Origin of the sequence: Pseudomonas sp. B6(2017) (assembly GCF_002112765.1) — a bacterium.
Classification (GTDB): Bacteria; Pseudomonadota; Gammaproteobacteria; order Pseudomonadales; family Pseudomonadaceae; genus Aquipseudomonas; species Aquipseudomonas piscis.
In genome coordinates, this window is record NZ_NEIQ01000011.1 from 1 (window position 1) to 225762 (window position 225762).

At 63.8% G+C, this 225762-nt stretch carries 209 protein-coding genes and 4 pseudogenes (1 of these 213 only partly in view); 98 read left to right on the forward strand and 115 right to left on the reverse strand.

All coding sequences use genetic code 11. The features are described from left to right. Positions 1-87 precede the first annotated feature (87 nt). Positions 88-1515 carry a transglycosylase SLT domain-containing protein gene (locus CAG11_RS19240; protein ID WP_085597464.1) on the reverse strand — a complete coding sequence of 476 codons (1428 nt, stop codon included), beginning with the start codon at positions 1513-1515 and terminating at the stop codon, positions 88-90. A 98-nt stretch (positions 1516-1613) separates the two neighbouring features. Beyond that, complete coding sequence (gloB, locus tag CAG11_RS19245; RefSeq protein ID WP_053131383.1) at positions 1614-2381, reverse strand: hydroxyacylglutathione hydrolase; 768 nt, start codon at positions 2379-2381, stop codon at positions 1614-1616. A gap of 65 nt (positions 2382-2446) precedes the next feature. Here gloB and CAG11_RS19250 point away from each other — a divergent pair, with 65 nt between their 5' ends. The 5 genes from CAG11_RS19250 (at position 2447) to CAG11_RS19270 (ending at position 7645) form a co-directional block, all read left to right on the forward strand. Beyond that, a complete protein-coding gene (locus CAG11_RS19250) occupies positions 2447-3205 on the forward strand; it encodes a class I SAM-dependent methyltransferase (protein WP_085597465.1) in 759 nt (252 codons plus the stop codon). 105 nt (positions 3206-3310) lie between these two features. Continuing rightward, the gene (gene rnhA, locus CAG11_RS19255) at positions 3311-3760 is read left to right on the forward strand and encodes a ribonuclease HI (RefSeq protein ID WP_085597466.1); all 450 of its coding nucleotides are present in this window, start codon (positions 3311-3313) and stop codon (positions 3758-3760) included. Positions 3761-3883: 123 nt separating this feature from the next. Then, positions 3884-4630 carry a DNA polymerase III subunit epsilon gene (gene dnaQ / locus CAG11_RS19260; protein ID WP_085597467.1) on the forward strand — a complete coding sequence of 249 codons (747 nt, stop codon included), beginning with the start codon at positions 3884-3886 and terminating at the stop codon, positions 4628-4630. 172 nt (positions 4631-4802) lie between these two features. Continuing rightward, complete coding sequence (locus tag CAG11_RS19265; protein ID WP_085597468.1) at positions 4803-7058, forward strand: arginine/lysine/ornithine decarboxylase; 2256 nt, start codon at positions 4803-4805, stop codon at positions 7056-7058. 14 nt (positions 7059-7072) lie between these two features. Then, positions 7073-7645 carry a GNAT family N-acetyltransferase gene (locus CAG11_RS19270; protein ID WP_085597469.1) on the forward strand — a complete coding sequence of 191 codons (573 nt, stop codon included), beginning with the start codon at positions 7073-7075 and terminating at the stop codon, positions 7643-7645. Here CAG11_RS19270 and CAG11_RS19275 read toward each other — a convergent pair. Both CAG11_RS19275 and CAG11_RS19280 read right to left on the reverse strand, forming a co-directional pair. Next, positions 7642-8535 (reverse strand): LysR family transcriptional regulator, encoded by an 894-nt coding sequence (locus tag CAG11_RS19275; protein WP_085597470.1) that lies wholly within the window; start codon positions 8533-8535, stop codon positions 7642-7644. The genes CAG11_RS19270 and CAG11_RS19275 overlap by 4 nt on opposite strands. A 132-nt stretch (positions 8536-8667) precedes the next feature. Continuing rightward, positions 8668-8904 (reverse strand): hypothetical protein, encoded by a 237-nt coding sequence (locus CAG11_RS19280; protein WP_085597471.1) that lies wholly within the window; start codon positions 8902-8904, stop codon positions 8668-8670. Between the two features lie 177 nt (positions 8905-9081). On the opposite strand from CAG11_RS19280, the gene CAG11_RS19285 reads away from it, so the two are divergent. Next, positions 9082-9639, forward strand: a complete 558-nt coding sequence (locus tag CAG11_RS19285; protein WP_053130426.1) for an NADPH-dependent FMN reductase — start codon at positions 9082-9084, stop codon at positions 9637-9639. A 103-nt stretch (positions 9640-9742) separates the two neighbouring features. After that, entirely contained in the window at positions 9743-11026 is a 1284-nt protein-coding gene (locus CAG11_RS19290) for an arsenic transporter (RefSeq protein ID WP_085597472.1), read from the forward strand. A gap of 6 nt (positions 11027-11032) precedes the next feature. On the opposite strand, the gene CAG11_RS19295 is transcribed toward CAG11_RS19290, so the two are convergent. Further along, positions 11033-11989 carry a DUF1853 family protein gene (locus CAG11_RS19295; RefSeq protein ID WP_085597473.1) on the reverse strand — a complete coding sequence of 319 codons (957 nt, stop codon included), beginning with the start codon at positions 11987-11989 and terminating at the stop codon, positions 11033-11035. Between the two features lie 147 nt (positions 11990-12136). Here CAG11_RS19295 and CAG11_RS19300 point away from each other — a divergent pair, with 147 nt between their 5' ends. The 12 genes from CAG11_RS19300 to CAG11_RS34115 all read left to right on the forward strand — a co-directional run bounded on the left by CAG11_RS19300 (position 12137) and on the right by CAG11_RS34115 (position 24985). After that, positions 12137-13027 carry an NAD(+) kinase gene (locus CAG11_RS19300; RefSeq protein ID WP_085597474.1) on the forward strand — a complete coding sequence of 297 codons (891 nt, stop codon included), beginning with the start codon at positions 12137-12139 and terminating at the stop codon, positions 13025-13027. Then, on the forward strand, positions 13024-13998 hold the full coding sequence (locus CAG11_RS19305; protein ID WP_177409137.1) for a metallophosphoesterase: 975 nt from the start codon (positions 13024-13026) through the stop codon (positions 13996-13998). The genes CAG11_RS19300 and CAG11_RS19305 overlap by 4 nt, the downstream gene beginning before the upstream one ends. Next, a complete protein-coding gene (locus CAG11_RS19310) occupies positions 13995-14864 on the forward strand; it encodes a rhomboid family intramembrane serine protease (RefSeq protein WP_085597476.1) in 870 nt (289 codons plus the stop codon). The genes CAG11_RS19305 and CAG11_RS19310 overlap by 4 nt, the downstream gene beginning before the upstream one ends. A 15-nt stretch (positions 14865-14879) precedes the next feature. After that, on the forward strand, positions 14880-15140 hold the full coding sequence (locus CAG11_RS19315; RefSeq protein ID WP_085597477.1) for a YeaC family protein: 261 nt from the start codon (positions 14880-14882) through the stop codon (positions 15138-15140). Continuing rightward, positions 15137-15967 carry a DUF2797 domain-containing protein gene (locus tag CAG11_RS19320; RefSeq protein ID WP_085597478.1) on the forward strand — a complete coding sequence of 277 codons (831 nt, stop codon included), beginning with the start codon at positions 15137-15139 and terminating at the stop codon, positions 15965-15967. Before CAG11_RS19315 ends, CAG11_RS19320 begins: the two co-directional genes overlap by 4 nt. Before the next feature lie 12 nt (positions 15968-15979). Further along, on the forward strand, positions 15980-18637 hold the full coding sequence (gene pepN / locus CAG11_RS19325; protein WP_085597479.1) for an aminopeptidase N: 2658 nt from the start codon (positions 15980-15982) through the stop codon (positions 18635-18637). A gap of 640 nt (positions 18638-19277) precedes the next feature. Then, complete coding sequence (locus CAG11_RS19330) at positions 19278-20333, forward strand: YCF48-related protein (RefSeq protein WP_085065952.1); 1056 nt, start codon at positions 19278-19280, stop codon at positions 20331-20333. A gap of 32 nt (positions 20334-20365) precedes the next feature. After that, positions 20366-22741, forward strand: coding sequence for an RND family transporter (locus tag CAG11_RS19335; RefSeq protein ID WP_022639024.1), 2376 nt, complete (start codon positions 20366-20368; stop codon positions 22739-22741). Positions 22742-22888: 147 nt separating this feature from the next. After that, positions 22889-23182, forward strand: coding sequence for a DUF5629 family protein (locus tag CAG11_RS19340; protein WP_022639023.1), 294 nt, complete (start codon positions 22889-22891; stop codon positions 23180-23182). After that, positions 23169-24344, forward strand: a complete 1176-nt coding sequence (locus CAG11_RS19345) for a lactonase family protein (RefSeq protein WP_085597480.1) — start codon at positions 23169-23171, stop codon at positions 24342-24344. The genes CAG11_RS19340 and CAG11_RS19345 overlap by 14 nt, the downstream gene beginning before the upstream one ends. Positions 24345-24498: 154 nt before the next feature. Next, positions 24499-24678, forward strand: a complete 180-nt coding sequence (locus tag CAG11_RS19350) for a hypothetical protein (RefSeq protein ID WP_022639021.1) — start codon at positions 24499-24501, stop codon at positions 24676-24678. A 181-nt stretch (positions 24679-24859) separates the two neighbouring features. Beyond that, positions 24860-24985: a hypothetical protein gene (locus CAG11_RS34115; RefSeq protein ID WP_256578576.1), complete on the forward strand. Its 126-nt coding sequence runs from the start codon at positions 24860-24862 to the stop codon at positions 24983-24985. A 126-nt stretch (positions 24986-25111) separates the two neighbouring features. On the opposite strand, the gene CAG11_RS19355 is transcribed toward CAG11_RS34115, so the two are convergent. After that, a complete protein-coding gene (locus CAG11_RS19355) occupies positions 25112-25801 on the reverse strand; it encodes an aspartate/glutamate racemase family protein (RefSeq protein WP_085597481.1) in 690 nt (229 codons plus the stop codon). Positions 25802-25877: 76 nt separating this feature from the next. Here CAG11_RS19355 and CAG11_RS19360 point away from each other — a divergent pair, with 76 nt between their 5' ends. Continuing rightward, entirely contained in the window at positions 25878-26651 is a 774-nt protein-coding gene (locus CAG11_RS19360; protein ID WP_085597482.1) for a helix-turn-helix domain-containing protein, read from the forward strand. Positions 26652-26654: 3 nt separating this feature from the next. On the opposite strand, the gene CAG11_RS19365 is transcribed toward CAG11_RS19360, so the two are convergent. Both CAG11_RS19365 and ccoN read right to left on the reverse strand, forming a co-directional pair. After that, positions 26655-26873 (reverse strand): CcoQ/FixQ family Cbb3-type cytochrome c oxidase assembly chaperone, encoded by a 219-nt coding sequence (locus CAG11_RS19365; protein WP_085597483.1) that lies wholly within the window; start codon positions 26871-26873, stop codon positions 26655-26657. A 57-nt stretch (positions 26874-26930) separates the two neighbouring features. Then, positions 26931-28358, reverse strand: a complete 1428-nt coding sequence (ccoN, locus tag CAG11_RS19370) for a cytochrome-c oxidase, cbb3-type subunit I (RefSeq protein WP_053130401.1) — start codon at positions 28356-28358, stop codon at positions 26931-26933. 419 nt (positions 28359-28777) lie between these two features. On the opposite strand from ccoN, the gene CAG11_RS19380 reads away from it, so the two are divergent. From CAG11_RS19380 to CAG11_RS19390, 3 genes are all read left to right on the forward strand, one after another. After that, complete coding sequence (locus CAG11_RS19380) at positions 28778-30451, forward strand: nitrite/sulfite reductase (RefSeq protein WP_085597484.1); 1674 nt, start codon at positions 28778-28780, stop codon at positions 30449-30451. Continuing rightward, on the forward strand, positions 30448-30942 hold the full coding sequence (locus tag CAG11_RS19385; RefSeq protein ID WP_022639017.1) for a DUF934 domain-containing protein: 495 nt from the start codon (positions 30448-30450) through the stop codon (positions 30940-30942). The genes CAG11_RS19380 and CAG11_RS19385 overlap by 4 nt, the downstream gene beginning before the upstream one ends. Before the next feature lie 118 nt (positions 30943-31060). After that, on the forward strand, positions 31061-31732 hold the full coding sequence (locus tag CAG11_RS19390; protein WP_085597485.1) for a DUF3313 domain-containing protein: 672 nt from the start codon (positions 31061-31063) through the stop codon (positions 31730-31732). Between the two features lie 38 nt (positions 31733-31770). On the opposite strand, the gene CAG11_RS19395 is transcribed toward CAG11_RS19390, so the two are convergent. Then, positions 31771-32745, reverse strand: coding sequence for a DUF3829 domain-containing protein (locus CAG11_RS19395; protein ID WP_085597486.1), 975 nt, complete (start codon positions 32743-32745; stop codon positions 31771-31773). Continuing rightward, on the reverse strand, positions 32742-34379 hold the full coding sequence (locus CAG11_RS19400; protein WP_085597487.1) for a molecular chaperone DnaJ: 1638 nt from the start codon (positions 34377-34379) through the stop codon (positions 32742-32744). Before CAG11_RS19400 ends, CAG11_RS19395 begins: the two co-directional genes overlap by 4 nt. A 508-nt stretch (positions 34380-34887) precedes the next feature. On the opposite strand from CAG11_RS19400, the gene tpx reads away from it, so the two are divergent. The 7 genes from tpx to CAG11_RS19435 all read left to right on the forward strand — a co-directional run bounded on the left by tpx (position 34888) and on the right by CAG11_RS19435 (position 48072). After that, positions 34888-35388 (forward strand): thiol peroxidase, encoded by a 501-nt coding sequence (gene tpx / locus CAG11_RS19405; RefSeq protein WP_085597488.1) that lies wholly within the window; start codon positions 34888-34890, stop codon positions 35386-35388. Positions 35389-35565: 177 nt separating this feature from the next. Beyond that, a complete protein-coding gene (locus CAG11_RS19410) occupies positions 35566-36894 on the forward strand; it encodes an MdtA/MuxA family multidrug efflux RND transporter periplasmic adaptor subunit (protein ID WP_085597489.1) in 1329 nt (442 codons plus the stop codon). Continuing rightward, on the forward strand, positions 36891-39983 hold the full coding sequence (locus CAG11_RS19415; RefSeq protein ID WP_085597490.1) for an MdtB/MuxB family multidrug efflux RND transporter permease subunit: 3093 nt from the start codon (positions 36891-36893) through the stop codon (positions 39981-39983). Before CAG11_RS19410 ends, CAG11_RS19415 begins: the two co-directional genes overlap by 4 nt. 118 nt (positions 39984-40101) lie before the next feature. Continuing rightward, positions 40102-43209, forward strand: a complete 3108-nt coding sequence (locus tag CAG11_RS19420) for an efflux RND transporter permease subunit (RefSeq protein ID WP_085597491.1) — start codon at positions 40102-40104, stop codon at positions 43207-43209. After that, positions 43206-44699: an efflux transporter outer membrane subunit gene (locus CAG11_RS19425; protein ID WP_085597492.1), complete on the forward strand. Its 1494-nt coding sequence runs from the start codon at positions 43206-43208 to the stop codon at positions 44697-44699. Before CAG11_RS19420 ends, CAG11_RS19425 begins: the two co-directional genes overlap by 4 nt. A 313-nt stretch (positions 44700-45012) precedes the next feature. Further along, positions 45013-47100, forward strand: a complete 2088-nt coding sequence (locus CAG11_RS19430; RefSeq protein ID WP_085597493.1) for a bifunctional diguanylate cyclase/phosphodiesterase — start codon at positions 45013-45015, stop codon at positions 47098-47100. A gap of 225 nt (positions 47101-47325) precedes the next feature. Continuing rightward, complete coding sequence (locus CAG11_RS19435; protein ID WP_085597494.1) at positions 47326-48072, forward strand: SDR family oxidoreductase; 747 nt, start codon at positions 47326-47328, stop codon at positions 48070-48072. A gap of 70 nt (positions 48073-48142) precedes the next feature. Here the strand turns inward: CAG11_RS19435 and CAG11_RS19440 are convergent, their stop codons facing one another. From CAG11_RS19440 to CAG11_RS19465, 6 genes are all read right to left on the reverse strand, one after another. Beyond that, complete coding sequence (locus CAG11_RS19440) at positions 48143-48706, reverse strand: hypothetical protein (protein WP_085597495.1); 564 nt, start codon at positions 48704-48706, stop codon at positions 48143-48145. Positions 48707-48749: 43 nt separating this feature from the next. Further along, positions 48750-49547, reverse strand: coding sequence for a PoNe immunity protein domain-containing protein (locus tag CAG11_RS19445; RefSeq protein WP_085597496.1), 798 nt, complete (start codon positions 49545-49547; stop codon positions 48750-48752). A gap of 15 nt (positions 49548-49562) precedes the next feature. Further along, positions 49563-50603, reverse strand: a complete 1041-nt coding sequence (locus CAG11_RS19450) for a hypothetical protein (RefSeq protein WP_085597497.1) — start codon at positions 50601-50603, stop codon at positions 49563-49565. A 226-nt stretch (positions 50604-50829) separates the two neighbouring features. Further along, positions 50830-52239, reverse strand: a complete 1410-nt coding sequence (gene mapR, locus CAG11_RS19455) for a GntR family transcriptional regulator MpaR (RefSeq protein WP_053130369.1) — start codon at positions 52237-52239, stop codon at positions 50830-50832. Positions 52240-52390: 151 nt separating this feature from the next. Then, a complete protein-coding gene (ccoG, locus tag CAG11_RS19460) occupies positions 52391-53806 on the reverse strand; it encodes a cytochrome c oxidase accessory protein CcoG (protein WP_085597498.1) in 1416 nt (471 codons plus the stop codon). 207 nt (positions 53807-54013) lie between these two features. Beyond that, entirely contained in the window at positions 54014-54247 is a 234-nt protein-coding gene (locus CAG11_RS19465; protein ID WP_085597499.1) for a DUF3203 family protein, read from the reverse strand. Positions 54248-54427: 180 nt separating this feature from the next. On the opposite strand from CAG11_RS19465, the gene CAG11_RS19470 reads away from it, so the two are divergent. Next, complete coding sequence (locus CAG11_RS19470) at positions 54428-54922, forward strand: MgtC/SapB family protein (RefSeq protein ID WP_022639000.1); 495 nt, start codon at positions 54428-54430, stop codon at positions 54920-54922. 11 nt (positions 54923-54933) lie between these two features. On the opposite strand, the gene CAG11_RS19475 is transcribed toward CAG11_RS19470, so the two are convergent. Further along, the gene (locus CAG11_RS19475) at positions 54934-55134 is read right to left on the reverse strand and encodes a hypothetical protein (RefSeq protein ID WP_085597500.1); all 201 of its coding nucleotides are present in this window, start codon (positions 55132-55134) and stop codon (positions 54934-54936) included. A 211-nt stretch (positions 55135-55345) separates the two neighbouring features. Here CAG11_RS19475 and CAG11_RS19480 point away from each other — a divergent pair, with 211 nt between their 5' ends. The 3 genes from CAG11_RS19480 (at position 55346) to glgB (ending at position 62989) form a co-directional block, all read left to right on the forward strand. Next, complete coding sequence (locus tag CAG11_RS19480) at positions 55346-57340, forward strand: alpha-1,4-glucan--maltose-1-phosphate maltosyltransferase (protein WP_085597501.1); 1995 nt, start codon at positions 55346-55348, stop codon at positions 57338-57340. 76 nt (positions 57341-57416) lie between these two features. Next, positions 57417-60761, forward strand: coding sequence for a maltose alpha-D-glucosyltransferase (gene treS / locus CAG11_RS19485; RefSeq protein ID WP_085597502.1), 3345 nt, complete (start codon positions 57417-57419; stop codon positions 60759-60761). Continuing rightward, a complete protein-coding gene (gene glgB / locus CAG11_RS19490) occupies positions 60758-62989 on the forward strand; it encodes a 1,4-alpha-glucan branching protein GlgB (RefSeq protein ID WP_085597503.1) in 2232 nt (743 codons plus the stop codon). The genes treS and glgB overlap by 4 nt, the downstream gene beginning before the upstream one ends. 60 nt (positions 62990-63049) lie before the next feature. On the opposite strand, the gene CAG11_RS19495 is transcribed toward glgB, so the two are convergent. The 15 genes from CAG11_RS19495 to CAG11_RS19565 all read right to left on the reverse strand — a co-directional run bounded on the left by CAG11_RS19495 (position 63050) and on the right by CAG11_RS19565 (position 83575). Next, on the reverse strand, positions 63050-63739 hold the full coding sequence (locus CAG11_RS19495) for an alpha/beta hydrolase (RefSeq protein WP_085597504.1): 690 nt from the start codon (positions 63737-63739) through the stop codon (positions 63050-63052). 101 nt (positions 63740-63840) lie between these two features. Continuing rightward, positions 63841-64647, reverse strand: coding sequence for an endonuclease/exonuclease/phosphatase family protein (locus CAG11_RS19500; RefSeq protein ID WP_085597505.1), 807 nt, complete (start codon positions 64645-64647; stop codon positions 63841-63843). Positions 64648-64731: 84 nt separating this feature from the next. Further along, positions 64732-65490 carry a PIG-L deacetylase family protein gene (locus tag CAG11_RS19505; RefSeq protein WP_085597506.1) on the reverse strand — a complete coding sequence of 253 codons (759 nt, stop codon included), beginning with the start codon at positions 65488-65490 and terminating at the stop codon, positions 64732-64734. A gap of 344 nt (positions 65491-65834) precedes the next feature. Further along, positions 65835-68000 (reverse strand): glycogen debranching protein GlgX, encoded by a 2166-nt coding sequence (gene glgX, locus CAG11_RS19510; protein ID WP_085597507.1) that lies wholly within the window; start codon positions 67998-68000, stop codon positions 65835-65837. A gap of 101 nt (positions 68001-68101) precedes the next feature. Further along, positions 68102-68398 (reverse strand): DUF2934 domain-containing protein, encoded by a 297-nt coding sequence (locus tag CAG11_RS19515; RefSeq protein WP_085597508.1) that lies wholly within the window; start codon positions 68396-68398, stop codon positions 68102-68104. Positions 68399-68419: 21 nt separating this feature from the next. Further along, a complete protein-coding gene (locus CAG11_RS19520) occupies positions 68420-71194 on the reverse strand; it encodes a malto-oligosyltrehalose synthase (protein WP_085597509.1) in 2775 nt (924 codons plus the stop codon). Beyond that, entirely contained in the window at positions 71191-73272 is a 2082-nt protein-coding gene (malQ, locus tag CAG11_RS19525; RefSeq protein WP_085597510.1) for a 4-alpha-glucanotransferase, read from the reverse strand. The genes CAG11_RS19520 and malQ overlap by 4 nt, the downstream gene beginning before the upstream one ends. Continuing rightward, entirely contained in the window at positions 73272-75056 is a 1785-nt protein-coding gene (treZ, locus tag CAG11_RS19530; RefSeq protein ID WP_085597511.1) for a malto-oligosyltrehalose trehalohydrolase, read from the reverse strand. The genes malQ and treZ overlap by 1 nt, the downstream gene beginning before the upstream one ends. 14 nt (positions 75057-75070) lie before the next feature. Further along, positions 75071-76636, reverse strand: coding sequence for a glycogen synthase GlgA (gene glgA, locus CAG11_RS19535; RefSeq protein WP_085597512.1), 1566 nt, complete (start codon positions 76634-76636; stop codon positions 75071-75073). A 567-nt stretch (positions 76637-77203) separates the two neighbouring features. After that, a complete protein-coding gene (locus CAG11_RS19540; protein ID WP_085597513.1) occupies positions 77204-77638 on the reverse strand; it encodes a YqaA family protein in 435 nt (144 codons plus the stop codon). Continuing rightward, entirely contained in the window at positions 77635-78084 is a 450-nt protein-coding gene (locus CAG11_RS19545) for a DUF411 domain-containing protein (RefSeq protein ID WP_085597514.1), read from the reverse strand. Before CAG11_RS19545 ends, CAG11_RS19540 begins: the two co-directional genes overlap by 4 nt. A gap of 131 nt (positions 78085-78215) precedes the next feature. Continuing rightward, on the reverse strand, positions 78216-79115 hold the full coding sequence (locus CAG11_RS19550; RefSeq protein ID WP_085597515.1) for a copper resistance protein B: 900 nt from the start codon (positions 79113-79115) through the stop codon (positions 78216-78218). After that, positions 79112-80893: a copper resistance system multicopper oxidase gene (locus tag CAG11_RS19555; protein ID WP_085597516.1), complete on the reverse strand. Its 1782-nt coding sequence runs from the start codon at positions 80891-80893 to the stop codon at positions 79112-79114. The genes CAG11_RS19550 and CAG11_RS19555 overlap by 4 nt, the downstream gene beginning before the upstream one ends. Positions 80894-81047: 154 nt before the next feature. Further along, on the reverse strand, positions 81048-81503 hold the full coding sequence (locus CAG11_RS19560) for an SRPBCC family protein (protein ID WP_085597517.1): 456 nt from the start codon (positions 81501-81503) through the stop codon (positions 81048-81050). 77 nt (positions 81504-81580) lie between these two features. Further along, on the reverse strand, positions 81581-83575 hold the full coding sequence (locus CAG11_RS19565; protein WP_085597518.1) for a methyl-accepting chemotaxis protein: 1995 nt from the start codon (positions 83573-83575) through the stop codon (positions 81581-81583). A 441-nt stretch (positions 83576-84016) separates the two neighbouring features. Here CAG11_RS19565 and CAG11_RS19570 point away from each other — a divergent pair, with 441 nt between their 5' ends. Next, complete coding sequence (locus CAG11_RS19570) at positions 84017-84547, forward strand: hypothetical protein (protein ID WP_022644273.1); 531 nt, start codon at positions 84017-84019, stop codon at positions 84545-84547. Between the two features lie 54 nt (positions 84548-84601). On the opposite strand, the gene CAG11_RS19575 is transcribed toward CAG11_RS19570, so the two are convergent. Continuing rightward, entirely contained in the window at positions 84602-85597 is a 996-nt protein-coding gene (locus CAG11_RS19575; RefSeq protein WP_085597519.1) for an aldo/keto reductase, read from the reverse strand. 118 nt (positions 85598-85715) lie between these two features. Here CAG11_RS19575 and CAG11_RS19580 point away from each other — a divergent pair, with 118 nt between their 5' ends. Beyond that, on the forward strand, positions 85716-86681 hold the full coding sequence (locus CAG11_RS19580) for a LysR family transcriptional regulator (protein WP_085597520.1): 966 nt from the start codon (positions 85716-85718) through the stop codon (positions 86679-86681). 55 nt (positions 86682-86736) lie between these two features. Here the strand turns inward: CAG11_RS19580 and CAG11_RS34120 are convergent, their stop codons facing one another. Next, a complete protein-coding gene (locus CAG11_RS34120) occupies positions 86737-86868 on the reverse strand; it encodes a hypothetical protein (RefSeq protein WP_022644277.1) in 132 nt (43 codons plus the stop codon). A 171-nt stretch (positions 86869-87039) separates the two neighbouring features. Here CAG11_RS34120 and CAG11_RS19585 point away from each other — a divergent pair, with 171 nt between their 5' ends. Further along, positions 87040-87228 (forward strand): hypothetical protein, encoded by a 189-nt coding sequence (locus CAG11_RS19585; protein ID WP_022644278.1) that lies wholly within the window; start codon positions 87040-87042, stop codon positions 87226-87228. A 14-nt stretch (positions 87229-87242) separates the two neighbouring features. Here the strand turns inward: CAG11_RS19585 and CAG11_RS19590 are convergent, their stop codons facing one another. Continuing rightward, positions 87243-87623, reverse strand: a complete 381-nt coding sequence (locus CAG11_RS19590; protein ID WP_085597521.1) for a fe2+ zn2+ uptake regulation protein — start codon at positions 87621-87623, stop codon at positions 87243-87245. A gap of 300 nt (positions 87624-87923) precedes the next feature. Here CAG11_RS19590 and CAG11_RS19595 point away from each other — a divergent pair, with 300 nt between their 5' ends. After that, positions 87924-90260 carry an acylase gene (locus CAG11_RS19595; RefSeq protein WP_085597522.1) on the forward strand — a complete coding sequence of 779 codons (2337 nt, stop codon included), beginning with the start codon at positions 87924-87926 and terminating at the stop codon, positions 90258-90260. A 49-nt stretch (positions 90261-90309) separates the two neighbouring features. On the opposite strand, the gene CAG11_RS19600 is transcribed toward CAG11_RS19595, so the two are convergent. After that, positions 90310-91311 (reverse strand): FecR family protein, encoded by a 1002-nt coding sequence (locus tag CAG11_RS19600; RefSeq protein WP_085597523.1) that lies wholly within the window; start codon positions 91309-91311, stop codon positions 90310-90312. A 151-nt stretch (positions 91312-91462) separates the two neighbouring features. On the opposite strand from CAG11_RS19600, the gene CAG11_RS19605 reads away from it, so the two are divergent. Next, complete coding sequence (locus CAG11_RS19605) at positions 91463-91732, forward strand: PepSY domain-containing protein (RefSeq protein ID WP_022644282.1); 270 nt, start codon at positions 91463-91465, stop codon at positions 91730-91732. A gap of 300 nt (positions 91733-92032) precedes the next feature. After that, positions 92033-93073, forward strand: a complete 1041-nt coding sequence (locus CAG11_RS19610; protein ID WP_085597524.1) for an Ldh family oxidoreductase — start codon at positions 92033-92035, stop codon at positions 93071-93073. 54 nt (positions 93074-93127) lie between these two features. Here the strand turns inward: CAG11_RS19610 and CAG11_RS19615 are convergent, their stop codons facing one another. Beyond that, positions 93128-93448, reverse strand: coding sequence for a YqjD family protein (locus CAG11_RS19615; RefSeq protein WP_022644284.1), 321 nt, complete (start codon positions 93446-93448; stop codon positions 93128-93130). Between the two features lie 240 nt (positions 93449-93688). Here CAG11_RS19615 and CAG11_RS19620 point away from each other — a divergent pair, with 240 nt between their 5' ends. Next, complete coding sequence (locus CAG11_RS19620) at positions 93689-93943, forward strand: hypothetical protein (protein WP_022644285.1); 255 nt, start codon at positions 93689-93691, stop codon at positions 93941-93943. On the opposite strand, the gene CAG11_RS19625 is transcribed toward CAG11_RS19620, so the two are convergent. After that, positions 93915-94850, reverse strand: coding sequence for a LysR family transcriptional regulator (locus CAG11_RS19625; RefSeq protein WP_085597525.1), 936 nt, complete (start codon positions 94848-94850; stop codon positions 93915-93917). The genes CAG11_RS19620 and CAG11_RS19625 overlap by 29 nt on opposite strands. A gap of 84 nt (positions 94851-94934) precedes the next feature. On the opposite strand from CAG11_RS19625, the gene CAG11_RS19630 reads away from it, so the two are divergent. After that, a complete protein-coding gene (locus CAG11_RS19630) occupies positions 94935-95855 on the forward strand; it encodes a carbon-nitrogen hydrolase family protein (protein WP_085597526.1) in 921 nt (306 codons plus the stop codon). On the opposite strand, the gene CAG11_RS19635 is transcribed toward CAG11_RS19630, so the two are convergent. Both CAG11_RS19635 and CAG11_RS19640 read right to left on the reverse strand, forming a co-directional pair. Beyond that, positions 95848-96414, reverse strand: a complete 567-nt coding sequence (locus tag CAG11_RS19635; protein ID WP_085597527.1) for a GNAT family N-acetyltransferase — start codon at positions 96412-96414, stop codon at positions 95848-95850. The genes CAG11_RS19630 and CAG11_RS19635 overlap by 8 nt on opposite strands. After that, positions 96411-97325, reverse strand: coding sequence for a LysR family transcriptional regulator (locus CAG11_RS19640; RefSeq protein ID WP_085597528.1), 915 nt, complete (start codon positions 97323-97325; stop codon positions 96411-96413). The genes CAG11_RS19635 and CAG11_RS19640 overlap by 4 nt, the downstream gene beginning before the upstream one ends. A 123-nt stretch (positions 97326-97448) precedes the next feature. Here CAG11_RS19640 and CAG11_RS19645 point away from each other — a divergent pair, with 123 nt between their 5' ends. Beyond that, positions 97449-98999, forward strand: coding sequence for an MFS transporter (locus tag CAG11_RS19645; RefSeq protein WP_085597664.1), 1551 nt, complete (start codon positions 97449-97451; stop codon positions 98997-98999). On the opposite strand, the gene CAG11_RS19650 is transcribed toward CAG11_RS19645, so the two are convergent. After that, entirely contained in the window at positions 98975-100228 is a 1254-nt protein-coding gene (locus CAG11_RS19650) for a ferric reductase-like transmembrane domain-containing protein (RefSeq protein WP_085597529.1), read from the reverse strand. The genes CAG11_RS19645 and CAG11_RS19650 overlap by 25 nt on opposite strands. Positions 100229-100561: 333 nt before the next feature. On the opposite strand from CAG11_RS19650, the gene glsB reads away from it, so the two are divergent. Further along, positions 100562-101470 carry a glutaminase B gene (gene glsB / locus CAG11_RS19655; RefSeq protein ID WP_085597530.1) on the forward strand — a complete coding sequence of 303 codons (909 nt, stop codon included), beginning with the start codon at positions 100562-100564 and terminating at the stop codon, positions 101468-101470. Positions 101471-101476: 6 nt separating this feature from the next. Here the strand turns inward: glsB and CAG11_RS19660 are convergent, their stop codons facing one another. Both CAG11_RS19660 and CAG11_RS19665 read right to left on the reverse strand, forming a co-directional pair. Beyond that, a complete protein-coding gene (locus CAG11_RS19660) occupies positions 101477-101941 on the reverse strand; it encodes an LEA type 2 family protein (RefSeq protein ID WP_085597531.1) in 465 nt (154 codons plus the stop codon). A gap of 138 nt (positions 101942-102079) precedes the next feature. Further along, a complete protein-coding gene (locus CAG11_RS19665; RefSeq protein ID WP_085597532.1) occupies positions 102080-103519 on the reverse strand; it encodes a nucleobase:cation symporter-2 family protein in 1440 nt (479 codons plus the stop codon). Positions 103520-103777: 258 nt separating this feature from the next. Here CAG11_RS19665 and CAG11_RS19670 point away from each other — a divergent pair. From CAG11_RS19670 to chrA, 8 genes and pseudogenes are all read left to right on the forward strand, one after another. Continuing rightward, positions 103778-104282 (forward strand): annotated as a pseudogene (locus tag CAG11_RS19670) (RNA polymerase sigma factor); the annotation flags it as partial. Then, a complete protein-coding gene (locus tag CAG11_RS19675; RefSeq protein ID WP_085597534.1) occupies positions 104283-105242 on the forward strand; it encodes a FecR family protein in 960 nt (319 codons plus the stop codon). 118 nt (positions 105243-105360) lie between these two features. After that, the gene (locus CAG11_RS19680) at positions 105361-107802 is read left to right on the forward strand and encodes a TonB-dependent receptor (RefSeq protein WP_022644298.1); all 2442 of its coding nucleotides are present in this window, start codon (positions 105361-105363) and stop codon (positions 107800-107802) included. A 248-nt stretch (positions 107803-108050) separates the two neighbouring features. Then, entirely contained in the window at positions 108051-108767 is a 717-nt protein-coding gene (locus tag CAG11_RS19685) for a YafY family protein (RefSeq protein ID WP_031321659.1), read from the forward strand. 52 nt (positions 108768-108819) lie between these two features. Further along, positions 108820-109179, forward strand: coding sequence for a ketosteroid isomerase (locus CAG11_RS19690; protein ID WP_085597535.1), 360 nt, complete (start codon positions 108820-108822; stop codon positions 109177-109179). 95 nt (positions 109180-109274) lie between these two features. Continuing rightward, the gene (gene zapE / locus CAG11_RS19695; protein WP_085597536.1) at positions 109275-110393 is read left to right on the forward strand and encodes a cell division protein ZapE; all 1119 of its coding nucleotides are present in this window, start codon (positions 109275-109277) and stop codon (positions 110391-110393) included. A 156-nt stretch (positions 110394-110549) separates the two neighbouring features. Beyond that, a complete protein-coding gene (locus tag CAG11_RS19700; RefSeq protein WP_085597665.1) occupies positions 110550-111041 on the forward strand; it encodes a GNAT family N-acetyltransferase in 492 nt (163 codons plus the stop codon). After that, the gene (chrA, locus tag CAG11_RS19705) at positions 111041-112231 is read left to right on the forward strand and encodes a chromate efflux transporter (RefSeq protein ID WP_085597537.1); all 1191 of its coding nucleotides are present in this window, start codon (positions 111041-111043) and stop codon (positions 112229-112231) included. The genes CAG11_RS19700 and chrA overlap by 1 nt, the downstream gene beginning before the upstream one ends. Positions 112232-112234: 3 nt before the next feature. On the opposite strand, the gene CAG11_RS19710 is transcribed toward chrA, so the two are convergent. The 5 genes from CAG11_RS19710 to CAG11_RS19730 form a co-directional block, all read right to left on the reverse strand. Continuing rightward, a complete protein-coding gene (locus CAG11_RS19710; protein ID WP_085597538.1) occupies positions 112235-113659 on the reverse strand; it encodes a heavy metal sensor histidine kinase in 1425 nt (474 codons plus the stop codon). Next, positions 113656-114330, reverse strand: coding sequence for a heavy metal response regulator transcription factor (locus CAG11_RS19715; protein ID WP_085597539.1), 675 nt, complete (start codon positions 114328-114330; stop codon positions 113656-113658). Before CAG11_RS19715 ends, CAG11_RS19710 begins: the two co-directional genes overlap by 4 nt. Positions 114331-114755: 425 nt before the next feature. Then, entirely contained in the window at positions 114756-114995 is a 240-nt protein-coding gene (locus CAG11_RS19720) for a hypothetical protein (RefSeq protein ID WP_085597540.1), read from the reverse strand. 246 nt (positions 114996-115241) lie between these two features. Next, entirely contained in the window at positions 115242-116984 is a 1743-nt protein-coding gene (locus tag CAG11_RS19725; RefSeq protein WP_085597541.1) for a phosphoethanolamine transferase CptA, read from the reverse strand. 238 nt (positions 116985-117222) lie between these two features. After that, positions 117223-117405 carry a DUF6026 family protein gene (locus tag CAG11_RS19730; protein ID WP_085597542.1) on the reverse strand — a complete coding sequence of 61 codons (183 nt, stop codon included), beginning with the start codon at positions 117403-117405 and terminating at the stop codon, positions 117223-117225. A gap of 463 nt (positions 117406-117868) precedes the next feature. Here CAG11_RS19730 and gnd point away from each other — a divergent pair, with 463 nt between their 5' ends. The 3 genes from gnd to CAG11_RS19745 are packed head-to-tail and all read left to right on the forward strand — an operon-like array spanning position 117869 to position 121178. Continuing rightward, positions 117869-118849, forward strand: a complete 981-nt coding sequence (gene gnd / locus CAG11_RS19735; RefSeq protein ID WP_085597543.1) for a phosphogluconate dehydrogenase (NAD(+)-dependent, decarboxylating) — start codon at positions 117869-117871, stop codon at positions 118847-118849. Next, positions 118846-120360, forward strand: coding sequence for a glucose-6-phosphate dehydrogenase (zwf, locus tag CAG11_RS19740; RefSeq protein WP_085597544.1), 1515 nt, complete (start codon positions 118846-118848; stop codon positions 120358-120360). The genes gnd and zwf overlap by 4 nt, the downstream gene beginning before the upstream one ends. Then, the gene (locus CAG11_RS19745; RefSeq protein WP_085597545.1) at positions 120357-121178 is read left to right on the forward strand and encodes a Cof-type HAD-IIB family hydrolase; all 822 of its coding nucleotides are present in this window, start codon (positions 120357-120359) and stop codon (positions 121176-121178) included. The genes zwf and CAG11_RS19745 overlap by 4 nt, the downstream gene beginning before the upstream one ends. Before the next feature lie 39 nt (positions 121179-121217). Here the strand turns inward: CAG11_RS19745 and nhaB are convergent, their stop codons facing one another. Next, on the reverse strand, positions 121218-122720 hold the full coding sequence (gene nhaB / locus CAG11_RS19750) for a sodium/proton antiporter NhaB (RefSeq protein WP_085597546.1): 1503 nt from the start codon (positions 122718-122720) through the stop codon (positions 121218-121220). A 324-nt stretch (positions 122721-123044) separates the two neighbouring features. On the opposite strand from nhaB, the gene CAG11_RS19755 reads away from it, so the two are divergent. Together CAG11_RS19755 and CAG11_RS19760 are read left to right on the forward strand one after the other, a co-directional pair. Further along, a complete protein-coding gene (locus CAG11_RS19755; protein WP_085597547.1) occupies positions 123045-124055 on the forward strand; it encodes an adenylate cyclase in 1011 nt (336 codons plus the stop codon). Between the two features lie 308 nt (positions 124056-124363). Beyond that, positions 124364-126511: a phosphocholine-specific phospholipase C gene (locus CAG11_RS19760; protein ID WP_085597548.1), complete on the forward strand. Its 2148-nt coding sequence runs from the start codon at positions 124364-124366 to the stop codon at positions 126509-126511. Positions 126512-126717: 206 nt separating this feature from the next. Here CAG11_RS19760 and CAG11_RS19765 read toward each other — a convergent pair whose 3' ends face one another. Continuing rightward, positions 126718-126984, reverse strand: a complete 267-nt coding sequence (locus tag CAG11_RS19765) for a hypothetical protein (protein WP_022638890.1) — start codon at positions 126982-126984, stop codon at positions 126718-126720. A 354-nt stretch (positions 126985-127338) separates the two neighbouring features. Between CAG11_RS19765 and CAG11_RS19770 the strand changes: the two genes are divergently transcribed. Then, positions 127339-128664 (forward strand): sigma-54 dependent transcriptional regulator, encoded by a 1326-nt coding sequence (locus CAG11_RS19770; protein WP_085597549.1) that lies wholly within the window; start codon positions 127339-127341, stop codon positions 128662-128664. A 64-nt stretch (positions 128665-128728) separates the two neighbouring features. Here the strand turns inward: CAG11_RS19770 and CAG11_RS19775 are convergent, their stop codons facing one another. The 9 genes from CAG11_RS19775 to CAG11_RS19815 all read right to left on the reverse strand — a co-directional run bounded on the left by CAG11_RS19775 (position 128729) and on the right by CAG11_RS19815 (position 136806). Continuing rightward, complete coding sequence (locus CAG11_RS19775) at positions 128729-130024, reverse strand: hypothetical protein (RefSeq protein WP_085597550.1); 1296 nt, start codon at positions 130022-130024, stop codon at positions 128729-128731. Between the two features lie 47 nt (positions 130025-130071). After that, positions 130072-130812: a hypothetical protein gene (locus tag CAG11_RS19780; RefSeq protein WP_085597666.1), complete on the reverse strand. Its 741-nt coding sequence runs from the start codon at positions 130810-130812 to the stop codon at positions 130072-130074. Between the two features lie 45 nt (positions 130813-130857). Then, positions 130858-131538 carry a C39 family peptidase gene (locus CAG11_RS19785; protein ID WP_031319909.1) on the reverse strand — a complete coding sequence of 227 codons (681 nt, stop codon included), beginning with the start codon at positions 131536-131538 and terminating at the stop codon, positions 130858-130860. Between the two features lie 63 nt (positions 131539-131601). Continuing rightward, positions 131602-132570 (reverse strand): heme utilization protein, encoded by a 969-nt coding sequence (locus CAG11_RS19790; RefSeq protein ID WP_085597551.1) that lies wholly within the window; start codon positions 132568-132570, stop codon positions 131602-131604. Positions 132571-132633: 63 nt separating this feature from the next. After that, positions 132634-133212: an adhesin gene (locus CAG11_RS19795; RefSeq protein ID WP_085597552.1), complete on the reverse strand. Its 579-nt coding sequence runs from the start codon at positions 133210-133212 to the stop codon at positions 132634-132636. Between the two features lies 1 nt (position 133213). Then, a complete protein-coding gene (locus CAG11_RS19800; RefSeq protein ID WP_022638883.1) occupies positions 133214-133657 on the reverse strand; it encodes a hypothetical protein in 444 nt (147 codons plus the stop codon). 311 nt (positions 133658-133968) lie between these two features. Further along, a complete protein-coding gene (locus CAG11_RS19805; RefSeq protein WP_085597553.1) occupies positions 133969-134493 on the reverse strand; it encodes an AAA family ATPase in 525 nt (174 codons plus the stop codon). Then, on the reverse strand, positions 134490-135053 hold the full coding sequence (gene pnuC / locus CAG11_RS19810; protein ID WP_085597554.1) for a nicotinamide riboside transporter PnuC: 564 nt from the start codon (positions 135051-135053) through the stop codon (positions 134490-134492). The genes CAG11_RS19805 and pnuC overlap by 4 nt, the downstream gene beginning before the upstream one ends. A gap of 118 nt (positions 135054-135171) precedes the next feature. After that, the gene (locus tag CAG11_RS19815; RefSeq protein ID WP_085597667.1) at positions 135172-136806 is read right to left on the reverse strand and encodes a methyl-accepting chemotaxis protein; all 1635 of its coding nucleotides are present in this window, start codon (positions 136804-136806) and stop codon (positions 135172-135174) included. Between the two features lie 284 nt (positions 136807-137090). On the opposite strand from CAG11_RS19815, the gene CAG11_RS19820 reads away from it, so the two are divergent. Next, positions 137091-137921, forward strand: coding sequence for an undecaprenyl-diphosphate phosphatase (locus tag CAG11_RS19820; protein WP_085597555.1), 831 nt, complete (start codon positions 137091-137093; stop codon positions 137919-137921). Next, positions 137918-138340: a DUF1294 domain-containing protein gene (locus CAG11_RS19825; RefSeq protein ID WP_085597556.1), complete on the forward strand. Its 423-nt coding sequence runs from the start codon at positions 137918-137920 to the stop codon at positions 138338-138340. Before CAG11_RS19820 ends, CAG11_RS19825 begins: the two co-directional genes overlap by 4 nt. Here CAG11_RS19825 and CAG11_RS19830 read toward each other — a convergent pair. Next, a complete protein-coding gene (locus tag CAG11_RS19830; protein WP_085597557.1) occupies positions 138337-138681 on the reverse strand; it encodes an MmcQ/YjbR family DNA-binding protein in 345 nt (114 codons plus the stop codon). The genes CAG11_RS19825 and CAG11_RS19830 overlap by 4 nt on opposite strands. A gap of 14 nt (positions 138682-138695) precedes the next feature. Continuing rightward, a complete protein-coding gene (locus CAG11_RS19835; RefSeq protein WP_085597558.1) occupies positions 138696-139604 on the reverse strand; it encodes a LysR substrate-binding domain-containing protein in 909 nt (302 codons plus the stop codon). A 129-nt stretch (positions 139605-139733) separates the two neighbouring features. Between CAG11_RS19835 and CAG11_RS19840 the strand changes: the two genes are divergently transcribed. Continuing rightward, positions 139734-140345, forward strand: a complete 612-nt coding sequence (locus tag CAG11_RS19840) for an FMN-dependent NADH-azoreductase (RefSeq protein WP_085597559.1) — start codon at positions 139734-139736, stop codon at positions 140343-140345. A gap of 254 nt (positions 140346-140599) precedes the next feature. Continuing rightward, positions 140600-141631, forward strand: coding sequence for a dienelactone hydrolase (locus CAG11_RS19845; RefSeq protein ID WP_085597560.1), 1032 nt, complete (start codon positions 140600-140602; stop codon positions 141629-141631). Position 141632: 1 nt separating this feature from the next. Here CAG11_RS19845 and CAG11_RS19850 read toward each other — a convergent pair whose 3' ends face one another. Both CAG11_RS19850 and CAG11_RS19855 read right to left on the reverse strand, forming a co-directional pair. Next, positions 141633-142820: an MFS transporter gene (locus CAG11_RS19850; RefSeq protein WP_053130245.1), complete on the reverse strand. Its 1188-nt coding sequence runs from the start codon at positions 142818-142820 to the stop codon at positions 141633-141635. 177 nt (positions 142821-142997) lie between these two features. Continuing rightward, on the reverse strand, positions 142998-144584 hold the full coding sequence (locus CAG11_RS19855; protein WP_053130242.1) for an ABC-F family ATPase: 1587 nt from the start codon (positions 144582-144584) through the stop codon (positions 142998-143000). A gap of 771 nt (positions 144585-145355) precedes the next feature. Here CAG11_RS19855 and CAG11_RS33640 point away from each other — a divergent pair. Further along, entirely contained in the window at positions 145356-145496 is a 141-nt protein-coding gene (locus CAG11_RS33640) for a hypothetical protein (protein WP_157064358.1), read from the forward strand. Between the two features lie 205 nt (positions 145497-145701). Here CAG11_RS33640 and CAG11_RS33645 read toward each other — a convergent pair whose 3' ends face one another. Continuing rightward, a complete protein-coding gene (locus CAG11_RS33645; protein WP_158091433.1) occupies positions 145702-145845 on the reverse strand; it encodes a hypothetical protein in 144 nt (47 codons plus the stop codon). 579 nt (positions 145846-146424) lie between these two features. Between CAG11_RS33645 and CAG11_RS19870 the strand changes: the two genes are divergently transcribed. The 5 genes from CAG11_RS19870 to CAG11_RS19890 all read left to right on the forward strand — a co-directional run bounded on the left by CAG11_RS19870 (position 146425) and on the right by CAG11_RS19890 (position 149490). Then, positions 146425-146988 (forward strand): hypothetical protein, encoded by a 564-nt coding sequence (locus tag CAG11_RS19870; RefSeq protein WP_085597562.1) that lies wholly within the window; start codon positions 146425-146427, stop codon positions 146986-146988. Beyond that, positions 146985-147374 carry a hypothetical protein gene (locus CAG11_RS19875; RefSeq protein WP_085597563.1) on the forward strand — a complete coding sequence of 130 codons (390 nt, stop codon included), beginning with the start codon at positions 146985-146987 and terminating at the stop codon, positions 147372-147374. Before CAG11_RS19870 ends, CAG11_RS19875 begins: the two co-directional genes overlap by 4 nt. A gap of 278 nt (positions 147375-147652) precedes the next feature. Beyond that, entirely contained in the window at positions 147653-148102 is a 450-nt protein-coding gene (locus tag CAG11_RS19880; RefSeq protein ID WP_085597564.1) for a hypothetical protein, read from the forward strand. Between the two features lie 407 nt (positions 148103-148509). After that, positions 148510-149073, forward strand: coding sequence for a hypothetical protein (locus tag CAG11_RS19885; RefSeq protein ID WP_085597565.1), 564 nt, complete (start codon positions 148510-148512; stop codon positions 149071-149073). A 24-nt stretch (positions 149074-149097) separates the two neighbouring features. Next, positions 149098-149490, forward strand: a complete 393-nt coding sequence (locus tag CAG11_RS19890) for a hypothetical protein (RefSeq protein WP_085597566.1) — start codon at positions 149098-149100, stop codon at positions 149488-149490. Between the two features lie 139 nt (positions 149491-149629). Here CAG11_RS19890 and CAG11_RS19895 read toward each other — a convergent pair whose 3' ends face one another. Beyond that, the gene (locus CAG11_RS19895; protein WP_371857898.1) at positions 149630-149947 is read right to left on the reverse strand and encodes a DUF2388 domain-containing protein; all 318 of its coding nucleotides are present in this window, start codon (positions 149945-149947) and stop codon (positions 149630-149632) included. Between the two features lie 261 nt (positions 149948-150208). Between CAG11_RS19895 and CAG11_RS33265 the strand changes: the two genes are divergently transcribed. Together CAG11_RS33265 and CAG11_RS19900 are read left to right on the forward strand one after the other, a co-directional pair. Beyond that, positions 150209-150556 (forward strand): hypothetical protein, encoded by a 348-nt coding sequence (locus CAG11_RS33265; protein ID WP_143494650.1) that lies wholly within the window; start codon positions 150209-150211, stop codon positions 150554-150556. 60 nt (positions 150557-150616) lie between these two features. Further along, positions 150617-151138, forward strand: a complete 522-nt coding sequence (locus CAG11_RS19900; RefSeq protein ID WP_022638879.1) for a DapH/DapD/GlmU-related protein — start codon at positions 150617-150619, stop codon at positions 151136-151138. 87 nt (positions 151139-151225) lie between these two features. Here the strand turns inward: CAG11_RS19900 and CAG11_RS19905 are convergent, their stop codons facing one another. Together CAG11_RS19905 and CAG11_RS19910 are read right to left on the reverse strand one after the other, a co-directional pair. Beyond that, entirely contained in the window at positions 151226-151858 is a 633-nt protein-coding gene (locus CAG11_RS19905; protein ID WP_085597568.1) for a polysaccharide lyase family 7 protein, read from the reverse strand. A gap of 378 nt (positions 151859-152236) precedes the next feature. Beyond that, positions 152237-152965, reverse strand: coding sequence for a helix-turn-helix transcriptional regulator (locus CAG11_RS19910; RefSeq protein WP_085597569.1), 729 nt, complete (start codon positions 152963-152965; stop codon positions 152237-152239). Between the two features lie 194 nt (positions 152966-153159). Between CAG11_RS19910 and CAG11_RS19915 the strand changes: the two genes are divergently transcribed. Next, the gene (locus CAG11_RS19915; RefSeq protein ID WP_085597570.1) at positions 153160-153684 is read left to right on the forward strand and encodes a GNAT family N-acetyltransferase; all 525 of its coding nucleotides are present in this window, start codon (positions 153160-153162) and stop codon (positions 153682-153684) included. Positions 153685-153772: 88 nt separating this feature from the next. On the opposite strand, the gene CAG11_RS19920 is transcribed toward CAG11_RS19915, so the two are convergent. Next, positions 153773-154084, reverse strand: a complete 312-nt coding sequence (locus tag CAG11_RS19920) for a hypothetical protein (RefSeq protein WP_085597571.1) — start codon at positions 154082-154084, stop codon at positions 153773-153775. A 167-nt stretch (positions 154085-154251) separates the two neighbouring features. Here CAG11_RS19920 and CAG11_RS19925 point away from each other — a divergent pair, with 167 nt between their 5' ends. Next, the gene (locus CAG11_RS19925; RefSeq protein WP_085597572.1) at positions 154252-154875 is read left to right on the forward strand and encodes a hypothetical protein; all 624 of its coding nucleotides are present in this window, start codon (positions 154252-154254) and stop codon (positions 154873-154875) included. A gap of 24 nt (positions 154876-154899) precedes the next feature. Here CAG11_RS19925 and CAG11_RS19930 read toward each other — a convergent pair whose 3' ends face one another. Next, entirely contained in the window at positions 154900-155466 is a 567-nt protein-coding gene (locus CAG11_RS19930) for a GNAT family N-acetyltransferase (protein WP_085597573.1), read from the reverse strand. 136 nt (positions 155467-155602) lie between these two features. On the opposite strand from CAG11_RS19930, the gene CAG11_RS19935 reads away from it, so the two are divergent. Both CAG11_RS19935 and CAG11_RS19940 read left to right on the forward strand, forming a co-directional pair. Next, a complete protein-coding gene (locus CAG11_RS19935) occupies positions 155603-156421 on the forward strand; it encodes a helix-turn-helix domain-containing protein (RefSeq protein WP_103325316.1) in 819 nt (272 codons plus the stop codon). 158 nt (positions 156422-156579) lie between these two features. Beyond that, a complete protein-coding gene (locus CAG11_RS19940) occupies positions 156580-156870 on the forward strand; it encodes a hypothetical protein (RefSeq protein WP_143494652.1) in 291 nt (96 codons plus the stop codon). Between the two features lie 251 nt (positions 156871-157121). Here the strand turns inward: CAG11_RS19940 and CAG11_RS19945 are convergent, their stop codons facing one another. Continuing rightward, positions 157122-157910, reverse strand: a complete 789-nt coding sequence (locus CAG11_RS19945) for a helix-turn-helix domain-containing protein (RefSeq protein WP_085597576.1) — start codon at positions 157908-157910, stop codon at positions 157122-157124. Between the two features lie 96 nt (positions 157911-158006). Between CAG11_RS19945 and CAG11_RS19950 the strand changes: the two genes are divergently transcribed. Next, complete coding sequence (locus CAG11_RS19950; protein ID WP_158091434.1) at positions 158007-159194, forward strand: MFS transporter; 1188 nt, start codon at positions 158007-158009, stop codon at positions 159192-159194. On the opposite strand, the gene CAG11_RS19955 is transcribed toward CAG11_RS19950, so the two are convergent. Beyond that, on the reverse strand, positions 159185-159925 hold the full coding sequence (locus tag CAG11_RS19955) for an alpha/beta fold hydrolase (RefSeq protein ID WP_085597578.1): 741 nt from the start codon (positions 159923-159925) through the stop codon (positions 159185-159187). The two genes, CAG11_RS19950 and CAG11_RS19955, sit on opposite strands and share 10 nt — an antisense overlap. A 361-nt stretch (positions 159926-160286) precedes the next feature. Between CAG11_RS19955 and lpxO the strand changes: the two genes are divergently transcribed. The 3 genes from lpxO to CAG11_RS19970 all read left to right on the forward strand — a co-directional run bounded on the left by lpxO (position 160287) and on the right by CAG11_RS19970 (position 162975). Next, positions 160287-161186: a lipid A hydroxylase LpxO gene (gene lpxO / locus CAG11_RS19960; protein WP_031319899.1), complete on the forward strand. Its 900-nt coding sequence runs from the start codon at positions 160287-160289 to the stop codon at positions 161184-161186. 194 nt (positions 161187-161380) lie between these two features. After that, complete coding sequence (locus CAG11_RS19965) at positions 161381-161746, forward strand: hypothetical protein (protein ID WP_085597579.1); 366 nt, start codon at positions 161381-161383, stop codon at positions 161744-161746. Positions 161747-161823: 77 nt separating this feature from the next. Further along, the gene (locus CAG11_RS19970) at positions 161824-162975 is read left to right on the forward strand and encodes a PQQ-dependent sugar dehydrogenase (RefSeq protein ID WP_085597580.1); all 1152 of its coding nucleotides are present in this window, start codon (positions 161824-161826) and stop codon (positions 162973-162975) included. 3 nt (positions 162976-162978) lie between these two features. Here CAG11_RS19970 and rimI read toward each other — a convergent pair whose 3' ends face one another. Beyond that, positions 162979-164091 (reverse strand): ribosomal protein S18-alanine N-acetyltransferase, encoded by a 1113-nt coding sequence (rimI, locus tag CAG11_RS19975; protein WP_085597581.1) that lies wholly within the window; start codon positions 164089-164091, stop codon positions 162979-162981. Positions 164092-164185: 94 nt separating this feature from the next. Here rimI and CAG11_RS19980 point away from each other — a divergent pair, with 94 nt between their 5' ends. Both CAG11_RS19980 and CAG11_RS19985 read left to right on the forward strand, forming a co-directional pair. Continuing rightward, positions 164186-165772: a RimK family protein gene (locus tag CAG11_RS19980; RefSeq protein ID WP_053130202.1), complete on the forward strand. Its 1587-nt coding sequence runs from the start codon at positions 164186-164188 to the stop codon at positions 165770-165772. 7 nt (positions 165773-165779) lie between these two features. Further along, positions 165780-166721, forward strand: a complete 942-nt coding sequence (locus tag CAG11_RS19985; RefSeq protein ID WP_085597582.1) for a magnesium transporter CorA family protein — start codon at positions 165780-165782, stop codon at positions 166719-166721. Positions 166722-166724: 3 nt separating this feature from the next. On the opposite strand, the gene map is transcribed toward CAG11_RS19985, so the two are convergent. Further along, positions 166725-167489, reverse strand: coding sequence for a type I methionyl aminopeptidase (map, locus tag CAG11_RS19990; RefSeq protein ID WP_085597583.1), 765 nt, complete (start codon positions 167487-167489; stop codon positions 166725-166727). After that, the gene (locus CAG11_RS19995) at positions 167486-167686 is read right to left on the reverse strand and encodes a ParD-like family protein (RefSeq protein ID WP_085597584.1); all 201 of its coding nucleotides are present in this window, start codon (positions 167684-167686) and stop codon (positions 167486-167488) included. The genes map and CAG11_RS19995 overlap by 4 nt, the downstream gene beginning before the upstream one ends. A gap of 274 nt (positions 167687-167960) precedes the next feature. On the opposite strand from CAG11_RS19995, the pseudogene ilvA reads away from it, so the two are divergent. After that, positions 167961-168983 (forward strand): annotated as a pseudogene (gene ilvA, locus CAG11_RS20000) (threonine ammonia-lyase, biosynthetic); the annotation flags it as partial. A 33-nt stretch (positions 168984-169016) separates the two neighbouring features. Here ilvA and CAG11_RS20005 read toward each other — a convergent pair. Further along, positions 169017-169322 (reverse strand): NIPSNAP family protein, encoded by a 306-nt coding sequence (locus CAG11_RS20005; RefSeq protein WP_085597586.1) that lies wholly within the window; start codon positions 169320-169322, stop codon positions 169017-169019. A 223-nt stretch (positions 169323-169545) separates the two neighbouring features. Between CAG11_RS20005 and CAG11_RS20010 the strand changes: the two genes are divergently transcribed. Then, the gene (locus tag CAG11_RS20010) at positions 169546-169812 is read left to right on the forward strand and encodes a DUF1652 domain-containing protein (protein ID WP_085597587.1); all 267 of its coding nucleotides are present in this window, start codon (positions 169546-169548) and stop codon (positions 169810-169812) included. A 30-nt stretch (positions 169813-169842) separates the two neighbouring features. On the opposite strand, the gene CAG11_RS20015 is transcribed toward CAG11_RS20010, so the two are convergent. The 18 genes from CAG11_RS20015 to CAG11_RS33270 form a co-directional block, all read right to left on the reverse strand. Beyond that, positions 169843-170217: a hypothetical protein gene (locus CAG11_RS20015; RefSeq protein ID WP_085597588.1), complete on the reverse strand. Its 375-nt coding sequence runs from the start codon at positions 170215-170217 to the stop codon at positions 169843-169845. Positions 170218-170311: 94 nt separating this feature from the next. Next, complete coding sequence (locus CAG11_RS20020) at positions 170312-171085, reverse strand: carbohydrate deacetylase (RefSeq protein WP_085597589.1); 774 nt, start codon at positions 171083-171085, stop codon at positions 170312-170314. Further along, a complete protein-coding gene (locus tag CAG11_RS20025; RefSeq protein WP_085597590.1) occupies positions 171082-172209 on the reverse strand; it encodes a GNAT family N-acetyltransferase in 1128 nt (375 codons plus the stop codon). The genes CAG11_RS20020 and CAG11_RS20025 overlap by 4 nt, the downstream gene beginning before the upstream one ends. Next, the gene (locus CAG11_RS20030) at positions 172206-172907 is read right to left on the reverse strand and encodes a GNAT family N-acetyltransferase (RefSeq protein ID WP_085597591.1); all 702 of its coding nucleotides are present in this window, start codon (positions 172905-172907) and stop codon (positions 172206-172208) included. Before CAG11_RS20030 ends, CAG11_RS20025 begins: the two co-directional genes overlap by 4 nt. Continuing rightward, a complete protein-coding gene (locus CAG11_RS20035) occupies positions 172904-174829 on the reverse strand; it encodes a hypothetical protein (RefSeq protein ID WP_085597592.1) in 1926 nt (641 codons plus the stop codon). The genes CAG11_RS20030 and CAG11_RS20035 overlap by 4 nt, the downstream gene beginning before the upstream one ends. Beyond that, positions 174829-176136 (reverse strand): lipopolysaccharide biosynthesis protein, encoded by a 1308-nt coding sequence (locus CAG11_RS20040; RefSeq protein ID WP_085597593.1) that lies wholly within the window; start codon positions 176134-176136, stop codon positions 174829-174831. Before CAG11_RS20040 ends, CAG11_RS20035 begins: the two co-directional genes overlap by 1 nt. Beyond that, on the reverse strand, positions 176133-177131 hold the full coding sequence (locus tag CAG11_RS20045; protein WP_085597594.1) for a polysaccharide deacetylase family protein: 999 nt from the start codon (positions 177129-177131) through the stop codon (positions 176133-176135). Before CAG11_RS20045 ends, CAG11_RS20040 begins: the two co-directional genes overlap by 4 nt. A gap of 1 nt (position 177132) precedes the next feature. Further along, a complete protein-coding gene (locus CAG11_RS20050) occupies positions 177133-178269 on the reverse strand; it encodes a glycosyltransferase family 2 protein (protein WP_085597595.1) in 1137 nt (378 codons plus the stop codon). Continuing rightward, the gene (locus tag CAG11_RS20055; RefSeq protein ID WP_085597596.1) at positions 178262-179227 is read right to left on the reverse strand and encodes a glycosyltransferase family 2 protein; all 966 of its coding nucleotides are present in this window, start codon (positions 179225-179227) and stop codon (positions 178262-178264) included. Before CAG11_RS20055 ends, CAG11_RS20050 begins: the two co-directional genes overlap by 8 nt. 107 nt (positions 179228-179334) lie before the next feature. Further along, complete coding sequence (locus CAG11_RS20060; protein WP_085597597.1) at positions 179335-180684, reverse strand: O-antigen ligase; 1350 nt, start codon at positions 180682-180684, stop codon at positions 179335-179337. Further along, a complete protein-coding gene (locus CAG11_RS20065; protein ID WP_177409140.1) occupies positions 180681-181781 on the reverse strand; it encodes a glycosyltransferase family 4 protein in 1101 nt (366 codons plus the stop codon). The genes CAG11_RS20060 and CAG11_RS20065 overlap by 4 nt, the downstream gene beginning before the upstream one ends. Positions 181782-181792: 11 nt before the next feature. Then, entirely contained in the window at positions 181793-183385 is a 1593-nt protein-coding gene (locus tag CAG11_RS20070) for a lipopolysaccharide biosynthesis protein (protein WP_085597598.1), read from the reverse strand. Between the two features lie 10 nt (positions 183386-183395). After that, positions 183396-184415, reverse strand: a complete 1020-nt coding sequence (locus tag CAG11_RS20075; RefSeq protein WP_022644538.1) for a polysaccharide biosynthesis/export family protein — start codon at positions 184413-184415, stop codon at positions 183396-183398. 22 nt (positions 184416-184437) lie between these two features. Further along, positions 184438-185082 carry a CpsD/CapB family tyrosine-protein kinase gene (locus tag CAG11_RS20080; RefSeq protein WP_085597599.1) on the reverse strand — a complete coding sequence of 215 codons (645 nt, stop codon included), beginning with the start codon at positions 185080-185082 and terminating at the stop codon, positions 184438-184440. Between the two features lies 1 nt (position 185083). Continuing rightward, entirely contained in the window at positions 185084-185830 is a 747-nt protein-coding gene (locus CAG11_RS20085) for a sugar transferase (protein WP_085597669.1), read from the reverse strand. A gap of 55 nt (positions 185831-185885) precedes the next feature. Further along, positions 185886-186902 carry an NAD-dependent epimerase gene (locus tag CAG11_RS20090; protein WP_085597600.1) on the reverse strand — a complete coding sequence of 339 codons (1017 nt, stop codon included), beginning with the start codon at positions 186900-186902 and terminating at the stop codon, positions 185886-185888. Next, entirely contained in the window at positions 186899-188251 is a 1353-nt protein-coding gene (locus CAG11_RS20095; protein ID WP_031321722.1) for a UDP-glucose/GDP-mannose dehydrogenase family protein, read from the reverse strand. Before CAG11_RS20095 ends, CAG11_RS20090 begins: the two co-directional genes overlap by 4 nt. A gap of 192 nt (positions 188252-188443) precedes the next feature. Continuing rightward, complete coding sequence (locus CAG11_RS33270; RefSeq protein WP_143494654.1) at positions 188444-188806, reverse strand: hypothetical protein; 363 nt, start codon at positions 188804-188806, stop codon at positions 188444-188446. A 99-nt stretch (positions 188807-188905) separates the two neighbouring features. On the opposite strand from CAG11_RS33270, the gene CAG11_RS20100 reads away from it, so the two are divergent. After that, the gene (locus CAG11_RS20100) at positions 188906-190207 is read left to right on the forward strand and encodes an OprD family porin (RefSeq protein WP_085597601.1); all 1302 of its coding nucleotides are present in this window, start codon (positions 188906-188908) and stop codon (positions 190205-190207) included. Between the two features lie 152 nt (positions 190208-190359). On the opposite strand, the gene CAG11_RS20105 is transcribed toward CAG11_RS20100, so the two are convergent. Then, positions 190360-191298, reverse strand: a complete 939-nt coding sequence (locus CAG11_RS20105) for a carbohydrate kinase (RefSeq protein ID WP_085597602.1) — start codon at positions 191296-191298, stop codon at positions 190360-190362. 249 nt (positions 191299-191547) lie between these two features. On the opposite strand from CAG11_RS20105, the gene CAG11_RS20110 reads away from it, so the two are divergent. From CAG11_RS20110 to CAG11_RS20135, 6 genes are all read left to right on the forward strand, one after another. Further along, complete coding sequence (locus CAG11_RS20110; RefSeq protein WP_085597603.1) at positions 191548-192561, forward strand: AraC family transcriptional regulator; 1014 nt, start codon at positions 191548-191550, stop codon at positions 192559-192561. Positions 192562-192709: 148 nt separating this feature from the next. After that, complete coding sequence (locus CAG11_RS20115; RefSeq protein WP_085597604.1) at positions 192710-194374, forward strand: AMP-binding protein; 1665 nt, start codon at positions 192710-192712, stop codon at positions 194372-194374. Between the two features lie 14 nt (positions 194375-194388). Then, positions 194389-195150, forward strand: a complete 762-nt coding sequence (locus CAG11_RS20120) for an SDR family NAD(P)-dependent oxidoreductase (protein ID WP_053130164.1) — start codon at positions 194389-194391, stop codon at positions 195148-195150. A gap of 12 nt (positions 195151-195162) precedes the next feature. Next, positions 195163-196353 (forward strand): acetyl-CoA C-acyltransferase, encoded by a 1191-nt coding sequence (locus tag CAG11_RS20125; protein ID WP_022644529.1) that lies wholly within the window; start codon positions 195163-195165, stop codon positions 196351-196353. A gap of 12 nt (positions 196354-196365) precedes the next feature. Further along, positions 196366-197493: an acyl-CoA dehydrogenase gene (locus tag CAG11_RS20130; RefSeq protein WP_085597605.1), complete on the forward strand. Its 1128-nt coding sequence runs from the start codon at positions 196366-196368 to the stop codon at positions 197491-197493. 20 nt (positions 197494-197513) lie between these two features. Continuing rightward, entirely contained in the window at positions 197514-198287 is a 774-nt protein-coding gene (locus CAG11_RS20135) for an enoyl-CoA hydratase (protein WP_085597606.1), read from the forward strand. 138 nt (positions 198288-198425) lie between these two features. Here the strand turns inward: CAG11_RS20135 and CAG11_RS20140 are convergent, their stop codons facing one another. Further along, positions 198426-199577 carry an acyl-CoA dehydrogenase family protein gene (locus tag CAG11_RS20140; protein ID WP_022644526.1) on the reverse strand — a complete coding sequence of 384 codons (1152 nt, stop codon included), beginning with the start codon at positions 199575-199577 and terminating at the stop codon, positions 198426-198428. 4 nt (positions 199578-199581) lie between these two features. Then, on the reverse strand, positions 199582-200688 hold the full coding sequence (locus tag CAG11_RS20145) for an enoyl-CoA hydratase/isomerase family protein (RefSeq protein ID WP_085597607.1): 1107 nt from the start codon (positions 200686-200688) through the stop codon (positions 199582-199584). 341 nt (positions 200689-201029) lie between these two features. On the opposite strand from CAG11_RS20145, the pseudogene CAG11_RS20150 reads away from it, so the two are divergent. Next, positions 201030-201267: pseudogene (locus CAG11_RS20150) on the forward strand (arginine N-succinyltransferase); the annotation flags it as partial. Positions 201268-201272: 5 nt separating this feature from the next. Here CAG11_RS20150 and CAG11_RS33275 read toward each other — a convergent pair. The 3 genes and pseudogenes from CAG11_RS33275 to CAG11_RS34545 all read right to left on the reverse strand — a co-directional run. Further along, positions 201273-201500, reverse strand: a complete 228-nt coding sequence (locus CAG11_RS33275) for a hypothetical protein (protein WP_143494656.1) — start codon at positions 201498-201500, stop codon at positions 201273-201275. A gap of 94 nt (positions 201501-201594) precedes the next feature. Next, positions 201595-201822, reverse strand: a complete 228-nt coding sequence (locus tag CAG11_RS20155; RefSeq protein WP_085597608.1) for a glycosyltransferase — start codon at positions 201820-201822, stop codon at positions 201595-201597. Continuing rightward, positions 201809-202021 (reverse strand): annotated as a pseudogene (locus CAG11_RS34545) (hypothetical protein); the annotation flags it as partial. The pseudogene CAG11_RS34545 and the gene CAG11_RS20155, both read right to left, overlap by 14 nt. Positions 202022-202147: 126 nt before the next feature. On the opposite strand from CAG11_RS34545, the gene CAG11_RS20160 reads away from it, so the two are divergent. Beyond that, positions 202148-203011 (forward strand): LysR family transcriptional regulator, encoded by an 864-nt coding sequence (locus tag CAG11_RS20160; protein ID WP_053130147.1) that lies wholly within the window; start codon positions 202148-202150, stop codon positions 203009-203011. 36 nt (positions 203012-203047) lie between these two features. Here the strand turns inward: CAG11_RS20160 and CAG11_RS20165 are convergent, their stop codons facing one another. Then, a complete protein-coding gene (locus tag CAG11_RS20165; protein ID WP_085597609.1) occupies positions 203048-203764 on the reverse strand; it encodes an HPP family protein in 717 nt (238 codons plus the stop codon). A gap of 53 nt (positions 203765-203817) precedes the next feature. After that, positions 203818-204051, reverse strand: a complete 234-nt coding sequence (locus CAG11_RS33285) for a hypothetical protein (protein ID WP_143494660.1) — start codon at positions 204049-204051, stop codon at positions 203818-203820. 401 nt (positions 204052-204452) lie between these two features. Here CAG11_RS33285 and CAG11_RS20170 point away from each other — a divergent pair, with 401 nt between their 5' ends. The 3 genes from CAG11_RS20170 to CAG11_RS20180 are packed head-to-tail and all read left to right on the forward strand — an operon-like array spanning position 204453 to position 207855. Next, the gene (locus tag CAG11_RS20170; RefSeq protein WP_085597610.1) at positions 204453-205244 is read left to right on the forward strand and encodes a hypothetical protein; all 792 of its coding nucleotides are present in this window, start codon (positions 204453-204455) and stop codon (positions 205242-205244) included. Next, positions 205244-206656, forward strand: a complete 1413-nt coding sequence (locus CAG11_RS20175; protein WP_085597611.1) for a saccharopine dehydrogenase C-terminal domain-containing protein — start codon at positions 205244-205246, stop codon at positions 206654-206656. Before CAG11_RS20170 ends, CAG11_RS20175 begins: the two co-directional genes overlap by 1 nt. 17 nt (positions 206657-206673) lie before the next feature. After that, a complete protein-coding gene (locus CAG11_RS20180; protein ID WP_053130135.1) occupies positions 206674-207855 on the forward strand; it encodes an MFS transporter in 1182 nt (393 codons plus the stop codon). Positions 207856-207885: 30 nt separating this feature from the next. Here the strand turns inward: CAG11_RS20180 and CAG11_RS20185 are convergent, their stop codons facing one another. From CAG11_RS20185 to CAG11_RS20235, 11 genes are all read right to left on the reverse strand, one after another. Further along, positions 207886-208401 carry a GNAT family N-acetyltransferase gene (locus CAG11_RS20185; RefSeq protein ID WP_085597612.1) on the reverse strand — a complete coding sequence of 172 codons (516 nt, stop codon included), beginning with the start codon at positions 208399-208401 and terminating at the stop codon, positions 207886-207888. Positions 208402-208443: 42 nt separating this feature from the next. Then, a complete protein-coding gene (locus CAG11_RS20190) occupies positions 208444-210072 on the reverse strand; it encodes a glycosyltransferase family 39 protein (RefSeq protein WP_085597613.1) in 1629 nt (542 codons plus the stop codon). Beyond that, entirely contained in the window at positions 210073-211437 is a 1365-nt protein-coding gene (locus CAG11_RS20195; RefSeq protein WP_085597614.1) for a UDP-glucose/GDP-mannose dehydrogenase family protein, read from the reverse strand. Then, positions 211434-211847: a 4-amino-4-deoxy-L-arabinose-phosphoundecaprenol flippase subunit ArnF gene (gene arnF, locus CAG11_RS20200; protein WP_085597615.1), complete on the reverse strand. Its 414-nt coding sequence runs from the start codon at positions 211845-211847 to the stop codon at positions 211434-211436. The genes CAG11_RS20195 and arnF overlap by 4 nt, the downstream gene beginning before the upstream one ends. Beyond that, positions 211844-212188 carry a 4-amino-4-deoxy-L-arabinose-phosphoundecaprenol flippase subunit ArnE gene (arnE, locus tag CAG11_RS20205; protein WP_085597616.1) on the reverse strand — a complete coding sequence of 115 codons (345 nt, stop codon included), beginning with the start codon at positions 212186-212188 and terminating at the stop codon, positions 211844-211846. Before arnE ends, arnF begins: the two co-directional genes overlap by 4 nt. Beyond that, positions 212185-213834: a lipid IV(A) 4-amino-4-deoxy-L-arabinosyltransferase gene (arnT, locus tag CAG11_RS20210; RefSeq protein ID WP_085597617.1), complete on the reverse strand. Its 1650-nt coding sequence runs from the start codon at positions 213832-213834 to the stop codon at positions 212185-212187. The genes arnE and arnT overlap by 4 nt, the downstream gene beginning before the upstream one ends. Beyond that, positions 213831-214715, reverse strand: a complete 885-nt coding sequence (gene arnD / locus CAG11_RS20215) for a 4-deoxy-4-formamido-L-arabinose-phosphoundecaprenol deformylase (protein ID WP_085597618.1) — start codon at positions 214713-214715, stop codon at positions 213831-213833. Before arnD ends, arnT begins: the two co-directional genes overlap by 4 nt. Next, positions 214715-216721 carry a bifunctional UDP-4-amino-4-deoxy-L-arabinose formyltransferase/UDP-glucuronic acid oxidase ArnA gene (gene arnA, locus CAG11_RS20220; RefSeq protein ID WP_085597619.1) on the reverse strand — a complete coding sequence of 669 codons (2007 nt, stop codon included), beginning with the start codon at positions 216719-216721 and terminating at the stop codon, positions 214715-214717. The genes arnD and arnA overlap by 1 nt, the downstream gene beginning before the upstream one ends. Beyond that, positions 216718-217737, reverse strand: coding sequence for an undecaprenyl-phosphate 4-deoxy-4-formamido-L-arabinose transferase (arnC, locus tag CAG11_RS20225; RefSeq protein ID WP_085597620.1), 1020 nt, complete (start codon positions 217735-217737; stop codon positions 216718-216720). The genes arnA and arnC overlap by 4 nt, the downstream gene beginning before the upstream one ends. Positions 217738-217742: 5 nt before the next feature. Continuing rightward, the gene (gene arnB / locus CAG11_RS20230; RefSeq protein WP_085597621.1) at positions 217743-218882 is read right to left on the reverse strand and encodes a UDP-4-amino-4-deoxy-L-arabinose aminotransferase; all 1140 of its coding nucleotides are present in this window, start codon (positions 218880-218882) and stop codon (positions 217743-217745) included. 494 nt (positions 218883-219376) lie between these two features. Beyond that, a complete protein-coding gene (locus tag CAG11_RS20235) occupies positions 219377-219589 on the reverse strand; it encodes a DUF4880 domain-containing protein (RefSeq protein WP_085597622.1) in 213 nt (70 codons plus the stop codon). 348 nt (positions 219590-219937) lie between these two features. Here CAG11_RS20235 and CAG11_RS20240 point away from each other — a divergent pair, with 348 nt between their 5' ends. Both CAG11_RS20240 and CAG11_RS20245 read left to right on the forward strand, forming a co-directional pair. Next, positions 219938-220393, forward strand: a complete 456-nt coding sequence (locus CAG11_RS20240) for a glucosaminidase domain-containing protein (RefSeq protein WP_085597623.1) — start codon at positions 219938-219940, stop codon at positions 220391-220393. Beyond that, positions 220387-220857, forward strand: coding sequence for a hypothetical protein (locus CAG11_RS20245; RefSeq protein WP_085597624.1), 471 nt, complete (start codon positions 220387-220389; stop codon positions 220855-220857). Before CAG11_RS20240 ends, CAG11_RS20245 begins: the two co-directional genes overlap by 7 nt. A gap of 66 nt (positions 220858-220923) precedes the next feature. Here CAG11_RS20245 and CAG11_RS20250 read toward each other — a convergent pair whose 3' ends face one another. Together CAG11_RS20250 and CAG11_RS20255 are read right to left on the reverse strand one after the other, a co-directional pair. Continuing rightward, positions 220924-222369 (reverse strand): carboxylesterase, encoded by a 1446-nt coding sequence (locus tag CAG11_RS20250; protein ID WP_085597625.1) that lies wholly within the window; start codon positions 222367-222369, stop codon positions 220924-220926. Further along, the gene (locus tag CAG11_RS20255) at positions 222366-223028 is read right to left on the reverse strand and encodes a metalloregulator ArsR/SmtB family transcription factor (RefSeq protein ID WP_103325282.1); all 663 of its coding nucleotides are present in this window, start codon (positions 223026-223028) and stop codon (positions 222366-222368) included. Before CAG11_RS20255 ends, CAG11_RS20250 begins: the two co-directional genes overlap by 4 nt. Before the next feature lie 226 nt (positions 223029-223254). On the opposite strand from CAG11_RS20255, the gene CAG11_RS20260 reads away from it, so the two are divergent. Beyond that, positions 223255-224664 carry an MFS transporter gene (locus CAG11_RS20260; RefSeq protein ID WP_085597626.1) on the forward strand — a complete coding sequence of 470 codons (1410 nt, stop codon included), beginning with the start codon at positions 223255-223257 and terminating at the stop codon, positions 224662-224664. A gap of 78 nt (positions 224665-224742) precedes the next feature. After that, positions 224743-225363: a trans-aconitate 2-methyltransferase gene (locus tag CAG11_RS20265; RefSeq protein ID WP_085597627.1), complete on the forward strand. Its 621-nt coding sequence runs from the start codon at positions 224743-224745 to the stop codon at positions 225361-225363. A 3-nt stretch (positions 225364-225366) separates the two neighbouring features. Here CAG11_RS20265 and CAG11_RS20270 read toward each other — a convergent pair whose 3' ends face one another. Then, positions 225367-225762, reverse strand: the 3' end of a protein-coding gene (locus CAG11_RS20270; RefSeq protein WP_143494662.1) for a hypothetical protein. Its footprint extends 594 nt past the window's final position; only the last 396 of its 990 coding nucleotides appear in the window; the start codon falls outside the window, past its right edge; it ends in the stop codon at positions 225367-225369.

Consider the following 225762-nt stretch of genomic DNA (forward strand, 5'->3'; position numbering starts at 1 on the left):
GGGCGGGGCGGGTCGGTATTGCCGGATGCCCCGGGAAGCTCAGGCGCAGGGCTTGCCGGTGTTGACACCGGCAGGCCTCGTCGGCACTCAGTGCGGCAGGTAGACGGTGAGCGTCTGGCCCGGCTTGAGGGCCTGGCCGGCCCGTGGATTCCAGCGCTTGAGGTGCTGCATCTCGACGTTGAAACGCTTGGCCACCATGTACAGCGAATCGCCTTGCTTGACCTTGTACTGGGTCGACTTGCGTTTCTGGGTAGCGGCCACGGTGGTCTTCTTGCCGACGGCCTGGCGCGCGTCCTGCAGGACCAGGGTCTGGCCGACCTTGAGGTTCTTGCCGCTGAGCTTGTTCCAGCGCTGCAGGTCCTGGACCCCGATCTTGTTGGCCTTGGCGATCAGCGCCAGGTTGTCGCCGCGCTTGACCTTGTAGACCCGCTTGCGCAGCGAGTCGCGGCCTTCGTCGCTGGCGAACGCAGCCTTGAGCGAGCGCTTGCTGATCAGTTCCTCAGGTTTCATGGTCGACAGGCTGGTGGTCAGCAACTGCGCCTTGGAGGTGGGTACCAGCAAGTGCTGCGGACCGTCGATGGTGGTGCGCTGCTTGAACGCCGGGTTGAGCTGGAACAGCTCGTCCTCGTCGATGTTGGCCACCGCCGCGACCTTGGACAGGTCCATGCGCTGGTTGATCTCCACCACCTGGAAGTAGGGTTCGTTGGCGATGGGGTTGAGGTTGATGCCGTAGGCCTCGGGGGCCAGCACCACCTGGGACAGGGCCAGCAGCTTGGGCACGTAGGCCTGGGTTTCCGATGGCAGCGGCAGGTTCCAGTAGTCGGTGGGCAGGCCGAGCTTCTCGTTGCGCTCGATGGCCCGGCTGACGGTGCCTTCGCCGGCGTTGTAGGCCGCCAGGGCCAGCAGCCAGTCGCCGTTGAACATGTCATGCAGGCGGGTCAGGTAGTCCATGGCCGCGGTGGTCGAGGCGGTGATGTCGCGGCGGCCATCGTAGAAACGGGTCTGGCGCAGGTTGAAGGAGCGACCGGTGGCCGGGACGAATTGCCACAGGCCCACGGCATCGGCCCGGGAATAGGCCAGCGGGTTGTAGGCGCTTTCGATCACTGGCAGCAGGGCCAGCTCCAGCGGCATGTTGCGCTCTTCAAGACGCTCGACGATGTAGTGGATATAAAGGCTGCCGCGCTCGCTGGCGTTCTGCAGGAAGGACGGATTGCTGGCGAACCACAGGCGCTGTTGCTCGATGCGCGGGTTGACGCCCAGGTTCTCTTGCAACTGGAAGCCCTGGCGCATGCGTTCCCAGACGTCCTGGGGGACTTGCGGGCTGGGCTGGGTGCCCAGCCAGATGGGTTTCTGCTTGATGCGGGCGTTGAGATTCGGAGTGTGTGTGGCTTCAGTCTGCGGGACGTGACCGGTGCTTTGGCAGCCCGCAAGAGTCGCTGACACAGCTACCGCGATGGCCTGGGCCAAGCGCGTCAATGCGTCTGAACTGATGGCGTAACGAATAAATGACGACATTGGCTGGAAGTTAGTTCCGGGCAAAAATGTCGGGCGATTCTAGAAAGCACCCGAAGAGCGGTCAACCATTCAGAATTTCTATGCCAATGCCGGGGTTCTTAGAATTTATCTTTCCAGGCCCGCAAAGCCGCAAAAACCGCACTCTGCGACGGGGTATCCCGGCCGTTCCGTTCGTCCGCTTTTTGTTTAACGGATGTTTCACCGGTACGCAGGAAAGGGTTGGTCGACTTCTCCAGGGCCAGGGTCGATGGCAGGGTCATGAGGCCTTGCTCGCGCTGGCGCGCGACTTTTTCCAGGCGCTGGGCGATCTCTGGGTTGGTCGGCTCCACGGCCTGGGCGAAGCGCAGGTTGCCCAAGGTGTATTCGTGGGTGCAGTAGACCAGGGTGTCGTCCGGCAGCGCCGCGAGGCGGCCCAGGGACTGGTGCATCTGTTCGGCGGTGCCCTCGAACAGGCGACCGCAACCGGCGGCGAACAGCGTGTCGCCACAGAACAGCAGGCCCCGGTGGTAGTAGGCGATATGCCCCAGGGTATGGCCGGGTACCGCCAGGACCAGGAAGTCCCAGCCGAGGATGTTGAGCTGGTCTTCATCGTCCAGGGCCACGTCGCGGGCGGGGATCTTCTCCCGGGCCGGGCCGTAGACCGTGGCGCCGCTATGCTGTTTCAAGCGCTCGACGCCGCCGACGTGGTCGTGGTGGTGGTGGGTCACCAGGATGTCGCTCAGGCGCCAGTCCGGGTGTTGTTCCAGCCAGGCCAGTACCGGTGCCGCATCCCCCGGGTCGACGACGGCGCAGCGTTGGCTGCGATGATCTTGTAACAACCAGATGTAGTTGTCGGTGAAGGCGGGCAGGGCACTGATCTGTATCATCTTCGGATTCGCCAAGGGGAAAACAATGGCGCATCTTAGAACTTCCTGGCGTGTTGGAGAATGCAATGACCGATAAAGCCTTCGCTCAGGCAGATCCCGACTGGCTGGCCCTGATCAGCACGGCCCGGGACTGGCTGTCCGGGCCGCTGGGGCAATTGCTGCTGGATGAAGAGCGGCGCATGCTCGAAGAAGAACTGGGGCGCTTCTTCGGCGGTTACCTGGTGCACTACGGCCCTTCGGCGCAGACCCCGCCGGCGGCGCCCCAGGTCCAGCGCAACGTTCGCCTGGGAGCGCCGTTGCCGGGGGTGGAGATCGTCTGCGAGGAGCAGGCCTGGCCCCTGAGCGAACATGCTGCCGATGTAGTGGTGCTGCAGCATGGCCTGGATTTTTCGCTGTCGCCCCATGGCCTGCTGCGCGAGGCGGCCAGCAGCGTGCGTCCGGGTGGCCACCTGCTGATCGTCGGGATCAATCCCTGGAGTACCTGGGGCCTGCGCCGGGCGTTCGCCCACGACGGCTTGCGCCAGGCCCGTTGCATCGCGCCCTCGCGCGTCGGCGACTGGCTCAACCTGCTGGGCTTCGCGCTGGAGAAACGGCGCTTCGGGTGCTATCGTCCGCCGCTTGCTTCGCAGGCATGGCAGGCGCGGCTGGCCGGTTGGGAGCGCCGGGCCGGCAAATGGCAGCTATCGGGTGGTGGTTTCTACCTGCTGGTGGCGCGCAAGATCGCCGTGGGCCTGCGCCCGGTACGCCAGGTCCGGCGCGAGCCGGTGGGCAAGCTGGTGCCACTGCCCATGGCCAAGGTCAACCGGCGCAATAGCGAGCCCTGAACAACTGCTGCAATTCTCTCTTTATATAGATCGGCCGGGCCTGCCCGGTCTTGGCCCTGTCGGCCGTGGCTGGCGGGGCAATGGCAATTTTGATGGAAGGCGTGGATGAGCGATAGCGTAGAAATCTTTACCGACGGTGCCTGCAAGGGCAATCCCGGCCCGGGTGGCTGGGGCGCGCTGCTGGTGTGCAAGGGCGTCGAGAAGGAGCTCTGGGGTGGCGAGGCCAATACCACCAACAACCGCATGGAGCTGCTGGCAGCGATTCGCGGCCTGCAGGAACTCAAGCGCCAGTGCGACGTACAGCTGATCACCGACTCGCAGTACGTGATGAAGGGCATCACCGAGTGGATGGTCAACTGGAAGAAGCGGGGCTGGAAGACCGCTGCCAAGGAGCCGGTGAAGAACGCCGACCTGTGGCAACAGCTGGACGAGCAGGTCAACCGGCATCAGGTCACCTGGCAATGGGTACGCGGCCATACCGGGCACCATGGCAACGAGCGTGCCGACCAACTGGCCAACCGCGGCGTGGACGAGGTCCGTGGCAACAAGGCCTGATGGCTGTCGTCCTGCCGTTCGCTGCACTCATGTGCGCTGGGCCGGCCTTGCCGCGCCTGTGCGCCGTCCCCGGGCGGGGCGTGCTAAAATCCCGCCCTTTGCCAGATTGAGAACTGACCACTGATGGCCAACAGATCTATTGTCCTCGATACCGAAACCACCGGTATGCCGGTGACCGACGGCCACCGGATCATTGAAATCGGTGGCGTCGAGTTGATTGGCCGACGCCTGACCGGGCGTCACTTCCACGTCTACCTGCAACCTGATCGCGAGAGCGACGAGGGCGCCATCGGCGTCCACGGCATCACCAACGAATTCCTGGTGGGCAAGCCGCGTTTCGCCGAAGTGGCCGATGAGTTCTTCGAATTCATCAAGGGCGCGCAGCTGATCATCCACAACGCGGCGTTCGACGTTGGCTTCATCAACAACGAATTCGCCTTGCTGGGCCAGCATGAGCGGGCCGACATCACCCAACATTGCAGCATCCTCGATACCTTGCTGATGGCCCGCGAGCGGCACCCGGGCCAGCGCAACAGCCTCGACGCCTTGTGCAAGCGCTATGGCGTCGACAACTCCGGCCGTGAGCTGCACGGCGCCTTGCTCGACTCGGAGATCCTCGCCGACGTCTACCTGACCATGACCGGCGGCCAGACCAGCTTGTCCCTGGCCGGCAATGGCGCCGATGGTGGTACGGGCGAGGGCGGCGCCCGGGCTTCGGCGATCCGCCGCCTGGCAGCCGACCGTCCGCGTGGACGGATCATCATGGCCAGTGAGGCCGAGCTGGCCGAGCACCAGGCCCGCCTGGAAGCCATCGCCAAATCCGCTGGCGGCCCGGCGCTCTGGACCCAACTGCTCGAAACCCAGCATTGAGCCTGTAGCCGCTGTCGCAGCCTCTTGGGCGCGGCAGCGGCTCCAGCCGGTTGTTGTTCCAGTGCGACGTTTTGTTACAAGGTGTCCCCACCCGGGGTGACACGCCAGCCGTGCAGCTTCTACCCTGAGTCCATTGGCGGGGCCAACCCGTCGCATCAGGACTTCCCGCCCCATGTATAAAGACCTGCAGTTTCCGATCCTGATCGTGCACCGTGATATCAAGGCCGATACGGTCGCGGGGGATCGGGTGCGGGGCATCGCCCGGGAGCTGGAAAAGGATGGCTTCAGCATCTTTTCCGCGGTGGACTATGCCGAGGGCCGGTTGGTGGCCTCCACCCATCACGGCCTGGCCTGCATGTTGATCGCCGCCGAGGGGGCGGGGGAGAACACTCACCTGCTGCAGAACATGGTGGAGTTGATTCGCCTGGCCCGGGTCCGGGCGCCGCTGCTGCCGATCTTCGCCCTGGGCGAGCAGGTGACCCTGGAAAACGCTCCCGCCGATGCCATGAGCGAACTCAACCAGCTGCGCGGCATCCTCTACCTGTTCGAGGACACCGTGCCGTTCCTGGCCCGGCAAGTGGCCCGTGCTGCACGGGGTTACCTGGATGGCCTGTTGCCGCCCTTCTTCAAGGCCCTGGTGCAACACACCGCCGACTCCAACTATTCCTGGCACACCCCGGGCCACGGTGGTGGCGTGGCCTATCGCAAGAGTGCGGTGGGGCAGGCGTTCCACCAGTTCTTCGGTGAGAACACCCTGCGTTCGGACCTCTCGGTATCGGTGCCGGAGCTGGGCTCGCTGCTCGACCATACCGGGCCCCTGGCGGAAGCCGAGGCCCGTGCGGCGCGCAATTTCGGCGCCGACCACACCTTCTTCGTGATCAATGGCACCTCCACGGCCAACAAGATCGTCTGGCATTCCATGGTCGGTCGCGATGACCTGGTGCTGGTGGACCGCAACTGCCACAAGTCGGTGCTGCACTCGATCATCATGACCGGGGCGATCCCGCTGTACCTGTGCCCGGAACGCAACGAACTGGGGATCATCGGCCCGATCCCGCTGAGCGAGTTCAGCGTCGAGTCGATCCGGGCCAAGATCGACGCCAGTGCGCTGACCCGCGGCCGGGCACCCAAGGTCAAGCTGGCGGTGATCACCAACTCGACCTACGACGGCCTGTGCTACAACGCCGAGTTGATCAAGCAGAGCCTGGGCAACAGCGTCGAGGTGCTGCACTTCGACGAGGCCTGGTACGCCTATGCGGCGTTCCACGAATTTTTCGCCGGTCGCTACGGCATGGGCACCTCGCGTTCGGCCGACAGCCCGCTGGTGTTCACCACCCACTCGACCCACAAGCTGCTGGCCGCCTTCAGCCAGGCGTCGATGATCCATGTGCAGGACGGCGGGGCCCGGCAACTGGATCGTGATCGTTTCAACGAAGCCTTCATGATGCACATCTCCACGTCGCCGCAGTACAGCATCATGGCTTCGCTGGACGTGGCCTCGGCGATGATGGAGGGGCCGGCCGGCCGCTCGTTGCTGCAAGAAATGTTCGACGAGGCCCTGAGCTTCCGCCGCGCCCTGGCCAACCTGCGGCAGAACATCGCCGCCGATGACTGGTGGTTCTCGGTCTGGCAACCGGAGCGGGTCGAGGGCATCGACCAGGTACGCACCGTCGACTGGCTGTTGGAGCCCGAGGGCGAGTGGCACGGCTTTGCCGGTGTCACCGACGACTACGTGCTGCTCGACCCGATCAAGGTGACCCTGGTCATGCCCGGCCTGACCGCGGGTGGCGCCTTGAGCGAGCGCGGGATTCCGGCGGCGGTGGTCAGCAAGTTCCTCTGGGAGCGTGGGCTGGTGGTGGAGAAGACCGGCCTGTATTCGTTCCTGGTGCTGTTCTCCATGGGCATCACCAAGGGCAAGTGGAGCACCTTGCTCACCGAGTTGCTGGAGTTCAAGCGCAGCTACGACGCCAATGCCAGTCTGGCCGGCTGCCTGCCCAGCGTCGCCAGCCAGGACCCGCAGCGCTACCAGGGCATGGGCCTGCAAGACTTGTGCGACCAGTTGCATGCCTGCTATCGCAGCAACGCCACCGCCAAGCATTTGCGGCGCATGTACACGGTGCTGCCGGAGGTGGCGATGAAACCCGCCGATGCCTATGACCACCTGGTGCGCGGCGATGTCGAGGCGGTGTCCATCGATCAGTTGCAGGACCGCATCGCCGCAGTGATGTTGGTGCCTTATCCGCCGGGCATCCCATTGATCATGCCCGGCGAACGTTTTACCGAGTCCACCCGTTCGATCATCGACTACCTGGCGTTCGCCCGGGATTTCGACAGTCGCTTCCCCGGGTTCGTCGCCGATGTGCACGGCCTGCAACATGAGGACCTGGGCAATGGCCGGCAGTACACCGTCGATTGCGTCCGGGAGTGAGGAGAGCAGTACCCATGCAGCCAGCATTCTGCCCGCATCCGGGGCTCGCGGTCCGTGTCGCCGATGCCGGGTTCGCGGCCTATGTCAACGACAGCGATTTCAGTTTCCAGGTCGAGGCCTACGCCGAGGCCGAACGCGACGTGGCAGTGGCCAGTTGGCCATTGCGCCAGGTGGTGCCTTATCGCAAGTGCTACGGCATCGACCCGGAGGAGTTCAGCAGCTACCGCGATGCTCCGGGCAGCGAGGTGTTCATGGCTTACCTGGATGGGCATCCGGTGGGGCATGTGGTGGTCAGCACCAACTGGAACGGTTATGGCCATATCGATGAACTGGCGGTGCATGCCCCGGCGCGGCGCCATGGGGTGGCCAGGGCCCTGCTGGAGGTGGCGCAGTTCTGGAGCCGCAAGAAGGGCCTGCCGGGGGTAATGCTGGAAACCCAGAACAACAACCTTGGCGCCTGCCGGTTGTACGAGCGTTGCGGCTACGTGGTGGGCGGCGTGGATCATTTGCGTTATCGCGGCATCGATCCGCAGACCGCTGAAACGGCGATCTTCTGGTACCTGCTGTTCGCCGAAGAGCCAGCCTAGCCTGCCAGCAACGCCGTGGCTTGTTCGGCCAGCAATTCCAGCAGGGCATTGAGCAGGGGCGAGCTGTCGCTGCCCTGGCGGCGCAAGGCGTAGAGGGTGACGCCCACGGGTGGCGACAAGGGGCTGATGTCGAGTCCCGAGCCCCGGGCCCCGGCGGCGGTGAACGGGTCGACGATGGCCAGGCCTTCGCCGGCTTCCACCAGGCTGCGCATCATCTGGTAGGTCTGGACCCGGGTCTGGATCACCGGGCTGGGCCGCAGGTTCTGCAACTTGCCGGCCAGGACCGCGCTCAGCGGGTCGTGTCCTTCCAGGCCAACCATGGCCTGGCCGGCCAGGTCCTGCAGGGATACGTATTTCTGCTTGGCCTGCAACCAGCCATGGGGCGCCAGCAGGAACAGCTTGCCCTGGGCCAGGGCCTGGCTGTGGATGTCCGGATGTTCGGGGTCATGCAGGCTCAGGCCCAGGTCGCAATCGCGCAACAGCAGGCTGTCGATGATCTCGCGGGTGCTCTGGCACAGGAGTCTGCATGGCGTATCCGCGAAGCGCCGGCGCAGGGCGGCGATGCATTGGGGCAACAGCTGCTGGACCAAGGGGGCGGTGCCGACGATGCGCAAAGGCGGCGCCTGGTGGAACCTCAGGCTGTCGGCCAGGCGTTGCACGGGTTCGAAGGCGTCATAGACCCGGGTGATTGCGCCCTGCAGCTCCCGCGCTTCGCGGGTGGCCTGCAGGCGTCCGCGTACACTGGCGAACAACATGAAGCCCAGCTGGCTTTCCGCATCGCGCAGCAGGGCCTCGACTTCGGCCACCGATAATTCCAGCAATTGGGCGGCACTGCCCAGGTGGGCGGTTTGCAGGAGCGCCTGAATCACTTCGATATGACGTAAACGCATGCTTGAAATCCATATCCAGCCGGTTAGGGACGCAAGCGTCGAATCCTACTCCAAGTCCGCGCCCGGAATCTGTAGCGGTTGTCGCAGTGGCAGGCGGGGGCGAACGCCCGGCGCGGGAGGAGGGGGCGCAGGTCAGGAAGTCACGGGAGAGTCGGGTTCGCGTACCAGGGTCACGTCCAGTTGCACCAGCAGGAAGTTGTTGTCGTCGAGCTTGCGCACCCGATCGCCGATGGCCAGGCGGTAGGTGGTCACGGGTTCCGCGCTGGCCTCGCCATCTTGTGCTGGCATGGATTCCTGGAATTCATGGACGGAATACACCCGCCCCTCGGCATCTCTTGCATGGAATTGTCCGACAAGTACTTCTGCCATCTTTTTAGAGCCTCTGGAGATAGAACACGCAAATTTCGGTGCTGTAGACCCGGGGGACCGGGCGGAAGTTTTACCCAGGGGAAAAAATATTAAAGAGCGCCTGGCGTCGGGGTAGCAGAGTACGCCTTGGCTCATCTATAACTAGCACTTCCCCCAAGCCAACGGTTGGAAACTCCAATGAGCAATGTCTACAAGGTTGCAGTACTGGTCGGCAGTTTGAGAAAGCAGTCCCTGAACCGCAAGGTTGCCTTGACCCTGGCTGAGCTGGCCCCGGCCAATCTCCAGCTGAACATTGTCGAGATCGGCGACTTGCCGTTCTACAACGAGGATATCGAGGCGACTCCCCCGGCCAGCTACGTTGCGTTTCGCCAACGGATCGTCGAGGCCGATGCGGTGCTGTTCGTGACTCCCGAGTACAACCGTTCAGTGCCGGCGGTGCTGAAGAATGCCATCGACGTCGGCTCGCGCCCCTATGGCAAGAACAACTGGAGCGGCAAGCCGGGGGCGGTGATCAGTGTGTCCCCGGGGGCCATTGGCGGTTTTGGCGCCAACCATCATTTACGCCAGTCCCTGGTCTTCTTGAATGTGCCGTGCATGCAGCAGCCCGAGGCCTACATGGGCGGCGCCGGTTCCGCATTCGATGAGTCCGGCAAGCTGGCGGAGGCCACCCGGCCATTCCTCCAGGGTTTCATCAACGCCTTCGGCCAGTGGGTCGAGCAACAGAAGCGCACCTGAGTTCCCTCCAGTGCGGCGGTCCCGGCTTTGGAAAAGGCCGGGACGTCCCCCCTCAAGTCCTGCCCCTGGGGCTTGCCCGCGAGCCACGGATGCCTGCCAAGACATGCTGATTGCCGTAGCGATCTTCCTGCTGACCATCATCCTGGTGATCTGGCAGCCCCGAGGGCTGGGCGTGGGCTGGAGTGCAATGGGCGGCGCGCTGCTGGCGTTGCTCTGCGGGACGGTGCAGCTCGCCGATATCCCGGTGGTATGGCAGATCATCTGGAATGCCACCGGCACTTTCGTCGCCTTGATCATCATCAGCCTGTTGCTGGACGAGGCTGGTTTCTTCGCCTGGGCCGCGTTGCACGTGGCGCGGTGGGGGCAGGGCAAGGGCCGCCGGCTGTTCGCCTGGATGGTGCTGCTCGGGGCGCTGGTCTCGGCGCTGTTCGCCAACGATGGCGCGGCGCTGATCCTGACGCCCATCGTCATCTCCATGCTCCTGGCCTTGCACTTTTCCAGGGCGGCCACCCTGGCCTTCGTCATGGGGGCCGGGTTCATCGCCGATACCGCGAGCCTGCCGCTGGTGATGTCGAACCTGGTGAACATCGTTTCTGCCGACTTCTTCGGTATCGGTTTCAACCGCTACGCCGCAGTGATGCTGCCGGTGAACCTGGTAAGCGTCGTCGCCACCCTGGCGGTGTTGCTGAGGTTCTTTGGCCGGGACATTCCCCAGGCCTATGACCCACGGCAACTGGCCGACCCGGCGAGCGCCATTCACGATCGCGGCACCTTTTTCGCCGGCTGGTGGGTGCTGTTGATCCTGCTGCTGGGCTGCTTCGCCCTGGAACCCCTGGGCATTCCCATCAGCGCCATTTCGGCGGGCTGCGCTTGCCTGTTGTTGATGGTGGCTGCCCGGGGCCAGAGGATTTCCACGCGCAAGGTACTCAAGGAGGCCCCGTGGCAGATCGTGCTGTTCTCCCTGGGCATGTACCTGGTGGTGTACGGCTTGCGTAACGCCGGGCTCACCACGCACCTGGCCGGCTGGCTGGACGCTTTCGCCGCCGGCGGGGTCTGGGGCGCGGCGCTGGGCACCGGGCTGCTGGCGGCGGGCTTGTCGTCGGTGATGAACAATCTGCCGGCAGTGCTGGTCGGCGCCTTGTCCATCGATGCCAGCCAGGCCACGGGCGTGGTCAGGGAGGCGATGATCTACGCCAACGTGATCGGCAGCGACCTGGGGCCCAAGATCACTCCCATAGGTAGCCTGGCGACCTTGCTCTGGCTGCATGTGCTGGACCGCAAGGGCATTCATGTCAGCTGGGGTTACTACCTGCGGGTCGGGATAGTGCTGACCCTGCCGGTGCTGCTGGTGACCCTGGCGGCGCTGGCCCTGCGCCTGTTGCTCTGAGTCCGGCTAGGGCTGGGATGCCGCGGGCAGGTCGGGCCACGGGTCGGCCACCAGGAACAGGCGCTCGGCCTCGACCCAGTCGCCTTCGGCGCTCTCTTGCAGGCGCACCAGCAGTTGCGCCGGGGCCATGGGGTCGAGCTCGGCCAACCATTGCTGCAACTGGGCGGCGCTCCAGGTGTGTTCGCCGGGGTAGCGCGCCGGAGCCAGCCAGGCATGCCGGGGCAGGGGCTGCCAGCGCCCCGGCGGGCTGCTGTCGATGAACGCCGGCCAGTCGCGCTGATGCAGCCAGCGCCCGCGCAGGTGCTGCGGATGGGCGCCCAGGGGCGGGTCGGCATGGCCCGGCCAGGAATACAGCAGGTAGCCGCCGAGCCACAGGTGGGCGCTGGGTTGGCCGACCTTCAGCGCCGCCAGGGTGGCGTGGCTTTCTTCCCGGGCCGAAAGCGGCAGCTGGTGCGCGGCCAGGTGGGCCAGCTTGCGGTCCAGGCGGTCGTGGCAGCCCGGGCCCAGCCATTGCGCGCTATCGCCGCCGGGCCCTTGCTGTGGACCGAGGTAGAGCTTGATCGCCAACTCCAGGTGGTGCACCCCGTCGCGGTCGCGCAGGAGCATGTCCAGCTCGCCCAGGGTATGGCCGTCGCGACGGATCGGCAGGTTGGCCGCCAATAGCTCCACTCCCGGGGCGTGCTGCACGGCGAACTGCCAGAGCCGCTCGTAGTACAGGCCCAGGCGCCGGGTCGGGCTGCGGCTGAGCCACTGGCGCAGTGCGCTGCTGTCCTGGTCCTGCACTTGCAGCCAGTGGGCCAGCCGTTGCGGCTCCAGGGTCCAGTCGCTGCCGGCCAGGGGGTGGCGTTGGGGCCAGGGTGTGGCGCTGAGCATTGGCGGGGCGAGGATCACCCAGGCGAGATCGCGCACTTCGGGCTGGCGTAGCTGGCGGGGGAGGTTGAGCAAATCGGCGAACGGGAGCATGTTGCGAGCATAGACGCAAACCGCGGCGGCTCGCGATAAATACCTGCCGCCCGGGCGCCGGGCGAGCCTGTATGGCTGAAAGGATTTTGTCTGGCGCCGGGTTTCGCCCATAATCCTCCGTTTCGCCCGAACCCCCGCAGGAGCCCCATGGAGCAATTTCGCAATATCGGCATTATCGGTCGCCTGGGCAGCTCCCAGGTGCTGGACACAGTGCGCCGACTGAAAAAGTTTCTGCTCGAACGCCACCTGCACGTGATCCTCGAGGACACCATCGCTGAAGTGCTGCCAGGCCACGGCCTGCAGACCTCTTCGCGCAAGCTGCTGGGCGAGGTCTGCGACATGGTCATCGTGGTCGGTGGCGACGGCAGCCTGCTGGGCGCCGCCCGGGCCCTGGCGCGGCACAATATCCCGGTGCTGGGGATCAACCGCGGCAGCCTGGGCTTTCTCACCGATATCCGTCCCGACGAGCTGGAGATCAAGGTCGCCGAGGTGCTGGATGGCCACTACCTGGTGGAGAACCGTTTCCTGCTGCAGGCCGAGGTGCGCCGGCATGCCGAGGCCATTGGCCAGGGCGATGCCTTGAACGACGTGGTGCTGCACCCGGGCAAGTCGACCCGGATGATCGAGTTCGAGATCTACATCGACGGCCAGTTCGTCTGCAGCCAGAAGGCCGACGGCCTGATCGTCGCCACTCCCACCGGCTCCACGGCCTACGCACTGTCTGCCGGCGGCCCGATCATGCATCCCAAGCTCGATGCCATTGTGATCGTGCCGATGTACCCCCATACCTTGTCCGGACGGCCGATCGTGGTCGATGGCAACAGTGAGCTGAAAATCGTCGTGTCCAAAGATATGCAGATCTATCCGCAGGTTTCCTGCGACGGGCAGAACCACTTCACCTGTGCTCCGGGCGACACCATCACGGTGAGCAAGAAGGCCCAGAAGCTGCGCCTGATCCATCCGCTGGACCACAACTACTACGAGGTCTGCCGGACCAAGCTCGGCTGGGGCAGCCGCCTGGGTGGTGGAGGCGACTGATGCTCGATCCCGCGCGTAGCTACGACCTGGTCGGTGACGTGCACGGTTGTGCCCTGACCCTCGAACACCTGCTGGACCGGCTCGGTTACCACAAGCAGGGCGGCGTCTGGCGGCACCCGTCACGCATGGCCGTGTTCCTTGGCGACATTATCGATCGCGGCCCGCGGATTCGCGAGGCCTTGCACATCGTCCACGACATGGTCGAGGCCGGCCAGGCGCTGTGCATCATGGGCAACCACGAGTTCAATGCCTTGGGCTGGAGCACCCCGGCGGCCGAGGGCAGCGGCAAGCAGTTCGTGCGTGAGCACACCCCGCGCCATGCCCGGCTGATCCACGAGACCCTGGCCCAGTTCGAACAGCACCCCGGCGACTGGCACGATTTCCTTGAGTGGTTCTACCGGATGCCGTTGTTCGTCGACGCCGGACGCTTCCGGGTGGTACACGCCTGCTGGGATTCGCCGCTGATCGCCCAGCTACGCCAGCGCTACCCGGACGGCTGCATCGATCGCGACTTCCTGCAGGCCTCGGCGCTGCCTGACAGCTTCGCCAGCAATGCCTTCGACCGCCTGTTGCGGGGCACCGACATGCGCCTGCCCCATGGCTTGACCATGACCAGCGGCGACGGCCTGACCCGTTCGTTCTTCCGTACCAAGTTCTGGGAGGACGATCCGCAGACCTATGGCGATATCGTCTTCCAGCCCGATGCTTTGCCCGAGCCGGTGGCTCGCACGCCGTTGTCCCGGGACGAGAAGAACAGCCTGCTGCGCTACGGGGTCGAGGAGCCGCTGCTGTTCGTCGGCCACTACTGGCGCAGCGGTACGCCGGCGCCGATCCGGCCCAACCTGGCTTGCCTGGACTACAGCGCGGTGCTCTACGGCAAGCTCGCCGCCTACCGCCTGGACCAGGAAACGCGCCTGGATCCGAACAAGTTCGTCTGGGTCGACGTCGAGCGGCCGGAGGTGTCGCGATGAGCGCGGTAGCTATCTTGCGCCTGCCCCTGACCACCGACCTCAGCGGTTTCGTCAAGCTCTTGCAACGCATGCAGGTACCTCATCGGGTCAGCGAGGAAGCCGGGGAACAGGTGCTGTGGGTGCCCGAGTCCATCAGCCAGGATGTGCTGGGCCTGTACCAGCGCTTCCCAAAGGGCGATCCCGAGCAACAGTTGGACATTCCCCAGGCCACTGCCCCCGAGGGACCTGGGCTGGCCCAGCAGCTGCGGCGCAGCCCGGTGACGGCCCTGGTGCTGGTCCTGAGCCTGGTGGTCTGCGGCATCACGTTGCTGGGGGACAACCTGCAAGTGCTGAGCTGGTTCACCTTCCTCGATTTTCGCGTAGCCGGCGACTACCTGCAGTTCCGCCCCCTGGCCGACGGCCTGGCGGCAGGGCAGTGGTGGCGCCTGGTGACGCCGATGCTGATCCACTTCGGCATCCTGCATATCGCCATGAACGGCATGTGGTACTGGGAGCTGGGGCGGCGCATCGAGTTGCGCCAGGGCAGCATCAACCTGCTGGGCCTGACCCTGTTGTTCAGTCTGGTTTCCAATTACGCGCAATATCATTTCAGCGGCCCCAGCCTGTTCGGTGGCTTGTCCGGGGTGCTGTACGGTCTGCTGGGGCATTGCTGGATCTATCAATGGCTGTCGCCCAACCCCATTTATCGCCTGCCCCGTGGTGTGCTGGTGATGATGCTTGTGTGGTTGCTGCTGTGCCTGTCCGGGCTGGTCTCGATGATCGGCTTCGGTGAAATCGCCAACGCCGCCCATGTCGGCGGGTTGCTCGTCGGTTGCCTCACCGGTTTGTTGGGCGGCTTGTACAGCCGCCGTAAACTGGCCCTCTAATTCCTGGAGTCTTGTATGTCGTCCTTTGTCGAAATGATCGAAAACATCACCCCCGATATCTATCGCAGCCTGAAGCTGGCGGTGGAGATCGGCAAATGGTCCGATGGCCGCAAGCTCACCCCCGAGCAGCGCGAGCTGTCGCTGCAGGCCATGATCGCCTGGGAAATGCACAACCTGCCCGAGGAAGAACGTACCGGCTACATGGGCCCGCAGGAGTGCTCGTCCAAGGCCGAGGCCGTGCCGAACATCCTGTTCAAGTCGGATGCCATCCATTGATCGAGATCGGCCGCGGCTCCATCAGTAAAATGTCGACCCGCCTGGACGGGCCGAACGTGCAATACGCCTTCCGCCTGGGCGACAGCGAAGTGCCGGTCAATCCCTTGATCGGCAGCAAGCTGCGCCTGGAATACCTGGGGGCGATCCACTGCACCCATTGCGGGCGCAAGACCAAGACCAGCTTCAGCCAGGGCTACTGCTATCCGTGCATGACCAAGCTGGCCCAGTGCGATGTCTGCATCATGAGCCCGGAGCGTTGCCACTACGACGCCGGCACTTGCCGCGAGCCGTCCTGGGGCGAGCAGTTCTGCATGACCGACCACGTGGTCTACCTGGCCAACTCCTCGGGGATCAAGGTCGGTATCACCCGGGCCACCCAGTTGCCCACCCGCTGGCTCGACCAGGGCGCCAGCCAGGCGCTGCCGATCATGCGCGTGGCGACCCGCCAGCAGTCCGGTTTCGTCGAGGATCTGTTCCGCACCCAGGTGGCCGACAAGACCAACTGGCGGGCCTTGCTCAAGGGTGACGCCCAGGTCGTGGACCTGGTCCAGGTGCGCGAGCAACTGTTCGCATCCTGCGCCGAGGGTTTGCTGGCCTTGCAGGAGCGTTTCGGTTTGCAGGCGATCCAGCCGGTGCGTGACATCGAGCCCCTGGAAATCCGCTATCCGGTCGAGCAGTACCCGGCCAAGATCGTCAGCTTCAACCTGGACAAGAATCCGATCGCCGAAGGCACCCTGCTGGGGATCAAGGGCCAGTACCTGATCTTCGACACCGGCGTGATCAACATTCGCAAATACACGGCCTACCAGCTGGCCGTGCATCAGTAGAAGGAATTCGCCATGCGCACCGAACAGCCGAAGATGATCTACCTGAAGGACTATCAGGCCCCCGAGTACCTGATCGACGAGACCCACCTGACCTTCGAGTTGTTCGAGGATCACAGCCTGGTCCACGCGCAACTGGTGATGCGCCGCAACCCGGCCCGTGGCGCCGGGCTGCCGCCGCTGGTGCTCGATGGCCAGCAACTGGAGCTGTTGTCGGTGAGCCTGGCCGACCAGCCCCTGGGCGCGGGCGACTATCAACTGGACGACAACCACCTGACCCTGCACCCGGCCAGTGCCAGCTTCACCGTGGACACCAGCGTCAGGATCAACCCGCAAACCAATACCGCCCTGGAAGGCCTGTACAAGTCCAGCGGCATGTTCTGCACCCAGTGCGAAGCCGAGGGCTTTCGCAAGATCACCTATTACCTGGACCGCCCGGATGTGATGAGCAAGTTCACCACCACCGTGGTGGCCGAGCAGCACCGCTATCCGGTGCTGCTGTCCAACGGCAACCCGATCGCCAGCGGCCCGGGCGAAGATGGCCGGCACTGGGCGACCTGGGAAGACCCGTTCATGAAGCCGGCCTACCTGTTCGCCCTGGTGGCGGGGGACCTGTGGTGCGTCGAGGACAGCTTCTGCACCATGAGCGGTCGCGACGTAGCGCTGCGCATCTACGTCGAGCCTGAGAACATCGACAAATGCCAGCACGCCATGAACAGCCTGAAGAAGTCCATGCGCTGGGACGAGCAGACCTATGGCCGGGAATATGACCTGGACATCTTCATGATCGTCGCAGTCAACGACTTCAACATGGGCGCCATGGAAAACAAGGGCCTGAATATCTTCAACTCCAGCGCCGTGCTGGCCCGCGCCGAGACCGCCACCGACGCCGCTCACCAGCGGGTCGAGGCCATCGTTGCCCACGAGTACTTCCACAACTGGTCGGGCAACCGGGTGACCTGTCGCGACTGGTTCCAGCTGTCGCTCAAGGAAGGTTTCACGGTGTTCCGCGATGCCGGGTTCTCCTCGGACATGAACTCGCGCACGGTCAAGCGCATCCAGGACGTGGCCTACCTGCGCACCCACCAGTTCGCCGAAGACGCCGGGCCCATGGCCCACGCCGTGCGCCCGGAGAGCTTCATCGAGATCTCCAACTTCTACACCCTGACCGTGTACGAGAAGGGCTCGGAAGTAGTGGGCATGATCCACACGCTGCTGGGCGCCGAGGGCTTTCGCAAGGGCAGCGACCTGTACTTCGAACGCCATGATGGCCAGGCCGTGACCTGCGACGACTTCGTCAAGGCCATGGAAGATGCCAATGGCGTCGACCTGACCCAGTTCAAGCGCTGGTACAGCCAGGCCGGCACTCCGCGCCTCGCGGTCAGCGAGGCCTACGACGCCGCAGCCAAGACCTACAGCCTGACCTTCCGCCAGAGCTGCCCGCAAACGCCGGACAAGGTGGAAAAATTGCCGTTCGTGATCCCGGTGGAACTGGGCCTGCTGGACAGCCAGGGCGCCGCCATCGCCCTGCGCCTGGCCGGTGAGGCCAGCGCCCAGGGCAACTCCCGGGTGATCTCGGTGACCGAGGCCGAGCAGACCTTCACGTTCGTCGACGTCGCCGAGCGTCCCTTGCCGTCGTTGCTGCGCGGTTTCTCGGCGCCGGTCAAGCTGAGCTTCCCCTACGATCGTGACCAGCTGATGTTCCTCATGCAGCATGACAGCGATGGTTTCAACCGTTGGGAGGCCGGCCAGCAACTGGCGGTGCAGGTACTGCAGGAGCTGATCGGCCAGCACCAACAGGGCCAGGCCCTGGTGATGGACCAACGCCTGGTGACGGCCCTGGGCAGCGTGCTGGCCGACGAAAGCCTGGACCCGGCCATGGTCGCCGAGATGCTGTCGTTGCCGGGCGAGGCCTACCTCACCGAAATCAGCGAAGTAGCGGACGTCGAGGCCATCCATGGGGCCCGCGAATTCGCCCGCAAGCAGTTGGCCGAGCAGCTGTTCGCTGCCTTGCTCAAGCGCTACCAGGCCAATCGCGAGCTGTCCCGCGCCACCGCCTATGTGGCCGAGTCCGAGCACTTCGCCCGCCGCGCGCTGCAGAACATCGCCTTGTCCTACCTGATGCTGGTCGGCAAGCCTGAGGTCCTGGCGGCCGCCATCGAGCAACTCGACAGCGCCGACAACATGACCGAGCGCCTGACCGCCCTGGCGGTGCTGGTCAATTCGCCGTTCGAGGCCGAGAAGGCCCAGGCCCTGGCGGTGTTCGCCGAAAACTTCAAGGACAATGCGCTGGTCATGGACCAGTGGTTCAGCGTCCAGGCGGCCAGCCCGTTGCCTGGCGGCCTGGAGCGGGTCAAGGCGTTGATGCAACACCCGGCGTTCAACATCAAGAACCCGAACAAGGTGCGGGCGCTAATCGGGGCCTTTGCCGGCCAGAACCTGATCAACTTCCACGCCGCCGACGGTTCGGGCTACCGCTTCCTGGCGGACCTGGTGATCCAGCTCAACGGTTTCAACCCGCAGATCGCTTCCCGCCAGCTGGCGCCTCTGACTCGCTGGCGCAAGTACGACAGCGCCCGGCAGGCGTTGATGAAGGTCGAGCTGGAGCGCATCCGCGCCTCGGGCGAGCTGTCCAGCGATGTGTTCGAGGTGGTCAGCAAGAGCCTGGCCTGATCTGCCCCTAGGGTCTGTTGCCATTTCGCCGCGACCGCGCCGGAGCCGGTTTTAGCGCGGAGCTAGGCACGAGACGCGAAGTTTGGCATTCCAAATGAGCGGTCGAGTAACGACGCGCCGCGCTAAAACCGGCCCGTCCCTTCGGGTTGCGCGGCAAATGGTGCCATGCGTCGTTGCGGGACTTGGCAAGGGAACGACCATTGCCTGCGTCCCACGCCTAGCCTGGCGCCATTTTTCGCGGCAACGCGGTTTGCGCCGAAACGGCAACAGACCCTAGGCACGGCGACCCTGCCGTGCCTTCGCTCCCCGGTGCTGCCCAGGCAGCGCCGGGCTTTTTGTTTGCGCACTCCCTCTCTTCGGTCCCGGCAGGCTGCGCTGAGCGCTGCCTGGGTATGGCCTGGGTATCGATCACTTCGACGAATGCCCGAATATTCAGGCCTGGCCCGAGGGGCTGCGATTAACAAAAGATAACGTGGCGTCGATTGTCAGACGTTTCCAAAGCCCGATAGGATAGCCCGCAGCCAAAGGGGCTCTAGATTGCAGGTTTCAGGACGATCGAGCGGATCGGACGAACACCCGCGAGACCCTGCAGGCGCCCTGAAAGGTTGAACGACCTGACAATAATAATGGGGAGAGGTCTATGAGTGAGCCTGTCATGGGTGTGGTTGCTGGCCGCCCGCCGGCGTTGCGTAGGGTCGCATCGTTGGCTGCAGCGCTCTCGCTGTTGAGTGTCGCGACACTGGCGCTGCCTGTCCGGGCTGCCGCCGATACGGCGGACGCCGCTGTCTATTCCATCGAATCGCCCAAGGCGGCGAAGAACCTGATGCTCGATGTGGTCCACGCTGGCAAGCGCCTGGTGGCGGTGGGCGATCGCGGGCATATCCTCTATTCCGACGACCAGGGCGCGACCTGGAACCAGGCCAAGGTGCCGAGCCGGCAGTTGCTGACCGCGGTGTATTTCGTCGACGAGCAACATGGCTGGGCCGTGGGCCATGATGCGCAGATCCTCGCCAGCCAGGATGGCGGTGCCACCTGGACCCGGCAATTCCAGGACCTCAAGCGCGAAGCGCCGCTGCTGGACGTATGGTTCAAGGACGCCCAGACCGGTTATGCGGTGGGTGCCTATGGCGCCTTCCTGGAAACCACCGATGGCGGCCAGCACTGGGAAGACGCCAGCGAGCGCCTGGACAACGAAGACCAGTACCACCTCAACGCCATTGCCCAGGTCAAGGGCTCGGGGCTGTTCATCGTCGGTGAGCAGGGCAGCATGTTCCGCTCCGCCGATGACGGACAGACCTGGGAACGCCTCGAGGGGCCTTACGAGGGCTCGCTGTTCGGTGTGATCGGCACCGGCCAGCCGGCGACCCTGCTGGTCTACGGCCTGCGCGGCAACCTCTATCGCTCCACGGATTTCGGTGGCACCTGGGAGCAGGTGCGGCTCGAAGCCACGCGCGGCGCCCTGGAGTTCGGCTTGTCTGGCGCCACGCTGCTCGACGACGGCTCGCTGGTGATAGTCGGCCATGGCGGCAGCGTGATCCGCAGTACCGACCAGGGCCAGAGCTTCAGCGTATTCAACCGTCCGGATCGCATTTCCCTGTCATCGGTGAGTGCGGCCGGCAACGGCAACCTGGTCCTGGCCGGGCAGGGCGGCGTTCGCGTCGCGGCGGCAACGGGCGCTGAACTCGGCAATAAATAGGCCGGGCACATAATAAGAAGGTGGGGAATTCCATGAGCAGTCATCACCAGGACAAGGCGAACTTTCTCGAACGCCTGATTTTCAACAACCGCCCGGCAGTGATCTTCATCTGCTTGCTGGTCAGCGTCTTCCTGTTCTGGCAGGCGACCCTGATCCGACCCTCCACCAGCTTCGAAAAGATGATCCCGCTCAAGCACCCGTTCATCGAGCGGATGATGGAGCACCGCAATGACCTGGCCAACCTGGGCAACACCGTGCGCATCTCGGTGGAGGCCAGGGACGGCGATATCTTCACCCAGGAATACATGGAGACCCTCAGGCAGATCAACGACGAGGTGTTCTACATCCCGGGCGTCGACCGCTCCGGGCTCAAGTCCCTGTGGAGTCCCAGCGTGCGCTGGACCGAGGTCACCGAGGAAGGTTTTGCCGGCGGCGAGGTGATCCCCCAGAGCTACAACGGCTCCGCTGCAAGCCTCGACAAGCTGCGCAACAACGTGCTCAAGTCCGGCCAGGTGGGGCGCCTGGTAGCCAACGATTTCAAGTCCAGCATCGTCGATATCCCACTGCTGGAGTCCTATCCGGACCCGCAGGACCAGGGCAAGCTGCTGGCCCTGGACTACCAGAAGTTCTCCCACCAGCTGGAAGAGAAGATCCGCGACAAGTTCGAGGCGCAGAACCCCAATGTGAAGATCCACATCGTCGGTTTCGCCAAGAAGGTCGGCGACCTGATCGACGGCCTGATCATGGTGGTGCTGTTCTTCGGCGTGGCCTTCGTCATCACCCTGGTGCTGTTGTACTGGTTCACCTGGTGCATCCGCAGCACCATCGCGGTGCTGATCACTACCCTGGTGGCGGTGGTTTGGCAGTTGGGGCTGATGCATGCCATCGGTTTCGGCCTGGATCCGTACTCGATGCTGGTGCCGTTCCTGATCTTCGCCATCGGCATTTCCCATGGGGTGCAGAAGATCAACGGCATCGCCTTGCAATCCAGTGATGCCGACAACGCCCTGACCGCAGCGCGGCGCACCTTCCGCCAGCTGTTCCTGCCGGGAATGATCGCGATCCTGGCCGATGCCGTGGGTTTCATCACGCTGCTGATCATCGATATCGGGGTGATCCGCGAACTGGCCATCGGCGCTTCCATCGGCGTGGCGGTGATCGTGTTCACCAACCTGATCCTGCTGCCGGTGGCGATTTCCTATGTCGGCATCAGCCAGCGCGCCGTGGAGCGTAGCAAGAAGGATGCTTCTCGCGAGCATCCGTTCTGGCGCCTGCTGTCCAATTTCGCCAGCCCCAAGGTCGCTCCCGTGTCCATTGCCCTGGCCCTGGTGGCCTTCGGTGGCGGTCTCTGGTACAGCCAGAACCTGAAGATCGGCGACCTCGACCAGGGCGCACCGGAGCTGCGTCCGGATTCGCGCTACAACAAGGACAACAACTTCATCATCAGCAACTATTCCACCAGCTCCGACGTGCTGGTGGTGATGGTCAAGACCGCCGCCGAGGGCTGCTCGCGCTACGAAGCCATGGCGCCGATCGACGAGCTGATGTGGAAGATGCAGAACACCGAGGGCGTGCAGTCGGCGATCTCCCTGGTGACCGTGTCCAAGCAGATGATCAAGGGCATGAACGAGGGCAACCTGAAATGGGAAACCCTGTCGCGCAACCCCGATGTGCTGAACAACTCCATCGCCCGCGCCGACGGCCTGTACAACAACAACTGCTCCCTGGCCCCGGTGCTGGTGTTCCTCAACGACCACAAGGCCGAGACCCTCAATCGCGCTGTGCATGCGGTACAGGAGTTCGCCAAGGAAAACAACAAGGATGGCCTGGAGTTCATCCTGGCCGCGGGTAACGCGGGGATCGAGGCGGCCACCAACGAGGTGATCAAGACCTCGGAGCTGACCATCCTGATCCTGGTGTACATCTGCGTGGCGGCCATGTGCATGATCACCTTCCGTTCCTGGGCGGCGACCCTGTGCATCGTCCTGCCGCTGGTGTTGACCTCGGTACTGGGGAACGCGCTGATGGCCTTCATGGGCATCGGGGTCAAGGTGGCGACCCTGCCGGTGGTGGCGTTGGGCGTGGGCATCGGTGTCGACTACGGCATCTACATCTACAGCCGCCTGGAAAGCTTCCTGCGCGCCGGGTTGTCGTTGCAGGAGGCCTACTACCAGACCCTGCGGTCCACCGGCAAGGCGGTGTTGTTCACCGGCCTGTGCCTGGCCATCGGCGTGTGCACCTGGATCTTCTCGGCCATCAAGTTCCAGGCCGACATGGGCCTGATGCTGACCTTCATGCTGCTGTGGAACATGTTCGGCGCGTTGTGGCTGCTGCCGGCCCTGGCCCGCTTCCTGATCCGCCCCGAGAAGCTGGCGGGGCAGAAGGGCAACTCGCTGTTCGCCCACTGATCGGCAGATGTCTCCCCAAGCCGCAACCCCACGAGGTTGCGGCTTTTTCATGGGCGCATGATCGGGCTTCGAGGAGGCGCAATACTGGCCCGACCGCCCCGCGCCAATCGGCTATCATTGCGCCTTTCCAACTGATGATTGATCGCTATGACCGCTGCTACCGACACCTTGCTCAACGCTCTCCAGGCCTGCGACATGCTGGAGATCGATGGCCTGCACGCCTTCGACTTCTCCCTCGACGACCAGCAATTGCTGATCGAATGCATGGATGGCCGCGCCGCCAAGCGCTGGAGCTTCACCCTGGCTCAGGTGCAGGCCGCGAACTTCGACCAGGCCTTGCAGAGCTGGGTCGTGGAGGGTGATAGCGGCGAGCACCGCCTGGTGTGCATGAGCGCGTTCAGTGCCCGTGACGAAGAGGAAGACGACCATGAAGATGCGTAATTTCTGGCCGCTGCTGATCGCTGGCAGTGTCGGTGCCATGGCGGTGCAGGCCGCGCCGGTGGAGACCCAGGAACTGCTGGTGGGCTCCTACACCCAGGGCCAGAGCCAGGGGCTGTACCGCCTGCGCTTCAACGAGCGTACCGGGCAGATCGATTCCAAGCCGCTGCAGGTGGTCAAGAGCTCCAACCCGTCCTGGCTGACCCTGTCCAAGGACCTGAAGTTCGTCTTCGCGGTGAACGAGAACAGTCCGGGCCAGGCCGACCCCATCGGCCGGGTCAGCAGCTACAGCCTGGCTCCCAAGACCCATCAGCTGAGCCTGATCAACCAGGTGCAGAGCCAGGGCAACGAGCCGACCCATTCCAGCTTGAGCGCCGACGGCAGCTACCTGTTCGTCAGCAACTATTCGGTGGACGTGGACCCGGGCGGCAGCCTGGCAGTGGTTCCGGTCAGCGCCGATGGCCATCTGTCGCCGGTGGTGCAGCTGAGCAGCCACCCGGCCAGCCGGGTCGACCCCGAGCGCCAGCAGTCGGCCCATGTGCATTCGTCGGTATCGTCGCCGGATGGCAAGTTCCTGTTCGCCAACGACCTGGGGGCGGACAAGATCTTCGTCTACCGCTATGACCCCAAGGCCAATCCGGAGCACCCGCTGAGCGCCGCCGATCCGGCCTTCGTCCAATTGCCGCCGGGTAGTGGCCCGCGCCATTTGCTGTTCAGTGCCGATGGCAAGCATGCCTACCTGACCATGGAGATGAGCGCCCAGGTGGCGGTGTTCGACTACCAGGACGGCAAGCTGACCCAGCGCCAGATCCTTGACCTGGCGGCCAACGCCGGCAAGGAGAAGAAGGCCGCCGGAGCCCTGCATGCCTCCAAGGACGGCCAGTACCTGTACGTGAGCAACCGTGGCACCGCCAACCAGCTGCTGGTGTTCGCCATCGACCCGGCCAACGGCCAGCTCAAGGAGATCCAGCGCCGCTCGGTGGAGGGCGATCACCCACGGGAGTTCAGCCTCGATCCGAGCAACCGCTATGTGCTGATCGGCAACCAGAAGAGCAACCAGATCGTGGTGATCGAGCGTGACGCCAAGACCGGTTTCCTGGGCAAGACCGTGCAAAAACTGCCGTTCGATGCCCCTAGCGATATCAAGTTCCTGGTGCGTCAATAAGCCGCAGGCCCCGGCATCCGGGGCCTGAGCGCTTCTATTAATGACGCTGATATCGGCTACTGGTGCAAAGAATTTTTTCCCGCCAACCCTCGATAGTAAGTTTGCTCCACGGCCCACACGGGCAAGCCAGCCAACCGAATACGAGGGTTACCCCATGAATTTCAATCTCTTCTCCGTGATCGCCGCCTCGGCCATTTCCGCCAGCGTGGTCCTGCCTGCCGGCGCCAACGTGGAAATCAGCCAGAAGAAATCCGCCACCAACACCTACACCCAGAAGTACCTGCAACAAAGCGCCAACTTCTATGCCGCGCTGGATCACAAGTCCCATAGCTGAGCCCGACTCGTCCATGCCCAGGTATGCAGGAGCGACATCACTGGTGCAGTGCTGTCGCTCCTGCATGACCTGTTTGCGACCAGGCGCACAGGACGGCGAATTTTGCTTGGTAGTGTCACATCGCCATGTGTTTAAATTTGGCGCTGAATTATTGACTCTTTCCCGAGCAAGGATCGATAGCATGGTGATGCGTCTGACTGTGGTTCTGCTGTTGCTCTATTCCAGCCCCATCCTGTCTTCCGCGCAGCCGGTGGAAGGCGAACCCGAAACCTCCCGCGAACGCCTGACCAACCTGTTGCAAGACTGAGACGGGCGGGGCTCATCAATGGCCTGGCGCTGGTTCCTGCTGGGTAGCCGGCTTTGCGCGGTGGGGTTGCGAGCGCTTGCCCGGCAACCGTAGATCCACGATCCGCCTGCCGCGCCATGCTCCCGGTCAAGCCAGGGCGAATGCCACCGCCGCCTGGGCGTGCAGCTCAGTGGTATCCAGCAGCGGCAGGGGGCTGTGCTCCGGCTTGAGCAGCAGGCCGATTTCGGTGCAGCCGAGAATCACCGCCTGGGCCCCGCGGGCCTGCAGCGACTGGATGACCTGCTGATACTGCCTGCGCGATTGTTCGCGGATCACACCCACGCACAACTCTTCATAGATGATCCGATGCACGACCTGGCGCTGCTCGGCGTCCGGCACCAGCACTTGCAGGCCCTGGTCGGCCAGGCGCTGCTTGAGGAAGTCCTGCTCCATGGTGAAGGCCGTGCCCAGCAGGCCCACCTTCAGGGTGCCGGCGGCCAGCGCCGCCTGGGCGGTGGGGTCGGCAATGTGCAGGAAAGGCAGGTTCGTCGCCGCCTGGATCGGTGCGGCCACCTTGTGCATGGTGTTGGTGCACAGCACCAGGCAGTCGGCGCCGCCGGCCTCCAGGCGCCGGGCGGCGTCCACCAGGATCGCCGCTGCCGCGTCCCAGTCTCCGGCGTGCTGGGCCCGTTCGACAGGTCCGAAGTCGACGCTGTACATTAGCAGCCGCGCTGAACGCAGGGCGCCCAGGCGGTCGCGGACCTGCTGGTTGATCAGGCGATAGTATTCGGCGCTGGACTCCCAGCTCATGCCGCCGATCAGGCCGATGGTGTGCATCTGTTACTCCTTGGGTCGTGTTGGATGCGGCTCAGTCTGGCTTGCTCAAGGCCAGCGATCTATCAGGAAATTTCACATGCCCCAGGTGCTTGAACATCGCTTGCTGGACGGCCAGCTGGTCCTGCAACTGCTGCCGGCTGCGGCCTACAGCGCCCGTGACCCGGTGCAATGGCAGACCCTGGGCGTGGCCCTGGAGCGCCAGCGCGGAGTGCATGCGATCGGCTCCGACCGGCGTGAGGATTTCGACACCTGGCCCGGAACCCTGGCCCTGACGCCCAAGGGTATCGAAGTGTTTTCCGAATCCGCCGAAGGTGGTGAGTACCTGCTGGCCCGTTGGCAGGGGCCGCTTTGGCCGGACGCCGTCGAGCGGCGCCTGCAGAGCCCCGGACATGCCCGTGCCTTGGCCTTGGGGCGCGAGGCCCGACGGTCGTTGTTAATGCCGCAGCCCGACGAACTGGCCCTGGAGCAGTGCGCCCTGGCCTTTGTCGGCTTGCCCTGGCAGCCCACCACCAAGCCACCGGTGGCCGATCTGCGCCGGGTACTGCAGCGAATGGCCGATGAGTACGCCCAGCCCTTGTCCCTGGCGCAACTGGCCGTCACCTATGGGCATAACGAGTTGCGCCTGCTGCGGGACTTCAGTCGTGGGGTGGGCATGACGCCCCATGCCTGGCTCACCGAGATCCGCCTGCAAGCGGCCCGGCGCTTGCTGGAACACAGCGACCTGCCGTTGGCAGCCATTGCCCAGGACTGCGGTTTTGCCCATCAATCGCACCTGGGCAGTGCCTTGCGCAAGGGCCTTGGGTTGACGCCACGCCAGTACCGTTTGCGGTTCCAGCAGCGCGAGCCGTGACGGCTACATCTGCAGGTTGATCCAGCCCGGCTTGGCTTCCTCCGGAGCCACGGCGTCGATCTTCTTGCCGGTGGCGGCCTCCACCCGGCGCGCCACTTCCGGATCGTCGGCGAAAGGAATCAGGCTAGCCTCGTCCAGGCTCTTGGCGCTCTGGTGGCGCAGGCAGTACTCGATGCAGAGGTAGAGAAACACCACCCCCAGCAGGTTGAACAGAATGTCCATGACGGTCTTGCTCCCTGGAATGAAAACGCCGGCCCGGGGCCGGCGTCTGGAGGTGGATCAGGCGATCCGGGCGTCGCTCAACGCCAGCCGGGAATCGGCCACGCGCACGGTGCGCCAGGTGTTGTAGGCCATCAGCAGCATGCCGCTGAGGAAGAACACGCCACCGGCGAAGCGCACCACGAAGCCCGGATGGCTGGCCACCAGGCCCTCGACGAAGGAATAGGTGAGGGTGCCGTCTTCGTTGACCGCGCGCCACATCAGGCCCTGGGTGATGCCGTTGACCCACATCGAGGCGATGTAGAGCACGGTGCCGATGGTGGCCAGCCAGAAGTGCAGGTTGATCAGCGGCACGCTGTGCATCTGCTCGCGGCCGAACACCTTGGGCACCATGTGGTAGATGGCGCCGAAGGTGATCATGGCTACCCAGCCCAGGGCGCCGGCGTGTACGTGGCCGATTGTCCAGTCGGTGTAGTGGGAGAGGGCGTTGACGGTCTTGATCGCCATCATCGGGCCTTCGAAGGTCGACATGCCGTAGAACGCCAGCGACAGCACCAGGAAGCGCAGGATCGGGTCGGTGCGCAGCTTATGCCAGGCGCCCGAGAGGGTCATCATGCCGTTGATCATGCCGCCCCAGCTCGGAGCCAGGAGGATCAGCGACATGGCCATGCCCAGCGATTGCGCCCAGTCCGGCAGCGCGGTGTAGTGCAGGTGGTGCGGGCCGGCCCAGATATACAGGGTGATCAGCGCCCAGAAGTGCACGATCGACAGGCGATAGGAATAGACCGGGCGGCCCACTTGCTTGGGTACGAAGTAATACATCATCCCCAGGAAGCCGGTGGTCAGGAAGAAGCCCACGGCGTTGTGGCCGTACCACCACTGGACCATGGCATCGGTGGCCCCGGAATACACCGGGTAGGATTTGAACCAGTCCACCGGGATCGACAGGTGGTTGACCACGTGGAGCATGGCGATCACCAGGATGAAGGCGCCGAAGAACCAGTTGCCGACATAGATGTGCTGGCTCTTGCGCTGGACCACGGTGGTGAAGAACACGATGCCGTAGACCACCCAGACCACCGCCATCCACACCGCGCCGGCGAATTCGATCTCGGCGTATTCCTTGGTGGTGGTGTAGCCCAGGGGCAGGGTGACCAGCATGATCACGATCACCGATTGCCAGCCCCAGAAGGTGAAGGCTGCCAGCGTGTCGGAGTACAGCCGTACCTGGCAGGTACGCTGCACCGCATAGTAGCTGGCGGCGAACTGCGCGCTGCCGGCGAAGCCGAAGATCACCAGGCTGGTGTGCAGCGGCCGCAGGCGCCCGAAGGTGGTCCACGGCAGGTCGAGGTTCATGTCCGGCCACACCAGCTGCGAGGCAATCCATACCCCCATGGCCATGCCGATCACACCCCATACCACTGTTGCGACGACGAATTGGCGAACCACCTTGTAGTTGTAGGCCTGTTCGAGTGTTGCTGAGTTCATGGTCAATGCTTCCACGGTTGCAGAGTCTTGCCAGGCCACCCGGTCTGGCACGGGGTGCACTGTAGGAACCATGGACAAAACAAAACAGGCTCAGAAAAACAGCAATAATACGGATCAGATTTTCCTCAAGGCAGGCTGGATATCACGGCTACTGATATGGTTTTTTAGTTTTTACCTGGATCTGTAACGATCTGCGCCGCAAGCGCATAGTCGCCGCCTCACCCCAACGCGCCGTTGGGTCCTGTAGCGCAAGCTCGTCGAGCGAACACCAGGCAAGGCCATGACCGGCACGGCCCGAGCGGGCTGCCTGCGATGCCGGAGTGCCTCGCCATGCCACGGCTGTTCCGCGGTCCGGATGTCGCCGGTTTTGGGTACAGGGCCCGCAGCACGACCAGTACCGATGAGGACGAGGTAGGCACATGTATCAGTACGACGACTATGACCGGGCCCTGGTCTTTGAGCGGGTGGCGCAGTTTCGCGACCAGGTGGAGCGCTTCATGGAGGGCCAGCTGAGCGAGGAGGAGTTCCTGCCCCTGCGCCTGCAGAACGGCCTGTACCTGCAACGGCACGCCTACATGCTGCGGGTGGCGATCCCCTACGGCACCCTCAGCGCGCGGCAGATGCGCACCCTGGCCGGCATCGCCAGGGACTACGACCGCGGCTACGGGCACTTCACCACCCGCCAGAACCTGCAGTTCAACTGGATCGAGCTGACCCAGGTGCCGGACATTCTCGAGCGCCTGGCCGCGGTGGAAATGCACGCCATCCAGACTTCGGGCAACTGCGTGCGCAACATCACCACCGAGGCCTTCGCCGGGGTCGCCGCCGACGAGTTGCTGGACCCGCGGCCGCTGGCGGAAATCCTCCGCCAATGGTCGACCATCAACCCGGAGTTCCTGTTCCTGCCGCGCAAGTTCAAGATCGCCATCTGTTCGGCGGAGCAGGATCGCGCGGCGATCATGATGCATGACATCGGCCTGTACCTGTATCGCGCCGCCGACGACCAGATGCTGTTGCGGGTAATGGTCGGCGGCGGCCTGGGCCGCACTCCGATCCTCAGCCAGCAGATCCGCGAGGGCTTGCCCTGGCAGCACCTGTTGTCCTACGTCGAGGCGATCCTGCGGGTCTACAACCGCCATGGCCGGCGTGACAACAAGTACAAGGCGCGGATCAAGATCCTGGTCAAGGCCCTGGGCATCGAGGCGTTCGCCCGTGAAGTGGAGGAGGAGTGGCAGCACCTCAAGGAGGGGCCGGCGCAGCTTACCGAGGACGAATACCAGCGGGTTGCCAGCGCTTTCGTGCCGCCGATCTACGAACACCTGGGGGGCACCGACCTGGAATACGGCAGTCGCCTGGCGGAGGACGCGGGTTTCGCCCGCTGGGTGGCCCACAACGTGCAGCCGCACAAGGTCCCGGGCTACGCCAGCGTGGTGCTGTCGACCAAGCCGGGGTTGGCCGCGCCACCGGGGGATGTCACCGGATTGCAGATGGAGGCGGTGGCCGAGTGGTCGGAGCGTTTCGGCTTCGGCGAGATCCGCATCGCCCATGAGCAGAACATCGTCCTTCCGGATATACCCAAGTCGCAGCTGTACGAGCTCTGGCAACTGGCCTGCGACAAGGGCCTGGGTACCCCCAACGCCGGCCTGCTGACCGACATCATCGCCTGTCCGGGCGGCGACTTCTGTGCCCTGGCCAACGCTCGCTCGATTCCCATCACCCAGGCCATCCAGCAGCGTTTCGATGACCTGGACTATGTGCATGACCTGGGGGACATCAGCCTGAACATCTCCGGCTGCATGAATGCCTGCGGTCATCACCACATCGGCAATATCGGCATCCTTGGGGTCGACAAGAACGGCCAGGAGTGGTTCCAGATCACCCTCGGCGGCGCCCAGGGCAAGGACAGCGCCCTGGACAAGGTGATCGGCCCGTCGTTCAGCGCTGGGGAAATCCCCCTGGTGATCGAGCGCATCATCGGCACCTTCGTGCGCTATCGCGAGAGCGACGAGCCGTTCCTCGATACCTTGCAGCGCATCGGCCTGGAGCCGTTCAAGGAAAGGGTCTATTCCAAGGCGCAGGAGCTCTCGGCATGAACAACCTGTTGAGCTTGCAGGATGGCGAGGCGCGCCTGGTGGAGGACGATCCCTGGAGCCTGGTACGCGGTGTCGACGATCCCTTGCCCGAAGGGCCGCTGATCCTGCCGCTGGCTCGTTGGCTGATGCGCCGCATCGAGCATCATCCGGCCCGGGACGGTGTCTGGCTCGGCCCGGACGACGAGGTGGAAAGCCTCAAGCCCTGGCTCAAGTTGATCCCTGTGGTGGCGGTGGACTTTCCCAGCTTTCGCGATGGCCGGGGCTACAGCCAGGCCTACCTGCTGCGTACCCGCCTGGGCTGGATGGGCGAGCTGCGGGCCGTGGGCGATGTGCTGCGCGACCAGTTGAGCCACATGCGCCAATGCGGTTTCGACAGCTTCGCCGTGCGCGAGGACAAATGCGCCCTGGATGCGCTCAAGGGCCTGGCGGGCATGAGCGTGCTCTACGGGCGTTCGGTGATCGAGCCACGCCCGCTGTTTCGCCGGCGCTAGGAGGTGTTCGTGGCGTCGTCGGCCGGCGGTTCGAGGGTGGCGGCGCAAGTCCAGGCTTTTGGCTATACCTGTAGTTCCCCTAGCCAGTCCATGGCTGCTTCACCTACAGGAGTTATCCATGAAGCTTGCACTGACCCTCAGCACGCTGTGCCTCGCCACTCTCGCCATGGCGGGGTGTTCCAGCAACGAGACCCGGCCCGAGGACTATTCCGGGTTCCTCAGTGACTACAGCCTGCTCAAGGAGGCCAAGTCGCCGTCCGGGGTGCAGGTCATGCGCTGGATCGACCCCAAGCTCAAGCTGGATCAGTATCGCAGTGTGTACATCGAGCCCACCCAGTTCCATCCGCAGCCACAGCCGACGGTGAAGATTCCCCAATCCACCCTGACCGGCATCACCCGCTACTACGATGAAGCGCTCAAGCGCGAGCTGGGCAAATCCATGCCGCTGGCAACCGGTCCCGGGCCGGGCGTGGTGGTGGTACGGGCGGCGATCACTGCGGTGAGCAGCAAGACCGAAGGGCTCAAGCCCTATGAAATCATCCCGGTGGCCCTGGTGGCGGCTGCGGTGAGCACCGCCAGTGGTATCCGCGACCAGGAGACCACCCTGGGCACCGAGGCAGCCTTCCTCGACGGTGGTGATGGCCGAGTGATCGCCGAAGTGGTGCGCAAGGGCACTGGCAAGCCGTTGGCGAACGATACCCAGGTGATGCAGGCCAGCGATGTGCAGAGCGTTATCGATAGCTGGGCTTCGGACCTGCACCAGTCCTATGTGCAATTGAAGAACAAATGAGCCGCGCGGCGCTGCCCGGCCTGGCCGGGGCAGCGCTTTCAATAACGGCTACGCGCCAGCTGGTTGTAGTGATAGAGCATCTGGTCGTAGCCCTGGGTCACGGCGTGGAAGTCCTCGCCCAGGCGTTGCGGCTCGGCATGCTGCAGCCAGTCCCGATGCAGGGTGTCCAGGGCCTGCAGGTAATGCTGGCTGGGGGCGGCGATCAGTTGCCAGAGGTACAGGGCTTCGCGGGTTTCCTGGTCCTGGATGCTGCCGATGAACTGTTGCCGGGCCTCCCAGGCCTGGCGCAGTTCCTGGGTGGCCTGGGTCAGTTGCGCCGGGGTCAGGGTGCGCTGGCGGATACCGTCGTCGAGCAAGTCCATGGTGCTTCTGGCCTGGATCATGTAGTTGAGCAAAGCCCAGTGGACGTTACGGCCCAGGCGCTGCTCCAGGCGTTGCAACTGCTGGGGGCGATGCTCGACATCCTGCGGCAGTAGCAGCTGGCGGACAGCATTCGAGGCTTGCAGATAGTCCGGGGCCTGGATCTCCAATTGCCGTACCAGTTCATCGAGCTGTGCCTCATCCAGCGTTCGACCAAGCCCCAGGCGGTGCATGTGTGCATCCTTGGTCAAGGCGACGAAGCGCGCGAGCACTTGCTGGTAGCGTTCGGTGGCGGCCAGCAGGGGGTTGCCGGGGTCGAGGCGGCGCAGTTTGGCGCCAATGTCGCCACTGCAGGAGCTGCGATAGGCCAGATCGATGTCCGGGCCGCCCTGGCTGCTCAGGTCATAGGCTCCAGGGGCTGTCGAGCGTGGCTTGCCCTCGGCCAGGTAGGCCTGGTGCACCATGCGCCAGGGCACATCCACCTGGTTCATGCAGTCGATGATCGGATTCAGGGCATTGGCCTGGGCGGTGTAGGGGCTGTCCCGGTTATCGAGCCAGAGGCCGATTTGTCCCAGCTGCGTGCCGGAGCCGGCCAGCCCGAACAGGGTCAATCCCAGGCCCAGGCTGATCGCAAACAACCAATTGGGGTTCATGGCGTGCCCTCCCGGCCGTACCACTGGGCGCTGGTGGCCGGCGCGGCGCAGCCCGGGGCATTGGCCGGCATCCGTGCGCACAGGCGTTCGCTCCATTGTTGCAGGCCCTGGTTGGCGGTGACCGTGCCGTAGTCGCCCACCAGCTTGATCGCCACCAGGGCGATGGCCAGCAGCACACAGCCCAGCCCGCCCAGCAGGCGTCGTTGCCAGGGCGCGAGCTGGCGCCAGGAAATACCGTGCTTGACCTCGATATTGCGCGCCAGGGCGACGCTCGGCAGCACTGCCAGGTAAACCATCGCGCTGATCGGGCCGCAGATGTAACCCAGGGCCGGGCCGAGCACGGCCACCGGCAGCAGGTCACGCAGGGGCAGCAAGCGTTGGCCGGGATTCAGCCAGCCTGGCAGGCGGCTGCCAAGACGATGGTCGTGGGCCCACAGGCAATGGGCCAGGGGTTGCCAGAGCCAATGCAGGAGCGCCGCGGAGCCAGCGAAACAGGCGCTCCAGAACAGCGTGACCCCGATGATCTCTCCCAGGCTGTTGCCTTGTGGGGCGTAGCGGGCCACGGCTCCTGCCAGGCAGGCGCTGAACAGCGCCAGGTACATCGGCCAGGAGTCGAACGCGAATTCCCAGTCACGCCAGAAGAATGGGGTGCCACCCGGCATCTCGGCCGCCACCTGCGGGTAATAGGCGTGCAGGTGCGAGCTGAGCTTGCGGCATGCGGCCCAGTCCTCTTCGGCGAGGCGTCGGGCGAAGGCTCGGCGGCGCTGCAGGCTGATGGGTGCCAACAGCAGGTAGGCCGCTCGTTGCTCCGGCGAGGCCGGTGGTTGGCTGGCTAGAGCTCGCTGGTTGGCGATGAACGCCAGGCCTTCCTCACGCACCAGCAGGCGGTTCCATTCGTGTTCGGGGCAAAGGTTGTCTTTTCCGCGCTTCCAGCCTTGGCCGAGGCACAGGGCCTGGAACAGCGTGCTGGACCAATAGGGGTTGTCCGCGAGCATTTGCGCCAGGCACTGATTGAACCAGTGGCGCTGGTCCAGCTCATCCAGCCAGCCGTGGGTGGCGCGGTTGGCATAGCTGTGGAGGAAGGCTTCGTCGTCCTGTCGGTCCAGGGCGCTGCGCAGGGATTGTTCCAGGGCCTGGCGGCATTGGCGCAGCAGGGCGTCGGTGAGGTACTCCGGCAGGTCCAGGTGTTGCCAGGCGCTCAGCCAGTGGAAGGTTTCGAAGCCCCAGGCCAGTAACTGCCCGGACTGTTCCGGGCGCTCCACGCAATGGCGCAGCAGGCCCAGTTCGAACTCCAGTGCGCAACCGCTGGCGATCGCTTGCTCATGGCGTTGATCCAGTTGCTCGATACGAATCCCTTCCAGCAGCGGGGCGACCCGCTGCGCCGGAGTCAGTTGCACGGTGGGTTTTACTGTCGCCAGGTTATCGGACGGCTCATCGGCCGCGCCGGTATCGGGCTCTGGTTCTTCGTCCAGCCACTGCGCCTGCTCCATGGCTTGCTCATAGGCATCGCGCAGGCGCTGGAAAGCCTCCGGGTCTTCGTCCGGGCGGGTCTGTTTCAGCAGCTTGGCGTAATGGCGCTTGATCGTGCGGGTGTCAGGGGTGGCCGGCAGGCCGAGCAGGGTCCAGCAACTCATTGGGCGGTACGACTCCGTGAAAACCGCGGCGGGGCTCGTTAGTGGCGCGATGATACTACGGTCTACAACCGATCCACGAGAAAAAACCAAGGGGTGGATGCGGCGAGAAGTGCGGGATGCCGAAGCTGCTACTTAATGTGCTTTGTATTCATGACCATTCATTTTGAGTGGTTTATTTAAAGTGATTTCTAGAATAGAAAAAATATATATAAAACATATAGATATGATTGTTATGTGATCTTGTTTGTACGTTTTTCTCGACTCTGGATGAGGTTTTTTCGGGAGCGTCCGTTTCCAGCTCCTGCTGTTGCGGGTAGCGGCGATGCCGTCATGGCTTGTCCATGGAGCTGCGAAGTCCCTGGATAGAGTGAGAACCGTGCGTTGGCCGCCGCTAACGGCCGCGGGGCTTGTTGGACAATTTATCCAGCGGGCATAGGTGCTTGCGCCGTTTCATGCTTAACTTCGGCCTCTCGACGATTTTCCATCACTCCCGCAAAGGACTCCGCTCATGGCTCAAGTCACCCTCAAAGGCAATCCGGTCCAGGTCAACGGCCAACTGCCGCAAGTCGGCTCCAAGGCGCCTGCATTCTCCCTGGTGGGCGCCGGCCTCGCCGATGTCTCCCTGGCCAGCCTTGCCGGCAAGCGCAAGGTGCTGAACATCTTCCCAAGCGTCGACACTCCGACCTGCGCGACCTCGGTGCGCAAGTTCAATGCCCAGGCCAATGACCTGGTCAACACCGTGGTGCTGTGCATCTCCGCCGACCTGCCGTTCGCCCAGGCGCGCTTCTGCGGCGCCGAAGGCCTGGAAAACGTACAGAACCTGTCGACCCTGCGTGGCCGCGAATTCATCGAGAACTACGGCGTGGCCATCGCCGACGGCCCGCTGGCCGGCCTGACCGCCCGTGCCGTGGTGGTACTGGATGAAAACGACCAGGTACTGCACAGCGAGCTGGTCAAGGAGATCGCCGAGGAGCCGAACTACGACGCTGCCCTGGCCGTGCTCAAGTAAGGGCTTTTACAATTATTCACGGCCTGGCTTGCCCAGGCCGTTTTTATTTGTGCTTCAGTAAGTTAGCGACACACTTTGAAAACGTCAGGCAAAGGTAAATTGCCGGTAAAGGCCCTTTGCTAAAACCGCTCTAGTGCTTATCTTTCAGCCTTCTCAAAAGACTCTCCCACGCGCCCAATGGTTGATCACTCCATGCAATCCTCTGCTACCCGCAACTCCCGCCGCTGGCTGTTCGGCCTGTTTGTCCTGCTGCTGGTCGCTGGCCTGTGCTGGAAATTCTGGCCAGCCAGCAGCACCCACAAGGATGCGGCGCAGCAGAAGGCCGCCAGCGGGCATACCGGCCGCAGCGGTAGCATGCGTCCCGGCTTCGGTGGCGCCAGTGGGCCGATTCCGGTGCGGGTGCTGCCGGTGACCCGGGGGGATTTCCCGCTGTACTACAAGGCCCTGGGTACGGTGACCGCGCTGAACACCATCAACGTGCGCAGCCGGGTGGCGGGAGAGCTGGTCAAGGTCAACTTCGAGGAAGGGCAGATGGTCAAGGCTGGCGACCTGTTGGCGCAGATCGATCCGCGGCCCTACCAGAACGCCTTGCTCCAGGCCGAGGGCACCCTGTTGCAGAATCAGGCGCAGTTGAAGAACGCCCAGATCGACCTCGAGCGCTATCGCGGGCTGTATGCCCAGGACAGCGTCGCCAAGCAGACCCTGGACAACGCCGTGGCGCTGGTGGGCCAGTACCAGGGCACGGTCAAGACCAACCAGGCGGCGGTCAACGATGCCCGGCTCAACCTCGAGTTCACCAATATCCGCGCGCCCATCGCCGGGCGCCTGGGCCTGCGCCAGCTGGACGTGGGCAACCTGGTGGCGGCCAATGACACCACGGCGCTGGTGATCATCACCCAGACCCAGCCCATCAGCGTGGCCTTCACCCTGCCGGAAAACAGCCTGGAAACCGTACTCGCCCGTTATCACGGCGGCGCTCGGCTGCCGGTGGAGGCCTGGGACCGTGGCGACCTCAAGTTGCAGGCCAGCGGCGTGCTGCAGAGCCTGGACAACCAGATCGACACTACGACCGGCACCCTGAAGTTCAAGGCGCGCTTCGATAACCGCGACCAGGGCCTGTTCCCCAACCAGTTCGTCAACGTGCGCCTGCTGGCCGACACCCAGAAGAACGTGGTGCTGGCCCCTTCGGCGGCGATCCAGTTCGGTACCAACGGCACTTTCGTCTATGCCATGGATGGGGACCACAAGGTCAAGATCCAGCAACTCAAGGTCGGCGCCAGCAACGGCGACTCGACGGTGATCACCGAGGGTCTCAAGGCGGGCGATCGGGTGGTGATGGAAGGGACCGATCGCCTGAAGGATGGCAGCGAGGTGGAAGTGGTCAATGACGCCATCGATGTGCCGACCACTCCGACCGAACACCTGCAAGGCCAGCCTGCGGGCCCGGCCAGTGCCCCGGCCAATGCCAAGCCGGTCGATGGCAAGGCACAAAAGGCCGGCGCATGAATTTCTCGCGGCTGTTCATCCTCCGTCCGGTAGCCACCACCCTGAGCATGCTGGCCATTGTCCTGGCCGGCCTGATCGCCTATCGCCTGCTGCCGGTCTCGGCCTTGCCACAGGTGGACTACCCGACCATCCGGGTCATGACCCTGTACCCCGGAGCCAGCCCGGATGTGATGACCAGCGCGGTCACCGCGCCCCTGGAACGCCAGTTCGGGCAGATGCCGGGCCTGACCCAGATGGCCTCCACCAGCTCCGGTGGCGCTTCGGTACTGACCCTGCGCTTCAGCCTCGATATCAATATGGATGTGGCCGAACAGCAGGTGCAGGCCGCGATCAACGCCGCCACCAACCTGCTGCCCAAGGACCTGCCGGCACCGCCGGTGTACAACAAGGTCAACCCGGCGGACACCCCGGTGCTGACCCTGGCCATCACTTCCAAGACCATGCTGCTGCCCAAGCTCAATGACCTGGTGGACACCCGCATGGCGCAGAAGATCGCCCAGATCAGCGGCGTGGGCATGGTCAGCATCGCCGGCGGCCAGCGCCAGGCCGTGCGGATCAAGGTCAATCCCGAGGCCCTGGCGGCCAACGGCCTGAACCTTTCGGACGTGCGTACGCTGATCGCCGCGTCCAACGTCAACCAGCCCAAGGGCAACTTCGACGGCCCGACCCGGGTGTCGATGCTCGACGCCAACGACCAGCTGACCTCGCCCAAGGACTATGCCGAGCTGATCCTGGCCTACAAGAACGGCGCGCCCTTACGCCTCAAGGATGTGGCCGAGATCGTCGATGGCGCCGAGAACGAGCGCCTGGCCGCCTGGGCCAACGAGAACCAGGCGGTGCTGCTGAACATCCAGCGCCAGCCCGGGGCCAACGTCATCGAGGTGGTGGACCGGATCAAGGCCATGCTGCCGAGCATCACCGACAACCTGCCGGCGGGCCTGGATGTCACCGTGCTGACCGATCGCACCCAGACCATCCGCGCCTCGGTCACCGATGTGCAGCACGAACTGTTCATCGCCATCGCCCTGGTGGTGATGGTGACCTTCCTGTTCCTGCGTCGGGCCAGCGCCACCGTGATCCCGTCGATCGCCGTGCCGTTGTCGCTGATCGGCACCTTCGGCGTGATGTACCTGGCCGGGTTCTCGGTGAACAACCTGACCCTGATGGCGTTGACGATTGCCACCGGCTTCGTGGTGGATGACGCCATCGTCATGCTGGAGAACATCTCGCGCTTCATCGAGGAGGGCGACAGCCCGTTGCAGGCGGCGCTCAAGGGGGCCAAGCAGATCGGCTTCACCCTGATCTCCCTGACCCTGTCCCTGATCGCGGTGCTGATCCCGCTGCTGTTCATGGCCGATGTGGTCGGGCGGTTGTTCCGTGAGTTCGCCATCACCCTGGCGGTGGCGATCCTGATTTCCCTGGTGGTGTCCCTGACCCTGACCCCGATGATGTGCGCGCGGTTGCTCAAGCCCGAGCCCAAGGAGCACGAGCAGGGGCGGTTCTATCGCGCCAGCGGCGCCTGGATCGACTGGCTGATCGCAGGCTACGGGCGCCAGCTGCAATGGGTGCTCAAGCACCAGTTCCTGACCTTGCTGGTGGCCATCGGCACCCTGGCGTTGACGGTATTTCTCTACCTGATAGTGCCCAAGGGTTTCTTCCCGGTGCAGGACACCGGGGTCATCCAGGGGATTTCCGAGGCGCCGCAATCGGTGTCCTTCGCCGCCATGAGCCAACGCCAGCAGGACTTGGCCAAGGTCATCCTGCAAGATCCGGCGGTACAGAGCCTGTCATCCTACATCGGGGTCGACGGCGACAACGCCACCCTCAACAGCGGCCGCCTGCTGATCAACCTCAAGCCCCACAGCCAGCGCGACCTCAGCGCCGCCCAGGTGATCGCGCGGTTGCAGCCGCAAGTGGACAAGCTGCTGGGCATCCGCCTGTTCATGCAGCCGGTACAAGACCTGACCATCGAAGACCGGGTCAGCCGTACCCAGTACCAGTTCAGCCTGTCGTCGCCCGATGCCGACCTGCTGAGCCTGTGGAGCGATCGCCTGGTGGAGGCCCTGGCCCAGCGTCCGGAGCTCACCGATGTGGCCAGCGACCTGCAGGACAAGGGCTTGCAGGTGTACCTGGTGATCGACCGTGACGCCGCCTCCCGGCTGGGAGTCTCGGTGTCGAACATCACCGATGCCCTGTACGACGCCTTCGGCCAGCGACAGATTTCCACCATCTATACCCAGGCCAGCCAGTACCGGGTGGTGCTCCAGGCCCAGGCCGGGGAGCGCATCGGGCCCCAGGCCCTGGACCAGATCCACGTCAAGACCACCGATGGCGGGCAGGTGCGCCTGTCCAGCCTGGCCCATGTCGAGGAGCGCCAGGCTCAACTGGCGATCGCCCATATCGGCCAGTTCCCGGCGGTGATGATGTCCTTCAACCTGGCGCCCGGGGTGGCGCTGGGCGAGGCGGTCAAGGTCATCGAGCAGGTACAGCAGGAGATAGGCATGCCGGTGGGGGTGCAGACCCGCTTCCAGGGCGCGGCGCAGGCCTTCCAGGCTTCGCTGTCCAGTACCTTGCTGCTGATCCTGGCGGCGGTGGTGACCATGTACATCGTGCTCGGCGTGCTCTACGAGAGCTACATCCACCCGGTCACCATCCTTTCCACCTTGCCCTCGGCAGCGGTGGGGGCCTTGCTGGCGCTGATCCTCAGCGGCAACGACCTGGGCATGATCGCGATCATCGGCATCATCTTGCTGATCGGTATCGTCAAGAAGAACGCGATCATGATGATCGACTTCGCCCTCGATGCCGAACGGCACCAGGGCATGGATCCGCAGCAGGCCATCTACCAGGCGGCATTGCTGCGTTTCCGGCCGATCCTCATGACCACCCTGGCGGCACTGTTCGGCGCCGTGCCACTGATGCTGGCCACCGGTTCCGGCGCCGAGCTGCGCCAGCCCCTGGGCCTGGTGATGGTGGGTGGCCTGCTGGTGAGCCAGGTCCTGACCCTCTTCACGACGCCCGTTATCTACCTGTACTTCGACCGCTTGGGCCGCCGGTTTGCCAAGCCCGCCGTAGGAGAAGTGGTGTGAGGGGCGTGAGCGGCAAGTTGCAAGCTGCAAGCGGCAAGCCGGAGCAAAAGCCAGAGCCGCTGCTGGGCGTCCTGCTTTGCTCTTGTAGCTTGCAGCTTGAAGCTTGGAGCTGCCGCCCATGAACCTCTCCGGACCGTTCATCAAGCGCCCGGTGGCGACCATGCTGCTGTCACTGGCGATCATGCTGCTGGGTGGCGTCAGCTTCGGCCTGTTGCCGGTTGCGCCGTTGCCGCAGATGGATTTCCCGGTGATCGTGGTCCAGGCCAGCCTGCCCGGGGCCAGCCCCGAGGTCATGGCCTCCACCGTGGCCACGCCCCTGGAGCGTTCCTTCGGCGCCATCGCCGGGATCGACACCATGAGCAGCCGATCCAGCCAGGGTTCGACCCGGGTGATCCTGCAATTCGACCTGGGTCGCGACATCGATGGCGCGGCGCGGGAAGTGCAGGCGGCGATCAACGCCTCGCGCAACCTGTTGCCCAGCAGCATGCGCAGCATGCCCACCTACAAGAAGGTCAACCCGTCCCAGGCGCCGATCATGGTGCTGTCCTTGACCTCCGACGTGCTGGAGAAGGGCCAGCTCTACGACCTGGCCTCGACGATCCTGTCCCAGAGCCTGTCCCAGGTTCAGGGGGTGGGCGAGGTACAGGTCGGTGGCAGCTCGCTGCCGGCGGTGCGCATCGAACTGGAGCCGCAACTGCTCAACCAGTACGGGGTGGCCCTGGACGACGTACGCAACGCCATCGCCAATGCCAACCAGCGCCGGCCCAAGGGCTCGGTGGAGGATGACCAGCGGCTGTGGCAGATCCAGGCCAACGACCAGCTGGAGAAGGCCCGTGATTACGAACCGCTGATCATCCACTACAACAACGGCGCGGCCCTGCGCCTGAAGGACGTGGCCAAGGTCAGCGATGGCGTCGAGGATCGCTACAACAGCGGCTTCTTCAACGACGACGCCGCCGTGCTGCTGGTGATCAACCGGCAGGCCGGGGCCAACATCATCGAGACGGTGAACGAGATCAAGGCCCAGTTGCCGGCGTTGCAGGCGGTGCTGCCGGCCAGCGTCAAGCTCAACCTGGCCATGGATCGCTCCCCGGTGATCAAGGCCACCCTGCATGAGGCGGAGATGACCCTGCTGATCGCCGTGGTCCTGGTGATCCTGGTGGTATTCCTGTTCCTGGGCAACTTGCGCGCCTCGGTGATCCCGACCCTGGCAGTACCGGTATCGCTGGTGGGCACCTTCGCCGTCATGTACCTGTACGGCTTTTCCCTGAACAACCTGTCGCTGATGGCGCTGATCCTGGCCACGGGATTGGTGGTGGACGATGCCATCGTGGTCCTGGAGAACATCTCCCGGCATATCGACGAGGGCGTGAAGCCGCTGAAGGCTGCCTACATGGGGGCCAAGGAGGTGGGCTTCACCCTGTTGTCGATGAACGTCTCGCTGGTGGCGGTGTTCCTGTCGATCCTGTTCATGGGCGGGATCATCGAGAGCCTGTTTCGCGAGTTCTCCATCACCCTGGCGGCGGCCATCGTGGTCTCGCTGGTGGTGTCCCTGACCCTGACGCCCATGCTCTGCGCCCGCTGGCTCAAGCCCCACCTGCCGGGACAGGAGAATGCCCTGCAGCGCTGGAGCCGGCGCAGCAACGACTGGATGGTCGGCAAGTACGCCAGCAGCCTGGACTGGGTGCTACGGCATCGACGCCTGACCCTGCTCAGCCTGCTGCTGACCATTGGCGTCAACGTCGCCTTGTATGTAGTGGTGCCCAAGACCTTCATGCCCCAGCAGGACACTGGCCAGTTGATCGGTTTCGTCCGTGGCGACGACGGCCTGTCTTTCAGCGTGATGCAGCCGAAGATGGAGATCTTCCGCCGCGCCGTGCTCAAGGATGAGGCGGTGGAGAGCGTGGCCGGCTTCATCGGTGGCTCCAACGGCACCAACAACGCCTTCATGCTGGTGCGCCTGAAACCCATCAAGGAGCGCAGTATCTCGGCGCAGAAGGTCATCGAGCGCCTGCGCAAGGAGATGCCCAAGGTGCCCGGGGCCCAGCTGATGCTGATGGCCGACCAGGACCTGCAGTTCGGTGGTGGCCGCGAACAGACCACCTCGCAGTATTCCTACATCCTGCAGAGCGGCGACCTGGGCGAACTGCGCGAGTGGTACCCGAAGGTGGTCGCGGCGTTGCGGGCCTTGCCCGAGCTGACCGCCATCGATGCCCGGGACGGCCACGGTGCGCAACAGGTGACCCTGGTGGTGGACCGTGACCAGGCCAAGCGCCTGGGGGTGGACATGGACATGGTCACCGCGGTGCTCAACAACGCCTACAGCCAGCGGCAGATCTCCACCATCTACGACAGCCTCAACCAGTACCAGGTGGTGATGGAGGTCAATCCCAAGTACGCCCAGGACCCGATCACCCTGAACCAGGTGCAGGTGATCACCGCCGACGGGGCTCGGATCCCGTTGTCGACCATCGCCCATTACGAGAGCAGCCTGGAAGACGATCGGGTCAGCCACGAGGGCCAGTTCGCCTCGGAGAGCATTTCCTTCGACATGGCTGAAGGCATCACCGTGGAGCAGGGCACTGCCGCCATCGAACGGGCGATCGCCAAGCTGGGCATGCCCGAGGACGTGATCATCAAGATGGCCGGCACCGCCGACGCCTTCGCCGCCACCCAGAAAAGCCAGCCGTTCATGATCCTCGGTGCGCTGCTGGCGGTGTACCTGGTGCTCGGGGTGCTCTACGAGAGCTACATCCACCCGCTGACCATCCTTTCTACCTTGCCCTCGGCCGGCGTCGGCGCCTTGCTCTCGATCTACGTGCTGGGCAGCGAGTTCAGCCTGATTTCGCTGCTGGGGCTGTTCCTGCTGATCGGCGTGGTGAAGAAGAACGCGATCCTGATGATCGACCTGGCGCTGCAACTGGAACGGCATGAGAAGCTCGATCCGCTGCAGTCGATCCGCAGTGCCTGCCTGCAGCGCCTGCGGCCGATCCTGATGACCACCCTGGCGGCGATCCTCGGCGCCTTGCCGCTGCTGCTGGGCACCGCCGAGGGCTCGGAGATGCGCCAGCCCCTGGGCCTGACCATCATCGGCGGCCTGGTCTTCAGCCAGATCCTGACCCTCTACACCACCCCGGTGGTCTACCTCTATCTCGACCGCCTGCGCCACAAGTTCAACCACTGGCGTGGGGTCCGTACCGATGCCGCTCTGGAAACGCCGCTATGACCGAACACTCGTCCCGTCCCGTTTCGCTGTTGTCCGCCCAGCGCCTGGCCATGGCCCGGGGCTCACGGGCCCTGAGCCTGGGCCTGTGCGTGCTGTTGCTCAGCGCCTGCGCCATCGGTCCCGACTACCAGCGACCCGAAGTGGCCGAGCCTGCGCAATACAAGGCCGCCGAGGGCTGGCGCCAGGCCAGTCCCAGCGATGCCCTGGCCCGTGGCGCCTGGTGGGAGCTGTATGGCGATACCCAGCTCAATGGCCTGGTGGCCCAGCTCAATAGCGCCAACCAGAGCGTGGCCCAGGCCGAAGCCCAGTACCGCCAGGCCCAGGCCCTGGTGCGTAGTTCCCGCGGGGCGTTCTTTCCCAGTGTCGACCTGAGTGCCGGCAAGACCCGCGCCAGCCAGGGCACCGGCAGCAGCAGCTCGGCCCTGAGCAGTTCCAGCAGCGGTATCCGCGACACCTATAACACCCAGCTGGGGGTGAGTTGGGAGGCCGATATCTGGGGCAAGCTGCGCCGTGGCCTGGAGGCCAACGAGGGCAGTGCCGAGGCGAGCTTCGCCGACCTGGCGGCCATGCGCCTGAGCCAGCAGTCCGAACTGGTGCAGAACTACCTGCAACTGCGGGTGATCGATGAGCAGAAGCGCCTGCTGCAAGATACGGTGGTGGCCTATCAGCGGTCCCTGACCATGACGCAGAACCAGTACCAGGCCGGAGTCGCCGGCAAGGACGCGGTGGCCCAGGCCCAGACCCAGCTCAAGAGCACCCAGGCCGACCTGATCGACCTGATCTGGCAGCGCGCTCAGTTCGAGAACGCCATTGCGGTGCTGATCGGCGTGCCGCCGGCCGAGTTCAAGCTGGCCGAGGTGCAGAACGTCCCGCTACTGCCCCAGGTCCCCCTGGGCGTGCCTTCGCAATTGCTGGAGCGGCGCCCCGACATCGCCTCGGCCGAGCGGGCGATGATGGCGGCCAACGCCAATATCGGCGTGGCCAAGGCCGCCTATTATCCGGACCTGACCCTGAGCATGGCCGGCGGCTATAGCAGCAGCACCTACTCCAACTGGATCACGTTGCCGAACCGTTTCTGGTCGGTGGGGCCGAAACTGGCGATGACCCTGTTCGATGGCGGCCAGCGCTCGGCGGAGGTGGACCGCACGGTCGCGGTATACGACCAGACCGTGGCCAAGTACCGGCAGACCGTGCTCGACGGCTTTCGCGAGGTCGAGAACTACATGACCCAGCTCAAGGTCCTGGAGGACGAGGCGGGCGTGCGCCAGCAGGCCCTGGACTCGGCCCGCGATGCCCTGCGCCTGACCGAGAACCAGTACAAGGCTGGGCTCATCGGCTATCTGGATGTGGTCACCAGCCAGACCACCGCGCTGAGCAATGAGCGCAGTGTCCTGAGCCTGTTGCAGAGTCGCCTGATCGCCAGCGTGCAACTGATCGCGGCCCTGGGCGGCGGCTGGGATGGCCAGTTGCAGGTCAGCGAGCAGAAGTAGCCGGGAGCGGGGCAGCCATGGAGTCCCGCCACGACCGCGCGATACACAGCCTTCGCGATCGTCGTCAGCAGCTACAGTATTTGCTGTCGACGCCGATAAAGCAGGAAGCAACCGAGATTGTCCGGCGCCGGTCGAAAGACGCTCCTGTGAATGTGCCAAGGCCATGTCCATGAGCTTTGTAGGGGCTTGTGGACCCTCTGTCAGACTGATGGCCTTTTGCTAACTTTATGGATGCGTTATTTCCTGCAATCAGTACAATCTGCGGTTTTGCCCGCCGCGCAGGGATGTCGGCACAACGGCCAAGAGACGCCTAATGCTCATCGGTAGCTACTCCCCCGCACTGGTCCTGATCTCCATTTTCGTGGCGATCCTCGCTTCCTATACCGCTCTGGATCTCACCGGCCGCATAGCCACCGCCCAGGGACGCGCGGCCTACCTGTGGATGGGCGGCGGCGCTTTGGCCATGGGCATCGGCGTCTGGTCCATGCATTTCATCGGCATGCTGGCCTTTTCATTGCCCATCGACCTGGGCTACGACATTGGCCTCACCGCGCTGTCGTTGCTGATTTCCTTCCTGTCTTGCGGCTTCGCCCTATGGCTGGTGAGCCAGCCGCGCCTGCCAGTGATGCAGTTGCTGTTCGGGGCGCTGATCATGGGCTCGGGAATCAGCGGCATGCACTACACCGGCATGGCGGCCCTGCGCATGCAGCCGGGTATCGACTACGACCCGCAGCTGTTCGGCGCTTCGCTGCTGATCGCCTTCGGTGCGTCGCTGGCGGCGCTGTGGATCGCCTTCCGCCTGCGCCAGAACACGCCCTACGTACGCCTGGTGCGCACCGGCGCGGCGATCATCATGGGCTTCGCCATCGTCGGCATGCACTACACCGGCATGGCCGCCGCACGATTTTCCGGGGGCAGCTTCTGCGGTGCCCTGGCCGACGGCCTGAGTGGCAAGGGCCTGGACAACCTGGTGCTGATCACCACCCTGGCGGTGTTGATCATCGCCTTGCTGACCTCGGTGCTCGATGCTCGCCTGGAGGCGCGCACCGCCGTGCTGGCGCAGTCCCTGACCGAGGCCAACAAGGAACTCACCCAACTGGCCCTGCACGACACCCTGACCGGCTTGCCGAACCGCATCCTGCTGGCCGACCGCATCGACCAGGCCATGCACCGGGTCACCGCCCACGGTGGCTGCTTTGCCCTGATGTTCATCGACCTGGACGGTTTCAAGCCGGTCAACGACGCCTTCGGCCACCACATGGGCGACCAACTCCTGCGCGAGGTGGCCCAGCGCCTGCGCGAGGATCTGCGCAGCGAAGATACCCTGGCCCGGATCGGCGGCGACGAGTTCGTGCTGCTGGTGCAGCTTGCCGAGCCCGACGACGCCTTGCGCCTGGCGTCGCGCCAGGTGGGCTTGGTATCGCGTTCGTTCAAGGTGGCCGAGCACGAGCTGCAGATCTCCGCCAGCATCGGCATCGCGGTGTATCCGGGCAATGGCCAGAGCGCCCAGGAACTCTTGATGAACGCCGATGCCGCGATGTATCACGCCAAGGGCACCGGCAAGAACGGCTACAGCTTTTTCGATGCCTCGATGAACAACAATGCCCGGCGCCAGCTGCAGTTGCTCCAGGACCTGCGCAATGCCCTGGAACACCATCAGTTCCGCCTGCACTACCAGCCCAAGTTCGATGCCGTCGACGGCCGGCCGGTAGGGGCCGAGGCCTTGTTGCGCTGGGAGCATCCGCAGCACGGGCTGCTGATGCCGGACAAGTTCATCGAGCTGGCGGAGAAGACCGGCCTGATCATTTCCATCGGTGAGTGGGTGCTGGACGAAGCCTGCCGGCAGATGCAGCAGTGGTACGCCGAGGGTTATACCGATTGGCGCATCGCGGTGAACCTGTCGGCCATGCAGTTTTGCCATGGGGGGCTGGTCAACAGCGTGTCCGGCGCCTTGCAGCGCTACCACCTGCCGGCCAACAACCTGACCCTGGAGATCACCGAGACCACGGCGATGCATGATGCCGATGTCAGCATGATCGTCCTGCAGCAATTGGCGGACATGGGAGTGGACCTGTCCATCGACGATTTCGGCACCGGCTATTCGAGCCTGATGTACCTCAAGCGCTTGCCGGCCAACGAACTGAAGATCGACCGTGGCTTCGTCCGTGACCTGGAGCACGACAGCGACGACGCCGCCATCGTCTCGGCCATCGTCGCCCTGGGCCAGGCCCTGGGCCTGCGGATCGTCGCCGAAGGGGTGGAGACCGGTGTGCAACGGACCTTTCTCACCGAGCTTGGGTGCGATTCGCTGCAAGGCTACTACCTCGGCCACCCTATGCCTCCCGAGCGATTCCTCCAGGGTTTGCGCCAGAACCTGCAGAAACTCGAACGCGAAGCCTGAGTCCTGCAGGCAGCTGCGCCGCCGCAAGCCCTGGCGCACGATGCTCCAGGCTCGCCCCGTTACCTGGTCCTGCGCCCACCGTGCAGGCGTGCACAGCCTGCGGCAGCGGCTGCACAGAGCCTGTGCCTGGCCGATTGCGCCAAGGGCGGTCGGTTGCGGTTTTCATCACTGGCTGCGCGGTGTTTAATGGCTCGCGTTGAAATGATCAGTGAGGGAGTTGGCAGCATGGACAAAGTCATCGTCATCACCGGTGGCGGGCGGGGGATCGGCGCAGCCACGGCGTTGCTGGCCGCGCAGCAGGGTTTCAAGGTGTGTATCAACTACCAGGCCGACGAGCAGTCGGCCCAGCAGGTCCTGGAGCAGGTCCGTGCCCTGGGCGCCCAGGCGATCGCCGTACGGGCCGATGTCAGTATCGAAGATGAAGTCATCGGCCTGTTCCAGCGGGTCGACGCCGAGCTGGGCCGGGTTACGGCGCTGGTCAACAATGCCGGCACCGTGGGGCAGAAGTCGCGCCTGGAGGAAATGTCCGAGTTCCGCATCCAGAAGATCATGAAGACCAACGTCATGGGGCCGATCCTCTGCGCCAAGCACGCGGTGCTGCGCATGTCGCCGCGCCATGGCGGGCAGGGCGGCAGCATCGTCAACGTGTCATCGGTGGCGGCACGCCTGGGCTCGCCTGGCGAGTACATCGACTACGCGGCTTCCAAGGGCGCGCTGGACACCTTCACCATCGGCCTGGCCAAGGAAGTGGCGGGCGAGGGCATCCGCGTCAACGCCGTGCGCCCGGGCTATATCTATACCGATTTCCATGCGCTCAGCGGCGATGCCGACCGTGTCAGCAAGCTGGAGAGCGCCATCCCCATGGGCCGCGGCGGGCGTCCGGACGAGGTGGCCGAGGCCATCGTCTGGCTGCTGTCGGACAAGGCCTCCTATGCCACCGGCACCTTCGTCGACCTGGGCGGCGGTCGCTGATTCCTGGTCCATGAGCCGGTTTGTCGGCCAATAGCCCCTTAGCCTGGCACCAGACTGCGGATGCCAGGGTTCAGGGCAACGCGTCGACGGTGCGGCGGCGGGGCATGATCAGCAAGGCCAGCAGTAACCCCAGCAGGCCGGTGCCATAGCTCATCGACAGCGGCAGCAGGCGACTCAGGGTTTCGCCAGGGCGTATGCAGTTGTAGCCAAATCCATAGCCCTGTTCATCTGCCCAGACTCCCGGGACCTTGGTCACCGGTACCGATTCCGATGGCGCCAGTTGCTCATCCGAGAGCTCCAGCTTGGCATGGCTCGCTTCACGTGCCACCAGTTGTTCGATGGCCTGCAACTGGGCATCGTTGCAGCGGCTCTCGCTCCAGTTGTGCAACACCAGCAAGGCCGATAGCAGCAACAGCAAAGGCACTGGATAAAAGCGTCGGGTCGGCAACAGGGGCGCTACCAGCAGTCCGGCCAGGAAACCGGCCAGCAGCAGGTTGGCCCAGTACCAGCTGCCGCCTTCCCAGCTCGGCAGCATTGTCAGCATCAGCACCGGGGGCAGTACGACGCGGGCGAACAGCAGGCACAGGGCTGCGGCGAGGAGGGTGACCAGCAGGGTCTTGATCCAGGATTTCATGGCTGTTACGCCGCCTGTATGAGTGGAGCCAAAACGGCATGCATCAGACCTGTGCCGCCTGCCCGGGAATCCTCGGTGGGGTGAATCGGCGGGCATATTGGAGCATGTCCCGGGGATAGATCATGTGCCGCACCGCGCTATCGTCCAGGCCGTAGAGGTAGACGATGGCCGCGGCCTCGAAGGCCCAGTAGCCGAAGTAGCCGCCATCGTCGTCGAAACTATGGCTGTCGTGCCACGGAGCGTGCACGAAGGCCGGGTACCACTGGTTGCAGTACTCCACCAGCAATTCTCGGGCTTGCGCCGGGTCCTCGTGGTAGATCGCGCGCACCAGGGGCGTGTAGACCTCGTGGTACCACTCATCCACCTCCACCCGGTCGGCCAGGAAACCCTTGAGCAGGTCCTCGATCAGCACGTCCTCGCCATGGTAGCCGGCCCGATCCTGCAACAGCGCCACCCGTGGCAGCAGGTCGCTGCGTTGCAGGAGGATGCACAGGCTGATGACCTGTACGTACTCCTCGAAGTCATGAGGGTAGTGATCGATCGCCAGGGGCGCGATGTTCGGCAGTTCTTCATAGCGTGCCAGCTTGCGCTGGTAGTCCTCGTAGCTTTCCACCACTGCATCCAGGGCCTGGGCCAGCGCTTGCATGGGCTCGCCAGCGGTGTAGCCGAGGATCAGCCGGTGCAGGCGCGCTTGCTGCACCTGCCGGGCCTTGAGGGAGGCTTCCTGGAGGGGGCAGTCGGCCTCCATGGAGTGCTCCTGCCAGAAGGCCTCGGTGCCTTCCAGGTGCTCGCTGAGCTGGTAGTAGTGTTTGTGGCTGAGAAACACTTGCCTGCGGTTCATCGCGCTCGCCTCGGTTCAATAGGGGATCAGGGTGAAAGCCGGCTTGCGCTCGGACGCTTCCAGCAGCAGGGTCGGCAGGTCCACCTCGGTAGGCTCAAGGCACAGGATGCCGAGCTCCTCCTCCAGGGCTGGGCGGTCGGTCGCCAGTGCCTGGATCGGCAGGCGTTGGTAGGGGCGTGGGTCTTCGCCGTAGTAGACCTTGGCGGTGCCGGCAGGGATGCCTTCCAGGCGGGCGAAGCCTTCTTCGTCGAGGTGCCCCTGGATTTGCGAACCGTCGGTGAAGACCACCCGGTAGGCGGCACCGGACACGGGTTCGAGGTTGGAGTAATGCAGGTTCAGTTCCAGCCAGTGGCCGTCGCCGGTGAGGTGCTCCATGCCCTGGTTGATGGCTTGTGGAATGCTGGCGGCCTCGCGGGCCGCGGGCAAGGTACTGCTGGTACTGGCACTGCCTGCCGATTGCGGCTTGGGCAACAGGGCCGGGCCCTGGCTGTGGGCAAGGACCGAACTGTTGCGTTGCACCGCCAGCCACGGTGCGATGCGTTGCTGCACCGCTTGCATGAGCATCTGGCTGTGGTCCCGGGCCTCGTCCAGGTTGTGCAGCACCAGTTGCTGCTGGCGTGGGGCAAGGCCTGCGAAGGTCGAGGACGCCTGCACGCTACGGACGATCTCTGGCATTTCCTCGGTCAGGCGAGCGGGGTCCAGGGATTTTTCCAGTAGTTGTTCCGGGCTGGTCTTGATCCGGCAGCTCAGCAGCGTATGGCGGATCAGGTCGAAGAGTTTCTCGGCGTGGTGCCAGGGGGCGCGGTTGATCTGGCGCAGGATGAGCTTGAGTTCCTGCCCGGGGCCGGGGATCCAGCCGATCAAGGCCAGGGCCAGGTCGAAGAGGGCGTCTGCTTCGTCCTGGTCATTGTTCACTGCATCCAGTTCGAGGATCGCCTGGACCGTATCGTAGGCGTTGAGCTCCTGGGCCAGCAGCGGCAGGCGACCGCGCTTGATGGCTTGGCTCAGTTCGGCCTTGGCTTCTGGATAGTCGTCGTAATACAGGTCTTCGACCATGCCGTGCTCCTTCCCTGGAAAATTCGAGCGCGGATGCTGCATCAGTGCCTGCCTGGGGGCAAGTCGTTTGACCACCAAGGGCGTATCTCTGCGACCGCTGCACGCCTGTGCACAGCCTGCGGCAGCGGCCATACGAAGCGAGTCCGTAGCCGCTGTCGGGACTGCGCCAAGGTCCGCAGGACCTCAAGCGTTCGGCCAGTCAAGCACAGGCTGCGCTCGGCGGGGGTCAGAACGAGCGGATGATCCGCCCCAGGGTCTCCATGGCCTTTTCCATCGTCTCGTTCCAGGGGCTGCCGTAGTTGAGGCGAATGCAATTGCGAAAACGCTGGGTCGGGGAAAAGATCGGCCCGGGGGCGATGCTGATGCCCTGGGCCAGGGCCATCTGGAACAGTTTCAGCGAGTCCATCTGCGGCGGTAGCTCCAGCCACAGGAAGTAGCCGCCAGCGGGCTGGCTGACCCGGGTCTGGGCCGGGAAGTGCCGGGCGATCGCCGCCAGCATGGCGCTTTGCTGTTCTTCCAGGGCATAGCGCAGCTTGCGCAGGTGACGGTCGTAGCCGCCATGTTGCAGGTAGTCGGCGATCGCCGCCTGGGCCGGCATCGAGGCGCACAACGAGGTCATCAGCTTGAGCCGTTCGATCTTCTGTGCGTAGCGCCCGGCGGCCACCCAGCCGATGCGGTAGCCCGGGGCCAGGCTCTTGGCGAAGGACCCGCAGTGCATCACCAGGCCCTCGGTATCGAAGGCCTTGGCCGGTTTCGGGGCTTGCTGGCCGTAGTACAGCTCGGCGTAGACATCGTCCTCGATCAGCGGCACCTGGTGCTGGCGCAGCAGTTCCACCAGTTCCTGTTTCTTGGCCTCGGGCATGCTCGCGCCCATGGGGTTCTGGAAGTTGGTCATGCACCAGCAAGCCTTGATCGGATGGCGCTCCAGGGTCTGGGCCAGGACTCCCAGGTCGATGCCGTCCCGTGGGTGCACGGGAATCTCCACCGCCTTGAGCTTGAGTCGCTCCAGGACCTGCAGGCTGGCATAGAAGGCCGGGGCCTCGATGGCCACCAGGTCGCCGGGTTCGGTCACGGCCTGCAAGCACAGGTTCAGTGCCTCGAGGGCGCCGTTGGTGATCAGCAGCTCCTCCATGGGCAGCATCAGCCCCGCCACCATGTAGCGCAGGGCGATCTGCCGCCGCAGCTGCGGGTTGCCCGGCGACATGTCGGTGACCACCACCCGTGGGTCCATCTCGCGGCTGGCGCTGGCCAGGGAGCGGGACAGGCGCTGCAGGGGGAACAGGGTCGGGCTGGGGAAGGCCGAGCCGAAGGGCACGGTACTCGGGTCCTTGATCGAGTCGAGCACCGAGAACACCAGCTCGCTGACATCGACTTCGGTGGATTCGTTGACTTCGCTGCTGATCACCGGCTCGGAGAATGGGCTGGGCGCGTGGGCATTGACGAAGTAGCCCGAACGCGGACGGGCACGGATCAGCCCGCGGCGTTCCAGCAGGTAATAGGCCTGGAACACCGTCGACGGGCTGACCCCATAGGTCTGGCTGGCATAGCGCACCGAAGGTACGCGCTGGCCAGGACCCAGGACCCCGGAACGGATCAGTTCGGCGATGTCATCGGCGAATTTTTCGTAGCGTTTCATCTGCGGTGCAAGATCCAGTCTGGTCATCGGTGCGACATGCGTGAGGTAGCGAGAGTAGGGGCTGCGACCCGCGGGCGCCAGGAAGGTCCAGGGCGCCCACGGGTGCTCGTGGCGTGGCCCGGGATATCCCTCGCCACGGCATTCTAGAGGTTCAGCGGTTCATCGGCGCGACAAAACGACTCGCCGCCACGGCCTGGATGCCCGGATCGTCGCTATCGCTGACCTTGAAGCTGATGTCCTGGGAACTGCTTTGCGGGCGTTCCTGGACCAGCGCCACCGAAACCGGCAAGTCGATGATTTCACCTGGAGCCAGGCTCAGCTCGGTCTTGCCTTGCAGCTCGAAGCCTTCGCCATCCACCAGGGCTACCTGGTATTGCTGGCGTTGCTGGGTCTTGTTGATGATCTTCAGGCTGTAGATGTTCTCGATCTGCCCCAGGGCGTTCTCGCGGAACAGGCCACGGTCCTTGGTCACGTCCAGGGACACCATCGGCCGCTGCACCAGGGCCAGGGTCAGCGCGCCGATCATCACCAGCATCACTGCGCAGTAGCCCACCAGGCGCGGCCGCAGCAGGTGGGTCTTGCCCCCTTGCAGCTCATGTTCGGAGGTATAGGAGATCAGGCCGCGGGCGTAGCCCATCTTGTCCATGATCGAGTCGCAGGCATCGATGCAGGCGGCGCAGCCGATGCATTCCATCTGCAGGCCGTCGCGGATGTCGATGCCGGTGGGGCATACCTGCACGCACAGCTGACAGTCGATGCAATCGCCCAGGCCGACGTCGGCGGGCTTGACGTCGCGCTTGCGCGGGCCTCGGCTTTCGCCACGGGCCGGGTCGTAGGAAATGGTCAGGGTGTCCTTGTCGAACATCACGCTCTGGAAGCGGGCATAAGGGCACATGTGCATGCACACTGCTTCGCGCATCCAGCCGGCATTGATATAGGTGGCGCCGGCGAAGAACACTACCCAGAACAGGCTCAGGCCGCCGATCTGCAGGGTCATCAGTTCCTGGGCCAGGGGCCGGATCGGAGTGAAGTAGCCAACGAAGGTCAGGCCGGTGAGCAGGCTGATGCCCAGCCACAGGGTGTGCTTGAGGGCACGGCGGGCCAGCTTGTTGGCGCTCCAGGGCGCGGCCTGCAGCTTGATCCGCTGGTTGCGGTCGCCCTCCGTTACCTTTTCGCACCACATGAACAGCCAGGTCCAGGAACTCTGCGGGCAGGTATAGCCGCACCACACCCGGCCGGCGAACACCGTGATGGAGAACAGGCCGAAGGCGCAGATGATCAGCAGCGCCGAGAGGAGGATGAAGTCCTGGGGCCAGAAGGTGGCGCCGAAGATATGGAACTTGCTTTGCGCCAGGTCCCACAGCACTGCTTGGCGTCCGCCCCAGTTCAGCCAGACGGTGCCGAAGAACAAGAGGAACAGGAACCCTGCGCCGCTCATGCGCAGGGTGCGGAACAGTCCGCTGAAACTACGGGTATAGACGTGTTTGTCGGTGCTCTTCGTCTTCATCTGTTTAGGGCGTGAAGGTTCGAAGGTCTCTACTAATCGGACGGGGATTCTTTCGCTCATGGTCGTTCGCTCATAGCCTCCATCAGGCCGCGCAACTATGACCACGGATCTGTTTGCATAACAGACTCAGCTATTTGATAAAAAAGCGGATCAGATGGCCTTTCCAGGAGGCCTGCGACAACTTGCTGCACCCCGGCAAGTTCCCCAGGGACCTGGCCCCGCAGGCTGATGGCACAGGGCTGCGGGGCGGACCCTGATCCAGGTCAGTCAAATCACCGAATCACCCCCGGAGGCCTTGAGGTGGCGTCGGCCGTCGGTGGCACCTGCTACGGTCAATGCGTCGGCTTCTGCTTCGGTGATGTAGATCCGCTCGCCCTTGATCTCCACCGCCGACATTGCCCTGGCGCTGTCGGTGATGATGGTCACGGCACTGGCGGGCAGGCGTTCGTGGAGGGTCTGGGTGTCGAAATAACAGTGCTGCTGTTCGATGCGCAGGCTCATGTCGGGTACCTCCTGGCGATGGCTATACAGGTTAGGGCCCGTAGCGCGGCCAGGGTTCGCCGCCGGCGATCAACGGCGGCCAGGCAGTGGGTCGGCACCATCTGCCCGACGCCGCGGTCCATTCTTAAAGAAGCCCATGTCCCGCAACCCGCGGGGCCTGGATGGCCGGAGGAGCACTCGATGGACGCCTGGTGGCATGAGGTATGGCTGACCCTGCAAGCGGAGTTCGCCGATATCGGCGATGCGCGGCAGATGACCCGGATCATCCTGCGCCTGCTGCTGGCAGCGGCGCTGGGCGCGGTGCTGGGGTTCGAGCGGGAACAGAAGGGCAAGGCGGCGGGAGTGCGCACCCACATGCTGGTGGCCATGGGCGCCGCCTTGTTCGTACTGGTGCCGAGCCTTTCGGGAGCCCAGTCCGATGCCATGAGCCGGGTGCTCCAGGGAGTGATCGCCGGGATCGGCTTCCTCGGTGCCGGGACCATTCTCAAGGGGCGAGAGGAGGAGGCAGGCCAGCACGTCAAGGGCCTGACCACCGCCGCCGGGTTATGGATGACCGCTGCCATCGGCGTCGCGGCCGGCATGGGCCGCGAGGCCACGGCGCTGTTGAGCACCTTGCTGGCACTGATGGTGTTCAGCCTGATGCCGTTGATCGTGCGGCGCCTGGAAAAGCGCTGAATACCGCCTGTCTATCTATGCTTGCCGGCGAACCGCCGCACTTGTTCCCGCTGCTCGGCCAGCACCGGCGGCCTGGGCATGGGCGGGTCGACCTTGGGCGGCGGGGTGCTGTCCGGTGGCTCCTGCTCGGGAACCGCCGGTGGTTCGCTGGGCGGCAGGGGTGGCTGGTCGATGTTCGGATCAGGGGGATCCGCCGGGATCGGGATACTCATTGCTGGCCTCCTGGGTGCTTGCAGTTGCACCGGCTCGTTCGGTGGACCCCGCAACGGCGCATTTGATTCCCGCCGTCTCGATGATCAATTGCGCTGAACTTTCCGCAAGGCGGGTGGCTCGGAACCTAAGTGTGTCGATCCAGTGCTGTACCGGGGCATCGCCGACCCGGTCAGCCAAGCGTCGAGAAACAGTACAGAGGGGTGATGCTCGATGAGCGCAGAACAACCGACCGAACCGGACTACCAGGCGCACCTACCGTTGTCCCAGGCCTTGCTGCTGCCGCGCATCGCCATCGAAGATACCCGCCCGGTGCTCGATGGCGGCCAGTTCGCGGCCAAGGCCACTGCGGGCCAGCAGGTGGAGGTGGGGTGCAAGGTCTTCGCCGATGGCCACGACAAGCTGGCGGTGCGGGTGCGCTGGCGCAACGAACGGCAGGACGTTTGGCACAGCCGGGTCCTGGAAGACCAGGGCAACGACGCCTGGCTGGGGTACTTCCCGGTGCCGGAGGCGGGCCGCTACCGCTTCTGCATCGAGGCCTGGATCGACCCGTTCGCCAGCTTCTGCTACGAGCTGGAAAAGAAGCACCTGGCCGCCCAGCCGGTCAGCCTGGAACTGCAAGAAGGCCGGACCCTGGTGCAGCAGGCTGGCGAACGCAGCGAAGGCGCGCTGCGCGAACAACTGCTGGTACTGCACCAGCAACTGGGCGGCTTGCTCGCGGCCGAGCAGGTGGCGCTGTTCCTAAGTGCCGACAGTGCCCGGCTGATGGCCGAGGCCGACCTGCGTCCCTACCTCAGCCTGAGTCCCGAATACCCATTGGACGTGGAGCGCGAGCGTGCGCAGTTCGCCAGCTGGTACGAGCTGTTTCCCCGTTCCATTACCGACGATCCGGCGCGCCACGGCACCTTCGATGATGTGCATTCACGCTTGTCGATGATCCATGACATGGGCTTCGACGTGTTGTATTTCCCGCCGATCCACCCCATTGGCCGGCGCCACCGCAAGGGGCGCAACAATGCCTTGGTCGCCGCTCCGGACGATCCCGGCAGCCCCTATGCCATCGGCAGCGAGGAGGGCGGCCACGAGGCGATCCATCCGCAACTGGGCAGCCGCGAGGATTTTCGCCGGCTGGTGGCCGCAGCCGCCGACCATGGCCTGGAAATCGCCCTGGATTTCGCCATCCAGTGCTCCCAGGACCATCCCTGGCTGACCGAGCATCCGGGCTGGTTCAACTGGCGCCCGGACGGCACGATCAAATACGCCGAGAACCCGCCGAAGAAGTACCAGGACATCGTCAACGTCGACTTCTATGCCGCCGATGCCATCCCCAGCCTATGGCTGGAGCTGCGGGACATAGTGCTCGGCTGGGTCGAGGAGGGCGTCACCATCTTCCGGGTCGATAACCCGCATACCAAGCCGTTGCCGTTCTGGCAGTGGTTGATCGGCGATGTGCGCAGCCGGCACCCGCAGGTGATCTTCCTGGCCGAGGCCTTCACCACCCCGGCGATGATGGCGCGCCTGGGCAAGATCGGTTATTCCCAGAGCTACACCTACTTCACCTGGCGCAACACCAAGAACGAACTGGCCAGTTATTTCAGCGAGCTGAACCAGTCGCCCTGGCGCGAATGCTTCCGGCCGAACTTTTTCGTCAACACTCCGGATATCAACCCCGGCTTCCTGCATGACTCGGGCCGCCCCGGCTTTCTCATCCGCGCGGCGCTGGCGACCATGGGCTCGGGCCTGTGGGGCATGTATTCGGGGTTCGAGCTGTGCGAGTCGGCGCCGTTGCCGGGCAAGGAGGAGTACCTGGATTCGGAGAAGTACGAGATCCGCCCGCGGGACTTCAAGACCCCGGGCAACATCATCGCCGAGATCGCCCAGCTCAACCGTATCCGCCGCCAGAACCCGGCGCTGCAATCGCACCTGGGGCTCAAGCTGTACAACGCCTGGAACGACCGGATCCTCTACTTCGGCAAACGTAGCGCCGACGGCGGCAACTTCGTGCTGGTGGCGGTCAGCCTCGATCCCTTCAACCCCCAGGAAGCGCATTTCGAGCTGCCGCTCTGGGAAATGGGCCTGCCCGATGATGCCGTCACCCAGGGCGAGGACTTGATGAACGGCCATCGCTGGACCTGGTACGGCAAGGTCCAGTTCATGCGTCTTGAACCGGCCCGGCCGTTCGGCATCTGGCGCATCAGCGTCGACTGACCTGGCCGCGCCGCCGGCCTTGAGGCCAGGCGGCAGTGGCCGGGCAGGGACCTCTGAACAGATTCAGGAGTGAGCAATGGCGAAGAAGACCCGACCCGCGACCTTCATCAAGGATCCGCTCTGGTACAAGGACGCGGTGATCTACCAAGTGCATGTGAAGTCCTATTTCGATTCCAACGACGATGGCGTCGGCGATTTTCCCGGGCTGATCGCCAAGCTGGACTACATCAAGGAACTGGGGGTCAACACCATCTGGTTGTTGCCGTTCTATCCCTCGCCACGGCGCGACGACGGCTACGACATCGCCGAATACCGTGGGGTCAGCCCCGACTATGGCACCCTGGCGGATGTCCGGCGGTTCATCGCCGAGGCCCACAAGCGCGAACTGCGGGTGATCGCCGAACTGGTGATCAACCACACCTCCGACCAGCACCCCTGGTTCCAGCGTGCCCGCAAGGCCAAGCCCGGTTCGGCGGCGCGCAACTTCTATGTGTGGTCCGATGACGACCAGAAGTACGCCGGCACGCGGATCATCTTCCTCGACACCGAGAAGTCCAACTGGACCTGGGACCCGGTGGCGGGCCAGTACTTCTGGCACCGCTTCTATTCCCACCAGCCGGACCTGAACTTCGACAATCCGCAGGTGATGAAGGCCGTGCTCTCGGTCATGCGCCACTGGCTGGACATGGGGATCGACGGCCTGCGCCTGGATGCCATCCCCTACCTGATCGAGCGCGATGGCACCAACAACGAGAACCTGGCCGAGACCCACGATGTGCTCAAGCGCATCCGCGCCGAGATCGATGCCCATTATCCGGACCGCATGCTCCTGGCCGAGGCCAACCAGTGGCCCGAGGACACCCAGCTGTACTTCGGCCAGGCCAGCGGCAATGGCGCCGATGGCGACGAATGCCACATGGCCTTCCACTTTCCGCTGATGCCACGCATGTACATGGCCCTGGCCCAGGAAGATCGCTTCCCGATCACCGACATCCTGCGCCAGACCCCGGAAATCCCGGCCAATTGCCAGTGGGCGATCTTCCTGCGCAACCACGATGAGCTGACCCTGGAAATGGTCACCGACAAGGAGCGCGACTACCTGTGGAACTACTACGCCGCTGACCGGCGGGCGCGGATCAACCTGGGCATCCGCCGGCGCCTGGCACCGCTGATGGAGCGTGATCGGCGGCGCATCGAACTGCTCAACAGCCTGCTGCTGTCGATGCCCGGTACCCCGACCCTGTACTACGGCGACGAGATCGGCATGGGCGACAACATCTACCTGGGCGACCGCGATGGCGTGCGCACGCCGATGCAGTGGTCCATCGACCGTAACGGCGGCTTCTCCCGGGCCGACCCGGCGAGCCTGGTGCTGCCGCCGATCATGGACCCGCTCTACGGCTACCAGTCGGTCAACGTCGAGACCCAGTCCGGCGATCCGCATTCGCTGCTCAACTGGACCCGGCGCCTGCTGGCGGTGCGCAAGCAATCCAGGGCCTTCGGCCGGGGCACGCTGAAGATGCTGTCGCCGAACAATCGCCGGATCCTGGCCTATACCCGCGAATACACCGGGCCCGATGGCAAGCAGGAGATCATCCTCTGCGTGGCCAACGTCTCGCGCAGCGCCCAGGCGGCGGAGCTGGACCTGTCGAGCTTCGCCGGCATGGTGCCGGTGGAGATGCTCGGCGGCAGCGCCTTCCCGCCCATCGGCCAATTGAATTTCCTGCTGACGCTGGCGCCCTATGGCTTCTACTGGTTCGTCCTGGCCAGCGAGCAGCAGATGCCCAGCTGGCATGTCGAGCCGTCCCAGAGCCTGCCGGAGTTCACCACCCTGGTGTTGAAGAAACGCCTCGAGGAATTGCTGGAGGCGCCAGCGCGCACCACCCTGGAGCAGGAAATCCTGCCCAGCTGGCTGCCCAAGCGCCGCTGGTTCGCCGACAAGGACAGCACCCTGGGCCAAGTGCAGCTGGTGTATGGCGTGCGCTTCGGCGATCCGCAGCATCCGGTGCTGCTGGGCGAGATCGAGGTCACCAGCCAGGGCCGCAGCCAGCGCTACCAGGTGCCATTCGGCCTGCTGGCCGAGGACCAGATCAGCAGCGCCTTGCCCCAGCAACTGGCCATGTCCCGGGTCCGGCGCGGGCGCCAGGTGGGCTTGATCACCGATGCCTTTGCCCTCGACAGCTTCGTGCGCAGCGTGCTCCAGGCGCTCCAGGCCCAGGCTCGCTTGGACAGCGACGCCGGGCAGATCCGTTTCGATGGCAGCCCGCAACTGCAGCGCCTGGGCCTGGATGCCGAGGTCGACGTGCGCTACCTGTCGGCCGAGCAATCCAACAGCTCGGTGGTGGTGGGCGAAAGCCTGGTGCTCAAGCTGGTGCGCAAGGTGGCCGGCGGCATCCACCCGGAACTGGAAATGGGCGCTTTTCTCACCCAGGCCGGTTTTGCCCATATTTCGCCATTGCTGGGCTCGGTGGTGCGCCGTGACGCGCAGGGCGAGGATCACCTGCTGATGATCGCCCAGGGCTACCTGAGCAACCAGGGCGACGCCTGGGAGTGGACCCAGAGCAACCTGGAGCGAGCGATCCGCGACGAGCTGGCCAGCGCCGTTTCCGAACAGGAGCAGCATTACAACGCCCTCGCCGAACTCCAGGACTTCGCCGGGCTCCTGGGCCAGCGCCTGGGGGAAATGCACATGCTGCTCGCCGCCCCCGGCAGTACTGCGGACTTCGCGCCCCAGGCCTATACCCAGGAGGACCTGCAGGCTTGCCAGCGCCAAGTCAGTGGGCAACTGGAACACAGTTTGCAATTGCTCGAAGAACACCAGGACAGCCTGGCCGAGACCGACCGTGGCCTGTGCCGACGCCTGTTGCGGCACAAGGGGCGCATCCTCGCCGCAGTCGATCAACTGGCCGGGCAATTGTTGGGCGGCTTGCGCATCCGGGTCCATGGCGACCTGCACCTGGGCCAGGTGCTGGTGATCAAGGGCGATGCCTACCTGATCGACTTCGAGGGCGAGCCGGCGCGGCCCCTGGCGGAACGCCGAGCCAAGCACAGCCCCTACAAGGATGTCAGTGGCGTGCTGCGTTCGTTCGACTACGCCGCGGCCCTGGCCCTGGAGGCGCCGGCGGTGGATGGCGCGCCGGATGCCCAGGCGGTCCGGCAAGCCGTGGTCGGGCGCTACCTGGAGCGCTCCCGTCAGGCTTTCGTCACGGCGTACCGACAGGCGACGGCTAATCTTGCCCATGGCTGGCGAGCGCCGGCGGCCGATGCCGCCCTGGTGCTGTTCAGCCTGGAGAAGGCGGCTTATGAGCTGGCCTATGAGGCGCAGAACCGGCCCGCCTGGTTGCACGTGCCGCTGCGCGGCCTGGCCGGCCTGTTGCGTGAACTACCGGACTTTTACGACATCGATGGAGAGCAGTCATGAATTTCTCGAACAGGGAGCAGGAGCGGCGCCAGGGGAGGTTGCTGCCACCGGCCGGGGCTATCGAGGCCCTGGTCCGGGCCGAGAACAACGACCCGTTCGCCATCCTCGGGCCCCATGGCGACGGTGCCGGTGGGCAGGTCATCCGGGCTTTCCTGCCCGGAGCGCTGAGTGTCCAGGTGCTGGACCGCGAGCAGCAGCAATTGCTCGGCAACCTGGAAGCCGACGAGGTGCCGGGGTTGTTCGCCGGGCATTTTCCCGAGGCCCGGCCCTACCTGCTGCGTGTGCAGTGGGCCGGTGGCGAACAGGTCAGCGAAGACCCCTACAGCTTCGGGCCGTTGCTTGGCGAAATGGACCTGTACCTGTTCGCCGAAGGCAATCACCGCGACCTCGGCAGTTGCCTGGGAGCCCAGTTGACCACGGTGGACGGCGTCGCCGGTGTGCGTTTCGCGGTGTGGGCGCCCAATGCCCGGCGGGTCTCGGTGGTGGGTGACTTCAATGTCTGGGACGGCCGTCGGCATCCCATGCGCCTGCGCCATCCTTCGGGGGTCTGGGAGCTGTTCATCCCGCGCTTGCACGCTGGTGAATCCTACAAGTACGAGGTCCTGGGCCCCCACGGCATCCTGCCGCTCAAGGCCGACCCGGTAGCCCTGGCGACCCAGATGCCGCCCGACACCGCGTCGAAGGTCGCGGCGCCGCTGGCCATCGACTGGCAAGACCAGGAGTGGATGCTGGCCCGTGGCGAACGCCAGCGGGTCGATGCGCCGCTGGCGATCTACGAGCTGCACGCCGGTTCCTGGCAGTGCGAGGTCGACGACGTGGGCGAGGTGGCCCGCCACTACAGTTGGCCGGAGCTGGCCGAACGGTTGATTCCCTACGTCAAGGAACTGGGCTTCACCCATATCGAGCTGATGCCGATCATGGAACACCCGTTCGGCGGTTCCTGGGGCTACCAGCCCCTGGCGCAGTTCGCGCCCAGCGCCCGCTACGGTACGCCCGAGGAGTTCGCGGCCTTCGTCAATGCCTGCCACCTGGCGCAGATCGGGGTGATCCTGGACTGGGTACCGGCGCACTTTCCCACCGATACCCATGGGTTGGCGCAGTTCGATGGCACGGCGCTGTATGAGTACGGCAACCCCCTGGAAGGTTTCCACCAGGATTGGGACACCCTGATCTACAACCTCGGGCGTACCGAGGTCCACGGCTTCATGCTGGCCTCGGCCCTGCATTGGCTCAAGCATTTCCATATCGACGGGCTGCGGGTCGATGCGGTGGCCTCGATGCTCTACCGCGACTACTCGCGCAAGGCCGGGGAGTGGGTGCCCAACCGTCACGGCGGCCGGGAAAATCTCGAGGCGATCGAGTTCCTGCGCCATCTCAACGACGTGGTGGACCTGGAGGCGCCGGGCGCCCTGGTGATCGCCGAGGAATCCACCGCCTGGCCCGGGGTCAGCCAGAGTACCGAGCATGGCGGGCTGGGCTTCGCCTACAAGTGGAACATGGGCTGGATGCACGACTCCCTGCATTACATCCAGCAAGACCCGGTCTATCGGGCCCACCACCACAACGAGCTGAGCTTCGGCCTGGTGTATGCCTGGTCCGAGCGCTTCATCCTGCCGATCTCCCATGATGAAGTGGTGCACGGCAAACATTCGCTGATCGACAAGATGCCCGGCGATCGCTGGCAGAAGTTCGCCAACCTGCGGGCCTACCTGAGCTTCATGTGGACCCATCCAGGCAAGAAGCTGTTGTTCATGGGCTGCGAATTCGGCCAGTGGCGCGAGTGGAACCACGACCAGCAGCTGGACTGGTACTTGCTGCAATATCCCGAACACCGTGGCGTGCAACAGCTGGTGGGCGACCTCAACCGCCTGTACCGCGAGTATCCGGCGCTGCACGAGCAGGACCACGTGCCCCAGGGCTTCCAGTGGCTGATTGGCGACGATGCGCTCAACAGTGTGTATGCCTGGCTGCGCTGGAGCCGCAATGGCGAGCCGTTGCTGGTGGTGGCCAACTTCACCCCGGTGCCACGCGAGGGGTATCGCGTGGGCGTACCCTTGGCCGGGCGCTGGAGCGAGGTACTCAACAGCGATTCGCAGCTCTATGCCGGGTCCAACTACGGCAACGCCGGCGAAGCCTTCAGCGAAGAACAGGAAAGCCACGGCCAGGCCCTGTCCCTGGTGCTCAACCTGCCGCCCCTGGCGGTGCTGATCCTGCGCCCCGGCCACTGACACGACTAAAGGGCGCGCTTCGTTTAGCCGCTGCCGAAGTTGAACGCCAGCCCTGGCCGATCAGAGGCTGGCGGCGGCCTCGGCGATCAACCCGGCCACGGCGTGCGGCTGCGAGGCCAGGGAGGCATGGCTGGCGTCCAGGCGGATCACCTTGCGCGCGTTCAAGCGCGCGGCCATGCGCTCCTGGTTGTGCGGGGCGATCATGCGGTCGGCGCTGGAGATCTGGTACCACGAGGGTTTGTCGCGCCAGGCCGGGGCGCCCAGGGTATCGCCGAAGGTGCTGGCCAGCGGGGCTTTCTGGACCAGGCCCATGATCAGTCCCTCGCGGGGCGGCAGGTCCTGGCAAAAACTCTCATGGAAGCGCTCCGGACGAACCCACAGGTAGCCGTCGCTGTCCGGTTCCAGGTTGGCCGCGGCCGCGGGAGGAAACTCCTGGGTCAGGCTGCCGGGGCTCTCGCCGCTGTCGGGAGCGAAGGCGGCGATGTACACAAGGCCTGCGACGTTGGCCTCGTGGCCGGCCTGGGTGATCACCGCGCCGCCGTAGGAATGCCCCACCAGCAGTACCGGCCCGGCTTGCTGGGCCAGCAGATTGCGGGTGCGCTCGACGTCGTCGGCCAGGGACGTCAGGGGCAACTCTACCGCGCGGATCTTCTGCTGGCCGCGTTCCAGCAGATCGTCGATGACCCGGTTCCAGTGGGCGGCGCCGCCCCAGAACCCGTGGACCAGGACGATCGTGGGGGTATCGCTCATGGCATCGCTCCTTTTCACGGCAGCGGCGGCCCCGGGCGGCCGCCCAGGGTCCCTGTCCGTTACAGAGCATGCATCAGCCTCGGCGCGGCGCCAGTGCCGGTTCAGCAATCCGGATGTACGGCAGGTTCCGGCAGGTGGACTTCCACCGCCAGGGGCAGGTGGTCGGAGAGGTGGGTCCAGGGTTTGTTGCCCAGGATCTGCGGGCTGTGGCTGCCGGCGTTGCGCAGGTAGACGCGGTCCAGGCGCAGTAGCGGCCAACGTGCCGGATAGGTGCGGGCCGGGCGGCCATGATGGCGTTCGAAGGCTTCGTGCAGGTCGTTGCGTCGGCCCAGGATGCTGTTGCCGCGCAGCTGCCAATCGTTGAAGTCACCGGCGATGATCACCGGGGCCTGCCCGGGCAGGGATTCGAGCAGTTGGCAGAGCAGGGCCAGCTGTAGCTGCCGGTGGCTTTCCAGGAGGCTCAGGTGCACGCAGATGGCATGCACTTCGTCGTGGCCAGGCACATCCAGCACGCAATGCAGCAGGCCCCGGCGCTCGGGGCCGGTGATCGACACATCGAGGTTGCGATACTGGCGGATGGGGAATTTCGACAGCACGGCGTTGCCGTGATGGCCATCGGGATACACCGCGTTGCGCCCGTAGGCATAGTCGCTCCACATGCTGTCGGCGAGGAACTCGTACTGCGACTGGGAAGGCCAGTTGTCCAGGCGCGAGGCGTGGCGGCCATGCTCGCCCAGCACCTCCTGGAGGAACACCAGGTCGGCCTGGGTGCTGCGCACCGCTTCGCGCAGCTCGGGGAGGATGAAGCGCCGGTTCAGGGCGGTGAAGCCCTTGTGGGTGTTGACCGTCAGGATGCGCAACCGCTGGGTGGCCCCGCGGGGCACTGGCCGGGTGGAGTCGCTGTTCACGCTCGCTCCTGTGAAATCAGTGGCGGTTACTGCTTGGGACTGATGACCGGCGCTGGCGTTCAGCTGGATTCCACCCGGACCGCGCTACATGAGGATGATTTCGTAGGGCAGGCGCATGCGTTCGAGCACGATGGGCGACAGCGACGGCTGCAGGCCGATCTCCGGCTCGCCCTGCAGTTGGCTGGCGTAGGCATGGGCGGCGTGGCGCTTGCGGGCCACGGTCCAGGTGTCCAGGCGCAGCTTGCGCGCGCGTTGCCAGGGAATCTGGTGCTCCTCGCGGGCCGAGCTGTGCCAGGCCCACACGGGGATCTCGCAGAACCTTGCCCCCACCTGCGCCGCGGCCTTGGCGGCAGCCCGGCCCACGGCCTCGTGATCGAGGTTGCCGTCTTCGCGCCAGGTACTGAACACCACGTCCCCGGGGCGCAGGTAGCGGCTGATGAACGGCACCAACTGCTGCTCGCGCTCGCTCAAGGCGCTGTCGGCGAACCCGCCGCGAATCCATTTCAGGCTATGCAAAGGCAGGCCCAGGCGGCGCAGGGCCTCGGCGCTTTCCTGGGGCCGGAACACACTCAGGCGGCGTTCCGGCCAGACCTCGGACCCGGGGTGGCTGGCGCTGCCATCGCTGACCGAGATGAGCTCCAGGGGGTGGCCGTGGTGGGCCAGCACTTGCAGCAGGCCGCCACTGGCGATCACTTCGTCACCGGGATGCGGAGCCACCATCACCGCGCGGGAACCGGCCGGTACCAGGTTGGCAAGATTGATGGCCGGGACCTCGGCCAGGTTATGGGCGCTGTTCCAGATCTGGCTGGGCCAGCTGTTATCTATTGCGGATATGGCTTTCATAACGTGATACATCCCTGTTTCCGGGTCGTATGCGAAAAGCTGAACGAGCGTTCAGCATCGGCCCTGGGTTTGCACGCACGCTGATTTCATGGCACCTGCCTCAGCGTGAAGTACCGGTGTCCCATCCCTTTGGAACGCCGTGATAGCTGCGCAATCATACTCAGCCCGGCGCCGTCCACACAGGGGGCGCCAGGATAATTTGTCGATTGCGGTCCGCTTGATAGGGTAGACGTATTTCGTTACCAGGTATGTCGCCCTGCCGAATATCGTCCCCGAAAAGCGCCAGGCGTCCCCCCAAGCCTCTGTTCCAAGGCGTTCCCAGGCCGACCCGGCCTGGGTTGCGGCTATTCCTGATCCTCGTGCTGGAGCTCGAAGAGCAGCAGCGAACGCCCGGTCACCGAGTATTCATGGCCGAAATCCAGGCGTTCCTGGCCGCGCACCGCCGGCTGGTTGGTATCGAGCATGCATGTCCAGAATTCCCCGGCCGGCACTTGCGGCAGGCGGAAGTTGACGATGTCGTGGTGCGCGTTGACCACCAGCAGCACCGTGGCGTCGGCACCCGGGCGGCGGATGCCGGTTTCCTGGGCGCGGCCATCGAGCAGCATGCCCAGGCACCGGCCATGGGCATCCTGCCAATGCTCGGTGGTCATTTCGCTGCCGTCGGGGGCCAGCCAGGTCACGTCCTTGACCCCGATATCCTCGTTGTAGTTGCCTACCAGGAAGCGTCCGCGCCGCAGGATCGGATAGCTCAGGCGCAGCTTGACCAGGCGCTTGACGAACTTGAGCAGCGACTTGCCATCGTCGTCCAGGTCCCAGTTGACCCAGCCGATCTCGCTATCCTGGCAATAGGCATTGTTGTTGCCGTGCTGGGTACGGGCGAATTCGTCGCCGGCCACCATCATCGGCGTGCCCTGGGCCAGCAGCAGGGTGGCGAAGAAGTTGCGCATCTGGCGCAGGCGCAGGGCGTTGATCGCCGGATCGTCGGTGGGGCCTTCTGTCCCGTGATTCCAGGACAGGTTGTTGTTGCTGCCGTCCTGGTTGTTCTCGTCGTTGGCCTCGTTGTGCTTGTCGTTGTAGGACACCAGGTCGTGCAGGGTGAAGCCGTCGTGGGCAGTGATGAAGTTGACCGAGGCGTACGGGCGGCGCCCCCGCTGGTTGAACATCTCTCCGGAGGCGGTCATGCGCCCGGCGAAATCCGCCAATTGGCCGTCATCGCCTTTCCAGAAGGCGCGCACGGTATCGCGAAAACGATCGTTCCACTCCATCCAGCCCGGTGGGAAGCGCCCCACCTGGTAACCGCCCGGGCCGCAGTCCCAGGGCTCGGCGATCATCTTCACCTGGCGCAGCAGCGGGTCCTGGCGGCAGGCGACGAGAAAGCTGTGGCGCTCGTCGAAGCCATCGTGATAGCGCCCGAGAATGGTCGCCAGGTCGAAGCGGAAACCATCGACGTGCATCTCGCCGGCCCAGTAGCGCAGCGAGTCGGTAACCATCTGCAAGACGCACGGATGGCTCAGGTCCAGGGTGTTGCCGGTCCCGGAATCATTGATGTAGAAGCGCTTGTCGTCGGGCATCAGGCGGTAGTACGAGGCGTTGTCGATACCACGCATGGACAGGGTCGGACCCTGTTCGTTGCCCTCGGCGGTGTGGTTGTAGACCACGTCCAGCAGCACTTCCAGGCCGGCCTCGTGCAGGTGCGCGACCATCTCCTTGAATTCGGCGATCTTGCCGCTGGCCAGGTAGCGCGGGTCCGGGGCGAAGAAGGCGATGCTGTTGTAGCCCCAGTAGTTGGTCATGCCTTTTTGCAGCAGATGCTGGTCGTTGACGAAGGCGTGGATCGGCAGCAGTTCCACCGACGACACCCCCAGGCTGCGGATGTGCTTGAGCACGTCCTCGACCATCAGCCCGGCGAAGCTGCCGCGTAACTGCTCGGGAACCGCCGGGTGGCGCATGGTGAAGCCGCGGACATGGGTCTCGTAGATGATGGTCTTGTCCCAGGGCACGCTGACGCGCTGGTCGTTGCCCCAGGTATGGGCCGGGTCGATCACCTTGCACTTGGGCACGAAGGGCGCGCTGTCGCGCTCATCGAAGCTCAGGTCGGCATCGGGATGGCCGATGGTGTAGCCGAATAGCGCCTCGGACCACTTGAGTTCACCCACCAGTTGCTTGGCATAGGGGTCGATCAACAGCTTGTTGGGGTTGAAGCGATGGCCATTGACCGGATCGTAGGGGCCGTGCACGCGGTAGCCATAGACCAGCCCGGGATGGGCGTCGGGCAGGTAGCCGTGGAAGATTTCGTCGGTGTACTCCGGCAGTTCGATGCGCTCCAGCTCCACCTCGCCGGCGGCGTCGAAGATGCAAAGCTCGACCTTGGTGGCGTTGGCCGAGAACAGGGCGAAATTGACGCCCAGGCCGTCCCAGGTGGCGCCCAGGGGGAAGGGCAGGCCTTCACGGATGCGCGAAGGCTCGCCATCGGGGCTTGCGGTCAGGCTGTGCTTGGTGACTGTACTCATGGTTGCTCCTGCAATGAGAAGGGTGGAACAGGCGCGAAGGCGATCATTGCGGCACTGGCAGTGTCACAACGGCAAGGGTGTGGGCCGGGCTGCGGAATATTTCAGTTGGTGGGCGGCTTGCGTGGCGCCCGGGGCTTCTTGGCCGCGGCCGGTTTCTCTCCCGGTGGCAGCACTGTGGTGGCCGACTTGGCCTTGGGCTTGACCGCCGCCTTGGCCCCGGGCTTGGCGGCTGCCGGCTTGGCCTGCGTGGCCTTGGGCGGCTTGGCCGGGGCCAGGGCTTCGGCCTCGGCGAGCTTGCAGGCCATTTCCCAATGGCGTTGTTCCTGGCCCTGGGGTTTTCCTTCCGATTCCCAGATTTGATAGGCGAACTCACGTATGCGTTTGTCGTCGGTACTCATTGCAATGCTCCCGCGCTGGATTCAATGGTCGATCAAGAGGTTCAACGCGAAGTCCCGCAGGACCTCGGCGAGCATCAGCTCCCTGTGGGCTGTGACTGTCGCGTTGGCAAAAAGTCCATTCAGATTGCGCCCCGGGGCGGCGAATGGCAGTTGCACCCGGGTATCGCCCCAGAGCGCGGCATCCACGTGCGGCAGCGGACTGTCACCGAGCAGCCCGGCGACCCGTACCGGCACCAGTACCAGCGCTCGCTGCTGACGGTATTCGCGCAGGAAGGCCAGGACCTGGCCGGCCCGCTGCCCCAGGACCTGCAACGGCTGGTAGCTGCCATGCCGGAACAGCTGCGGATGTTGCCGGCGCAGCTCCAGGGTGCGGGCGATCAGGCCTTGCTTGATGTGGCCGGTGTGCCAGTGGGCCAGCCACTGGGCCGCCGTGGCCGGCTGCTCCAGGGCCTGGCGCCGGGCCTGGTAGTCCACCGGCCGGCGGTTGTCCGGGTCCACCAGGCTGAAGTCCCAGAACTCATTGCCCTGGTACAGGTCGGGGACGCCGGGCACGGTCAGGCGCAACAGGGTCTGCGCCAGGCTGTTGAGGGCGCCGGCGGGGGCGATGGAGCGGGCCGCGGCGGCGATCGATTGGCGCAGTTCCAGGCCCCGGGGCGCGAGCAGCAGGTTCTCGACGAAGGCCTGCACGGCCTCTTCGTATGGCGGGTTGGGGGCGGACCAGCCGCTGTGCAGCTTGGCCTCGCGCAGGGCCTTGAGCTGCCATTGCCAGATGCGTCGGGCATATTCCTCCAGGGCCGGGCCCGCGTCGGCCTGCAGGTCCAGGGGCCAGCTGCCCAGCAGGCTCTGGTAGAGAATCAGCTCGTCCGCCGCCGAGGGGGCATCGGCGCTGGTGCGCAGCGGCACTGCCAGGGCTCGCCAATGGGCTACTTGCCGGGCATACCAGGTGCCGCGTTCGCTGAGCACCGCCAGCCGGGCCCGGCTGTCCTCGCCGCGCTTGTGGTCATGGGTGGCGGTGGCCAGCAGGTTGTCGGGAAAGTTCTCCAGGCGCTCGCTGCAGGCCTGGTGGAACGCCGCCAGTGGCGCACTGAAGGCCTGGGGATCGAAGCCGACATCGTTGCGCGCCAGCAGCACCGCCGAGCGATAGAAGGCCGTGTCTTCCACGGCTTTGGCCGCCGCGGGCGAGGTCAGTTGCTGGAAGCGCACCCCGGCATGGCGCAACAGGCTGCGCGCCGGCCCTGGTGGCACCTGGCGCCAGCCCTGGCCGCCGAGCCAGCGGTCCAGGTAATCCAGTACCGGCCAGTCGGCTTCGCTGAGGCTGGCCCGGGCGCCTTCCAGCGCTTGCTGGAAAAAACGCTGGTCCTGGGGCCCGCGGCCGCATCCGCCGATATAGGTGCGGTACACCGGGAAGTGCACGATCAGCTCCTGCAAGGCCCGGCGGATGGCGCCCAGGGTCAGGTCGCGACTCATCAGGTCCAGCCTTGCCACTTGCAACAGGGCCTGGGCCACGCTTTCGAAGTCCCCGGCCAGGGAACCATTGAGGATCTGCTGGCGAGCCAAGCGCGCCTCGTCGACGAACTGCGACGAGCGCTGGCTGTGCTGGCTCCAGAGTTCGGCCAGGGGCGCCTGGCCGGCCGGGTCCAGTTGCAGCAGCGATAGCTGGTTCATGAACTCGTAGCCGGTGCTGCCGTCGACCCCCCAGTCGCGATGCAGGGTTTCACCGGCACCGAGGATCTTCTCCACATAGATCGGCAAGTGCTCGCCGGGACGCAGGCGATCGACCCGGCGCCGCAGCTTGCGGCAATAGCCTCGGGGGTCGGCCAGGCCGTCGACATGGTCGATGCGCAGGCCATCTACCAGACGGCGCCGGATCAGCTCGAAGATCTTGCCGTGGGTCGCTTCGAATACCGCAGGCCGCTCGACCCGCAGGCCACCCAGTTCGTTGATGTCGAAGAACCTGCGCCAGTTGATGTCGTCGGCAGCCGTGCGCCAACTGGCCAGGCGATAGACCTGGCGCTCCAGCAATTGGTGCAGGCGTTCGAAGCCGGCGGCCTGCCGGGAGTCATAGTCGACAAGCTTGTGCTCCACGGCCTCGCGCACCTCGGGTTGTTGCAGTGCCTCGCCCAGGGCCTGTTGCAAGGCCTGCGCCTGGGCGTGGGCATCGCTGTTGAAGCGCAGGGCGGCGAAAGCGTCGGCCAAAGGCTTCAAGGTTTCGGCCGCTGCGCCGTGAGGGTGCAGCAACTCTGCATAGTCGCCGGGGCAGATGGGGAAGCGATGCTCGTGGTGGCGGACATGGAACCCCCGCAAGTCATCGTCCAGATGCAATTGCAGGCTGCCTTCCTGCAACGCCTGGCCGTAGTCGCTGCCCAGGAATGGTAGTAGCAGCTGGCCGGCCATCAGCGGGTCGGACGAGTGCCACTGGATATCGAAGAACTCGCCATAGGGGCTCAGGCGCCCCCAGCGCAGCAGGTCGAGCCACCAGGGATTATCGCCGCCCCCGACCGCCATGTGATTGGAGACGATATCCAGGATCAGCCCCATGTCGTGCTCGCGCAGGGCGGTCACCAGGCGCTCCAGGGCCGCTTCGCCGCCCAGCTCCGGGTTGACCCGGGTCGGGTCCACCACGTCATAGCCGTGCATCGAGCCGGCACGGGCGCTGAGCAAGGGCGAGGCATAGAGGTGGCTGATGCCCAGGCGTGCGAAGTAGGGCACCAGCGGCACGGCGTCATCCAGGGTGAAGCCCTGGTGGAACTGCAGGCGCAGGCTGGCTCGCAATTCCAGGGTAGGTTCTAGGTTCATCGATCACGCTCCTGTGCTTGTCGCCGGGCGCAGGCCAGTTGTTCCAGGCGCCGCGCGGCGTCGGTGTCGTCCAGCAGGCGCCGGGCACTCCCAGCCAGGCGCCGGCGCCAATTGGGGTGACCCTCGACGGTGCCTGGCAGGTTGGCTTGCTCATCGATGCCCAGCGCGTCCTCCAGTGGCAACAGCACCAGGGGCGCACGGGTATGGCCGAGGAAGCGCACGCTGGCGTCGAGCAACTGGTCGGTTTCATCCAACGGCTCGCGAAAGTTCTGCGGGTCCCGGCCCAGGGCCTGGCGCAGGCCGTCGCGCTCGCGCTGGCGATGTTCGCGCCAGTGCCTGGCCCCGGCGTCATCCACCAGTTCCAGGCGCTGGTTCCACTCTATGTCGCGGCCGTGCCACCAACCGGCCAGGGGCGGCAGGTCATGGGTGCTGGTGGTGGCCAGGGCGTTGTCCGGCCAGTCTAGGATTGGCTTGAAATGACAGCCCTGGTCCTGCTCGAACAGCAGCACGCGCATGCCGAGCATGCCCTTTGCGGCGAGCTTTTCCCGCAGGCCATCGGGCACCGTGCCCAGGTCCTCGCCGAGGACGATGGCCTGGTGGCGCTGGGATTCCAGGGCCAGCAGGCGCAGCAGGTCGTCCACTGGGTAGTACAGGTATGCTCCATCGCAGGGTGGGGCGCCCAGGGGAATCACCCAGAGCCGCTGCAAGCCCATCACATGGTCGATGCGCAAGCCGCCGGCATGGGCGAAGTTGGCCCGCAGCATCTCGATGAAGGCACGAAAGCCATTGCGTTGCAGGCCTTCGGGAGAGAAGGCCGAGATCCCCCAGCCCTGGCCCTGGCGGTTGAGAATGTCCGGCGGGGCGCCCACGGTCAGCTCGGCCAGCAACTGATCCTGGCGGCTCCAGGCCTGGCTGCCGCCACCGTCGGCGCCCACCGCCAGGTCGGCGATCAGGCCGATGCCCATGCCGCTGCTACGGGCCGCGCTTTGCACGCGCTCCAGGTTGCGTGCGATCAGCCATTGGCAGAACGCATGGAAGTCGATTTCCTCGGCTTGCTCCTCGGCCAGGCGTGCCAGTTCCGGGCTGGCCGGGTCGCGCCAGTACGGCGGCCAATGGCGCCAGTCCGGATCTTCGCCACGGGCCACCCGCAAGGCTTGGATCGCCTCGAAACGACAGTGGTTTTCCAGGGCCTCGCCGGCAGCCTGGCGATAGCTGGCGAAGTCCTGGTGCAGCGGGTGCTCGCCATGGCGGAAGCCCTGGTACAGCTCGCGCAGCACCTGTTGCTTGGCCTGGGCCGCTGCCGGCCAGTCGATCAGCGGTTGTTGCTCCAGCGCCTGCAACTGCGGGCCCAGGCCACAGGCCTCGATGGCGGTACGCCAGGCCCGTTCGCCAAGGATCGCCCCCGGGGCGGCGTACAGGCTGTTGAGGAACAACCGGCTGGAGGGCGAGTAGGGGCTATAGCGCTGCGGATCGCAGCTGAACATCGCGTGCAGCGGGCTGATGGCCAGGGCATCGGCGCCACGTTCGGCGGCCTGGCGGGCCAGCTCCTCCAGGGCCTGGGTATCGCCGAAACCGCCATCGCCGCTGCGGCGCAGGGCGTACAACTGCACCCCCAGGCCCCAGGCCCGCGGCGGCTGGTCGGCCACTGCGTCGGCCACGCTGTAGCAACGTTCGGGGGCCACGGCGAGGATGAAGCGTTCGTCCTCGATGTCCACGCTGTGGTAGCCCACGGGCAATTCCCCGGGCAACCGGCTTTCGTCATCGAGCTGCAATTGCCGGCTGCTGCCGTCTTCCAGCTGCACCCGGCACTGGGTCTGCGCCGGGAAATAACGGGCCAGGTCCAGGCCCTGGCCGACGTCGGCGGTCAGCAGTGGCGGCAGGTGCCGGCCCTGCTGCCGCTGTTGCAGTTGCTGCAGGCTGCGTTCGATCTCCTGGCCGTTGCCGGCCGGGTGGCCCAATCCGGCCAGTACCGCCCGCAGGACCCGGGCCTCGACCTTCTGCGGCCGGCCGTTGGCGTCGATCCAGTCCACCGCCAGGCCGGCGCGGCTGGCGAGTATTTCCAGTTGCGCATCGCTCATTAACGCTCTCCATCGGGGGCTGTCGCAGGCTGCAATTGCACTAGCGCGCTGAAGGCCGGCAACCAGCCCTGGCGCCAATGTTCCAGGGTGCCTGGCGGGTACTGGAACCACGGCTGGGCATCGGTCCCGGGCTGCAGTTCGACCCGGTGCGCGCTGAGGTTGAGGTCGATACGCAGCAGGCTGCCATCGCCCAGGCGCCAGCGGGCGGTGAGGGCGCCCTCGGCCAGCACCTCGGCGCCCAGGGCGCGGGCTCCGGGCAGGCGCGGCACCAGCTCGCGGTGGCGGATCCGCAGCAGTTCGCGGTACAGCGCCCGGGTGGCCTCGGCCTGCTCGCCGTCATGGCCCGGACGCGAGGCCTGGAAGGTCGACTGCGCATTGGGATCGGGAATGCGCTGGCGCTCCGAGGCGTCGGCGAAGGCGCTGAAGGCGGCGAATTCGTCGCGCCGGCCTTGGCGCACGGCTTCGGCCAGTTCGCCCTGGTGGCTGGTGAAGAACAGGAAAGGTTCCTGCGCCGCCACTTCATCACCCATGAACAGCAGCGGGATCATCGGTGCCAGCAGCAACAGCACCGTGGCCGCGTGCAAGGCTTGGGGCGGGGCCAGCTGGTTGAGGCGTTCGCCGAACGCGCGGTTGCCGATCTGGTCGTGGTTCTGCAAGAACAGCACGAAGGCACTGGGCGGCAAGTGGGCGCTGGGTTCGCCGCGCCGCCGCCCATGGCGGTCCAGGTGGCCCTGGAAGGCGAAGCCCTGGCCCAGGCAGCGCGCCAGCTGCTGGGTCGGCTGTTCGGCGAAGTCAGCGTAGTAAGCCTCCGTTTCCCCGGTAAGCAATACGTGCAGGGCGTTATGGCCATCGTCGTTCCACTGGGCATCGAAGCCGTGCTGCAACAGGCTGGCCTGGTTCGCCTCGTTCTCCAGGTTGAGCCACACCTGGCGGTCGCCGGGAACAGCTTCGCGCACCCGCTGGGCCAGCTCCTTCAGGAAGCCCGGATCGTCGATGGCATGCACCGCATCCAGGCGCAGGCCGTCGAAGCGGTAGTCCAGCAGCCACATCAAGGCGTTGTCGATGAAGAAGTCGCGCACCGGCCGGCGACGGAAGTCGATGGCGGCCCCCCAGGGGGTCTGTCGGTCCTCGCGAAAGAATGGGCTGGCGTAGCGCTGCAAATAGTTGCCGTCGGGGCCGAAGTGGTTGTAGACCACGTCCAGGATCACCCCAAGGCCCAGGCCGTGGGCCGCGTCCACCAGGGCCTTGAGTTGCTCGGGCGTGCCATAGGAGGCTTGCGGGGCATAGGGCAGGACGCCGTCGTAGCCCCAGTTGCGTTCACCGGGGAACTGCGCCAGGGGCATCAGTTCGATGGCCGTCACCCCCAGTTCCACCAGCGCCGGCAGCACCTGCTGCACTCCCTGGTAGCCGCCCAGCAAGCCCACGTGCAGTTCGTAGATCACCGCTTCGGCCCAGGGCCGGCCGGCCCACTGTGGATGCTGCCAGGCATAGGCCTGGGGATCGACCACCAGGCTGGGGCCATGCACGCCGCCGTTCTGGGCCCGGGACGCCGGGTCCGGCACCTGCAACTGGCCGTCGATATTGAACCGGTAGCGGCTGCCCGCCGGGCAGCGCGCCTGGATCATGAACCAGCCTTCGGGCTGGGGCAGCATGGGCACGGACTGGCCGTTGCCCAGTTCCACGCTGACATGGTGCGCATCCGGGGCCCAGAGTGCGAAGCGGGTCCGTTCGGCGTCGAGCAGCACTGCGCCGTGGCGCAGGCTGGATGGCGTGCTTGCTGGCATCTGTCAGTGCTCCCTTACCTGGCGGTGTAGCCCAAGGCCTGGGTCACCAGTTGCTCGTAGAGTTCGGCGTAGGGTTCCACCGCCTGGCACCAGTTGAAGGGCGCGGCCATGGCCCGACAGCGCATGGCATGCAGCAGCGCGGGCCGGGCGAATACCTGGAAGGCGCGCTGCAAGGCGCCTTGGTAGCTGGCCACGCTGGACTCGTCGAACAGGAAGCCGGTGACACCGTCGTCGATGGTGTCCGCCAGGCCGCCGGTGTTGCGGGCCACCGGCAGCGAGCCGAAGCGCTGGGCGTACATCTGGCTCAGGCCACAGGGCTCGTAGCGCGAGGGCATGAGCAGGAAGTCGCTGCCGGCGAACATCCGCCGGGCATCGGTCTCGTTGAAGCCGATATGCACGCCGACGCGGCCGGGGAAGCGCCGGGCCAGCTCGCGCATGGCTTGTTCTTCCTCCGGTTCGCCGCGGCCGATGATGGCGATCTGGCCACCAGCGTCGACGATGAACTCGGCCACCGCTTCGGTCAGGTCCAGGCCTTTCTGGTAGACCAGCCGCGATACCACGGCGAACAACGGTCCGGCGCTTGGCTCCAGGCCGAACAGCTGGCGTACGTGGGCGGCGTTGACGGCCTTGCCATCCCAGTCACCGATGCCGAAGGGGCAGAACAGGTGCGGGTCGGTGGCGGCGTCCCAGCTTTCGTCGATACCGTTGGGAATACCGCTGAGCAGGCCTTGCTGGGTTTTGCTGGCCAGGAAGCCGTCGAGCCCGCAGCCGAAGTCCGGGGTGGTGATCTCCCGGGCGTAGGTGGCGCTCACCGTGGTGATGTGGCTGGCATAGGCCATGCCCGCCTTGAGGAACGACAACTTGCCGTAGAACTCCATGCCTTCTTGTTGCAGGGCGTGCTCGGGGATGCCCAGTTCCGGGCAGCAGGCCAGGCTGACCACGCCCTGGTAGGCCAGGTTGTGGATGGTGAACAACGTCGGGGTGCGTTGGCCGCGCCAGTGCATGTAGGCCGGTGCCAGGCCGGCGGGCCAGTCGTGGGCATGCACCAGGTCCGGGCACCAGTGGATCTGCGCCAGGTTGGCGGCGATATCGGCGGCGGCCAGGCCCAGGCGGGCGAAGCGGATATGGTTGTCCGGCCAGTCGCGGCCGTTGTTGGCGCCATAGGGCGTGCCTTCGCGCTCATAGAGCTCGGGGCAGATCAGCACGTAGATCACCAGGCCGTCGGGCATGTCCATGCGGCCGATCTTGCAGGCCGGCAGCGCGGCATGGCCGCCCAGTTCGCCGATGACGTGGATTGGGTTCTCGCTGTGCAGGACCTGCGGATAGCCAGGAATCAGCACCCGTACGTCGTGCAGATGGGCCATGGCCCGGGGCAGGGCGGCGGAGACGTCGCCCAGGCCGCCGGTCTTGACCAGGTCGGTGAGCTCCGAGGTGACGAACAGCACCCGTTTGCGATTGGGGTTCTGGTGGGCCAGCGGCAGTATCGTCCTGCTCCCGGGGAGCGGGACCAGGGGATGGCTGCGTCCACCGGCCTGCTGCGGAATGGGTTCTCCCTGGGTATCCAATACAGCGCTGATCATATGTCTCTCCCGTGTCGTCGATCTGTTTTGGCGTATTGCACGCCGTGCCGGCCGGTTCCTGTGGCCGGGCACGAACGCATCGCACTTCGATCAGCCCGTGCTGCCCGAGTGCTGAAGCAGAATGGATGGAGGAGTCGCTGCAAGGAATGCACCAGCGGCAGCGGCCCTACCTTTACCCTGACCCTGGGCTGGAATGAAAAGTTTCGACTTTTTTCCTGCCGCTGTGACTGCCTGGTCACGATGCGAGAGCCAGTCTAGGACAGAAGCCTTGGCGGTGCCGGATGGGGCGCGCGTTTCACCGTGGCGCCAGGCAGGACATGGGATGCAGCCGACGAAAGGTCGCCCGCGCAGGGCCTGGAAATGCCCGAAAGGGGTGCGTCGACTGCGAGTCGGCCCGTGATGGGGCATTGGGGGCTTCGGGTTGGCCCGATAATGGGCAAGACGGTATCTACACGAAGCAGGCTGCGACCTCGCAACCTATAAACAGCCGCTGCTGAGACCGTGGAGCTGCGGCAAAGGCCGCAAACCTTCGGCGGTCAGCCGGGAATCTGCTATGGAGCCTGGGGATCAGGCGATCCAGCCCAGGGTCAGCCAGGCCAGCACCGCATAACGCGCGCCCTTGGCCAGGCTGACGATCAGCAGGAAGCGCTTGAGCGGCTCGCCCATCACCCCGGCCACCAGGGTCAGTGGGTCGCCGATCAGCGGCAGCCAGCTCAGCAGTAGCGACCAATGCCCGTAGCGCTGGTAATGCACCCGGGCCCGTTGCAGGTGACGCGGGCCGACGGGGAACCAGCGGCGGTCCTTGTAGTGCTCCAGGCGCTGCCCCAGCCACCAGTTGACCAACGAGCCGAGGACATTGCCCAGGGTCGCCACCAGCCACAGGCCCGGCACCGACCATTGGCCGTTGAGCAGCAGGCCTGCCAGCAGTGCTTCGGACTGCAGCGGTAGCAGGGTGGCGGCGCCGAAGGCCGCCAGGAACAAGCCGAAGTAGACGCCGATCAACGGGCCGGGTAGTCCGCGACCACCACGTCCCGACCTTCCTTGGTCAGGCCGATGACCTGGTAGGCGTCGGCGCCCATGCCGTCCATTTCCATGCCCGGCGATCCCATGGGCATGCCGGGGGCGGCGATGCCCAGCAGGTCATCGCGCTTGCGCAAGGCCAGGACCTGCTCGGCCGGTACATGGCCCTCGACGAACTTGCCGTCGAGCACCGCGGTATGGCAAGAGGCCAGGCGCGGGGCCACGCCCAGGCGCTGCTTGAAGCTGCTCATGTCGTTCTCGACATGGTCATGGACCTTGAAACCATTGGCTTGCAAGTGTTCGATCCACTTTTTGCAGCAGCCGCAATTGGCGTCGCGGTGCACATCGATGTCGATGGGGGCGGCGGCCTGGGCCAGGGAAGCGAACAACAGGGCGGACAGGGCCGCCAGACGCAGGGTGGATTTCATCGTGAGTCTCGTGTGGATCGAAGGTGGCGCCCTGGGGGCTGCGCGAATCGCCGTGCATTTTGCGTTTTTTACAGCGCCAGGAGCGAGGCTTGTGTATCAAGGTTATACAAGACACAGGCGGGCACCCGGGGTCAGAACCACAGGCGGACACCCAGTACCAGGCGTGCCTCGCTGGGTTTGTCGCCTTCGGCACGGGCGTAATCGGCACTGCTGCCGTAGCTGCGGTTCCAGGTCACGCCCAGGTAGGGGGCGAACTGGCGATCCAGTTCATAGCGCAGGCGCAGCCCGACTTCGGTTTGCGCCAGGCCCGATCCCAGGCGCCGTTCCGGATCGTTGCGGCCATAGAGGTTGACCTCCACCGTGGGCTGCAGGATCAAGCGGTTGCTCAGCAACATGTCATAGTCGCCCTTGAGGCGCAGGGCCGTCTGGCCGCCTTCGCCGAGGTAGGCGGTGACCTGGCTTTCGAAGTTGTACAAGGCCATGCCCTGCAGGCCGATGGCGGCCCAGGTCTGGGGCGCGGCGGGTTTGAAATCCTGGCGCACACCGCCGACCAGGTCCCACCAAGGGCCGATGGCATGGCCCCAGAGCGCCTCGAGCTCGATTTTCTCGCTGCGACCGTCGTTGCGTTCGCCTTCGCTGCGCAGCCACAAGCGCTCGATATCGCCACCGATCCAGGCATTCATTTCCCAGGCCAGGGTACTGCCGCGGTCGGCATCCTGGTATTCCAGCTGGTTGATCAGCCAGAGCGAATTGATCGCCTGGTCATGGACACCATGGCCTGACACCTCGGGAAAGGCTGCGCGTCGATCGGCTTCGGTAGGCGTCGGGATCGGCGTCCGGCTGCGTTCCCAGGCTGGGGTAGGGGCCAGGCCGTGGGCGCCGTGATCCATGGTGGACATCGCGCCGGGCGCCATGCCGGGCATGCTCCGGTGGTCCATGCCGACAGGGTCGGGCGTGGCATTGGCGGCGCTGGCCACCAGGCCCAGGCCGAGCAGCAAGCCGGGTAACGGCGCAGCAGGCTGGTGCTTCATGACGGACTTCCTTCCTGGTCGATGCGTACTTCGCGGAACATGCCCATCTCCATGTGGTACAGCAGGTGGCAGTGATAGGCCCAGCGGCCCAGGGCATCGGCGGTGACCCGATAACTGCGGCGGGTGCCGGGGGGCATGTCGATGGTGTGCTTGCGCACCTGGAAGCGTCCCTGTTCGTCCTCCAGGTCGCTCCATACGCCGTGCAGGTGGATGGGGTGGGTCATCATGGTGTCGTTGACCAGGACGATCCGCACCCGCTCGCCATAAGCCAGGCGCAAGGGTTGGGCGTCGCTGAACTTGATGCCATCGAAGGACCAGGCGAACTTCTCCATGTGTCCGGTCAGGTGCAGCTCGATGGTGCGGCTGGGCTCGCGGCCGTCGGGATCCTCGAAGATGCTGCGCAAGTCGGCGTAGGTCAGCACCCTGCGGCCGTTATCGCGCAGGCCGAGGCCCGGGTCGGCGAGTTTTGGCGTCGGGTTCATGGTCTGCATGTCCACCAGCGGATTGCCGTGCTCCGACGCCGGGTGGCGTTGCATTGGCGCCATCTCGCTGGCCTGGCTGTGGTCCATGCCCTGCATGTCGCCATGGTCCATGGCGGCCATCGGCTCGTGCCCCATCCCCGGCCTGTCCCCCATGCCCGCGGGCGCCATGGCGCCGTGGCCCATGCCCATGTCGGCCATGCTCAGCAGTGGACGCGGATCCAGGGGCGGTACGAGGGCGCCCAGGCCGTGGCTCACTGCCAGGGTGCCACGGGCATAGCCGGTACGATCCATGGACTGGGCGAAGACGGTGTAAGCCGGCTCGCGGCCGGGTTCCACCAGCACGTCGTAGGTCTCGGCCACGGCGATGCGCAACTCGTCGACGCTGACCGGGCGCACCTGCTGGCCGTCGGCGGCGACCACCGTCATCTGCAATCCCGGGATGCGCACATCGAAGTAGCTCATGGCCGAGGCGTTGATCAGCCGCAGGCGCAGCCGTTCGCCGGGCTTGAACAGCCCGGTCCAGTTGCTGCCCGGGGTCTGGCCGTTGAGCAGGTAGCTGTAGCTGGCGGCGCTGATGTCGGCCAGGTCGGTGGGGCTCATGTTCATTTCGGCCCACATCTTGCGATCAGCCAGGGTCGCGGCCCAGCCATCGCGGCCGGCATCGTCGATGAAATCGCCCAAGGTGCGCTTGTGGTAATTGAAGTAGCCGGACTGCTTTTTCAGGATCTGCATCAGGCGCTGTGGTGCAAGGTCGCTCCAGTCGCTGAGCAGCAGCACATGCTCGCGATCGTACTGGAACGATTCCGGCTCCCGGGGATCGATCACCAGCGGGCCATAGACCCCGGCCTGCTCCTGCAGCCCGGAATGGCTGTGGTACCAGTAGGTACCGTGCTGGCGGACCTGGAAGCGGTACTCGTAGACGCTGCCCGGGGCGATGCCGGCGAAACTCAGGCCGGGCACGCCGTCCATGTTGGCCGGCAGGAGGATGCCGTGCCAGTGGATCGAGGTGTCTTCCTCCAGGCGGTTGTTCACGCGGATGCTCACTGTATCGCCTTCGCGCCAGCGCAGCAGCGGGCCGGGCAGCCCGCCATTGATGGTCATCGCGGTGCGCGGGGTACCGCTGAAGTTCACCGGCGTCTGGCCGACATGCAGGTCGAACTGTCGACCGCGTATTTCCTGGGGCAGGCCAGGGTTGGCCCGGGGCCAGGCGGGGGAGTGCCAGAGGCCGCTGCCGGCCAGTGCGCCGGCGATGCCCATGCCCTTGATCAAGCTGCGTCGTGTTGGATTGCCAAGCATGCCGGGTGAGTCCTGTCAGTCCTGGGATTCAGGTTCAGGCAGAGACTAATCGGCGCTGGCTGTCAGCCAGCTGAGGTTCAGGTTACAGATTTGTCAGCGTGGCTGATGGGGTGTTGGGCCCGACCGTCGGCGGTATCCGGGCCCAGGCGCTTGATCAGCCAGGCGCTGCTTCGAGGAGGCGCTTGAGGTTGTCCAGGGCCTGCTCGCAACAACGCTCCATGCGCGAGCGCAAGCCGCCGAGATTGAGGTCGGTGGAGTATTGCAGGCTGTGCTTGAGCAGGGTGCCGTCGCCCTGTTTGCGCAACTGGTAGTGGACGATGCCATCCAGGGGCGCGGAGCTGAACACGATCTTGAACTCCCTGGGCAGCACTGCGTACAGGACCCGGCAGCTCAGGTGCACCTGCAAGCCCAGCAGGTTGATGGTTTCGCTGAACCTGTGGCCGGCCGGCAGCGAGCCGCCCAGGCCGGTATCGGCGCGCAGGGACCCGGGATGCCATTCGTGCCAGCGGTCGGGTTGGGAAAGGTAGTAGTAGACCGTATCGATGCTGGCGGCGATGTACCGCTGCTGGCTGATGTATTCGCCCGTCAGGTGGGGCTGGTGCTGGCCCATGATGCATGCACCTCCTTGTGGCCGGAGCTGCAAATATAGTCGCACTCCCGCGCTGGGGCGGGAGTGCGCTCGACCATTCAGCGGACTTTGAAGCGACCCATCAGGGCACTGACCCGCTGGTTGGCCTGGACCAGGCTCTGGGTGTTGTGTTCACTGGCCTGGCCGCTTTGCAGCAGTTCCTCGACCATATGTCGGATGCTCACCATGCTGCGGTTGATTTCCTCGGTGACCGCGCTCTGTTGCTCGGCGGCGGTGGCGATCTGGGTGCTCAGGCTGTTGATCTGGCTGACCGAACCGGCCATTTCATCCAGGCCCGAGTTGACCCGGGCAGTGGCATCGGCCGCCGACTGGCAGCTGGCCTGGGTGTTTTCCATGGCGCTGACCGAGGAGCTGACCCCCTGAGTCAGGCGAGTGAGCATCTCGTTGATTTCCGAGGTACTGGCCTGGGTACGGGCGGCCAAGGCGCGTACTTCGTCGGCCACCACGGCAAAGCCGCGACCCTGCTCCCCGGCCCGGGCCGCCTCGATGGCGGCGTTGAGCGCCAGCAGGTTGGTCTGTCCGGCGATGGCGCCGATCACCCCGAGGATCTCGGTGATGCGCTGGGCATCTTGCTGCATGGCCTCGACCTTGTGGGTGGCGCTGGCCACTTCGTCGATCAGGGCGATCACGCTGCCGGACGCTTCGCCCACCACCACTCGCGAACGCTCGGCATGCTCGTTGGCGCGCTGGGTGAATGCCGCGGTTTCGGCGGCATTGGCCGCCACGCTGTCGGCGGTGGAGCTCATCTGGGTGATGGCGGTGACGGTCTGGTCGGTTTCCGAGGCGTGCCGGGCGAGGATCTGTCCGCTTTGCTCGCTGGTGCGTTGCAGTTGTTGCAGGCTGCCGGCCATGGCCTCGGCGGCCTGGGTCACCTCGCCGATCATGTCCTGCAGATAGATGATGAATCGATTGACCGAGTGGCCGATGGCTCCCAGCTCATCCTCGGCGCGGATGGTGATGCGCCGGGTCAGGTCGGCGTCGCCGGTGGCCAGGGTGTCGATGTTGGCCTTGAGGGCCTTCATGCGCTGCACCAGCTGGCCGATGGCATAAACCTGCAGCAGCACCAGCAGGATCACCATGGGCAGTTGCAGCAGGCCCAGGGTGCTCAGCACGTCGTCGCGCTGGGCGGTGATCAGGCGGTTGGGCAGGGCGCTGGCGAGGAACCAGGGGGTGCCCTCGATAGGCTGCATGAAGAAGGTGCTCGGTTCCCCGGCGTTGTCGAACTCCAGGCGCTGCAGGCCGCTGCCGCGATTGCCCAGGGCCTGCTGCACCTGGGCGACGAAGGCCGAGCTGCTGGCCAGTTCGGCGATGTTCTTCAGGACGATGGGGCCATTGATCCGCGAACTGTTGCTGATGATCTTGCCGTCGGCCTCGACGATCAGCATCTGCGCGCCCAGGGTCTTTTCCTGGGCGGCCACCAGGTCATTGAAGAAGCCCAGGGTCACGTCGATGGTGGCCACGCCATAGGGCACGCCGTCGCGGCTGATGGCCATGGCGCAGTTGGTACGCGGTTCGGCGCTGGCATCGTCCTTGTAGGCGGCGGCCCAGGCGCATTGGCCCGGGGCGGTCCGCATGCCGCCCTTGTACCAGGGCTGGTCGTAGTAGTTGGGCGCCGCGTCGCTGTTCCAGAAGGTATTGACCTTGAGCTGGCCCGAGGCATCGCGGTGCCAGAAGGTACTGTGCTTGGCGCGCCCTGGAGTGCGCTGGCCGGGCAGGGGCCAGATGCCACCGCCGAAGACCTTCTGCTCTCCATACTGGTCCACCAGTCCCGGCAAGACCCGGTCGATGCTGTCGCTGTCGAGCAGGGCGACGGTCTGGGTAATGCTGCGTTGCTGTGCCTGGACCTTGTTCAGTTCACCCTGGATGCGTTGCGCCACTTCGGCGATGCGGTCCAGGGCGACCTGTTCTTCGGTCTGACGCAACTTGGGGGCCACCAGCTGGCCGATACCCAACACCGTGAGTACCAGCATCACGGCTATGAACAGGACCAGAAAGAGCGTGTAGCGGGCTTGAATCGTGCGCAAAGCGGGCATGGGACCTGTCCTTACCGAGCGTTTCTTATTCTTTGGGAGAGCTGCGCCTTATGCAGGGCATTAAGAAGGTATCGGCGCTGGACATGCGCTCTTTAGGACGTTCGTCCAGAAAAATCGATTTTGTTTGCAAGGAGTTTGCCTAAGTGCCAGCGACGTCGGGAGCGGTAACCGGCAAGGACCGCAAAAATGCTCCGAGAGTAGCCTTGAATAGAGGCCAGGCCCTTTAAATCAGGGACTTTTGGCGAATTTGTCGGAAATGTATAAAAAATGTAAATTTCCGAAATAATTCGTTGGCGCGAATTGTTTCGGCGTTGATACTTGCCCCCATTCAGATGTTTCACCATGGCTTGCGACCTGTTTCAGAGGTCTGCCCGGAGCTTTACGAAGTTTCCATGATGGCAGGACAGGGGAATCGACAAGCCGGACTACAGGAGTTGCAGTATGGCAATCGGATACGTTGGCGGCTGGAGCAGCAAGGCAGGCCTGTTGCAGGGAGGCGGCGACGTCAAGAAAGCCCCGCAGAGCGCCAAGGTGCGCCAGATCCTGACCATGGTGGGGCAGAACGCTACCGTGCTCGACGTGCGCAAGATGGATCAGTTGAAGCTGCACAAGCAGATCAAGGGCTTCGATCCGACGAATGTCACCATCAAGTCCTTGGGTGGCATGAGCACTTTCCTCAAGAACAACGGCCTGATCTCCGATGTCACTGCGCTGAACCTGCTCAATGCCGGTGACAAGTTCGACCGTTTCGGCATCCCGAAAAACCCCGAGGAGCCTTTCAACGCCCTGGAATACTTCGCGATGAAGATCGACGATATCCAGAACAACAACCTCAAGGGCAACAAGTACGCCAACTACCTGATTCCCGAGTACAAGAAGGCCATCTACGTCCTGCAGAGCCTGCAGAACTACGGCAAGGGCAACGGCACCACGGTACCCAACAAAGACGGCGCCACCTCCGCCAAGGCCTGAGCCGGGTTTCGCAAAAGGGCCGGGGCGCTTTCCAGCGACCCCGGCCTTGTCGTTTCAGCGGTCCAGCAGGGCCAGCACCTCTTCGCTGTAGCGAGTGCCGGCGGTGGCTTGCGAGCTGAAGATGCGGTCCAGCGACGCCAGGTCATCGGCGCTCAGGCGCACGTCCAGGGCCGCTACGTTCTCCTCCAGATAGCGCCGCTGCTTGGTGCCGGGGATGGGTATCAGGTATTCGCCCTGGGCCAGGACCCAGGCCAGGGCCAGTTGCCCAGCGCTGACCTCCTTCTGTATTGCCAGCTGCTGCACCTGTTCCACCAGGCGCAGGTTGCGCTGGAAGTTCTCTCCCTGGAAACGCGGGTTGAAACGCCGGTAATCATCGGCGGCGAAGTCGTCCGGGCTCTTCAGGGCGCCGGTGAGAAACCCCCGGCCCAGCGGGCTGTAGGGAACGAAAGCGATGCCCAGGCGCTGGCAGGTGGCAAGGCAGCCGTTTTCCTCGGGGTCGCGGCTCCACAATGAGTATTCGCTTTGCAGGGCGCTGATGGGGTGGACCTTGTGCGCCCGTTCCAGGGTCGCCGCCGAGGCTTCGCTCAAGCCCAGGTAGCGCACCTTGCCGGCCTTGACCAGTTCGGCCATGGCGCCGACGGTTTCCTCGATCGGCACCTGTGGGTCGACCCGGTGCTGGTAGTAGAGGTCCAGGGTATCCACGCCCAGGCGTCGCAGGCTGCCATCGATGGCGGCGCGCACATATTCCGGGCGACCATCGACGCCACGGGCCGAGGCATTGGCGGGGTCACGGACAATGCCGAACTTGCTGGCCAGCACCACTTGTTCGCGCTTGCCGCGAATGGCCTGGCCGATCAGTTCTTCATTGCTGTGGGGGCCGTACATGTCGGCGGTGTCCAGCAGGGTCACGCCCAAGTCCAGCGCCCGGTGCAGGGTGGCGATCGACTCCCGGGAATCGCTGCCGGTGGTGTAGAAATCGCTCATGCCCATGCAGCCCAGGCCAATGGCGGAAACCTGCGGGCCGTTGTGGCCCAGTTGTCGAGTGTGCATCGCTGGCTACTCCAGTGGTAGTGGGGAGGCGCTCATTGTGCTACTCGACAAAACAGCGATAAACCGGCTAAAAACGCTAGCACTATTAAGATATTCCAAATAATAAAGAGCGTTTTCCATGGATCGTTTCAACGCCATGCGCGTGTTCACCCGGATCGTCGAGCTTGGCGGTTTTGCCCGGGCGGCCGATAGCCTGCAACTGCCCAGGGCCTCGGTGACCATCCTGATCAAGCAGTTGGAGGCGCACCTGGGGGTGCAGTTGCTGCACCGCACCACCCGCCAGGTCAGCCCGACCCTGGACGGAGCCGCTTATTACCAGCGTTGCATACGCCTGCTGGCAGATCTGGAGGAGGCCGAGGCGGCCTTTTCCCAGGGGCGGCACAATCCCCGGGGCACCTTGCGGATCGACATGCCGGCCGGTATCGGCCACCTGATCGTGATGCCGGCGCTGCCGGAGTTTTCCGCGCGCTATCCCTTGCTCGAACTGGAGATCGGTCTCAATGACCGCCCGGTGGACCTGATTCGCGAGGGCGTGGACTGTGCCTTGCGTGGCGGTCCGCTACTGGACGAAAGCCTGGTGGCGCGCCCTCTGGCGCAGATGGCCCAGGTGACTTGCGCCAGCCCCGGCTATTTGCGCGAGCAAGGTGTTCCGACCTCCGTGGCGCAGTTGCAGGGACATCGGATGGTGGAGTACTTCTCGGCGGTTTCCGGCAAACGCTATGGCCTGGAGTTCCTGGTGGACGGTGAGCTGCATGAGATCAACCTGCCCAAGCAGGTCGCCGTCAACAGTGCCGATGGCTACCTGGCGGCCTGCGAAGCGGGCTACGGCTTGATCCAGACCCCGTACTACCATGCCGCCCGGCAACTGCAGGCCGGTGTCTTGCAAGAGGTGCTGGCGGAACATGCGCCACCGCCCTTGCCGTTGACAGCGTTGTATCCGCCCCAGCGCCACCTTTCGACTCGCATACGGGTGTTCGTCGACTGGCTGGTGGAGCTGTTCGCCCGGCAGGACGAACTCATCCGTGGTCGCAATCAAGGCCGGGCCCAGGCAGCAAAACGCCCGCGACAGGCCGGGCGTGGCTAGTGGGCGATGCGTGGTGGCCGGTGGACTGGCCGGATGGCTCGGCGCTGGCAGTCGCTCAACGGTGGTAGTAGTAGCCCGGGCCGCCGTCATGGTAGCGGTGATGCCAGCCATCGCGGGGCATGATGATGCAGCCTGACAGGGTCAGCATGGCCAGCAGGGGAATCAACAGGGTGATTCGACGGAACATTTATCAATCCTCAAGGACTCGGGGAACACGACAGGGCAACCAGGAAGAAAAAACTCCTTTGCGCCTGTAACATATGACCCCGATTCGCCGCGCGCATCCCCGAATCCGGGTATGTGCTTGGCATCGGCCTCGATACACGGCGGATACAATTTCAGCTTCAGGATTCCCGCAATGACTCAATCACAACGTTTGAAATATTCGATTCTGATTTCCCTGGCGGTCCTGGGAATCATGCTTGGCCTTTCCTACCTGCAGAACAGCGGCGTCATCGATGAAAAGACCTTCCAGTACATCGCCATCGCCGTGGCGGTCATCGTCGTGGTGCTCAACGGCGTGATGCGGCGCAAGGTCAAGCCCTGAGCCCGTGGACGGCCTCAGGCCAGGCCGTCCAGTACCGCTGCAGCCTGTTGATGCAGGCTGTAGCTCTTGTCTGCATTGAGGGTGATGACCCCTTCGCTGCACAAGCGCTTCAACACTTCGCGCACACTGAGGAACGATAACGGGATATCCAGCTCCAGCAGTTGGCTGTGGATGCCTCGTACCCCCAGGGAGCGGTCGCTCTGGGCCGCTACCAGCAAGGCGTCGATGACTTTCAGGCGAATCAGGCTGGTACGCAGGCCGAAGCTCTTGAGCATCTGCTTGATCCGGTCGTTGCTGTTGCGCTCGACTTGCTTGCCGAAGACGCTGGCGCCGGCGTCGAGGGAGGGCGTTCTGTTCACGATATTGCCGTCCATTGGCAGTTGCTGGTTGTACATGCAGAAACTCCTTAATCAGAGCCTGATCAGGAAAAGAATGATGGGTGCTCTAGTAACTAGACGAACGAGCACGACAAATCATGAGTCTCTGGATGTAGAAAATTTGTCGGTATCAAGTCGCTGACATGTGATGGTCCCAGCTGGCGGGCTCTGCGCCGGTTAATTTTTTTTCATCGATTTCGTCTGTATGGCAGGCAGGCGCCGGTTCCCTCGTGCGCGGCCGGATACCCAGGCTGGCGATCTTGCCAATTCCTTGCAGCCCTCCAGTCCTGGTTCTGTGTTTTCGTATCAGGAGTCGGCGTGATCATTTCCAGGCAGTTATCGAACGTTTGCCTTGCAGCCCTGTTTCTGAGTTTCAGTTGCGGCGCCCAGGCGCTGGCCCAGCCGGAGCAGACCCGTGCCGAAATTCGCCGCACCAGCTTCGGCGTACCGCATATCCGTGCAACCGATGAGCGAGGCCTGGGCTATGGCATCGGTTATGCCTACGCCCAGGACAACCTGTGCCTGCTGGCCAGTGAAGTGCTGACGGTCAACGGCCAGCGCTCACGCTACTTCGGTCCCGAGGGCCAGACCCTGGAGCAGCGGGACAACCTGGGCAGCGACGTGTTTTTCAGTTGGTTGAACACCCCCCAGGCGGTGGAGGCATTCTGGCAGGCGCAACCGGTAGCGATGCGCGAGCGCATGCAGGGGTATGTCGAGGGCTACAACCGCCAGCTGGCGGAGCGCCAGGCCCAGGGGCTGCCCGAACAATGCAAGGGCGAGTGGGTACGCCCGTTGACCACCGCGGACCTGGTGAAGCTGACCCGGCGCTTGCTGGTCGAAGGTGGCGCCGGCCAGTTCGCCGAGGCCCTGGCTGGCGCTACGCCACCGGGGAGCGTGGCGCAGGCCGGGTTGTCGGCGCAGGCCTGGCAGCTGGCGGCCGCGCGCCAGCAACGCTTTGCCCTGGATCGGGGCAGCAATGCAGTGGCCATCGGCAGCGAACGTTCGTTCAACGGTCGCGGCATGTTGCTGGCCAACCCGCACTTCCCCTGGATTGGCGGCATGCGCTTCTACCAGATGCACTTGACCATTCCCGGCCAGCTGGACGTGATGGGAGCGGCCTTGCCTGGCTTGCCGCTGATCAATATCGGCTTCAACCAGCACCTGGCCTGGACCCACACGGTCGATACCTCCAAGCACTTCACCCTGTATCGCTTGCAGCTGGACCCGAAGGACCCGACCCGCTACCTGCTCGATGGTCGTTCGCTGCCCCTGGAGCGCCAGGTGGTGACGGTGCAGGGCAAGGGCGCGGACGGTCAGTTGCATGAGCACTCGCGCACCTTGTACAGCTCGGTATTCGGCCCGGTGGTGCAGTGGCCGGGCGAGCTGGACTGGGATCGCCAGCATGCCTACAGCCTGCGCGATGCCAACCTGGGCAATACCCGGGTGCTGGTCCAGTGGGCGGCGATGAACCAGGCCACCAGCGTCTCCGGCCTGCAGGATAGCGTGCATCACTGGCAGGGCATTCCCTGGGTCAATACCTTGGCGGTGGATGACCAGGGCCGGGCGTTGTACATGAACCAGTCGGTGGTGCCCAACGTCACCCAGGCCAAGCTGGCGCAATGCAGCGATCCACGGGCGGGCACCCAGGTCATCGTCCTCGACGGCTCGCGCCAGGCCTGCGCCTGGGACATCGACCCGGCAGCGGCCCAGCCGGGTATCTTCGCCGCCGGCCAATTGCCGCAATTGGCGCGCAACGACTATCTGCAGCACTCCAACGACTCGGCCTGGATGGTCAACCCGGCCAAGCCGCTGGAAGGCTTTTCGCCGGTCATCAGCCAGCAGGATGTGCCTCTGAAAATGCGCGCGCGTTTTGCTCTGGATCGCTTGAGTCGGCTGCACCAGGCCCAGCCCAGCGACTTGCAGCATCTGGTCAGTGACGACCAGGTGTACCTGGCAGGCCAAGTGATGCCGGATCTGTTGCGGTTCTGCGCAGGGACGTTGGGGGCGGATGCCCAGCGCCTGGATGCGCTGTGTCGCAGCTTGAAGACCTGGGATCGCAGCGCGGGCCTGCAGGCCGGCCTGGGATTCGTGCATTTCCAGGGCATCATGCAGGCCATGTTGCAGGAGCCTGATGCCTGGCGCGTGGCGTTCGACTCCAAGGACCCGCAGCACACTCCGCGCGGGCTGGCCATTGGTCGCCCGGCGGTGGCCGAGGCGCTACGCCAGGCGATGCTGGCTTCGGCGCAGCAGGTGCAGGAGGCCGGGCTGGCCGAGGATATCCGCTGGGGCGATATCCAGCAGGTCAGCCAGGGTGGCCAGCCGACCCCGGTGCCCGGCGGGCCGGAGAGCCTGGGGATCTACAACGCCATGCAAAGCGTGCCCGGTGAAGCTGGCAAGCGCGAGGTGGTCAGTGGCACCAGCTACTTGAACATCGTCAGTTTCGATGAGCAGGGACCACGGGCCAGGGGATTGCTGGCGTTTTCCCTGTCCAGCGATCCGGCCTCGGCGCATTTTCGCGACCAGACCGAGGCCTTCGCCCGCAATCAGTGGAGTGAACTGCCCTTTACCGAGGCGCAGATCCGCGCCGATGGCCAGTACCAGGTGCAGGTGATCGAGGAGGCGCGCAAGGAGCCGGTGGCCTTGGCCCACCGCTGAGTTCAAGCGCGGGATAACATTCAAGGCCGCCCCGGCAACGGGGCGGCCTTCAGCTTTTTGGCGGGGACTGCGGCAGCGAGTTGATCACTGGGTTGCCGTCACGGTTGCGGGTCAGGTACACCGGCAGGACCTTGGGCAGCGAGGTCAGCAGGCTCTTGATCTGGCGCGTGTCGTAGATGCCACCGACGCGGATCTGGCCGGTGTGGCTGTCGGCCACCTGCACGGGTATCTCCAGGTAGCGGTTGATCAGCGGCAGGGCTTCGGTGAGGGACAGGTTGTCCAGCACCAGCTTGCCGTTGCGCCAGGCCAGGGAGCTGTCGTTGCTGTAGGTCTGGCTGATCTGCGGCTCGTAGTCGCCACCCTTGTAGCGTGCCTGCATGCCTGGCTCCAGGCGGAAGCCTTCGCCGGGCAGGGCGGTGTTGCTGCTGACCAGGACCGATCCCTGGAGCAGGGTGACCCGCACCTGGTCTTCGTACATCCACACGTTGAACTGAGTGCCCGTGACCTTGACCTGGCCGTTGGCGGCCTTGACCACGAAGGGGTGGCTGCTGTCATGGCTGACCTTGAAGAACGCTTCGCCCTGTTTCAGGGTCACCCGGCGCTGGTCCTTGTAGTTGCTGTAGACCAGGCTGCTGCCCAGGTTCAGCTCGACCTGGCTGCCATCGGCCAGGGTCACGCTGCGCAGGCTGTCGCCGGCTTCGAAGCGCTCGTAGGACGATGGCAGCCAGCCCAGCTCCCAGCCGCTGTAGGCGGCCAGGGGCAGGGCGCACAGGGCGATGGCAGCCGCCGCGCCATAGCGCTGCCAGGCTCGCCGTGGGGCACGTTGGAAGGGGGCTGGTGCAAGGGTGGTGGGTGGCAACTGGTCGGCCACCTCCCAGATTTCGCGCATGGCCTCGTATTCGAAGGCATGCAAGGGGTCGGCGTCATGCCATTGCTGGAAAGCCAGGCGCTCGGCATCGCTGCAGTCCGGTTCATGCAGGCGCATGCACCATTGGGCGGCAGCTTGGGTGATGGCGTCGTATTCGGCTTCCGAGAGGATCTGTTCGCTCATTGACTCTTCCTGATTTCGCGCATTCTACCCTCCAGGGCGAGCCTTGTAGAACAGTCGTCATGGCGATTGAGCATCAAAGTGAACTTATTTTCATCCGTCGCACCCTAAAAACACGTTGTGTATCGAAAGTTTCTACAAATGGAGATGGAACATGCTGAAGCACACTTTTGCCGCACTGTTTGCCTGCGCCACCCTGTTCGGTGCCTCTGCCGCACTGGCCGATCACCCGCAGGCGGGCTGGATCACCATCGAGAAAGCCATTGAAACGGCGAAGACCAAGGCTGGCTACGTGGCTATCTACAAGATCGAGGCGGATAACGACGGCTATTGGGAAGGCGAAGGTCGCAAGTCCGATGGCAGCGTCTACGAGTTCCGCATCGACGGCACCTCCGGCAACATCCTGCGCGACCAGAAAGACTGATGTTGGGCTCGGGAGGCAACCTTGCCTCCCATCCTTGCTTGACGCTGCTGGTGGGCCCGTGAGGCTGCACACCGAGCCAGTGGCGGATTTCTTGCTGCGGCTGCCGAGCCCCGCGCAGCCTGCGGCGTCCACTGCATGTCGTCGATCTTGCGGCGTCGCGCCGTCCCATATAGTCCGTATCGATCCGTGCGCGGCTGCACAAGGCATCCCGATCCGCGGTTGACAGGCCCGGGCGCCGCCGTTGTTTAATCGCCAGGTCATGCGCTGTAGCCCCCTCCAATAACTACACTGGAGCTTCAGATGTCTGCATCGTCCCTGGTTGCCGAGCCCCCTCGCGAATACCTGTCCCTGCCAGCCCTGGTGGAGTTGCTGGAGACCATTCTCCTGCGTCATGGATGCAGTGCCGAAGTGGCCCGCAGCCTGGCCCAGAACTGCGCCCAGGCCGAGCGCGATGGTGCCCAGAGCCATGGCGTGTTCCGTATTCCCGGCTACCTCTCGACCCTGGACAGCGGCTGGGTCGATGGCAAGGCAGTGCCGGTGGTGGAAGACGTGGCCCCGGCGTTCGTCCGGGTCGATGCCGCCAACGGCTTCGCCCAGCCGGCCCTGGCCGCCGGTCGTGAGTTGCTGGTGCGCAAGGCCCGTCACGCCGGAATCGCGTTGTTGGCGATTCGCAACTCCCATCACTTCGCCGCGCTCTGGCCGGATGTCGAACCCTTTGCCGAAGAAGGGCTGGTGGCCCTGAGCGTGGTCAACAGCATGACCTGCGTGGTGCCCCATGGCGCCGATCGGCCACTGTTCGGCACCAATCCGATCGCTTTCGCCGCGCCCCAGGCCCAGGGGCATCCCATCGTCTTCGACCTGGCCACCAGTACCATCGCCCACGGCGACGTGCAGATCGCCGCCGCCAAGGGCGAGCGCCTGCCGCCGGGAATCGGTGTCGACAGCCTGGGGCAGCCGACCCAGGATCCCAGGGCGATCCTCGAGGGCGGGGCCCTGCTGCCTTTTGGCGGCCATAAGGGTTCGGCGCTGTCGATGATGGTGGAACTGCTCTGTGCCGGGCTGACCGGTGGCAACTTCTCGTTCGAGTTCGATTGGTCCCGCCACCCGGGAGCCAAGACTCCCCGGACCGGCCAGTTGTTGATCGTCATCGATCCGGGCAAGGGCGCCGGCCAGGGTTTTGCCGAGCGCAGCCAGGAACTGGTGCGGCAGATGCACGCGGTGGGTCTCAAGCGCCTGCCGGGGGATCGTCGTCACTGGCAACGCGAGCGGTCCGGGGAAAAGGGTATCGCTATTGCCTGCCAGCAGTTGGAGCAGCTACGGGAGCTGGCGCGCAAGCAGTGAAGCGGGGGAGGTGAAGGCCAGGCAGCCGGGGCCTGGCCTAGAGGGAGGCTGCGCTCAGGAACGCCGGCCCAGCAACAGGCCGACCACCAGTCCGACGCCGGCGGAGATGGCTACGGTCTGCCATGGATGGCCGCCGATGTATTGCTCGGTGGCGTCGACCACCGGCTTGCTGCGCTCGCGCACATTGCTCACCGAATCCAATGCCTGCTTGAGCTTCTGGCTCACCTGGCGGCGCAGGCTCTCGCCTTCTTCGCCTACCAGGGCGGCGCTGCCCTTGAGCAGTTTTTCCGATTCCTCGATCAGCGCCTGCAGCTCGCTGAATGCCTGGTCCTTGATTTGATCGTTGTCCGCTTGCGCGGCGGTTTTACGAGCCATGAAGTGGTTCCTTGTCGATGTGGCCTAGTGGTGCAGTGTGCCATGGGCGCCCTTGCAGAGCGCCTGTAGTTCTCTGCCGCTCGCGACCTTGGCGGTAGCGGGGAGACTGGGCTGGCAAGCAATGGAGTCTGGCGCCGGGGCAAAAGTTGCAGCTGTTTTACCCATCGGCGACCTTCGCGGGTAAAACCGCCAGCCCCTACAGTGTAAGATGTCGCCTATTTTACGCAGCAGGAATTTCCCATGAGCTTCAACCTGGCTAACAAGACCCTGGCCGAGCGCGCCGCCATCGAGGACGAGAAGTCCCGCCTGTTCGAGCTGTGGCAGAGCAACCTGGGCAAGGCCAAGAGCGAGGCCGCACGGCTGTTCGGCGAGCGCAGCAAGCGCAAGGGCAAGTGGGCGGAGTGGGTCCGCGCCGAGCTCGACGGCATGTCGCCGCCGGAGTACTCCAACATGGTGCGCAGTGAAGTCAATCGCCTGATGGCGGCAAGCAAGTAACGGCAAAACTCTCGACGATCGCCTCGCGGACTTTAACCAGCAACGGGTCGATCTGCGGCGCGGTGCGCCAGCCCAGCTCGATGGGATAGCGCGGTAGCGCCAGGGGGCAGGGCAGCAACTGCAGGCCGGTGAACTCGGCGATGCGTCGGGCGGCATGGGCCGGGATGGTGGCCACCGCCTGGCTGCCCTTGAGCAGGAATGGCAACGCGGCAAAATGCGTGGTCGAGGCGCATACCTGGCGGCTCAAGCCCAGGTTCGCCAGCCCCTCGTCGGTGATGCCGATGAACCCTTGCGACGACACCAGCAGGTGTTCGCGTTCGACGAACTCCTGGATGTCGATCCGCTGCTGCCCGGGAGCCAGGCTCGCCGGATCTGCCAGGCATAGATAGTCACCTTCCCCCAGTACCTGGCGGCTGAGCATGCGCTGGGCGAACCCGCCGGCGCTGATGGCCAGGTCGACGCTGCGCTGCAATAGCGCTTCGGCGACCACCTGGCTGTGGGTCTGGCGAAAGATCAGCCGCAGCTTGGGCGCGCGCCGGGCCACGGCCTCGATCAACTGCCGGCCATAGGCGATCTCGAAGTCATCGGACAACCCCACGGTGACCGCCCGGCCCTGATAGTCGGCGCTGTCTGGCGCGACCATGGCCAGGCTCTGCCGGCATTTGTTCAAGGCCTCGCTGACCACCGGCTTCAACTGGTTGGCCTTGAGGGTCGGGGCCAGGCCGCGCCCGGTTCGTACGAACAGCTGGTCGCCATACAACTCGCGCAGCCGCCGCAGGGCTGCGCTCATGGCCGACTGGGTAACCCCCAGGCGCAGGGCGGCGCGGCTCGCGCTGGATTCGTCATGCAGCGCTTCGAAGGCCTTGAGCAAGTTGAGATCGATATCGGCGATATTCATATGGTTCATATCATTAAGCATTGAATTGGGGTTTATCGATGATCGGCGGCGGCAGGAGAATGCGCAACACCTGATCGCCGAAGGAGTCATCCCATGCCCAGATCCATAGTCGCTGCCCTGCAAATCGGCGCCTTGCCAGGTGGCAAGGCCGAAACCCTGGAACAGATCCTGTCCTACGAGGACGCCATCATCGACGCCGGCGCCCAACTGGTGGTGATGCCCGAAGCCCTGCTCGGGGGCTATCCCAAGGGCGAGGGCTTCGGCACCCAATTGGGCTACCGCCTGCCCGAGGGGCGAGAAGCCTTTGCCCGCTACTTCGCCAATGCCATCGATGTGCCGGGGGTGGAGACCGAGGCCCTGGCCGGTCTCTCGGCCCGCACCGGCGCCAACCTGGTGCTGGGCGTGATCGAGCGCAGCGGCAGCAGCCTGTATTGCACTGCGCTGTACTTCGATCCCCAGCAAGGCTTGGTGGGCAAGCATCGCAAGCTGATGCCCACCGGTACCGAACGGCTGATCTGGGGCAAGGGCGATGGTTCCACCTTGCCGGTGCTGGACACCCAGGTCGGGCGGGTCGGCGCGGTGATCTGCTGGGAAAACATGATGCCGCTGCTACGTACCGCCATGTATGCCCAGGGCATCGAGGTCTGGTGCGCACCGACGGTGGATGAGCGCGAGATGTGGCAGGTGAGCATGCGTCACGTGGCCCACGAAGGTCGGTGTTTCGTGGTCAGCGCCTGCCAGGTGCAGGCCTCGCCCGAGGAGCTGGGCCTGCAGATCGCCAACTGGCCGGCGCAACGGCCGTTGATCGCCGGCGGCAGCGTCATCGTCGGCCCCATGGGCGATGTGCTGGCCGGCCCGCTGGTGGGGCGTGCCGGGTTGATTTGCGCACAGATCGATACCGACGACCTGGTGAAGGCTCGCTATGACTACGATGTGGTGGGTCACTATGCGCGCCCGGACGTGTTCGAGCTGACGGTGGACCAGCGTCAGCGCCCTGGCGTGCGCTTTACCTGACGCAGGCTGGCGGGCCGAGGCGGCGCCACTCTTCGCGGGTAATTTCCCAGATGTCCAGGGCAAAACGGCCGCTGACGAACTCCCCGGCCTCGGAACGTACCAGGCGCATCCCGCCACGCTCGGATATCCGTCTTGAGCCCTGGTTGGGGGCGGCCTTGGGCACCCGCATCAGCGGTTGTTCCAGGACCTCGAACCAGTAGTGATCCACCGCTTGGCAGGCCTCGCTCATGTAGCCGTGGCCCTGCCATTGCGGAGCCAGCCAGAAGCCACGGTTGTTATCGGGTTCGCGCATCAGGCTGATGCTGCCGATCATTTGCCCAGGTTCCTCGCGCAGGCGAATGGTCCAGTGCCATTCCTCGCCCCGGGCCGTGGCCGGCAAGGCCATGTCACGGACAAAGCTCAAGGCGCCATCGGCCGGGTAGGGCCAGGGCACGTTGGCGTTGAGGTAGCGCACGACTTCCCACTGTGGAAACAGGTTCTGGATGGCACCGGCATCTGCCAGTTCCAGGGGCCGCAGCAGCAAGCGCGGGGTGGTGAGCGGCGGTACGTGGCCGGTCATGGGCATGGCTCCTTGTGGGTTTTGCCGAGCACCAGGTGTTCGCTGAGGAAGTCGACGAAGACTCGCAATTTTGGCAGCAGCTGTCGACTGCCAGGCCAGAGGATCGAGAACTTGCCGCGCTCGCCCTGGTAGTCGTCCAGCACCGATACCAGGCTGCCGTCGGCCAGGGCTCCGGCGACCACGAATTCCGGCACGTAGGCGATGCCCAGGCCCTGGGTCGCGGCATGGATCAATGCTTCGAGGTTGTTGCTGGTCAAGGCCTTGCCCAGCACCAATGGCGGCGCGCCTTCGGGCAAGCGCAGGCGCCAGGCCTGCATCTGGGTGCCGGCGGGGAACCTGTAGCGCAGGCAGGCGTGCCGTTCCAGGTCTGGCGGAGCCTGCGGCACGCCGCGCTGGGCGAAGTACTCCGGAGCGCCGACCAGCACGAAACCGAACGGTCCGAGGCTGCGCGAGCGCAATTGCGAATCCGCCAGCTCGCCACTGCGGATCACCGCGTCGAGGCCTTCGGCGATCACGTCGACCATCCGGTCGTTGAAATCCAGGTCCAGTTCGATGTCCGGGTAGCGCGCGGAGAACTCCGGAAGGATCGGCAGCAGCATGCGATAGCCGATGGCCGGCAGGCTGACCCGCAGCCGCCCCCGGGGTTTGTCGCTGATCCGCGCGAGCTCGGCTTCGGCTTCCTGTACCTCGTCGACGATGCGCTGGCCGCGTTCATAGAACAGCGTGCCTTCGTCGGTCAGGCTGATCCGCCGGGTACTGCGGTTCAGCAGGCGCACGCCGAGCCGTTGTTCCAGGCGGGCCAGGGCCTTGCCCACCGCCGAGGCGGAGAGCCCCAGGCGCTCGCCGGCAGCTACCAGGCTGCCGCTCTGGACCACGCAGACAAACACTTGCAAGCCGTTCAGGTTATCCATGGCGACCTCGATTAGAGCCTTTTTGTCCGCAAAGACCGGAATACTGCCCTGTTTTTCGCCTATTGCGGCACACCTACCATGAATTTTTTAGCTGACCCTGGTTGCCAGGAGGTAGAGGTGCCCGTGAATCCTGAACTTGAATTGACCCTGGGCTCGCCGGCCCGCAGTGGCGAGCGCGCAGCCCAAGGTGTGCTTGCGGCGGTGTGCCTGGCGGCCTTGATGCTGCCCTTGACCTTTGTCGGGGTGGCGGTGGCGACCCCGGCCATCGGCCGTGAACTGGGCGGCAGCCCGCTGGAACTGAGCTGGACCACCAACGCCTTCATGCTCAGCTTTGGCAGCGTGCTGATGGCTGCCGGTACCCTGGCCGACGAATTCGGTCGCAAGCGCCTGTTCAGCCTTGGCGTGGCGTTGTTCGCCCTGACTTCCCTGGCCCTGGTGTTAGCCCCGTCGTTGTTGTGGCTCAACCTGCTGCGCGGCGTCCAGGGCCTGGCCGGCGCCGCAGCCCTGGCCGGTGGTTCGGCGGCCCTGGCCCAAGCGTTCGATGGCCCGGGCCGGACCCGCGCCTTCAGTTTGCTGGGCACCACCTTCGGAGTCGGCCTGGCCTTCGGGCCGATCCTGGCCGGGGTGTTGATCGAGCATGCCGGCTGGCGCGGGATCTTCGTTTCCGGCGCCCTGATCGGGGCCCTGTCCCTGGGTTGTGGCGTGCCGCGCATGGTCGAGTCTCGCGATCCCGAGGCCAGGGGCGTGGATTGGCCCGGCACCTTGAGCTTCACCCTGGCCCTGGTGCTGCTGACCTGGGGCATCCTGCAAGCCCCGCAAAGCGGGTGGGGCAGCCCGCTGGTCCTGGCGTTGCTGGCGGGGGCCGGGCTGGCGCTGTGGGTGTTCGTGGCCGTGGAGCGTCGGGCGGCGCGGCCGATGCTCGACCTGTCGCTGTTTCGCTACCCGCGTTTCATCGGGGTCCAGGTACTGCCCATCGCGACCTGCTACTGCTACGTGGTGCTGCTGATCCTGTTGCCGATCCGCTTCATCGGCGTGGAAGGCTACAGCGAGATCGAGGCCGGGCTGCTGATGATCGCCCTGTCTGCGCCGATGCTGGTGGTGCCCTTCGCCGCAGGCTGGCTGAACCGTTGGTTCAGCGCCGGCAAGCTGGCGAGCCTGGGCCTGGTGGTGGCGGCTGGCGGGCTGTTCTGGCTCAGTTGCGGCAGCGTCGGGCAGGCCCCCCTGGAACGGGCCTGGCCGTTGCTGGTGATCGGCCTGGGCACAGGGCTGCCCTGGGGCCTGATGGATGGGTTGTCGGTGAGCGTGGTACCCAAGGAGCGGGCGGGCATGGCCAGCGGCATCTTCAGCACCACGCGAGTGGCGGGTGAGGGCATTGCCCTGGCCCTGGTGGTGGCTTTGCTGGCCGGCCTGTTGCAGCACGCCCTGGGCCAGGTGCAGGTCCGGGGCGATAGCGCGTTGCTGGCGGCCCGGCAACTGGCCGGAGGCGACCTGGCGGCCAGCGCGGCCGCCTTGCCGGAGCTCGCCCGCGAACGCTTGCTGGCCTTGTATACCGGGGCTTTCAGCCAGTTACTGCAGGTGCTGGTGGTGATCACCTTGCTGTCGGCCCTGGTGGTGCGAGTGGCGCTGCATGAGCCGCGCCGCACGCCGGGTCAGCGGAACTCGAAGAACTCGTAGTGCAGGTTGGCCTCGGGAATCCGGCATTCGTGCATCAGCTCGCGGACCCGCCCCAACAGGCCCTTGGGCCCGCAGAAACTGACCTGGATCTGCCCCGGGTCGGTTTCGGCCGCCGCGCGCTTGAGGGTCTGGGCCAGGGGCTCGACGCCGCCGCTGTTGGCGACGAAACCGACACCGCGGGCCTGGGCCATGCCCTGCAAGGCATCGACGCTGGGGAAGGCCCGGGAGGGGTTGTAGCAATACACCAGGGTCGCCCGGTCGAGCTGGCCGGCGGCCTGGTCCTGCAGCCAGGCAATGAACGGCGAGATGCCGACGCCGCCGCCGATCCAGATTTCCCGGGCGGCCTGTGGCGGGCGCTTGAAGCGACCGTAAGGGGCGTAGATATCGGCCAGCATGCCGACCTTGACCTGCTTGTGCAGCCGCTGGGTGTAGTCGCCCAGGGCGCGGATCACGAACTCGATGCGCCCATCGTGGGCCTGGGCACTAGCGATGGTGAACGGGTGGGGTTCGCGCAAGCCCTTTTCCTGCATTGCCAGGAAGGCGAACTGTCCGGCCTTGAAGGGAAAGCCGCGGCCGTGGGGAATCAGTTCCAGATGCAACGAGTTACGCTCGATGCGCACGGCGGTCACTTGGTATTCGCCGGCCTTGGCCAGGAACGGGTAGAGCAGCAGCTTGTACAGCGCCCCCAGGACGCCGAGCACGCACAGCAGGCCGAGCCAGATGCCTGACGGGTTGTCCAGGGCGATGGGCGACTTGAAGCTCAGCCAGTGCAGGATCACTACCAGGAACAGCGGTCCGGACAGCTTGTGCCACCAGCGCCATTGGCTGTAGGGAATGTTGCGGTTCAGGGCCAGGAGGACGATCAGGCCCAGGGCCACGTAGCTCAACTGGCGCACCAGCCGCGTCCAGTACTTGGACAGCTCGAGGATCGGCACGCTGTTCCATTCGTCCAGGTTGGCCTTGAACACCAGGTGGTAGCTGGCGAACGCCAGCGCCCAGATGCCCAGCCATTTGTGGGTCTCGTACACGCGGTCCAGGCCGCCGAACAAGCGCTCGGTCCAGCGCCAGCGGCTCGACAGCAGGCAGGACAGGGCCATGTAGGCCAGGGCGGCGCTGCCCAGCACCAGGCTCAGGGTGGCGGACGTCAGCCAGGTCTGGCTGGGGATTTCCATCAGCAGGGTCAAAGTGGTGATCAGCAGGACGCCGACGATCGTATGCCAGGTTCTCAAGGGTGCAGGACTCCGGTGAGCAAATGCCGTCAGGGCGAAAGCATCGCCGCGACGGTACGGCGAGTAACGACGATGCAAGGAACGATGTGCTGTGCTGCGACTAAAGTTGAATATGACAGGATTTCTCTCGCAGCAGCGTGCGATTCTAGTCTGTAGCGCTGATTTTATGCTGATCTGTATCAGGGGCTTCAGTATTTTATTTGTTGAAAATGATCGACTATCAATCGCATTTTCATTCATTCGTGCAACGGACTGTGCTGCGCGGGCCACAAAGTGCGTCTAGCAGACCTTGGCCCCGCAGCCGTATCGGGGCCCGTGACGATGAGCCAGACCATGCAAGCGCTGTTGAACCAGATTCTCGATGAAGTCCGCCCCCTGATCGGCCAAGGCCGGGTCGCCAGCTACATTCCGGCCCTGGCGGACGTGCCGGCCAACCAACTGGGGATCGCCGTCTATGGCAACGATGGCCAGGTGTTCAGCGCCGGCGATGCCGATACGGCGTTTTCGGTGCAGAGCATTTCCAAGGTCTTCAGCCTGGTGCAGGCCATCGGCCATTCCGGCGAAGCGATCTGGCAGCGCCTGGGGCACGAGCCCTCAGGACAGCCGTTCAACTCCCTGGTGCAGCTGGAATTCGAGCGTGGCCGCCCGCGCAACCCCTTCATCAACGCCGGCGCCCTGGTGATCTGCGACATAAACCAGTCGCGCTTCGCGGCGCCGGCCTTGTCCATGCGTGATTTCGTCCGACGCTTGTCCGGCAATCCCCAGGTGCTGGTGGACGGCCGGGTGGCGGAGTCGGAGTACCAGCACCGCGCGCGCAACGCGGCCATGGCCTACCTGATGCAATCCTTCGGCAACTTCCACAACGATGTGGAGGCGGTGCTGCGCAGCTACTTCAGCCATTGCGCCTTGCGCATGAGCTGCGTCGACCTGGCCCGGGCCTTCTGCTTCCTGGCCAACGATGGTTTTTGCAAGCACAGCGGCGAGCAGATCCTGAGTCGCCGGCAGACCCAGCAGGTCAACTCGATCATGGCCACCAGCGGCCTGTACGACGAGGCCGGCAACTTTGCCTATCGGGTCGGCTTGCCGGGCAAGAGCGGGGTGGGTGGCGGGATCGTCGCAGTGGTGCCGGGGCAGTTCACGGTGTGCGTGTGGTCGCCGGAGCTCAATGCTGCCGGCAACTCGCTGGTGGGCATGGCCGCCCTGGAATTGCTCAGCCAGCGTATTGGCTGGTCGGTGTTCTAGCTGGGCCTACCAGCTGCCGGTGGGGTTCGCCAGGCTGATCTGCCCGCGCTCGATGAAGCGCTGGGTACCGAACAGCCCGCCGGCCAGCTTGCCGCGCAGCACGTAGGGCAGGTTGTCCAGGCTCTGGGTCTGGCTCAGGCCCAGGGTCTGGCGCAATACCGAGAAGGCCGAGACGCTCACCGGTATCACCAGGATATCCTCGGCGTAGCGGCCGATATGCCCTTGCTGGTCGCTGACCCCGGAGGCCAGTGGCCGACCGTTGACCTCCAGGTCCAGGGCCACGCCGTTGTAGTCGATGGGGGTCTCGTTGGGGTTCTGCAAGCGCAGCTTGATGGCGAAGCGCATCTCCAGTTCCTGGCTCGGCAGCGGCTCGATGCCGACCACGTTGATCGCCAGCGGATCGCGCTGGGGCAACAGGGCACAGGCGCCCAGGCTGAGCAGGACCAGGGACAGGGCAATGAGTTTGCGCATGGGCTACCTACTGGCGATGGGAGTGAATGACCACGGCGTCGCTACGCGGCTTGCGCTCGACGCTCTGGCTATTGTCGAGCCTGCCACAAGGCCCCTGGGGGCCTTGCTTGACGCACGCAGGATAGACGCCGTTGCGCCTCAGGAGTTCGCCTTGGCGTCCCGGTCCGGGTCCTGCATGACCTTGAGGGTCGCAGCCTCGGGGTCGAATTCGTCTTCTTCCAGCTCCAGGAACTCTTCGGGCAGGAAGATATTGAGGAAGATCGCGCAGAAGGCGCCGACAGTGATCGGCGATTCGAAGATGTTGTGCAAGGCCTTGGGCAGTTCGCGCAGCACCTCGGGCACCGCCGCCACGCCCAGGCCCATGCCCAGGGAAATCGCCACGATCAGCACGTTGCGCCGGTGCAGGCCGGCCTCGGCGAGGATCTTGATCCCGGCCACCGCCACGGTGCCGAACATGATCAGGGTCGCGCCGCCCAGCACTGGCTTGGGCATCAATTGCAGCACCGCGCCGATGACCGGGAACAGCCCCAGCAGCACCAGCAGCCCGGCGATGAAGTAGGCCACGTAGCGACTGGCGACGCCGGTGAGTTGGATCACGCCGTTGTTCTGGGCGAAGGTCACCATCGGCAGGCTGTTGAACACCGCCGCCACCGCCGAGTTGAAACCATCGGCCAGCAGGCCGGACTTGATGCGCTTGATGTACAGCGGGCCCTTGACCGGCTGCTGGGAAATCATCGAGTTGGCCGTGAGGTCGCCGGCGGCTTCCAGTGGCGAGATCAGGAAGATCACCGCCAGGGGGATGAAGGCGATCAGGTCGAAGGAGAAACCGTACTTGAACGGCACCGGCACACTCACCAGGGGCACTTCGGGCATGGCCGCCATGTCCACCCGGCCCAGCATCCAGGCCACCAGGAAGCCCAGGGTCAGGCCGATGACGATGGAGCCCAGGCGCAACATCGGATTGTTGAAGCGGTTCAACACTACGATGGTCAGCAGCACCAGCGCCGCCAGGCCCAGGTTGCTGGCGGCGCCCAGGTCGCTGGCGCCATAGCCGCCGGCCATGTCGGTGACCGCCACCTTGATCAGCGACAGGCCCATCAGGGTGATGATGGTGCCGGTGACCACCGGGGTGATCAGCTTGCGCAGCTTGCCGATGAACTGGCTGAGGAACATCTCGATGAAGGCGGCGACGAAGCAGATACCGAAGATGGTCGAGAGGATCTCGTTGGTGTCGCCACCGCGGCCCTTGACCATGAAACCGGCGCTGAGCAGCACGCTGATGAACGAGAAACTGGTGCCTTGCACGCACAGCAGGCCCGAACCGATGGGGCCCAGGCGTCGGGCCTGGACGAAGGTGCCCAGGCCCGAGACGAACAGCGCCATGCTGATCAGGTACGGCAATTCGCTTTCAAGGCCCAGCACGCCGCCGAAGATCAGGGTCGGGCTGATGATGCCGACGAAGCTGGCCAGCACGTGCTGCAGGGCGGCGAAGATCGCCGCGCTGAAGTGTGGCCGATCGTTGAGGCCATAGATCAGGTCGGACTTGTAGCGGGGCGGGGAGTGTTCGGATGCGCTCATGAAGGAAGGCCTGCCAGTGGCACGTGGATACAACGGGGGCACGCGCCGGAAAGTGGACGGGACTTGGGTCCAAGAGCTGCCATCGGCAGGCATCCAGGGACCCGGTCGGAAAAAATGGAGGCGCAGGATGCCAGAAAGGGGCGGCTGCCAGAAGGGCAGGCGGGCATAAAAAACCAACTTCCAAGGGATACGAAAGATACTGTTTCTCATTTGCCTTTATGGAATAATCCGCGTCCCCGATCTGCGGACCGCCCCTCGATGCTGCCGATACCCAGCCTGCTGCGCAGCTTTCAAGAGCACTACGACGACCTGCTGAAGTTTCTCACCCGGCGCATGAACGACCGCCAGCGGGCGGCGGACGTGGCCCAGGACACCTACCTGAAGTTGCTCAAGGTCGAGCAGCAGGCACTGCAGGTCCAGAACGACCGCGGCTTCATTTTCCGCGTGGCCGGCAACCTGGCCATCGATACCCTGCGTCGCGAACAACGCCTGGCCGCCAACCTGGTTGAAGCCCCCGAGCATGGCGAGGCGGTGGACCCGGCTCCGGCCCCCGAGGCGGTACTGCTGGCCAAGGAGCGCCTGGAGGTGCTCGACCAGGCCCTGCAACAGCTGTCCGACAATGCGCGCCAGGCCCTGCTGCTCAATCGCCTGGAGGGCCTGACCCAGGCCCAGATCGCTGTGCGGCTGGGCGTTTCCGAAAGCATGGTGGCAAAATACATCGGCCAGGCCCTGCGCCATTGCCGCGACTGGCTGCAACAGCACCATGAATGATCCCCACCTGCTTGCCGACGCCGCCATGACCGATGCTCCCGAAAACCTCGACGACACCGCCATCGACTGGCTGGTGCTGCTGCACTCCGGCCAGGCCACCGCGGCCCAGCGCATGGCGTTCCAGCAGTGGCGCCAGCGCAGCCCGGCCCACACCCGGGCGGCGGATGAGGCTCAACGGCTGTGGGGTGACCTGGGCCAGACCCAGGCTGCGCAGCAGCACTCGCAGGCTGCTCGCCCGGCAGCCAGGGCCCATCGCTGGTGGCCGGCGCTGGCCGCTTCACTGTTGCTGGCCCTGGGTAGCGTGATCGGCTGGCAGCAATGGCCGGCCTGGACCTCGGACTACCACACCGGCGTGGGCCAGCAACAACACTTGACCCTGGACGATGGTTCACGGGTGATCCTCAACAGCGCCAGCGCCTTGTCGGTGGCTTATTCGGCGGATGAGCGGCGGGTGGTCCTGGAGCAGGGCGAGGCGCTGTTCGAACCACAGGCCGATGGGCAGCGACCGTTCGTGGTCCAGGTTCGTGGCCAGCGCCTGCAGGGTGCGGGCGGAGCGTTCAGCGTGCGTCGTGATGGTGACCAGCTGACGGTGGTGGTGCGCGAGGGCCAGGTGCAATTCACCGGCGATCATGCCCCGGTGCTGCTGCAGGCCGACCAGCGTCTGCAGTACCAGGCCGGCCAGCCGCTCCTGGCCCAACAGAAGGTGGACGCCGCCAGCCTGACCGCCTGGCAGCGCGGCAAGCTGATTTTCAACGGCCGGCCGCTGGGCGAGGTGATCGGCGAACTGGAGCGCTACCAGCATGGGCGCATCCTGGTTTCCGACCGGCAATTGGCGGACCTGGCCATCAGCGGCGTGTTCGACCTCAACGATCCCCAGGGGTCGCTGCGTACCTTGCAGCAACGCTATCCCTTGCAGATCACCCACTTGCCATGGCTGGCACTGCTGCACTGAAATTTTTTTGCAGCGGGTGCTGCAAGTTCCTTTCCGGCCAATCGTCGTAGTGAGACTGAGAAGGCAATCATTCTCATTGACGTCATTTCAACGGGCTGGGAAGGAACACGTGAAAGCTATGTTCAAGCTGTCGATACTCGGGCGCGGTCAACACCTGGTGCGCCGCACATTACTGGCCCAGGCCGTACTCGCCGGGGCCCTGGGCCCGCTGCTGGCCCAGGCGCAACAGCCACTGCCCGCCAGCCAGGCCGGTGCAGCCCAGGAGCGGCGTGTGTCTTTGCAGTTGCCGGCCCAGCCCCTGGACCAGGCCCTGACTCGTTTCGCCGACCAGGCCGACCTGCGCTTGCTTTACACCACCAGTGATGTGGCGGGCCTGCAGGCGCCGGCCCTCGCCGGTGAAGTCACCATCGCCCAGGCCCTGCAAGCCTTGCTGGCCGGCAGTGGCATGGGCTGGTCGTTCAGCGATGGGCGCACGGTCATCCTGCGTCGTGCCGAGCCTGCGGCGAGCAGCCTCAATCTCAAGCCGACCCAGGTCACCGTGGCGTCGCGTACCAGCACCGCGATCAGCGAGATCCCCGGCACCGTCTGGGTGGTGGAACAGAGCCAGTTGCGCGAGCAGTTGGAAACCGGGGTCAGCCTCAAGGAAGCCATCGGCAAGCTGGTGCCGGGCCTGGACCTGGCGCCGGAAGGCCGTACCAACTATGGCCAGAACATGCGTGGGCGCAACGTGCTGGTGATGATCGACGGGGTCAGCCAGAACAGCTCCCGGGGCTTGTCGCGCCAGTTCGACAGCATCTCGCCGTTCAACGTCGAACGTGTGGAGGTGCTATCCGGGGCCAGCGCGATCTATGGCGGCGGCGCCACCGGCGGCATCATCAATATAGTCACCAAGAAGGGCGAGCCGGGTCCGGCGCGTTTCGAGACCCAGATCGGTGCCAGCAGCGGCTTCAACAACAGTGACGACTTGACCACCCGTATCGCCCAGTCGGTGAGCGGCGGCAACGAAGCCATCAGCGGTCGCCTGGCCGTGGCCGGCGAGCAGAACCAGGCGTTCTACGATGGCGCCGGCAAGCAGATCTTCATCGACAATACCCAGACCGACCTGCAGTACAACCGCACCATCGACCTGATGGGCAGCCTGGCCATGAACTTCAACGAGGAGCAGAGCCTGGACCTCTTGGCCCAGTATTACGACTCGGGTAACCACGGCAGCACCGGGATCTACTTTCCCAACCTCAAGAACCAGGCGCCCTCGAACCTGGAAGACGCCAAGTTGCGTGGCGGCTACTCCACCGACCTGGAACCGCGCACCCGGCGCCTGTTGCTCAATGCCAACTATCACCACGCCGACGTGCTGGGCCAGGATTTCTACCTGCAGGCCTCATATCGCAAGGAAAACGACAACTTCTATCCGTTTCCCTACTACAACACCGGCAAGCCGACCGGTTCCAAGGGCGTGTACTTCGCCGCCTCGCAGCAGAACTTCGAGGTCAGCAGCCTCAAGGCGCTGTTCGCCAAGGAGTTCGACACTGTCAAGCTGACCTATGGCGTGGACCTGGATCGCGAGCGCTTCAACGCCGAGCAGAGCACCTTCGATCAACGGGTGTCGTCAGAAAGTGGTGGCCTGGACCTGGTGACCCAGAGCAAGGCCGCGCGCTATCCCAGCTACCGGGTCGATGGCCTGTCCGCCTATACCCAGCTGGATTGGCACGCCACGGACAACCTGACGGTCTCCGGTGGTTATCGGCGCCAGCAGATGGACGTGGATGTCGGGCGGTTCAAGAACGTGCCGGGAGGCAACAACGATTACCAGGTCAACCTGTTCAACCTGGGCACCATCTATGACTTCAAGAACGGCCATCAGGTGTGGGTCAACTACGGCGAGGGCTTCGATCTGCCGGACCCGGCCAAGTTCTACGGCAAGCCGGGGCTGAGCGTCGACGACAATCCCCTGGCCGGGATCAAGAGTCGCCAGGTAGAAACCGGCTGGCGCTTCTCCGATAGCGATTGGGATGCCCAGGCGGCGCTGTACTACATCTGGTCGGACAAGGTCATCACCACCGACAACGCGACCCTGACCATCGACGTCAAGGACCAGAAGAGCCGCGACTATGGCTTCGAAAGCGCCCTGACCCGGCATTTCGAGAGCGGCTGGGAGGCGGGTGGCACCCTGCACCTGGTGCGTTCCGAGGAGGAGGGCAAGAACGGCGGCTGGATCAAGCGTGATGCGCGCTACGCCTCGCTGTCCAAGTCCACGGCCTTCATCGGCTGGAAGGGCGATAGTCAAAGCGTGCGCCTGCAGGGCAACCATGCCTTCACCCTCAAGGACGATGCTGACCACACCATCGACGGCTACACCACCTTCGACCTGCTGGGCAGCCAGGACACCGGCTTCGGCACCTTCAGCGGGGGTATCCAGAACCTGCTGAACAAGCAATACAGCACGGTCTGGGGCCAGCGCGCGAAGCTGTTCTATTCGCCGACGTATGGGCCCGAGTACCTCTATGACTACCAGGGTCGCGGCCGCACCTACACCCTGAGCTGGACCATGGCCTATTGATTCACCGCTGAGCCGGTAGCCGTTGCCGAGGTGGCGCAGCGGTCGCAGCGACTCGATCTGCCTGCCTCATCGGTGCCCGTTGCGCGGGCATGCGCAGCCGTCGGCGGCTACACGCAGCCGTTGTAGCCGTTGTAGCCGTTGCCGAGCGTGCGAGGCTGCGCAGCACCCGCAGGGCCCGTGCCTGCTGACAGTTTCTGTCAGGAGGCTCTGCTATCCTGCGGCGGATTTTTTCCGGGAGTCCAGCCAAGGTGTCGCGAGCCAGTCGATTACTCACTCTGTTGCAGATGCTGCGAGGCAAAAGCCGTCCGGTCACGGCCGCGACCCTGGCGGCGCAGCTGGAGGTGTCCGAGCGCACCCTGTATCGCGACATCGCCGAGCTCACTGCCCTGGGCGCGCCCATCTACGGTGAGGCCGGGGTCGGTTATGTATTGCGCAGCGGGCTGTTCCTGCCACCGTTGATGCTCAATGCCGACGAGACCGAGGCCGTGGTGCTCGGCCTGCGCTACGTCGACCAGCGCGGCGATGAGGAACTGAGCAAGGCCGCCGCCGATGCCATGGCCAAGATTGCCGCGGTGCTGGCGCCGGCGGCCCAGGACGCCTTGCGCAACCCGACGCTGCTACCGGGGCCGGCCGGTTATGGCTTCCCCGACAATCCGGTGTCGCTGAACGTGTACCGCCAGGCGATCCGCCACCAGGCCAAGTTGCTGATCGACTATGCCGACGTCAACCGCACGCCCAGCCAGCGCCTGATCTGGCCCCTGGCGTTGGGGTTCCTCAATGAGGCGCGAGTGATCGTCGCCTGGTGTGAACTGCGTGGGGACTACCGGACCTTTCGTACGGACCGGGTCGCCGCTGCGCAGGAGCAGAGCGAGGCCTATCCGGGCCGGCGCAGCGACTGGCTACGGACCTGGCGCAAGCGCATGCAGAGCGATGAAGGCCAGCGTTTCACTCCTGACAAGAAATGACGCAAGGGGCTCTTAACATGCCGGCCTCGTCCACATGCAAGGAGCTTGCGCCATGCCAGTCATCAATCGATCCGAGCACCGGCACCATCCTGGAGGCGGGCCGCTGGTCCCGGCGATCGAGGCCTTCTTGGCCGCCACCCACAGCGGCGACCGCTCGCAGATAACCTCGATCTTCGCTCCCCAGGCCCAGGTCTTCGATGAGCGCGAGCACCGGGTCGGGCCGGGCGAGATCGCCCGCTGGATGGCGGACAACCCTGGCCGCCTGCGGGTAGTCGGGGTCCAGCAACGTACCGGCAAGATACTGCTGGACAGCCTTCTGTGTGGCGATTTTCCCGGTGGCCCGCGGTCGCTGCGCCATGTCTTTCGCCTGGATGACCAAGGGCGGATCGCCCGGCTGGACATTTCCCGCTGAGATAGCTGGCGTATTTCCCCTGGGCGCCCGGCAGCGGATACGCGAGACGATGGGCGGTGGCATAATGCGGCCTTTTGCCGGGAGGCCGTGGCCCCATGTCGTTCGACTCACCCTTGAGTGCCTACCAACATGCCCTGGAGCAGCAAGGGTTCGTCGCCGATGAGGCCCAGACCCAAGCGGTGCAGGCCTTGCAGCGTTGCCATGGAGCCTTGCACCAGGGCCGCGGGGCGGTGGCCGGCGTCTACCTCTGGGGGGCGGTGGGGCGCGGCAAGACCTGGCTGATGGACCAGTTCTACCAGAGCTTGAAGGTGCCCGCGCGACGCCAGCACTTCCACCACTTCATGGGCTGGGTACACCAGCGTTCCTTCCAGCTGACCGGTATCGCCGATCCGTTGCAGGCCCTGGCCCGGGAGCTCGCGGACGAGGTACGGGTGTTGTGCTTCGACGAATTGTTCGTCAACGACATCGGTGACGCGATCATCCTCGGCCGCCTGTTCCAGGTGATGTTCGAACAGGGCGTGGTGATGGTCTGCACTTCCAACCAGCCGCCCGAGCAACTTTATGCCGATGGGTTCAATCGCGAGCGTTTCCTGCCGGCCATCGATGCCATCAACCGGCACATGCAGGTGGTGGCGGTCGACGGTGCCCAGGATCATCGCCTGCATCCGGGGATCGGTACCCAGCGTTACTGGGTGACTGCCGAAGGCCAGGCCAGCGTCCTGGGACCCTTGTTCGAACGCTTGTGTGCCGGGCAGCCGGCAACCGCGGAGCCGGTGCTGCTGGGCTATCGACCGGTGACGGTGGTCCAGGCCGCCGAGGCGGTGGTCTGGTGCCGCTTCGCCGACTTGTGCGAGCAGCCGTTCTCGGCCATGGATTTCATGGCCTTGTGCGACCGCTACCGCGCCATCCTGGTTGGCGAAGTGCCTTGCCTGAGCGCCCGGCAACGCCCGGGGCGCATTGCCCGGGGCACCGAGGATGGTGCCGAGCGGGTGGTGGCGGGAGATCGCGAGTTGCCGCAACTGTCGATCCACGACGATGCGGTCCGGCGTTTCATCGCCCTGGTGGACGAGTGCTACGACCGCAAGGTGCCGCTGTACCTGGAGGCGCAAGTGTCGATGGAGCAGCTGTACACCGAGGGTTACCTGGAGTTCGCCTTTCGCCGGACCTTGAGCCGCCTGCAGGAGATGCAATTGCAGCGTTTCGGCCAGCGCTGAAGGGAAGTGCTTCCGAGTGTGGTTCATCCCGGTCATTGACTAGGATCTTTCTGCCATAAGTGGGTGAAAAATCTTCGTTTGGTCAAATCCGCCAGCCTACAATCGGAGCTGCCCGAGCCTTGAGCGCTCGTTCCGACACATTGATCGAGGATGAACATGGACGTTGCCGATGTCGTGGTGTTGCAAGCCAGTTACAGCAACCCGGTGCATGCCGAAGCCATAGGCGTGTTGCTCAGTCATTACGCAGCCGACGTCATGGGCGGTGGCCAGAGCCTCTCGGCGGACCAGCTCCAGCGGTTGCCGGAGGAGCTGGCCAAGCGACCCCAGGCGTTCAGCGTGCTGGCCTTCGCTGGCGGGCAGCCAGTGGGCCTGGTGAACTGTTTCGAAGGTTTCTCCACCTTTGCCTGCCGGCCCCTGGTGAATGTCCACGATGTGGTGGTGCTCGACGGTTTTCGTGGCCAGGGCCTGAGCAAGCGCCTGTTGCAGAAGGTCGAGGACATCGCTCGCCAGCGCGGCTGCTGCAAGATCACCCTGGAGGTGCTGGAAGGCAATGCCAGGGCCCAGGCGGCGTACCGGGCCTGCGGTTTTGCCGATGCGATGCTCGACCCCGTCCATGGCCGCATGCTGTTCTGGAGCAAGGCCTTGTAATGCCACGCGCCGCCCCCGCGACCCGCCAGCCTGGCACGGATACGCCCTGGAGCATCTTCCTGGTGTTCCTGCGCCTGGGGCTGACGTCCTTCGGCGGGCCGGTGGCGCACCTGGGCTACTTTCGCGAGGAGTTCGTCCAGCGCCGACGCTGGCTGGGGGAGGCGGCCTACGCCGAGCTGGTCGCGCTGTGCCAGTTCTTGCCGGGCCCCGCCAGCAGCCAGGTGGGAATCGCCCTGGGCTTGTCTCGGGCTGGAGTCCCCGGCGCCCTTGGGGCCTGGGCCGGCTTCACCTTGCCCTCGGCGTTGGTCCTGGCCCTGTTGGCCATGGGGCTTGGGACCGGGGTTCCTCCCGGTGCCTTGAAGGGCTTGCAACTGGTGGCGGTGGCCGTGGTGGCCCAAGCCCTCTGGAGCATGGCTTGGAGTCTGTGGCGAGGGCCGTTGCGGTTTGCCATCGGGTTGTTGGCGGCACTCTGGGTGCTGCGCTGGCCGGGGCTGGAGGCACAGTTGCTGGCCATGTCGGTCGCCGCGCTGGCAGGTAGCCTGTTGATCAACACCGCTGGCGTTCCGCTAGTCGAGGCGCCAATGGCGCCGGTCAGTCGGCGAATGGGGGCCTTGTGCCTGGGCCTGGCATTAGTGTTGCTGCTGCTCCTGCCGGGCATGGCATTGCTCTGGCCGAATCGCCTGCTGCAGCTGTTCGATGCTTTCTACCGGGTCGGCGCCCTGGTGTTCGGCGGTGGCCATGTGGTGCTGCCGCTGCTGCAAGCCCAGGTGGTGGAGCCGGGCTGGATCGGCAACTCACTGTTCCTGGCTGGTTATGCCAGTGCCCAGGCGGTGCCGGGGCCGTTGTTCAGCGTGGCCGCCTTTCTCGGCGCGGCCATCGATGGCTGGAGCGGGGCGCTGGTGTGCCTGCTGGCGATCTTCCTCCCGGGCTTGCTGCTGGTGATCGGGGTCGTGCCGTTCTGGCAAGTCCTGCGTCATCGCCAGGCGATCCAGGCCGCCCTGGCCGGGGTCAACGCCGCGGTGGTGGGTTTGCTGGCGGCGGCCCTGTACCAGCCCTTGTGGACGTCCACGGTCCGCGGACCTCTGGAGTTGCTGGCGGTAGCGTTGGTGTTTCTGCTGTTGCGCAGCGGCCGGGTACCGCCCTGGGCCCTGGTGGTGCTGGGAGCGCTGATCGGCGGCTGGAGGCTGTAGCGCCTAGAGGTCGTGTTGCGCGGGATCGAGCTTGGGAAACACCAGGCGGAATTCGGTCTGGCCATCGATGACGCTGCTGACTTCGGCGTGGCCGTCATGCAGGTTCATGATCGAACGCACGATCGCCAATCCCAGGCCAGTGCCGCCTTCGGCGCGGGTACGGCTGCTGTCGATCCGGTAGAAGCGCTCGAACAGATGTGGCAGGTGACAGGCCTCGATGCCCGGACCGGGGTTGCTCACCGTGAGGCTCACCGCCTGCAGCTGTTGTTCGACCCGCAGCTGGATACGGCCCTTGGCCGGGCTGTGGCGAATGGCATTGGACAGCAGGTTGGAAATGGCCCGCTGGATCATCAGCCGATCCCCCAGGACCCAGGCATCGCCGCTCTGTTGCAGTTCCAGTTGCTTGTCCTCGGCGCTCAGGGCGAACAGCTCCATGACTTTGCATGCTTCCACCCGCAGGGAAATCCGCGCGAAGCGAGCCTGGGAAGCCGGTTGGCTGACCTGGGCCAGGAGCAGCATGTCGGCGACCATCCGCGTGACGCGCTCCAGTTCTTCGATGCTGGCCTCCAGCACAGCCTTGTATTCTTCCGGCGGACGCTCCCGGGACAGGGTCACCTGGGCCTTGCCCATCAGGTTGCTGATGGGTGAACGCAGCTCATGGGCCAGGTCATCGGAAAATTGCGACAGGCGCTGCACGCCACCATCCAGGCGTTGCAGCATGACATTGATCCCCTGGCCCAGCTCCGCCAGTTCCCGGGGCAGCCGCTCCAGATTCAGGCGGTGGGTCAGGTCCTGGGTGCTGACCTTGGCCGCCACCCGGCTGAACTGCTGCAGGGGCAGCAGCCCTCTCTGCACCAGCCACCAGGCACCAATGCCGATCAGGCCCAGCAGCAGTGGCAGGGCAATCACCGTGGAGCGCAGGTAGGCACTGAGCAGCGCCTGGTCGTTACTGCGGTCCAGGCTCAGCACGACTCGCACCTGCTCGCCATTGCGCATGGGCATCGGCTGCGAGGCACTGAGCAACTGGCTGCCGCTGTTGTCGTTCCAGTCCAGGTAGGTGTTGCCCCTGGCTTCCTTGAGGGCACGGGGTAAAGGTTGCTGGCCGTCGCCGACATCCAGCAGCGGTGGCGCCAGCGGATCGCTGGACAACACCGACAGGCGCAGGTTGTCGTGGCCCATTACCAGGTCCAGCAGGGAATGGGGGCGGGCCGCCAGGTCGCTGCTCTTGAGGTCGCTGATCAGGCTGTGCTGGATCTGCTCCAGCTTGCTCTGCAGGCTCTTGCGGGCCAGGGTGTCCAGCTCGTGGCTCAGGGACAGGTAGGCCAGGGTGGCCAACAGCAGGACCAGGGCCGCGCCCATCAGGCTGACGGTCAGGCCCAGGCGCATGGACAGGCTGCCGTTGCCGGGCGATGCAGGAGCAGTGGTCATTGGCGCACTTCCAGCACGTAGCCGACACCGCGCAGGGTATGGATCAGCTTGAGCTCGCTGGCATCGTCGATCTTGGCCCGCAAGCGGCTGATGGAAACTTCCACCACGTTGGTATCGCAATCGAAGTTCATGTCCCAGACCAGGGAAATGATTTGCGTGCGGGTCAGAACTTCACCGGAGTGCCGCATCAATACATGCAGCAGGGTGAACTCCTTGGTGGTCAGGTCGATACGGCGTTCGCCGCGATATGCTCGATGGCGTCGCGGGTCCAGTTGCAGGTCGGCAACTTGCAAGACTTCTGGCTGGGCCACCGGTTCACTGCGCCGCATCAAGGTGCGGACCCGGGCCAGCAACTCGGGAAATTGAAATGGCTTGACCAGGTAATCATCGGCGCCAAGATCCAGGCCCCTGACTTTGTCTTCCAGGCGGCCACGGGCGCTCAGCATCATGACTCGCGCCGGATATTGTCGGTGCATATGTTGCAATACTTGCCAACCATCTTTGCCTGGCAGGTTTACATCCAGGATCACCAACTCGTAGGACTGTTGTTCAATCAGGTGCAGGCCATCCACGCCATTGTCGGCGCGGTCAACGATATATCCACTCTCGGTAAGTCCCTGATGCAAGTAGTCGGCGGTTTTCGACTCGTCCTCGATCACCAGAATACGCATGGCCTATTGTCCTCTTTAAATAACCGGATGTTGTTCAATGAAGCGATGGTGAAGCCTGAAGTAACTACAGGGTCAATCGCTCAGGCCAGTTAATTCAACGAATTAGCTGGTTGTCGACGGCCGGTAGAACATTCCGGGCAGGAAGCATGTTGGGGATTGCAGGGCAATGAGCGATCCAGGTGCTGTTGGCTCGTTTGTTGTTTCAATTCTTTTCTTCGATACGGAAGTCTTTGGGGGCAGGGTGGGGATGTTAAGCGAGTACATTCGGGCGATGTGCCACATGACAGCTTTGTAATGGCTCGGTAATTAACTTGAAACATGAATCGCAATCACTGGTAAACCAATAAAAAAGGCGCCCAAAGGGCGCCGAAATATCCAACTCTGGTTGAGGAGCATTTATCCAGAGTGGTTGCACAAAGATTGGATCAGGCGCCCGGCTGCTGGCTTACTTGTTTTTCTTGTTTGGCATCCGAGGCGGAATATGACGGTGCAGATTGCTGTTTGTCGCTCTTGGCGGTATTGGCGTCCGGGGTTCCGTGAATCTGTTGCTGATTGACGCGGAAGTTCTCGTAGAACTGTTGTACGCGCTCCGAACCGCCTTCGGCGAAGGCTGCGCTGGAGCCGGCGAGAATCACGCCGCTGAGTACAAGAGTTGAAAGTTTCATGCTGGTTTTCCTGCTTAAGAGTGTTCGGCTACTTGCTTCGTCCCTGTATGGCAAGTGACGGGGGGAAGTTAAACCGAATTCTATTAAGTGAGGGTTAACGCCAGCCTGAGGCGAAAATTACATTTTCGACATGATGTTGCGGTGGTCATCGTGGGCGACCAGGGGGAAGAGGGGATGCGCTCCAGGATGGACGGGCAGGCACGCAGCAATGGCGCCCCGGGAGCCGTGGAGCTCCCGGGGAGGTGATCATTTTTGCACGACGGTGGTGTCGGCAGGCGCTTTGGGCTGCATCAGGCTGAAGTCGATCAGCGGCCTGCTCTGGCGTTGGTTGGGGTCGCCGATCAGCAATGGCCGTGGCTTGAAGCTGTCGCTGACCAGGCTGCGACTATGGTCCAGCTGATCGAAGCTCAGGCCTGCCAGGTCGGCCCAGGTATGCACCAGCTGCGAGCTCATGAAGGGTCGGCTGAGGTCGGAGGCGAAGTTCCAGTCGTGGTTCTCTCGCCACTTGGGCGAGGCCCAGGCGATGAACGGAATGGTGTACATCGGCGCGGTGGGCTTGCCTTCGTTGCGCCCCAGGGTGTCGTGGCCGGCGGAGTCGAAGACGTCTTCACCGTGATCCGACAGGTACAGCAAGAAACCGTTGGGGTCGGCCTTGGCGTAGTCCTTGATCAGGCTGGAAACCACGAAATCGTTGTACAGCACGGCGTTGTCGTAGCTGTTGTAAGTGGCCACCTGGTCGTCGTGCACGCCGGCTGGTACCCCCTGGCGGTCGGTGAACTTGTCGAAGCTCGGTGGGTAGCGGTACTGGTAGCTCATGTGGGTGCCCAGCAAGTGCACCACGATGAACTTGCGCGGCGCGCTGTCGGCCAGGGCCTTGGAGAAAGGCTCGAGCACGTCGCCATCGTACTGGCGGGCGTTCTGGTTGCGATTGTTGTTCAGGTACACCTGCTCGTCCGCCTGCTCGGAAAAGGTGGTGAGCATGGTGTTGCGCTTGGTCATGGTCTGCTGGTTGGTGATCCAGTAGGTCTTGTAGCCGGCCTGTTTCATCACGCTGACCAGGGACGGGGTCTTGAGGTACAGGTCGGGGTTTTCTTCGTCGGCGAAGGTCAGCACCTGCTGCAGGGCCTCGATGGTATAGGGGCGCGGGGTGATGACATTGTTGAACACCGCCAGTTGGTCCCTGAGTTTGTCCAGCTCCGGGGTGGTCTGGCGCGGATAGCCGTAGAGGCTCATGCGTTGGCGGTTGGTGGATTCGCCGATCACCAGCACCAGGGTCGCTGGCTGGTTGGCCATGCTGTCCTTGAGATTGGTCAGGGGAGGGATCTTGCTGACGCTGTCGAGCATGCCTTGCATGCCGTCCAGTTGCTCACGATAGCGGCGGTAGGCGACCACCATCTGCCATGGCACTGCCGGCTCGATGCGGGTCTCGAATTTTTCCAGGCCCTGGGCGAGGGTGTCGGTGCGCGAAATCTGCTTGACCAACGGATAACCGACGATAGCCACCAGGATCGCTACCGCAGCCGCCAGGGCTTGCAGCTTGGGCAGGTATACCGGGCGCAGGCGGGTCCAGAGGAAAAAGGCGAAGGCCGTGTGGGCCAGGAACGCCGGCAGCATCCACCAGGCAAAGTACTGGGTCAGGTATTCACCGGCTTCCGAGGGGTTGGACTCGAACATGATGAATATGACGCTCTGGGAAAACTCCTGCTGGTAGATGAAGAAGTACCCCAGGCTGGCCATGGAACAGGCCCAGAGCACGACTCCGATCACGGCGGCCAGCAGCCGGGTGCGTGCCGGGAACAGCAGCATCGGTGCCAGCCAGATGGCGCTCATCAGGAAGGCTTGGCGAAAACCTGCGAACCCCGAGGTATCGGTCAGCTGGATCAGCAGCTGGGTAATACCCGAGAAATACCAGAAGAACAGGAATAGCCAGAGCAGGCCCATCCAGTCGAAACCCTTCGCAGACGTGTTGCCGCGTTTGAACAATGCCATTCGGCGCTCCCCAGGAAACCGTGATCATCGGGCGCCGGTCCGGCGCCAATGAAGGCCGCTCCATGTAACAAAGCGGCCACAATGGCCGGGAGTATCGATAGGCAAGTGTGAAAAGTTCGTCAGCAGAACGTTGGCATTTCGTGCCTGGATTCCGGGACGGGATGCCCGTCAACAAGAGCTGGGGAAGGGGCTGCTGGCAACGAGCGCAACGTTGGGCTGCGCTCGAGAGCGGGAAGATTCAGTTCGTCCGGGCACGAGGCCCGAAGGCTACCGGTTGCAGGTCCTGGTTCTGTAGCAGCAGGCGCATTTGCGCGAGCTCTTTTTGCATCTGATCGCGCTCATCTTTGAGCTGCTGCAGTTCGTCACGACGAATGGTGACGTACAGGGTTTGTGCAGGTCGTGCCGGTAGTACTGTGCCCATTGCTTCACCTCGCAAATGGCGGGTCTTGACTATGCTTCGCGATTCCCATTGCTTGCACAAAGCGCTATCACAGGCGGCATGGGTGCAGTGGGTCCGCTCCGCGCTGTCTCGCCTGACGGGGGCAATTTTATTTATTTTTCGGCCCAATGGAACTTTTTTATTTTTGATGGTCGCTGTGCCTTCGCGGCGCTGGGCGTCGTGATCTACCCATGTTTTGCGAAACTTCGCTGCAGGTGCTGCTGACTAAGCTCCCATGGGTCCCGTTCAGGGCGGCGATAGGGCGCTGCAGATCGTGGCCCTGCGACGCCAGGAAGGGCAGCCGGATACGGAAACTCGTCCGCCAAGGCAAAGATTGCGCTGTCTTGAGGCGCCTTGCCTTGTATAGTTGCGCACCTTGAAGTTTCACCTGGCCCGTTGGGCTATATATTTTTGATCTGGATTTTGGCAGTAGGAGCATCAGCACATGCAACTGGGGATTATCGGACTGGGCCGCATGGGCGGCAATATTGCACGGCGCCTGATGCTCAATGGGCACGAGACCGTAGTCTTTGACCGCAACACCGACTTCGTCAGCACCCTGGCCGCCGAAGGCGCCAAGGGCGTCGCCGACCTGCCGGCCCTGGTGGCTGGCCTGCAACAGCCGCGTGCGGTATGGGTCATGCTGCCCGCCGGCGCGCCCACCGAAGAGACCATCGACACCCTGAGCCAGTTGCTGGAGCCGGGCGATGTGATCATCGATGGCGGTAACACCTACTACAAGGATGACATCCGCCGCGCCCGGGACCTGGCACAGAAGGGCCTGAAGTACATCGATGTCGGCACGTCCGGCGGCGTCTGGGGCCTGGAGCGAGGCTATTGCATGATGATCGGTGGCGACGCCGATGAAGTGCTGCGCCTTGACCCGCTGTTCGCCGCCCTGGCTCCGGGCATGGGGTCGATCCCTCGTACCAAGGACCGTGTCGCCAGCGACGACCGCGCCGAGCGCGGCTATATCCACGCTGGTCCCGCCGGTGCCGGGCACTTCGTCAAGATGATCCACAACGGTATCGAGTACGGCATGATGCAGGCCTTCGCCGAAGGCTTCGACATCCTCAAGACCAAGAACTCGGAAAGCCTGCCGCAAGACCAGCGCTTTGACCTGAATGTCGGCGATATCGCCGAAGTCTGGCGGCGCGGCAGTGTGGTCTCGTCCTGGTTGCTGGACCTGACCGCCGACGCCCTGGCCAGCGATCCCAAGCTGGACGGTTTCTCCGGTTCGGTGGCCGACAGCGGTGAAGGCCGTTGGACCATCGAGGCGGCCATGGAGCAGGCGGTGCCGGTTCCGGTGCTGTCCAACTCGCTGTTCTCCCGTTATCGCTCGCGTGGCCAGGGTACTTATGGCGACAAGATCCTCTCGGCCATGCGCTTCGGCTTTGGCGGCCATGTGGAGACCGGGAAGAAATGACCGAGCGAAGGAAGTCCAAGGCATTGCCGGCCCCGGCGACCACGCTGTTCCTGTTCGGCGCCCGTGGCGACCTGGTCAAGCGCCTGCTGATGCCGGCGCTGTACAACCTCAGTCGCGATGGTTTGCTGGACGAGGGGCTGCGGATCGTCGGCGTCGATCACAATGCGGTGAGCGACAGTGAGTTCGCCACCTTGCTGGAAGACTTCCTTCGCGACGAAGTACTCAAGAAACAAGGGCAGGGGACCAGCGTCGATGCCGACGTCTGGGCGCGCCTGACCCGTGGCATCAGCTATGTCCAGGGAGATTTCCTGGACGATGCCACCTATGTCGAGCTGGCGGCGCGAATCGCCGCCAGCGGCACCGGCAACGCAGTGTTCTACCTGGCCACCGCACCGCGCTTCTTCAGTGAGGTGGTGCAGCGCCTGGGCGCCGCGGGACTGCTACAAGAGCAGCCTGGGGCGTTTCGCCGAGTGGTGATCGAGAAACCATTCGGTTCCGACCTGCAGACCGCAGAGGCCCTCAATGCCTGCCTGCTCAAGGTCATGGGCGAGAAGCAGATCTACCGCATCGACCATTACCTGGGCAAGGAAACCGTACAGAACATCCTGGTCAGCCGTTTCTCCAACAGCCTGTTCGAGGCGTTCTGGAACAATCATTACATCGACCACGTGCAGATCACCGCGGCGGAAACCGTCGGGGTGGAAACCCGTGGCAGCTTTTACGAAAACACCGGCGCCCTGCGGGACATGGTGCCCAACCACCTGTTCCAGTTGCTGGCGATGGTGGCCATGGAGCCGCCGGCGGCCTTTGGTGCCGATGCGGTGCGCGGCGAGAAGGCCAAGGTGGTGGGTGCCATCCGTCCCTGGACGCTGGACGAGGCCCGGGCCAACTCGGTGCGCGGCCAGTACAGTGCCGGCAAGCTGGACGGCAAGAGCCTGGCGGGATACCGCGAGGAAACCAACGTGGCGCCCGACAGCACCACCGAGACCTATGTCGCGCTCAAGGTGATGATCGACAACTGGCGCTGGGTCGGGGTGCCGTTCTACCTGCGTACCGGCAAGCGCATGAGCGTGCGCGACACCGAGATCGTCATCTGCTTCAAGCCGGCGCCTTATGCGCAGTTTCGCGACACCGAGGTGGAGCGCCTGATGCCGACCTACCTGCGGATCCAGATCCAGCCCGACGAAGGTGTGTGGTTCGACCTGCTGGCGAAGAAACCCGGGCCGACCCTGGACATGGCGCGCATCGAGTCCGGGTTCGCCTACAAGGACTTCTTCGAGATGCAGCCGTCCACCGGCTACGAGACGCTGATCTACGACTGCCTGATCGGCGACCAGACGCTCTTCCAGCGTGCGGACAACATCGAGAATGGCTGGCGTGCGGTACAACCATTCCTCGACGCCTGGAAGCAGGACGCGACCCTGCAACAGTATCCGGCCGGCACCGATGGGCCGGATGCGGGTGATCAATTGCTGGTCCGCGATGGCCGGGTCTGGCGTCCCCTGGGATGAGCGGCTCGAACGCCTACCCCATCGACTTTGTGCTGAGCGACATGGATGGCACGCTGTTGCGTCCGGACCACAGTCTCAGCCCGCGAACCCTTGCCGCCGTGCGTGCCCTGCATGACGCCGGTATCGGTTTCAGCCTGGCCAGCGGGCGTCCGCCACGGGCCATGCGGCAGCAACTCGAAGAACTCGGGGTGGAGCTGCCCAGCGCCGGATTCAACGGCGGCAGCATTGTCCATCCCGATGGACGCTACCTGGCTCGCCATCATGTCCCGGTAGCGGCGGTCGTTGCGGCGCTGCTGCTGTTCGCTCCCTATCCCCAGGTCGAGACCTGGGTCTTCGCCGACAACCAGTGGCTGGTGCGTGATCCTGACGGACCCTTGCTGCCGTTGGAGCGGCAGGCCCTGGGTTATGCGCCGCAGGTGGTGGACAGCTTCGAGGAGTACCTGCATTGCGTCGACAAGGTCGTGGCGGCCAGTAGCGACGCTCGCTTGCTGATGGAGCTGGAGGCGCGCCTGCAACAGCAGACTGCGGGGCAGGCCCAGGTCTCGCGGTCGCAACCGCGGTTCCTGGATGTCACCGCCGTGCAGGCGGACAAGGGCCAGGCCTTGGCGACGCTCGCCGAATACCTCGGTGTGCCGCTTGCGCGCACTGCGGCCCTGGGTGATGGCGGCAACGATCCGGCGATGTTCCAGCGCGCCGGGTTGTCGATCGCCATGGGCCAGGCCGAGGAGCAGGTCAAGCGCCTGGCCGATCTGGTCACCGGCACCAACCTGGAAGATGGCGCCGCCCAGGCGATCGAGTGCTATATCCTGCTGCGCTGAGCCTGCAACCGCTGCCAGGGGCCCTGGCAGCGTCATCCTTTATAGCCAGTAGCTGACTGCGTACCAGCCCAGCACGCCCATCACCAGGGTGTAGGGCAGGGCCATCCATACCATGCGGCCATAGGAGAGGCGCACCAGCGGCGCGATGGCCGAGGTCAGCAGGAACAGGAACGCCGCCTGGCCGTTGGGCGTGGCGACGCTGGGCAGGTTGGTGCCGGTGTTGATGGCGATGGCCAGGGTCTCGAAGTGTTCGCGACTCATCTGCCCGTTCAGGAAGGCTTGCTTGACCTCGGTGATGTAGATGGTGGCCACGAATACGTTGTCGCTGATGGCCGACAGCAGGCCATTGGCGATGAACAGCATGCCCGGTTGGCGATCCGCCGGCAGCGCCAGCACCCACTGGATCAGCGGCGTGAACAGCTGTTGCTGGTGGATCACCGCCACCACGGCGAAGAACACCACCAGCAGGGCGGTGAAGGGCATGGCGTCCTTGAAAGCGTTGCCCAGGCGGTGTTCGTCGGTGATACCGGTGAAGGCGGTGATCAGCACGATCACCAACAGGCCGATCAGCCCAACCTCGGCCACATGCAGCGCGAGGCCGACGATCAGTATCAGGGCCGCCAAGCCTTGCACCAGCAGGGCCGCGCGTTGGCGGACCGTGCGCTGGGCATCGTCCTCGGCGGCGTAGTTGGCCAGGATCTGGCGGACATTGTCCGGCAGCAGGGTGCCGTAGCCGAACCAGCGCAGCTTCTCCAGCAGCACGCAAGTCACCAGCCCCGCCACCAGTACCGGCAGGGATACCGGGGCGACCTGGCGGAAGAAATCAGCGAAATGCCAACCCATCTCATGGCCGATCAGCAGGTTTTGCGGCTCGCCCACCAGGGTGCAAACGCCGCCCAGGGCGGTGCCCACCGCGCCGTGCATCAGCAAGCTGCGCAGGAAGGCGCGAAATTGCTCCAGGTCATCATGGTGCAGCGACGGCAGTTGCCGGTCGTCACCATAGCCGCTGTCCTGGCGCGGGTCGTTGCCCGATGCCACCCGGTGGTACACCGAGTAGAAGCCCACCGCGGCGCTGATGATCACTGCGGTGACGGTCAGGGCATCGAGAAAGGCCGAGAGAAAGGCCGACAAGAAGCAGAACAGCAACCCCAGCAGCGCTTTGGAACGCACCCCCAGCAGCAGCCTAGAGAACAGGAACAGCAGCAACTCCTTCATGAAATAGATGCCGGCGACCATGAACATCAACAGCAGGATCACCGGGAAGTTGTGCACCAGTTCGTCGTACAACGCCTGGGGCGTGGCCATGCCCAGCAACATCGCCTGCACCAGCAGCAGCCCACCGGGCATCAGGGGATAACACTTGAGGGCCATGGCCAGGGTGAAGATGAACTCGATCACCAGGCACCAGCCGGCGGCGGCCGGGCTTACCCAGAAGAACAGCAATGGGTTGAGCAGCAGGAACGCGACGATGCTTGCCTTGTACCAGCGGGGTGAGTGGCCGAGAAAATTGTGGGCGAACGCCTGGGCCATTGAACCGGACATTGGCTGCTCCTTGTAGTGAGAAGCGCGCAACTTGCCGCAAGCGAGAAGGAGAATCAAGAAACGATGAAATCTTTTGCCACAATCCTTGGGGCCTGGGTGCTTGTACTGTCCCCGATTGAGGCGGCTGGCAAATAACCATTGACCTGCCTTTTTCTCCTGTTCTAGGGTCGCGCCAGGCTGTTGCATAACTAATGCGGCAGTGTTTCACAGGTGTTGCAGTTCCATGTCATCACCTCGGAGTTCATCTGCTCGATATTCACGGTGGCACGGCCAGGCACCGGTATTCGGCCTTGCAGGGAAAGCAGGCAAATAAAGGGAGTTATCATGAAGGCAATACGCAAACTTGCAATGAAGCTCTGCGTGGGCGGTGCATTGCTGGCTTCTGTCAGCCTGGCAGGCGCTTCGCAACTGGTTCCGGCGCTGGGGTTGGCCAATGAACAGTTCGCCAAGTCACCCGGCCCCTACAATGTAGCGACCAATGCGGTCCTGAGTGACTGCCGTGGTTTGCTGGGAGTGCTGGCGAAGATCCTGCTGCTGGACAACAGCCTTCAATGCAACCAGTCATTTCCCTACGGGTTCTCCAATCCCATTTCCACCAGCGTCTATTACCCGGCCAATATAAAGAGCCTGGACAAGTTGCCGGTAGTCAACTTCGTCGGTGGCATTCTTTCCAACCAGGGGCAATACACCGAACTGTTGAGGCTGTGGGCCAGCTACGGTTTCATCGTGGTGGTGTCTTCGGACTTCATCAATACCGCGCCGAGCATGCATGTCCTGGGGGCGGTGGAGTTGAGCAAGCTCAACCAGGATCCGACCTCCCCGCTATTTGGCAAGGTCGACCTGGCGCGGACCATAGTGGCCGGGCATTCGGCAGGTGGCGGGGCGTCGATTCTCTCCTCGAGCCTCATGCCCGACACCTTGAAGGCCATTGACCCGCAACTCCAGTACATAGGCTCGCTGCCGATCGAACCCGGGCCCATCGGCCTGGGCTCTACGGTCCGTACGCCAACGCTGGTGCTCACCGGCGCCGCGGATGTGGTGGTACCGGCCTGGGCCTGGCCGCGGCTGTGGCAGGGCGGTTTGATCAAGGCGGTGCCGGGCTGGAGCGCCACTGCCCATAACGCCACGCACTTCAGCCCGGTGCGAAGTCTCAAGGAAAACGAATTCGCCGGTATCACCACCGCCTGGATCCTGTACCTGGCCAAGAACGATCCGGCGGCCAAGGAGTACTTCGTCGGCGAGGACTACAAGCTCGCGCGGGATCCGCAGTTCATTCGCCTGGCCTTCAATCCATTGCGGGTCCAGCGCAACGAGGTGGCTGACGAGCTGCAGTAACCTACGCAGATTGAATATATGAAAGACCCCGGGAGCAAGCATGGATTGCTCCCGGTTTTCATGAACTTCAAGCTTGATCAAGGAGTGCCGTTACTGGCACTTTGCAAGCTCGGGAGTTTTATTCATCAAAGATTCTTCCAAGGCCGTTCATATATAAGCTAGTGGGACTTTAGTGCTGGCCGAATAAGTCGGCCAATGATTGAAAATTGCACTCATTGCAATATCAGTGTCACTGCATTGTTATTAGAAATGAATACCTTGCAGGCAGCGTTATATATCGCGTTGCAATCACAAGGACTCATTGACCCATGCCCAATATTTCACGCAGGAAGCTCTTGCAAGCCGCCGCCATCGGCTCGTTCTTTTCATCTTTGCCGCTCTCCATTCGCCAGGCCCTGGCAATACCGGCGAACAACCGCACAGGGACGATCAAGGATGTCGAGCATGTAGTCATCCTGATGCAGGAAAACCGTTCCTTCGACCATTACTTCGGTACTTTCCCTGGCGTACGCGGTTTCAGCGACCGCTTCACCATCCCGTTGTCCGGCCAGCGTGAAGTCTGGGAACAGCAGGGCAAGGGCCGGGTGGTCATGCCCTATCACCTGGACAGTTCCCGAGGCAACGCCCAGCGGGTCAGCGGCACGCCCCATACCTGGAGCGATGCCCACTCGGCCTGGAGCGATGGCCGCATGAACGCCTGGCCGACCTACAAGACCAACACCTCCATGGGCTACTACAGCGAGCAGGAGTTGCCATTCCAGTTCGCCCTGGCCAGTACCTTCACCTTGTGCGATGCCTACCACTGCGCGGTGCATGCCGGCACCAACCCCAACCGGCTGTTCCTCTGGACCGGCACCAACGGGCCGACTGGCGGGCAAGTGGCCGCCGTGGTCAATGAATGGGATGGGCCGGGGCCGGTGAATGTCGGTTACACCTGGAAGACCTATCCCGAACGCCTGGAAGAGCAGGGCGTCAGTTGGAAGGTCTACCAGCATCTGCCGGACAACTTCGGCGACAACCCGCTGGCAGGCTTTCGCCAGTACCGGGCCGCCAGCGTGCAGGTGGGCAACCCGGCCCAACCCCCCAGCGGTTTCAACGCCTTCGTACCCTATACCGACGCGCTCAATGCTGCGGCACCGCTGTACAAGGGCAATGGCAATACCTTGCCGGCCAGCAGTGGCAGCAACCTGGAGGCCATCATCGGCGGCTTTCGCGCCGACGTGCAGGCCGGCAAGTTGCCCCAGGTCAGCTGGATAGTGGCCCCGGCGGCCTATTCCGAGCACCCGGGGCCGTCGAGTCCGGTCCAGGGCGGCTGGTTCACCCAGGAGATCCTGCAGGCCTTGACCAGCAACCCCGAGGTCTGGAGCAAGACCGTGCTGCTGGTGACCTATGACGAAAACGATGGGTTCTTCGATCATGTGCCTTCGCCCTCGGCACCTTCCCAGCGCAAGGACGGCAGTTTCGCCGGCAAGTCGACCCTGGCGTTCGACAGCGAGCTGTTCAAGCATCCGGCTCCGGCAGGTTCGACCCAGCAGCCGCGACCGGACGGTGGGGTCTACGGACCCGGGCCGCGGGTACCGATGCTGGTGCTATCGCCCTGGAGCCGGGGTGGCTGGGTCAACTCCCAGGTGTTCGACCACACTTCGGTGCTGCAATTTCTGGAAAAACGCTTCGGCGTCCGTGAGCCGAATGTCAGTGCCTGGCGCCGCGCGGTATGCGGTGACTTGACCTCGGCGTTCAACTTCGTCGATCCCAACCACGAGCCGTTGCCTGCGCTGCAAACCACCACTCGCCAGGCTGCCGACAGCCTGCGCCAACGCCAGGAAAAACTGTTGCCGGTGCCGGTACCCTCGACCAGCAAGCAGTTGGTGCCGCAGCAGAAGCGCCTGGCGCGTCCCTCGCGGGCCTTGCCATATCGCTTGCACGTCGATAGCCAGGTCGACCACAAGGCCCGGACCTTATCCCTGAGTCTGCAGAATACCGGGACCCAGGGGGCTGTCCTGCATGTCTACGACGGCCTGCACCTGGGGGATATTCCCCGCCGTTATACGCTGGAGGCCGGCAAGGCGTTGCAGGACAGCTGGACAGTGGTCGAGCGCTACCAGCTCTGGGTTCTGGGCCCTAATGGTTTCCACCGTAGTTTCCACGGGCAGGTGCAACAACGTCAGCCGGAACTATTGGTGACGTCCAGCCAGCACCAGTTGCAACTGACCTTGAGCAACCCGGGTGGGCAGGCGGCGACGGTCAGCATCGATCGTTGCCCTTACACCCAGCAGGGCCCCTGGACGTTGTCGATCCCGGCGGGGGGCGAGGTACGCCAGGTGTTCCCCTGCGAGTCCAGCGGTGGCTGGTATGACCTGACCTTGCACAGTGACGGCGGCTGGTTGCGCAGGGTTGCCGGGCGCCTGGAAACTGGCGAGCACAGCATCAGCGATCCATTGATGGGACGGCCATGAGCGAGGCCCAGGGAAAAATAATCGGAATGACTGGAAACAGCAGTGCGTGGAGCACTGGAATGGTTTGCACGAGATACTTGCTAGAACAGCCAGGGCAACTAATGCCGCAACAGGGACAGTTGCCGGGAGGGTCAAGCGTAAAGCTTGCTTAGTTGCAGGCTTAAAACAGCGGATCACCCGCTCGGGTGATCCGTTAACAGCATCGCTTACTTGGGCATGGCCCAGGATTGCAGTGCATATCCTTCCTGGCTCAGTTCGGCACGTGCCTGGTTGAGCAGGGTTTCCAGCTGGGCTGGATCGGAGTAAGCGCTGCAGGGGATCTGCGCATGGCCGATACGGGTGCTGGTACGGTCGATGACGGTCAGGCTCAACTCGCCGTTACCGTCCTGTGGAGCCCAGGCCACGCATTGGAAAGGCTTGAATGCGCGGTCGGCGATCAAAAGTGCTTCGTTGATACGGAGCGGGGCGTTCATGGGGTCTTCTCTCTATGTGCCCAATCAAATGATGTGCCGTCGGTTGGGCTTACCGTTCGGCTGGTTATTTGTACTGATGCACCGAGGTAGGGGACGGGTCACACTGAAAAACAAGTTTTTACATCTTTCGTGTGCAAGCCCCGGGGCAGAGCCCTTAGTTGCGGGGGGGTTAAAAAATAACTGCGACAATCGGTCGCTCGAGTGGCCATCTCAAGTGGCACTTTAGTTCCTTTGGCAATCAGCGCTATAAGCAATCGATACATCCGTGCGTCAAGTTCTTGCTAATGTTACTGCCAGGTTTGCCAATCCACTGTTTCTAATAACTTTTCCTCACTGTGGCGGCAAGGAACAGTCATGCTCGAAGCTCCTGTGCAGCGTCGCTTGCTGGTGGTCGACCCCTGTGATGATTGCCACCGTTTGTTGCCTGGGTTGCGCACCATCGGCTGGGATGTCGATAGCTGTGACCTGGAGTCCGCCCGCGAGCGCTCCTGCGATGTCGGCCTGCTGCGCCTGCAGTCTTTCCATCTGGAGCGTCCGGAAGCGGTCAAGGATCTGATCAGTCGCAGCGGTACCGAGTGGATTGCGGTGCTGAGCCAGGAGGTCCTGCGCCTGCAAAAGGTCGGGGACTTCGTCTGCGAATGGTTCTTCGATTTCCACACCCTGCCGTTCGATGTGTCCCGGGTCCAGGTGACCCTGGGGCGGGCGTTCGGCATGGCCCGCTTGCGCGGCCAGGGCTCGGTCCATGTGGATCAGCCCGAACACGAGCTGCTGGGTGACAGCCGCACGATTCGCGATCTGCGCAAACTGCTCGGCAAGCTGGCGCCCACTGAATCCCCGGTATTGATCCGCGGGGAGAGCGGTACCGGCAAGGAGTTGGTGGCCCGCACCCTGCATCGCCAGTCCCAGCGCCATGACAAGCCGTTCGTCGCCATCAATTGCGGGGCCATTCCCGAGCACCTGATCCAGTCCGAGCTGTTCGGTCATGAAAAGGGCGCCTTCACCGGAGCCCACCAGCGCAAGGTCGGGCGCATCGAGGCGGCCAATGGCGGGACGTTGTTCCTCGACGAAATCGGTGACCTGCCCCTGGAACTACAAGCCAACCTGCTGCGTTTTTTGCAGGAAAAACACATCGAACGGGTCGGTGGCAGCCAGCCGATTCCGGTGGATGTGCGGGTTTTGGCCGCTACCCACGTGGACCTCGAGCAGGCCATTACCAGCGGGCGGTTTCGTGAGGATCTTTACTACCGGCTCAATGTACTGCAGGTGATCACCGCACCCTTGCGCGAGCGCCATGGCGACCTGGGCATGCTGGCCAGCCACTTTGCGCATTTCTACAGTCAGGAAACCGGTCGCCGGCCCCGCAGCTTCAGCGAGGACGCCCTGGTGGCCATGGGCAAGCATGACTGGCCGGGCAATGTCCGCGAGTTGGCCAACCGGGTGCGGCGTGGCCTGGTACTGGCCGAAGGGCGGCAGATCCAGGCCAGCGACCTGGGGCTGCATGGCTTGCCGGACCAGGATGCGCCCATGGGCACTCTCGAAGACTACAAGCACCGTGCCGAACGCCAGGCCCTGTGCGATGTGCTGAACCGCCACAGTGATAACCTCAGTGTCGCGGCCAGGGTCCTGGGGATCTCGCGCCCGACCTTCTACCGTTTGCTGCACAAGCACCAGATCCGCTAGGGCGGAAAAAGCCAAGGCCCGCAGCGATTGGAGAATCGCTGCGGGCCTTGGTTTTTGCGGCGGCTTAGAAGTAGTAAGGGAATTTCAAGCTGAAAGTGAAGTCCGGTGCGTCCTGGGTCATGCCCAGCGACAGGTTGGGCACGATGGTCAGGTGTTCGGTGGCGGCGATGGTCATGCCGACGTTGAAATACGCGGCGTTGGCGTCGCTGGACTGCACCGATTGCCAGTCCTGGTTCTTGTACTTGATCTTGCTCTTGCGCTGGACCTGGTCGGAAACCGAGAAGGCCATGCTCATCTTCTCGTTCAGGGCGAAGGCTACACCGGCGCCGACCTGGAAGCTGTCGCCCAACTTGACCTTCCCGGGGGACTTCTCGACCGGGTTGGGGCTGATGTCGCTGAACGAGTCTTCCATGTTGTAGGTGTAGGACAGGCTGCCGAACAACACCGCGGGGTCGAAGGTCTTGACCAGGGAAATCCCTGGGGTGATGGCCCAGACGCCGTTGCCGGTCGGCAGGCTTTCCGGTACGGCCAGGTTGCTGTTGTCCTCTTTCTTAACGAACTTGATGCCGAAAGGGTCCTTGCCGGTAGGGGCCTTGACCCGCAGGCTGACCACGGCATCGGGCAGGCTTTCGGACTCGTCGAGGAATTTATAGGCGACCCCGACGTTGACATCACCCAGGGTCGGGCTGCGGGTGACGGTGTCTTCCGAAATGCTTTGTCCCGAGCCACCGTTGGCACCAGCGGACGAATAGGTGGATTCGCGGTAGATCACCGGGGCGTTGATATCGAACTGCCAGCGATTATCCAGGTTGTAGCGGGCGGTCAGGTCCATGGTCCAGGTATCGGATTTGATCCGGTCCAGGTTGATGCTGCCCAGGAAGATCGAATCCAGGGCCAGGAAGCCGTTGAGGGTTAGCTGGCGGGTGTCGTAGCGGGCGTAGGTCAAGCCGGTCTCGAAGCTGAACTTGCCGCCGCCGAAGAAGCCGCTGGCCTCGTCGTAGAGGTTGGTCACACTCTGGGCTGGAGTCGAATCATCCTTGAGCGACTGTCCATAACTGGCACCCCCACCGGCACCGCCGGAGGCTGCAGTGGCCCCGGTACCGGCAACTTGCTGGTTACCCTTGAGATCGGCCGGGGACTTCACCAAGCGTCTGGGTGGTGGCGCAGCGGGCTGGTCCTCCACCTGCCGGACCCGTTGTTCGAGCACTGCCAGGGCTTTCTGCTGCACTTCATAGCGCTGCTTCAACTCCAGGAGTTCCCGTTTCAGGGTCTCTACATCCGATTCAGGCGCTGCTTGCAGCGCCATCGGCAAGAGAGTACTCAAACAAACTGCCGCGCGCAGTGAAACCGATCGATACATGAAATAAACCGTCCCTTGTAAACCCCAGTGGTCGAAAGCAGCGTAGATCAGAATTTCAAGTTGCGTAGTCCGTTTAGCGTAGTCAGGTTGCAGTCCAGCGCGCCGGTGCTCGGGCCGTTGTTTTGTAGGACAACATTGAGTTGCGTGAGGTTGTTCACCAAGTTGCTGTTGCCCAACAACCGAGTGTTCTGCAAGACGTTGCCCTGGGCCACTTGCTGCAGGGTATTGCCCTGGTTGGCGCTGGCCTGGATGGCCATCTGGACGCCGCCGCTGAGCGCCGAGACCGAGACGCTGCCGGCAGCGTTGCTACTGGTGATGGTCTGGCCACTGAGCAGGGCCTGGCCTGGATTGTTGACCTGGACCGGCGCCTGGTTGGCCTCGCTGACGTTGATGCTGACGTTGTTGTAGGCGCTGTTGCCGTCGCCCGCAGCGCGGACCACCTGGGTCACGCCCTGGCCGCTGCCCAGGCCCGCACCGCCGATCACATTGCCGGTGCCCTGGGCTGGCGTGCTGCCATTGCCAGCCTGGTTGATGGTAGTGACATAAAACTGTGGCTGGACGGTGGACTGCTGGATCTGCAAGGTGCTGCTGGCGCCGATCAGGTCGCCACTGGCGTTACGCCAAGTGCTGCTCATGACGATGCCGAAACTGATGATCCGCCCGGGCATGACATAACGGCCGCGCAGTTGCGAGAGTTCCTGGTCCTGCACTTCGATGGGCTTGAAACCCGCATGGGCCGGAAGAGCTGCTGCCAGGCAGGCCGCGGCCAGCCAGTATGAAGTCTTCATCTGCTGCTCCCGGAGCATCCTGCCCCTTTCTAGTTGTCTGGGCTTCTAGAAGAAGTCGCTCTGGATGAAACCGAAATCCATCAGCTCCGCATCTTTGACCGGGTAGAAGGCATCGAGCTTGTTTTTCGCGGTCAGTGGAGTCGGTGGGTCGAGCAAAGCGTTGGTCTTGTCATAGCCGGGGCCGATGATGGCGAAGACGATGCCATTCCAGCCCTTGACGAAATCGTCGCGGGTATAGCGCTTGTGGCCCAGGACCGGGTCACCGATGTATACCCAGTCTTTCTGGGTGCGCTGCAACACCACGAAGTGCTTGTAGCCGCGGATCTCCATCAGCACGATCACCGGAATGCTCACGGAGTCGAGCTTGTCGGCCGGGATCCGATAACCGCGGGCGCGCATGCCGATGCTTTCGGCGTAGCGCTTCATATCGAGCATCGAGAAACCCTGGGTCTGGACCAGTTGCTGGTCCGAGGTCGTCAGCATGCCCTTGATCACATGCTCTTCGTCGACATCCAGCCAGTAGGCCTGGCGCAGGATGGTGGCCAGGGAGGCGGCACCGCAGCTGAAATCGGTCTTCTGCTCGACGAGGTCGGCGAACTTGCGTTCGCGTACGCTCTGTACCTTCTTGAAGAGCAAGCCACCATCGGGGAGCCCGGCAAAGGCCATCTGTGCAGCATGTACCGGGCCACAAAGGCTGAGCGCCAGAATGAGGATTGCAGTACGCATGATCGTTTCGCCTGGTGAGACTGTGGAAAAGCCCCGTTTCCGGGGCTTTCGTTACGATCGCGACTACATGCAGGCTTTGCAGCCAGCGGCGATGGACAGCGAGTTGCTTTGTTGGTTGCCCACGCCGGCCGAGACGTTGGCACCGCCGTTGCCGGAGAAGCCGTTCATCGAGTTGGTCATGCTGGCGTTGTTGACCACAGGAGCTTTCCAGCCGTCTTTGGTCAGCACTTGTTGGGTCCAGTAGCCGGCCAGCTCGATGGAGCCTTGCTCCTTGAAGGTGAATTTCTGATCGTCGTTGCCGTGGCCTTTGTTGCCATGGCCATGATCGTCGTCGCCTTCGATCTTGCCGGTGCCGGTGCCTTTGTAGCTGCCGGACGCTACGAAGCCACCACTGAGAGTGTCTTTCTTGTAGGCCTGGACGCCTTTGTTTTCCACGACCAGGTTGGTCGAGGACTGGTTGGCCGAAGTGGCGGCGGTGGCTACACGGCCGCCGGATACGGCGATTGCCAGGTTGTTTTTCTGTTGGTTGAAGTCGCCGGCGGTGACGTTCATGCCCAGGTTGCCCGAGCCGTTGTTGCCGGAGTTGTTGAGCACGGCATTGTTTTGGGTGGAAGAGTTCTTCACATAGTTGTTGTTGTTCAGCTGGGTGGCGCTGGAGACGGCCACAGCGCTACCGAAGATGAAGCGCTCATCGGCGGTGGCCAAAGCGGCGGCATTGTCTTGTTGGTTGCCATCGCCGGCGGCGACGTTGGCGCCCATGTTGCCGTTGGAGCCGTTGAGCGAACCCTCGATCTTGGCGTTGTTGTTGGTGCCCTGGTTTTTCACCACGTTGGTGTTGCTGTCTTGCACATCGATGACTGCGGCACCGGCCCCGGCGGTGATTTGCAGCAGAGTGTTGAGATCCGGACCTTGGTTGTGGTGGCCATTGCCATGACCATGGTGACCGTTGTTGTTCCCACCTGCCTGGGCAGCCATTGCCATGACGGCGGCCAGTGCGAAAACCAGTGGTTTGAGAGCCATTGTTGGTTTCATGGTGTTTCTCCGGTGCTTATTAGTTGGTTAAGTGTTGGTACTTTCCAATCGCACTACGAAGGGTCAGTCTGCGACCCGGATGCTCAGGGTGTTAGCCATCTGGTTCCCCACCCCGGCACTCTGGTTCACCTGGACGACTCCCCGGCTGCCGGTGAAGGCCTGGTCGCTGGTAACGACCTGGCGGCTGCCTTGATGGGTATCAGGTGCTCCTGAGTTTGGTAACAGCGCGACGTTCTGCTGCGAGAGCGCGCTGTCGTCCATGCCCTGCGGATTGGCGCTGATGCTGATCCGCAGGGCATTGGCCATCTGGTTGTTGGCGCCGGACGACTGGTTCACGCCCAGTGCGCCGTTGCCGTTGCTGAAGGAGTTGCCGCCGATGGTGCTGCTGGCGTTGACCGAGCGGTCGGCGGGTGTCGTGATCTTCTGGGTCACGCCGGTGCTGGCACTGGCATTGGTACCGATGGCGATGGCCCGCACGTTGGCCTGTTGTTGCTGGTCGCCAGCGGCCTGGTTGATGTTCAGGTTGCCTTTGTAGGCTGCACCGGAGTTGCCGATGATGGCGGTGTCCTGGACCTGGCTGCCGCTGTCGGCCATGGCCGAGGTGCAGCCCAGCAGGGCCAGCAGTATCAGTGAAAGCTTCATCTCACCGGCCTCCGATGTTGTTCAACGGCGCCATGGCAGCGCCCATGGATCGGTTGATCGAATTGGAGATCGAAGCCCCGGAGCCACCGCCATGGCCCGCGCTCATGCCAGGCAGGCCGTTGGGGTTGGTGACGATGTTCATGCCGGACACCCCGTTGCCATTGGGCATCACCGCACCGCGCACCAGTGCGCCGCTGCTGATACCGGCAAAGTCGTTGTCGCTGATTTCGCCATTGGTCATGCCGGTGACGACCCCAGAAGGGTTGGCATTGACGGTGGTGGGGTTGTTGTCCAGGTTGCGGGCGCGGCCGATCGGCGTTGCGTACATCTGGCGCTCGAGGATGATTTCGCCATTGCCTGCCGCCATGGCGGGAAGGTTGGGCACCGCGCTGATGGCGCAACCGATCAGCAACAGGCGGGTGAAACTTTTATGCAGAGTCCCCACGGCGGCATTCCTTCTTCTCAGTGCTGGCCCTAGTCAGCGTTGAGAGGGAGAGAGCAGGAGCCGTGCCGCTTTTTATTTGTTTCGCATAATCAATGATTTGAAGATTCGGCCCGCAGCTGGCGCGCGCAGCTGTTTCAAGTCTGAGACAGGACAGGGGCAGGGCCATTGGCCATAACCGGGCCAATGCTCTGGAATGCGGGTTGCCAAGAGGGTGTATCGCGGGCTTAACAGTTTTGCCTGCAAGCGGTAGCGCCCCCGGAAAATGGCGCTTCAATCAATGCGCGAGTGTTTCAGAAATGGACACGGCCAGCTCAGGCCAGCAATTGTTGCCGGACCAGCTCGAAGGCCTGGTGGTGGCGCATCGACCAATCGCCGCCGATGATCCTGTAGGTTTGCTGGTGTTGCTCCAGCCAGTGCTGCGTGGCCTGGAAGAACGCCTGGCGCTCTTCTAGTTCCGGTTGGCAGCGCAGGCCGTCGGCGCTCCATGGAACCTGTTCTGGCGACAAGAGCAGATGCAGGTCGTAGTGCCGGGCCAGCAGCTGTTCTTCGAGCCAGGGCGGGCAATCGTCGAACAGTGCTCGGCTCCAGAGGATGTTGCTCAACAGGTGGGTATCGAGGATCAGCAATTCGGGTTGTTGTGCTCGTGCCTGGTCTTCCCAGGCCAGTTGGCCGCGGGCGATCCGGGGAATGTCCGCCAGGCAGGTATCACGGCGCTCCTGCTCCATGAAATGGCGCACGTATTCCCCGACTAGCAGGCCGCCGAAATGGGTTTGCAGCTCGGCCGCCAGCCAACTCTTGCCGCTGGATTCCGGGCCGGTCAGAACCAGTACCTTCATGGCTGTAGCGCCGGGTCGGCGCGCCAGGTCCGCCAGCCCTGGATGGCCAGCAAGGTGAACAGGGCATATAGCGCGGCTGTGAGGTACAGCTGCTTGTAGATGAACAGGCCGACGAAGATCACGTCCACGGCGATCCACAGCGGCCAGCACTGCACGCGTTTCTGTGCCATCCACCATTGCGCCACCAGGCTGAAGGCGGTCAGGGCCGCGTCCAGCCAGGGCTGTGCGGCGTCGGTCCAATGGGCCATGGCCGCCCCTAGCACCAGGCTGCCGATCGCGCCCAGGGCCAGGCCCTGGAGCAGGGCAGGGAACTGTAGCAGGCTGACCGGGCGTCCCTGGTGCTGGTCGCCGCCGCGGGTCCATTGCCACCAGCCATAGAGCTGCAATACGGCGTAGACCACCTGCAGCAGCATGTCGGAATAGAGCTTGACCTCGAAGAAGATCCAGCTGTAGAGCAGCACCATCACCAGGCCGATGGGCCAGCACCAGGGGTTCTGCCTGACTGTCAGCCAGACGGCGATGACGCCGAGCGCAGCGGCAAACAGTTCAAGCCCGGACATGGTGGTTCCTTGGGAAGTGGAAGAGGGGGCGGATTGTACCCAGACTGGCCAGTGGCGTCAGGTGTTGGCCGAATCCACCGGCGGCATGCGCAGCGGCGGATTCGGGTTGCCTGGCGCATCAGACGCGGAACTGTCGCAAGAGGCCGTTGAGCTGTTCGGAGAGCTCCCTGAGATGTCGGCTGGCGGCGCTGGAGTGCTGGGCCGCCAAGGCCGTTCCCTGGGCCAGGCCGGCGGCCTGGCCGACGTTATGGTTGATGTCTTCGACCACATGGGCCTGTTGCAGCGTAGCGCTGGCGATCGAGGCGTTCAGCTCGTTGAGCGTGTGCAGGACCTGGCCGATGGCATTGAGGCTCGAGCCCGCGAGGCCGGCTTGTTCGATGGTCGCCTGGGAGGCCCGGCTGCTATCGCCGATGACCCGAACCGCGGCCTCGGAGTGGCTCTGCAGGCGCTCGATCATGTCCTGGATTTGCGCAGTGGACTGCTGGGTGCGCTGGGCCAGCAGGCGCACCTCGTCGGCCACCACGGCGAAACCGCGGCCTTGTTCGCCGGCGCGGGCGGCCTCGATGGCGGCGTTCAACGCCAGGAGGTTGGTCTGTTCGGCGATGGAGCGAATCACCTCCAGCACCGTGCCGATCTGGGTACTCTCGGCCGCCAAGGTGCGGATCACCTCCACCGCCTGGTCGATGGTCCCTGACAATTGGTCGATCTGTTGCAGGCTACTGTCGATGTTCACCTGGCCCTGCTGGGCCTGGACCTCGGCTTCACGGACCCCCTCGGCGGCATGCTCGGCACTACGCGCCACATCCTGGACGCCGGTGGTCACCTGGCTGATGGCGGCCGCCACCTGTTCCATCTGCTGCGATTGCTGCTGGCTGCGTTCCTGGGCTTGCGAGGCATTGCTGCCCAGTTCGCTGGAAGCTTGTTCCAGGGCGGCGGCGCTGGACTGCAACTGGGTCACCACGCCACGCAACTTGGCGGTGAAACCATTGAAATGCCGGGCCAGTTCGGTCACTTCGTCCTGGCCATGGGTGTCGAGGCTGCGGGTCAGGTCGCTCTCGCCGCTGGCGATATTGGCCATGGCATGCACGGTCTCTCGCAAGGGGCTGACGATGCTGCGCACGATCAGCACCACCAGGGCACCCATCAGCAGGGCGATCACCAGGCCCACGTAGGACGCCCGCAGCACCTGGGCCTGGAACTCCTGTTGCAGGTCATCGATGTACACCCCCGAGCCGATGATCCAGCCCCAGGGCTGGAACAGCTGGATGTAGGAAGTCTTCTGTACCGGTTCCTGGGCCCCGGGCTTGGGCCAGCGGTAGTCGACCATGCCGGCGCCCTTGGCCTTGGCCAGGGTCACCATCTCGTTGAACACCTCGAAGCCATCCGGATCCTTGATCGAGGCCAGGTTCTGCCCGTCGAGCTTGGGATTGGCCGGGTGCATGATCATCACGGGCGTCAGGTCGTTGATCCAGAAGTAGTCGTTCTGGTTGTAGCGCAACCCGCGAATCGTCTGCAGCGCCTGCTGTTGCGCCTGTTGGCGAGTCAGGCTGCCAGCGGCTTCCAGACCCTGGTAGTAATCGAGTACGCCAGCGGCAGTCTGCACCACATGCTGGGTTTTCTGCGCCTTGGCCTGATACAGGTCGCCATGAATCTGCTGGAGCATCATCACCCCCAAGGCCACCAGGGTCAGTAGCGCCACGATCAGGATCAGCCACAGGCGCTGACTGATTGACATCTTTCGCAAGCTTTTCATCATCCGGTCACTCCAGGTTCTTGTTCTTGTCATGAACGACTAAGAGCATCCAAGCACGCCTGTCCGGGAGCGCCTACCCTACGGAAGTCCAATAACACCGCGACGCTTTTTGCGCCTGTCTGCTAGGATTTCGGCGTCTTCGCGCAAAACCTGAACAATTCTGGTTTTTTCACATAATTTTCATGGGCTTGTGTTGATCTTTGACATGCCGGGTTCCCGGCCAATTTCGATGCAGTGAACATTTATAAAGAGGCATGCCACGAGCATCGCTTCATGGGGGATCGATGGACCTTTGGACTGCCTTTCAGGCATTGCTACTCGGGATTGTGGAGGGCTTGACCGAATTCCTGCCCATCAGCAGCACGGGACACCAGATCATCGTGGCCGACTTGCTCGACTTTGGCGGCGAGCGCGCGATGGCTTTCAATATCATCATCCAGTTGGGGGCGATCCTGGCGGTTGTCTGGGAGTTCCGGGGCAAGATCCTGGATGTGGTGATTGGCCTGCCGACCCAACCCAAGGCTCGGCGCTTCACCGCCAACCTGCTGATCGCCTTCCTGCCGGCGGTGGTGCTGGGGGTGATTTTCGCCGACCTGATCCACGCCTACCTGTTCAACCCCGTCACAGTGGCCACGGCCCTGGTGGTTGGCGGCATCATCATGCTGTGGGCCGAGCGCCGCGAGCATCAGGTGCATGCCAACAACGTCGATGAGATCACCTGGAAGGATGCCCTCAAGGTGGGATTCACCCAGTGCCTGGCGATGATCCCGGGAACTTCGCGGTCCGGCTCGACCATCATCGGCGGCTTGCTGTTCGGGCTGTCGCGCAAGACCGCCACCGAGTTCTCGTTCTTTTTGGCCATGCCGACCATGGTCGGGGCCGCGGTGTACTCCGGCTACAAATACCGGCATCTGTTCCAGCCCGATGATTTGCCGGTGTTCGCCATCGGTTTCGTTACCGCCTTCATCTTCGCCATGATCGCGGTCAAGGGCCTGTTGAAGTTCATCGCCAACCACAGCTATGACGCCTTCGCCTGGTACCGCATCGCTTTCGGCTTGTTGATCCTGGCGACCTGGCAGTTCGGCTGGATCGACTGGGCGGCGGCCAAGGCGTGAGGGCTTCTCGATCCGAGCAACGCCAGGGCAGCCCCGGGCGGATCCAGCATCCCCGAGCCAAGCTGCTGGCGTTCATCCTATTGTGCGCCTTGCCGTTGTATGGGGCGCTATCGCTGTGGTGGCGCGACGGCTCGGTCATTGCACTGGCAGCCTATGGTGCGGTCAGCCTGCTGACGTTCCTGGCGTATTGGCATGACAAGCGCCAGGCCCGGGAGCAGGGCCAGCGCACGCCGGAGAACATCCTGCATGCCCTGGAGCTGGCCGGTGGCTGGCCTGGGGCGCTGCTGGCCCAGCAGTTGCTGCGGCACAAGACCCGCAAGCTGTCCTACCAGGCGCTGTTCTGGCTGATCGTCGCCTTGCACCAGGTGTTCTGGATCGACCGGTTGTTCTTGCAGGGCGGCTGGTCGAGGCTGCTCTAGAGCAACAGCCCGACCTGGGTCCGCTTGGGCAACTTGGCCACCACTAGCTGGTGGGAACGTTGCAGCAACTGCTGCAGTTCGGCTGCGGCCAGGGGGTAGGGGGCCTGCATGATGATCCAGTGGGCCCGGGCCAGGTACGGCGCCGGCGCTATGCCTGGGCGATCCACATGGCCCAGGAACAGCTCCGGGTCGACCTTGAAGGCCAGTGAGTCGCCCCGCAGGTTCTGCATGGCGAACATCTTGCTGCCGGCAACGGAGAACACCCGCACGCCGCCCCACTTGTAGTCTTCCCGCGCACCTGGCAGGTCCAGGCAGAAACTCGCCACTTGCTCTTCGGTCATTCGGGTGTTGGCTTTCACAGCGATCGTTCTCCGCATTCTTCGAAGGCTTCATGCAGGTGCTCGATCCAGGCCCGGACGGCCGGCAGCACACCGCGTCGGTGAGGATAGACCGCTTGCAGCCAGCCACCAGGCAGCGACCACTGCGGTAGCAACTGCACCAGTTGACCGCTGGCCAGTTCTTCCTCGCAATACAGCATCGGCAGCACGGTGCAGCCCAGACCGGCCAAGGCGCAGGCCCGGCGTACGATGAAGTCGTCGATGCCCAGCCGCGCTTCCAGGGCCAGTTCGCAGGTATTGCCTTGCTGGTCCAGCAGGCGCAGGTGCACCAGGCGATCGGCTTCCAGGGCGCCGAGGATCGGCAGGCGACGCAGGTCCTCGGGTTGCTCCACCGCGTGTTCGCGCAGGAACGCGGGCGAGGCCACCATCGTCGTCTGCGCCGGACGCAGGCGACGGGTCACCAGCAAGGGGTCCTCATCACCTTGTTCCCGCACTCGCAGGGCCACATCGATGCCTTCGTTGACCAGGTCGACGCGTCGATTGACCAGCAACATCTCCAATTGCACCTGGGGGTACTTTTGCAGGAAGCCGCTCACCAGGGGCGTCAGCAGTTCATGGGCCAGCCCCACGGGGCTCGAGACCCGCAACCGCCCCCGGGGCTCGCTGGCCATGCTGGCCACGGCTTCATCGGCCATCTCCGCCTCCAGCAACATCGCCTGGCAATGCCGCAGGTAGCGCTCGCCCACCGTGGTCAGCTTCAGTTGCCGGGTGGTGCGCTGCAGCAGGCGCGCGCTCAGGCGCTCCTCCAGTTCGGCGATCCGCCGCGACAGACGTGACTTGGGAATGCCCAGGAGGCGGCCGGCCGCGGTGAAACCGCCGGCCTCCACCACCTTGGCGAAATAGTAGAGATCGTTGAGGTCTTGCACTGGATTGGCCTTATTGTCCTGCTGGTGGGACTAACTATCGCATTTATGCTGACTAATCATCCATTGGTTTCATGGGTAGGATTGCCAACATTCGATCGCCAAGCGGCGGTCCTCACTTGGAGAATCCAGATGAAACTGTTGCATATCGATTCCAGCATTCTTGGCGACAACTCGGCTTCCCGTCAGCTCAGCCACAGCGTGGTAGAGGCCTGGAAGGCCGCCGAGCCGCAAGCGGTGGTGACTTACCGTGACCTGGCCGCCGATGCCATCAGCCACTTCTCCGCCGCCACCCTGGTGGCCGCCGGCACCGTCGCCGAACTGCGTGATGCGGCCCAGGAGCACGAAGCCCGGCTCAGTGCCCAGACACTGGAAGAGTTCCTGGCTGCCGACACGCTGGTGGTTGCGGCGCCCATGTACAACTTCACCATCCCCAGCCAGCTCAAGGCCTGGTTCGACCGCATCGCCATATCCGGCAAGACCTTCCGTTACACCGAGGCCGGCCCGCAAGGCTTGTGCGGCGACAAGAAGGTGATCGTGGTGTCTACCTCCGGCGGCCTGCATGTCGGCATGCCTACCGGTGTCGGGCACGAGGACTACCTGAAGGTGATGTTCGGTTTCATGGGCATTACCGATATCGAGTTCGTCCGTGCCCATGGCCTGGGTTATGGCGAAGAGGTGCGCAGCAAGGCCATGGCCGACGCCCAGGCGCATATTCGCGGGTCGCTCTTCGCTGCCGCGTAAGGCTTGTGTAAAGACGCTTTCACGCACCGGCAGGGCCACTAGACTCTGTGTTCTGGTCATCGTTTCAGATGATCAGGGTACGGAGTTTTTTTATTGGTTTTTCCAGGTTTTCTGGCTCGGGTTATGCAGGTTGAGGAGAGCTTCTTCTTTAGCGCGCGGTTCCGATTCCAGGACGAATCCCCTCCAGAGCCTTGGCGGCAAGGGATGGCACGGGCAACCGGCATTCTCGATCCTGCGACTAAGGTGGGTGTGTGATGAGTGGTCGTTGTGCAATGTTACTGATCTGCCTGTTCAGCGGCATGGTTTCGGTGCAGGCGGCACCCCATCCGCATTGGAGCGTCGGCTTTCATGAGCTGAGCTTTCTCGATCCGCTGGACCAGCAGCCAATGCGTGCCATCGCTTTTTACCCGTCCACTGGTATCGAGCACTCCAGCCAGTTGGAGGGGTACCGGATCGGTGCCTCTCGCGATGCCAAGATCGCCATCGGCCGCTTCCCGATGCTGATGCTATCCCATGGCAACACCGGAACTCCCCTGGCCTTGCACGATCTGGCCACATCCCTGGCGCGCAAGGGATTCGTGGTGGTGGCGGTGATTCATCCGGGAGACAACTCCAGGGACCACAGCCGGCTGGGTACCCTGAGCAATCTCTATGGCCGGCCGATCCAGATTTCCGAGGCCATCACCGCGACCCTGGCCGATCCGATGCTGGCCCCATTCGTCAATGCCGAGCAGGTAGGGGTGATCGGCTATTCGGCCGGCGGCGAGACGGCGCTGATCCTGTCCGGCGCCACTCCAGACCTGGATCGCCTGCGGCGTTATTGCCAGGAGCGTCCGGATGACCGGGATGCCTGCAATACCCAGGGTGAGCTGATCGTCGATCGCGACGACCTGCAGCCGGTAGCCGATCCCCGGGTTCATGCCTTGCTGTTGATGGCGCCGTTGAGCCTCAAGTTCGGTCGCCAGACCTTGTCCGGGGTGCATGTGCCGGTGCTGCTGTACAGCGGCGACGGCGATCAACTGGTTGCCCTGGACAAGAACGCCGCGGCCCTGGCGCGCAAACTGCCGGTGGCGCCGGACTTCAAGTTGCTGGCCGGGGCCGGGCACTTCGTGTTCATGGCGCCATGCACTGCCGAGCAACAGGCGGCCATGCCGTTGCTGTGCACCGACGCCGACGGCGTGGATCGGGTCGATATCCACCGCAACTTGATTTCCGAGGCGGGCAGGTTCTTCGCCCAGACCTTGGGCAAGCCGACCCGGGCTGGCATGCAGACTGCCGACCAGTGATTCAGGCCGCAGCGCGGTGCTTGAGCAGCAGGGTCAGGCCCAGGCCGGTGACGGACAGCAGGGCGGCGCAGAAAAAGATCCATGCATAGCCAAGGTTCAGCGCCACCGCGCCCATCAAGGGCCCGGCGACCGCCAGCGCGAGGTCGAAGAACACCGCATAGGCGCTCAAGCCGGCACCCCGGCTGCTGTTGGGCACCTGCTTGATGGCTTCCACTCCCAGGGCCGGATACACCAGCGACAGGCCGAAACCGGTAAGGCCGGCCCCCACCAGTGCCCAGGCGGGCGAGGGAGCAAGCCAGAGCAGGCCGAGCCCTAAGGTTTCGACGCTCATGCAGGCGATTGCCGAACGAAAGCCGCCAAAGCGACTGATGCTGGAAATGAACAACAGGCGCGAGCAGATGAAACAGACGCCGAACACCGTCAGGCAGTAGGCCGCGCCATCCCAGCCCAGGCTCAGGTAGAACAGGGTGATGAAGGTGGTCAGGGTGCCATAGCCGATAGAGGCCAGGCTCAGGCTCACGCCGAAGGGCGCGATTCGCCCGAACACCGCCCAGAAGGGCAGGCGCTCACCCCGCACCACCGGTACCGATGGTTTGCTGCGGATCAACAACAAGGCCAGCAAGGCCAGGGCTGAAAGCGCCACGCCCAGGCTGGCGAAACCGTATTGCTGGACCATCACCACTCCCAGCGGCGCGCCAATGGCGATGGCACCGTAGGAAGCGATGCCGTTCCAGGAGATCGACCGCGCGGTATGTTCCGCGCCGACCTGGCCCATGCACCAGCTGATGGTGCCGACCCCGATCAGGCCCTGGGCCACCCCCAGCAGCAGGCGGCCGCCCAATAGCACCGCCAGGCTTAGCCAGGGCAGTTCTTGCAGCCATACTGAAACCAGGGTCAACACGCCGCTCAGCAAGATGCCCAGCAAACCGTAGACGATCGAGCGCTTGGTGCCGACAGTATCGGACATGCGTCCGGCCATGGGGCGGCTGAGCAGGGTAGCCAGGTACTGGGAGCCGATGGTCAGGCCGGCGATCACGGCACTGAATCCCAACTGTTCGTGGACATAACCTGGCAGTACGGCAATCGGCAGGCCGATGCAGAGAAAGGCGATGAAGGTATAGAAAACGATGGAAACGATCTGCTGGGTGATCGCCATGGAGCTTTGCGCGGATGTCTGGGGCTCGGGCATGAAGGCTCGTTCGCGGGCGGCGGTTAGAGGGCCGCATCATCGCGTGCCGCGAAATTAAAAGAAAGCAGGCTAACTATTTATTCCCATCCGGTCCTTTCAAGAGGGCAATGCGGAGAACCAAAAAGCCCCGTCACGCTGGACGGGGCCTTGTCTTGCTACTTACCGGTTGCCGCTGTTTTAGAACAGCAGGCCCTGGCTACGCAGGTAGTCGTCGTAGGTGCCGCTGAAGTCGGTCACGCCGTTCGGGCTCAGCTCGATGATGCGAGTGGCCAGGGACGATACGAACTCGCGGTCGTGGCTGACGAAGATCAGTGTGCCCGGGTAGTTTTCCAGCGCCAGGTTCAGCGCTTCGATGGATTCCATGTCCAGGTGGTTGGTCGGTTCGTCCATCAGCAGCACGTTGGGCTTCTGGCAGGCCAGCTTGCCGAACAGCATGCGGCCCTGTTCACCACCGGAAAGCACCTTGACCGACTTCTGGATTTCGTCGGAAGAGAACAGCATGCGACCCAGGGCGGCCCGGATGTTCTGTTCGCCGCTGGTCCACTGGCCCATCCATTCGAACAGGGTTTCGTCGGCCTCGAAATCGTGGGCGTGGTCCTGGGCGTAGTAGCCAGTCTCGGCGCTGTCGGTCCACTTCACGTTGCCCGAATCCGGGGCGAGCTCACCGACCAGAGTACGCAGCAGGGTGGTCTTGCCGATGCCGTTGGGGCCGATGATGGCCACGCGCTCGCCGGCTTCCACGGTGAAGCTGAAGTCCTTGAACAACTGCTTGTCTTCGAAGCCCTTGGATACCTTCTCCAGGGTCACCGCCTGACGGTGCAGCTTCTTGTTCTGGTCGAAGCGGATGAACGGGCTGACCCGGCTCGACGGCTTGACTTCCTCCAGCTGGATCTTATCGATCTGCTTGGCGCGGCTGGTGGCCTGCTTGGCCTTGGAGGCGTTGGCCGAGAAGCGGCTGACGAAGGTCTGCAGCTCGGCGATCTGCGCCTTCTTCTTGGCGTTGTCGGACAGCAGGCGCTCGCGAGCCTGGGTCGAGGCGGTCATGTACTCGTCGTAGTTGCCCGGGAACAGGCGCAGCTCGCCGTAGTCCAGGTCGGCCATGTGGGTGCACACGCTGTTCAGGAAGTGCCGGTCGTGGGAAATGATGATCATGGTGCTGTTACGCGCCGTGAGGATGTTTTCCAGCCAGCGGATGGTGTTGATGTCCAGGTGGTTGGTCGGTTCGTCCAGCAGCAGGACTTCCGGATCCGAGAACAGCGCCTGGGCCAGCAATACCCGGAGCTTCCAACCTGGAGCCACTTCGGTCATGGGGCCGAAATGCTGTTCCAGGGGGATGCCCAGGCCCAGCAGCAGTTCGCCGGCGCGGGACTCGGCGGTGTAGCCGTCCATCTCGGCGAACTCGGTTTCCAGCTCGGCCACGGCCATGCCGTCTTCTTCGGTCATTTCCGGCAGCGAGTAGATGCGATCGCGCTCGGCCTTGACCCGCCACAACTCCTCGTGGCCCATGATCACGGTGTCGATCACGGTGAATTCTTCATAGGCGAACTGATCCTGGCGCAGCTTGCCCAGGCGTACGTTCGGCTCGAGCATGACCTGGCCACTGGAGGGCTCCAGGTCGCCGCCGAGGATTTTCATGAAGGTCGACTTGCCGCAACCGTTGGCGCCGATCAGGCCGTAGCGATTGCCGTTGTTGAACTTGACCGAGACGTTCTCGAACAGCGGCTTGGCGCCGAACTGCATGGTGATATTGGCTGTAGAAATCAAGTGCTTGTCCTGCGGGGGTTCCAGAGGTGTATTTAGGCCATTTCGTCGGTCTTGGGCCAAATTTGGGCCAATTAGACTTGCGGCGGCAGCTTCTCCAGCTCCCTCCAGTCCGAGGAGGAGCTGATCCATTTCGCGTAGGTAGAGAGCAACATCTCGACGCTGTGGCCGAGCTGGTTCGCGATGAACGCTTCGGTTCATCCCAGCCATCAGGCACATTGTTGCGTAGGTGTGGCGGGTGTCGTACTGCCGGCGTTCACGGATGTCCAGCGCCTTTAGCGCTGATTTGAAGTCGCGGATTGTAACACTTGGCTCCCTGATCCACAGCCCTCCTTTGTTCTGCTGGAACACGAAAGGGCTTTGCGGATGGGTTGACTTGGAGATCAAGCGCGAAGAGTCGCCATTGGCCGGGCTTGGTTGATGGCATTCATCGCGCGGTCGTTGAGTGGTACCGCCCGGTGGTGCCTGGTCTTCGTTCGCTCCTCTGGCGTTCGGTTCATGATGATCCGGTGAAAGCTCAGCGTGTCCTCGGGGAGGTGCCAGTTGGGATGGTGAGTTGCCGATCGCCCGTCCAGTCGATCGCAATGGCTCTTCCCGCGGAGCACCAGGCTCCTGGCGGAACCCAGGGGGTATCAGGGTGATTAAGGCATACATTGCGTGCTGTTCCCGAGCCGGGATGATCACCGTTCTTTCTTCAGGCATGACTTCACCTCGACAGCTATATTTCTCTGCGTTTGACCAAATTGGATTGATTCTTAAAACAAGGAGCGTGTTATGAAACTCGCAATCAATCTGCCCTTGCTATTCATTGGAAGTGTGGTGTTTGGCATGGGCTTGGCCGATGGCGGCAACTGGATGTTGTTTCCAGGTTGTATCTTTCTTGCTGGCGCCTTGATCCTTGGGAAGCGGCATTGAGGTGTTTTATTGTTTCAGGCGTGACTTGTCCTTGGCCGCTACTGCGTCGGGTTTGAGTGGAAAAGAGGTAGAAGAGGTACTGTGGGGAAGGGTTTTGCAGTCGCTGCCAAGGGAAATCAAGGGGGCGATTGAAGAGGGCATGCTTCGACAAGAATCCACCCTGGAACTACTGTGATTGAAAGCGGCGAGGGTGGCCTCATCATGTTCAATCAATATCCAAATCAAAGCTTGGGCGATGGCTGTTGTTTTTAGGCGGGTTATTGATACTCGGCGTAGCGATCGTCGCTCTTGTTAGTACTGATTGGATAAAATTTTTACTGATTGCTGTGCTTTCGAGCATCTTTTTCATACCCGCGTTTATCTTTAGCGAAAAGTCTTTTTACCGCTTTGCAAAAACGTGGGACAGGTTCAGCCTCCTGACCCCCATCATTCGATTTTTCATCGGCTGAGTTGGATCAGAGTTCGGTTTTTGAAGATGGAGTACAAATGTGCTCCTGTGCGTGGATTGCCCTTGCGGATCTAGCTCGGGTGCAGTTAGCGCTCCTCTGGCATGGACTTGAAATCTTCCAACGATTCGCTGTCCGTCATTTCCTCCCAGCAGAATGCCTCGTGCGATCTAACTACGGTCACCAGTTCGATCACTGACTCTGAGCACGCTCGGCGCAGGCCGGCAGACTGGACTAGACCGTATCAGTTCAAAGCTGGGCTGGTTTCGGCTAGTCTCGAGAGAAATTCAACAACGTATACGGACTTAGCTGATCACTACATTACGAACTGTTTTAACGCAGCATAATCCTCTCATAGCTTCCTTTCGTAAAAAGCCCAAGTGCTACAGGCGTTTGGCTATTAGTACAAGCGTACTAATCGACCTTGGCCAATTCCGACTCGTGTAGTTCCCGCTGGATTACATAAATCGGGAAGGACCTCCATGGGTTACAGACATCCACTTCTCTGCCGATGGGTGGCTGTCTTGGCCATGGCCGGCAGCACCTCGGCCATGGCCGAACATGTCTCGGGCGACTACTGGATCATCTACGGCAAAGGGGAACGCCTGCATAACGAGGTGTATGTCGCTGATGCTGCCGGCATCGTGCAAAAGCCTGGTGGAGTGCAGTCGGCACAGGTCATGCAGTTGTTCGAAGACCCGGCCTTTCCGACCCTCGTTGCCTATGAAGTGCAGGTCAAATGCAAACAGCGCCAGATCCGCTTGGACAGCGCCCGGGCGATACGTCGTTTCGACGGTGCCGTGAAGTATGTGAAGACCAATATCCACGGCTGGGTCGCACCGAAGGACGATTGGTTACAGCGCACCTTTGCCTTTGTCTGTGCTCCCGACAACCGCGCGCGCAATCAGATGCTGCCAATTGGCAAGATGCCGGCGGTGAAGATGGTCGCTACCGTCCAGGCCATGTTTATCCAATTGATCGGCGTCCAGGCCAACAGTCAGGCGGTGCAAGAGCTGGACGATATGCTGGGTAGCAACGCCCGATGAGCACACGCTTTCTGTTATGTCTCGGCCTGCTGTTGCCGACCCTGGCCGGCTGCATCCCGACGCTGCCGGAGTTGCTCGCCAGCCGTGAATGGCAGGGGCGCGATGCCAAGCAGGCCATCGACTTCTTCGGCCCCCCCTTGCGCATGGAACCGTTGCCTGGTGGAGGCGGGGTGCAGTTGGGCTGGTATCGCGACACCACCTATGTGCGCCAGGAGGTGGTCGGCAGCAGCGCGCAGATGCAAGGCAATGTGATGGTCCAGACCAACTACTGGGACGATGTGTCTCACCCGGGTGGTTGCACGATCCTGATGACGGTGGACAAGGCGCGGCATATCAGTGACTTCTCCACCAAGGGCCGTTGCAACGGCGTGAACCTGGCGCCGTAGCCGGCCAGGAGAACAGCCAGTGAAGTTACTGGTGAGCTTGCCCTGCGACTGCACCGACATAGGTCAAGTGCAGACGCTACGGCGCCAGCCTCTGGTCTGCACCCGGCAATATCGTGGGCATGAGCACCCTCGTCGACTTCTACAGTTCAGGTACTGGGATGCCAAGAGGCCTTGTGCTGGGCTTTTTACTTCTGGCGTCTGGCTTAGACTGTTCAGGTGCATTGAGGGGCCATGTTGTCTTAGAGTGGCTCTTTCCCGCCCTTCAAAGGAATGATTACATGGTGAGCAACAACGCCATCTGCTGTCCGCAATGCCAAGGCCAAAACGTCCAGCTTCTGTCCGTCATCCATGCTGCCGGCACCTCTCACATACAAGCGACCCATCAAGCGCAATCCCAATCCGGATTCGGACCCAGCGTGACCGTCGAAACTACAGGTCGGCATCAGACCGACTTGGCTGCCAGCGTCGGTCCACCCCCGGGTAAGCGCCTGCTTGGCCCCGTGATCCTTACAGGAGTTGGCGCCATTATCTTGTATGACGGTCTCAAACTCATGAACACTTTCTGGGGAGTGGATTGGACGAGGTTCTTCATGGGCCTGATATTGATCACGGTCGGCGTGATCGGCTTCGTCCGTCACTGGAAATTCAACGTCGCGCAGTACGACAAATTGGAAGAATGGCGTCGTACCTGGATGTGTCATGCCTGTGGCACTCGATTCCAGCCATAAACGGCGCAAGTGGGCACCTGCGGGTGCCTTTCTTTTTTGTCTTTCTCAACCAGTCCCCGTCAACTCACTGTTAAAGCATATTTTGCGTTTGCAGTGATTTATTTTCTGTACGTTCGCCGTATTCGCTGGAACTCATTCAAATGCGGCGCCTAAAGAGTGATACCCAGGCACTTTATCGCCACAAGTGCGGGCAACATCAACGCGCGCATGTTGGGCTTATTTACAGAGAATCGGTGGATCGACACGTTAGCGAAAAGCCAAGTAGCGATAGTTGCACGGGCTTGTTCCGGGGGTATTTGCAGTATCTGTTTTCGTATAGATAGGACGGATGTGCTAGATAGCCCTTTGCCTTATATTCAGGATGTGAAGCTACTGCCTTCAAAGATAACGGCGAAGGACAGGCCTCCATGATCGCTTTCACAAGGCAACTCTTACCTGCCGTATTACTGTGCAATGCCCTCGCTGCTCAGGCGAGCGATGTACAGATGGGGGACTTTTGGGTAGTTCACTACCAGGGAGGCCTGGGCAAGCATCAGGTGTTTATCGCCGACGGTGACCCCAATAACATCTTCAGTCGCCCGGGTGGCGCGAAATCATTGGGTGTCTATCAACTTTACGAAGAGCCTGGCAAGCCCACTTTTACCGCTTGGGATGTGGAAATCGATTGCGCAAAGAACCGTGTGCGCACCACTGGGGCACAAGATTTCCGCAGCGTATTCAATGAGCTTCGCAACGCAAAGTATTCCGACCAATGGCAGAGCAAGCCTGACACCTGGCTGGCGCAAAGCCGTGACTTCGTATGCAAGCCGGCTGAACGCCAAGCCAAGAAGATGGAGCGCCTGGGTGTAATGCCGGCATCGCAAATGAGCAAGGCAGGGCCACAACTATTCCAGATATTGAACCGCGAGACCGCCAAGGCGGCCATCATGCAGCAGATAGATGAAGGATTCGCACAGATGTCTGCCAAGTAAAGCGGCCTCCAGGGAGAAGACCTTATGAACCGATTGCTCATCTTGGGCCTGTTGGCCATCTTGCTCAGTGGCTGTGCATCACTGGCGGCCAGCAGTGCCTGGAAAGATCGCCCGGTGGGCGAGTTGATCGACTTCTTCGGTGTGCCAAGACGGATTATGGTGGTGCCGGAGGAAGATTTGGTAGTGCTCAGATATGTACGCGACAGTAGTTATGTCACGCGTGAAGCCGCGGGTACTTATACGGGGCCGCAGAATGGGCAACTTGTACATGCAGAGTACTGGGAAGACGTGCAGCACTCAGGAAGTTGTGAGATCGATGTGTTCGTCAATAGAGCTCGACTGGTGCAAAAGGTGCGGACGAAAGGGCGCTGTGCCGCTGTCGAGATGGCACCGCAGAGTCGGTCGGTATCAGGCTAGCGAGTGAGGCACTGGAGGGGAGAGGCTGGCCGCCTCACTTTCGCTGCTACTTGGAACACCGTCCCTGCAGGCTATCTTTATTTTCTTCCAATCACAGCCTATGAATGCTTCGGAGGGGATGTTCCTGGAAGGGCGACCCTCAGAGCGAAGTTGCCATTGCCCTGGCTAGTTGCTCATCAGTCATGTGGGGCTGGTCGTAGGCCGAGTGCAAATATCGAACTGCTTGCTCAAATTGAGCCCCGCGGATCTCGCCATCTGAACCAATGAGCGTTAGTGCGTCGGCTTTTGCCGCTTTGATGTTCGCAGGCCCATAGACCGTCAATGCAGTAGTTCCGCTAATGATCAGCAGGGGAGCAATTGTGGTGATGAACATCGCTTTTTCGAGCGGATCATTGTTTTCGTGTGCTGTCACTGAAGCGCTGATGGATGCCAGTAAAATCATGACCAATGTTTTCATTGAATCCATTCCTAACTGCTTCCTGCTGCCAGGTTGAGGATCGTTACGAGTACTGCGATCCATCTACTGACTTCAGCCCCATCAGTTCCAGGTATTCGATCAAGTAGGCGCTCTGCTTCTGCCTTGTTTTTTCAGCATCAGTTGGATGGCAAACCATCATCGTGGCAGGCCCCAGGCACACTAGATTCGCCAGATTTTACGGCATAATCCTACTCGATTGGTGTCGAAGTGATATTATTCGGCGCCTTACGGAGTTGAGGGATGCGAGTAGGCATTTTGGCAACCGGGTTTATTTTGTGGGCAGGGCGTTCAAACAAGACTCCCCACGATATCTACCACGCCAGTCAGTCAGAAGCATTTACTACGTCCAAACCAGCGCAGGTTTATGCCGCCTGTGTAAGCGATGCCTGGAGAGGCAAGCTGACACAGCTCAAGCGTCCGCTCGGTGACGGATATCGGGTTTCTATCGGCCTGGTTAACGAGCCCTTCGGCCAAGTGGGTGCAAGGCCGTTGAATGGTGAAACCGCTATCTGCTACTACGAGACGTTGTTTTTGCTAAGTTTTGAAGCCAGCGAAAAACAGAGAAAGGCTGAAGTGGACTGTCGATAACCTACGGCATCGACTAGTTCGCCTGTTGTGAGCCCATCATCACCCCATTGGATTGATCACTTGCTTCTATTCATCGCAAAACTCAAGCGCACCTTGTCTGCGCGCCAGTTCATTCGTTTGCTTGATACCCATGACCTTGGCAAGAAACAGTCGAATCGCCTCATGGCCAAGACTGGCATTCGCACAGAAGGCCGGGTGGTAATTCGTCCCCCGTTCTATTTTGAGCGTGGCAATCTGGAACTAGGTGAGGGGGCTTTCATCAATAGCGGTTGCGTATTCCTAGACGAGGCTCCCATTCGCATCGGGCGCTATGCCATGCTGGGACCGCAGGTACGCTTGTGTACCACCAGCCACGATGTGCACCCGGATCGACGCAAGAGCAACGATTACAGTGCGCCGATCACGGTGGGCGACAATGTCTGGTTAGGTGCGGGGACAGTGGTTCTGCCAGGTATCAGCATTGGCCACAACAGTGTTGTGGCGGCTAACAGCGTCGTAACCCAGGATGTTGTGCCTAACGCGCTTTATGCCGGTTCTCCGGCGAAGTTCAAGAGGTGGCTTGTCGTCCCGGATGCAGTTTGAATTGGGATGCTATTTTCCGTAGGACGCACCCCTGAAGCGGCAGCCAGCTATCTGTCACCCAGGTAACTGGCGTTATGGCTGTGGCCGTCAGGCGTGCAGCGCGCCGTTGTATACGTCGAAGGACTCGTAAACCACCCAACCGCCTTCGGTTGCCGGCCCTTCGTTGTCGATCACATAGGAGCCCGCCTTGAAGTAGAAGGGGTACCTGTCCCAGGACTTGCCGACTGGCATGTTGGCGCTGAGGGTATCAAGAGCAATGCTCAGTTCGCCCAGGGCATCGACCTCAACGCTGTAGTCGAATGCCTGGCCTAGCGCGACGGGCTTTTTCAACACAGTCTTGGCCAGGCCTCCCGGTGTGCTACGGGTCTCGATCCGCACGACGCCGTTCCACCAGATCACCATCAGGAACGGATTGGGGGCGTTGAGGGCATGGATCTGCCCGACGATGACCTTGCCACTGGATGGAGCGGCTTCCACGCGGACTCGGCCGCTCATGGCGTGCCTGGCACTGCCGCGTGGCCAGTTGAACGAGACAGGGGAGTCAGGGAGAGTCTGGCGACTCTCGGTGCGCGGCGTCTTGGAGGTTCCCGAGGTGCCGCCCTGGACCGAACACCAATAATTGGTGTGGCCGTTCTGGTCGATCCACAAAAGGTCCTGCGGCGGACGCTCTGGATAGAGGTAGAGGGTGCCGTGGGCGATGATGCTGCCGAAGTTGTTCATGCTGTTCCTTATGGTCCTTGGATATGAAGCTCGCAGTTCCTTGCAGGTGCTGCGCTGATGTCGAGCAAGGCATTGGCCAGAAATCCGCGAGCTTTGCCGGTCTTCGTTCAATGCTTTGTCTCTCGCTCCCTCGAGATGGCCAGGCCGATCCCGGCTAGCCGCTGACGATCCGAAGTGGCACGCCTTGTTAAAGAGCGACGCAGCCTTCGCTGCTGGGCCGACGGGGAGTCGACATGGATGAAATATAGGTAAACCTGTATTTATTGTAAATGGGTATTCCTATATTTTGTGGTGCAAAGAAACCCGCCTATGGCGGGTTCACAAGAAGCTGGGGGATGGCGTTGGTCAAGGCCTGGAGGGATTGCAGAACAGCAGGTATCAGCGCGAGTACATCGCCCACCAGAACACATGGCCCAGGATCGAGATTCGCTGTTCCTGGATCTCGGTGAAGCCATAGTCTTCATCAGGGTGTTCTTCCCGGTTGAAGCTACGCAGGCGCAAACCACCAGGCAGGCGGTAGAGTTGTTTTACTCGCAACTGGCCGTTGTGATCGAGGGCATACATCTCGCCGTCCACCACATCCTTCAGCGCACATCTGCCGCTGTTAACGCCCACCGTGGCGCCATCCCGCAATACCGGGATCATGCTGTTCCCACTCACCGATACGCATCGTGCATCGCCGAGTTGCACGCCGTTCTGGCGCAGATCCTTCTTGAAGAAGCGCAGGTGGGCGGTGGTGCTGGTCTCGATGACGAAACGCCCAGAACCGGCAGCCAGTTCCACCTCATGCAGGAACGGGACGTACATCTCATTGTCACCAAGGGGAGTGTCCTCGTCCCAGGTCTCGATAGCGTCCAGTTCGATCTTCGGTGCCTGCGTTGCGGGACTCTGCCGGTCGGCAACCAGCATCTGGCCATCCCCTTCGGCCAGCCACAGGGCGGATACGCCACAGGCAGAGGCGATCTGCGCCACGAAGGCGGTGGCCTTGGATTTTCCTCGCTCCAGATCGGAGATCGAGGTCTGGGTGATACCCGCCCGTACAGCCAGTTCGGTCTGGTTGAGCTGGGCATGGCGGCGGGCGGTCTTGAGGCGGTCTTTGAGTTCCATGGCGGCAGTATTACGGGGTATCCCATAATGTGGCAAATCGGTTTTCCTATAATTCGATGGACGGCCTCCCATGGGCGGAGGCGGGGAGTTAGCGTAGCGCGTCCGGTTATCCGGATCGCCAGAAGGGTCAGGATGCTAGAGTCCTTGCCAAACCGCTTGACTGCTGGCCTTGCGAACAGGGGAAGAACTTTTATATGACGAACAAGGCTTCACGGTTGGTTTACCGACTACCACGTCCCGATGACGCGCAGCGGCTTTTCAGTATCTATGGCGACCCACGCACCAACCTGTTCAACCCTGCGGGACCAATGGCCGATTTCGCTCAAGCACAGGCGCTGCTAGGCCGCTGGATCGAACATTGGGCACGGCACCAGTACGGTACCTGGGCGATCGCCAGCAGTTGCGCGCCTGAGCGCATCCTGGGATTTGGCGGGATTGCCACGCACCATTACCTGGCCGAACAGCGTATCAACCTGGGTTATCGCTTCGCGGTCGAAGCCTGGGGCAGGGGCTATGCCACCCAGTTGGGGCGCGATGCGCTGGAGCATGCGTTCAAGCAACTGGGCCTGCCGGAAGTCCATGGGCTGGTCAGGCCCGACCATGGAGCGTCGATCCGGGTGCTGGAGAAGATTGGCATGCAGCTCTGCGGTGAACTGGATGATGTGCCGGGCCAGCCCCCAAGCCTGGTATTCAAGGTGCAGCGCATTGCTCCGGCTTGATCCCGCGAAGAGCCAGGTGAGAGGCCCTGCGCCTCGCTGCATCAACTGCCGAGATTGGACGATCGGCGGTGCACAGCCGGGCTTTTCGTCAGGAATGGAACTGCTCGAAAGCTTCAGCCTCGATCTCGCCGTTTCCTGAAATGAGGTTGCCGCCTTCTTCTCGCAGTTGGTAGTCATGCTGTTCGCCGCCAATGGCCGCGGCCCCATCGAGGCCCAGCAGCAGGCTGTAGAACACATCGGTCAGCGCCGTATCCATGGCCTCCCACAGCTGTTGCGATTGTCCTTCGCTTAGTTCCAGGGCCCTGAACTGTTGGGCGGCGGTTCCTGCCCCATGGCGGAGCTCCTCCTGGACCAGGCGTTTCTCGGCTTTCCAAAGTGCCACGAATTCTTGTGCATCCATGTGCTCATTCCGCTTTGTGGTTCGCCGCGAAGTATGCCAGTTCTCTTCAGCGTGTTCGGGATGGGTGCTAATAGCCATCAAAGCGCCATTATTTTTCTCGGCGACTACAGTTCCCCAGGGCATCTTGGGTATGCTGCGCGCCCGTTTTCGCCGCTCATGGAGAGCTCATGTTCGCTCGCAATGCCTTCGCCTTGATCCTGATGTCTGCCTGCCTGCTGGTTTCAGGTTGCGCTGTTCCCCCGGCCTCCGTGACTACCGAGCCTGTGTCGCTCGAGCCTCTGGGCCAACCCTTGCCCCAGAACGCTGCCCGGAGTGCCTTGATCGAGCGGATCATCACTAATGACGCGGTCGTCGTATCCGCGGGCAAGCCGGTACTGGCAGCCGACATCAACAACGACGCACGTATCGCCGCACTGAGGAAAGCGGATTCGGCGCGGCTGCCTGAGGCCTACTGGGCACTCTACAAACAGAACCTGGAAGCCATGCAATACGACCTCAACCATCAACATGACGCGGCCCGGGACCAGTATGTTGCGGCTTACCGCGACGAATTGAACCGTGTCGACGACGGTGTGCTGCAAAAGCTCGCCAGCGGGTCGCAAGCCCTGGACGACAAGAGCCGGCGCCAGTGGGGCGCGCGCATGGCGCAAAGGACTTCGCAGTACATGATCAAGAGCGATGAGTCCTTTCGCGCGGCCACCAAGGCGCACCTGGACCGCATGGCGCTGATGGATCGCCAGTACGATGTCTGCTCGCGCAAGGCCGATTGCTGGGATGCGCCCGCCAAGTAGTGAGCCTGGACTCCTGCAGCGTCCTCAGTCGGGGAGCGATGGCGAGCTGTGCCGTTGGAGCATCAGCCATTCCTGCCTGCTGATGTGGCTGATGTGTTCGTCCCGGTAGTCGTTCATGAACGGGTTGAATTTGCCGCTTTCGCTGTGGTGGTGCTTGAAGCCGCACTTGGCCTGGGCCCGGAACGATTGTTCGTTCCCGGCAAAGTAGCCGCACCACAAGGCGCCAAGATCCAGATCGACGAAGGCGTGGCGCATCAGTTCCCTGACCGCTTCCGGAATCAGTCCCAGGCCCCAGAACGGCACGCCGATCCAGTAGGCGATTTCCGCCTCGTTCCCGGCGATCTCGAAATGACTGTCCTGGCCAATGAGCAATCCCACCAGGCCGATGGCCACATCGTCCTGCTTGCACGTTACTGCGTAGACTTCCGGGCGCGAAAACAGCGTTTGGATGATTTCCAAACTCTGCGCTTCGCTTTCATGCACTGGCCAGCCGGCGATCGGGCCCACTCGCGGGTCGCTGGCGTACCGGTAGAGGCTGGACGCGTCGCTGGGTCGCCAGGGCCGCAGGACAAGGCGTTGGGTGTTCAACATGACGTGTTTTCCTGATGTTTGTGGAGCAAAATAACCAGCGCAATTGTGGAAAACCGCCAGGGCAGGGGCAATGTATGGATCGGGGCAAAAAAAGTAATTTTCAAAACAAAGGGCATGCTTGGAGGGCTGGGCAGCAGTGTTGGACCTGACGGAGAGTGGTGCCGAGGATTTCTTCATTGGCTGTTGCCGGTTCGACGGTGACCAGGGGCACCCCCTGGCCTTGGCCTACGTGGTGGTGCTGGTGTGCCAGCAGGGCAGCGCCGAACTGGAGGTGAACTTCCAGCCGTACAAGGTGATGGAAAACGACTTTCTGGTTCTCGCAGAGGATTCGATCGCCTGGTTCAGGCACAGGTCGGATGACTTTGCCTGTCGTTGCTATCTACTGAACCGTGCCATCGCGGCAGAGGTGGCCGCGGCGCTGCCCAACAGCCTGTTCGCCTTCTTGAATCGTTCGCCGTTGCTGCGTGCCAACCGGCAGTTTCAGGCGTTCTTGCAGGCCTGGGAGAACCAGGCGTCGATCATCCAGGAAGATGGCGCGGACTATCGGCGACCGATGCTGGTCAATCATTTCCAGAACCTGTTCTTGTGGTTATGCGCGAGCGTCGACCTGCAGAGCGTGACCAGGAACGACTTCAGCAGGCCGGAAGCGCTCTGCTGGCGATTCTGGGAGCTGATCGCGGTGCACTGTCGGCAGCAACGCGAGGTGGCGTTCTATGCAGACCTGCTGCATGTGACCCCCTATTACCTGGCACAACTGTCGCGCAAGTATTTCAACGATGCGCCCAAGACACTGATCGACAGGCAGGTGGTGCTGGAGATCAAGAAGCAGTTGGCCCAACCACGCAAGGCGGTGCGGCGGATCGCCGAAGAGCTGAATTTTGCCGATGCGTCCTATCTCGGCAAATACTTCAAGCGCCACACCGGCCTGGGTTTGAGCCAGTACCGCAGAGGCTGAGCGAGCCTTGGCGGTTGTCTGCGGCAGGCTCATTTGGCATCATGCGGCGCTCATTCCTGGCCCGATCCTCCACCCCTCTCAATTGGGGATCGGGTCGAGGAATGACCTGAACCTGGCGGCTCGGCCAGGGTTTCTTGCATGCAACAGTTGGTTTTGCGATGGATATGCAGCACGACCCCCCCTCTCGTGTCGAACGCCCTTCACCAATCAAACGCAGCAAATGGCCATGGCGTGTCCTGTTCTTCGGCACCTGGCTGATTGCCGTTTTTCTCTTCCTGGTCCTGCTGGGCCTGGGTATCGCTGCGGTGGTTGCAGGTTTCGCCCCGGATCTGAACTGGCAGTGGCGCTGCCTGGCCTTTATCGCGGGCGCAGCGATCCTCCTGGTGTGCCTGGCGATGCTCAAGGCCGCCTTTCTCGAGCGATCCTCCGCTGCATCATGTAGAGCATGAGCAGGCTGTGCATTTGCATCGGCTCTAGAACAAGGCGGCATAGGCGTAACGGCCACTTTGTGGGACGTGCGTATCTAGCTGGCCACCGGCAGCAAAATGCGCGCGCACTTCGACCCATGCACCATGGCGGCACTTGTTGGCTGGCGTGAGGGTGGGATCGTCATGACCTATGCCGCAACAGGTTCGCTCACCGAGGCCATTCGAGTGCCTCCTGCGCTGGGCTTCTGCATTGCCCAGGCGGCCTGGGGGCACTAGAGGCTCTTGAAGTAACGCGCGGGAGTGGTACCGAACAGCCCCTTGAAGGCCGCGACGAAGCTTGAGGATGACTCGTATCCCACTTCCAGGGCGACATTGGTCACGCTTTCGCCATAGGCCAGGTGCTCCATGGCGGTGAGCAGGCGCTGGCGCTGGCGCCAACTGCCGAAGGACATGCCTGCCTCGTGGCTGAACAGCCGTTCGATGGTCCGTGCGCTGGCTCCCACTCGCCTGGCCAGGCTCTCCAGGGGCTCGCGATTCGCCGGTTCGCTACGCAATATCCTGGCCAGGCGCATGGCCCGTGGGTCAGTGGGGAAGGGCAGGTCCACCGGGGAACGGTCCAGGCTTGTGACCTGGTCGATCAGCACGCGGGCCAAGCGAGCTTCGGGCGTATGTTCGGCATAGTTCCAGGGGAACCCGGCACAGGCGGTCATCACCTCACGCATCAGCGGCGTGATGCCCATCACCAGGCAATAGCCCTCCCTGGGCATGTCATAGGCATCCGGGTCGATGTACAACACTCGGGTGTGGGTGGGGCGCTTGACCAGGGTCGCATGTTCGGTGCCGGAGCTGATCCAGATCGCCCGGGTGGCGGGCAATACCCATTCGCCCAGGTTGGTGGTGACATGGATGACGCCATTGGCGGCGCACATCAATTGGTGGCGCTTGTGCCGGTGCGGTGGCAGTTCTTCCGGGAACCATTGCTCCAGGCGCCCGACTATGGGGGCGTAGGCCTTGTCCGGATCAGGGTCGCGCAGCTCAGTATCGTGGCGGGTTATCGACATAACTTGGCATAGTACAGATAAATCACAGATTTCGCTCCTTGTAATGTGAATGCATCTCAATATCAAAGATGCATGTCGCAATTCCGAGGAACGCTCGTGTCGCAGATCCAATTACATTCAGCCGCGCAACTGACGCAAGAGGGCGGGCAAGCTCCGGCCCTGGGCGCACCCAAGCGCTCCACTCAGCTGTCTTTCTTCATGGCCGGGTTCGCATTGTCTTCATGGGCGCCCCTGGTGCCTTTCGCCCAGGCGCGCCTTGGCGCAGATCCAGCGACCCTCGGTGCGTTGCTGCTTTGCCTGGGGCTGGGGGCGATCATTGGCATGCCCGGTGCCGGCGCGCTGGCGGGACGCCTGGGGTGCCGGGCGCTGATCCTGGCCGGCGGGATCGGTCTGGTGGTTGCCTTGCCACTGCTGGCCATCGTTGCTACGCCCATGGCCCTGGGCCTGTGCCTGTTGCTGTTCGGTGCGTCCATCGGGGCTATCGACGTGGTGGCCAACATCCACGGGACCCAGGTGCAGAAGATCGCCAATATCCCGCTGATGTCGTTGTTCCACGGCCTCTACAGCATTGGTGGCCTGTTGGGAGCCGTGGCGGTGACGGCTGCGATCGCCGCCGGGGCCAGCCCGGCCCTGGCAGCCAGCGTGGCCGCCCTGGTCATCGCCTGTTGCCTGGTAGTGGCTGTTTCGGGCTTCCTGGCCAGCGAGACTGGCCAGAAGGCTCCATTGCTGGTCCTGCCCAAGGGGATAGTGGTGGTTCTGGGGCTCCTGGCCATGGTGATCTTCCTGGCCGAGGGCGCCATGCTCGATTGGAGTGCTTTACTGCTGGCCCAGGACAAAGGACTGGATGTCGGGCTCGCCGGCGCCGGTTACTCCTTGTTCGCTTGCGCAATGACCCTGAGCCGCCTGGTCGGCGACCGGATCGTCGCTCGCATAGGGGAGCGTTCGATGCTGCTGGCGGGCTTCCTGATCACCGCCGCAGGGCTGGGGCTGGCTGCTTGGGCCAGTAACCTGGTGGTGGTATTCGCCTGTATCGCCATCGCCGGGCTCGCGGCAGGAAATGTGGTGCCGGTGCTGTTTTCCCTGGCTGGTCGCCAGCAAGTGATGCCTGCGCCCCATGCGATCGCGGCCGCCAGCATGCTGGGTTATCTCGGGGTCCTGTTGGGCCCGGCCCTGGTAGGTTATGCCGCCCACGCGGTGGGCCTGGTCCGGTCCTTCCATGGCATCTGCATCCTGGTGGTGCTGGCTGCCTGCGCCATTCCCTGGACCATTCGCGGTCAGCGGTGAACCAGTGCCGGCTCTTGGTACTGGAGGCCTGGCAGCGCCTGGATGAAATGCCGCAGATGCTGCGCGGCCTCTGCCGGCGCCGCCTGGAGCAGGCAGTGGGGGCCGTCGATCTCGATCACCTGGGCATCCTGGCGCAGTTGCAGGACCAAGGCTGCCGCCGCTGCCGGCACCAGTCGATCCTGGCGGGCGCGCAGGTACATGAGCGGCAACTGCGAGGCGGCCAATGCCGCGCTGCAGTCCATATCACGCACGGCCAGCAGGCGTGCCCGCAGCACCGATGGCGCTACCTGGGCTATGGCCCCGGCCAGGGCTGTACGCAGTCCTGGGGTGGAAAACCTGCCCAGCAGCAGGGCAGCCATGGGCCACGACGGCAAATGATGCAGGGATACGAGCTTGAGCAGCCCCATCAGGGGGCTCAAGGCGGGGCGCGGGTTGCGCACGAAACTGGCGCACAGCACCAGGCCCAGCAGGCCAGGTGGCTTGCGTGCGGCAAGGGTCACCGCCACCGGGCCGGAGAAGGACTCTCCCAGGAGCACGAATGGCCGATCCTTGGGCAACTGCTCCCAGACCCGTTCTTGCAGGGCGGGATAATCCAGCGGCAAGTTGGCGGGATAGTCCAGCACCTGCACTGGCACGTCAGGGCCCAGGGTCTTGAGCAGTGGTTCGAACAGGCGGCCGGTGCCGTCCATTCCGGGCAGCAGTACCAGCGTCGGGAAGCGTGGCGGGAGCATGGTTCGGGCGATCCTTGCCAGGTGAGGGCGGTTGATGGCGCGCAGCATACGCTGTCCCATGCCACGCACACAGCAGTCGTGAGCCGTCAGGACGCAAAGCGGCTGTCCGTTGAGCTACGTCAAAACCTGCCGCAATTAACGCAGCGCGACTACAAAGTCTCCGCAGCTTTTCACAAATTTGGATTAACCCTTGGTTACAAACTGTGGCTAAAATGCCTGCCGACGGCCAGATGCCGAGAGCCGGACTGGCGACGGAGAGTATCGCCAGTCACGCTTTTTCAATTCAGACGCTGCCATTTGCCTCCGGCCCAGCGGGTTTGTGGAGGCGCAGCATGTTCCCTTCTGACGTGTGACGATTTCCGTGAAACTCATCATTGCCGCTGTATACGTTCTATCCATTGCATACGTACACCTGCGGGGGCGAGTGCGCCACAAACTGGGTCGCCAGCTCAGTGACCACTCCACCTTCCTGGCGCCGATCAACTGCTTCCTCTACCTGTTCTCCAAGCATCCGAACCGGCCGTACCTGGACCCGGCGGACTTCCCCGAAATGGAAAAGCTCAAGGAGCACTGGGAAGAGATCCGTGCCGAGGGGCAGAACCTGCTGCAGGCCGGCGAGATCAAGCGCTCCGACCAGTACAACGACGTGGGTTTCAACTCGTTCTTCAAGACCGGCTGGAAGCGTTTCTATCTCAAGTGGTACGGCGACAGCCATCCTTCGGCGATGAAGCTGTGCCCGCGTACCACCGAGCTGGTACAGAGCATCGGCTCGATCAAGGCCGCGATGTTCGCCGAGCTGCCCCCAGGCTCGAAGCTGGTTCGCCATCGCGATCCCTATGCCGGTTCCTATCGCTACCATCTGGGGCTGTCCACGCCCAATAGCGAAGGCTGCTACATCGAGGTCGACGGCGAGCGCTACCACTGGCGCGATGGCGAAGCGGTGATGTTCGACGAGACTTATATCCACTATGCGGAAAACACCACCGAGCAAAACCGCATCATCCTGTTCTGCGACGTCGAGCGGCCGATGAAATACCGCTGGGCCGCGGCGTTCAATGGCTGGTTCAGCCGCACCGTGATGTCGGCGGCCGGCTCGCCCAACGATGCAGGCGACAAGACTGGCGGCCTGAACCGGGCCTTCAACCGGCTGTACAAGATCCGCCTGCGGGGCAAAGAACTGAAAAAACGCAATCGCGCGCGCTACTACCTGGAAAAGTGGGCGATCTTCGCCGCACTGCTGTTGCTGTTCATCTACATCTGATTACCCCCGCTACCTGTGAACTCTTCAGTGGCCAGCCTTGCACCGGCCCTGAAGAGTCCCGCCAATCCCGCTGCCCGCATCCTCCCGTGGACACCGGGCGTTACATCTCCCTCAAGATTATTTGATTAACAAAGCCGAACCCCGGGCGTAGCGTGGAATCGAATCCGATACCTTCGCTCCCGAGGAGATCCGTCATGAACAGTCCGGCTCGCGGCCTTGCCGCATTCCTTGTCCTGGCCTGGGCCGCCGGTACCGCCTGGGCCGCCCCGGAGCCATCCGGCCAGGTGGTGGGCACCTGGCAACTGGCGCAGAACCTGCCCAACAGCGGCAATAACGATCCCTACAGCAACCCGATTCGTCGGGCCAATCCCAACAGCATGCAAGGCACCCAGCCCGCCAACCCGCCAGTGCGCGGCCCCGGGACTGTGCCCTCGAGCCCAGCCCCCACCCTGGAGAACGGCGGGATCGGCAACGGCTATCCTCGTGGTGGGGTACAACGGCCCAACCCCGATCCACGCTTGCCAGCCCCCAGCTACGACGCCAACGGCAACCGGCGCTGAGAAGCCCACGGCCTTGCCAGGGGGCGCTGTACCAGCGGCCACCAGGGAAGCCCCTCGATCCGTACAAGGAACCCAGTATGTTGCGTAGAAGCCTGTTCACCACCCTGTGCACCAGCGTCCTGCTGGCTAGCGCCATACCGGCCCTGGCCGTCGACAAGCAGAGATTCGCCAGTGAGCTCGGCACCTTGAGCCTGGCCCCGGTGGTGCAAGGCCTGGACCATCCCTGGGCCCTGGCGTTCCTGCCGGATGGCCAGGGCATGCTGGTCACCGAACGGCCGGGCAACCTGCGCCTGGTGAGCCCCGACGGCAAGCTCTCGGCGCCCTTGAGTGGCGTACCGAAGGTGTGGGCCCAAGGCCAGGGCGGCTTGCTGGATGTGGCGTTGTCGCCGGATTTTGCCCAGGACCGCCTGGTCTACCTGTCTTACGCCGAAGGTGGCGGCCAGGGCGATACTGCCGGCACCGCAGTGGGCCGTGGCCGACTGGCCGAGGATGGCAGTGGGCTCAAGGACTTCCAGGTGATCTTCCGCCAGGAACCGAAGCTTTCCACCGGCAACCATTTCGGCTCGCGGCTGGTGTTCGATCGCGACGGTTATCTGTTCATTACCTTGGGAGAGAACAACGTGCGGCCCACCGCCCAGGACCTGGACAAGCTCCAGGGCAAGGTCGTGCGCCTGTACGCCGATGGCCGGGTCCCAGAGGACAATCCCTTCGTTGGCCAGGCCGGTGTGCGTCCGGAAATCTGGAGCTACGGCCAACGTAATCCCCAGGGGGCAGCGCTCAACCCCTGGAGCGGGACGCTGTGGGAAGGCGAGCATGGCCCCAAAGGCGGTGACGAGCTGAACATCATCGAGCGGGGCAAGAACTATGGCTGGCCCCTGGCGACCCATGGCATCGACTATTCAGGCCAGCCGATCCCCGAATCTGGCGGGCAGACTGCTCCGGGCACGGTGGCGCCGCAGCATGTCTGGGAAAAGTCGCCGGGCATCAGTGGCTTGGCGTTCTACGCCGCTGATCGCTTCAAGCCCTGGCAACACAGCGCCTTCATCGGTGCCCTGAGCAGCCAGCAACTGATCCGCCTGCAGTTCGATGGCGATCGCGTCGTGCATGAAGAACGTTTGCTGGGCGAGCTCAAGGCGCGTATCCGCGACGTGCGCCAGGGGCCCGACGGTTATCTGTACGTCCTCACCGACGAAGACCAGGGCGCCCTGTACCGACTCGGCCTGGAGTAAGCCTCAGGCACCTTGCGCGGGCTGGCGTGAATAGAGGACCACGGCGGCCCGCAGCTTGCTGCTGCCGAAGCTGCACATCTGGTCGAACTCCCGGTGGCTCAGCGGCAGATGCTGGCAATCCATAGCCTGGCGATGCTGGCTATGGTCGACATCGGGGTCGTGCAGGTAGACGAAGTCCTGGTCGCAGTCGGTGACCATCACCCAATGGGGCGCCTTGGAGCGGGTCAGTCGATAGCTGCTGATCAGCACCAATGGCTGGCCGCCGTCGTCCAGCAGGCGCGGCAGCTCCAGCGGTCCGCCGAGCACCTGCTGTACGTCGCTGGCATCCAATGCCTTGCAGAACTCGTCGTGGACCAGGCGCATGACGTCTTTTTTATGCTCGTCGCGTACGCCGTTGAGGAACAGCGGCCCGGCGCTGTTGACCTGCAAGCGTACGCCAAAGCCCCGGCGCCAGGCCGCCAAGGCCAGACCCTGGGGGCTGCAGCCACCGTGGCCGGCGGTCATGAAGACCGTGGTCGCCTCGCGCCAGATCTGCAGCTCCTCCCGGCGCTCCAGCAGTCGGCTCGGTTGCAACGCGGCCATGGCCATCAGGAGGCAGGCCGGGCCGCAGGTGAAGTCGGTGGTCTGCTGGTAGTAGGGCACACGGATACTGCGGGTCTCACGATGCTCGCGGATGCGTTTTTCCAGGCGCAGGGCGTCGGCATGGTCCTCGTAGTAGTCGTGGAGCCTGGCGAAGCGTCGATAGCCGTGGCGTTCGTAGAGGGCGATGGCCGTGGGATTGTCGCTGCGCACCTCCAGGCGCAGGTAGGCGCAGTCGTGGGCCAGGGCGCAGTCCTCGATGCGTTGCAGCAGGCGCTTGCCCAGGCCCAGCCCCCGGGCATCGGCAGCGATGGCGATGGAGTACAGGCGCGCCAGGGAGGTGCCGCGGTGAAACAGCACCAGGGCGTAACCCAGCAACCGCTCCTGGTGCTGGGCCACCAGCAACTGCCCGTGGGCGCGGCTGATCATCCATTGGAAGCTGCGCGGGGTCAGGCGATCGCTGGTGAAACATTGCTGTTCCAGCTCCACCAGGGCCGCCAGGTCGTCGGGGGTTGCAGTGCGAAAGACAAGATCCATATGACCGCCGTAAAAGTTGCGTAATGAAACGAGACTTCAAAAAAAGTTCGTGCTTAATAGAAAGGGTCAGGTTTCTTCAGCGAGATCGAACTTTATGTCAGCGGTACAAAATCATTGGCCAGAAGTATCCGGGCAAAGTTTGCCGGCGGCAATCACTTCGAAAAGTTATTTGTCGGCAATCGATAAAGTTTCCAGCCAGGTCATCATCATTGTCGAGCGCAAGGAAGACTGGGCCTCGTATTTCCCCAGTGAAGATATCCTCACCGCCCAGGAGTACCTGGAGCACAGCTGCGAAAGCGCCCCGGGCAAGCGGGTCCAGGTCATCAACCTGTGCCGCAGCTACAAGTACCTGGGGCATGGCTACTACTGCTCGCTCCTGGCCGAGGCCCGTGGCCACCGGGTCATCCCCTCGGTTCGGACCATCAGCGAACTGACTCGCAAAGCCCTCTACGGCCTGGCGCTCGACGATCTGGACAAGACCCTGGAAAAGGCCTTGAGCCATCATCTCTACAGCGATACCGAAGGCTTTACCCTGACTCTGTATTTCGGCCGGACCCATATAGAGCCCTTGCAGGAGTTGGCCCGGCAGATATTCGAGTTGTTTCCATGTCCAATCTTGTTAGTTGACTTCAAGCGAACTAACAGCTGGCATATCGAGGGTGTGAAGTGCGGCGCCCTGCATAAGTTGCGAGAAGACCAGGAAGATCAGTTCGCCAACTCCCTGGACAGTTTCAGTCGCAAGGTCTGGCGTGTTCCGCGCTCCCGGCGCCTGGCCCGTTATGACCTGGCGATCCTCCATGATCCCCAGGAAGCCTTGCCGCCTTCCAATGCTCGGGCGCTGGAGAATTTCATTCGCGTCGGCAAGGGGCTGGGGATCGATGTGGAGCTGATCGAGAAGAAGGACTACACGCGCCTGGCCGAATACGACGCCTTGTTGATCCGTGAAACCACCAGTGTCGACAACCATACCTATCGCTTCGCCAAGAAGGCCGAGAGCGAGGGGCTGGTGGTGATGGACGATCCGGCTTCGATCCTGCGCTGCACCAACAAGGTCTACCTCAGCGACCTGCTCAAGGGCCATCAACTGGGAATGCCGGCTACCGAGATCCTGTACAAGGAGCGACCGCAGGACTTCGAGCGGGTGGGCGAGCGCCTGGGCTTTCCGCTGGTGCTGAAGATTCCCGACGGGTGTTTCTCCCGGGGGGTGATCAAGGTCGAGAGCCAGCAGGCGCTGCTGGAAGCCACCGCCGAGCTGTTCGAGCATTCGGTCCTGTTGCTGGCCCAGGAGTTCTTCTACACCGAGTACGACTGGCGCATCGGTGTACTCAACCGCAAACCGATCTTCGCCTGCCAGTACTTCATGTCCAAGGGCCATTGGCAGATCTACAACCACAAGGCCAAGGGCAAGGACATCAACGGCGAATGCCGGACCCTGGCGATCCACGAGGCGCCACGGGCCGTGGTGGAGCTGGCGGTCAAGACCGCCAACCTGATTGGCGACGGCCTCTACGGGGTCGACCTCAAGCAGGCCGGCGACAAGGTGGTGGTGATCGAAGTCAACGACAACCCCAATCTCGACGCCGGCATCGAGGATGCCTACCTGCAGGACGACCTGTATTGCCTGGTGCTGGAGGAGTTCGTCCGCCGCCTCGAACTCAAGCGGCGTGGCCAGGCCTGGTGAGGTTGCGATGATCCAGAGCTATCGACTGAGCCATGGTGGCCTGTGCCCGGTGCCTGGCCTCGAGGCCCAGGTCATGCTGTTCAGCGATCCGGACCTGGCCGAGCGCGATCTGCTGCACAGCGCGTTCAAGCTCGATGCCCATGCCTTGGCCTCGGCGCTGGACCCGGACGAAGTCTCGCGCATCGAGTTTCACCCCGACTATCTGTTCCTGATCTGGAAACGCCCGGAGAACTATTCCGCTGCTGGCAGCCTGTCTTTCGAGGTGTCTTCCTGTGGCTTGCTGTTCGCCCCGGAGCGATTGCTGGTGATCGCCGCAGACGACACGCCGCTGCACGGCCTGGGCGCCAGGCACGACCTGCACACGCCCCAGGATGTGCTGCTGGACCTGCTGCTCAACAACATCCATCACTACCTGGGGCACTTGAAGGTGATCAAGGCGGTGGCCCGCGAGCTGCAACAGAAATTCAACCAGACCCTGGAGAATCGCCACCTGTTGCAGATGTTCAACCTCAGCGAAAGCCTGATCCACTACCTCAATGCCCTGCGCAGCAATGGCGCGGTGCTGACCCGCTTGCGCAACCACGCCGCCAAGGAACGCTTCTGCGGCCAGGCCATTGGCCGAATCGACGACCTGATCATCGAGAACGACCAGTGCTACAAACAGGCGGAGATCTATTCCACGGTGTTCGCCGGATTGATGGATGCCCGGGGCAACCTGATGAACAACAGCAGCAACCAGCTGTTGCGCAAGCTGACCCTGATCAACGTGGTGTTCCTGCCGCTGAACCTGATCGCCAGCATCGGCGGCATGTCCGAGTTCAGCATGATGACCGCTGGCACTCCCTGGTGGCTGTCCTATTCGCTGCTGTTGCTGGCGATGCTGCTGGCCGCGGTTGGCATGGCCCTGGGGTTGCGGCGGCTGGGGGGCCGCCGCGAACAGGCTGGCTGAGGCCTATTGCGGTTGCAGGGTCAGCACTTCGAAGCCGTCTCGGGTCACCGCCACGGTGTGTTCCCATTGGGCGGAGAGGCCGTGGTCGCGGGTGACCACGGTCCAGCCATCCTTGAGACCGCGAACCCGGGCGCTGCCCTGGTTGAGCATCGGCTCGATGGTGAAGGTCATGCCCTCGCGCAGTTCCAGCCCGGTGCCGGCCCGGCCGAAGTGCAAGACCTGCGGTTCCTCATGCATCTGCCGGCCGATGCCGTGGCCGCAATACTCACGGACCACGCTGTAGCCGTTGGCCTGGGCATGACTCTGGATCGCATGGCCGATATCGCCGAGCCGGGCGCCGGGTCGTACCAGGCGGATGGCGTTCCACATGGCCTGGAAGGTGGTATCCACCAGGTGCCGGGCCCGTGGACCGACATTGCCGATCAGGTACATCTTGCTGGAGTCGGCGATGTAGCCGTTCTTCTCCAGGGTGATATCGATATTGACGATGTCGCCATCCTTGAGCACGGCCTCGGAATGGGGCATGCCATGGCACACCACCTCGTTGATCGAGGTGTTGATGCAGTAGGGATAGTTGTACTGGCCCTTGCTGGCGGGGCGGGCCCTGAGCTCGTGGCGGATGAAGTGCTCCACGGCAGCGTCCAGCTCCAGGGTCGACAGGCCCGGGCCGACGAAACCGTCGAGGTAGGTGAACACCTGTGCCAGCAGGCGCCCGGACTCACGCATCAGTGCCAGTTGATCGGCGGTCTTGATCAGGGCCTGGGTCATGCGCGGCCCCTGAGCAGGTCGGGTTTGTTCAACAAGAGCTTGTTGATCAGCTCGTTGTAGGCCAGGTGCGGATTGAGTTCGGCCAGCAGGCCGATCTTCATCCAGAACTCGGCCTGGGCGTTGATCGAGCGATCCATGGCGGCGCTGGCCACGCGGATCTGTTCGTGCAGGTCATCGGAGATCTTGACGATACCCATGTCGCGGTAGGTTCTCTGTGGGAAATATACGGATCATATATGTTTCGTATATTTCGCCTCAAGTGGCCGTTGCGATTGTTTTGCCGGGTGCTTGCGACGGGGCGATTATTTCGCTAATTTTCCGTCCATGACTTTTTCCGCCGTTCGTTCCCAGCCAAGCATTATTACCGCCATTACTCATTGGCGGGCTTGCTGACGACTGCACCCAACCCGCCCTGGAGGCGGGTTTTTTCTCTCTGTCTCCCGGGCTTCGTACACCGCCAGGAGATCCATCATGAGCCGCCGCAGCCCAACGCCCACTCCGAGTGCCGACATGGCCCTGCTGGAGCGCTATGTGAAGATGATTCTTGCCGCGCCGGTCTATGACCTGGCCATCTGCACGCCATTGCAGGCGGCGCCGGCGTTGTCCCTGCACCTGGGCAACCAGGTCCTGCTCAAGCGCGAGGACCTGCAACCGACCTTTTCCTTCAAGATTCGCGGCGCCTACAACCGCCTCGCGCAATTGAGCAGCGAGCAGAAGCAGCGCGGGGTAATCACCGCCTCTGCCGGCAATCATGCCCAGGGCGTGGCCCTGGCGGCGCGGGAGCTGGGGATCCAGGCCACCATCGTCATGCCCGAGACTACCCCAGAGCTCAAGGTCCTGGGGGTGCGCAGCCGTGGCGGTGACGCGCTGCTGCACGGCCCGAGCTTTCCCTTCGCCCTGGCCCATGCCCTGGAGCTGGCCGAGCGCAGCGGGCGCACCTTCGTGCCGCCGTTCGACGATCCCCATGTGATCGCCGGGCAAGGCACGGTGGCCATGGAGATCCTGCGCCAGCAACAGGGGCCGCTGGATGCGATCTTCGTCCCGGTGGGCGGCGGCGGGCTGATCGCCGGGATCGCCGCCTATGTGAAATACCTGCGGCCGGAAATCCGCATCGTCGGGGTCGAGTCCGAGCACTCCAACTGCCTGCAGCAGTCACTGGCCGCCGGGGAACGGGTGACCCTGGCCTCGGTCGGCACCTTCGCCGACGGGGTCGCGGTGGCCCAGGTCGGCGAACATGGCTATGAAATCTGTCGGCGGCACGTGGACCAGGTGATCAGCGTCAGCAATGACCAGCTCTGCGCCGCCATCAAGGATATCTACGACGACACACGCTCGATCACCGAGCCTTCAGGAGCCCTGGCGGTGGCCGGGATCAAGCAGTACGTGGCCATGACCGGCGTGCGTGGCCAGACCCTGGTGGCCATCGACTCGGGGGCCAATATCAATTTCGACAGCCTGCGCCACGTGGCCGAGCGTGCCGCCCTGTGCAACCAGCCGCAGCCGGCCTGAGCCGGGCGCAGCCTGGGTTCAGGACAGCAGGGGGCGCAGGAAGCTGCGCTCGTAGCTGAGGATGAATTTCTTCTCCATTACCGAGGCCACCAGCGCCACGCTTTGCGGATCGCCAAGAGCTTCCTGGCGGTAAGCCTCGTAGTGCGCCAGGGAGGGAAAACTGAACAGGCAATAGGCGATGTTGCTGGCGCCCTCGCTGGGCAGGAAGTAGCCATGGTGGCTGCCGCCCAGGCGCTGCACCACGCCGATCCAGGCTTTGGCATAGGCTTCGAACTCGGCCAGTTGATAGGGATCGATCACATATTTGACGTGGCAGGTAATCAAGGCGCCGCTCCTGGTGACGGTTGGGGAAGTGCATCGAGTCGGGCCGAAAAAGCCGTTGCTCAGAGCCAAATCGAATTTAACAGACTCGGCAAAGCCGCATAGTCTGTAGCTTGGCCCCGTCTACAAGGACAATCGGGATCGGGCCTGGAACCCTCGAACACGGACGTCGCCCGCAGGCAGCCTGCCTGCCGATTGGCCGCCTCGAACAACGGAGAGAGTCGCCATGTTTCTATCTGCCCTGGAGCTGCGCAACATCATCGAAAGCAGCTTCCTGCCCAAGCGCTGCCAATGCACCCTGAGCCCCGAGCTGTCGATGACGGTAAAGGTGTTCGGCGAACATGAGCCCGATCGCGTCGACCTGCTGGTCACCGGTATCGACGCCGCGCAGCTCAACGGCTGTCGCGAAATCAACGAGCTGATCGCCGGGCTGCGCCATGACCTGGCCCAAGGTTCCGGGCATGGTGTACCGCTGAGGCGGGCGCATTATTGAGTCCTTCGGGCCGCTCGCTACCGCGCTCGTTCAAGTAAGCCTGCGGGCCTGGACGAACCCCAGGCCCAGCAGCAATTCCGTACCCACCGCCAGGAAGATGCCCGCCCCGGCATTGCCATTGAGCCACTCCAGGGTCCCCAGCCCGGCAAGGGCGAAACAGCCGATCGCCATGCCATTGCCCAGGGCCTGGCGGGCAGGGCTGTGGCCCACGTCGCGAAACTGATGGAAGATCACCGCCAGCGCCAGGAACAGCAGGGCGTTGCGCCGTGCGACGAATCCCGCGACCGGGTTGTAGTCCAGGCCCCAGAGGGTCAGCAGCAGTCCTGGGGCAAGCCCCCAGGCCAGGGCCAGCAACAGGCAGATCAGGGCGGTCAGGCTGCACAGACCACGAAACGACCAGGACATGGCGATTCCTTGCACCAGGAAAAAGGGCGCCAAGGTTAGCCCGCCGCGCAGCCCGGGAAAACCATCCCTTCTGCGCAGGCCATCACCGCTCCTCCTAGAGTTCGCTGTAGGCGACCCGCCGGTATCCGGGCAAGGCCCGGGCCAGCAGTCGCTCCAACGATTGTTGCGCCGGCAGGTAGTCGTCGCCGAAATCGCCATCGGCCAATTGCGTCGGGTGCGCCACCACCTCGATCACTCCCCCGGGGCGCAAGCCTTCCAGCAGGTCCCTGGGGGTGCACACCGAGTCTGCACTGGCGCCGGACAACCAGCGGATGCGCCGGTTCAGGGCGGTCTTGAACAGCCATTTGACCAGCCCGATATTGCTCCCGACATTGCGTGCCAGGCGTACCGGCACCCCTTGCCGGGCGGCGAAGCGGGCGACGATCGCCGCCACCGGCCACAGGTTGTGCACGTGCTGGTGGGAGTCGATATGGCTGGGCCGCAGCCCCTGGGCGAGACAGCGCTCCCACTGTGCTTCAAGCTCTTGCAGCACCGCGGCGGCCGCCGGCTGCGGCAGGCGCAGGGTCGAGCGCGGCAGGTTCAGGTCGAACTGGCCCTGGGCGTCGCAGAACAGCGGTTGTCGGCGGATCGCCGCGCTCAGGGCCGGGCCGTAGGTCAGGTTGAAGTGCAGGCCGATGCGCCCCAGCAGCTCATGCCGGTGGGCCAGTTGGCAGGCATCTTCGAAGGCCGGCATGTTGGCCATCAAGGTGGCGGAGCTGATCACGCCGCTCTTGAAGGCTCGCAGGGTCAGCTGGTTGTAGTCCGGGTCGAGGCCGAAGTCGTCGGCGTTGACTATCACTCGTGGCGCGTTGGCCTGTGAGTCCTTCATGGGCGCACCTTCGCTGTGGCGGCGGCCTGGCGTCGTTCGCGCCAGGCCCTGAGATGAGGTTTGAGTCGTTGCCAGAGGCGTTCGCCCAGGCCCGCCAGCAGGCCCAGGGCACGCCAGCTGTAGAAGCTCCAGCGCTGCTGTTCCACCAGGCCGCTCAGGCGTTCGTGCAACTGGTGGCTGGAGCGGCTGAGACTGACCCGGGAGGCGTCCACCCATTGCCAGCCATCCTCCAGCCCCCAGCGGATCCATTCGTCCAGCAGCAAGCGGCCGCTGCCCAGGTTGGCGTAGTCGGCCAGGAAGGCGATGTTGTAGTCGTACAGGCGGCCGCGTTCCAGCAGGCCCAGGCGATAGCTGATGCAACGCCCCTGGTGCTCCAGCAGCACGATCCGCACGCAATCCTCGGCGGCCAGCTGGCGCAAGGCGCTGAACATCCATTGCCGACGTGGCCCACCGGAGAAGATCCCCAGGCCGTCGGTGCCTTTCCAGCTGGCCTGCTCGACCTCGCACAGCCTCTGCAGGATTTCGTCGACCCCCTCGGCCCTGGGCGCCACGCGGATGATCCGTGCATCAATCTGCGCACAGCGCTTGCTGGCCCGGCGCAATTCGTAGCGCAAGGTGCCACTGGCTTCCTCGGCATCGGCGGGCACAATCAGGTGCTCCGGTACCCGGCAAGTCAGCGTTTGCTCGGCGTAGCTGCTGGCCTGGCGCCAGGGTGCCAACAGCTCGTCGGCCGCCACCAGTTCATGCAGTTGCAACAGGTCATGGGGCAGGCGCCGACGGATTTGCCGCAGTGCCTCGGGCATGGCGTGCCGGGCGCTGTCGGCCACCAGCAAGGCCAGGCGATCGCTCAGCGGATGTCCAAGGTGGCGCACCACGCGCAGCGGCAGCCCCCCACGGGTTTCGCGGCCGGCCACCAATGGCAGGCACAGCACCAAGCGCTGCTCCTGCCAACCCAGCAGGACCTGCAATGCCTGGCCTGGGGCCAGCGCGTGGGCCGCACCGCGCAGCCAGCCCAGGCGATTGAACGGCGTGGCCTGCTCGGTGGCGGCGCGCAATTGCTCATAGGCAGCCTCGGGGAACTGCGTCGCCGAGAGGTCGCTGCACCATTGCCAGCGCATGTTCATGGCCGCTCCTGGTCGATCTTCGTGCCGGCTTGCTGATCCAGCAGGCGCCCGCGTCGCAGCTGGTGCAAGCGGGTCTGGTGATAGGGGCGGCGGCGATGGAAGTGCAGGCACCGCAACAGGCAATAGACATGCAGGGATTCGCCGACCTCCTGGAAGCCCAGGCGCATGTGCATCTTCAGCGCAGGTTCGTTGCGCACGTTGACCAGGGCCCGGGTGCTCTTGAAACCGCGCTCGCGGTACTCCTCCCAGAGCAGTTTCTGCGCAAGGATCACCACCCCCGAGCCCCGATAGGGCTGCGCGCATTCGCCGGCGAACTGATACAGACAGCCCGGTGGCACGCGCATCCAGCAGCGGTACAACTGGTCGTCGTAGTAATCGCGCTCGCTGATCCACACCATCATCATCACGTCGCCCTGGTGATCCAGGTGCGCGCTGCCCCGGCTGCCCTTGTCCAGCAGGCCACGAATGGCCGGTAGCTGGGCCTTGAAGTACTTGTCGAAGGCCGGCAGCAACTCCCGGGTGATGGGCACCTGGGGCCAGCGTGCGGGGTCGATGGGACAGGGCACCGGCAGGGCCAGGGAGCGCTCCAGGGTCAACAGCTCCCAGTGGTAATAGAAGAACCGTTCGCGCAGTACTCGCAGGCTGCCGCGCAGGCCCTTGCGGCGGATCTTGGCCAACAGGCCGGTCAAGCGACTCATAGGGTTTTCCAGGTCAAGGCAAACAGGGTCTCGCCGGGCAGCTGGAACACCAGCCGCTGCGAATCGCACTGCACGCTGGCGGGGCGGGCCTGGCCATCGGCGCCCAGCAAGGTCAGTTGCGGTTCCGGCGGGCAGTGGTGGGTTGGCATGGAGACCTCGATGGTCTGCCGGCGCGCAGTCTTGGCCACGCCCAGCAGGTTATGGCGCGGGCCGTCGCGCAGGGCCAGGGCATCGACCTCGAAGGCCGGGTTGTCCAGGACTTGCACCTGGGGCAGCCAATGCTGCTGGAGGAACTGCTGGGCCAGGGCCACTGGCTTGAGGCGAAAGTGCCGGGCGCCGTGCTGGGCCAGCATGCCCTTGGGATACTCCGGCTCGTCGGCGGCCTGGAACCAGTTGAGCATGTCCAGCAAACCATCCTGGGACGCGTTGAACACCACCGAGGCCCACCACAGGCCGGCGTAATGCGTGTCTTGCTGGTAGGGGCTGAGGTCCGGGCCGCTGGAAATATTGGTCTGGCTCAGCAGCAATGCCTTGCGTGGCCGGCCCTGGTCGTCCAGGCCCACCAGGTCGGCGGCGGCGCGCACGCTGGCGCGGTAGCGGCGGGTGGCCAGCAGGTCGCGCACCATCCATTCGTGCCAGGCCAGGGCGTCGATGTCCGGACCATGCTCGGCCAGCAGCTTGCGTGCCCAGTCGATCCCCCGGCGCTGGCCGGCGCCGACCCGGAACGGTCCGTCCAGCAGGCGCGAGCTCACCGGCATGGCGATGCGTACCCCGGCGGCCCGGGCCTCGGGATGGGCCTTGGCGCGTTCCAGCATCTGGCTGAAATAGGCAGCGAAGGCGGCGTAGCTCGGATAGTTGAGGTTGGGTTCATCGGCGAACGCCAGGTAATGCAGGCCCTGCTTGCCCAACCGCGTGCTGTCGTCCAGCCAGGCATCGAGGCCGGCCAGGGTTTGCGGGCTGGCTTCCAGTACCGGCCTGCGCCCGGTCCCCGCCAGCAGGGTGATATCGCGGTCCACGCCAAAGGTCTCGCGGTAGAGCCTGCGAAAGGCGATTTCCCGCTCGGGCTCGGCCTTGATCACGTCGACGAAGCTGTAGAAGTTGGCGGCCCGGGGGCCCAGGGCTCGCAGCAGCTCGAAGGTCGACTGCGGCGGTTGCGCGTAGGGCAGGGCCACGCCCAGGTGCGGGCTGGGGCCGGCCAGTTGTGGGTGCAGGTTCAGTTCCACGTGCCCCGGGGTCCATTGCAAGGGGTGCAGTTGGCGCAGGTCCTGGGCGAACAGGTTGGCGGTGCCGTCGAGCCAGAAGCCGACCTTGCCGGAGCCGCCCATGGACAGGCGCCAGACTTCGTCGCGCTCGGCCAGCGGCAGTTCGGCCTGGTCGAATTGCGGGTATTGATCGTGGGTCTCGAGCCCCAGCCGGACCTTCGCCCCGTCGCTCAGGCGCACCGCTTGCAACACACTCACACCACCGTGGTACTTGCCTGCGAGCACCGCTCGTTCACCGGCGGCAACGCGAAAGTACAGCTCGGTGCCGTCGGGCACGTCGGCGCTGAAATGCACCTTGGTGGGTTCGAACTGGGCCTGGGTGGCGCTGTCATGGCCGATCCTGAAGTTGCGGAAGCTGTAGCCGGGCACTTGCAGCCGGTAGTCGCCGCTGGCGGCGGGCAGCAGGATGCTGTCCTGGCCGTAGGCCTGGTCGGCCGGGATATCCACTTGTTGGCGCAGCTGGCCATCGGGACCGACCAGGTACAGCTGTTCCTGGTTGGCGTCGCTTTGCCAGGCCGGGCTCCAGCGCAGGTGCAGGGTATCGGTGACGCTGGCCTGCAGGTACAGGCTGCCATCGCGGATATCGCCCCATTGCATGGGGGCCGCCTGCAGGGCGGGCGCCGTGAGTAGCAGCAGGACAATCAGGGAACGGGGTTTCATCAGGCCTTTTCCTTGGGGCGCAGTAGCTGGCGTACGTAAGTCACGTCCGCAGGCAGCAGAATCAGGGTGCGATACCAGGCCACGCCGCTCAGGCGGCAGTACAGGCCGAGCATCACCAGGCTCACCGCCAGGTAGGCGATGGACGAGGCCAGGCCGGCACCGACGATGCCCAGCCGTGGAATCAGCAGCGCGTTGAGCGCCAGGTTCAACAGGGCGCCGCCGCCCATCAGCAGCGACAGGGCGCCGGGGCGCTGCTTGCCCAGCAGGTCCAGGCGCAAGATGCTGGCGTAGCACAGGCCGAACAGGCCCGGCAGCAATGCCAAGAGGGCGCTGTAGGCCGGGGCATAGGCGGCGCCGAACAAGGTCAAGATCAACCATTGGCCGATCAACGCCATGCCCAGGCAGGCCAGCAGCATGACCGTGGCGGTCAGGCGCAGAGCCAGGGCGGTCAGTTGCTCGATGCCGCTGCCTTGTTGCAGCAGGCGTTTCATCAGGGGAGTGGTCACCCCCTCGGGAATGATCAACAGCAGCTCGGCAGCGGCACTGGCCATGGCATACCAGCCCAGGGCCGCCGGATCGAGCAGGGCGCCGATGAACAGGTAGTCCGAGCGCAGCATCAATTGCTGGGCCAGCACGCCGGGGTGACTCTGGGCGCTGTAGCGCAACAGTTCGCGCTGCTGTCCGGTCTGCCAGCGCAGGCGCATATCGTGCCAGCGCCGCAGCCAGCACCAGCCCACCACGACCACCAGCAGCGTACCGCCCAGCCAGCCGCCCAGCGCCGCGGCCAGCGGTTGCTCGCGCCAGATCCACCACAGGCCGACGAACAGCAGCAGCGGCACCAGGGACTCCAGCAGCCGCAGGGCATTGAAGGCTTCGACCCGGCCGTCGGCGTTGTGCAGGGTCAGCAGTCCGCTCTTGAGCACCGTGAGCGGCACCGCCAGCAACAACAGCCAGGCCAGGTCGCCCAGTTGCAGGCTCAGTTCCCACTGGCTGCCCAGGGTATTGATCAGCGCCAGGCCCGCCAGGGTCAGCAGGCTGGCCAGCAGGCAGCCATAGACCAGTACCTGGGTCAGCAACAGGCCCATGGGCCGCTGGCGTGCCGCCTCGTAGCCCACCGCAGTGTTGAGACCGCCGCTGGTGAGCGCGGCGATCAGGTCCGGCAGGGTGCTGAGCAGGGCGAACAGGCCGCGGTCCGCCGGACCCAGGAGACGCGCCAGCAGCACATTGCGCAGCAGGCGCAGGCCGATCATCGCCAAGCGGGTGCCCATGCTCAGGGCCAGGTGCCAGAGATAGCCGCCGCGCTTCATGCCCGGGCTCCCTGCCACAGGCGCCAGGCCAGGAGCCCGGGGTGGGCGGCGCTGGCATGGCTGACGTCGATGCGCGGCAGAGCCAGCCAGGCGTTGCCACTGGCCTCGATCAGGCCGGGCCGGGTGCCCAGGCCATAGCGATAGCCCAGCGCGGATACGGCGGCCCGCACCCGGGGGTCGTGGTCGCCATTGGGGTAGCAATAGACTTGCAGGGGCGCCTGGCAGCGTTTGCGCAGGGTGTCATGGGAGCGTTGCAGGTCGGTGCGCAGGGCCGCGTCTTCAAGCTGGGTGAGGATGCCGTGGCTGGCGCCATGGGGGCCGAAGGATACCAGTCCCGAGCGTTCCAGGTGCTTGACCTGGGTCCAGTCCATGGCGTGCGGCGCGGCGCCTGCCGGGCAGGTGTCGGCCAGTTGCTGCAGGGTGGTCGCAGGCAGTCGCTTGAGGCGCTGCAGATAGCCGCCGAGCAGGCGACTGCGGGCATCGCTGTCGCCAGCCTGCAGCAGCTCCAGCGGTGGCGTCAGTTGCAGGGCGCGCAGGCGCTCCAGCAATGGCTGGCAAGCTGCGGCGCCGGCCTGTCGCCACAGGGTTTCGCCGATCGACTCCCACCAGAAGCCCTGCGGGCTGCCGATGAAGTCGGTGGACAGGAAAATACTGGCCGGCACCTCGTAACGCTCCAGGACCGGGTAGGCCACCTCGGCGTTGTCGCGCCAACCATCGTCGAAGGTCAGCGCCACACGCGGCCGGTCGCCACCAGGCAATTCCAGCAGTTGCTGCAGCGGCACGCAGTCGAAATGCCGGCGCAGCCAGCGCAGCAACTGTTCGAACTGGGTCTGGCCGACGCACAGGGGCGCGCGATGGGGCTTGGCCGCGGCGCTGGAGTCGACCAGTACCCGGTGCAGCATCAGCACCGCCCCGGCCTCGCCCAGGCGCGAACGCCCGGCACTGTGCAGGTAGGCGCTGCCCAGCAGGCGCTTGAGGACTAGTTTGAAGGTCATGTCAGCGATTCTGTTGTGGGTTCCACAGGGCATAGCGCTGCCCGCGGAGAAATTGCCAGAGGCCCATGCTCATGCCGGCCAGGGTCACCAGGACGAAACCGGCCAGGCGAAACACCTTGGGCAAGCATCCGCTGCGGTCCAGAAGACCCAGCACGCCGGCGCCATAGCCCAGCAGCTGGGCGATGAGGCACAGGCTGTAGAAGACCCCGGCATTCCACAGCAGCAAGTTGGCCAGCAGCAGCGGCAGCAACAGGACCGGAGCCAGGCGGCGGATCAGCTTGTGGCTGATCAGGGCGATGGCATAGGCACCATGGCGCCAGGGATTCATCAGTTGCCGACGCTGAGCCAGGCTCTGCAGGCCGCCCACCGTGACTCGCAGGCGCCGGCGGTATTGCTTGCCGGCCTCGTCCACGCCCTGGTCCAGGACCTGGGCTTCTTCCACATAGACGATGCGCTTGCCCGCGACCGGGGCGCAGGTGCTGATGAAGAAGTCATCGTTGACCTCGGCCGGAATGCTCTGGAACAGCTCCCGGCGCAGGGCCAGCAACGCGCCATCGGCGGATACCATGCAGCCGGTGCGGTTCTCCGCCTGGCGTACCCAGGCCTCATAGTGGCGGTACAGGCTGTCGCCCAGGCTCAGGTTATGCCCGGGCCGGGGGATGATCATGTGTCCGCCGCACGCACCGACCTGCGGATCGCCCAGGGGCGCCAGGAGCTTGCCCAGGGTGTCGGTGGACCATTGGTTGTCGGCGTCGGTGAACACCAGGATGTCGTTGCGGGCCAACTCCACGGCGGCGTTCAGGGCCCCGGCCTTGCCCACCCGGGGCAGGTCCAGGACCACGATCCGCGGGTCGCGCACGGCCAGGGCAATGGCTACGGTATCGTCGCTGGAGCCATCGCTGGCGAGGATGATCTGCAAGTCGGGAGCCGGGTAGTCCTGGAGCAGCAGGGTACGCAGCTTGTGCTCGATGTGCGGGCCTTCGTTGTGGGCGGCGATGATCACGCTGACCGAAAGTGGCTGGCCGGACAGCTCAGGCCTTGGCCGCACGAAGCGGCTGAGCAGGGCCAGCAGCAGCGGGTAGCCGATCCAGGCGTAGATGGGCAGCAACAGGCAGAGCCAGAAAAGAGTCTTAGCCACGGTCGGGCCTCACGACAAAACGGTTGAACAGACCCTGCACCAGGGCCAGGGCCCCCAGATGCAGGCGAACCCAGTGCAGCAACCAGAGCTGCAGGACGAACAGCGGATCGCGCTGGCGCAGGCCCTGGCGCAGGGCCAGAACCAGCGGCGCCAGCGCGCCCGCAGCCAGGTACAGCAGGGCGCTGTCGGCCCGGCCCAGGAGCAGGGCGCCCAGCGCCAGCAGGCTGAGCAGCGCGCAAGCCAGGCACAGCAGGGGGAAGCGCAGCAGGCGCGGGCTTGCTCCGCCAGCCTTGAGCAATTGCACATGGCTGCCCTGGCGCCAGCGCTCCTTGGCAGCCCATTCGCGCCAGCTGCCCTCGAAGCCCCAATGCAGCACCTGGGGCCGGGGCAGGCTCAGTTGCCGGGCGCCGGCGGCGTGCAGGCGCAGGCCGAAGTCCTTGTCCTCACCGGTGCGCAGTTGCTCGTCGAAACCGCCGACGCGCTCGAACCACGCCCGCTCCAGGCACAGGTTGGGGGTGGGCATCCAGTGCAGCAGGCGGGCCTGGGTCCCGGCGGCCAGGCTGCGTCGCTGCCAGGCCCGGGCGAACCACGGCGCGCTGCTGGGGGCGGCGCAATCCAGGGCGAAGACCTCGGCGCTTCGTTGTCCCTGGGCCAGTTGCCAGAGTTGCAGCCAATCCTCGGGCACCTCGATGTCGGCATCGAGGAATGCCAGGCTGTCGCCGCTGGCGACCGCGGCCCCGCGGTTGCGCAGGGCGCCGATGTTCAGGCCCGGGCACAGCAGTACCCGGGCGCCCATCTCGCGAGCCTGTTGCGGGCCCTGGTCGATGGAGCCGTTGTCGACCACGATCAGTTCGCAGTCGACACCCGCCACCCGGGCCGCGCGCAGCACGCTGTCCAGGGTCCGGCCTATGTGCCGGGCCTCGTTGTACATGGGCACGATCACGCTGATCCTGTGCATCTTTGCCTCCCTTGGCCGGATTGGGTTGAAGTCGCGCTCGCCTTGCCGGCGAGCTTGGCGAACGCCGCTGCCCGGGGACCTGCGGCGCTCAGGCCCGCGGTAGCCGCTCATCGGCTGTCCTCGGCTTGACGGCGCAGCACGCTGGACAGGGCGAGGAAGATCCAGAGGTACTTGTGGTTCGGTGCACTGAGAAACAGCAGGAACACCGCCAGCGCCAACAGGCTCAGGCCCAGGTGGGTGGCGATGTCGGCCTGTTCCCGGGCGCCCCCGGCGAGGAATGCCTGGCGCGCGCGCGCGAAGTTGCGCAGGCCCATGAGCATCAGCGCGACGAAGCTCAGGCCCGCGGGAATCCCCAGCTCGCTGAACAGTTCCAGGTAGGTGTTGTGCGCCCGGCGATACAGGTCGGGCTCGTTGAGGTTCTCCGAGAAGCCGCTGGCGAAGCCGGTCTGCGCATAGTGCACGGGGAAGGTGCCCAGGCCCGAACCCAGCAGCGGGTTGTCGCGGATCATCTGCCCGCCCACGACCAGGTAGGAGGTGCGCCGGCCCAGGGAGGTGTCCTCGGCATGGGCACCGGACTTGAGCATGCTCAGGGACTTGATCCGCGCCACGTAGTCCGCTGGCAAGGCGGCGATGCCCAGGGGCACGAAGATCGCCACGGCGAACATGGCGAAGCCCAGGTGCTTGGGTCGCAGGCCCTTGAGCCGGTCGCGGTAGTGCCAGGCACCGATGGCGATGGTGAACAGCACCACCAGCAATCCGGAGCGCGAGTCGGTCTTGGTCATGCCGGCCATGAGGGTCAGGCCGATGGCGATCCAGAACAGCCGTAGCGGCCACCAGGGCGCGCGCAGGGCCAGGAGGATCGCCGGCGGCACGGCCATGGCGATCAGCAGGGCGAAGTAGTTGGCGTCTTGCAGCAGGCCGATGGCCCGGCCTCCCACCTGGTACTTGGCCGAGACCAGCGCGATCACGCAAGTGATGGCCACGCTCACCGCCAGCAAGCGGCAGAGCATCAGCAGGTTGGTCTCCCGGGCGATCAGCAAGGTGACGAAGAACAGCACCAGGCCCACCGCCAGCTCCCGCAGGCTGTCCAGGGACACGGCCAGGTTCTCGCTGTACATGAGGCTCAACAGCAGGCACAGCAGGAAGGGGCCCAGGGCTCGCCATAGATTGCTGCCCAGGCGGGTATCGGGAATGTGCCGCAACAGCAACTTGAACAGCATGATCAGGATCAGCGAGGCGCCCAGCAGCTTGGCCCCGGAAAAGGCGCTGTCCTTGAACAGGCCTTCGAACGGCACCAGGGCGCAGATGCCCAGCAGGCCCCAGCCCGGACGCCGATAGAGCACGGCCAGGCCCGCGAGGCCGACCACCACCAGGGGGGCCAGGAATGGCCAGGGGCTGGCCAGCAGGGCCAGGGCGGCCAGGCCCAGGAACAGGCCGAGAACAGGGGCGGCGATCATGCTGGGTCGGCCTCCCTGGCCAGGCGATACAGCTCGTCCCAGCTACGGGCCAGGGTCGGCAGGTGGTAATGCTCGCGCTGGGTAGCGCGTGCGGCCTCGGCCAGGGTCTGCGCCAGGGCCGGATCGTCCAGCAGCTCGCCGATGCACCGGGCCAGTTCGGCACTGTCCAGGGGGTTGGCCAAGAGGCCGTTGTGCCGGTGCTGCAGGACATCGGGAATACCGCCCACGGCGAACGCGGCGACTGGCGTGCCGGCTTGCATGGCTTCGAGCAGGATCATCGGCGTGCCTTCGGTGCGCGAGCTGATCACCAGGACATTGAGGCGTCGCAGCCAGGGCTGCATGTCTTGCTGGTAACCCGGCAACAGGATGCGCAGCGACAGGCCTTCGGCGTCGATGCGCTGGCGCAGGGCCTGGTTCTGCTCGCCGTCACCCAGCAGTACCGCCTTGAGCTGCGGGCGTTGCCGGCACAGGGCGACCAGGGCGTCGAGGAATAGATCCGGGCCCTTTTCCTCGCTCAGGCGGCCGACGAAACCCACCAGGGGCTCCATTTCGTCCCGGCGCACCTGGGGCTCGCCCGAGGGCGGTCCCTCGTAGTTGGTCGTGCGGGGCGGGAGCGGCTGCGGCAGGCCGTTGGCAATCACTTGCAGCTTGTCTGGCGCCACCCCGGCCGCCAGGTGCAGGCGGGCGATGCTCTGGGCGACGCAGGCCACGCGACGTACCTGGCGGCTGCGGCACAGGCGCAGGCTGGTCCAGGTATAGAGCTTCTGCTTCAGGCTCCTGGGCGTGAAGCCATGCTGGGTCAGGACCAATGGCAAGCGCAGGCGCCGGGCACAGATCCAGGCGAACACCTGGGCCTTGAAATTGTGTGCGTTGAGCAGCCCGGGTTGCTGGCGCAGGTGCGCCAGCAAGGACTTGAGGCCGCGACAGTTGTGGCAGGTCACGCCGGCTTCGGTGAAGCGCTGCAACAGCGCCGGCGGGGCGTCGAGGAACACCACCCGGTGCTGCCCGGGGGTGACCAGGCAGTGATCGAGCAACATGCGTTCGGCACCGTAGAAACCGCCGCTGTGGATCAGGTGCACGATGGGTTGCGCGGCCATGTTCAGGTTGCTCACTGCTTGGCCCAATGCCAGGCCCAACGCCAGGTCCAGCGCGGGTAGGGGTTGACCTGGGGTTGTTCGATCGCATTGAGGACCATCAGCACCGGCAGGCCGAGGTGGTCGTTGACCTGGGCCGGATGCTTGAAGCGATGGTCGAAGAACTCGTAGACATAACCCAGGGCGATGGCCAGCAGCAGGCCGGTGAGCAGGCCCAGGGGAATGATCAGCATCGGTTTGGGAAAGGCCGCTTCGCTAGGCTCGTAGGGCTGGCTGAGCACCCGGGCGTTGGACAGCTCGCCGCTGATCAGGCGTTCGCCGCGGCTTTCTTCATAGCGCTGGGTATAGGTGAAGAACGCCTTGTGCAGGGCGTCGATCTCGGTATCCAGTTGGCGCAGCTTGCTCAGCACCTCCTGCAAGTCACGTACACGGGCCTTGTAGTCGTTGATGCGGGTGGTCTTCTGGGCAATCACCGATTGGGTGATCTGCAACTCGCTGCTGCGTTCGCGAACACGATTCTCCACCACCTTGAGGAATTGCGCCCGGGCCCGCACGATCTGCTCGCGCTGTTGCTGCATCGGTACGCTGTCGGCGCGGTAGGTATCGGCGGTGACGCCGTACTGGCCCACCAGGTTGGTCAGTTGCTCGCCCAGTTGCTTGATCTCGCGATCCTCGTACGCCACGTTGTCCACGGTGTTGGCGAAGGCGAAGGGGAAGGTGTAGTCGGTCAAGCCGGCCTTGCGCGCGGCGGCGAGGCTCTTCTGCAAGTAGTCGAGACGACGCTGGTTCTCCAGGGCCTGGTCGCGATAGCCGTTGAGCGATTGCTCCTCGGTGTTGATGGCGTTCAGGCGGAAGGTGATTTCCTCCTTGGGGTCGGAGGCGTGGGCCGCTTCCAGCAGTGCCTGGCGCTTGCCTTCCAGGTCATCCAGGCGTGCCTGGTACTGGGCCTTCTTCTGTTCATAGAAGGCTTCGGGCAGTTCGTTGGATTGCAGGTCCTGGCGGTTCTTCAGGTAGTTGGCCAAGAGGCGTTCGACGAAGCGCGTGCCTTCGGCCGCGGACGGGCTGCTGTAGACGATGGAGATCACGTTGGAGCCGGGCAGGGTGCCGATCTTCAGGTCCTTGACCGCCTGGTTGGTGAAGGCGTCCAGGCTGGTATCGCGCACCGGGTCCACCGCCAGGCCGAAGAAGCCGCGCACCGGGTTGATCACATGATTGCGCAGTGGATTGATCACGCCATCGCGCAGGGGGTTGAACAGCAATCTGGCGAGCAACCCCTCGTTGCCGCCGAACAGGCCCTCGTCGCGCAACTGGCCGATGGTGTCGCGGATCAGGGTCGGCGAACGCAGGATGTTGCTCTCGGTCTCCATGTCCGCCAGCGATGGCGGGATGAATTTGTCGTTGTCCGGAGTGAGCACGGTGTTGGCATCGGTCTGCGACAGCTTTTTGGACTGCACTATGACTTCCGCGGTGATCTCGAAGCTCTGCTTGAGCACCAGCGGCAAGAGCAGCGCCAGCAGGGCGAAACCCAGGAATACCCGCTTGATCAGGCGCCGATTGACGAAGAACACGAGGAGAAACTCGTGCAGGTAGTTTTCGATCTTGGTCATCGAGGCGAACTCAGTTGTTATTCGATTCTTTGTTGTCGACGCGGTAGCCGAAGCTGAAGCCGACACCCTGGAACATGATCACGTCGGCCAGTTGCTTGCTCAGCGCACCGGCCTTGGCCAGGCGGGTCTTGGGCACGTAGAGCATGTCGTCCGGCTGCAGGTAGGCGAATTGCAGCGCCTTGCCGTCCAGCGCGGCGTCGGCGTCGTAGACCCGGGCCTCCACCTGGTTGCCCTTGCGCCGCATGATCACCACCGAGTCGAGGCGTGCGGTGGGGCCTGCGCCCTTGGCCAGGGTCAGGGCCTCGAGCACCGAGATCGGCCGGCGTACCGGGTAGGCGCCCGGCTGGCCGACTTCGCCCATGACGAACACCTCGTTGGCGGCGGTGGTCTTGAGCAGCACGTCGACGCTGACTTGTCCCACCTCCTTGGCGTAGCGCTGGTTGATCAGGCTCTGCAGCTCGCTCAGGCTCTTGCCCTGCAGCGACAGGCTGCCCAGCAGCGGGAAGCTCGCGCGGCCATCGGAGCCGACCACGATCTCGCGGCTCAGGCCGGTGGCCGGGTTGGTCAGGCTGGTACGCAGGTTGTCCAGCTGGGCCATGGCGTGGGAGATCGAGAAAGTGATCTGCGGTTTCTTCAGCACCTTGGCGTACTGCGCTTGCAGGGCCTGGCGCGCCTGCTCGGCGGACAACCCGGCGACCTGGATGTTGCCGATATAGGGCATGTCGATGCTGCCGTCGGGCAGCACCAGCTTGTTGCCCCCCAGTTCCGGGGCGGAAAGGAAGCTGATGTCCACCTGGTCGCCCGGTTGCACCAGGTAGCGCTGCTGGCTGGTGGTGCCGATATGGAAGATCACGTCCAGCACGTCCTGGGGCCGCAGCACCTGTTCGATGGGCATGACCTCGGTGAGCTGGGCCTGGTCGGCCGGGGCGCTGAGGATCTGCACCGGCATCTGTTGCGGCTCGCGGTTGACGCAGCCGCCCAGGGCCAGCAACAGCGACAGGCTCAGCAGGGAAAGTCTTGGCTTGTTCATGGTTACACGGTCCTTGTGCCGGTCAGAGGCGGTCGTAAACCCACTTGGGCATGTAGTACTTGCGGGCGTTGAACACGCTGCCGATCAGCTTCGCCTCGGCCTGGATCAAGCGTTGCGCGGCGGCCTGGGCCACTTCCCAGCGGGTTTCCTCGCTGCGCACCACCAGCACCACGCCATCGACCTGGGTGCTCAAGGTGAGGATGTCGCCGCTGCTGTACACCGGATCGCCATCGACGATCACGAAGCGGTACTGGCCGGCCAGGGTGTGCAGGAGCTCGCGCAACTGCTCGGCGGTCAGCCGCTCGCGGTATTGCTGGCGCCGGCCCAGGGGCAGCAGGTCGAAGTCCAGTTCCGCGCTGGTCTGGATGCATTCGCCCAGCGCCGGCGGGGTTTCGGCCAGGGCCAGGTCGAGAAAGCCCGGACACTGTTCCAGGCCCAGGCGCCGGGTCAGGCTGTCATCCGAAAGGCTGGTATCGACCAGCAGTACCCGGCCGCGACTGGTACGCGCCAGTTCGCTGGCCATGCTCAGGCAACTGCTGGTCACGCCGCTGTTGAGGTTGGCCGCGGTGAGCAGGATCACCTGCAGCTCCTGGTCGAGCACGGTCACTGCCAGGTTGCTTTCACTGGGACGCTGGATCTTCAGACTGGCAAGGGTTGCTGCCGCCATTTCAACTTGCTCCGTGGCCATTGAGGACCTTGAAAGGGGTTTTCATCAGGATCTTCAGGTCGAGCCAGGGGCTCTGCTGGAAGATGTAGGTCATGTCGAGGGTTACCCGACCGTCGAAGTCCACGTCGCTGCGCCCGGATACCTGCCATAGGCCGGTGATCCCCGGGTAGATGCTCAAGCGCCCCAGGTGGTGCTCCTTGTAGGTCTGGGCGTGGAACGAGGTGGGGCGCGGGCCGACGATGCGCATCTGGCCGAGCACCACGTTGATCAGGTTCGGCAGTTCGTCGAGGCTGGTACGACGCAGGAAGCCGCCGATCCCGGTGATCCGTGGGTCGCGGTCGATCTTGAAGTCCACCGAGTCCGGGCCGTGCTTGTTCAAGTGGCGCACCGAGTCCTTGAGGGCCTCGGCGTTGACCACCATGGTGCGGAACTTGTACATGCCGAACCGCCGGCCGCGAAAGCCGGTGCGCAACTGCACGAAGAACACCGGGCCGGGGCTGGTGAACTTGATCAGCAAGGCCACTACCAGCAACAGCGGCGACAACAGCACCAGCAACAGCGCGGCCAGTAATGCCGAGGTCAGGCGCTTGGTGCGCGACAGGGTCCAGGGGCGTCCACCTTGGCGGCCGCTGAGCCAGCCATGGTGTTGCAGGTCGATGGCGGCCTGGACCTTGCGCCGGAACGGATCGTTGCGCCGGTCTATGGGCGAGGGGGCGGCGCTGGCGGGCGACGAGACAGGTCTTTCCATATCCACCGGGAATACTTCCATTGCAAAGGTTCGGAAAAAGCGTGGGAATCGCTGTTCAGTTGCTGCTGCGGTAGTAGCCCAGGTACCACTGGACGAAGCTTCGCAGGCCATCCTCCAGGGGAACCTGGGGGCCGAAGCCGGTGAGGTTCTCCAGGGCGCTGACGTCCGCGTAGGTGTTGAGCACGTCGCCTGGTTGCAGGGGCAGGTATTCCACCTGGGCCGTGCGGCCGAGCAGTTTCTCCAGGGTCGCCACGTATTCCTTGAGCTGTACCGGGCGCTGGCCGCCGATATTGAACAGGCGCCAGGGCGCCATGCTGGTGGACGGGTCCGGCTGCTCGCGGTCCCATAGCGGGTCGCGTGCCGGTGGCTTGCCCAGCAGGCGTACAAGGGACTCGACGATGTCGTCGATATAGGTGAAGTCGCGCTGGTGCATGCCGTAGTTGAACAGCTTCAGCGGGCGCCCCTGGCTGATGGCGTCGGCGAACAGGATCGGCGACATGTCCGGCCGGCCCCAGGGGCCATAGACGGTGAAGAAGCGCAGGCCGGTGGCCGGTACGCCGAACAGGTGGGCGTAGCTGTGGGCCATCAGCTCATTGGCTTTTTTGCTGGCCGCGTACAGCGACAGTGGATGATCGACGTTGTCGCTGACCTTGTAGGGCGTCTGCTGGTTGGCGCCGTACACCGAGCTGGACGAGGCGTAGATCAGGTGCTGCACCGGATAGCGCCGGCACATTTCCAGCAGGTTGAGGAAGCCGCCGAGGTTGCTGTCCAGGTAGGCCTTGGGATTTTCCAGGGAGTAACGCACCCCGGCCTGGGCGGCGAGGTTGATCACCACCTGCGGACGGACCTCGGCGAATAGCCGGTCCAGGCCCGAGCTGTCGGCCAGGTCCAGGCGTTGCAGGGGAAAGTGCCCCACCTGGCGTTCCACCCAGCGCACTCGATCGTGCTTGAGCTGGGGGTCGTAGTAGTCGTTGAAATTATCCAGCCCGGTGACCTGGTGCCCATCCTTGAGCAAACGCAGTGCGGTATGGGCGCCGATGAATCCGGCGGCCCCGGTGATCAGGATATTCATGCGCAAAGTGCCCCCGGTACGCGATAGGGCAGGCCGATGCTCAGGTAATGCAGCCCGGCATCCGCTGCCTGTTGCGGGTTGTAGAGGTTGCGCCCATCGACGATCAGGCGGTCCTTGAGGGTCTCGCGCAGCAGTTTGAAGTCCACCACGCGAAAGGCTTTCCACTCGGTACAGATCACCAGCGCATCGGCACCCTGCAGGGTGTCGTCGCGGGTCGCGCACAGCTGCAGGTCATCGCGATAGCCGTACAGGCGCCGGCATTCGGTCATGGCCTCGGGGTCGAAGGCATGGACCTTGGCCCCGGCCTGCCACAGCGCTTCCATCAGGTAGCGGCTGGTGGCTTCGCGCATGTCATCGGTATTGGGCTTGAACGCCAGGCCCCACAAGGCGATGACCTTGCCCTGCAGGTTGTCCCCCAGGTGCGCCTTGAGCTTGCGGAACAGCACATGGCGTTGCTCTTCGTTGACGTCGCGCACGGTCTTGAGCATGTGCGGTTCCAGGCCGTGGCTCTGGGCCGTGTGGATCAAGGCGCGCAGGTCCTTGGGAAAGCACGAGCCGCCAAAACCGGCGCCGGGGTAGATGAAGTGGTAGCCAATGCGTGGATCGGCGCCGATGCCCTTGCGCACGGCGTTGATGTCGACCCCGAGACGCTCGGCCAGGTTGGCCATCTCGTTCATGAAGCTGATGCGGGTGGCGAGCATCGCGTTGGCCGCGTACTTGACCAGCTCGGCACTGCGGTTATCCATGAACATCAGGCGATCGTGGTTGTGGTTGAACGGGGCGTACAGCTCGCTCAACTGGTGGCGCGGCAGCTCGTGGGCGCAACCGATGATGATCCGGTCCGGGCGCATGCAATCGGCTACCGCCGAGCCTTCCTTGAGGAACTCCGGGTTGGACACCACATGCACCTGCAAGTGGGACTTGCCCAGGTCCGCCAGTTGCTCGGCGACGGTTTCGACCACCAGGTCGGCGGTGCCCACCGGGACCGTGGACTTGACCACCAGGGTCTTGTCGCTGGACATCAGGCTGGCAATTTCCCGTGCTACCGCCAGGACGTGGTCCAGGTCGGCGGAGCCGTCTTCGTTGGAGGGGGTGCCGACCGCGATGAAGATCACTTGCCCATGGCTCACGGCATCGCCGGGACGGGTGGTGAAATGCAGTCGGCCAGCCTTCTGATTCTCTTCGATCAGGGTCGCGAGGCCCGGCTCGTGAATCGGAGGAATGGAACGTTGCAGTTGGGCGATCTTGTGGCTGTCTATATCGACACAGACCACGTTATGCCCGACATCGGCCAGGGCGACGGCTTGTACCAGACCGACGTAGCCAGTACCAAAAACGCTGACTTCCAAGGGAACGACCTCGTCCATGATGAGTGTGTGGCGAGGGGATGCCCCACCTTCTGAAAAAAGCGTATGGCACATAGCCTTCATCGCGCGCTTTTTTTGACACTAGCATATGGCAAAGACGTTTAATTGACGTTTTTTGGCGTTGCATAAATGACGCAGTGGTTTTACTAGAATTTAAATATTAAAAAAATCCTTTTAAAACAATAAGATAAATACATTAATTATGGTCATAATGAAAAACGTCAAATACTTGTTATTTCTTACAAAAATGCCAAAAAACCCGACGAACGGTAGTTTTTTACCGAACAAAAATGATGCTTTTTTGCCGTCAGCTGCTACCGCTAGCTTGTCGAGGAGTGTTTTTTGAGCGTATGGACAGCTTTTCTTGGCTCGGCTTTCGCCTGGTAGAAAATGTCGGAAATGATCAGGTTTTGCTGAAAGCGCATGATCCTGAAGCGGCGCCACGGGGGCTGGAAAATAGTCGGAGACAGACTGGGGAGTCAGACTAAAGTCGGGTAGGGGGCTGGCGGGCGATCTGCCATCATTGCCGGTCTTCATTGATTCAATCAATTCAGTCGGCGCTACTTAATTCGCCGAGTGGATTTCCCCTGGGTCTTTCTTTACCTCGCGTCACTGATTTTCTGCTGGAGCCTGTTCATGCGTCCCCCTTTCCCTCTACTCAATCCGTGCCCGCTCCTGGGCCTCGGAGCCGCCGTCCTGTGCTCGGGTTTTACCCTGCAGGCGCAAGCCGCCGGTTTTCTCGAGGACAGTAGCGCCAAGCTCGAGTCGCGCACGGTCTACTTCAACCGGGACTTCCGTGATGGCCACACCAAGACGGCGCAGGGCGCATCCAAGCGCGAGGAGTCGGCCCAGGGCTTCATTTTCAACCTGCAATCGGGCTACACCGAAGGCACCGTGGGCTTTGGCCTCGATGCCCTGGGCATGCTGGGGATCAAGCTCGACTCCAGCCCGGATCGCAGCAATAGCGGCCTGCTGCCCTCCAGTGGGCATGATCCACGAGGCTCGGCCGACCAGTACGCCAAGCTTGGCCTGACCGCCAAGGTGCGCATGTCCCAGACCGTGTTCAAATACGGCGCGCAATTGCCGGACCTGCCGCTGCTCAAGTACAACGACGGGCGCCTGCTGCCCACCATGTTCAATGGCGCGGTATTGACCTCCAAGGAGGTCAAGGACCTGACCTTCACCGCAGCCCGCCTGAATCGCTACACCGCCCGGGATTCCACCGATTCCCAGGACATTCGCGTGCATTGCAAGAACAAGCGCTATGCCTGCAACACCACGGCGGATCACTTCGACACCTACGGCCTGGACTACAAGTTCAGCGACCGCCTCAGCGGCCAGTACCATTACGCCGAACTCGAGGATATTTATCGCCAGCACTTCATCGGCCTGGTGGCCAACCAGCCCCTGGGGCCCGGGGTGCTCAAGGGTGACTTGCGCCTGATCAAGAGTGATGACAGCGGCAGCGCCCGTGCCGGCAGCATCGATCACCGGGCCCTGAGCACCATGCTCAGCTACGGCCTGGGCGGGCATGTGTTCAGTGCGGGTTGGCAGCGCATGTATGGCGATAACTCGATGCCGTACCTGGATGGCAGCAACCCGTACCTGGTGAACTACGTCCAGGTCAACGACTTCGCCGCGATCCAGGAACGCTCCTGGCAATTGCGCTACGACTACGACTTCAAGGCGGTGGGCATCAATGGCCTGAGCTTCCTGACTCGCTATGTCAGCGGCGACAACATCAAGGTCCCGGGCAGCCTGCGTGAAGGTCGTGAATGGGAACGCGACAGCGAGCTCAAGTATGTGGTGCAAAGCGGCACGTTCAAGGACGTCAGCCTGCGCCTGCGCAACGCCACCTATCGCAGCAACTACCAGAAGATCGCCCGCGACATGGATGAAACCCGCCTGATCGTCAGCTACAACTTCTCGATCTTCTGATCCCCTGCCGCAGGCTCCGGGAGCCCGCGGCTTGTAGCCGCTGTCGAGCCCGTGGCGAGGCTGCGCGAAGGCCCGCAGAGTCTTGCCTCGATCTACTGCGGGCAGGAGCAGCATCTGCCACGCAGCCCGTGGCAGCAGCTACAGGGAGCGGTTCAGGTCAACTGGTGGCGGTACGGCAGGTCCGGCCCGGTACGGGTGCAGGTCAGGGCCGCGGCGTTGACGGCGAAGCGCAGCAGGGCGTCGATCTGCTCGCGCTCCAGCTGCTCAAGACCCAGGGGCGAGTCCAGTCCTTGCTCGGTCAGCCAGGTGATCAACGCTGCCTGGAAGGTATCGCCGGCGCCCACGGTGTCGGCCACCTGCACTTTGGGCGTCGCGACCGACCAGTGGCCATGCCGCTGGCTGAAGACCGTCGCGCCCTGGCTGCCACGGGTCAGGAACACCAGCTTGGCGCTGCCTTGCAGCCAACCGCGGATCAGCACTTCGGGTGCCTGCCCGGGGTACAGCTGCTCGAGGTCTTCGTCGCTGACCTTGATCAGGTCGGCCTGGCCGGCCAGTTCATCGATGCGCTGGCGCCATAGCTGGATGTCCGGTTGCGGACCGAGCCGCACATTGGGGTCGAGGCTGACCAGGCGCCGGCCCCGCTCGCGCCTTGCCAGTGCCAACAAGGTGTCGGCAATCGGCTGTACCACCAGGGAATAGGAGCCGATGTGCAGCCCGCGCACCTGTTCGCCCAGTTCAGGCAGATGCTCGACCAGGAGCTGGCGATCGGCACATCCTTCGCCGCGAAAGCTGTAGTGGGGAGAGCCGTCGGCGCCCACGGCCACCATGGCCAGGGTGCTGGGGGCGTCGAATTCCTGCAGGTAGCCAGTGTCCACGCCTTCGTTGTCCAGCACCTGTCGCAGGCGTTGGCCCAGGTAGTCCCGGGATAGCCCCGCCAGCAACGCCACATCGACGCCCAGGCGGCGCAGGCCCACCGCCACGTTGAATGGCGAGCCACCGGCGATCGCCTGGAAGGCTACCTTGTTGGCCGGGGCTCCGGCTTCGTCCGCGCTGAAGAAGTCGAACAGCGCTTCACCACACACCAGATACATAGTCATTCACTCTGCAAGGGGTTGCCAGTTGCTGTCCATGGACTTGCGCAGCGGTTGGCGGGCCGCCCGGGCGCCAGGCGCCGGGTGGTGCATGATAGGGCGAGCGTCGTGGGGTTTTCGATCCCTCTTTGCCTGTGGATCAGCTATCGGCAGCCAGCACGAGCTTATAGCCCAAGGTCCACTGGCTTTTTGCGCTTCACTGCCTAAGATGGCCGTCCTGGTCCCTTGCGTTGGAAATCTCTGTTCACGATGTCGGAAAAAGACACCATCTCCCTGCAACTGGTGCGTGAAGCGCTGTTGCAAAGTTGCGCTCCGGGCGCCGCCACCGATGAAGTACTGCACAAGGTCGGCATCGATCCGGCCGGCTTGCAGCAGGGCACCGGTCGGGTGCCGGCCAGCGCCTATGCGCGGCTCTGGCGCTTGCTGGCCAGGAGGCTGGACGATGAATTCTTCGGCATGGACCCGCGCAAGCTCAAGTCCGGCAGCCTGGCATTCCTCTGTCGTTCGGCCATGGCCCAGCCGACCCTGGCCCAGGGCCTGGATTCGGTGCTGGGATTCCTGTCGCTGATGCTCGAGCACCTGCCGGCGCAACTGGTGCGCCAGCAGAGCCTGGCGGAGATCGTGTTGCTGGAGGAGGTGTCTTCGCGCCGGGCCTTCACCTATTTCACTTACTGGATGATCGTCCATGGGGTGGCTTGCTGGCTGGCCGGACGGCGAATCCCCATCCTGGCCATCGAGCTGCGCTGCCCACAGCCGGAGTTTTGCGACGACTATCGGGTGATGTTCTCCGATAACCTGCGCTTCGACCGGCCGCGCACGCGGATGATCATCGCCGCCGATTGCCTGGACCTGCCGATCAAGCGCAGCGATGAGGAGCTCAAGCGCTTCCTCGGCCATGCCCCGGCCAATATCCTGGTCAAGTACCGCGATCCGCAGAGCCTGGCCAGTCGTATCAAGCAACAGCTGCGGCAGTTGCCGGGGGAGCAGTGGCCGGAAGCCGAGAGCCTGGCCCAGAGCCTGTGCATTTCCGCCTCGACCCTGCGCCGGCGCCTGGCCGAGGAGGGGCAGAGCTACCAGGCCCTCAAGGATGGGGTGCGCAAGGAGCTGGCCATCATCTGGCTGGCCGAGCCGCAGATCAGCTTCGCCGAGATCGCCGAGCGCCTGGGATTTGCCGATACCAGTTCGTTCTACAAGGCGTTTCGCAAGTGGTCCGGCTCCAATCCCGGGCACTATCGCAGCCTGATCCTCAACGTGCCGGCCTGACCCTTGGCCAAACCGGTCACGCAACTTGACAGCTTTGACCATTGTCCGGCCAGGGTCCTGGCGCCAGTATTTCGTTGATTCTGATGAGGTTCCCCCCATCAGGCCGTTGAAAAACTGCCTGCTATAAGAACAACGAGGGCTTCTGGCAATGCGCGATTACCTGTCCGCCACCGCAAACTTCAACTACCAGCACACCGTCGATGCCACCCTGGCCGGATCGCTGCAGGCGCTCAATGCCTGCGTCGAGTGTTGTGACCGGCATGCGTTGCCCGGTCGCATCGCGTTGTTCTGGGAGGGCAAGGACGGCAGCAGCGCCAGCTACACCTTCACCGATCTACAAGACAAGGCCGGGCGCCTGGCCAACTTCCTCCTGGCCCAGGGCGTAGGCAGGGGCGACAAGGTCGCAGGCCTTTTGCCGCGCAATGTCGAGCTGTTGATCACGGTCCTGGCCACCTGGCGCATTGGCGCGGTGTACCAACCGCTGTTCACCGCCTTCGGACCCAAGGCCATCGAGCATCGGCTCAGCAGCTCCGAAGCCAAGGTGGTGGTGACTGACGCGGTCAACCGTCCCAAGCTCGCCGAGCTCGCCAACTGCCCGACCGTGGTCACCGTGGCTGGCGCCAAGGGGCAGGGCATCGTGCGTGGCGACTTCAGTTTCTGGGCCGAGCTGGAGCGATATCCGGCCCGTTGCGAACCGGTGCTGCTCACTGGCGAAGACCCCTTCCTGCTGATGTTCACCTCGGGCACCACCGGGCCGTCCAAGGCGCTGCAAGTGCCGCTCAAGGCCATGGTCGCGTTCCAGAGCTATACCCGCGATGCGGTGGACCTGCGACCTGAAGATGCGTTCTGGAACGTCGCCGACCCGGGCTGGGCCTATGGCATCTATTTCGGCATCACCGGTCCGCTGGGCCTGGGTCATCCGATTACCTTCTACGACGGCCCCTTCACCCTCGAAAGTACCTGCCGGGTGATCAACAAGTACGGCATCACCAACCTCACCGGATCCCCCACTGCCTACCGGCTGCTGATCGCCGGTGGTGATCAGTTCGCCCGTTCGATCAAGGGGCGCTTGCGCATTGTCAGCAGTGCCGGCGAGCCGCTGAACCCGGAAGTGATCCGCTGGTTCGCCGAGCACCTTGAGGTGGTGATCCACGACCACTACGGCCAGACCGAACTGGGCATGGTGCTGTGCAACCACCACGCCCTGGAGCATCCGGTGCATGTCGGCGCCGCCGGTTTCGCCTCGCCGGGCCATCGCATCGTGGTACTGGACGAAGAGTACCGCGAGCTGGGGATCGGCCAGCCGGGGATCCTCGCCATTGACCGCCGGCAGTCGCCGATGTGCTGGTTCGCCGGTTACTCCGGGGCACCGACCAGGGCCTTCGTCGGCGATTACTACCTGAGCGGCGATACCGTCGAGCTGAACCCGAACGGCAGCATCAGCTTCGTCGGGCGCAGCGACGATGTCATTACCACCTCCGGTTACCGAGTCGGCCCGTTCGATGTGGAAAGCGCCCTGGTGGAGCATCCGGCGTTGGTCGAGGCGGCAGTGGTGGGCAAGCCCGATCCTGAGCGCACCGAGGTGATCAAGGCTTTTGTGGTGCTGGGTGAACGTTACCGCGCCACCCCGGAATTGGCCGAGGAGCTGCGCCAGCATGTGCGCAAGCGCCTGGCGGCCCATTCCTATCCGAGGGAAATCGAGTTCGTCAGCGAATTGCCCAAGACCCCCAGCGGCAAATTGCAGCGCTTTATCTTGCGCAACCAGGAAATCGCCAAGGCTCAAGAGGCCGCGGCGGCAACAGTCAACGCGTGAACAGGATTTGAACGATGCAGATTCAGAACAAGGTTTTTCTCGTCAGTGGTGGTGCCTCGGGCCTCGGTGCGGCCAGCGCTGAAATGCTCGTGGCCGCCGGCGCCAGGGTGATGCTGGTGGACCTCAATGCCGAGGCCGTGGCGGCCAAGGCGCAGCAGTTGGGATGCCAGAGCGTGGTCGCCGACATCAGTCAGGAAGCAGCAGCCGAAGCGGCGGTCCAGGCGACGGTCCAGGCCTTCGGCGGGCTCCATGGCCTGGTCAGCTGTGCCGGCATCGTGCGGGGCGAGAAGATCCTCGGCAAGAACGGTCCCCATGCCCTGGCGAGCTTCGCCCAGGTGATCAACGTCAACCTGATCGGCAGTTTCAACCTGATGCGCCTGGCGGCCGCGGCCATCGCCGAAGGCCAGGCCGATGCCGAAGGCGAGCGCGGGGTGATCATCAATACCGCTTCCGTCGCTGCCTTCGACGGGCAGATCGGCCAAGCAGCCTACGCCGCTTCCAAGGGCGCCGTGGCCAGCCTGACCCTGCCGGCGGCCCGCGAGCTGGCGCGCTTCGGTATCCGGGTGATGACCATTGCCCCGGGGATTTTCGAAACACCGATGATGGCCGGCATGAGCGACGAGGTCCGGGCCTCCCTGGCCGCAGGCGTGCCATTCCCACCGCGCCTGGGCAAACCTGCCGAGTACGCCGCGCTGGTACGGCATATCATTGAAAACAGCATGCTCAACGGCGAGGTGATCCGTCTCGACGGCGCCTTGCGCATGGCCGCCAAGTAAGGAGGATTCATCATGTCGATTGCCCAAGATCCGATTGTCATCGTCAGCGCCGTACGTACCCCCATGGGGGGCTTCCAGGGCGAATTGAAAGGCCTCAGCGCGCCACAGCTGGGTGCCGAGGCCATCCGCGCCGCCGTGCAGCGGGCCGGGGTCGCCGCCGACAGCGTGGAAGAAGTGCTGTTCGGTTGCGTGCTGTCCGCCGGCCTTGGCCAGGCTCCGGCACGCCAGGCGGCCCTGGGGGCCGGCCTGGACAAAGGCACCCGTTGTACCACCCTGAACAAGATGTGCGGCTCGGGCATGGAGGCCACCATCCTGGCCCACGACATGCTGCTGGCCGGCAGTGCCGAGGTGGTGATCGCCGGCGGCATGGAGAGCATGTCCAACGCCCCGTACCTGCTGGACCGCGCTCGGGCCGGCTACCGCATGGGCCATGGCAAGGTGCTGGACCACATGTTCCTCGATGGCCTGGAAGACGCCTACGACAAGGGCCGGCTGATGGGCACCTTCGCCGAGGACTGCGCCGAGGCCAACGGTTTTACCCGCCAGGTCCAGGACGAGTTCGCCATAGCGTCGCTGACCCGTGCCCAGCAAGCGATCAAGGATGGCCTGTTCAAGGACGAGATCGTTCCCCTGCAAGTGACCATCGGCAAGGAGTCCCGGCTGATCAGCGATGACGAGCAGCCGCCCAAGGCCAAGCTGGACAAGATCGCCAGCCTCAAGCCGGCGTTCCGCGAAGGTGGCAGCGTGACGGCCGCCAACTCCAGCTCGATTTCCGACGGCGCCGCGGCGCTGCTGCTGATGCGCCGTTCCGAAGCGCAGAAGCGCGGGCTCAAGCCACTGGCGGTGATCCATGGCCATGCGGCCTTCGCCGATACCCCGGGCCTGTTCCCGGTGGCTCCGGTCGGCGCCATCGAGCGCCTGATGAAGAAGACCGGCTGGTCCCTGGACCAAGTGGACCTGTTCGAGATCAACGAGGCTTTCGCCGTGGTCAGCCTGGTGACCATGAGCAAGCTGGAAATCCCCCATGACAAGGTCAACGTGCACGGCGGTGCCTGCGCCCTGGGCCATCCGATCGGCGCCTCCGGCGCGCGGATCCTGGTGACCCTGCTCTCGGCCCTGCGCCAGAAGGGCCTCAAGCGTGGCGTGGCCGCGATCTGCATCGGCGGTGGCGAAGCCACGGCCATGGCCATCGAATGCCTGTAACGAGGACCTGCCATGTTGCCCAATGACGAACAACAACAGATCAGCGATGCGGCCCGGCTATTCGCCCAGGAGCGTCTCAAGCCTTTTGCCGCTGACTGGGACCGCGAGCATCGCTTTCCCAGGGAAGCCATTGCCGAGATGGCCGAAATGGGCTTCTTCGGCATGCTGGTGCCAGAGCAGTGGGGCGGTTGCGACACCGGTTACCTGGCCTATGCCATGGCCCTGGAGGAAGTCGCCGCCGGCGATGGCGCCTGTTCCACCATCATGAGTGTGCACAACTCGGTGGGTTGCGTGCCGATCCTCAAGTTTGGCAATGATGACCAGAAGGAGCGCTTCCTCAAGCCCCTGGCCAGCGGCAGCATGCTCGGGGCCTTCGCCCTGACCGAACCCCAGGCCGGTTCCGATGCCAGCAGCCTGAAGACCCGGGCCCGCCGCGACGGCGACCACTATGTGCTCAATGGCTGCAAGCAGTTCATCACCTCGGGGCAGAACGCCGGAGTGGTGATCGTCTTCGCGGTCACTGATCCGGCGGCGGGCAAGCGCGGTATCAGCGCGTTCATCGTGCCCACCGACGCGCCGGGCTATAAGGTCGCGCGGATCGAGGACAAGCTCGGCCAGCACGCTTCCGACACCTGCCAGATCCTCTTCGAGGATGTGAAGGTGCCGGTGGCCAACCGCCTGGGGGCGGAGGGCGAGGGCTACAAGATCGCCCTGGCCAACCTCGAAGGCGGCCGGGTCGGTATCGCTTCGCAATCGGTGGGCATGGCCCGTGCCGCGTTCGAGGCGGCGCGCGACTACGCCCGCGAGCGCGAGACCTTCGGCCAGCCGATCATCGAGCACCAGGCCGTGGCTTTCCGCCTGGCGGACATGGCCACCCAGATCGCCGTGGCGCGGCAGATGGTGCATTACGCCGCCGCGCTGCGCGACAGCGGCAAGCCGGCCCTGGTGGAGGCCTCGATGGCCAAGCTGTTCGCCTCGGAGATGGCCGAGAAGGTCTGTTCCGCGGCCTTGCAAACCCTGGGCGGCTATGGCTATTTGAGCGACTTCCCGCTGGAGCGGATCTACCGTGATGTACGGATCTGCCAGATCTATGAAGGCACCAGCGACATTCAGCGCATGGTCATTTCGCGCAATCTCTGACTTTTAGCAGGAGCTGATTCATGAGCTACGAAACCATTCTGTTGGATATCAAGGGCCGGGTCGGCCTGATCACCCTCAACCGCCCGCAAGCCTTGAACGCGCTCAACGCGCAGATCGTCGGCGAGATCAACCAGGCCCTGGATCGCCTGGAAGCCGATCCGCAGATCGGCTGCATCGTCATCACCGGCTCGAAGAAAGCCTTCGCCGCCGGCGCCGACATCAAGGAAATGGCTGAGCTGAGCTATCCGCAGATCTATCTCGACGACCTGTTCAGCGACAGCGACCGGGTGGCCAACCGGCGCAAGCCGATCATCGCCGCGGTCAATGGCTTTGCCTTGGGTGGCGGTTGCGAACTGGCACTGATGTGCGACTTCATCCTGGCCGGCGACAACGCCAAGTTCGGCCAGCCGGAAATCAACCTCGGCGTGCTGCCGGGCATGGGCGGCACCCAGCGCCTGACCCGCGCCGTGGGCAAGGCCAAGGCGATGGAACTGTGCCTGACGGGACGTTTCATCGACGCCGTGGAAGCTGAGCGTTGCGGCATCGTCGCGCGTATCGTGCCGGCCGACGAGTTGGTGGAAGAAGCACTGAAGGTCGCCGCGCTGATCGCCGGCAAGTCGGTGCCGGTGAGCATGATGATCAAGGAAAGCGTGAACCGCGCTTTCGAGGTCAGCCTGTCCGAAGGCGTGCGCTTCGAGCGCCGGGTATTCCACGCTGCCTTCGCCACCCAGGACCAGAAGGAAGGCATGGCCGCCTTCATCGCCAAGCGCGAGCCGCAGTTCAAGGACCGCTGAGGCGGTTCGCGGCGATAAAAAAATCGCAGCTTTAGCTGCGATTTTTTTGTGTCTTCAAGAATGCTATCGCGGGCATGGTACTCCTGCAGGGGCATGGTTTCCCTGTAGGAGCGCCATGCCCGCGATACTTTTACTCGATCAGACCAGGTAGTGCTTCAACTCACGGGCGATCAGCATGCGCTGGATCTCGCTGGAGCCTTCGTAGATCTGGGTGATCCTTGCGTCGCGGTAGTAGCGTTCCACCGGGTAGTCCTCCAGGTAGCCATAGCCGCCGTGGATCTGCATGGCCGAAGAGCAGACCTTTTCGGCCATCTCCGAGGCGAACAGCTTGGCCTGGGAAGCTTCGGACAGGCAGGGCTGGCCGGCGCTGCGCAGGCGGGCGGCATGCAGGATCAGCAGGCGCGCGGCGTTGATCCGGGTGTGCATGTCCGCCAGCAGGTTGGCGATGCTCTGGTGCTCGATGATCGGCTTGCCGAACTGCACCCGGTCGCGGGCATAAGCCAGGGACGCTTCGAAGGCGGCCCGGGCGATCCCCAAGGCCTGGGCGGCGATGCCGATGCGCCCGCCTTCGAGGTTGGACAGGGCGATGGCCAGGCCCTTGCCGCGTTCGCCCAGCAGGTTGGCGGCCGGCACGCTGCATTGGTTGAGGGTCACGGCGCAGGTGTCGGAGGCGCGGATGCCCATCTTGTGCTCGGTGCGGTCGACGATGAAGCCCGGGGTGTCGGTGGGGACCAGGAATGCCGACAGGCCTTTCTTGCCCAACTCTGGATCGGTGACGGCGAAGACGATGGCCAGTTGCGCACGCTTGCCGTTGCTGACGAACTGCTTGGCGCCGTTGATCACCCATTGGCCGTCGCGCAGTTCGGCGCGGGTCTTGAGGTTGTGGGCCTCGGAGCCGGCCTGGGGTTCGGTCAGGCAGAAGCAGCCAATGGCCTCGCCACTGGCCAGGCGTGGCAGCCAGGCCTGCTTCTGCTCTTGGCTGCCGTAGTTGAGGATCGGCCCGCAACCCACCGAGTTGTGGATGCTCATCAGGGCGCCGGTGGCGCCGTCGCCAGCGGCGATCTCTTCCACGGCCAGGGCATAGGCCACGTAGTCCAGGTAGCTGCCGCCCCATTGTTCGGGGACTACCATGCCCAGCAGGCCCAGTTCACCCATCTTGCGGACCAGGGCGTCGTCGATCCAGCCGGCCTTTTCCCAGGCCTGGGCATGGGGCGCGATTTCGCCGCGGGCGAAATCCCGGGCCATGTCGCGGATCATCACTTGTTCTTCGGTCAATTCGATGTCGTGCATGAGTTCAGCTCCCGCTGCCGTCGAAACCGCTGAAGAAGCTCGCTACCCGGTCGGCCTCGAGGGCTGCCAGGGTTGGCGGATTCCAGTGCGGGGTCTTGTCTTTGTCGATGATCAGGGCACGCACGCCCTCCATCAGGTCGCCACGCTCGAACCACTGGCGGTCCAGGTGCAGCTCCAGCGCGAAGCATTGTTCCAGGGCCAGGTGCCGGCCCTGGCGCAGCATCTTGAGGGTCACGGCCATGGCCAGTGGCGAACGGGTCTCGAGCAGGTCGGCGGTGGCCAGTGCCCATTCGTGGCTATCGGCCACGCTCACGCTGCGCAGTTGCTCGACGATGGCTGGCATGTCGGGCAGGGCGAAGAAATGGTCGATGGCCGGGCGCAGGCTGGCCAATGGCGCGTCGGGCAGGGCCTGGACGCCGAGCTTGGCCAGCAGCCCCTGCAGGTCCTTGAGCGGCGAATGGCTCCACTGCAGGCGGTCCAGGCGCTGGTCGAGCAGGGCCAGCTTGTCGCTTTCCAGGTGCCAGTCGGCCAGGCCGCAATACAGGGCGTCGGCAGCGCGGATCTGCACGCCGCTGACCCCCAGGTAGGTGCCCAGCTCGCCGGGGATGCGTGAGAGGAAATAACTGCCGCCGACGTCCGGGAAATAACCGATGGCCACTTCCGGCATCGCCAGGCGGCTGCGTTCGGTCACCACCCGCAGATCCGCACCTTGCACCAGGCCCATGCCGCCGCCGAGGACGAAACCGTCCATCAGCGCCAGCACCGGCTTGCGGTAATGATGGATCGCCAGGTCCAGGGCGTACTCCTCGACGAAGAACTCTTCGTGCAGGGTGCCGCCGCTCTTGTAGCTGTCGTACAGCGAGCGGATATCGCCGCCGGCGCAAAAGGCTTTTTCACCGGCGCCGCGCAGCACCACTGCATGGATTTCCGGAGCCTGGGCCCAGGCATCCAGTTGCCGTTGCAAGGTACGCACCATGGACAGGGTGATGGCGTTGAGACCGGCGGGGCGATTGAGGGTCAGGTGGCCGATGTGGTTGCGCACCTCGACCAGCACCTCGTCCTGAGGCGCATCGAGTTCCCGGGCCGTGTGGGATGAAACCTGAGCAGTCATCACTAACTCCCTGCTTTTATTGTCTTTATATGAGGCTCGCGGACGAGCATCGGCGGATCGTATCAGTGCAAATTTGCCTTGTACAACCCGGAAAGCTGCAGGTTGGCTGTGCATTTTTGCATGGTCGGACCAGCCTCGAGAACACGTGGTGGAGGCCCCTGCAGCGGGGCCTGCAGCCTTGGCCCGAGCACTGGGGACAGCGTGTCGAGGCTCGCCGCTCGCGGCGGAAAAAACCATGGATGCTCTTGATGTGGGCGCGGTTTCCAGTGTGCGCCGTCACTATGCTGGTGCGCCATCACTGTCGTGCCTGTTCCATCCCGACCCTGCTGGAGGCCCTTGTCATGATCGTTCGTCCCGCATCCCTGGCCGACCTGCCGGCTCTCTTGCTCCTGGCCCGCCGATGCCGGGCGCCTCGGCCAGCGCCTGGAGTGGGCGCACAGGACCTTCGCCGGGCAGGCCGAACGGGCCGACGCCGATTACCTGTTCGTGCTCGAGGACTCCTTGGGCCAGGTGGTGGGCATCTGCGTCCTGGCGGGGGCAGTGGGCATGCGCGAACCCTGGTACAACTACCGCCTCGGCAGGAACTACAGCGGCCGGCGCTTGACCTCGACCAGCGCGGCGCCGATGTATTCGCCGACCATGGCGATGCCTACCAGGGCCATGTCCATGGCGCCGAGGATCAGATGATCGATGCTGAAATCGTCGGCGAACCACTGGTGCAACAGATAGGAACAGGTCAGCAGCAGGGTGGCCAGGCTGAGCACGCTGAACCAGCGCAGGGGCTTGTGGGAAAAGGCCAGGACTCCCTCCATCGCCAGGTCCACTTCATCAGCTTGTAGTAGAGCTGGGCGCTCAGGCGCTTGCCGGCGGACATTGCCGATTCCTTGCCGAAGCTGCGGCTCAAGTTCAAGCAACGCACCCAGGGGGCGCGCGGCAGAACTGTTCCAGCAGTTCGTAACTTCCGTCATGGCTGCCGTCGTGGACATACAGGACTTCATAGACCACCGGCAGGGCGCTCAGTACCAACATCAAGCGATGGTGGAATTCCGGTAATACATGGGCTTCGTTGTAACAGCAGGCAATGACGCTGATGAGGTGCTGATGGTCTACTTGCACATGGCTAGGCAGTTTCATTTTTAAACGTCCAGGTCCGGTTGATCCAGTAGCTGCCCAAGGTCGGGCAGAAAGTAATCAGTAATTGCGTCGATAACGGCGAGTCCCGTGCCAGGGCCAGCAGGCACAGCATCAGCAAGGCATTGCCGAGGTTGTAGGCCGCGGCCGTCACGCAGAAGCGCAAGGCCTGGTCGCTGCGAGCCCGGTAGTCGCCCCGGGGAAAGGTCCAGCGCTAGTTGCCCTGGTAGCTGAGCCAGGTTCCCAGGCCGGCGCCCAGCAAACTGGCCAACAGCGCCGGCAGGCGGGCCGCTACAATGGCGCTCGACTTTGATGCTCTCGAGGCAGTATGGATATCGACCTGGCCCGCACCTTCCTGGAAATCGTTCGCAGCGGCAGCCTGATCGCCGCTGCCGAGCGCCTGCACCTGACCCAGACCGCCATCAGTGCCCGAGTACAGAACCTGGAGGGGCAGCTCAACTGCAAGCTGCTGGTGCGCAACCGGGCCGGGGCCCGGCCCACGGCCGATGGCGAAGCCTTCATCGCCTACGCCAACCAACTGGTGCAGACCTGGGAAGCGGCCCAGCGCGACCTGCCGCTCCTGGCGGGTTATCGCAATGTGCTGCATGTCGGCGGCGAATTGAGCCTGTGCAATCCGTTGATGCTGCACTGGGTCCGGCGCCTGCGCCAGGCTTTGCCCAACCATGCGGTGCGGACCCAGATCGGCGATGGCGCGAGCTTGCAGCGTCAATTGGAGTTGGGCGTGCTGGATGCGGCGCTGGTGTTCCAGCCGCTGTACTCGCCAGGCTTGCAGGTTGAGCAACTGCTGGAGGAAAAACTGATCCTGGTGCGCCTGGCCGGACGCCCGGAGCCCTATGTGTATATCGACTGGGGCGAGGATTTCCGGCGCCAGCACGACGCCGCGCTGCCTGAACAGGCCAAGGCCGCAGTGGGTTTCAACCTTGGGCCCTTGGCGCTGCAGTTCATCCTCGATTCCGGCGGCAGTGGCTACTTCCGTACCCGGGTGGTCCAGAGCTACCTGGACAGCGGCGTGCTGGAGCGAGTGGAGAAGGCCCCGGAGTTCAGTTTCCCCACCTACCTGCTATATGCCCGGGAGCGTGATTCGGCTTCCTTGCAGCAAGCCTTCGAGGTCTTGCGCGAAGTGATCGGACAGGACACCGACTGGTCCCAGCGCTGGTCGCCGATCATCTGACGGGCGTTTCGGCCTGGGCCAGCGGCAAACGCCGCCTCAGGGGCGTGGCTCGGGAGCCGAGGCCAGCACCTGGCCGATGCTGCGACGCCGGGCATGGGCCTCGCTGGCGTGAACCAGCTGCTCGAGATCCTCGGGCGTGACGTCGAAGAACTCTTCCATTTCCTCCAGGGCCAGCTTCAGGTCGGCGGCGGTGATCGCCAGGCTGTCGGCGGCAGAGGATGGAACCAGGACGGCCGGCGGCTCGCTCGGCCCCTTGGGGTAGCGGGTGCGGGTCAGGTTGTTATAGGCCAGGGCGCTGGCCAGCAGGCTGGCGGCGGCCAGCATCACCGGCCCCAGCTCCAGCCAGCCCAGGGCGATGCTGTCCGGATCGGCCAGCACCAGGGTCAGGGCCACCGCACCAGCGGGCGGATGCAAGCAACGTAGCCAGCACATCAGCACCACTGCCATGCCCGCAGCCAGGCAGGCGCTGCCCAGGCTACGCCCCAGAAGCTGGGCCACCAATAGCGCCATTACCGCGGCGCACAGGTAGCCGCCAAGGATCGACCAGGGTTGCGCCAGGGCCCCGGAGGACACTGCAAACAGCAGCACCGCCGAGGCGCCGAGGGGGCCGATCAGGTGCACGGCCACGGGCATGCCGAACACCTGGGCGCAGAACCAGACACTGAACAGGGTCCCCAGGGCCATGCCGATGGCGGCGCGGCTCCATTCCAGGGGGCGGGTATTGATGGCGGCGGGTTTCCAGCGGGCGAACATCGACAAAAACGATCCATTTCCAGACGGCGGGCAAAAAGAAGGGCTTGTCTGGATCACCAGAAAGCCCTTGAACGTTCCAACATTTGGGGGAGGAACGGGCGCAGTTTGCCGCTGAATGCCCTGGCTGGCAAATTCATAATAATGCTGCTTAAGTGCAGTTTTTTTGCACTTAAATCCCGCCCCCGCCAAGCGGCTGAAGTTGTCTGGTAGCGCATCGACGAGCTCAAGATGAATCGGTTCAGGGCTGCATCCGGCTTCACGGCAATGGGATTCTGCTGGCAGGTCATGGTGTATCGCCGGCAACTTATGACATCCCTGCCAGTCGACGAATATCGCCCCCTGATGGAGTTGCACAAACGTTATAGCAACTCTTTCAACTACTGAATTAAAAGCGGCGATGTTCTTCGCCTGCGCAATTCGAACTCCCTTCGAACCGGTCGCGATCACGTTATATCGATATTTAATAGCGCTAGTTGCGCAGGCAAATGTTTCATTGTAAGAATTGCCGGGTCATATGGATCGACGCTTCGAGGGCCGGGTAGTACTCAGGCTGGCTACTTTGACTTTCTGCAAGCTATCAGGACGATAACCCATGAATGACGATGCACTTCTGGATGAAGTAAAAAGCTGGTTTATCAATTGTTTAGGTTGTGCGGCCGGAAGACGAGAGTTCAGCAAGAATCGCTACATGCTGGCTATCGCGCGCACTACGCAGGATGCCCGGGACATCTTCGATGATTACGTCCGGGCCCTGGAGGCCCGCGAGACGGTGGCCTGCCTGATCATCTGCCCGACCACCAGCCAAGAGCAGAAGTCCTACAGCGTGGCCCAGGAGGTACGGCGCCTGTCGGCGCTGTTCAGTCCCCTTGGCGAGTTCTCCGCCGAGGAGCTGGCGACAGGCAAGGCGCTGAACAAGAAGCTCTACCTGACCTGTCCGGTTACCAACGCCAAGATATTGTTCGAGGACTTCGATGCGGTGGCGTTCTGTCCGCAGTCGGATGATATCGACGATGAACTTTACGACCCGTTGATGGCGGCGCCCATTCCCGCCGTCAACTTCAACTCGGATGTATATGCCTTCTCGATGTTCTGTCGCGACATGAGTTTGCAGAAGTTTCAGCGAGAAGTCTTCGAGTTGTCGGCGACGCAACGCGGCGAACTCTACAAGATGGTGCTGCATGGCTGGCAGAGCATTGCACAAAGGACCCTGGACAATTACATCAAGATGACCGATGTGAGCAAATGCCCGGTCTACCTGCATGACGACAACCAGTACTGGTTCGCCAACCATCAGGACCCGGCCTTTGCCGAATCCGTGAAGGAGCTGTATCGGCATGACATGCCGTTGATCTATGTCCCGAAGATCTTCTGCGAGTGGGAACAGTACTTCAGCGTCGGCCGTATCCCGGACTTCAGCGAAACTGCCACGGCTGGCAGCCAACACCTGGAAGAGCCTGTATCCAGCATTGAGGTGGTGTGATGAGTCAGGACGCTAGTTTCTCCGCAAAGTTGGTTTTCATCGGTTTTGGCTCCATCGCCAGGGCCACCCTTGGGTTGTTCATGAAAACCCGTCAGTTCGACCTGGCGCAGGTGGTGGTGATCGCCCCGGATCTCAAGCAGCACCAGCCGTTCGTTGCGCTGGGAGTCGACTTCATCGATCTGGCCCTGACCCCGGACAATCTCCACAGCGTGTTGCGCGATGTAGTGGCGCCGGGAGACTTCATCGTCAACCTGTCGGTCAATGTCAGCAGCGCCGAGCTGATTCGGCTCGCCCACGAACAAGGCGCGCTGTACCTGGATACTTGCATCGAGCCCTGGGAGGGCCTCTACGACTCCCCGAGCCTGACCACCTCGCAGCGCTCCAACTACGCCCTGCGTGATCAGTTGCTGGCCCTGGCAGAGGAACTCGGCCCGGGCCCCACTGCGGTGCTCACCCATGGCGCCAACCCCGGGCTGGTCTCGCACTTCGTCAAGGCGGCGCTGCTGGAGCTGGCCGGGAAACTGGCGGTCGCGGTGCCCAGGGGCGACGGCGAGCCGGCCTGGAACGAATTGGCGATGGCGTTGAACGTCAAGGTGATCCACATCGCCGAGCGCGATACCCAGCGCTCCACGCAAATCAAGTCCGACGGCGAGTTCGTCAATACCTGGTCGGTCGATGGCTTCATCAGCGAGGCCGGCCAACCGGCGGAGCTGGGCTGGGGTTCCCACGAAAGGACCTGGCCGCCGTTCGCCCGGCATCACCAGTTCGGGTCGAACAATGCGATCTACCTCGAACGCCCGGGGGCTTCGGTTCCCGTCAAGACCTGGACGCCCAACGGCGGCCCTTGCACTGGCCTGCTGATCACCCATAACGAAGCCATCTCGATTCCCGACTTCCTGGCGGTCAAGGACAACGACTTGCTGCTCTACCGTCCCACCGTGCACTACGCCTACCACCCTTGCGACGATGCCTTGCTATCGGTGCATGAGTACATCGGTCGCGGCTGGCGGGCCCAGGACAGCAAGCGGATCATGGCCGACGAAATCGCCTCTGGCGGGGTCGATGCCCTTGGGGTGTTGCTCATGGGGCACGGGCTGAACGCCTATTGGTATGGGTCGATCCTGAGCATCGACCAGGCCCGGCAGATCGCCCCCTTCAATACCGCCACCAGCCTGCAGGTCGCGGCGGGAGTGTATTCGGGCATCATCTGGGCGATCGAGAACCCAGCGCGAGGGATAGTCGAACCGGAGCAGATGGACCATCGCCGGGTACTGGAGATCGCCTTGCCGTTTCTTGGGCGACTCGAAGGCATCCAGACCGACTGGACGCCGCTGGACACCACCAACGCCCTGTTCCATAAACCCGAGGGCGATTTCTGTCCCTGGCAGTTCGAGCACTTCACGGCTATCTAGACAAGGTCGGCACCTCCATGGAAAACCCTGGCATCGAGTACACGGACAAGCAGCGTTGGCTGGCCCTGACCAAGATCAACACGTTGTCGGTACTTTCACAGGTCGTGCAAATCGGCACCATCACGCCCTTGCTGTCGCTGTCACTGGAGCAGCAGGGCGTGCAGCCGGCCAAGATCGGGGTGATCGTCAGTGCCTCGTGGATCGCGATCCTGTTGCTGTACAAGATCGTCCCGCGTCTGTTGGGACACCTGGGACTGGTCAAGGCCAATATCCTCAGCGCGGCGTTGACCATCGCCGCGCTGATCGGCATGACCTTGACCCGCAACCTGGCGCTGATCTTCGCCCTGAACTTTGTCCTGGGGATAGGCCTGATCCTGCGCTGGATCGCCTGCGACACCTGGATCGTCTCGGTGGCGTCGCGTAACGAGCGCGGCCGGGCGATCGGCGTGCATGAAACGCTCATGGGCCTGGGGATCGCGGTAGGTCCGCTGTTGCTGGTGGTGTTCGGCGTCGGCAGCGTCGTGCCTTACTACGCCTGTGCGACCATCGTACTGGTCTCGGGCGTGCTGGCCCTGACCTTGAAAGAGCACGATACGCAGCCCCAGACGCCGGCGCACAAGCATCACGCGAAGCTGTTCGGCCTGATCCCCCTGGCCCTTTGCGGGGCCTTCATCGCCGGGTTCGCCGAAACCTCCTCGGTGTCGTTCCTGGCCGGCTACAGCCTTTCGACGGGTTATGCCCTGACCGCGGCGACGCTGCTGATCTCGGTGTTCGGTATTGGCGGCACGGTCCTGCAGTTGCCCATTGGCTGGATCGCCGATCGCACCTCCTGCAAGACCGGGCAATTGCTCTGCGGCCTGGTCTTGCTGCTGGGCACGGTGGCGATTCCGTTCAGCCAGCCGTTGCCCTGGCTGGCGACCCTGATCGTCTTCTTCTGGGGGGCCGCGATCGGCGGCATGAATACGCTGGCGGTGATCGAGGCGGGGCACCGGGTTGGCGAACACCAGGTGTCCACGGCCATGACCGCCATTGCCATGTTCTACACCCTGGGCAGCGTACTGGGGCCGATCATCACCGGTGCCACTGTGTCTTACGTCAGCTCGCACGGACTGATGATTTCGGTTGGCGTGGTGGGGGTGTTTTTCGTGGCGCTATTGGCGCTGCGCCGGACGGCCACGGTGCAACTCGAGGGGCAATAGCCGCTCAAGTGAGCCACGCCTGCTGTTCGGTCAGAGCAGCAGGCGCATGGCGCAGCGGCGTTGCGCCGGCAGCCCGTGCGCTACCTCGTCGGCCAGGACCTGATGCAGGCGTGCTGGCAGCCGGGCCGTTTCCAGGGTGACGAAGCCCAGGCGCTGATAGAAGGGTTCGTTCCACGGCAGCTCGCGGAAGGTGCTCAGGGCCAGGGACTCGAGCCCTTGCTGGCGCGCATGCTCGATCGCAGCCTGCAGCAGGGCCTTGCCGATACCCCGGCCCTGGTGGTCGCTGGCTACCGATACTTCCCATACATGCAGTTGCGGGCCGAAGACCTGGGCCGCGAGAAAAGCGCATGGGCCAGCATCGCCGGCGATGGCCACCCAGACTACCTGGGTGCGGATGCGTTGCTCGTGGCAAGCGGTATCCGCCACTGGCGCGTCGGCCAACCAGGCTAGTTGCGGATCGCGACGAAACAGCACGGCAGCGGAAGTCTCGATGGCGGGGAGGAAGCTGGCATCGGGCACTCGCGCCCGGCGGATTTCAATGGTCATGGGCGCGAGTGTAAGGAGCCGCTGGGGCCTTGTGCAACGGCTTCAGGGCTGTGGCAAGGCGGGGCCGGGCAAGTGCAGGAGGACGAAGTCGTTCTTGTCGAAGCGTGCGCTGAGCACCGGTTTCAGCCCAGCCAGGGAACTACCTTGCAGGTCGGCGAGGTCGCCCTGGTCGAGGATGATCCAGGCGGGCCCGGCAATCTGCTCCAGCGCCGTGGGCCGGTCGGTGAAGCGTGGCTGCAGGTCCTGGTCCAGGTTGACCATGAACTTGATCGCCTTGGCGTCCTTGCCCATGCGGTGCAGGACCAGTGGTGCCGGCTGTTCCTTGATCAGGCGCAGCGCCGCCTGGCTGAAGTCCCGGGTGTCGTAGAGCCGGTGCTGGACGGGTTCGAACACACCGATATAGCAGGCCCAGACCGCCAGCACCGCGCTGCAGGCCAAGCCCACGGCGCGCCACTGGCGCTTGAACAGCAACGCCAGGGACAACAGTTGCAGCAGCCCCAGCACCAGGAGCATGGGGGTGAGGCTGGTCAATTGGTCGGGGAATTTGCGCCGCAATACCACCAGGCCCACCATCAGCAGTGCCGGCAATAGGAGCCACAGGCCCTGGATCAATCCGCGCAGCCAAGCCATCAGCCGGCCGCCATGGGCCTGGAACGGATAGCTCGCGATGATGGCCGCCATGGGCAGCATCGGCAGCAGGTAGCGTGCCTTCTTCGCCTGGGGAACCGACAGGCCGATCATCACTACCAACGCCGCGGCGGTGCTCCAGCGCAGCAGCCTCAGGGCCGGGCTGGCCGGTTCGCCCGAGCGACCCACCAGCACGGCGACCCAGGCCAGCAGCGCCAGCGGGTAGGCCAGGGCGTAGTTGCCCAGGGAACTGGTGAAGTAATAGAGGACATCACTGGAGCCTTCGCTGCCGTCCATGCGCCCCATGAACTGCATGCGGATCACATCGTCGACGAAGCCCTGGCCGCCGCTGAGCTTGGCCAGCCACAGCAGCAGGGCAATGCACAGCACCAGTAATCCAAGGGCGCTGAAGCCAAATCCGAACAGGCGCCGCCACTGGCCTGCCAACAGGTAGTAGCTGCACAGCATTCCAGTGGGGATCACCAGGCCAATGGGCCCGCGAATGGCAAAACCCAGCACCAGCAAGAGCAGGATCCAGCCCAGGCGTCGGGGCGCGGCGAAGTGGTCATGGGCGTAACCCAGGTAGAACACCGCCAGGGACACGGCGGCCAGCATCTGGTCCAGGGATACCGCGCGGGTTTCGCTGATGAAGGTATTGCTCAGCAGCAACAGGGCGATGCTGGACAGCGCCCAGGTGCGGGAGTAGGGCGCCAGCAGGCGATAGAGCAGGCTGACGATCAGTGCCGAGGCGATTGCCGTGGGCAACCAGGCGGTGAAACTGGTGACCTGTCCGCCGGGAAGCGAGAACAGCCACACCAGCAGGGTCGAGGCGCTGGTGTAGTCGGCATAGGGCTCGCCATAGGTGGTGGGGAAGAACCCCGGGCCATGGCGCAGCATTTCCTTGGCGAACAGGACGAACCGGGAATCGAAGCCGATCGCCGACTGATGGTCGGCGCCGGCGCAGAACAGCAGCAAAGTCAGCAGCCCCAGCCCCAACGATTGCCAAAGTACTGTGTTCGAAGGGGAGCTGGAGTGCGTGCTCATTCAGGCCTCGGTGGACCACTGCTGATGAGGGATCGGCAGGTTGCGCGACTCGCCGCGACCGATCGGGAAGTAAGTGAAGCCGTTGCGGGCCAGGCGTTCGGCGTCGTACAGGTTGCGGCCGTCGAAGATCACCGGGGCCTTGAGACGCTGCTGGATGAGTTCGAAATCCGGTGCCTTGAACTGCTGCCACTCGGTGCAGATGATCAGGGCGTCGGCGCCGTTGAGCACCGACTCCGGGGTGCCCATGAGCATCAGGCGCGATTCATCCAGATACAGGCGCTGGGTTTCCTGCATGGCTTCCGGATCGAAGGCCCGGACCTCGGCGCCGGCGGCGAACAGCGCATCGAGCAGGACCCGGCTCGGGGCGTCACGCATGTCGTCGGTGTTGGGCTTGAATGCCAGGCCCCACAGGGCGAAGGTCTTGCCTTCCAGGTCGCCCTTGTAGAACGCCTTGATGCGCTCGAACAGCTTGTGCTTCTGCCGCTCGTTGATGGCTTCCACCGCTTGCAGCAGGTCGCTGGAGCAGTGGGCCTGCTCGGCGCTGTGGATCAGGGCGCGCATGTCCTTGGGGAAGCACGAGCCGCCATAGCCGCAGCCAGGGTAGATGAAGTGGTAGCCGATACGAGTGTCGGCGCCGATACCCAAGCGTACCGACTCGATATCGGCCCCCAGGTGCTCGGCCAGCTCGGCGATCTGGTTGATGAAGCTGATCTTGGTCGCCAGCATGCAGTTGGCGGCGTACTTGGTCAGCTCGGCGCTGCGCAGGTCCATGAACATGATGCGGTCGTGGTTGCGGTTGAACGGCGCATACAGGTCGCGCATCACATCGCGCACTTCCTCGCGGGCGCAGCCGATGATGATGCGGTCCGGACGGCGGCAGTCGGCAACCGCCGAGCCTTCCTTGAGGAATTCCGGGTTGGAGACGATATCGAACTGCAGTGGACGACCGTCCAGGGCTTTCTCGATGTGGGCCTTGAGGGTATCGCCGGTGCCTACCGGTACGGTGGATTTCTCCACCAGGATCAGCGGCTGTTCACGGTGACGGGCCACGGCATCGCCCACCGACAGCACGTAGCGCAGGTCGGCCGAGCCGTCTTCGCTCGAGGGCGTGCCAACGGCAATGAACAGCACCTGGCCGTGCTGTACCGCGAGTTTCTCGTCGTTGGTGAAGTGCAGGCGCTTGGCCTCGAGGTTTTCCTTGACCAGGCTCGCAAGCCCGGGTTCGAAGATGCTCACGTGTCCTTGTTGCAGCTGTTTGACTTTGTGCTCATCGATGTCCATGCAGATGACATCGTGGCCGACTTCAGCCAACACGGCAGCCTGTACGAGGCCGACATAACCACTTCCAAATACACTGATTTTCATGGGGTATTCCTGGGACTTGTCGCGGGTGCAGATCGAGAGTTGATGGTGATGACCCCAAGGATGACCAAGGCCACCCCAAGGGTTTTGGAAAGCGTGAACGGCTCATTGAACAGCGGCAGGCCGGCGGCTAGCAGGTAGACCAGCGCGTAGCTGATGCTCAACAGCGAATAAGCCCGGCCCAGTGGCAGGTCGCGCAGGGCCAGCAGCCAGCAGAGCATCGACAGGGCGTAGGCGCCGATGGCCGCGACGACCACCGCCAGGGCGGCCAGGTCGACGTTGCCGTTAGCCAGGGCGTCCAGCCACTGCTGGGGTGCGGGCAGGCGCGTCATGCTCCAGCGCATGGCCAGTTGTGCGCCGCTGACCAGCACCACGCTGGCCAGGGCGAAGGCAAAGCCCTTGGCCCGGCTCATGCGTGACGCCCCAGCAGCACTACGCCGCCGATCACCAGGGCGACCCCCAGCCAATGCCGGCGGTCGATGGGCTCGTGGAAGACGAAACGGGCAACCAGGGTGACCAGCACGAAGTTCAGGCTGAGCATGGGGTAGGCCACGCCCACTTCCATGCGCTGCAATACCAGCAGCCATACCAACAGGCCCAGGCCGAGGCTGAACAGGGCCAGCCACAACCAGCCCGAGCGCAACTTGGCCAGCAGGCCCGAGGGTCGCTCGCGCCAGCTTTCCACGGCGAATTTCTGCGCCACCTGGCCCAGGCAGGTGAGCCCGCAGGCCAGCAATAGCAGCAACAGGCTCATGGCTGGTCCTGGGGAATGATGAAGATCACGATGTTGCCTTGCTGGTAGCGCTTGGCGTCTTTGGGCAACCGGTCGACTTCATGGTCTTCGTCATCGTCCTTGACCCGCATCGCCACGCCCACCGAACCCTGCTTGCGGGCTTTGGCGATCCAGGACTGGACCTGGTCCAGCTCGACCTGGCGCTGCACCGAGTCGGCATAACCCAGGCCGTATTTCAGCTCGCCCTTGGTGTTGTAGAGGGTCACGTCGTTGCGGCGCAGGCGCCAGGCCAGCGCGGATGCGGTTCCCAGGTCGTTGCTCAGCAAGGCCTTGGCCTGGTTCAGTTCCGCGACGTGATCGATGATGAACTGGTCGGGAATCTTGTTATAGACCACCGAGTTGGGCAGGGCCGCCGGGGCCAGGGCCACCAACAGGAAGCTACCCAAAGCCGGAGCCGCCCACATGTTCGATGGGCGCATGGCCGCCAGCAGGTTGCTGAAGATCCAGCCCAGCAGCAGGACGTACACCAGCACCAGGTGCTGCGGTTCATCCACATACACCGGCTTTTTCAGCTGGAAGTACACCAGTGCCAGGAGTCCCAGCAGGCCCGCCAGCAAATTGAGCAGGCCATTGAGACTGATGAGGCGCGTCTGCTTGTTGCTCAGCCGATCCATCAGGGCATTGCCCATCAACAGCGCCAGAGGCAACAGGCACGGCAGGATATAGGCGGGCAGCTTGCCCTTGCTCAGGCTGAAGAATGCCAGTGGCAGCACCAGCCACAACAGCAGGAAGCCACTACTGCCCAAGCGCCGCTGGTGCCAGGCTTGCATGAAGGTGGCTGGCAGCAGCATGACCCACGGCACACTGAAGGCCACCAGCAACGGCAGGTAATACCACCATGGCGAGGCATGCTGGGCGTCTTCACCGGCGAAACGGCGAATATGCTCGTGCCAGAAGAAGAAACGCCAGTAGTCCGGCTCTTGCGCATGTACCGCCAAGGCCCAGGGCAGGCTGATGACCACCGCGACGAACACACCGATACCGCCAAAGACCAGCAGCGAGCGCAGGCGCTTCTGCCAGATGGCGTATGGCAGGGCCACCAACACCGGCAGTAACCAGGCCAGGAATCCCTTGGTCATGAAACCCATGCCGCAGGCCAGGCCCAGGACTACCCAGGCCAGCAGCTGTCCGCGGGAAGTCTTGCAGTCGAAAGTGAACCACAAGGCCACCAGGCTCAGGTTGACCCAGAAGGTGAACTGCGGATCGAGGTTGGCGTAGCCGGCCAGCAACGCCACTACGGTGAAACTCATGTATAGCAAGGCGCTGGCCACGGCCTTGCGCGAGTCGTTCCACAAGCGCATGGCCAACAGGTAGGCCAGGACTACGTTAAGGCCGGTGCTCAGGGCCGAGGCCACGCGCACGCCGAACAGGTTGTCACCGAACACCGCTTGGCCGATGGCCATGAGCCAATAACCGGCCACCGGTTTTTCGAAGTAGCGAATACCCATGAAATGCGGCGACGCCCATTGCCCGCCATGGAGCATTTCCTGGCTGATCTGCGCGTAGCGGGTTTCATCGGGAATCCACAGGCCGTGGGTAGCCATGGGCAGGAGGTAGAACAGGCCGAAAGCGATCAGCAGTAGCGGCAGGGCCCAGCGTCTGGTCATGCTCCCTGTACTCCCAGCCAGCCTTCACGGCCTTCCAGGGCGCCGCGTACCACCTGGCCTGCCGGCAAGCTGGAAATATCCGCCGGGAGCATGTCTCCCAGGGGTTGGAAATGAATGTCGCGCTGCTTGGCGGTGGCCAGCAGCTGACGGAAATCATTGGCCATCAGAATCCCTTCTACTTCGGCGTGGATGGTGTAGACATTGAGCTTGCCTGGCTTGAACCGGTCGAGGATGAAGGCGTTGAAATCAGCGCTCGACACCACGGGGCCGACGACTTCGTCGAAGGTCGGCAGGTCTACCGGGATTTGTGGCGCGCCCAGGCCGCCGTCCGCCAAGCGTGGCTGGAACAGGCTCTGGCCGCGGCAATCGCTGTTGTAGCGAAAGCCGAATTGTTGCTTGGCTTCGATGACCCGCTCATCGGCTCGCCAACCGGCGGATGCCGAGCAGCTCACCGCTTGCCCGAGAATATCGTTGAGGCTGTCGACGCCACGGCGGATCTGTTCGATCAGCTGGGCCTGGCTCCAGCGCCCGGTGTTGGCCTGCCAGCCGTGGTGATCCCAGGCGTGCAGGCCGACTTCATGTCCGGCAGCCAGGGCCTGGCGCATCAAGTGCCCCAGGTCCCGGCCAATGGGTTTGCCTGGCCAGGCGGTGCCGGCCAGGAGAATGTCCCAGCCATACAGGCCGGCAGCATTGGACCGCAGCATTTTCCAGAGGAACTGCGGACGGATCAGGCGCCACAGGTGGCGCCCCATGTTGTCCGGCCCGACGCTGAAGAAGAACGTGGCCTTGACCCCGGCCTCATCCAGCGTTTCGAGCAGCCGTGGCACCCCCTCCCGGGTGCCGCGGTAGGTATCGACATCAATGCGCAGACCTGCCTGCATCAGCGTGCTTCTTCTTTGGTGCGATCGGCGATTTCCAGCATGGCTTCGCGCAGGAAGAAGTCCAGGGTGTTGCCGATGGTCTGGCTCATCTCCACGGTCGGTTCCCAGTCCAGCAGGCGCTTGGCGTTCTCGATGCTTGGCTTGCGGTGTTCCACGTCCTGGTAGCCGGCGCCGTAGAAGGCCTTGCTTTCCACTTCGCGGAAACCGGCGAACGGTGGGAAGTTGCCACGCAGCGGGTGGGCCTCGAACTGACGCAACAGCTCTTCGCCCAACTGGCGGATGCTGGCTTCGTTGTCCGGGTTGCCGATGTTGATGATCTGGCCGTTGCAGCAGTCGTTCTCGTTGTCGACGATGCGGGCCAGGGCCTCGATGCCGTCGGCGATATCGGTGAAGCAGCGTTTCTGCTCGCCACCGTCGAACAGGCGGATCGGGGTGCCCTCCACCAGGTTGAGGATCAGCTGGGTGATGGCCCGGGAGCTGCCGATACGTGCCGAGTCCAGGCGGTCCAGCCGCGGTCCCATCCAGTTGAATGGACGGAACAGGGTGAAGTTCAGGCCCTTGGCGCCGTAGGCCCAGATCACGCGGTCCAGCAGTTGCTTGGAGACCGAGTAGATCCAGCGCTGCTTGTTGATCGGGCCGACGATCAGGTTGGAGTTGTCTTCGTCGAAATTCTTGTCCTGGCACATGCCATAGACTTCCGAAGTCGACGGGAAGATCACCCGCTTGTTGTACTTCACGCAGTAGCGGACCAGCTTCAGGTTCTCTTCGAAGTCCAGTTCGAATACCCGCAGTGGGTTACGGGTGTATTCGATCGGGGTAGCGATGGCCACCAGGGGCAGCACCACGTCGCACTTCTTGATGTGGTACTCGATCCACTCGGAGTGAATGCTGATATCGCCTTCGACGAAGTGGAAGTTCGGGTGGCTGCGCAGGCGCTCGATGGCGTCGCAGCCGATGTCCAGGCCGTAGACTTCGTACTTGTCGTCGCGCAGCAGGCGCTCGGACAGGTGGTTACCGATGAAACCGTTGACGCCGAGGATCAGCACCCGGGTACGACGGGGCTTGCGGCCGGACTCGGCGCCGCGCAGCAGGGAACCGTCCACCAGGCCCAGTTCGTTGGCCAGTTGCGGGCCGCTCAGGTACAGGCCGTTGGCGTTGCGCTGGCCGGAGGTGATGACCAGGGAGTCTTCGCCACAGGCGATGCGCAGCGGATCGACGCTGATGACCCGGCCTGGAGCCTGGCCTTCGTTGCCCTTGGCCACTTCGGCGCTCCAGACGATCAGCTTGTGCTCGCCGACGGCGCAGAAGGCGCCAGGGTAGGGCTGGGTCACGGCACGCACCAGGTTGAACAGTTCTTCTGCCGGGCGTTTCCAGTCCAGCTTGCCGTCCGCAGCGGTACGCCGGCCAAAGTAGCTGGCCGTGGATTCGTCCTGGACGGTTTCGCTGATCTTGCCCTGGGCCAGTGCCGGCAGGGTGTCGCGCAGCAGGCTGGCAGCGGCATCACGCAGCTTGTGGTGCAGGCTCAGCGCCGTGTCGCTGCGCTCGATGGCTACGCGTTCCTGGGCAATGATCGCGCCGGCGTCGGCGCGCTTGACCATGCGGTGCAGGGTGACGCCGGTCTCGGTCTCGCCCTTGACCAGAACCCAGTTGGCCGGTGCGCGGCCACGGTAGCGTGGCAGCAGGGAGCCGTGCAGGTTGAACGCGCCCTTGCTGGCGGTGGCCAGCAGTTGCTCGCTCAACAGGTTGCGGTAGTAGAAGGAGAACAGGTAGTCGGGATTGAGCTTGGCGATGCGCTCGATCCACAGCGGGTGGTTGGCATCTTCCGGGGCATGCACGGCGATACCCTTGCGGGCGCACAGTTGCGCGACAGAACCATAGAAGGTGTTTTCCTTCGGGTCATCGGCATGGGTGAATACCGCGGCGATCTCATAACCTGCGTTGAGCAGGGCTTCGATGCCAGCACAGCCAATATCGTGGTAGGCGAAGACGACAGCTTTATTGCTCATTGGGAAACCTGATCAGTATGGGTGGAAGTTAAACCGTCGACAGTCACCGCCGGGGCCGGGACCGCCGGGTGGCTGCGCAAGATTTTTTCGATGAAGAAGCGTGGGCGTGCCCGCACATCGCTGTACATGCGCCCCAGGTATTCACCCAAGAGGCCCATGCCGATGAACTGGCCGCCGGTGAACACGAAGAGCACCGCGAACAGGACGAAGGTGCCGTCGCCGGCCCAGGTGGCGCCGAAGATCAACCGCAGGACGATCAGCATCAGGGCGAACAGTGCGCCCAGGCCGGCCATGCCGAAGCCGATGATGCTCAGCAGGCGCAGGGGCGTGGTGGTCATGCAGGTGATGAGGTCGAACATCAGGTTGACCAGGCGCATCGGGCTGTACTTGGAGTCGCCGTGCTCGCGCTCGGCGTGCTCCACCAGCACCTCGGTGGTATGCCGGGCGAAACTGTTGGCCAGGATCGGGATGAAGGTGCTGCGCTCGGTGCAGGCCAGCATCGCGTCGATGATGGTCCGGCGATAGGCACGCAGCATGCAGCCGTAGTCGCTCATGGCTACCCCGGTGGAGCGCTGCACCGCCAGGTTGATCAGCTTCGACGGCCAGCGGCGGAAAGCCGAATCCTGGCGGTTGTTGCGCACGGTGCCGACCACGTCGTAGCCCAGTTCGGCCTGGGCCACCAGGCGTGGAATCTCTTCCGGTGGGTTCTGCAGGTCGGCATCGAGGGTGATCACCACATCACCGCGGCACTGCTCGAAACCGGCCATGATCGCTGCGTGCTGGCCGTAGTTGCGGTTGAGGATCACCGCCACCACCGGGCTGCCTTCGCGTTCGGCGGCGGCTTGCAGGATGTTGGCCGACTCGTCGCGACTGCCATCGTCCACCAGGACGATTTCAAAGTCGTGCTTGAGCAGGCGACAAGCCGCTTCGGTACGTCGCAACAGCTCGGGAAGGCTCTGTTCTTCGTTGTAGACCGGGATGACGATCGACACGAACTGAATTGGGTAAGGTTTCAAGGGGGTCAGTCCAGGAGGTTTTCAATGGCGCCGGCGACCCGCTCGACATCGTCGAGGGTCATGTCCGGAAACAGTGGGATCGAGCACAGTCGCGCGGAGTTCCACTCGGTATGCGGCAGGTGCACATCGGGGAAACGCTGGCGGTAGTAGGTATGCATGTGGGTCGCGATGAAGTGGATGCCGGTACCGATGTTCTGCTCTTGCAGGCCCTTCATGAAGGCTTCGCGATCCAGTCCGCAACGCTCGGCATCGATGCGCAGGATGAACAGGTGCCAGCTGTGCTGCTGCGGATACTGCGGCAGGTGCAGCGGTTGCACCGGCAGGCCGGCCAGGCGCTCCAGGTAGGCCTTGGCCAGGACTTCGCGACGGGCGTTGATCTGGTCCAGGCGCTGCAGTTGCACCAGGGCGATGGCCGCGTTCATGTCCGCCAGGTTGTACTTGAAGCCGGGCTCGATCACCTGGGCCTGGGGCTTGCGGCCATGGGTCAGGCGGTCGTAGGCATCCACTCCCAGGCCATGGAACTTGAGCATGCGCACCCGGTTGGCCAGGGCCTCGTCATCGCTGACGAACATCGCGCCCTCGGCGCAGGTCATGTTCTTGATCGCATGGAAGGAAAAGATAGCCGTGCCCCGGGCGCCGATCTCGCGGCCGCGGTAGGTGGTGCCGGCGGCGTGGGCGGCGTCTTCGATCACCGCGATGCCGTGCTTGTCCGCCAGGGCATAGAGCGGGTCGAGGTCGAAGGCGGCACCCGCGTAGTGCACCGGAATGATCGCCTTGGTCCTGGGAGTGATCGCGGCCTCGATGGTCGCTGCGTCGCTCATCAGGGTGTCGGGATCGACATCGACGAACACCGGGGTCGCCCCCAGCAGGCAGATCATGTTGGCGGTGGAAACCCAGGTCTGGGAGGGGGTGATGACTTCATCGCCGGGGCCGATGCCCAGGGCCAGCAGGGTGATGTGCATGGCGCCGGTGGCCGAGGACAGGGCCACGGCATGGCGGGCACCGACACGTTCGGCGAAGAGCTGTTCGAGTTCCTGGTTTTTCGGGCCGGTGGTGATCCAGCCGGAGCGCAGAACCTGCTCTACAGCGGCCACTTCTTCGTCGCCAATACTCGGACGCGAGAAAGGAAGGAAAGCCTGGTTCATGGTTACCTCGGGTCTACACAATGCTAAAGCTGGGGTATGGGTGGAGCGTGCGAACAACGTTCATGGAGCGCGGGAGGCGGTGGTCATCGGGCACATCCGGTTGATTGGGCCAGCGTGGCGTTCCATGCAGCAAATGAGTAAAGACGATGTTCGTAAAAAGTAAATGTGGATCAAGGCGTTACCCGTGCAAGTTGCGAAATGACTGCACCAGGCCCCTTGTTCGTCGGTGGCTGAGATTAAGCGCAAAAATGTGAAACGAATATGAAAAAGAAGCCAAAACTCCGTTTTTCTGCGAGCTAGACAGCTAGGGTTCAGTTTGTTTAAAAAGTGTTGGGCAAATGGCCGTAGACCGCCGGTTTCAGCGGCTTTGCGGTGAAATCCGAAGCGCATGGCGAAGGCTGTTTCTGGACCTCGCGATGGTATCAATCTGGACAACCAGGCAACTTGGCGCCGCCATCAAGCGACTGCCCGGCAGCGCGATCAACGCGCCCTGGTCAAGGCGCCGTGGTGGTGGGCGAGAGTTGCCCGGTCAGGTCCCAGACTTCCAGCATCCTGGCATATTCCAGGGCATGGCCCGGGTCGCCCTGCAGCCAGTCCTTGAAGGCCTGGCGCTCCTGGGCAGTGCAGTCGGCCTCGCGCAGGCGCATGCACCAGTGCGCGGCCTGCATCATCACGTATTCGTCTGCTTCACTGGCAGAGTCAGTCATTGCTTCGATCCTTGTTCAGGTGGTGCTCAGCGCGTCCTTGCAGGACGACATCCCAGCAGTATCGGATTGAAACTCGCCCGGGGCCAAGATCGGCGTTCGGTTGCGTCCGCGAACCCTGGTACGGGGTACTGCAGGAGGAGGACAATCTAAGGCAACGAGCGAGAAAAAATCGTCAAGACAGCGACCATGGGAGGCCTTGCCAGTCGATGGGAGCCGACAACTGTGACCTGGGCCACAGCCTGCGGGTTCAGTGCAGTTGAGGCCGCAGGCAGCGGCCAGTGGTTGCTTTATACTGCGCGCGGCAAATACCCATGAAATGGAATCCACCGATCAAGCGAGGGAAGCAACGTGAGCGCCAAGCTGTGCAACAACATCAGTGCCGTCACCTTTGTCAGCAAATACAAGGTGGTGTGCCAGCCGATCGCCGATCAACTCGACCTTCCGGTGGAGAACATCCTCGGCCTCGCGGCCCAGGAGAGCCAGTACGGCACCGGGCGGATCGCCCGGGACCTGAACAACTTCTTTTCCATGCACGCACCGGCCCCGCTGCAGATCGGTGCCGAGGCCCCCCGGGGCAATGCGGCGATCAAGGTGGCCAAGTTCGCCTCGTTCCAGCAGTCGGCCCAGTCCTTCGCGCAAAGCTTCGGCGCCTCGGTACGCGGCAAGCGCGAGCCGATGGAGTTCGCCCAGGCCCTGGTACGCAGCGGCTATAACAGTGGCGATGCGGCCACCGGCGGGCGCAACGGCTTCGCCAAGTACCTGGCGGACATCATCATTGCGGTCAGGGGACGCATGGCATGCTGAACCACGATCTGCTGTCCCGGATGCTCGGCCTGGCCTTGGCTTGCGCTGCCTTCAGCGCCTGTGCCTCGGCTGGTTTGCAGCCTGCCCAAGTCCAGCATTCCGGCCTGACCCGCGAGCAGGCGCAGCAGGTGCTGCTGGTGGCCCTCAAGCACCAGGATTACCAGATGGATCGGCCCGGAGTGTTCGTCGATGGCAACCTGCAGGATGAAAGCGGCAAGCCGCCGCACCCGGGCTACTTCGACTTCAGCCTGGGCTACGAGGATCCCAAGGCCGGCGCCACCGAATACTGGGGGCTGTTCTCGGTCAGCACGGCCACCGGCGATGTCTGGGAAATCAACAGCTGCAAGCGCCTCGATGGCGGCGAGCTGCGCGCCCTGCAGGGCCAGATCATGGGCCGTACCGGCAAGACCCTGGTGGATGAGGAGCCACAACGCCGGGGCTTGGGTTGCGAGGACGAGAAGTAGTTCGGCGGGCGAGCAGGCTGGACGGCTTGCCCCTTGGCGTTGCTCCCGTCTGGTGTACCTGGCGGGCTAGTCCATATCCGCTTCGATACGCTGGATCAGGTAGGGATAGAAGGGATTGGAGGTCAGGCGCATCAATTCATCCATGGGCAGGACCAGCACCCCCCGTTCGCCACGGGCGGCCAGGGTCCCCAGGTGCACGCCAAAACTCTCGGTGCTGGTGGGGTGGGTGCCATACAGCGCATCGTCCACGGGGAAGGGCAGCGCCACATGGGATAGCGAGAACACTTCCGGCGGGTAGGCCAGGTCCAGGGGCTGCCGGCTTTCTTGCCAGCTGCCGGCAGCGGTGCTCAACAGCTGCACCGTGCTGTTGCCGGTGCCTTGGTTGCTCAGGATCCGCGTGCTGTAGTTGCGTGGCGGCGGTGGTAGCAGGCTGGCCGCGGAGGTGGCGCTGGCTGGATCCAGCAGCCCCTCGAAGTCCCGGGCGCGGTTGAGGTCCAAGAGCACCAGTTCGCTGCCGTTGGCCGGCAGTTGCCGATACAACCCGTTGACCAGCGCCGGCGTGCTGACGGTGGAGTCCACCAGCGACTGGAACGCCAGGATCGGCGGCATCTGGGCCAGGCGCGGGTCGTCCGCCAAGGCCTGCAGCTGGCTTTGCAAGGCGTCGGTGAGCAGCCAGGACTGGCGGGCACCGTTGACCGGGAACGAGTTGTACTTGAACGGGTTGTATTCCGGGCGCAGGTTCAGCCAAGCCGTCTTGCTGAAGGCCGGGAACACCGCCGGCCAGGCAGCCACCCCGGCGAAGCGCGCGGAGGCCGCGACCCCGATCATCGGCGAGACCAGTACCAGGCGCTGGGCCTGGGGCAATTGCGGATCGAGCAGGGCATCCAGGGCGTACTTGACCGCCAGGGCGCCACCGTTGGAGTAACCCACCAGGTGCAGTGGCGCCGGTGCCGGGACTTCGGCCCGGGCGGTGCGCAGGGCCAGGCGCGTGGCGGCCAGCCAGTCTTGCCAGCGGGCATCGGTCAGGCCCGCAGGCACCGTGCCGTGGCCGGGCAGGCGCAGGCCGATGGCCAGGTAGCCGTGCTCGACATAGCGCTGGGCGATGTGCCGCAGGCTGTAGGGCGAGTCGGTAAGGCCATGCACCAGCACCACCACGCCCCGAGGCTGCCCTTGCGGGCGCAACAGGTAGGAGCGGTTCCAATCGGTGGCGAACCCCGGGGGATAGACCCGGCTGTCCTGGCGGTAGCGATTGAACGGTGGCACCCGGGTCGGATCCAGGGTGGCGCTGACTGCTTGCTCGACCTCGGCGAATACCCGGTCCTCGGCCTTGAGCCAGCCGGCCCAATCGCTGCGGTCGAGCTCCTCGGCGTCCAGTTCGTGAGGGACATACAGGTGCCAGGGTTGCAGCGCGGGGCCGCGTTCGCTGTCGTAGATCCGCCAGGCCGAGAGGGTCAGGGCCGCGACCGTGAGCACCAGCGCGCCTTGTTTGAGCAGCCAGGCGAGCTTGCTCATGAGTCGGCGCCCGGGGCGCTGATGCGGTATACGCAACGCCGGTCACCGGTGATCAGATGTTCCATGCGCTGTACTTCGCCCAATTCGCCGATGGCCGCCTGGAACACTTGCAGTTCGGAGCGGCAGAAACCCTGGCATTGCCGCGCGGCGACACAGATCGGGCAGTGGCTTTCGATCAGCAACCAGTCATCGCCTGCGCTTTCCACATGGGCCATGTAGCCGGCCAGGTCACGGATTTGCGCCAGGGCGCGGACCCGTTCCTCCAGCGTCGACAGCGGTGCGCAGGTAGCCAGGTACTCGGCACTGTTGATCCGCTCCATGTCGCTGACGATGCGCTCGACGCCGTCGGCACCGAATACCGCGCGGATCGAGTCGATCAACTGCAAGGTCAGGTTGGCGTGGGTATCGGGGAAGCGCGCCTGGGCCTGTTCGGTCAGCACCCATTTCTGCGAGGGACGCCCGGCGCCCTGGGCCGGCATCAGCTGGCCGGCGATGAGCTGGCTATCCACCAGTTTCTGCAACTGTTGGCGGGTGGCCTCCAGCGACACCTCCAGCAGTGGCGCCAGGTCGGCGGTTTTCAAGGGACCGCGGGTTTTCAGCAGGAACAGGATTCGCTCGGCGGTGGCGCCGGGGCTTTTCTTGTCGGCCGGGGAAGACATGGAATGCATGCTGGACCATTGACCAAGGGACGATTGGGAAAATTCGGCTACCTGCGCAACGCGTGCAGCCGAACAAGCATAACAGGCTATGCGGGCCTGGCCTGGAGATTGTCCGTCGGGGTGGGCGATAGGAGCGGGGAGTGGTCGATGCTGAAAAAACCAATTATCAAAGTAATTGCTTGTGTAATACAGTGCGCCTTCTCGAACAACCAGACAGGAACAAGCCATGGTATCGACAACGGGCTGGTCGGCACTGCTACTGGGCAAGAATGGGCTGCGCTCCGCTGCCCTGGCCGGGGGCGTCGCGCTGCATGCAATCAACATCTACCTGGTCACCACTTTGCTGCCATCGGTGGTGCAAGACATCGGCGGCCTGGACTACTACGCCTGGAACACCACGCTGTTCGTGGTCGCCTCGATCATCGGCTCCGTGCTCTCGACCCGGGCCCTGGCGGTGCTGGGCCCGAAGCTGGCGTATGCCCTGGCGGGCGGGGTGTTCATGCTGGGCTGCGGTTTGTGTGCGCTGGCGCCGGACATGGCCTGGCTGATTGTCGGGCGCAGTGTCCAGGGGCTGGGCGGTGGCCTGTTGTTCGCCTTGCCCTACGCGATGATCCGCCTGGTGTTCGATGAACCGCTATGGCCCCGGGCGATGGCGCTGATCTCGGCCATGTGGGGCATGGCTACGTTGATCGGGCCGGCGGTGGGTGGGGTATTCGCCGAGCACGGCAGCTGGCGTGCGGCATTCTGGGTGCTCTTGCCTTGTACCTTGCTGTTCATGCTGCTGGCCGTCGCCCTGTTACCGGGAAGGAGCCGAGAACCGATGCCACGTACTCCAATCCCCGGCCTGCAGTTGGTGCTGCTGACGGTCATGGTCCTGGCTATTTCCGTTGGCAGCGTCAGCGCCTCGGCGCTGTACAACGTCCTGGGGCTGGCCGTGGGCCTGGGCCTGTTGCTGGTGGTGGGGGCCATGGAGAACCGCTCGGCAAAGCGCCTGTTGCCCCGTGGCAGCTTGAAACCCGGCAGCCTGTTGCTGCCGCTGTACCTGTCCATGGCGTTGCTGGTAGTGGGCATGACCAGCGAGGTCTTCGTGCCATTGTTCCTCCAGGTGCTGCATCACCAGACGCCGTTGCTGGCCGGTTACATCGCCGCCTTGATGGCCGCGGGCTGGACCTTGGGGGCGCTGGCCAGCTCCGGGCTGGGGGCGGGCGCTGCGGCCCGGGCGGTAGCCAGCGCGCCGTTGCTGGTGGTGGCCGGGTTGCTCCTGGCCTGCCTGGCCATGCCCGCCGCCAGCAGCCTGGCGAGCCTGGGGGCAATCTGCCTGGCCATGGTGCTGGTGGGGGTCGGTATAGGCCTGGCCTGGCCGCACCTACTGGCGCGGGTCCTGGAGAGCGCCCCTGCCGACCAGAAGGAGCTGGCCGGGGCTTCGATCACCACCGTGCAACTGGTGGCTACAGCGCTGGGAGCGGCGCTGGCGGGGATGATCGTCAACCTGGCGGGGCTTGGTAGCGGTAATGACCTGGCCGGGGCAGCCCGGGCGGCGAGCTGGTTGTTCGGCTTGTATGCCGGGCTGTCGTTGCTGTTGTTCGTCTCGGTGCGCCAGGTACGCCGCGACCTGCCTGTGGTCGCGCAGCTCTAGTCGCGAGGCTATTGCAGATTGTGGCGGGAGCTTCATCGGAGTTTAATCGACGCCTTTTCTTGTGATTGCAGGTTCGCCATGGATGACTCCGCCCGCCATATTGTCGACTTGTACCAGCGCCATGCCACGGCCTGGGATCAGGTTCGCCGCGCCAATACCCGTGGCTTTCAGTCCGAGCTGGCCTGGTTGCAGCGCTTTCGCCAGCTCATGGGCGCTGGGCGGCAGGTGCTGGACCTGGGCTGTGGTGGCGCCGAGCCGTTGGCCGGTTACCTGATCGAGCATGGCTGCGAGCTGACCGGGGTCGACAGCTCCAACGCATTGCTGGAACTGTGCCGGCAACGACATGGCGAGCAGCGCTGGATCCACGCGGATATGCGCGACCTGGCCCTGGGGGAGGATTTCGCCGGCATCCTGGCCTGGAATAGCCTGTTCCACCTGGCGCCGGACGATCAGCGAGCGATGTTCGCGGTGTTCGAGCGCCACGCCCGCCCAGGTTGTGCACTGATGTTCACCAGTGGCCCGGCGGCGGGCGAGGCCATTGGTGAATTTGAGGGGCAGGCGCTGTACCACGCCAGCCTTGACCCCGGCGAGTACTGCACGCTGCTCGACACCCATGGCTTCGAGGTGGTCCGGCATGTCAGTGAAGACCCCGACTGCTGCGGGTTCACGGTATGGCTGGCGCGGGGCCTGGATTATTAAGGCTCAGATAATCCCTTGTTGCCGGGCGATGCTGTGCAGGCAGATGCCCAGGGCGCGCCTTTCACAGTCGTCCGGATTGAAGCCGAGGATAAATGCCGGGCGCCGGACCAGTGACTGGACGATCTTGTCGCTTTCGTCCAGGTCGCGCTGGCGCTTGAGCATGTCGCTCACTTCGGGGGTGTACCACTGGTAGCGCTCCTCCAGGTAAAAGAACCGGGAAAATTCATCCCAGGCGCCGTTGCCTGTCACCGCCAGGCTGATCTCGCCATTGGTAACGCCGTGGATAGCCAGGGCCGAGCCCTTGATACCGAAGCTCATGTCCAGGGCGACGGCAGGATCGAAGGGGTGGGGAAGATCGGCACCCGGAACTTCATCGCCCTTGATCGACGAGTTGCACTG

Bases quoted from the DNA above. Each gene is read 5' to 3' on its own strand.
- pnuC (WP_085597554.1), bottom strand. From the start codon at position 135,053: ATGTCCGGGCTTGAACTGTTTGCCGCTGCGCTCGGCGTCATCGCCGTC.
- CAG11_RS20140 (WP_022644526.1), bottom strand. From the start codon at position 199,577: ATGCACGACATCGAATTGACCGAAGAACAAGTGATGATCCGCGACATG.
- gnd (WP_085597543.1), top strand. From the start codon at position 117,869: ATGCAACTGGGGATTATCGGACTGGGCCGCATGGGCGGCAATATTGCA.
- CAG11_RS33275 (WP_143494656.1), bottom strand. From the start codon at position 201,500: ATGGAGGGAGTCCTGGCCTTTTCCCACAAGCCCCTGCGCTGGTTCAGC.
- CAG11_RS20100 (WP_085597601.1), top strand. From the start codon at position 188,906: ATGCGTCCCCCTTTCCCTCTACTCAATCCGTGCCCGCTCCTGGGCCTC.
- rnhA (WP_085597466.1), top strand. From the start codon at position 3,311: ATGAGCGATAGCGTAGAAATCTTTACCGACGGTGCCTGCAAGGGCAAT.
- ccoN (WP_053130401.1), bottom strand. From the start codon at position 28,358: ATGAACTCAGCAACACTCGAACAGGCCTACAACTACAAGGTGGTTCGC.
- CAG11_RS19385 (WP_022639017.1), top strand. From the start codon at position 30,448: ATGAACAACCTGTTGAGCTTGCAGGATGGCGAGGCGCGCCTGGTGGAG.
- CAG11_RS20260 (WP_085597626.1), top strand. From the start codon at position 223,255: ATGGTATCGACAACGGGCTGGTCGGCACTGCTACTGGGCAAGAATGGG.
- CAG11_RS33285 (WP_143494660.1), bottom strand. From the start codon at position 204,051: ATGACCTGCCAGCAGAATCCCATTGCCGTGAAGCCGGATGCAGCCCTG.
- arnB (WP_085597621.1), bottom strand. From the start codon at position 218,882: ATGAACCAGGCTTTCCTTCCTTTCTCGCGTCCGAGTATTGGCGACGAA.
- CAG11_RS19715 (WP_085597539.1), bottom strand. From the start codon at position 114,330: ATGCGTATTCTGGTGATCGAGGACGAGTCGAAAACCGCCGACTACTTG.
- CAG11_RS19520 (WP_085597509.1), bottom strand. From the start codon at position 71,194: ATGAACCTAGAACCTACCCTGGAATTGCGAGCCAGCCTGCGCCTGCAG.
- CAG11_RS19830 (WP_085597557.1), bottom strand. From the start codon at position 138,681: ATGACCGAAGAGCAAGTGGCGAGTTTCTGCCTGGACCTGCCAGGTGCG.
- CAG11_RS20045 (WP_085597594.1), bottom strand. From the start codon at position 177,131: ATGACCTTCAAACTAGTCCTCAAGCGCCTGCTGGGCAGCGCCTACCTG.
- CAG11_RS19600 (WP_085597523.1), bottom strand. From the start codon at position 91,311: ATGAGCGAACAGATCCTCTCGGAAGCCGAATACGACGCCATCACCCAA.
- CAG11_RS19300 (WP_085597474.1), top strand. From the start codon at position 12,137: ATGGAGCAATTTCGCAATATCGGCATTATCGGTCGCCTGGGCAGCTCC.
- CAG11_RS19635 (WP_085597527.1), bottom strand. From the start codon at position 96,414: ATGACCGGCCACGTACCGCCGCTCACCACCCCGCGCTTGCTGCTGCGG.
- CAG11_RS19755 (WP_085597547.1), top strand. From the start codon at position 123,045: ATGAAGGCAATACGCAAACTTGCAATGAAGCTCTGCGTGGGCGGTGCA.
- gloB (WP_053131383.1), bottom strand. From the start codon at position 2,381: ATGATACAGATCAGTGCCCTGCCCGCCTTCACCGACAACTACATCTGG.
- CAG11_RS20040 (WP_085597593.1), bottom strand. From the start codon at position 176,136: ATGAAGCGCGGCGGCTATCTCTGGCACCTGGCCCTGAGCATGGGCACC.
- CAG11_RS20065 (WP_177409140.1), bottom strand. From the start codon at position 181,781: ATGGCCGCGCAACCCATCGTGCACCTGATCCACAGCGGCGGTTTCTAC.
- CAG11_RS19575 (WP_085597519.1), bottom strand. From the start codon at position 85,597: ATGCACACTCGACAACTGGGCCACAACGGCCCGCAGGTTTCCGCCATT.
- arnT (WP_085597617.1), bottom strand. From the start codon at position 213,834: ATGACCAGACGCTGGGCCCTGCCGCTACTGCTGATCGCTTTCGGCCTG.
- CAG11_RS19590 (WP_085597521.1), bottom strand. From the start codon at position 87,623: ATGTACAACCAGCAACTGCCAATGGACGGCAATATCGTGAACAGAACG.
- CAG11_RS19815 (WP_085597667.1), bottom strand. From the start codon at position 136,806: ATGAAAAGCTTGCGAAAGATGTCAATCAGTCAGCGCCTGTGGCTGATC.
- CAG11_RS20160 (WP_053130147.1), top strand. From the start codon at position 202,148: ATGGATATCGACCTGGCCCGCACCTTCCTGGAAATCGTTCGCAGCGGC.
- CAG11_RS20195 (WP_085597614.1), bottom strand. From the start codon at position 211,437: ATGAAAATCAGTGTATTTGGAAGTGGTTATGTCGGCCTCGTACAGGCT.
- ccoG (WP_085597498.1), bottom strand. From the start codon at position 53,806: ATGAGCGAAAGAATCCCCGTCCGATTAGTAGAGACCTTCGAACCTTCA.
- CAG11_RS20125 (WP_022644529.1), top strand. From the start codon at position 195,163: ATGTCGATTGCCCAAGATCCGATTGTCATCGTCAGCGCCGTACGTACC.
- CAG11_RS19680 (WP_022644298.1), top strand. From the start codon at position 105,361: ATGTTCAAGCTGTCGATACTCGGGCGCGGTCAACACCTGGTGCGCCGC.
- CAG11_RS19440 (WP_085597495.1), bottom strand. From the start codon at position 48,706: ATGAAATCCTGGATCAAGACCCTGCTGGTCACCCTCCTCGCCGCAGCC.
- arnF (WP_085597615.1), bottom strand. From the start codon at position 211,847: ATGAGCCGGGCCAAGGGCTTTGCCTTCGCCCTGGCCAGCGTGGTGCTG.
- CAG11_RS19570 (WP_022644273.1), top strand. From the start codon at position 84,017: ATGGCAATCGGATACGTTGGCGGCTGGAGCAGCAAGGCAGGCCTGTTG.
- CAG11_RS19395 (WP_085597486.1), bottom strand. From the start codon at position 32,745: ATGAACCCCAATTGGTTGTTTGCGATCAGCCTGGGCCTGGGATTGACC.
- CAG11_RS19415 (WP_085597490.1), top strand. From the start codon at position 36,891: ATGAATTTCTCGCGGCTGTTCATCCTCCGTCCGGTAGCCACCACCCTG.
- CAG11_RS19920 (WP_085597571.1), bottom strand. From the start codon at position 154,084: ATGGATGCACAAGAATTCGTGGCACTTTGGAAAGCCGAGAAACGCCTG.
- CAG11_RS19545 (WP_085597514.1), bottom strand. From the start codon at position 78,084: ATGAAATCCACCCTGCGTCTGGCGGCCCTGTCCGCCCTGTTGTTCGCT.
- CAG11_RS19995 (WP_085597584.1), bottom strand. From the start codon at position 167,686: ATGGGTATCGTCAAGATCTCCGATGACCTGCACGAACAGATCCGCGTG.
- glgA (WP_085597512.1), bottom strand. From the start codon at position 76,636: ATGATCAGCGCTGTATTGGATACCCAGGGAGAACCCATTCCGCAGCAG.
- CAG11_RS19390 (WP_085597485.1), top strand. From the start codon at position 31,061: ATGAAGCTTGCACTGACCCTCAGCACGCTGTGCCTCGCCACTCTCGCC.
- CAG11_RS19785 (WP_031319909.1), bottom strand. From the start codon at position 131,538: ATGCGTACTGCAATCCTCATTCTGGCGCTCAGCCTTTGTGGCCCGGTA.
- CAG11_RS19710 (WP_085597538.1), bottom strand. From the start codon at position 113,659: ATGACCACTGCTCCTGCATCGCCCGGCAACGGCAGCCTGTCCATGCGC.
- arnE (WP_085597616.1), bottom strand. From the start codon at position 212,188: ATGAGCCTGTTGCTGCTATTGCTGGCCTGCGGGCTCACCTGCCTGGGC.
- CAG11_RS19350 (WP_022639021.1), top strand. From the start codon at position 24,499: ATGAATTTCAATCTCTTCTCCGTGATCGCCGCCTCGGCCATTTCCGCC.
- CAG11_RS20265 (WP_085597627.1), top strand. From the start codon at position 224,743: ATGGATGACTCCGCCCGCCATATTGTCGACTTGTACCAGCGCCATGCC.
- CAG11_RS19760 (WP_085597548.1), top strand. From the start codon at position 124,364: ATGCCCAATATTTCACGCAGGAAGCTCTTGCAAGCCGCCGCCATCGGC.
- CAG11_RS20250 (WP_085597625.1), bottom strand. From the start codon at position 222,369: ATGAGCAAGCTCGCCTGGCTGCTCAAACAAGGCGCGCTGGTGCTCACG.
- CAG11_RS19620 (WP_022644285.1), top strand. From the start codon at position 93,689: ATGAGCTTCAACCTGGCTAACAAGACCCTGGCCGAGCGCGCCGCCATC.
- CAG11_RS19310 (WP_085597476.1), top strand. From the start codon at position 13,995: ATGAGCGCGGTAGCTATCTTGCGCCTGCCCCTGACCACCGACCTCAGC.
- CAG11_RS19295 (WP_085597473.1), bottom strand. From the start codon at position 11,989: ATGCTCCCGTTCGCCGATTTGCTCAACCTCCCCCGCCAGCTACGCCAG.
- CAG11_RS20075 (WP_022644538.1), bottom strand. From the start codon at position 184,415: ATGAACAAGCCAAGACTTTCCCTGCTGAGCCTGTCGCTGTTGCTGGCC.
- CAG11_RS19905 (WP_085597568.1), bottom strand. From the start codon at position 151,858: ATGAACAACTTCGGCAGCATCATCGCCCACGGCACCCTCTACCTCTAT.
- CAG11_RS20060 (WP_085597597.1), bottom strand. From the start codon at position 180,684: ATGATCGCCGCCCCTGTTCTCGGCCTGTTCCTGGGCCTGGCCGCCCTG.
- arnD (WP_085597618.1), bottom strand. From the start codon at position 214,715: ATGCAGGCAGGTCTGCGCATTGATGTCGATACCTACCGCGGCACCCGG.
- CAG11_RS19480 (WP_085597501.1), top strand. From the start codon at position 55,346: ATGAGCGCAGAACAACCGACCGAACCGGACTACCAGGCGCACCTACCG.
- glsB (WP_085597530.1), top strand. From the start codon at position 100,562: ATGCAAGCGCTGTTGAACCAGATTCTCGATGAAGTCCGCCCCCTGATC.
- CAG11_RS19780 (WP_085597666.1), bottom strand. From the start codon at position 130,812: ATGAAGACTTCATACTGGCTGGCCGCGGCCTGCCTGGCAGCAGCTCTT.
- CAG11_RS19895 (WP_371857898.1), bottom strand. From the start codon at position 149,947: ATGAAAACATTGGTCATGATTTTACTGGCATCCATCAGCGCTTCAGTG.
- CAG11_RS19515 (WP_085597508.1), bottom strand. From the start codon at position 68,398: ATGAGTACCGACGACAAACGCATACGTGAGTTCGCCTATCAAATCTGG.
- CAG11_RS19555 (WP_085597516.1), bottom strand. From the start codon at position 80,893: ATGCTTGGCAATCCAACACGACGCAGCTTGATCAAGGGCATGGGCATC.
- CAG11_RS20145 (WP_085597607.1), bottom strand. From the start codon at position 200,688: ATGACTGCTCAGGTTTCATCCCACACGGCCCGGGAACTCGATGCGCCT.
- zapE (WP_085597536.1), top strand. From the start codon at position 109,275: ATGTCGTTCGACTCACCCTTGAGTGCCTACCAACATGCCCTGGAGCAG.
- CAG11_RS19820 (WP_085597555.1), top strand. From the start codon at position 137,091: ATGGACCTTTGGACTGCCTTTCAGGCATTGCTACTCGGGATTGTGGAG.
- CAG11_RS19560 (WP_085597517.1), bottom strand. From the start codon at position 81,503: ATGGGCCAGCACCAGCCCCACCTGACGGGCGAATACATCAGCCAGCAG.
- glgX (WP_085597507.1), bottom strand. From the start codon at position 68,000: ATGAGTACAGTCACCAAGCACAGCCTGACCGCAAGCCCCGATGGCGAG.
- nhaB (WP_085597546.1), bottom strand. From the start codon at position 122,720: ATGTCCGGTTCAATGGCCCAGGCGTTCGCCCACAATTTTCTCGGCCAC.
- CAG11_RS19850 (WP_053130245.1), bottom strand. From the start codon at position 142,820: ATGCCCGAGCCCCAGACATCCGCGCAAAGCTCCATGGCGATCACCCAG.
- CAG11_RS20020 (WP_085597589.1), bottom strand. From the start codon at position 171,085: ATGAAGGACTCACAGGCCAACGCGCCACGAGTGATAGTCAACGCCGAC.
- CAG11_RS20025 (WP_085597590.1), bottom strand. From the start codon at position 172,209: ATGAACATGCGCTGGCAATGGTGCAGCGACCTCTCGGCGACGCAGTTC.
- CAG11_RS19430 (WP_085597493.1), top strand. From the start codon at position 45,013: ATGCTCATCGGTAGCTACTCCCCCGCACTGGTCCTGATCTCCATTTTC.
- CAG11_RS19470 (WP_022639000.1), top strand. From the start codon at position 54,428: ATGGACGCCTGGTGGCATGAGGTATGGCTGACCCTGCAAGCGGAGTTC.
- glgB (WP_085597503.1), top strand. From the start codon at position 60,758: ATGAATTTCTCGAACAGGGAGCAGGAGCGGCGCCAGGGGAGGTTGCTG.
- CAG11_RS19795 (WP_085597552.1), bottom strand. From the start codon at position 133,212: ATGAAGCTTTCACTGATACTGCTGGCCCTGCTGGGCTGCACCTCGGCC.
- CAG11_RS20190 (WP_085597613.1), bottom strand. From the start codon at position 210,072: ATGAGCACGCACTCCAGCTCCCCTTCGAACACAGTACTTTGGCAATCG.
- CAG11_RS19435 (WP_085597494.1), top strand. From the start codon at position 47,326: ATGGACAAAGTCATCGTCATCACCGGTGGCGGGCGGGGGATCGGCGCA.
- CAG11_RS19945 (WP_085597576.1), bottom strand. From the start codon at position 157,910: ATGTCGATAACCCGCCACGATACTGAGCTGCGCGACCCTGATCCGGAC.
- CAG11_RS20175 (WP_085597611.1), top strand. From the start codon at position 205,244: ATGAGTCAGGACGCTAGTTTCTCCGCAAAGTTGGTTTTCATCGGTTTT.
- CAG11_RS19875 (WP_085597563.1), top strand. From the start codon at position 146,985: ATGAGCACACGCTTTCTGTTATGTCTCGGCCTGCTGTTGCCGACCCTG.
- arnA (WP_085597619.1), bottom strand. From the start codon at position 216,721: ATGAGCAATAAAGCTGTCGTCTTCGCCTACCACGATATTGGCTGTGCT.
- CAG11_RS20090 (WP_085597600.1), bottom strand. From the start codon at position 186,902: ATGAATATCCTGATCACCGGGGCCGCCGGATTCATCGGCGCCCATACC.
- CAG11_RS20135 (WP_085597606.1), top strand. From the start codon at position 197,514: ATGAGCTACGAAACCATTCTGTTGGATATCAAGGGCCGGGTCGGCCTG.
- dnaQ (WP_085597467.1), top strand. From the start codon at position 3,884: ATGGCCAACAGATCTATTGTCCTCGATACCGAAACCACCGGTATGCCG.
- CAG11_RS19955 (WP_085597578.1), bottom strand. From the start codon at position 159,925: ATGCTCCCGCCACGCTTCCCGACGCTGGTACTGCTGCCCGGAATGGAC.
- CAG11_RS19915 (WP_085597570.1), top strand. From the start codon at position 153,160: ATGACGAACAAGGCTTCACGGTTGGTTTACCGACTACCACGTCCCGAT.
- CAG11_RS19805 (WP_085597553.1), bottom strand. From the start codon at position 134,493: ATGAAGGTACTGGTTCTGACCGGCCCGGAATCCAGCGGCAAGAGTTGG.
- CAG11_RS19315 (WP_085597477.1), top strand. From the start codon at position 14,880: ATGTCGTCCTTTGTCGAAATGATCGAAAACATCACCCCCGATATCTAT.
- map (WP_085597583.1), bottom strand. From the start codon at position 167,489: ATGACCCAGGCCCTGATCAAGACCGCCGATCAACTGGCACTGATGCGT.
- CAG11_RS19275 (WP_085597470.1), bottom strand. From the start codon at position 8,535: ATGCGTTTACGTCATATCGAAGTGATTCAGGCGCTCCTGCAAACCGCC.
- CAG11_RS19730 (WP_085597542.1), bottom strand. From the start codon at position 117,405: ATGGGCACAGTACTACCGGCACGACCTGCACAAACCCTGTACGTCACC.
- CAG11_RS19330 (WP_085065952.1), top strand. From the start codon at position 19,278: ATGAGTGAGCCTGTCATGGGTGTGGTTGCTGGCCGCCCGCCGGCGTTG.
- CAG11_RS20035 (WP_085597592.1), bottom strand. From the start codon at position 174,829: ATGAAACCCCGTTCCCTGATTGTCCTGCTGCTACTCACGGCGCCCGCC.
- CAG11_RS19870 (WP_085597562.1), top strand. From the start codon at position 146,425: ATGGGTTACAGACATCCACTTCTCTGCCGATGGGTGGCTGTCTTGGCC.
- CAG11_RS19420 (WP_085597491.1), top strand. From the start codon at position 40,102: ATGAACCTCTCCGGACCGTTCATCAAGCGCCCGGTGGCGACCATGCTG.
- CAG11_RS20245 (WP_085597624.1), top strand. From the start codon at position 220,387: ATGCTGAACCACGATCTGCTGTCCCGGATGCTCGGCCTGGCCTTGGCT.
- CAG11_RS34120 (WP_022644277.1), bottom strand. From the start codon at position 86,868: ATGTTCCGTCGAATCACCCTGTTGATTCCCCTGCTGGCCATGCTGACC.
- CAG11_RS33270 (WP_143494654.1), bottom strand. From the start codon at position 188,806: ATGAAGACCGGCAATGATGGCAGATCGCCCGCCAGCCCCCTACCCGAC.
- tpx (WP_085597488.1), top strand. From the start codon at position 34,888: ATGGCTCAAGTCACCCTCAAAGGCAATCCGGTCCAGGTCAACGGCCAA.
- CAG11_RS20255 (WP_103325282.1), bottom strand. From the start codon at position 223,028: ATGTCTTCCCCGGCCGACAAGAAAAGCCCCGGCGCCACCGCCGAGCGA.
- zwf (WP_085597544.1), top strand. From the start codon at position 118,846: ATGACCGAGCGAAGGAAGTCCAAGGCATTGCCGGCCCCGGCGACCACG.
- pepN (WP_085597479.1), top strand. From the start codon at position 15,980: ATGCGCACCGAACAGCCGAAGATGATCTACCTGAAGGACTATCAGGCC.
- CAG11_RS19550 (WP_085597515.1), bottom strand. From the start codon at position 79,115: ATGAAGCACCAGCCTGCTGCGCCGTTACCCGGCTTGCTGCTCGGCCTG.
- CAG11_RS20110 (WP_085597603.1), top strand. From the start codon at position 191,548: ATGTCGGAAAAAGACACCATCTCCCTGCAACTGGTGCGTGAAGCGCTG.
- CAG11_RS19700 (WP_085597665.1), top strand. From the start codon at position 110,550: ATGGACGTTGCCGATGTCGTGGTGTTGCAAGCCAGTTACAGCAACCCG.
- CAG11_RS19665 (WP_085597532.1), bottom strand. From the start codon at position 103,519: ATGAGCGCATCCGAACACTCCCCGCCCCGCTACAAGTCCGACCTGATC.
- CAG11_RS19445 (WP_085597496.1), bottom strand. From the start codon at position 49,547: ATGAACCGCAGGCAAGTGTTTCTCAGCCACAAACACTACTACCAGCTC.
- CAG11_RS19285 (WP_053130426.1), top strand. From the start codon at position 9,082: ATGAGCAATGTCTACAAGGTTGCAGTACTGGTCGGCAGTTTGAGAAAG.
- CAG11_RS19625 (WP_085597525.1), bottom strand. From the start codon at position 94,850: ATGAACCATATGAATATCGCCGATATCGATCTCAACTTGCTCAAGGCC.
- CAG11_RS19340 (WP_022639023.1), top strand. From the start codon at position 22,889: ATGACCGCTGCTACCGACACCTTGCTCAACGCTCTCCAGGCCTGCGAC.
- CAG11_RS19840 (WP_085597559.1), top strand. From the start codon at position 139,734: ATGAAACTGTTGCATATCGATTCCAGCATTCTTGGCGACAACTCGGCT.
- CAG11_RS19505 (WP_085597506.1), bottom strand. From the start codon at position 65,490: ATGAAAGCCATATCCGCAATAGATAACAGCTGGCCCAGCCAGATCTGG.
- CAG11_RS34115 (WP_256578576.1), top strand. From the start codon at position 24,860: ATGGTGATGCGTCTGACTGTGGTTCTGCTGTTGCTCTATTCCAGCCCC.
- CAG11_RS19615 (WP_022644284.1), bottom strand. From the start codon at position 93,448: ATGGCTCGTAAAACCGCCGCGCAAGCGGACAACGATCAAATCAAGGAC.
- CAG11_RS19270 (WP_085597469.1), top strand. From the start codon at position 7,073: ATGCAGCCAGCATTCTGCCCGCATCCGGGGCTCGCGGTCCGTGTCGCC.
- CAG11_RS19970 (WP_085597580.1), top strand. From the start codon at position 161,824: ATGTTGCGTAGAAGCCTGTTCACCACCCTGTGCACCAGCGTCCTGCTG.
- CAG11_RS19910 (WP_085597569.1), bottom strand. From the start codon at position 152,965: ATGGAACTCAAAGACCGCCTCAAGACCGCCCGCCGCCATGCCCAGCTC.
- CAG11_RS20155 (WP_085597608.1), bottom strand. From the start codon at position 201,822: ATGAAACTGCCTAGCCATGTGCAAGTAGACCATCAGCACCTCATCAGC.
- CAG11_RS19380 (WP_085597484.1), top strand. From the start codon at position 28,778: ATGTATCAGTACGACGACTATGACCGGGCCCTGGTCTTTGAGCGGGTG.
- CAG11_RS19355 (WP_085597481.1), bottom strand. From the start codon at position 25,801: ATGCACACCATCGGCCTGATCGGCGGCATGAGCTGGGAGTCCAGCGCC.
- treZ (WP_085597511.1), bottom strand. From the start codon at position 75,056: ATGCCAGCAAGCACGCCATCCAGCCTGCGCCACGGCGCAGTGCTGCTC.
- CAG11_RS20115 (WP_085597604.1), top strand. From the start codon at position 192,710: ATGCGCGATTACCTGTCCGCCACCGCAAACTTCAACTACCAGCACACC.
- CAG11_RS33640 (WP_157064358.1), top strand. From the start codon at position 145,356: ATGAAACTCGCAATCAATCTGCCCTTGCTATTCATTGGAAGTGTGGTG.
- CAG11_RS19725 (WP_085597541.1), bottom strand. From the start codon at position 116,984: ATGGCATTGTTCAAACGCGGCAACACGTCTGCGAAGGGTTTCGACTGG.
- CAG11_RS19890 (WP_085597566.1), top strand. From the start codon at position 149,098: ATGAACCGATTGCTCATCTTGGGCCTGTTGGCCATCTTGCTCAGTGGC.
- CAG11_RS20015 (WP_085597588.1), bottom strand. From the start codon at position 170,217: ATGTCCTGGTCGTTTCGTGGTCTGTGCAGCCTGACCGCCCTGATCTGC.
- CAG11_RS19925 (WP_085597572.1), top strand. From the start codon at position 154,252: ATGTTCGCTCGCAATGCCTTCGCCTTGATCCTGATGTCTGCCTGCCTG.
- CAG11_RS20010 (WP_085597587.1), top strand. From the start codon at position 169,546: ATGTTTCTATCTGCCCTGGAGCTGCGCAACATCATCGAAAGCAGCTTC.
- CAG11_RS19845 (WP_085597560.1), top strand. From the start codon at position 140,600: ATGAGTGGTCGTTGTGCAATGTTACTGATCTGCCTGTTCAGCGGCATG.
- CAG11_RS20120 (WP_053130164.1), top strand. From the start codon at position 194,389: ATGCAGATTCAGAACAAGGTTTTTCTCGTCAGTGGTGGTGCCTCGGGC.
- CAG11_RS20085 (WP_085597669.1), bottom strand. From the start codon at position 185,830: ATGGAAAGACCTGTCTCGTCGCCCGCCAGCGCCGCCCCCTCGCCCATA.
- CAG11_RS19745 (WP_085597545.1), top strand. From the start codon at position 120,357: ATGAGCGGCTCGAACGCCTACCCCATCGACTTTGTGCTGAGCGACATG.
- CAG11_RS19765 (WP_022638890.1), bottom strand. From the start codon at position 126,984: ATGAACGCCCCGCTCCGTATCAACGAAGCACTTTTGATCGCCGACCGC.
- CAG11_RS20165 (WP_085597609.1), bottom strand. From the start codon at position 203,764: ATGTTCGCCCGCTGGAAACCCGCCGCCATCAATACCCGCCCCCTGGAA.
- CAG11_RS19365 (WP_085597483.1), bottom strand. From the start codon at position 26,873: ATGGACATTCTGTTCAACCTGCTGGGGGTGGTGTTTCTCTACCTCTGC.
- CAG11_RS19335 (WP_022639024.1), top strand. From the start codon at position 20,366: ATGAGCAGTCATCACCAGGACAAGGCGAACTTTCTCGAACGCCTGATT.
- CAG11_RS19425 (WP_085597492.1), top strand. From the start codon at position 43,206: ATGACCGAACACTCGTCCCGTCCCGTTTCGCTGTTGTCCGCCCAGCGC.
- CAG11_RS19885 (WP_085597565.1), top strand. From the start codon at position 148,510: ATGATCGCTTTCACAAGGCAACTCTTACCTGCCGTATTACTGTGCAAT.
- CAG11_RS19770 (WP_085597549.1), top strand. From the start codon at position 127,339: ATGCTCGAAGCTCCTGTGCAGCGTCGCTTGCTGGTGGTCGACCCCTGT.
- CAG11_RS19410 (WP_085597489.1), top strand. From the start codon at position 35,566: ATGGTTGATCACTCCATGCAATCCTCTGCTACCCGCAACTCCCGCCGC.
- CAG11_RS19630 (WP_085597526.1), top strand. From the start codon at position 94,935: ATGCCCAGATCCATAGTCGCTGCCCTGCAAATCGGCGCCTTGCCAGGT.
- CAG11_RS19360 (WP_085597482.1), top strand. From the start codon at position 25,878: ATGCCCCAGGTGCTTGAACATCGCTTGCTGGACGGCCAGCTGGTCCTG.
- CAG11_RS33645 (WP_158091433.1), bottom strand. From the start codon at position 145,845: ATGAAAAAGATGCTCGAAAGCACAGCAATCAGTAAAAATTTTATCCAA.
- CAG11_RS19610 (WP_085597524.1), top strand. From the start codon at position 92,033: ATGTCTGCATCGTCCCTGGTTGCCGAGCCCCCTCGCGAATACCTGTCC.
- CAG11_RS20170 (WP_085597610.1), top strand. From the start codon at position 204,453: ATGCTGGCTATCGCGCGCACTACGCAGGATGCCCGGGACATCTTCGAT.
- CAG11_RS19475 (WP_085597500.1), bottom strand. From the start codon at position 55,134: ATGAGTATCCCGATCCCGGCGGATCCCCCTGATCCGAACATCGACCAG.
- CAG11_RS20235 (WP_085597622.1), bottom strand. From the start codon at position 219,589: ATGACTGACTCTGCCAGTGAAGCAGACGAATACGTGATGATGCAGGCC.
- CAG11_RS20070 (WP_085597598.1), bottom strand. From the start codon at position 183,385: ATGACCAAGATCGAAAACTACCTGCACGAGTTTCTCCTCGTGTTCTTC.
- CAG11_RS19690 (WP_085597535.1), top strand. From the start codon at position 108,820: ATGCCAGTCATCAATCGATCCGAGCACCGGCACCATCCTGGAGGCGGG.
- CAG11_RS19250 (WP_085597465.1), top strand. From the start codon at position 2,447: ATGACCGATAAAGCCTTCGCTCAGGCAGATCCCGACTGGCTGGCCCTG.
- CAG11_RS33265 (WP_143494650.1), top strand. From the start codon at position 150,209: ATGCGAGTAGGCATTTTGGCAACCGGGTTTATTTTGTGGGCAGGGCGT.
- CAG11_RS19465 (WP_085597499.1), bottom strand. From the start codon at position 54,247: ATGAGCCTGCGCATCGAACAGCAGCACTGTTATTTCGACACCCAGACC.
- CAG11_RS19290 (WP_085597472.1), top strand. From the start codon at position 9,743: ATGCTGATTGCCGTAGCGATCTTCCTGCTGACCATCATCCTGGTGATC.
- CAG11_RS19880 (WP_085597564.1), top strand. From the start codon at position 147,653: ATGGTGAGCAACAACGCCATCTGCTGTCCGCAATGCCAAGGCCAAAAC.
- treS (WP_085597502.1), top strand. From the start codon at position 57,417: ATGGCGAAGAAGACCCGACCCGCGACCTTCATCAAGGATCCGCTCTGG.
- malQ (WP_085597510.1), bottom strand. From the start codon at position 73,272: ATGAGCGATGCGCAACTGGAAATACTCGCCAGCCGCGCCGGCCTGGCG.
- CAG11_RS20185 (WP_085597612.1), bottom strand. From the start codon at position 208,401: ATGACCATTGAAATCCGCCGGGCGCGAGTGCCCGATGCCAGCTTCCTC.
- CAG11_RS19605 (WP_022644282.1), top strand. From the start codon at position 91,463: ATGCTGAAGCACACTTTTGCCGCACTGTTTGCCTGCGCCACCCTGTTC.
- mapR (WP_053130369.1), bottom strand. From the start codon at position 52,239: ATGAAACGCTACGAAAAATTCGCCGATGACATCGCCGAACTGATCCGT.
- CAG11_RS19565 (WP_085597518.1), bottom strand. From the start codon at position 83,575: ATGCCCGCTTTGCGCACGATTCAAGCCCGCTACACGCTCTTTCTGGTC.
- CAG11_RS19965 (WP_085597579.1), top strand. From the start codon at position 161,381: ATGAACAGTCCGGCTCGCGGCCTTGCCGCATTCCTTGTCCTGGCCTGG.
- CAG11_RS19580 (WP_085597520.1), top strand. From the start codon at position 85,716: ATGGATCGTTTCAACGCCATGCGCGTGTTCACCCGGATCGTCGAGCTT.
- CAG11_RS19280 (WP_085597471.1), bottom strand. From the start codon at position 8,904: ATGGCAGAAGTACTTGTCGGACAATTCCATGCAAGAGATGCCGAGGGG.
- CAG11_RS19790 (WP_085597551.1), bottom strand. From the start codon at position 132,570: ATGAAACCAACAATGGCTCTCAAACCACTGGTTTTCGCACTGGCCGCC.
- CAG11_RS19585 (WP_022644278.1), top strand. From the start codon at position 87,040: ATGACTCAATCACAACGTTTGAAATATTCGATTCTGATTTCCCTGGCG.
- CAG11_RS19495 (WP_085597504.1), bottom strand. From the start codon at position 63,739: ATGAGCGATACCCCCACGATCGTCCTGGTCCACGGGTTCTGGGGCGGC.
- CAG11_RS19775 (WP_085597550.1), bottom strand. From the start codon at position 130,024: ATGTATCGATCGGTTTCACTGCGCGCGGCAGTTTGTTTGAGTACTCTC.
- rimI (WP_085597581.1), bottom strand. From the start codon at position 164,091: ATGGATCTTGTCTTTCGCACTGCAACCCCCGACGACCTGGCGGCCCTG.
- CAG11_RS19345 (WP_085597480.1), top strand. From the start codon at position 23,169: ATGAAGATGCGTAATTTCTGGCCGCTGCTGATCGCTGGCAGTGTCGGT.
- CAG11_RS19930 (WP_085597573.1), bottom strand. From the start codon at position 155,466: ATGTTGAACACCCAACGCCTTGTCCTGCGGCCCTGGCGACCCAGCGAC.
- CAG11_RS19240 (WP_085597464.1), bottom strand. From the start codon at position 1,515: ATGTCGTCATTTATTCGTTACGCCATCAGTTCAGACGCATTGACGCGC.
- CAG11_RS20130 (WP_085597605.1), top strand. From the start codon at position 196,366: ATGTTGCCCAATGACGAACAACAACAGATCAGCGATGCGGCCCGGCTA.
- CAG11_RS19265 (WP_085597468.1), top strand. From the start codon at position 4,803: ATGTATAAAGACCTGCAGTTTCCGATCCTGATCGTGCACCGTGATATC.
- CAG11_RS19940 (WP_143494652.1), top strand. From the start codon at position 156,580: ATGGATATGCAGCACGACCCCCCCTCTCGTGTCGAACGCCCTTCACCA.
- CAG11_RS19450 (WP_085597497.1), bottom strand. From the start codon at position 50,603: ATGGTCGAAGACCTGTATTACGACGACTATCCAGAAGCCAAGGCCGAA.
- CAG11_RS20105 (WP_085597602.1), bottom strand. From the start codon at position 191,298: ATGTATCTGGTGTGTGGTGAAGCGCTGTTCGACTTCTTCAGCGCGGAC.
- CAG11_RS20055 (WP_085597596.1), bottom strand. From the start codon at position 179,227: ATGCACAGGATCAGCGTGATCGTGCCCATGTACAACGAGGCCCGGCAC.
- CAG11_RS19985 (WP_085597582.1), top strand. From the start codon at position 165,780: ATGATCCAGAGCTATCGACTGAGCCATGGTGGCCTGTGCCCGGTGCCT.
- CAG11_RS20080 (WP_085597599.1), bottom strand. From the start codon at position 185,082: ATGGCGGCAGCAACCCTTGCCAGTCTGAAGATCCAGCGTCCCAGTGAA.
- CAG11_RS20180 (WP_053130135.1), top strand. From the start codon at position 206,674: ATGGAAAACCCTGGCATCGAGTACACGGACAAGCAGCGTTGGCTGGCC.
- CAG11_RS19400 (WP_085597487.1), bottom strand. From the start codon at position 34,379: ATGAGTTGCTGGACCCTGCTCGGCCTGCCGGCCACCCCTGACACCCGC.
- CAG11_RS19980 (WP_053130202.1), top strand. From the start codon at position 164,186: ATGTCAGCGGTACAAAATCATTGGCCAGAAGTATCCGGGCAAAGTTTG.
- CAG11_RS19675 (WP_085597534.1), top strand. From the start codon at position 104,283: ATGAATGATCCCCACCTGCTTGCCGACGCCGCCATGACCGATGCTCCC.
- CAG11_RS19720 (WP_085597540.1), bottom strand. From the start codon at position 114,995: ATGAAACTTTCAACTCTTGTACTCAGCGGCGTGATTCTCGCCGGCTCC.
- chrA (WP_085597537.1), top strand. From the start codon at position 111,041: ATGCCACGCGCCGCCCCCGCGACCCGCCAGCCTGGCACGGATACGCCC.
- CAG11_RS20030 (WP_085597591.1), bottom strand. From the start codon at position 172,907: ATGAGTCGCTTGACCGGCCTGTTGGCCAAGATCCGCCGCAAGGGCCTG.
- CAG11_RS19640 (WP_085597528.1), bottom strand. From the start codon at position 97,325: ATGGATAACCTGAACGGCTTGCAAGTGTTTGTCTGCGTGGTCCAGAGC.
- CAG11_RS19660 (WP_085597531.1), bottom strand. From the start codon at position 101,941: ATGCGCAAACTCATTGCCCTGTCCCTGGTCCTGCTCAGCCTGGGCGCC.